This window comes from Amycolatopsis sp. NPDC004368, assembly GCF_053602515.1.
Genome location: NZ_JBSGDT010000013.1, coordinates 1 through 193,285 on the forward strand (window position 1 = coordinate 1; position 193,285 = coordinate 193,285).

Annotated in this window: 185 protein-coding genes and 2 pseudogenes; 78 read left to right on the forward strand and 109 right to left on the reverse strand. The window is 71.5% G+C overall.

From position 1 onward, the window contains the following. The 15 genes from ACWEOE_RS19540 to pyrR form a co-directional block, all read right to left on the reverse strand. Positions 1-878, reverse strand: an 878-nt coding sequence (locus tag ACWEOE_RS19540) for an IS630 family transposase (protein WP_452010903.1), incomplete at its 3' end; no start/stop codon positions are given. 43 nt (positions 879-921) lie between these two features. After that, positions 922-1,470: an N-acetyltransferase family protein gene (locus ACWEOE_RS19545; RefSeq protein WP_452010905.1), complete on the reverse strand. Its 549-nt coding sequence runs from the start codon at positions 1,468-1,470 to the stop codon at positions 922-924. 209 nt (positions 1,471-1,679) lie between these two features. Further along, positions 1,680-3,815 (reverse strand): primosomal protein N', encoded by a 2,136-nt coding sequence (locus ACWEOE_RS19550; protein WP_452010907.1) that lies wholly within the window; start codon positions 3,813-3,815, stop codon positions 1,680-1,682. Positions 3,816-3,917: 102 nt separating this feature from the next. Beyond that, complete coding sequence (gene metK / locus ACWEOE_RS19555; protein WP_452010910.1) at positions 3,918-5,120, reverse strand: methionine adenosyltransferase; 1,203 nt, start codon at positions 5,118-5,120, stop codon at positions 3,918-3,920. 81 nt (positions 5,121-5,201) lie between these two features. Then, positions 5,202-6,440: a bifunctional phosphopantothenoylcysteine decarboxylase/phosphopantothenate--cysteine ligase CoaBC gene (gene coaBC / locus ACWEOE_RS19560; protein WP_452010913.1), complete on the reverse strand. Its 1,239-nt coding sequence runs from the start codon at positions 6,438-6,440 to the stop codon at positions 5,202-5,204. Continuing rightward, positions 6,433-6,684 (reverse strand): DNA-directed RNA polymerase subunit omega, encoded by a 252-nt coding sequence (gene rpoZ / locus ACWEOE_RS19565; RefSeq protein WP_220247522.1) that lies wholly within the window; start codon positions 6,682-6,684, stop codon positions 6,433-6,435. The genes coaBC and rpoZ overlap by 8 nt, the downstream gene beginning before the upstream one ends. A gap of 23 nt (positions 6,685-6,707) precedes the next feature. Continuing rightward, on the reverse strand, positions 6,708-7,385 hold the full coding sequence (gmk, locus tag ACWEOE_RS19570; RefSeq protein WP_452010915.1) for a guanylate kinase: 678 nt from the start codon (positions 7,383-7,385) through the stop codon (positions 6,708-6,710). Continuing rightward, positions 7,382-7,699 carry an integration host factor, actinobacterial type gene (mihF, locus tag ACWEOE_RS19575; protein WP_003096398.1) on the reverse strand — a complete coding sequence of 106 codons (318 nt, stop codon included), beginning with the start codon at positions 7,697-7,699 and terminating at the stop codon, positions 7,382-7,384. Before mihF ends, gmk begins: the two co-directional genes overlap by 4 nt. A 107-nt stretch (positions 7,700-7,806) precedes the next feature. Beyond that, positions 7,807-8,655 carry an orotidine-5'-phosphate decarboxylase gene (gene pyrF / locus ACWEOE_RS19580; protein ID WP_452010918.1) on the reverse strand — a complete coding sequence of 283 codons (849 nt, stop codon included), beginning with the start codon at positions 8,653-8,655 and terminating at the stop codon, positions 7,807-7,809. After that, a complete protein-coding gene (gene carB / locus ACWEOE_RS19585; RefSeq protein WP_452010921.1) occupies positions 8,652-11,981 on the reverse strand; it encodes a carbamoyl-phosphate synthase large subunit in 3,330 nt (1,109 codons plus the stop codon). Before carB ends, pyrF begins: the two co-directional genes overlap by 4 nt. After that, positions 11,981-13,114 (reverse strand): glutamine-hydrolyzing carbamoyl-phosphate synthase small subunit, encoded by a 1,134-nt coding sequence (carA, locus tag ACWEOE_RS19590; RefSeq protein ID WP_452010923.1) that lies wholly within the window; start codon positions 13,112-13,114, stop codon positions 11,981-11,983. The genes carB and carA overlap by 1 nt, the downstream gene beginning before the upstream one ends. Next, positions 13,111-13,626 carry a PH-like domain-containing protein gene (locus ACWEOE_RS19595; protein WP_452010925.1) on the reverse strand — a complete coding sequence of 172 codons (516 nt, stop codon included), beginning with the start codon at positions 13,624-13,626 and terminating at the stop codon, positions 13,111-13,113. Before ACWEOE_RS19595 ends, carA begins: the two co-directional genes overlap by 4 nt. Continuing rightward, positions 13,626-14,918, reverse strand: a complete 1,293-nt coding sequence (locus tag ACWEOE_RS19600) for a dihydroorotase (RefSeq protein ID WP_452010928.1) — start codon at positions 14,916-14,918, stop codon at positions 13,626-13,628. The genes ACWEOE_RS19595 and ACWEOE_RS19600 overlap by 1 nt, the downstream gene beginning before the upstream one ends. Continuing rightward, positions 14,915-15,847 (reverse strand): aspartate carbamoyltransferase catalytic subunit, encoded by a 933-nt coding sequence (locus ACWEOE_RS19605; protein WP_452010930.1) that lies wholly within the window; start codon positions 15,845-15,847, stop codon positions 14,915-14,917. Before ACWEOE_RS19605 ends, ACWEOE_RS19600 begins: the two co-directional genes overlap by 4 nt. Next, complete coding sequence (pyrR, locus tag ACWEOE_RS19610) at positions 15,844-16,458, reverse strand: bifunctional pyr operon transcriptional regulator/uracil phosphoribosyltransferase PyrR (RefSeq protein ID WP_452010932.1); 615 nt, start codon at positions 16,456-16,458, stop codon at positions 15,844-15,846. Before pyrR ends, ACWEOE_RS19605 begins: the two co-directional genes overlap by 4 nt. Before the next feature lie 261 nt (positions 16,459-16,719). On the opposite strand from pyrR, the gene bldD reads away from it, so the two are divergent. Then, entirely contained in the window at positions 16,720-17,208 is a 489-nt protein-coding gene (gene bldD, locus ACWEOE_RS19615) for a transcriptional regulator BldD (RefSeq protein WP_003096372.1), read from the forward strand. Positions 17,209-17,590: 382 nt separating this feature from the next. Here bldD and nusB read toward each other — a convergent pair whose 3' ends face one another. From nusB to ACWEOE_RS19630, 3 genes are read right to left on the reverse strand one after another with little or no spacing between them, the layout of a single operon-like run. Next, entirely contained in the window at positions 17,591-18,049 is a 459-nt protein-coding gene (gene nusB / locus ACWEOE_RS19620; protein ID WP_452010935.1) for a transcription antitermination factor NusB, read from the reverse strand. Further along, positions 18,049-18,612 (reverse strand): elongation factor P, encoded by a 564-nt coding sequence (gene efp / locus ACWEOE_RS19625; RefSeq protein WP_452010938.1) that lies wholly within the window; start codon positions 18,610-18,612, stop codon positions 18,049-18,051. Before efp ends, nusB begins: the two co-directional genes overlap by 1 nt. Positions 18,613-18,656: 44 nt before the next feature. Next, a complete protein-coding gene (locus ACWEOE_RS19630; protein ID WP_452010941.1) occupies positions 18,657-19,754 on the reverse strand; it encodes a M24 family metallopeptidase in 1,098 nt (365 codons plus the stop codon). A gap of 81 nt (positions 19,755-19,835) precedes the next feature. Between ACWEOE_RS19630 and ACWEOE_RS19635 the strand changes: the two genes are divergently transcribed. Continuing rightward, entirely contained in the window at positions 19,836-20,432 is a 597-nt protein-coding gene (locus tag ACWEOE_RS19635) for a B-4DMT family transporter (protein WP_452010942.1), read from the forward strand. Here the strand turns inward: ACWEOE_RS19635 and ACWEOE_RS19640 are convergent. The 10 genes and pseudogenes from ACWEOE_RS19640 to ACWEOE_RS19685 form a co-directional block, all read right to left on the reverse strand. After that, on the reverse strand, positions 20,356-21,882 hold the full coding sequence (locus ACWEOE_RS19640; protein ID WP_452010944.1) for a beta-xylosidase: 1,527 nt from the start codon (positions 21,880-21,882) through the stop codon (positions 20,356-20,358). The genes ACWEOE_RS19635 and ACWEOE_RS19640 overlap by 77 nt on opposite strands. 110 nt (positions 21,883-21,992) lie before the next feature. Further along, positions 21,993-22,424 carry a type II 3-dehydroquinate dehydratase gene (aroQ, locus tag ACWEOE_RS19645; protein ID WP_452010946.1) on the reverse strand — a complete coding sequence of 144 codons (432 nt, stop codon included), beginning with the start codon at positions 22,422-22,424 and terminating at the stop codon, positions 21,993-21,995. Then, a complete protein-coding gene (gene aroB, locus ACWEOE_RS19650) occupies positions 22,421-23,530 on the reverse strand; it encodes a 3-dehydroquinate synthase (protein WP_452010948.1) in 1,110 nt (369 codons plus the stop codon). Before aroB ends, aroQ begins: the two co-directional genes overlap by 4 nt. A gap of 43 nt (positions 23,531-23,573) precedes the next feature. Beyond that, on the reverse strand, positions 23,574-24,098 hold the full coding sequence (locus ACWEOE_RS19655) for a shikimate kinase (RefSeq protein ID WP_452010951.1): 525 nt from the start codon (positions 24,096-24,098) through the stop codon (positions 23,574-23,576). Further along, positions 24,095-25,282 (reverse strand): chorismate synthase, encoded by a 1,188-nt coding sequence (gene aroC / locus ACWEOE_RS19660; protein ID WP_452010954.1) that lies wholly within the window; start codon positions 25,280-25,282, stop codon positions 24,095-24,097. Before aroC ends, ACWEOE_RS19655 begins: the two co-directional genes overlap by 4 nt. A 45-nt stretch (positions 25,283-25,327) precedes the next feature. After that, on the reverse strand, positions 25,328-25,972 hold the full coding sequence (locus tag ACWEOE_RS19665; protein WP_452010956.1) for a prepilin peptidase: 645 nt from the start codon (positions 25,970-25,972) through the stop codon (positions 25,328-25,330). Between the two features lie 786 nt (positions 25,973-26,758). Then, a complete protein-coding gene (locus ACWEOE_RS19670; protein ID WP_452011320.1) occupies positions 26,759-27,049 on the reverse strand; it encodes a hypothetical protein in 291 nt (96 codons plus the stop codon). Between the two features lie 756 nt (positions 27,050-27,805). Then, positions 27,806-28,012, reverse strand: a pseudogene (locus tag ACWEOE_RS19675) (anti-sigma factor family protein); the annotation flags it as partial. A 26-nt stretch (positions 28,013-28,038) separates the two neighbouring features. Then, a complete protein-coding gene (locus ACWEOE_RS19680; RefSeq protein ID WP_452010958.1) occupies positions 28,039-28,554 on the reverse strand; it encodes a sigma-70 family RNA polymerase sigma factor in 516 nt (171 codons plus the stop codon). 12 nt (positions 28,555-28,566) lie between these two features. Then, positions 28,567-28,971, reverse strand: coding sequence for a hypothetical protein (locus tag ACWEOE_RS19685; protein WP_452010960.1), 405 nt, complete (start codon positions 28,969-28,971; stop codon positions 28,567-28,569). A 127-nt stretch (positions 28,972-29,098) separates the two neighbouring features. Between ACWEOE_RS19685 and ACWEOE_RS19690 the strand changes: the two genes are divergently transcribed. Beyond that, the gene (locus ACWEOE_RS19690) at positions 29,099-29,536 is read left to right on the forward strand and encodes a Rieske (2Fe-2S) protein (RefSeq protein ID WP_452010963.1); all 438 of its coding nucleotides are present in this window, start codon (positions 29,099-29,101) and stop codon (positions 29,534-29,536) included. A gap of 72 nt (positions 29,537-29,608) precedes the next feature. Here ACWEOE_RS19690 and ACWEOE_RS19695 read toward each other — a convergent pair whose 3' ends face one another. Both ACWEOE_RS19695 and ACWEOE_RS19700 read right to left on the reverse strand, forming a co-directional pair. Continuing rightward, on the reverse strand, positions 29,609-30,064 hold the full coding sequence (locus ACWEOE_RS19695; RefSeq protein WP_452010964.1) for a PTS sugar transporter subunit IIA: 456 nt from the start codon (positions 30,062-30,064) through the stop codon (positions 29,609-29,611). Beyond that, complete coding sequence (locus ACWEOE_RS19700) at positions 30,061-30,444, reverse strand: glucose PTS transporter subunit EIIB (RefSeq protein ID WP_452010967.1); 384 nt, start codon at positions 30,442-30,444, stop codon at positions 30,061-30,063. The genes ACWEOE_RS19695 and ACWEOE_RS19700 overlap by 4 nt, the downstream gene beginning before the upstream one ends. Positions 30,445-30,537: 93 nt before the next feature. Here ACWEOE_RS19700 and ACWEOE_RS19705 point away from each other — a divergent pair, with 93 nt between their 5' ends. From ACWEOE_RS19705 to ACWEOE_RS19720, 4 genes are all read left to right on the forward strand, one after another. Next, positions 30,538-31,347, forward strand: a complete 810-nt coding sequence (locus tag ACWEOE_RS19705; RefSeq protein WP_452010969.1) for a GntR family transcriptional regulator — start codon at positions 30,538-30,540, stop codon at positions 31,345-31,347. Beyond that, positions 31,344-32,582, forward strand: a complete 1,239-nt coding sequence (locus ACWEOE_RS19710) for a PTS transporter subunit EIIC (RefSeq protein WP_452010971.1) — start codon at positions 31,344-31,346, stop codon at positions 32,580-32,582. The genes ACWEOE_RS19705 and ACWEOE_RS19710 overlap by 4 nt, the downstream gene beginning before the upstream one ends. A gap of 33 nt (positions 32,583-32,615) precedes the next feature. Next, positions 32,616-32,885: an HPr family phosphocarrier protein gene (locus ACWEOE_RS19715; protein WP_452010973.1), complete on the forward strand. Its 270-nt coding sequence runs from the start codon at positions 32,616-32,618 to the stop codon at positions 32,883-32,885. Between the two features lie 97 nt (positions 32,886-32,982). Continuing rightward, positions 32,983-33,798, forward strand: coding sequence for a serine hydrolase domain-containing protein (locus ACWEOE_RS19720; RefSeq protein WP_452010976.1), 816 nt, complete (start codon positions 32,983-32,985; stop codon positions 33,796-33,798). Positions 33,799-34,041: 243 nt separating this feature from the next. Here the strand turns inward: ACWEOE_RS19720 and ACWEOE_RS19725 are convergent, their stop codons facing one another. From ACWEOE_RS19725 to ACWEOE_RS19780, 12 genes are all read right to left on the reverse strand, one after another. Beyond that, on the reverse strand, positions 34,042-34,983 hold the full coding sequence (locus ACWEOE_RS19725; RefSeq protein ID WP_452010978.1) for a D-2-hydroxyacid dehydrogenase family protein: 942 nt from the start codon (positions 34,981-34,983) through the stop codon (positions 34,042-34,044). An 18-nt stretch (positions 34,984-35,001) separates the two neighbouring features. Then, positions 35,002-35,442, reverse strand: coding sequence for a class I SAM-dependent methyltransferase (locus tag ACWEOE_RS19730; RefSeq protein ID WP_452010981.1), 441 nt, complete (start codon positions 35,440-35,442; stop codon positions 35,002-35,004). A gap of 15 nt (positions 35,443-35,457) precedes the next feature. Further along, positions 35,458-35,685, reverse strand: coding sequence for a GrpB family protein (locus tag ACWEOE_RS19735; RefSeq protein WP_452010984.1), 228 nt, complete (start codon positions 35,683-35,685; stop codon positions 35,458-35,460). A gap of 64 nt (positions 35,686-35,749) precedes the next feature. Beyond that, entirely contained in the window at positions 35,750-36,613 is an 864-nt protein-coding gene (locus tag ACWEOE_RS19740; protein WP_452010986.1) for a shikimate dehydrogenase, read from the reverse strand. After that, complete coding sequence (mltG, locus tag ACWEOE_RS19745) at positions 36,600-38,042, reverse strand: endolytic transglycosylase MltG (RefSeq protein WP_452010988.1); 1,443 nt, start codon at positions 38,040-38,042, stop codon at positions 36,600-36,602. The genes ACWEOE_RS19740 and mltG overlap by 14 nt, the downstream gene beginning before the upstream one ends. A gap of 833 nt (positions 38,043-38,875) precedes the next feature. Next, positions 38,876-39,376, reverse strand: a complete 501-nt coding sequence (gene ruvX, locus ACWEOE_RS19750) for a Holliday junction resolvase RuvX (RefSeq protein WP_452010990.1) — start codon at positions 39,374-39,376, stop codon at positions 38,876-38,878. After that, positions 39,366-42,029: an alanine--tRNA ligase gene (alaS, locus tag ACWEOE_RS19755; protein WP_452010992.1), complete on the reverse strand. Its 2,664-nt coding sequence runs from the start codon at positions 42,027-42,029 to the stop codon at positions 39,366-39,368. Before alaS ends, ruvX begins: the two co-directional genes overlap by 11 nt. A gap of 108 nt (positions 42,030-42,137) precedes the next feature. Beyond that, entirely contained in the window at positions 42,138-42,440 is a 303-nt protein-coding gene (locus ACWEOE_RS19760; RefSeq protein ID WP_364188365.1) for a hypothetical protein, read from the reverse strand. Next, positions 42,437-42,832 carry a DUF948 domain-containing protein gene (locus tag ACWEOE_RS19765; RefSeq protein ID WP_452010997.1) on the reverse strand — a complete coding sequence of 132 codons (396 nt, stop codon included), beginning with the start codon at positions 42,830-42,832 and terminating at the stop codon, positions 42,437-42,439. The genes ACWEOE_RS19760 and ACWEOE_RS19765 overlap by 4 nt, the downstream gene beginning before the upstream one ends. Positions 42,833-42,966: 134 nt before the next feature. Then, entirely contained in the window at positions 42,967-43,824 is an 858-nt protein-coding gene (locus ACWEOE_RS19770; protein WP_452010999.1) for an NAD(P)-dependent oxidoreductase, read from the reverse strand. 33 nt (positions 43,825-43,857) lie between these two features. Beyond that, positions 43,858-44,409 carry a cupin gene (locus tag ACWEOE_RS19775; protein WP_452011001.1) on the reverse strand — a complete coding sequence of 184 codons (552 nt, stop codon included), beginning with the start codon at positions 44,407-44,409 and terminating at the stop codon, positions 43,858-43,860. A gap of 337 nt (positions 44,410-44,746) precedes the next feature. After that, positions 44,747-46,132, reverse strand: coding sequence for a replication-associated recombination protein A (locus tag ACWEOE_RS19780; protein ID WP_452011004.1), 1,386 nt, complete (start codon positions 46,130-46,132; stop codon positions 44,747-44,749). Positions 46,133-46,278: 146 nt separating this feature from the next. Between ACWEOE_RS19780 and ACWEOE_RS19785 the strand changes: the two genes are divergently transcribed. The 3 genes from ACWEOE_RS19785 to ACWEOE_RS19795 all read left to right on the forward strand — a co-directional run bounded on the left by ACWEOE_RS19785 (position 46,279) and on the right by ACWEOE_RS19795 (position 49,040). Next, positions 46,279-46,983: a TetR/AcrR family transcriptional regulator gene (locus ACWEOE_RS19785; protein ID WP_452011006.1), complete on the forward strand. Its 705-nt coding sequence runs from the start codon at positions 46,279-46,281 to the stop codon at positions 46,981-46,983. A gap of 40 nt (positions 46,984-47,023) precedes the next feature. Further along, entirely contained in the window at positions 47,024-48,232 is a 1,209-nt protein-coding gene (locus tag ACWEOE_RS19790; RefSeq protein ID WP_452011009.1) for a cytochrome P450, read from the forward strand. 61 nt (positions 48,233-48,293) lie between these two features. Further along, positions 48,294-49,040 (forward strand): metallophosphoesterase family protein, encoded by a 747-nt coding sequence (locus tag ACWEOE_RS19795; protein ID WP_452011011.1) that lies wholly within the window; start codon positions 48,294-48,296, stop codon positions 49,038-49,040. On the opposite strand, the gene ACWEOE_RS19800 is transcribed toward ACWEOE_RS19795, so the two are convergent. The 8 genes from ACWEOE_RS19800 to ACWEOE_RS19835 form a co-directional block, all read right to left on the reverse strand. Continuing rightward, positions 49,006-49,881 (reverse strand): SGNH/GDSL hydrolase family protein, encoded by an 876-nt coding sequence (locus ACWEOE_RS19800; protein WP_452011013.1) that lies wholly within the window; start codon positions 49,879-49,881, stop codon positions 49,006-49,008. The two genes, ACWEOE_RS19795 and ACWEOE_RS19800, sit on opposite strands and share 35 nt — an antisense overlap. Before the next feature lie 151 nt (positions 49,882-50,032). Beyond that, positions 50,033-51,220: a phosphotransferase gene (locus ACWEOE_RS19805; RefSeq protein ID WP_452011015.1), complete on the reverse strand. Its 1,188-nt coding sequence runs from the start codon at positions 51,218-51,220 to the stop codon at positions 50,033-50,035. A gap of 69 nt (positions 51,221-51,289) precedes the next feature. Beyond that, positions 51,290-52,231: a DUF389 domain-containing protein gene (locus ACWEOE_RS19810; RefSeq protein WP_452011018.1), complete on the reverse strand. Its 942-nt coding sequence runs from the start codon at positions 52,229-52,231 to the stop codon at positions 51,290-51,292. Further along, complete coding sequence (gene aspS, locus ACWEOE_RS19815) at positions 52,231-54,051, reverse strand: aspartate--tRNA ligase (protein WP_452011020.1); 1,821 nt, start codon at positions 54,049-54,051, stop codon at positions 52,231-52,233. The genes ACWEOE_RS19810 and aspS overlap by 1 nt, the downstream gene beginning before the upstream one ends. Before the next feature lie 360 nt (positions 54,052-54,411). Further along, positions 54,412-56,337, reverse strand: coding sequence for an intein-containing Rv2578c family radical SAM protein (locus ACWEOE_RS19820; protein ID WP_452011022.1), 1,926 nt, complete (start codon positions 56,335-56,337; stop codon positions 54,412-54,414). Positions 56,338-56,387: 50 nt separating this feature from the next. Beyond that, complete coding sequence (locus tag ACWEOE_RS19825; RefSeq protein WP_452011023.1) at positions 56,388-56,972, reverse strand: hypothetical protein; 585 nt, start codon at positions 56,970-56,972, stop codon at positions 56,388-56,390. A gap of 148 nt (positions 56,973-57,120) precedes the next feature. After that, positions 57,121-57,312, reverse strand: a complete 192-nt coding sequence (locus ACWEOE_RS19830; protein ID WP_452011025.1) for a DUF397 domain-containing protein — start codon at positions 57,310-57,312, stop codon at positions 57,121-57,123. Continuing rightward, positions 57,302-58,147, reverse strand: coding sequence for a helix-turn-helix domain-containing protein (locus ACWEOE_RS19835; RefSeq protein ID WP_452011027.1), 846 nt, complete (start codon positions 58,145-58,147; stop codon positions 57,302-57,304). The genes ACWEOE_RS19830 and ACWEOE_RS19835 overlap by 11 nt, the downstream gene beginning before the upstream one ends. A 141-nt stretch (positions 58,148-58,288) precedes the next feature. On the opposite strand from ACWEOE_RS19835, the gene ACWEOE_RS19840 reads away from it, so the two are divergent. After that, positions 58,289-58,513 carry a zinc finger protein gene (locus ACWEOE_RS19840; protein ID WP_452011028.1) on the forward strand — a complete coding sequence of 75 codons (225 nt, stop codon included), beginning with the start codon at positions 58,289-58,291 and terminating at the stop codon, positions 58,511-58,513. After that, positions 58,513-58,854, forward strand: a complete 342-nt coding sequence (locus tag ACWEOE_RS19845) for a hypothetical protein (protein WP_452011030.1) — start codon at positions 58,513-58,515, stop codon at positions 58,852-58,854. Before ACWEOE_RS19840 ends, ACWEOE_RS19845 begins: the two co-directional genes overlap by 1 nt. 12 nt (positions 58,855-58,866) lie before the next feature. Here ACWEOE_RS19845 and ACWEOE_RS19850 read toward each other — a convergent pair whose 3' ends face one another. Then, positions 58,867-61,881: an ATP-binding protein gene (locus ACWEOE_RS19850; protein WP_452011033.1), complete on the reverse strand. Its 3,015-nt coding sequence runs from the start codon at positions 61,879-61,881 to the stop codon at positions 58,867-58,869. A gap of 282 nt (positions 61,882-62,163) precedes the next feature. Between ACWEOE_RS19850 and ACWEOE_RS19855 the strand changes: the two genes are divergently transcribed. Next, complete coding sequence (locus ACWEOE_RS19855; protein ID WP_452011035.1) at positions 62,164-63,558, forward strand: FAD-binding oxidoreductase; 1,395 nt, start codon at positions 62,164-62,166, stop codon at positions 63,556-63,558. A 67-nt stretch (positions 63,559-63,625) separates the two neighbouring features. Here the strand turns inward: ACWEOE_RS19855 and ACWEOE_RS19860 are convergent, their stop codons facing one another. The 9 genes from ACWEOE_RS19860 to ACWEOE_RS19900 form a co-directional block, all read right to left on the reverse strand. Then, the gene (locus ACWEOE_RS19860) at positions 63,626-64,939 is read right to left on the reverse strand and encodes a glutamine synthetase (protein ID WP_452011301.1); all 1,314 of its coding nucleotides are present in this window, start codon (positions 64,937-64,939) and stop codon (positions 63,626-63,628) included. Next, a complete protein-coding gene (locus ACWEOE_RS19865; RefSeq protein WP_452011037.1) occupies positions 64,936-66,729 on the reverse strand; it encodes an IucA/IucC family protein in 1,794 nt (597 codons plus the stop codon). The genes ACWEOE_RS19860 and ACWEOE_RS19865 overlap by 4 nt, the downstream gene beginning before the upstream one ends. Beyond that, positions 66,726-68,021, reverse strand: coding sequence for a lysine N(6)-hydroxylase/L-ornithine N(5)-oxygenase family protein (locus ACWEOE_RS19870; RefSeq protein WP_452011039.1), 1,296 nt, complete (start codon positions 68,019-68,021; stop codon positions 66,726-66,728). The genes ACWEOE_RS19865 and ACWEOE_RS19870 overlap by 4 nt, the downstream gene beginning before the upstream one ends. After that, entirely contained in the window at positions 68,018-69,454 is a 1,437-nt protein-coding gene (locus tag ACWEOE_RS19875; protein WP_452011042.1) for a pyridoxal phosphate-dependent decarboxylase family protein, read from the reverse strand. Before ACWEOE_RS19875 ends, ACWEOE_RS19870 begins: the two co-directional genes overlap by 4 nt. A gap of 433 nt (positions 69,455-69,887) precedes the next feature. Next, the gene (locus ACWEOE_RS19880) at positions 69,888-70,841 is read right to left on the reverse strand and encodes an LLM class F420-dependent oxidoreductase (RefSeq protein ID WP_452011044.1); all 954 of its coding nucleotides are present in this window, start codon (positions 70,839-70,841) and stop codon (positions 69,888-69,890) included. Then, positions 70,838-72,949, reverse strand: a complete 2,112-nt coding sequence (locus ACWEOE_RS19885) for a prolyl oligopeptidase family serine peptidase (RefSeq protein ID WP_452011046.1) — start codon at positions 72,947-72,949, stop codon at positions 70,838-70,840. Before ACWEOE_RS19885 ends, ACWEOE_RS19880 begins: the two co-directional genes overlap by 4 nt. Before the next feature lie 20 nt (positions 72,950-72,969). Next, positions 72,970-73,821, reverse strand: coding sequence for a PPK2 family polyphosphate kinase (locus ACWEOE_RS19890; protein ID WP_452011048.1), 852 nt, complete (start codon positions 73,819-73,821; stop codon positions 72,970-72,972). Positions 73,822-73,836: 15 nt separating this feature from the next. Continuing rightward, a complete protein-coding gene (locus tag ACWEOE_RS19895) occupies positions 73,837-74,304 on the reverse strand; it encodes an SRPBCC family protein (RefSeq protein WP_452011049.1) in 468 nt (155 codons plus the stop codon). Beyond that, a complete protein-coding gene (locus ACWEOE_RS19900; protein WP_452011052.1) occupies positions 74,301-74,606 on the reverse strand; it encodes an ArsR/SmtB family transcription factor in 306 nt (101 codons plus the stop codon). The genes ACWEOE_RS19895 and ACWEOE_RS19900 overlap by 4 nt, the downstream gene beginning before the upstream one ends. A gap of 153 nt (positions 74,607-74,759) precedes the next feature. Here ACWEOE_RS19900 and rocD point away from each other — a divergent pair, with 153 nt between their 5' ends. Beyond that, positions 74,760-75,995, forward strand: a complete 1,236-nt coding sequence (gene rocD, locus ACWEOE_RS19905) for an ornithine--oxo-acid transaminase (protein ID WP_452011054.1) — start codon at positions 74,760-74,762, stop codon at positions 75,993-75,995. Between the two features lie 39 nt (positions 75,996-76,034). Beyond that, complete coding sequence (locus ACWEOE_RS19910) at positions 76,035-77,381, forward strand: DUF2252 domain-containing protein (protein WP_452011056.1); 1,347 nt, start codon at positions 76,035-76,037, stop codon at positions 77,379-77,381. Here the strand turns inward: ACWEOE_RS19910 and ACWEOE_RS19915 are convergent. Beyond that, positions 77,371-78,255: an FAD-dependent oxidoreductase gene (locus tag ACWEOE_RS19915; protein WP_452011059.1), complete on the reverse strand. Its 885-nt coding sequence runs from the start codon at positions 78,253-78,255 to the stop codon at positions 77,371-77,373. The two genes, ACWEOE_RS19910 and ACWEOE_RS19915, sit on opposite strands and share 11 nt — an antisense overlap. A 102-nt stretch (positions 78,256-78,357) precedes the next feature. On the opposite strand from ACWEOE_RS19915, the gene ACWEOE_RS19920 reads away from it, so the two are divergent. Beyond that, entirely contained in the window at positions 78,358-78,933 is a 576-nt protein-coding gene (locus ACWEOE_RS19920; RefSeq protein ID WP_452011062.1) for a phosphatase PAP2 family protein, read from the forward strand. Here the strand turns inward: ACWEOE_RS19920 and zapE are convergent. After that, the gene (gene zapE, locus ACWEOE_RS19925) at positions 78,896-79,918 is read right to left on the reverse strand and encodes a cell division protein ZapE (protein ID WP_452011064.1); all 1,023 of its coding nucleotides are present in this window, start codon (positions 79,916-79,918) and stop codon (positions 78,896-78,898) included. The genes ACWEOE_RS19920 and zapE overlap by 38 nt on opposite strands. A 277-nt stretch (positions 79,919-80,195) precedes the next feature. Here zapE and ACWEOE_RS19930 point away from each other — a divergent pair, with 277 nt between their 5' ends. From ACWEOE_RS19930 to trxA, 10 genes are all read left to right on the forward strand, one after another. After that, entirely contained in the window at positions 80,196-81,041 is an 846-nt protein-coding gene (locus ACWEOE_RS19930) for an SAM-dependent methyltransferase (RefSeq protein WP_452011066.1), read from the forward strand. A gap of 210 nt (positions 81,042-81,251) precedes the next feature. Beyond that, a complete protein-coding gene (locus tag ACWEOE_RS19935; protein ID WP_452011069.1) occupies positions 81,252-81,704 on the forward strand; it encodes an Asp23/Gls24 family envelope stress response protein in 453 nt (150 codons plus the stop codon). Positions 81,705-81,735: 31 nt separating this feature from the next. Next, positions 81,736-81,912: a hypothetical protein gene (locus ACWEOE_RS19940; protein ID WP_220238397.1), complete on the forward strand. Its 177-nt coding sequence runs from the start codon at positions 81,736-81,738 to the stop codon at positions 81,910-81,912. An 11-nt stretch (positions 81,913-81,923) separates the two neighbouring features. Further along, on the forward strand, positions 81,924-82,295 hold the full coding sequence (locus ACWEOE_RS19945; protein WP_452011303.1) for an Asp23/Gls24 family envelope stress response protein: 372 nt from the start codon (positions 81,924-81,926) through the stop codon (positions 82,293-82,295). Further along, positions 82,295-82,831, forward strand: a complete 537-nt coding sequence (locus ACWEOE_RS19950; RefSeq protein WP_452011071.1) for a DUF6286 domain-containing protein — start codon at positions 82,295-82,297, stop codon at positions 82,829-82,831. Before ACWEOE_RS19945 ends, ACWEOE_RS19950 begins: the two co-directional genes overlap by 1 nt. Beyond that, positions 82,828-83,427, forward strand: a complete 600-nt coding sequence (locus tag ACWEOE_RS19955) for an alkaline shock response membrane anchor protein AmaP (RefSeq protein WP_452011073.1) — start codon at positions 82,828-82,830, stop codon at positions 83,425-83,427. The genes ACWEOE_RS19950 and ACWEOE_RS19955 overlap by 4 nt, the downstream gene beginning before the upstream one ends. A gap of 26 nt (positions 83,428-83,453) precedes the next feature. Further along, complete coding sequence (locus tag ACWEOE_RS19960; RefSeq protein ID WP_452011075.1) at positions 83,454-84,533, forward strand: ATP-dependent DNA ligase; 1,080 nt, start codon at positions 83,454-83,456, stop codon at positions 84,531-84,533. A gap of 118 nt (positions 84,534-84,651) precedes the next feature. Next, entirely contained in the window at positions 84,652-86,166 is a 1,515-nt protein-coding gene (locus ACWEOE_RS19965) for an alpha/beta hydrolase (RefSeq protein WP_452011306.1), read from the forward strand. A gap of 631 nt (positions 86,167-86,797) precedes the next feature. Further along, positions 86,798-87,040 (forward strand): DUF2630 family protein, encoded by a 243-nt coding sequence (locus ACWEOE_RS19970; RefSeq protein WP_452011077.1) that lies wholly within the window; start codon positions 86,798-86,800, stop codon positions 87,038-87,040. A 165-nt stretch (positions 87,041-87,205) separates the two neighbouring features. Continuing rightward, positions 87,206-87,580: a thioredoxin gene (gene trxA / locus ACWEOE_RS19975; RefSeq protein ID WP_452011080.1), complete on the forward strand. Its 375-nt coding sequence runs from the start codon at positions 87,206-87,208 to the stop codon at positions 87,578-87,580. 91 nt (positions 87,581-87,671) lie between these two features. Here trxA and ACWEOE_RS19980 read toward each other — a convergent pair whose 3' ends face one another. Then, positions 87,672-88,601, reverse strand: a complete 930-nt coding sequence (locus ACWEOE_RS19980; RefSeq protein ID WP_452011082.1) for a proline dehydrogenase family protein — start codon at positions 88,599-88,601, stop codon at positions 87,672-87,674. Between the two features lie 13 nt (positions 88,602-88,614). Beyond that, a complete protein-coding gene (gene pruA / locus ACWEOE_RS19985) occupies positions 88,615-90,243 on the reverse strand; it encodes an L-glutamate gamma-semialdehyde dehydrogenase (protein WP_452011085.1) in 1,629 nt (542 codons plus the stop codon). A gap of 134 nt (positions 90,244-90,377) precedes the next feature. Here pruA and ACWEOE_RS19990 point away from each other — a divergent pair, with 134 nt between their 5' ends. The 3 genes from ACWEOE_RS19990 to ACWEOE_RS20000 all read left to right on the forward strand — a co-directional run bounded on the left by ACWEOE_RS19990 (position 90,378) and on the right by ACWEOE_RS20000 (position 93,111). Next, positions 90,378-90,830 (forward strand): hypothetical protein, encoded by a 453-nt coding sequence (locus ACWEOE_RS19990; protein ID WP_452011087.1) that lies wholly within the window; start codon positions 90,378-90,380, stop codon positions 90,828-90,830. Next, positions 90,827-92,422 carry a PucR family transcriptional regulator gene (locus ACWEOE_RS19995; RefSeq protein WP_452011090.1) on the forward strand — a complete coding sequence of 532 codons (1,596 nt, stop codon included), beginning with the start codon at positions 90,827-90,829 and terminating at the stop codon, positions 92,420-92,422. Before ACWEOE_RS19990 ends, ACWEOE_RS19995 begins: the two co-directional genes overlap by 4 nt. A gap of 68 nt (positions 92,423-92,490) precedes the next feature. Then, a complete protein-coding gene (locus ACWEOE_RS20000; RefSeq protein WP_452011092.1) occupies positions 92,491-93,111 on the forward strand; it encodes a maleylpyruvate isomerase N-terminal domain-containing protein in 621 nt (206 codons plus the stop codon). 58 nt (positions 93,112-93,169) lie between these two features. Here the strand turns inward: ACWEOE_RS20000 and ACWEOE_RS20005 are convergent, their stop codons facing one another. The 4 genes from ACWEOE_RS20005 to ACWEOE_RS20020 form a co-directional block, all read right to left on the reverse strand. Further along, positions 93,170-93,406, reverse strand: coding sequence for a S1 RNA-binding domain-containing protein (locus ACWEOE_RS20005; protein WP_452011095.1), 237 nt, complete (start codon positions 93,404-93,406; stop codon positions 93,170-93,172). Between the two features lie 110 nt (positions 93,407-93,516). Then, positions 93,517-94,563, reverse strand: coding sequence for an LLM class flavin-dependent oxidoreductase (locus tag ACWEOE_RS20010; RefSeq protein WP_452011098.1), 1,047 nt, complete (start codon positions 94,561-94,563; stop codon positions 93,517-93,519). A gap of 161 nt (positions 94,564-94,724) precedes the next feature. Further along, complete coding sequence (locus ACWEOE_RS20015) at positions 94,725-95,117, reverse strand: DUF6221 family protein (protein WP_452011101.1); 393 nt, start codon at positions 95,115-95,117, stop codon at positions 94,725-94,727. 269 nt (positions 95,118-95,386) lie between these two features. Next, positions 95,387-96,409 carry a DNA polymerase domain-containing protein gene (locus tag ACWEOE_RS20020; protein WP_452011104.1) on the reverse strand — a complete coding sequence of 341 codons (1,023 nt, stop codon included), beginning with the start codon at positions 96,407-96,409 and terminating at the stop codon, positions 95,387-95,389. A gap of 65 nt (positions 96,410-96,474) precedes the next feature. On the opposite strand from ACWEOE_RS20020, the gene ACWEOE_RS20025 reads away from it, so the two are divergent. The 8 genes from ACWEOE_RS20025 to ACWEOE_RS20060 all read left to right on the forward strand — a co-directional run bounded on the left by ACWEOE_RS20025 (position 96,475) and on the right by ACWEOE_RS20060 (position 102,608). Further along, positions 96,475-97,149 (forward strand): TVP38/TMEM64 family protein, encoded by a 675-nt coding sequence (locus ACWEOE_RS20025; RefSeq protein WP_452011108.1) that lies wholly within the window; start codon positions 96,475-96,477, stop codon positions 97,147-97,149. A gap of 117 nt (positions 97,150-97,266) precedes the next feature. Further along, the gene (locus ACWEOE_RS20030) at positions 97,267-98,946 is read left to right on the forward strand and encodes a serine/threonine-protein kinase (RefSeq protein WP_452011309.1); all 1,680 of its coding nucleotides are present in this window, start codon (positions 97,267-97,269) and stop codon (positions 98,944-98,946) included. Between the two features lie 105 nt (positions 98,947-99,051). Beyond that, positions 99,052-99,441 (forward strand): hypothetical protein, encoded by a 390-nt coding sequence (locus tag ACWEOE_RS20035; RefSeq protein ID WP_452011110.1) that lies wholly within the window; start codon positions 99,052-99,054, stop codon positions 99,439-99,441. A 122-nt stretch (positions 99,442-99,563) separates the two neighbouring features. After that, positions 99,564-99,869, forward strand: a complete 306-nt coding sequence (locus ACWEOE_RS20040; RefSeq protein WP_452011112.1) for a hypothetical protein — start codon at positions 99,564-99,566, stop codon at positions 99,867-99,869. 19 nt (positions 99,870-99,888) lie between these two features. After that, positions 99,889-100,317 (forward strand): peptide-methionine (R)-S-oxide reductase MsrB, encoded by a 429-nt coding sequence (msrB, locus tag ACWEOE_RS20045; RefSeq protein WP_452011114.1) that lies wholly within the window; start codon positions 99,889-99,891, stop codon positions 100,315-100,317. Positions 100,318-100,577: 260 nt separating this feature from the next. Then, positions 100,578-101,483, forward strand: coding sequence for a TIGR04222 domain-containing membrane protein (locus tag ACWEOE_RS20050; protein WP_452011115.1), 906 nt, complete (start codon positions 100,578-100,580; stop codon positions 101,481-101,483). Then, positions 101,476-102,279 carry a DUF692 domain-containing protein gene (locus ACWEOE_RS20055; protein WP_452011117.1) on the forward strand — a complete coding sequence of 268 codons (804 nt, stop codon included), beginning with the start codon at positions 101,476-101,478 and terminating at the stop codon, positions 102,277-102,279. Before ACWEOE_RS20050 ends, ACWEOE_RS20055 begins: the two co-directional genes overlap by 8 nt. After that, positions 102,276-102,608 (forward strand): hypothetical protein, encoded by a 333-nt coding sequence (locus ACWEOE_RS20060; RefSeq protein ID WP_452011119.1) that lies wholly within the window; start codon positions 102,276-102,278, stop codon positions 102,606-102,608. Before ACWEOE_RS20055 ends, ACWEOE_RS20060 begins: the two co-directional genes overlap by 4 nt. Before the next feature lies 1 nt (position 102,609). On the opposite strand, the gene ACWEOE_RS20065 is transcribed toward ACWEOE_RS20060, so the two are convergent. From ACWEOE_RS20065 to hemE, 4 genes are read right to left on the reverse strand one after another with little or no spacing between them, the layout of a single operon-like run. Continuing rightward, complete coding sequence (locus tag ACWEOE_RS20065; protein ID WP_452011122.1) at positions 102,610-103,977, reverse strand: CoA transferase; 1,368 nt, start codon at positions 103,975-103,977, stop codon at positions 102,610-102,612. Positions 103,978-103,982: 5 nt separating this feature from the next. After that, positions 103,983-104,675 (reverse strand): hydrogen peroxide-dependent heme synthase, encoded by a 693-nt coding sequence (hemQ, locus tag ACWEOE_RS20070; RefSeq protein WP_452011125.1) that lies wholly within the window; start codon positions 104,673-104,675, stop codon positions 103,983-103,985. Positions 104,676-104,722: 47 nt separating this feature from the next. After that, entirely contained in the window at positions 104,723-106,132 is a 1,410-nt protein-coding gene (gene hemG / locus ACWEOE_RS20075) for a protoporphyrinogen oxidase (RefSeq protein ID WP_452011128.1), read from the reverse strand. Next, positions 106,129-107,211, reverse strand: a complete 1,083-nt coding sequence (gene hemE, locus ACWEOE_RS20080) for a uroporphyrinogen decarboxylase (protein ID WP_452011131.1) — start codon at positions 107,209-107,211, stop codon at positions 106,129-106,131. The genes hemG and hemE overlap by 4 nt, the downstream gene beginning before the upstream one ends. Positions 107,212-107,489: 278 nt before the next feature. Here hemE and ACWEOE_RS20085 point away from each other — a divergent pair, with 278 nt between their 5' ends. The 3 genes from ACWEOE_RS20085 (at position 107,490) to ACWEOE_RS20095 (ending at position 110,783) form a co-directional block, all read left to right on the forward strand. Continuing rightward, a complete protein-coding gene (locus ACWEOE_RS20085) occupies positions 107,490-108,053 on the forward strand; it encodes a DUF3000 domain-containing protein (protein WP_452011134.1) in 564 nt (187 codons plus the stop codon). Positions 108,054-108,729: 676 nt separating this feature from the next. Next, entirely contained in the window at positions 108,730-109,446 is a 717-nt protein-coding gene (locus tag ACWEOE_RS20090; protein ID WP_033291604.1) for a response regulator transcription factor, read from the forward strand. 71 nt (positions 109,447-109,517) lie between these two features. Next, a complete protein-coding gene (locus tag ACWEOE_RS20095) occupies positions 109,518-110,783 on the forward strand; it encodes an HRDC domain-containing protein (protein ID WP_452011137.1) in 1,266 nt (421 codons plus the stop codon). Positions 110,784-110,929: 146 nt separating this feature from the next. Here ACWEOE_RS20095 and ACWEOE_RS20100 read toward each other — a convergent pair whose 3' ends face one another. From ACWEOE_RS20100 to ACWEOE_RS20110, 3 genes are all read right to left on the reverse strand, one after another. Further along, entirely contained in the window at positions 110,930-112,012 is a 1,083-nt protein-coding gene (locus ACWEOE_RS20100; protein ID WP_452011140.1) for a tetratricopeptide repeat protein, read from the reverse strand. 154 nt (positions 112,013-112,166) lie between these two features. Continuing rightward, the gene (locus ACWEOE_RS20105; protein WP_452011143.1) at positions 112,167-113,108 is read right to left on the reverse strand and encodes a hypothetical protein; all 942 of its coding nucleotides are present in this window, start codon (positions 113,106-113,108) and stop codon (positions 112,167-112,169) included. Between the two features lie 25 nt (positions 113,109-113,133). Next, on the reverse strand, positions 113,134-113,799 hold the full coding sequence (locus tag ACWEOE_RS20110) for a TetR/AcrR family transcriptional regulator (protein WP_452011146.1): 666 nt from the start codon (positions 113,797-113,799) through the stop codon (positions 113,134-113,136). 159 nt (positions 113,800-113,958) lie between these two features. Between ACWEOE_RS20110 and ACWEOE_RS20115 the strand changes: the two genes are divergently transcribed. The 7 genes from ACWEOE_RS20115 (at position 113,959) to ACWEOE_RS20145 (ending at position 125,508) form a co-directional block, all read left to right on the forward strand. Continuing rightward, positions 113,959-115,458 (forward strand): amino acid permease, encoded by a 1,500-nt coding sequence (locus ACWEOE_RS20115; protein ID WP_452011148.1) that lies wholly within the window; start codon positions 113,959-113,961, stop codon positions 115,456-115,458. A 10-nt stretch (positions 115,459-115,468) separates the two neighbouring features. Then, positions 115,469-116,299, forward strand: coding sequence for an urea amidolyase associated protein UAAP1 (locus tag ACWEOE_RS20120; RefSeq protein WP_452011150.1), 831 nt, complete (start codon positions 115,469-115,471; stop codon positions 116,297-116,299). Continuing rightward, entirely contained in the window at positions 116,296-116,916 is a 621-nt protein-coding gene (locus tag ACWEOE_RS20125) for an urea amidolyase associated protein UAAP2 (protein ID WP_452011153.1), read from the forward strand. The genes ACWEOE_RS20120 and ACWEOE_RS20125 overlap by 4 nt, the downstream gene beginning before the upstream one ends. Beyond that, positions 116,913-120,461, forward strand: a complete 3,549-nt coding sequence (uca, locus tag ACWEOE_RS20130; RefSeq protein WP_452011155.1) for an urea carboxylase — start codon at positions 116,913-116,915, stop codon at positions 120,459-120,461. Before ACWEOE_RS20125 ends, uca begins: the two co-directional genes overlap by 4 nt. Then, positions 120,458-122,047: an allophanate hydrolase gene (locus ACWEOE_RS20135; protein WP_452011158.1), complete on the forward strand. Its 1,590-nt coding sequence runs from the start codon at positions 120,458-120,460 to the stop codon at positions 122,045-122,047. The genes uca and ACWEOE_RS20135 overlap by 4 nt, the downstream gene beginning before the upstream one ends. 162 nt (positions 122,048-122,209) lie before the next feature. Further along, positions 122,210-123,400 (forward strand): thiolase family protein, encoded by a 1,191-nt coding sequence (locus ACWEOE_RS20140; protein ID WP_452011311.1) that lies wholly within the window; start codon positions 122,210-122,212, stop codon positions 123,398-123,400. Continuing rightward, entirely contained in the window at positions 123,397-125,508 is a 2,112-nt protein-coding gene (locus ACWEOE_RS20145; protein ID WP_452011161.1) for a 3-hydroxyacyl-CoA dehydrogenase NAD-binding domain-containing protein, read from the forward strand. Before ACWEOE_RS20140 ends, ACWEOE_RS20145 begins: the two co-directional genes overlap by 4 nt. A 44-nt stretch (positions 125,509-125,552) precedes the next feature. On the opposite strand, the gene ACWEOE_RS20150 is transcribed toward ACWEOE_RS20145, so the two are convergent. From ACWEOE_RS20150 to ACWEOE_RS20170, 5 genes are all read right to left on the reverse strand, one after another. Then, the gene (locus ACWEOE_RS20150) at positions 125,553-126,083 is read right to left on the reverse strand and encodes a permease-like cell division protein FtsX (protein ID WP_452011163.1); all 531 of its coding nucleotides are present in this window, start codon (positions 126,081-126,083) and stop codon (positions 125,553-125,555) included. Between the two features lie 56 nt (positions 126,084-126,139). Continuing rightward, a complete protein-coding gene (locus tag ACWEOE_RS20155) occupies positions 126,140-126,619 on the reverse strand; it encodes a hypothetical protein (protein WP_452011164.1) in 480 nt (159 codons plus the stop codon). Positions 126,620-126,656: 37 nt separating this feature from the next. Further along, complete coding sequence (locus tag ACWEOE_RS20160) at positions 126,657-127,790, reverse strand: sensor histidine kinase (protein ID WP_452011166.1); 1,134 nt, start codon at positions 127,788-127,790, stop codon at positions 126,657-126,659. Then, complete coding sequence (locus tag ACWEOE_RS20165) at positions 127,790-128,464, reverse strand: response regulator transcription factor (RefSeq protein ID WP_452011168.1); 675 nt, start codon at positions 128,462-128,464, stop codon at positions 127,790-127,792. The genes ACWEOE_RS20160 and ACWEOE_RS20165 overlap by 1 nt, the downstream gene beginning before the upstream one ends. A gap of 67 nt (positions 128,465-128,531) precedes the next feature. After that, positions 128,532-129,986, reverse strand: coding sequence for a PucR family transcriptional regulator (locus tag ACWEOE_RS20170; protein WP_452011170.1), 1,455 nt, complete (start codon positions 129,984-129,986; stop codon positions 128,532-128,534). 138 nt (positions 129,987-130,124) lie between these two features. Between ACWEOE_RS20170 and ACWEOE_RS20175 the strand changes: the two genes are divergently transcribed. The 3 genes from ACWEOE_RS20175 to ACWEOE_RS20185 are packed head-to-tail and all read left to right on the forward strand — an operon-like array spanning position 130,125 to position 134,170. After that, positions 130,125-131,567 carry a sodium:solute symporter gene (locus ACWEOE_RS20175; RefSeq protein ID WP_452011172.1) on the forward strand — a complete coding sequence of 481 codons (1,443 nt, stop codon included), beginning with the start codon at positions 130,125-130,127 and terminating at the stop codon, positions 131,565-131,567. Between the two features lie 30 nt (positions 131,568-131,597). After that, on the forward strand, positions 131,598-132,542 hold the full coding sequence (gene speB, locus ACWEOE_RS20180) for an agmatinase (protein WP_452011313.1): 945 nt from the start codon (positions 131,598-131,600) through the stop codon (positions 132,540-132,542). Then, positions 132,539-134,170 carry a thiamine pyrophosphate-binding protein gene (locus ACWEOE_RS20185; protein ID WP_452011175.1) on the forward strand — a complete coding sequence of 544 codons (1,632 nt, stop codon included), beginning with the start codon at positions 132,539-132,541 and terminating at the stop codon, positions 134,168-134,170. Before speB ends, ACWEOE_RS20185 begins: the two co-directional genes overlap by 4 nt. 4 nt (positions 134,171-134,174) lie before the next feature. On the opposite strand, the gene ACWEOE_RS20190 is transcribed toward ACWEOE_RS20185, so the two are convergent. The 4 genes from ACWEOE_RS20190 to dxs all read right to left on the reverse strand — a co-directional run bounded on the left by ACWEOE_RS20190 (position 134,175) and on the right by dxs (position 139,281). After that, the gene (locus ACWEOE_RS20190; RefSeq protein ID WP_452011177.1) at positions 134,175-135,545 is read right to left on the reverse strand and encodes a restriction system modified-DNA reader domain-containing protein; all 1,371 of its coding nucleotides are present in this window, start codon (positions 135,543-135,545) and stop codon (positions 134,175-134,177) included. A 5-nt stretch (positions 135,546-135,550) separates the two neighbouring features. Continuing rightward, positions 135,551-136,210, reverse strand: a complete 660-nt coding sequence (locus ACWEOE_RS20195; RefSeq protein WP_452011178.1) for a hypothetical protein — start codon at positions 136,208-136,210, stop codon at positions 135,551-135,553. Beyond that, positions 136,207-137,148 (reverse strand): ParA family protein, encoded by a 942-nt coding sequence (locus ACWEOE_RS20200; protein ID WP_452011181.1) that lies wholly within the window; start codon positions 137,146-137,148, stop codon positions 136,207-136,209. Before ACWEOE_RS20200 ends, ACWEOE_RS20195 begins: the two co-directional genes overlap by 4 nt. Positions 137,149-137,361: 213 nt before the next feature. Then, positions 137,362-139,281 carry a 1-deoxy-D-xylulose-5-phosphate synthase gene (dxs, locus tag ACWEOE_RS20205; RefSeq protein WP_452011183.1) on the reverse strand — a complete coding sequence of 640 codons (1,920 nt, stop codon included), beginning with the start codon at positions 139,279-139,281 and terminating at the stop codon, positions 137,362-137,364. Between the two features lie 133 nt (positions 139,282-139,414). Here dxs and ACWEOE_RS20210 point away from each other — a divergent pair, with 133 nt between their 5' ends. From ACWEOE_RS20210 to ACWEOE_RS20225, 4 genes are all read left to right on the forward strand, one after another. Then, a complete protein-coding gene (locus ACWEOE_RS20210) occupies positions 139,415-140,845 on the forward strand; it encodes an aldehyde dehydrogenase family protein (protein WP_452011186.1) in 1,431 nt (476 codons plus the stop codon). Positions 140,846-141,219: 374 nt separating this feature from the next. Next, on the forward strand, positions 141,220-141,645 hold the full coding sequence (locus tag ACWEOE_RS20215; protein ID WP_452011189.1) for a hypothetical protein: 426 nt from the start codon (positions 141,220-141,222) through the stop codon (positions 141,643-141,645). 41 nt (positions 141,646-141,686) lie between these two features. Then, entirely contained in the window at positions 141,687-142,511 is an 825-nt protein-coding gene (locus ACWEOE_RS20220) for an ABC transporter substrate-binding protein (protein ID WP_452011192.1), read from the forward strand. Beyond that, positions 142,499-142,705, forward strand: coding sequence for a hypothetical protein (locus ACWEOE_RS20225; RefSeq protein WP_452011195.1), 207 nt, complete (start codon positions 142,499-142,501; stop codon positions 142,703-142,705). Before ACWEOE_RS20220 ends, ACWEOE_RS20225 begins: the two co-directional genes overlap by 13 nt. Before the next feature lie 139 nt (positions 142,706-142,844). Here ACWEOE_RS20225 and ACWEOE_RS20230 read toward each other — a convergent pair whose 3' ends face one another. Together ACWEOE_RS20230 and ACWEOE_RS20235 are read right to left on the reverse strand one after the other, a co-directional pair. Beyond that, on the reverse strand, positions 142,845-144,035 hold the full coding sequence (locus ACWEOE_RS20230) for a class I SAM-dependent RNA methyltransferase (RefSeq protein ID WP_452011197.1): 1,191 nt from the start codon (positions 144,033-144,035) through the stop codon (positions 142,845-142,847). After that, positions 144,032-146,083: an APC family permease gene (locus tag ACWEOE_RS20235; RefSeq protein ID WP_452011199.1), complete on the reverse strand. Its 2,052-nt coding sequence runs from the start codon at positions 146,081-146,083 to the stop codon at positions 144,032-144,034. Before ACWEOE_RS20235 ends, ACWEOE_RS20230 begins: the two co-directional genes overlap by 4 nt. Before the next feature lie 152 nt (positions 146,084-146,235). On the opposite strand from ACWEOE_RS20235, the gene ACWEOE_RS20240 reads away from it, so the two are divergent. Together ACWEOE_RS20240 and ACWEOE_RS20245 are read left to right on the forward strand one after the other, a co-directional pair. Further along, the gene (locus tag ACWEOE_RS20240) at positions 146,236-146,901 is read left to right on the forward strand and encodes a potassium channel family protein (RefSeq protein ID WP_452011202.1); all 666 of its coding nucleotides are present in this window, start codon (positions 146,236-146,238) and stop codon (positions 146,899-146,901) included. Then, the gene (locus ACWEOE_RS20245) at positions 146,901-147,557 is read left to right on the forward strand and encodes a potassium channel family protein (RefSeq protein ID WP_452011205.1); all 657 of its coding nucleotides are present in this window, start codon (positions 146,901-146,903) and stop codon (positions 147,555-147,557) included. The genes ACWEOE_RS20240 and ACWEOE_RS20245 overlap by 1 nt, the downstream gene beginning before the upstream one ends. Before the next feature lie 61 nt (positions 147,558-147,618). Here the strand turns inward: ACWEOE_RS20245 and ACWEOE_RS20250 are convergent, their stop codons facing one another. Both ACWEOE_RS20250 and ACWEOE_RS20255 read right to left on the reverse strand, forming a co-directional pair. Next, the gene (locus ACWEOE_RS20250) at positions 147,619-148,278 is read right to left on the reverse strand and encodes a DUF3159 domain-containing protein (RefSeq protein ID WP_452011316.1); all 660 of its coding nucleotides are present in this window, start codon (positions 148,276-148,278) and stop codon (positions 147,619-147,621) included. 210 nt (positions 148,279-148,488) lie between these two features. Further along, the gene (locus ACWEOE_RS20255) at positions 148,489-148,869 is read right to left on the reverse strand and encodes an OB-fold nucleic acid binding domain-containing protein (protein ID WP_326833793.1); all 381 of its coding nucleotides are present in this window, start codon (positions 148,867-148,869) and stop codon (positions 148,489-148,491) included. Between the two features lie 102 nt (positions 148,870-148,971). On the opposite strand from ACWEOE_RS20255, the gene ACWEOE_RS20260 reads away from it, so the two are divergent. Further along, complete coding sequence (locus ACWEOE_RS20260; RefSeq protein WP_452011208.1) at positions 148,972-149,685, forward strand: alpha/beta hydrolase; 714 nt, start codon at positions 148,972-148,974, stop codon at positions 149,683-149,685. Positions 149,686-149,737: 52 nt separating this feature from the next. On the opposite strand, the gene ACWEOE_RS20265 is transcribed toward ACWEOE_RS20260, so the two are convergent. Both ACWEOE_RS20265 and dut read right to left on the reverse strand, forming a co-directional pair. Continuing rightward, positions 149,738-150,400, reverse strand: a complete 663-nt coding sequence (locus ACWEOE_RS20265; RefSeq protein WP_452011211.1) for a DUF3710 domain-containing protein — start codon at positions 150,398-150,400, stop codon at positions 149,738-149,740. Continuing rightward, positions 150,400-150,906 (reverse strand): dUTP diphosphatase, encoded by a 507-nt coding sequence (gene dut / locus ACWEOE_RS20270; protein ID WP_452011214.1) that lies wholly within the window; start codon positions 150,904-150,906, stop codon positions 150,400-150,402. Before dut ends, ACWEOE_RS20265 begins: the two co-directional genes overlap by 1 nt. Before the next feature lie 24 nt (positions 150,907-150,930). Between dut and ACWEOE_RS20275 the strand changes: the two genes are divergently transcribed. Continuing rightward, positions 150,931-151,416: a DUF3093 domain-containing protein gene (locus tag ACWEOE_RS20275; protein WP_452011216.1), complete on the forward strand. Its 486-nt coding sequence runs from the start codon at positions 150,931-150,933 to the stop codon at positions 151,414-151,416. A gap of 188 nt (positions 151,417-151,604) precedes the next feature. On the opposite strand, the gene ACWEOE_RS20280 is transcribed toward ACWEOE_RS20275, so the two are convergent. Continuing rightward, positions 151,605-151,913, reverse strand: coding sequence for a DUF4193 domain-containing protein (locus ACWEOE_RS20280; RefSeq protein ID WP_204090248.1), 309 nt, complete (start codon positions 151,911-151,913; stop codon positions 151,605-151,607). Positions 151,914-152,492: 579 nt separating this feature from the next. Here ACWEOE_RS20280 and cei point away from each other — a divergent pair. Beyond that, positions 152,493-153,176, forward strand: coding sequence for an envelope integrity protein Cei (gene cei / locus ACWEOE_RS20285; RefSeq protein ID WP_452011219.1), 684 nt, complete (start codon positions 152,493-152,495; stop codon positions 153,174-153,176). A gap of 180 nt (positions 153,177-153,356) precedes the next feature. Here the strand turns inward: cei and ACWEOE_RS20290 are convergent, their stop codons facing one another. Then, a complete protein-coding gene (locus tag ACWEOE_RS20290; protein WP_452011222.1) occupies positions 153,357-154,178 on the reverse strand; it encodes an inositol monophosphatase family protein in 822 nt (273 codons plus the stop codon). Between the two features lie 64 nt (positions 154,179-154,242). Between ACWEOE_RS20290 and ppgK the strand changes: the two genes are divergently transcribed. The 7 genes from ppgK to ACWEOE_RS20325 all read left to right on the forward strand — a co-directional run bounded on the left by ppgK (position 154,243) and on the right by ACWEOE_RS20325 (position 164,055). Beyond that, positions 154,243-155,004 (forward strand): polyphosphate--glucose phosphotransferase, encoded by a 762-nt coding sequence (ppgK, locus tag ACWEOE_RS20295; protein WP_452011224.1) that lies wholly within the window; start codon positions 154,243-154,245, stop codon positions 155,002-155,004. 257 nt (positions 155,005-155,261) lie between these two features. After that, complete coding sequence (locus tag ACWEOE_RS20300) at positions 155,262-156,656, forward strand: RNA polymerase sigma factor (protein WP_452011226.1); 1,395 nt, start codon at positions 155,262-155,264, stop codon at positions 156,654-156,656. A gap of 534 nt (positions 156,657-157,190) precedes the next feature. Continuing rightward, positions 157,191-158,168, forward strand: a complete 978-nt coding sequence (locus ACWEOE_RS20305) for an ABC transporter permease (protein ID WP_452011228.1) — start codon at positions 157,191-157,193, stop codon at positions 158,166-158,168. Next, positions 158,168-159,178: an ABC transporter permease gene (locus ACWEOE_RS20310; protein ID WP_452011230.1), complete on the forward strand. Its 1,011-nt coding sequence runs from the start codon at positions 158,168-158,170 to the stop codon at positions 159,176-159,178. The genes ACWEOE_RS20305 and ACWEOE_RS20310 overlap by 1 nt, the downstream gene beginning before the upstream one ends. Further along, on the forward strand, positions 159,175-161,307 hold the full coding sequence (locus tag ACWEOE_RS20315; protein WP_452011233.1) for an ABC transporter ATP-binding protein: 2,133 nt from the start codon (positions 159,175-159,177) through the stop codon (positions 161,305-161,307). The genes ACWEOE_RS20310 and ACWEOE_RS20315 overlap by 4 nt, the downstream gene beginning before the upstream one ends. A 53-nt stretch (positions 161,308-161,360) precedes the next feature. After that, positions 161,361-163,043: an ABC transporter family substrate-binding protein gene (locus ACWEOE_RS20320; RefSeq protein ID WP_452011235.1), complete on the forward strand. Its 1,683-nt coding sequence runs from the start codon at positions 161,361-161,363 to the stop codon at positions 163,041-163,043. A 76-nt stretch (positions 163,044-163,119) separates the two neighbouring features. Beyond that, positions 163,120-164,055 (forward strand): hypothetical protein, encoded by a 936-nt coding sequence (locus ACWEOE_RS20325; RefSeq protein ID WP_452011237.1) that lies wholly within the window; start codon positions 163,120-163,122, stop codon positions 164,053-164,055. Here ACWEOE_RS20325 and ACWEOE_RS20330 read toward each other — a convergent pair. The 3 genes from ACWEOE_RS20330 to ACWEOE_RS20340 are packed head-to-tail and all read right to left on the reverse strand — an operon-like array spanning position 164,047 to position 165,678. Continuing rightward, positions 164,047-165,027 (reverse strand): phosphotransferase family protein, encoded by a 981-nt coding sequence (locus tag ACWEOE_RS20330; RefSeq protein ID WP_452011240.1) that lies wholly within the window; start codon positions 165,025-165,027, stop codon positions 164,047-164,049. The genes ACWEOE_RS20325 and ACWEOE_RS20330 overlap by 9 nt on opposite strands. A gap of 23 nt (positions 165,028-165,050) precedes the next feature. Then, on the reverse strand, positions 165,051-165,449 hold the full coding sequence (locus ACWEOE_RS20335; protein WP_452011243.1) for a hypothetical protein: 399 nt from the start codon (positions 165,447-165,449) through the stop codon (positions 165,051-165,053). Positions 165,450-165,468: 19 nt separating this feature from the next. Then, on the reverse strand, positions 165,469-165,678 hold the full coding sequence (locus tag ACWEOE_RS20340) for a hypothetical protein (protein ID WP_452011245.1): 210 nt from the start codon (positions 165,676-165,678) through the stop codon (positions 165,469-165,471). Positions 165,679-165,797: 119 nt separating this feature from the next. Between ACWEOE_RS20340 and ACWEOE_RS20345 the strand changes: the two genes are divergently transcribed. Both ACWEOE_RS20345 and ACWEOE_RS20350 read left to right on the forward strand, forming a co-directional pair. Further along, the gene (locus tag ACWEOE_RS20345; RefSeq protein WP_452011318.1) at positions 165,798-166,391 is read left to right on the forward strand and encodes a response regulator; all 594 of its coding nucleotides are present in this window, start codon (positions 165,798-165,800) and stop codon (positions 166,389-166,391) included. Positions 166,392-166,438: 47 nt separating this feature from the next. Continuing rightward, the gene (locus ACWEOE_RS20350; RefSeq protein WP_452011248.1) at positions 166,439-167,896 is read left to right on the forward strand and encodes an APC family permease; all 1,458 of its coding nucleotides are present in this window, start codon (positions 166,439-166,441) and stop codon (positions 167,894-167,896) included. On the opposite strand, the gene ACWEOE_RS20355 is transcribed toward ACWEOE_RS20350, so the two are convergent. Beyond that, on the reverse strand, positions 167,893-168,651 hold the full coding sequence (locus tag ACWEOE_RS20355; protein WP_452011251.1) for a DUF6885 family protein: 759 nt from the start codon (positions 168,649-168,651) through the stop codon (positions 167,893-167,895). The genes ACWEOE_RS20350 and ACWEOE_RS20355 overlap by 4 nt on opposite strands. Positions 168,652-168,655: 4 nt before the next feature. Continuing rightward, the gene (locus tag ACWEOE_RS20360) at positions 168,656-169,993 is read right to left on the reverse strand and encodes a glutamine synthetase (protein WP_452011254.1); all 1,338 of its coding nucleotides are present in this window, start codon (positions 169,991-169,993) and stop codon (positions 168,656-168,658) included. 476 nt (positions 169,994-170,469) lie between these two features. On the opposite strand from ACWEOE_RS20360, the gene ACWEOE_RS20365 reads away from it, so the two are divergent. After that, positions 170,470-170,649: a DUF7455 domain-containing protein gene (locus ACWEOE_RS20365; protein WP_204090267.1), complete on the forward strand. Its 180-nt coding sequence runs from the start codon at positions 170,470-170,472 to the stop codon at positions 170,647-170,649. Positions 170,650-170,955: 306 nt separating this feature from the next. Here the strand turns inward: ACWEOE_RS20365 and ACWEOE_RS20370 are convergent, their stop codons facing one another. From ACWEOE_RS20370 to ACWEOE_RS20390, 5 genes are all read right to left on the reverse strand, one after another. After that, positions 170,956-172,125: an ROK family protein gene (locus tag ACWEOE_RS20370; protein ID WP_452011257.1), complete on the reverse strand. Its 1,170-nt coding sequence runs from the start codon at positions 172,123-172,125 to the stop codon at positions 170,956-170,958. Between the two features lie 23 nt (positions 172,126-172,148). Beyond that, complete coding sequence (locus tag ACWEOE_RS20375) at positions 172,149-173,579, reverse strand: sugar ABC transporter permease (protein WP_452011260.1); 1,431 nt, start codon at positions 173,577-173,579, stop codon at positions 172,149-172,151. A gap of 20 nt (positions 173,580-173,599) precedes the next feature. Further along, a complete protein-coding gene (locus tag ACWEOE_RS20380; RefSeq protein WP_452011262.1) occupies positions 173,600-174,373 on the reverse strand; it encodes an ATP-binding cassette domain-containing protein in 774 nt (257 codons plus the stop codon). A gap of 96 nt (positions 174,374-174,469) precedes the next feature. Next, entirely contained in the window at positions 174,470-175,609 is a 1,140-nt protein-coding gene (locus ACWEOE_RS20385) for a sugar ABC transporter substrate-binding protein (protein WP_452011264.1), read from the reverse strand. 426 nt (positions 175,610-176,035) lie between these two features. Then, complete coding sequence (locus tag ACWEOE_RS20390) at positions 176,036-177,784, reverse strand: DEAD/DEAH box helicase (RefSeq protein ID WP_452011267.1); 1,749 nt, start codon at positions 177,782-177,784, stop codon at positions 176,036-176,038. A gap of 225 nt (positions 177,785-178,009) precedes the next feature. Between ACWEOE_RS20390 and ACWEOE_RS20395 the strand changes: the two genes are divergently transcribed. Beyond that, on the forward strand, positions 178,010-179,173 hold the full coding sequence (locus tag ACWEOE_RS20395; protein WP_452011269.1) for a YihY/virulence factor BrkB family protein: 1,164 nt from the start codon (positions 178,010-178,012) through the stop codon (positions 179,171-179,173). 3 nt (positions 179,174-179,176) lie between these two features. Here ACWEOE_RS20395 and ACWEOE_RS20400 read toward each other — a convergent pair. Beyond that, positions 179,177-179,863 (reverse strand): annotated as a pseudogene (locus ACWEOE_RS20400) (hypothetical protein); the annotation flags it as partial. Between the two features lie 131 nt (positions 179,864-179,994). Further along, complete coding sequence (locus ACWEOE_RS20405; RefSeq protein ID WP_366583364.1) at positions 179,995-180,237, reverse strand: DUF3039 domain-containing protein; 243 nt, start codon at positions 180,235-180,237, stop codon at positions 179,995-179,997. Between the two features lie 89 nt (positions 180,238-180,326). Here ACWEOE_RS20405 and ACWEOE_RS20410 point away from each other — a divergent pair, with 89 nt between their 5' ends. Genes ACWEOE_RS20410 through ACWEOE_RS20425 form a run of 4 tightly spaced genes read left to right on the forward strand, consistent with a single transcriptional unit; the run spans position 180,327 to position 183,258 of the window. After that, positions 180,327-180,821, forward strand: coding sequence for a pyridoxamine 5'-phosphate oxidase family protein (locus ACWEOE_RS20410; protein ID WP_452011273.1), 495 nt, complete (start codon positions 180,327-180,329; stop codon positions 180,819-180,821). After that, a complete protein-coding gene (locus ACWEOE_RS20415; protein WP_452011275.1) occupies positions 180,818-181,468 on the forward strand; it encodes an HD domain-containing protein in 651 nt (216 codons plus the stop codon). The genes ACWEOE_RS20410 and ACWEOE_RS20415 overlap by 4 nt, the downstream gene beginning before the upstream one ends. A 9-nt stretch (positions 181,469-181,477) precedes the next feature. Next, positions 181,478-182,392: a pseudouridine-5'-phosphate glycosidase gene (locus tag ACWEOE_RS20420; protein ID WP_452011277.1), complete on the forward strand. Its 915-nt coding sequence runs from the start codon at positions 181,478-181,480 to the stop codon at positions 182,390-182,392. Continuing rightward, the gene (locus ACWEOE_RS20425; protein WP_452011279.1) at positions 182,389-183,258 is read left to right on the forward strand and encodes a carbohydrate kinase family protein; all 870 of its coding nucleotides are present in this window, start codon (positions 182,389-182,391) and stop codon (positions 183,256-183,258) included. Before ACWEOE_RS20420 ends, ACWEOE_RS20425 begins: the two co-directional genes overlap by 4 nt. Before the next feature lie 405 nt (positions 183,259-183,663). Here the strand turns inward: ACWEOE_RS20425 and ACWEOE_RS20430 are convergent, their stop codons facing one another. Beyond that, positions 183,664-183,990: a DUF3099 domain-containing protein gene (locus ACWEOE_RS20430; RefSeq protein ID WP_452011281.1), complete on the reverse strand. Its 327-nt coding sequence runs from the start codon at positions 183,988-183,990 to the stop codon at positions 183,664-183,666. A gap of 40 nt (positions 183,991-184,030) precedes the next feature. Next, on the reverse strand, positions 184,031-185,296 hold the full coding sequence (locus ACWEOE_RS20435) for an amidohydrolase (protein WP_452011283.1): 1,266 nt from the start codon (positions 185,294-185,296) through the stop codon (positions 184,031-184,033). 28 nt (positions 185,297-185,324) lie between these two features. Between ACWEOE_RS20435 and ACWEOE_RS20440 the strand changes: the two genes are divergently transcribed. From ACWEOE_RS20440 to ACWEOE_RS20455, 4 genes are all read left to right on the forward strand, one after another. Continuing rightward, positions 185,325-186,827, forward strand: a complete 1,503-nt coding sequence (locus ACWEOE_RS20440) for a DUF7782 domain-containing protein (RefSeq protein ID WP_452011286.1) — start codon at positions 185,325-185,327, stop codon at positions 186,825-186,827. Positions 186,828-186,837: 10 nt separating this feature from the next. Beyond that, positions 186,838-187,263, forward strand: coding sequence for a D-aminoacyl-tRNA deacylase (dtd, locus tag ACWEOE_RS20445; RefSeq protein ID WP_452011289.1), 426 nt, complete (start codon positions 186,838-186,840; stop codon positions 187,261-187,263). Positions 187,264-187,576: 313 nt separating this feature from the next. Beyond that, positions 187,577-188,608, forward strand: coding sequence for a sigma-70 family RNA polymerase sigma factor (locus ACWEOE_RS20450; protein ID WP_452011291.1), 1,032 nt, complete (start codon positions 187,577-187,579; stop codon positions 188,606-188,608). A gap of 449 nt (positions 188,609-189,057) precedes the next feature. Further along, entirely contained in the window at positions 189,058-190,728 is a 1,671-nt protein-coding gene (locus ACWEOE_RS20455; RefSeq protein ID WP_452011293.1) for a fumarate hydratase, read from the forward strand. Positions 190,729-190,780: 52 nt separating this feature from the next. Here the strand turns inward: ACWEOE_RS20455 and ACWEOE_RS20460 are convergent, their stop codons facing one another. The 3 genes from ACWEOE_RS20460 to ACWEOE_RS20470 form a co-directional block, all read right to left on the reverse strand. Further along, the gene (locus ACWEOE_RS20460; RefSeq protein ID WP_452011295.1) at positions 190,781-191,203 is read right to left on the reverse strand and encodes a MarR family winged helix-turn-helix transcriptional regulator; all 423 of its coding nucleotides are present in this window, start codon (positions 191,201-191,203) and stop codon (positions 190,781-190,783) included. 1 nt (position 191,204) lies between these two features. Next, complete coding sequence (locus tag ACWEOE_RS20465; RefSeq protein ID WP_452011297.1) at positions 191,205-192,641, reverse strand: MFS transporter; 1,437 nt, start codon at positions 192,639-192,641, stop codon at positions 191,205-191,207. Between the two features lie 100 nt (positions 192,642-192,741). Continuing rightward, a complete protein-coding gene (locus tag ACWEOE_RS20470; protein WP_452011299.1) occupies positions 192,742-193,179 on the reverse strand; it encodes an SRPBCC family protein in 438 nt (145 codons plus the stop codon). Between the last annotated feature and the right edge of the window lie 106 nt (positions 193,180-193,285).

Sequence of the window (193,285 nt, forward strand, 5' to 3'; positions counted from 1 at the left end):
AGCCAGGAGGCGCTGGTCGGGGTGAAGTGGACGTGGAAGCGTGGATGCTGCAGCAGCCAGTTCTTGATCGCTGGGGTCTTGTGGGTGGCGTAGTTGTCGCAGACCAGGTGCAATTCGAGATCACCCGGGGTGGCGGCGTCGATGGTCTTGAGGAAGGCCAGGAACTCCTGATGCCGGTGCCGGCGGTGGTGCTGGGCGATCACCGACCCGGTGGCCAGGTCCAGCGCGGCGAACAGGCTCGTCGTGCCGTGGCGCACGTAGTCGTGGGTCATCCGCGCCGGTGTGGTGGGCATGATCGGCAGCGTGGGCGCGGTCCGGTCGATGGCCTGCATCTGTGATTTCTCGTCCACGCACAGCACGATCGCGTTGTCCGGCGGAGCGAGATACAGACCGACCACGTCCCTGACTTTCTCCACGAACTGCGGGTCCCTGGAGAGTTTCCACGTCTGGACCTGATGTGGTTTGAGGCCGAAGGCTCGCCAGATCCGTGACACCGTCGACTGCGACATTCCGGTGGCCGCGGCCATCGACCGTGTTGACCAGTGCGTGTCCTGATCAGGTGGGGACTGCTCCAGGGTCTTCACGATCACCGCTTCCACACGCTCGTCGGTGACCGTGCGCGGTGCGCCCGGTCGTGGTTCGTCCGACAGGCCCTCAAGCCCGTCAGAGACAAACCGCGACCGCCATTTCGCCACGGTGTGACGCTTCACCCCGAACTCGGTGGCCACCTCCGAGTTCGAGCCACCGTCCGCGCAGCGCAACACAATCCGCGACCGCAACGCCAGAGCCTGCGCCGTGCTCCGCCGACGCGACCACCGCAGCAACGTCTCACGTTCCTCATCGCTCAACACCAACGGTGGCAGTTTCGGGCTCGGCATCACAGCATCCTAGACACTGGCCACGAATTTAAGACTCAGGACACTAGAGGTTCTTCACCAGCACGTGGCACACCTCGGCTTCGGACACGGTGCGCCCGTCTGCCAGCAAACGCTCGGCGTAGCAGACGACCGTGCCGTGTCCCCAGTCCTGATAACCGAGGCGGCGGTAGAGGCGGGCCGCGTCGGTGTTGTCCGTGCGCACGGCCAGCGCCCCGCGCCGGTGACCGAGCTCGGCCAGCCGGTCCTCGGCCGCGAGCACGAGTGCCCGGCCGACCCCGCGGTTGCGCACCGCCGGCAGCACCTCCAGGTGCATGAGCAACGGCACCTTCGGCAGGCGCCGGCGGATCTCGCGTTCCTCGGCGTCCTCCAGCCACACGTACAGGTCCCCGACAGGCCGGCCCGCCCACCACGCGGCGAGCAGCACCCCCAGCCCGTCGGCCTGTCGCCCGAGCCGGTCCGCGAAGTACCTCGGCTCGCCCAAGGCGGCCCCGAGCGCCTCGACGTCCGCGGGACCGGCTTCGCGGATCGTGGGCGCGGTCTCCCCTTCACCGGCCGGGCAGCCGTCGGCGTCGCGCGGATCGGTCCTGAACATCGCGCCTCCAGCGTAAGGGGACCTGGAGGAAGCGTGCAGCCAGCGAACGCAGCAGTCCCGGCGCGCACACGGAGCAGCGGAACCAAATACGGGCCCCGATGGGCGTGCTTGAGCCGAGTCCTCCCCCGACCCGCAGTCCAGCTACCCGACCGAGGTCGAAACCAAACGGTCCGGACCCGAAATGGTCCGGACAATCCGGCCATCCTTCGCTAGATGAGCTCCAGCGGATCCAGCTGGATCCGCACCGGTTCCGTCGCCTTGCGGGCGTCGCGGCGGGCCGAGGCTTCGTGCAGGAGAGCGGCCAGGGCCTTGCCCTCCGGGCGGGCCACGCGGACCAGCGCGCGCTCGCGGGAGGCGTTGCCGTCGGCGTCGAAATCGCCCAGCGGGACGGGGCCGAGCACCTCGCCGGTGTCCGGCAGCGGCAGGTCGTCGAGGACGGAGGCGACGGCGTCGGGGGTGCCTTCGACGCTGGCCATGCGCATGGCGGGCGGGAAACCCAGCTCACGGCGCTGGCCGAGCTCCAGGCCGGCGTGCCAGGCGGGGTCCCAGCGGACCAGGGCCTGGACCACGGACAGGCCCGCCTCGGCGCCGACGACGATGCGCCCGCCCGCGGCAGCGGGGCGAACCAGCGCACCCGCGGCCATCCAGCGGCGCAGGGTTTCCTCGGCCGCACGCAGGTCCTGCCGGCCGAGCAGGGCCCAGCCGTCGAGGAGCAGGGCGGCGCCGTAGCCGCCCTCGGCGACGGGTTCGGCGCCGGGGGTGCAGACCACCAGCGCGGGGCGGCCCGGCACGCTCGCCAGCACCTCGGTGGCGCCCGACGTGCGCACGGGAACACCCGGGAAGGCGCGCCCGAGCTCCTCCGCCGTGCGTTTCGCGCCGACGATCACCGCGCGCAGCCGCACGGAGCCGCAGGCCTGGCAGCGGAACGCGGTCTCCGGCACGCCGCACCAGCGGCACGCGGGGGGCTTGGGCGCGCCGTCGACCGAACCGCCCGGCAGGGCCAGGGGGCCGGCGCAGCGGCGACAGTGCGCGGGCGTGCGGCAGTTCCCGCAGGCCAAGCCCGGGACGTAACCACGCCGGGGCACCTGCACGAGGGCCGGCAGCCCGGCCGCGAACGCCTGGCGCGCCGCCTCGAACGCCACTGCCGGCAGCCGGGCGACGCGGGCGGCCTCGTCGCGGGCCACGTCGAAGTCCTCGCCCACCGGCGTGACGCGCGGGGCCGCGTTGCGCAGCTCGGCGCGGTCGGCCACCACCGCCTGCGCCCAGCCCGACTCCACGAGCAGCTGTGCCTCGGCCGTACGCGCGAACCCGCCGACGAGCAGCGACGACTTCGTGGTGTGCGCGCGGTCCATGAGCACGTCGCGCACGTGCGGGTAGGGCGCGTGCGGGTCGAGGTGCAGGTCGTCGCCGTCGTCCCACACCACGAACAGGCCCGGGTCGGCCACGGGCGCGAACATCGCCGCGCGCGTGCCCACCACCACGCGCACGCCGCCGCGGAGCACGGCGAGCCAGCGCCGGTACCGCTCAGCCGGCCCCAGCCCGGCGATCAACGCGACCACCGCGTCTTCGCCCATCAACGCGACGCAAGCCTCGTGCACCCGCGTGAGGTCCCGGTGGTCCGGCACCACGAGCACCGCACCCCGGCCGCAGGAGGCCGCCACCGCCGCGGCCTCCGCGAGCCGCCGCGGCCAGTCCTCGCCCGGCAGGGCCTGCCACACCGCGTTGGCCGGTTTCCCGTCGGCCACGGCGTCGAGGAACGCCGGACCGCGCTGGTACCGCGTCCAGGCCGACACGTCGGGCACCTCCGGCACCGGCGCGGGCTCCGCCGCGGGCTCGCCCTCGGCTTTCGCGTGCCGCGGCGGCAGAGCCAGCCGCAGCACGTCGGACAGCGTGCCGCCGTAGCGATCCGCCACCGACCGGCACACGGCGTGCAGCGACGCCGGCAGCACCGGCTCGCTCGACGTGACGCGCTCGAGGTACGCCAGCTTGCGCTCGTACTCGGTGGTATCGGTGCGCTCGACGAGGTACCCGTCCACGAGCTGGCCCGCGAACCGCACCCGCACGCGGCAGCCCGGCACCGCGGCCTCGTGGAGCTTGTCGGGCACCTGGTAGTCGAACGTGCGGTCCAGGTGCGCCAGCGGGATGTCCACCACGACCTTCGCCACGGGCAGCTCGGGCGCCGGCTGCTGCTGCCCCTTGCGCGAAGGCGGTTTCTTCGCGGCGGCGGTTTTCTTCCCGGCCGCGGTCTTGGCCGCACCGGCACGCGGCGAAGAAGCCTTCGGCTCCGAGGCGGAGCGCGAAGGCTCCGGAAGGTCCCACAGCGGGGCGGGTTCGGAGCTGCTCACCCCGAGATCTCTACCAGACCCCACCGACGGTCCCGTCACCAGAACACCACCGGCACGCACGAGGGCCCCCGTCGTGGTGACGGGGGCCCTCGGACGAGCGGATCAGGCGCCCGCGAGCGAGCGCAGCGCGTCGGCGCGCGCGGTGCTCTCCCACGGCAGGTCGAGGTCCGTGCGGCCGAAGTGGCCGTACGCGGCCGTCGGCGCGTAGATGGGACGCAGCAGGTCGAGGTCGCGGATGATCGCGGCCGGGCGCAGGTCGAAGACCTCGCTGATGGCGTCCTGGATCTTCGTCGGGTCCACCGTCTCGGTGCCGAACGTCTCCACGAACAGGCCCACCGGAGCGGCCTTGCCGATCGCGTACGCCACCTGCACCTCGACGCGCCCGGCGAGCCCGGCGGCGACCACGTTCTTGGCCACCCAGCGCATCGCGTACGCGGCGGAGCGGTCGACCTTGGACGGGTCCTTGCCCGAGAAGGCGCCACCACCGTGGCGGGCCATGCCGCCGTAGGTGTCGACGATGATCTTGCGACCCGTGAGGCCGGCGTCGCCCATCGGGCCGCCGATCACGAAGCGGCCGGTCGGGTTGACCAGCAGGCGGGTGCCGGTGGTGTCGAGGCCCAGCTCGGCCAGCTCCGGCTCCACGACGTGCTGCTTCACGTCGACGCCGAGCATCTGCTCGAGGTCGATGCCGTCGGCGTGCTGCGTGGACACGACCACCGTGTCGAGGCGCACGGGCTGCTCACCCGCGTACTCGATGGTGACCTGGGTCTTGCCGTCCGGGCGCAGGTACGGCAGCACGCCGTCCTTGCGGACCGCGGTCAGCCGGCGCGAGAGGCGGTGGGCCAGCGCGATCGGGAGCGGCATCAGCTCGGGCGTGTCCGAGCAGGCGTAGCCGAACATCAGGCCCTGGTCACCGGCGCCCTGGCGGTTGATCTCGTCCTCGTCGCTCTCGACCCGCGACTCGTACGCGATGTCCACGCCCTGCGCGATGTCGGGCGACTGCGAACCGATCGCCACGTTGACGCCGCACGAGTTGCCGTCGAAGCCCTTGGCCGACGAGTCGTAGCCGATCCGCAGGATCACGTCCCGCACGATCGTCGGGATGTCGGCGTACGCCTCGGTGGTCACCTCGCCGGCCACGTGCACCTGGCCCGTGGTGATGAGCGTCTCCACGGCGACCCGGCTGCGCGGGTCCTTGGTGAGCAGGCCGTCGAGGATCGAGTCGCTGATGGCGTCACAGATCTTGTCGGGATGGCCCTCGGTCACCGATTCCGACGTGAACAGCCTTTTGGTGGACGCAGTCACGACCTCGTCACTTCCCTCGGTTTCGGCGCGGTACCCGCGAACTTAGGTACCCCTTACACGGCCCTACACTACCCAGAAGGCCTAGTGCTGGAGTCGACGTTCGCGCAAGTCTGTTACAGCGTCCCACACTGTGGCCGCGAGCCTGGACTTCGCGACCTGTGGGATCGCCGTCTCGGTGCCGTCGGCGGCGAGCAGCCAGCCGGAGTTGTCCTCCGTGCCGAACGCCTTGCCGTCACCCACCGCGTTGACCACCATCAGGTCGGCACCCTTGCGCCGCAGCTTCGTGCGGGCGTGGTCGAGCACGCTGCCGTGTTCGTCGCCCGTCTCGGCCGCGAACCCGACCACCGTCTGGCCCTCGCGGCGGCCCGCGACCAGCTCGGCGAGGATGTCGGCGTTGCGGTCGAGGGTGATCACGGGGTCGGGCGAGTCGTCGGACTTCTTGATCTTGTGGTCGGCACGGGTGGCCGGCCGGAAGTCGGCGACGGCCGCGGCCATCACCACGACGTCGGCGTCGGCGGCGGCCGCGTGCACGGCCTTGCGCAGCTCTTCCGCGCTCGACACGCGCTCCACGTGCGCCCCCGCGGGCTGCGGCAGCTCGGCGGTGTGGGCGGCGATCAGGGTCACCTGGGCACCACGCTGGGCGGCCACGCGCGCGAGCGCGAAGCCCTGCTTGCCCGACGACCGGTTGCCCAGGTAGCGGACCGGGTCCAGCGGTTCGCGCGTGCCACCGGCGGAGACGACCACGCGCAGGCCCTCGAGGTCACGCGGCAGCGCCCGCGGCTCGTCGAGCAGCAGGCGGGCCAGGTCCACGATCTCGGCCGGGTCGGCCAGCCGGCCCTTGCCGGTGTCGACACCCGTCAGCCGGCCGGCGGCGGGCTCGGCCACGACCAGGCCGCGCGAGCGCAGCAGCGCCACGTTGTCGCGCGTGGCCTGGTGCTCCCACATCTCCGTGTGCATCGCCGGAAAGAAGGCGATCGGGCACCGGGCGGTGAGCAGCGTCGTGGTGAGCAGGTCGTCGGCGATGCCGTGCGCGGCCTTGGCCAGCAGGTTGGCGGTCGCCGGGACGATCAGCACGAGATCGGCCTCCTTGCCGACCCGCACGTGCTGCACCTCGGGCACCTCCGTGAACACACCGGTGTGCACCGGGTGTCCCGAGAGGGCCTCGAAGGTGGCCGCGCCGATGAAGTTCAGCGCGGCCTCGGTGGGCACCACGCGCACGTCGTGCCCGGACTCGGTCAGGCCCCGCAGGACCTCGCAAGCCTTGTAGGCGGCGATGCCGCCACCTACGCCCAGGACGATCCTGGGCTTGGGGTCATTCACCCTCGGTGTGCTCGAGCAGGCCACCGTGGATCTCGCGCAGCGCGATCGACAGCGGCTTCTCGCGGGGGCCCGGCTCCACGAGGGGGCCGACGTACTCGAGCAGCCCCTCGCCTAGCTGGGCGTAGTAGTCGTTGATCTGGCGGGCCCGCTTGGCCGAGTAGATCACCAGCGCGTACTTCGAGGAGACCTTTTCGAGCAGGTCGTCGATCGGCGGGTTGGTGATGCCCTCGAGCTCTTCGAGCATCGACTGCTGAACAGCCACTCGTGCTACTCCGTATCGTCCAGGATTTCGGCGGCAGTGGACTCGGTGGCAGAGGAATCGCCACCGGTAATCAAGTCTAGCAACCGCCGCGCAGCAGCTCCCACCTCGGCGTTCACGACCCGTTCGTCGAACTCGCCGGCCGCCGCCAGTTCGCGTTCCGCCTCGGCGAGCCGGGCTTGGACCGCGGCCTCGGATTCCGTGCCGCGTCCGGTGAGCCGGCCCACGAGCTCGTCCCACGACGGCGGCATCAGCATCACGAGCCGGGCCTCCGGCATGGCCGCCCGTACCTGGCGCGCGCCCTGCAGCTCGATCTCCAGCACGGCGGGCCGGCCGGCCGCCAGCGCCCGCTCCACGGGCTCGCGCGGGGTGCCGTAGCGGTTGCCCGCGAACTCCGCCCACTCCAGCAGCTGTCCGTCCTCGACCATCCGGTCGAACTCGGCGCGCTCGATGAAGTGGTAGTGACTCCCGTCCACCTCGCCCGGCCGCGGCTCGCGCGTCGTGACCGAGACGCTGAAGTAGATGTCCGGTTCGAGCTTGCGAAGCTCCCCCACCACACTCGACTTCCCGACCCCGGAAGGCCCCGAGACGACGGTGAGCCGGTGGCGGGAGGATTCCCCCGCCACCGGCTCACCGTCGCGGTCGGCGCCCCGGATCACCGGGTAGTCCTGACCGACGCCGCTCACTCTCCGCTGAACTCGGCCAGCAGCGCCTTGCGCTGCCGGTCGCCGAGCCCGCGGAGCCTGCGGCTGGGCGCGATCTCCAGTCGTTCCATGGTCTGCTGGGCACGAACCTTGCCGACGCCGGGGAGAGCCTCGAGCAAGGCCGAAACCTTCATCTTGCCGAGGACTTCGTTCTCCTCGGCCTGCTTCAGCACGTCGACCAGAGTGGTACCGCCCCGCTTCAGCCGCTCCTTCAGCTCAGCACGGATGCGGCGGGCGGCGGCGGCCTTCTCCAGCGCCGCAGCACGCTGTTCCTCTGTCAGCTGGGGAAGTGCCACGTTTTCCTCCGGTAGTTCTCAAATCTGGGTGGGTGACGCGACGGTACCCACCCTTGAGCAGGCGCCACAATGCGGGGGTGGCTGGTGGAGACCGATTCCGGGGCCTGCTATTGGTCTTTTTCCCGTGTCCCCGCGAGCAGTTCGGCGACGCGCACGACCGCTTGGCGCAAGGCAACCGGGTCGGGACCGTGCTTCAGAAGGTCTCGCGAAGACGCCGGGAGCACGCCCGGCAACCCGTCGCCGAACACTGCCCGTAAGTCCGCCACAGTTGCCCCCTGGGCGCCGAAACCGGGCGCGAGCACGGGACCGCCCAGCCGGGAAAGATCCAGCTCACCTGGGCTGATCGTCGCGCCGACCACCACACCGACGTCGCCGAGCGGTCCGGCGCCCGCGTTGTGCGCGGCCGCCGCGTCGACCACGCTCTGTGCCACTGTGCGGCCGTCCGCCAGCCGCGCGCTCTGCAGCTCGTGGGCCTCCGGGTTCGACGTGCGGGCGAGCACGAACAAGCCGTTTCCCGCCGCCGTCGCGGCGGCCACGGCGGGATCCAGCGCGCCGAAACCGAGGTAGGGGGACACGGTGATCGCGTCGGCCGTGAACGCGGCCTTGTCGGCCACGTACGCGGCCGTGTACGCCGCCATCGTCGACCCGATGTCCCCGCGCTTCACGTCGAGCAGCACGAGCGCACCGGCGTCGTGAGCCGTGTCCACGACGCGGTCGAGCACCGCCACCCCGGGCGGGCCGAACGCCTCGAAGAACGCCGACTGCGGCTTCACGATCGCCGTGGCGGCCGCCAGCGCCTCCGTGGCGCCGAGCGCGAACCGTTCCAGACCACTCACGTCGAGCGGCAGGCCCCAGGACTCGATGAGCCCGGGGTGCGGGTCGATCCCGGCGCACAGCGGACCGCGGGCCGCCACCGCCCGGGAAAGCCGCGTTCCGAACCGCTCGGGCCCGCTCATTTCGTGGCCTTCAGCGCCGCCTGGAGGCTCTGGAGGCTGCGCACCCCGATGTCCCCCCGGATGAGGGCCTCGATGCCGTGCACGGCCGCCGCCGCGCCCTGCACGGTGGTGATGCAGGGGATGTCGCGCGACACCGCCGCGGTGCGGATCTCGTAGCCGTCGACGCGCGGACCACTGTTGCCGTAAGGCGTGTTGATCACCATCTCGACGCCACCGGCCAGGATCACGTCCACGATGTTCGGCGCCGAGTCCCCGGAGCTCCCCGCTGTGTTCGATTCATAGTGCTTGCGCACCACGGTGCAGTCGACCCCGTTGCGCCGCAACACTTCCGCGGTGCCCGACGTCGCGAGGATCTCGAACCCGAGGTCCGCCAGGCGCTTCACGGGGAAGACCATCGAGCGCTTGTCCCGGTTGGCCACCGACACGAACACCCGCCCGGAGGTCGGCAGCGAGCCGTACGCCCCGCTCTGCGACTTCGCGAACGCCTTCCCGAAGGACACGTCCACGCCCATCACCTCGCCCGTGGACTTCATTTCCGGGCCCAGCAAGGAATCCACACCGTGGCCCTCGGGCGTGCGGAAGCGGTGGAACGGCAGCACGGCCTCCTTGACCGCCACCGGCGAGTCGGCCGGCATCCGGCCGCCGTCGCCCTCGGCGGGCAGCACCCCGGAGGCGCGCAGGTCCTTGATCGTCGAGCCGGTCATCACCAGCGCCGCCGCCTTCGCGAGCGGCACCGCGGTGGCCTTCGAGACGAACGGCACCGTGCGCGACGCCCGCGGGTTGGCCTCCAGCACGTACAGCACGTCGTCCTTGAGGGCGTACTGCACGTTCAGCAGGCCGCGCACGCCGACCCCGCGGGCGATCGCCTCCGTGGAGCGGCGGACCTCCGCGAGGTCGGTGGCGCCGAGCGTGATCGGCGGCAGCGCGCAGGAGGAGTCGCCGGAGTGGATGCCGGCCTCCTCGATGTGCTCCATCACGCCGCCGAGGTAGAGCTCGTCGCCGTCGAACAGGGCGTCGACGTCGATCTCGATCGCGTCGTCGAGGAACCGGTCGACCAGCACCGGGTGCTCGGGCGTGACCTCGGTGGCGCGGCGGATGTAGCCGGCGAGGGTCTCCTCGTCGTACACGATCTCCATGCCGCGCCCGCCGAGCACGTAGGACGGGCGCACGAGCACCGGGTAGCCGATCTCGTCGGCGATCCGCTTCGCGCCCTCGAACGAGGTCGCCGTGCCGTACTTCGGCGCCGGCAGCCCGGCGTCACCGAGCACCTCGCCGAACGCGCCGCGGTCCTCGGCCAGGTTGATGGCTTCGGGAGGCGTGCCGACCACGGGCACGCCGGCGTCGGCGAGCCGCTGCGCCAGCCCCAGCGGGGTCTGGCCGCCGAGCTGCACGATCACACCCGCCACGGTGCCCGACTGCTGCTCGGCGTGCACGACCTCCAGCACGTCCTCGAACGACAGCGGCTCGAAGTACAGGCGGTCGGACGTGTCGTAGTCGGTGGACACGGTCTCGGGGTTGCAGTTGACCATCACGGCTTCGAACCCGGCCTCGCGCAGGGCGATCGCGGCGTGCACGCACGAGTAGTCGAACTCGATGCCCTGCCCGATGCGGTTCGGGCCTGAACCGAGGATGAGCACCTTCGGCTTGCCGCCCTGCGCCACGACCTCCGACTGCGCCGCGGGGTCGGTCTCGTAGGCCGAGTAGTGGTACGGCGTGTTCGCGGCGAACTCGGCCGCGCACGTGTCCACGGTCTTGAACACCGGCCGCACGCCGAGGCGGTGGCGCAGCGAGCGCACGCCGTCCTCCCCCGCCAGCTCCGGGCGCAGCGCGGCGATCTGACGGTCGGACAGGCCCGTGCGCTTGGCGCGGCGCAGCAGTTCGCCGTCGAGCACCGGCGCGTCGCGCACCTCGGCGCCCACCTCGCCGATCAACGCGATCTGGTCGACGAACCACGGGTCGATGCCGCTGGCCTCGTGGACCTGCTCGACCGTGGCGCCCAGGCGCAGCGCGCGTTCCACCTCGTAGAGCCGGCCCTCGTGCGGCACGCGCAGCGAGTCCAAAGTGGACTCCATGGTCGCGCCTTCGGGGTCCGGCTGCGTCCAGAACCCGGTGGCCTTCGTCTCGATCGACCGCATGGCCTTGCCGAGCGCCTCGGGGAAGCTGCGGCCGAAGGACATCGCCTCGCCGACGCTCTTCATCGTCGTGGTCAGCGTCGGGTCCGCACCCGGGAACTTCTCGAAGGCGAAGCGCGGGATCTTCACCACGACGTAGTCCAGCGTCGGCTCGAAGGCCGCCGGGGTCTCGCCGGTGATGTCGTTCTGGATCTCGTCGAGGGTGTAGCCGATGGCGAGCTTCGCGGCGATCTTGGCGATCGGGAAGCCGGTGGCCTTCGACGCGAGCGCCGAGGAGCGCGACACGCGCGGGTTCATCTCGATCACGACCATGCGCCCGTCGTCCGGGTTGATCGCGAACTGGATGTTGCAGCCGCCGGTGTCCACCCCGACCTCGCGCAGCACCGCGATGCCGACGTCGCGCATCACCTGGTACTCGCGGTCGGTGAGCGTCATCGTGGGCGCGACGGTGACCGAGTCGCCCGTGTGCACGCCCATCGCGTCGACGTTCTCGATCGAGCAGACGACCACGACGTTGTCGTGCTTGTCGCGCATCAGCTCGAGCTCGTACTCCTTCCAGCCGAGCACGCTCTCCTCGATGAGCACCTCGGTGACGGGCGACTCGCTCAGGCCGGTGGAGGCCAGCCGCTCCAGCTCCTCGGGCGTGAACGCCAGGCCGGAACCCAGGCCGCCCATGGTGAACGACGGCCGGATCACGACCGGCAGGCCGAGCTCGGCGACGGTCGCGCGCACGTCCTCCATCGTGTTGCACACCCGCGAGCGCGGGACCTCGGCGCCGATCGTGCGCACGATGTCCTTGAACTTCTGCCGGTCCTCACCGCGCTGGATGGCGTCGATGTCGGCGCCGATCAGCTCCACGCCGTACTTCTCGAGCACTCCGCGCTCGTGCAGCGCGACCGCGCAGTTGAGCGCCGTCTGCCCGCCGAGGGTCGCGAGGATGGCATCGGGCCGTTCCTGCGCGATGACCTTCTCCACGAAGTCCGGCGTGACCGGCTCGATGTAGGTGGCGTCGGCGAACTCGGGGTCGGTCATGATGGTGGCCGGGTTCGAGTTCACCAGGCTCACGCGCAGGCCTTCGCTGCGCAGCACCCGGCAGGCCTGCGTGCCCGAGTAGTCGAACTCGGCGGCCTGCCCGATCACGATCGGCCCGGAGCCGATCACCAGCACGTGCTGGATGTCAGTCCTCTTCGGCATCAGGCCTTCTTCTCCATCAGGGTCACGAATTCATCGAACAGGGGCGCCGCGTCGTGCGGTCCGGCCGCGGCTTCGGGGTGGTACTGCACCGAGAACGCCGGCACGTCGAAGGCGCGCACACCCTCGACCGTGTCGTCGTTCGGGCAGTAGTGGCTGATCTGCGCGGCACCGTAGGGCGATTCGAACCGCTGACCCGGCTCGCCTTCGAGGGCGAAGCCGTGGTTCTGCGCGGTGATCGCGACGCGGCCGGTGGCCACGTCGATCACCGGGATGTTGATGCCGCGGTGGCCGTAGCGCATCTTGTACGTGCCCAGCCCCAGCGCGCGGCCGAGGATCTGGTTGCCGAAGCAGATGCCGAACAGCGGGATCTCGCGCTCCAGCACGGCTTTCGTCAGCGCGGTGGCGTGCTCGGTCGTCGCCGGGTCGCCCGGGCCGTTGGAGAGGAAGACGCCGTCGGCCTCGACCGCCAGCAGCTCTTCGACGCTCGTCGACGACGGCAGCACGTGGACCTCCAGGCCCCGCTGGGTCATCAGGCGCGGGGTGTTGGACTTGATGCCGAGGTCGAGCGCGGCCACGCGGAAGCGCCGTTCACCCTGGGCCTCGACCACGTACGCCTTGTCCGTGGAAACCTCGCCGGCGAGGTCGGCGCCCTTCATCTGCGGGCTCGCCAGGACCTCGGCGACCATCTGCTCGTCGGTGCCCAGCGCGTCGCCCGAGAACACGCCGGCGCGCATGGCGCCCTGCTCGCGCAGGTGGCGGGTGAGCGTGCGCGTGTCGACCTCGGAGATGCCGACGACGCCCTGGCGGGCCAGCTCCTCGTCGAGACCGCGCTTGCTGCGCCAGTTGGACGGCGTGCGGGCCGGGTCGCGCACCACGTAACCCGAGACCCAGATGCGGGCCGACTCGTCGTCCTCGTCGTTCCAGCCGGTGTTGCCGATCTGCGGCGCGGTCTGCACCACGATCTGCCGGTGGTAGGACGGGTCGGTGAGGGTCTCCTGGTAGCCGGTCATGCCGGTGCAGAACACCGCCTCGCCGAGCGTCCGCCCGCGCGCGCCGTAGGCCGCGCCGCGGAAGACCCGGCCGTCCTCCAGAACCAGGGCGGCGGGGCCGCGAGTGCCGTTCGCGGTGCTCACTGGGCACCTCCCAAGATGTCGTGATCCGAGTTGTCGGGGGAAAGCTGTTCGATCCACTGTGGATAGTCGTCGAGGTCGTCACCGCGGAAACCGGTGTCGAGGTCGACGTCTCCGAGGCGCCAGGTCAGGACGAGCAGCGCGTCGGTGCCCATCACCTTCCCGGCGATCCTCGAGTCGCGGCGGATCCCGGTGACGGCGTCGCGCGGGATCCAGAAGTCGGGCGCGCCACCACGTTCCACCGCGATGCCGCCCGGGTGCAGGCGCCACACCGCGCCGGTGCGCAGCCCCGCGCCGCGGGTCACGATGCGCTCCTGCCAGTGGCCCGCGGTGGTCGTGCTGACGTAGAGCCCGGTCGACTCCAGCAGGATCTCACCGGGCTCCCCCGGAATAGCGGGGAACGGCGGCACCTGGGCGCTCTGCGAGCGCGACTTGCGCCGCCAGCCCACCCACATACCCCACAGGCACAGAAGGAAGAAGACGACGATCCCCAGGGTGAGGAGCAACCGGTCCATCAGCAGATCTTCCCTTCGCGCGCGGTGATCCGCCCGCGCAGCACGGTGGCCGTCACCACGGCGGGCAGCCGCATTCCCTCGTACGGGGTGTTCGCGGAGATGCTGGCCAGCTCGCCACCGCGCACGGTCCACTCGGCGGCCGGGTCCACGAGCGTGAGGTTGGCCGGCTCGCCGACCTCGATCGGGCGGCCGTGGTCGGGCAGGTTGCCGATCGCGGCGGGCCGCTCGCTCATCACCCGGGCGACACCGCGCCAGTCGAGCAGGCCGGTCTCCACCATCGCGCGCGCCACGACCGACAGCGCGGTCTGCAGCCCGAGCATGCCCGGGCGCGCGGCGCTCCACTCGGTGTCCTTGTCCTGCACGGCGTGGGGCGCGTGGTCCGTGGCGATGCAGTCGATCACGCCCTCGGCCAGTGCCGCGCGCAGCTTCTCGACGTCGCCGCCGGTGCGCAGGGGCGGGTTCACCTTGTTGACCGGGTCGTAGGTCTCGAGGCGTTCGTCGGTGAGCAGCAGGTGGTGCGGCGTGACCTCGGCGGAGACCTTGGTACCGCGCTCCTTCGCCCACTTCAGCACGTCGACGGTGCCCGAGGTGGACACGTGGCACACGTGCAGGCGCGCCTTCGCGTGCAGCGCCAGCAGGCAGTCGCGCGCGACGATCGACTCCTCGGCCGACGCCGGCCAGCCCGGGTAGCCCAGGCGCGCGGAGTTCTCGCCTTCGTTGGCCTGCGCGCCGACCGTGAGCCGCGGTTCCTCGGCGTGCTGGGCGACCACGGCGTCGAGCGCGGTCGAGTACTCGAGCGCGCGGCGCATCAGCAGCGGGTCGGCCACGCACACGCCGTCGTCGGAGAACACGCGCACGGCCGCCTTGCCCTTGGCCATCGTGCCGAGCTCGGCGAGCTTCTCGCCTTTGAGCCCCACCGTGACGGCGCCGACCGGGTGCACGTCGACCAGGCCGACCTCCTGCCCGCGCCGCCACACGTGGTCGGTCACGAGCGCGTTGTCGGCCACCGGGTCGGTGTTGGCCATGGCGAACACGGCCGTGTAGCCGCCCAGCGCCGCGGCGGCCGAGCCGGTGTCGATCGTCTCGGTGTCCTCGCGGCCGGGTTCGCGCAGGTGGGTGTGCAGGTCGACGAAGCCGGGCAGCAGCACCTGGCCGCCGGCGTCGAGCACCTCGGCGTCTTCCGGGACCTCGACGGTGCCGATCGCGGTGATCACGCCGTCCCGCACGAGGACGTCGACCGGCTCGCCCTCGCCGTACGGGCGGGCGCCCTTGATCACGAGCGGGGGCGTCATGCGGCAGCTCCTTCACTGGCCAGCAGGTGGTAGAGGACCGCCATGCGCACGTGGACGCCGTTGCGGACCTGTTCGGTGATGGCCGAGGACGGGGAGTCGGCGACCGCCGAGGCGATCTCCATCCCACGCAGCATCGGGCCGGGGTGCAGCACCACGGCGTGGTCCGGCAGCAGCTTCTGGCGCCGCTCGGACAACCCGTAGGCGATGGAGTACTCCCTCGATGACGGGAAAAAGCCCCCGTGCATGCGCTCCGCCTGGACCCGCAGCATCATCACGGCGTCGACGGCCGGCAGTTCGGCGTCGAGGTCGTGCGAGACCGTGACCGGCAAGGTTTCCACACCGACGGGCAGCAGCGTCGGCGGCGCGACGAGCACCACCTCCGCGCCGAGGGTGGCGAGCAGGTGGATGTTCGAGCGAGCGACGCGGCTGTGCAGCACGTCGCCGACGATCGCGATCCGGCGGTCCTTCAGCGAGCCGAGCCGCTCGCGCAGGGTCGCGGCGTCGAGCAGCGCCTGCGTGGGGTGTTCGTGGGTGCCGTCGCCCGCGTTGACCACGGCCGTGCCGGCCGGGGCGAGCCAGCCCGAGAGCCGGTGGGCCGCGCCCGAGGCGGGGTGGCGGATGATCACGCAGTCGGCGCCGGCCGCCGCGAGCGTGAGCGCGGTGTCCCGCAGCGACTCGCCCTTGTTCACCGAGGAGCTCGACGCCGAGACGTTGATCACGTCGGCGCTCATCCACTTCCCGGCGATCTCGAACGACACACGCGTGCGGGTGGAGTTCTCGTAGAACAGGGTGATCACCGTGCGGCCGCGCAGCGTCGGCAGCTTGCGGACCTCCCGGCCGAGCAGCGTGTGCTTCAGCTCGTCGGCGGTGTCGAGGACGGCCGTGGCGGCCTCGGCGTCCAGACCGTCGGTGGCGAGCAGGTGCTTCACCGGGATTCTCCTTCCGGCGCGCGGAGCAGGACCGCGTCGCGCCCGTCCGTTTCGGACAGCAGCACGGACACGCCCTCGGCCCGCGCGGTGGGCACGTTCTTCCCGACGTAGTCGGCGCGGATCGGCAGCTCGCGGTGGCCGCGGTCGACGAGCACTGCCAGCTGCACGGCGCGCGGGCGGCCGTGGTCGCGCAGGGCGTCGAGGGCGGCGCGGATGGTGCGGCCGGAGAACAGCACGTCGTCGACCAGGATCACCACCCGGTCGTCGATGCCGTCGGACGGCAGCTGCGTCTGCTCGAGCGCGCGGGGCGGACGGCGGCGCAGATCGTCTCGGTAGAGGGTGACGTCGAGGGCACCCGCCGGGGGGACGACGCCGGAGAACTCGCCGATCTTCCCGGCCAGCCGGGTGGCGAGCGGCGTACCGCGGGTCGGGATACCCAGCAGTACGGGTGGTTCACCGGGTGAGCCGGGGTCACCGGAAGCGCTCGCACCGAGTGCGGTCTTCTCGATGACCTGATGGGCCATCCGGGCGATCGTGCGCGCGACATCGCCGGCCGAAAGAAGCTCGCGCTCCCCGACCGGTTCCGCCGCGCCACGCGGACGTGACGACAAGGCGGACCTCCTTCCCCGCCTCTCTGGACGGGTCCTTAAAGGACGTCGACTCCCAGCTTGTGCGGGGAAATCGCACCGACAGTAGCAGGGGTGGTCAATCAGCCTTCCGGGTGGTGTGCCCACGTCCGCGACCAGGTACGAAGACCTTCTGCTTGACCTGGTGACAACTATGCGTAACCATTACTCTGAGTATTCGACTCGAGGAGTCCCCTGACCGGTCACCACGACCGGCGTGGGGGTGAGGAAACGGAGAACCACCAGATGGGCGATTACGCCAAGGCGCTCGGGGCCAAGCTCCGCGGGATCCGCCAGCAGCAGGGCCTCTCGCTGCACGGGGTCGAGCAGAAGTCGGGCGGCCGCTGGAAGGCTGTTGTCGTCGGCTCGTACGAGCGTGGCGACCGCGCCGTCACCGTGCAGAAGCTGGCCGAACTGGCCGACTTCTACGGTGTACCGGTGGTCGAACTGCTGCCGGAGGGCCGCGTGCCCTCGGGTGCCGAGCCCGCCACGAAGATCGTGATCAACCTCGAGCGGCTGCAGCAGCTGCCCGCGGAAAAGGTCGGCCCGCTCGCTCGGTACGCGGCCACGATCCAGAGCCAGCGCGGCGACTACAACGGCAAGGTGCTCTCCATCCGCACCGAGGACCTGCGCTCGCTCGCGATCATCTACGACATGACCCCCGGTGAGCTCACCGAACAGCTCATCGACTGGGGCGTCCTGCCGCCCGAGGCCCGTCCGTCCAAAGAAGACTGATGGGCGGCGGTTGCCCGACGCGGTGGGTGTTTTCGGCGGGGCACCGGAAACACCCACTGGCCTCGGACACCCGCCGGCCCGGCTGCGGACGGTGATCAACACCGCCGTGGCCGTCCCCTCGCACCCGCATGAGGCGTTCCGGCGCGTGACCCGTTCGGGCTAGCGCTTCCGGGTTGCCGTGACGGTGAACCCGGTTCACCGGGCGACGCCCGGGCGAGCTCGATCACGGCCCGGCACCCGCACCGAAGCGCGAGGTGTGACGAAGACCTCTTCCGGACCCCACTCGTGAGGCTTCCTGGGGGCAGATCAGCACAACGCCGAAGGCCGCGGCTCCGGAAACGGAGCTCGCGGCCTTCGGCGGTTTCAGGCTTTGTGCAGCGGGCTAGAGCACCGCCCTGAGCCGGTCGGCGATCGTGCCGATGCGCCCGAGGACGCCGTTGACGAACCGCGGCGAGTCGTCCGTGGACAGCTCCTTCGCCAGGCCCACGGCCTCGTCGATCGCGACGGGGTCGGGCACGTCGGAAGACCAGAGCATCTCGTAGACGCCCACCCGCAGCACCGCCAGGTCGACCGCCGGCATGCGGTCGAGCGTCCAGCCCTGCGCGTGCTCGGCGAGCAGCTCGTCGACCTGCTCGCGGTGGGCCGTGACGCCCTCGACCACGGTGATCGTGTAGTCGGCGACCGGATCGACTTCGGTGGACCCGACCCGGTCGGCCAGCAGGGTGACCGCGTCGGTGCCGCGCTGCGCGGCTTCGTAGAGCATCTCGACGGCGCGCCGACGGGCTTGGCGCCGGCTGATCGCACCGCCGCGGTTCGGGTGCGGCTGCTGTTTGTCCGCCATCAGTTCGAGACGCGGCCGAGGTACCGGCCGTCACGCGTGTCGACCTTGATCTTCTCGCCGGTCGAGACGAACAGCGGCACCTGGATCTCGGCGCCGGTCTCCAGCGTCGCCGGCTTCGTGCCGCCGGTCGAGCGGTCGCCCTGCAGGCCCGGGTCGGTGTGCTGGATGACGATCTCGACCGAGGTCGGCAGCTCGACGTACAGCGGCTCGTTCTCGTGCACCGCGACCTGGACCTCGGTGTTCTCGAGCATGTAGTTGGCGTTGTCCGACACGACCTCGGCCGGGACCGTGATCTGGTCGTAGGTGTCGCCGTCCATGAACACGAAGTCCTGACCGTCCTTGTACAGGTAGGTCATGTTCCGGCGGTCCACGGTGGCCGTTTCGACCTTCGTGCCGGCGTTGAAGGTCTTGTCGACGACCTTCCCCGTCAGCACGTGCTTGAGCGTGGTGCGCACGAACGCACCGCCCTTGCCCGGCTTGACGTGCTGGAACGCGGTGACGGTCCAGAGCTGGCCCTCGAGGTTGAGGACGAGCCCGTTCTTCAGGTCGTTGGTGGTGGCCACGAGCTTTCGGTCTCCTGTGTCGATCTCTTCGTCCGCGGCCCGTCTCAGACGGCCACGAGGTCCTTGGTGCTCAGGGTGAGGAGTTCGGGCCCGGAGTCCCGCACGACGAGCGTGTCCTCGATGCGCACGCCACCGCGCCCCGCCAGGTACACGCCGGGCTCGACGGTGACCGCCATACCGGCGGTCAGTGTACCGACGCCCGTGGTAGCGAGGCTGGGCGCCTCGTGCACCTCGAGCCCGACGCCGTGCCCGAGGCCGTGCGCGAACTCGTCCGCGCGCCCCGCGGCGGCGATCACGGAGCGGGCCGCGGCGTCCACTTCGGACACATCGGCGCCCGGGAACACGGCCGCGGTGCCCGCCGCCTGGGCGCTGTGGACCAGGTCGTAGAGCTCGCGCTGCCAGTCGGCGGCCTTGCCCAGCACGAACGTGCGGGTCATGTCGGAGTGGTAGCCGTCGACCGTCGCGCCGAAGTCCATCTTCACGAAGTCGCCTTCGCGCAGCTCGGCGCCGGTGGGCCGGTGGTGCGGGATGGCCGAGTTGGGCCCGGTGGCCACGATCGTGGCGAACGACGGCTCCGACGAACCGTGCTCCAGCATGCGGTTCTCCAGGTCGCGCGCCACCTCCAGCTCGGTGCGCCCGGCCCGCAGGCCTCCGGAAGCGAGCAGGTCGGCGAGCGCGCGGTCGGCCGCGGCGCAGGCCGAGCGCAGGGCCGCGACCTCGACCTCGTCCTTCACCTCGCGCAGGCGCTCGACCAGCCCCGGCGTGCGGACCAGCGACACCTTGTCGAAGCGCACGGTGAGTGCCTCGTGCTGCTCGACGTTCACGTGCTGGCTCTCGAACCCGGTGCGCCCGTAGGTGGTGTGGGCGCGGGCGGCGAAATCGGCGAGCACGCGGTCGCTCGCGCGGCCCATCACGCGCTCGAGGTCGGGCACCTCGGCCGCCGACTGGGTCGTGTAGCGGCCGTCGGTGCAGAACACGGTGTGCGCCTCGCCGCCGGCGTGCACGAGCAGCGCGGCGTTGGATCCGGTGAACCCGGTGAGGTAGCGGATGTTGAGCAGGTCGGTGACCAGCAGCGCGTCGACCCCGGACTCGGTGATCAGGGACCGCAGCGCGCCGCGACGGTGGGCGTGGGTTTCAGGCACCCGGCCAGCTTAGCCACGCCGACCCGGCGGCCCCGACCTCCGACCACACGGCGTTCACCCGGTGGCACCTACACTCCGTCCATGCTGGGTGCCTGGTTGACTCGCGGGCTGGTCATGGCCGTCGTGCACGCGGCCGCCTTGACGTTGCTCGCCAAGTGGTCCGTGTTCCACCCGACCGGCCAGACGGTGATCACCTCCGTCACGCTCGCCGTGCTCGTGGGCGTCGCGGCGCTGTGGAGCGCGATCGACGGCTGGCGCGGCAAACCCGACCGCGGTCGGGCCTGGTTCATCGCGTCGCTGGTGGCGGGCGTGGTGTCCGGCATCCTGTACGTGATCGGCCGCGCGGCGTTCGTGGACCAGACCGGCACGTCGGAGCTGGGCGCGGCGCTCACCGGAGGCGCGGCGTTCTCGGCGCTGCTGGTGCTGGTGCCGGCCGGGCTGGGGCTGTTCGTCGGCTCGCGCGTGCGGCGCCCGCCCGCCGAGGAACCCGAGGGGGAGCCGGAAGAAGACGATTCCGACGACGGGTCGGGCAGCCAGTCGGGACAGCTCGAGCTGCCGGAACCCGCTTCGGTCGAGGAGCCTCGGCAGAAGGCGTCGCCGGTCAGCCGCCCAGCGGGAGCCCGGGCGCGTAGGCGGCCCACTGTCGCGGGTCGATCTCCGTCACCGCGGCCCCGTTGAGGCCCACGATCGTGGTGTCGGGCAGGCCGTAGAGCTCGTTGCCGAGGACCACGCCGAACCCGTCGCCGGGCGAGTGCACCACCGGAGTCGCGGACTTGAGCGTCGCCTTCACGGGCAGGCCCTCGACCGGTGCGAGCGGCCGGTCCACGACCTCGCCGGCGAGCGCGGCGGCCACCGAGCGGCGGTCCACGCGGATGCGCACACCGCGGCGGAACAGGTCCATCCGGCGGTCGGGCGACGGCATCGCGACACCGTCGAACGTGGTGGCCACCCGGTCGGGGCTGGAGCAGCCGCCCGCGCCGGGCACGTCGAGCCCGAAGTGCTTGAGCCCGGTCGGGGCGCCGGCGCCGCCGGTCACGGTCGCGCGCACGACGTCGAACGACACGGTGTCGCACGGGTCGGTGACCGACGTGGGCGCGTGCCCGTCGGGGCGGCGGACGAGGCCGGGGCCTTCCTTCCAGACGCCGGGGATCACCAGCGGGGTGTAGGGCTGGATCTTGAAGTCGCGGTCCCAGAAGGTGAGGCTGGTGCCGGTCGCGGTCTCGTGGGCGATCACGAACGCGTCGAGCGCGCCGACCCATTCGAGGTCCGCGCTGAACCCGTCGACCACCGATCGCTCCCGCGGCGCGTTCGTGCCGGCGACGGGCACGAAACCCTTCTCCCCCAACGCTTCCACGCCGCCGCGGAACGCCGGGTCGTGGGAGCGGATCACGAACTGGCCCGCGCCGTTCCACCCGGCCGCGCGGCCGGTGGTGTCGGTGAACATCAGGTAGTACCAGCCGTCGAGGAACACGACCGAGGGCTGGCCGGCGCCGTAGACGTTGTCGCGGTGCACGTCGTGCGAAGGCCCGAGGATCGGCTTCCCGCCCGCCGCACGCGTCCAGTGGATGCCGTCGGAGCTGGTCGCGAGGCCGATGGCGTTGCCGAGCGCGTGATCGCCCGCCGCTCCGGTGTAGTAGAGGTAGTACGTGCCGCCGACCCGCAGCACGGACGGGTCGCAGGTGTGCACGCCGTCGAAGTTGCCCGGCGCACCGGAGAGCACGGCGATCGGGGCGCCACCACCCGGTCCGGTGAACGGGCCGTCGGCCGAAGGCGCCTCGGCGTAGAGGATGTCGTCGCCCGGCGGGACCGCGCTGCCGTACTGGCTGCACCACCACAGGCGGGTCTTGCCGTTCTCGACCATCGCGGTGGGGCCGTAGTTGTACACCGCGTCGGCCGCACCGGCGGCGACCACACCCGGGCTCTGGCGGCTGTCCGCCGTCTTCAGCGGCACGTTGGCCTGCCGCGGTGGCTTCACCGGGGCCTGCTTTCCGCCCGCGATGCCGGGATGCCCGGGCCCGTCCGCCTGCGACGCGTAGCTGTCGGTGCACCCCGCCACCACGACCCCGGACAACGCCAAGGCGAACAGGGCTCGAACGGGTCGCCGACCCCCGCCACGGAACGGGTGCATGATGGCGAAGTCTAACGGTCCCTAACCCGGTTGGGTGAACGCATCCCCAGCTGTCGGGTGTTCGAGGGCAAGGAGTTCGGCCTCGATGGCTTCGCCGAACCGCTCCGGCGTCAGTTCGCGTTCGACGCGAGCCACCGCAGCGCGAGCGGATACCCGTCCACACCGAGACCCACGATCACGCCGGTGGCGATGTCGGACAGCACGCTGTGGTGGCGGAACTGCTCCCGCTTGTGCACGTTGCTGATGTGCAGCTCGATCAGCGGCGCGGTGAGCTGCGCGGCGGCGTCGCGCACGGCGATCGAGTAGTGGGTCCACGCGCCGGCGTTGAGGACGACCGGGTGGCCGGCGTCGGCGGCTTCGTGGAGCCAGCCGACGAGGTCGCCCTCGTGGTCGGTCTGGCGGACCTCGACGTCGATGCCGAGTTCGGTGCCGGTGCTGAGGCACAGCGCCACGAGGTCCTCGTGGGTCGTGGCGCCGTAGACGGCGGGCTCGCGCTTGCCGAGGCGGCCGAGGTTGGGGCCGTTGAACACGAAGACCTTCACAGCAGCACGCTCCCGCCGCTCGTGGGAGCGTCGGCCGCGATCGCCGAGTAGGCGGCGGCCAGCAGGGCCGGGTCTGGGCCTTCGAGGCGGCCCGGTTTGGCGAGCGCGTCGAGCACCACGAACCGGAGCACGCCGGAGCGGGTTTTCTTGTCGCCCTTCATGGATTCCACGAGCTGGGGCAGCGCGTCGGCGTCGTAGGTGGTCGGCAGGCCGAGCAGCTTGAGCACCGAAGCGTGGCGCGCGGCGGTCTCGTCGTCGAGGCGGCCGGCGAGGCGGGCGAGCTCGGCGGCGAACACGAGCCCGACGCTCACGGCGGCACCGTGGCGCCAGCGATAGCGCTCGCGGCGCTCGATGGCGTGGCCGAGGGTGTGGCCGTAGTTGAGGATCTCGCGCAGATCGGACTCGCGCAGGTCGGCCGCGACGACGTCGGCCTTCACCTGGATCGAGCGGCGCACCAGCTCGGCGAGCACCTCGCCCGCCGGGTCGAGCGCGGCGGCGGGGTCGGCCTCCACGAGCTCGAGGATGCGCGGGTCGGCGATGAACCCGGTCTTCACGACCTCGGCCATGCCGGCCACGAGCTCGTTGCGCGGCAAGGTTTCCAGGGTCGCGAGGTCGACGAGCACGGCGCTCGGCTCGTGGAACACGCCCACGAGGTTCTTGCCGGCCTCGGTGTTGATGCCCGTCTTGCCACCGACGGCGGCGTCGACCATGCCGAGCAGCGTCGTCGGCACGTTGACCAGGCGCACACCGCGCATCCAGGTGGCGGCCACGAAGCCCGCCAGGTCGGTGACGGCGCCGCCGCCCAGACCCACGACCACACCGCGGCGGTCGAGCCCGATGCGGCCGAGGACCTCCCAGCAGAAGCTCGCGACGGAGAAGGCCTTGCCGTCCTCGGCGTCCGGGATCTCCACGCGGTGGGCGTCGAGGCCCGCTTCGGCGAGCTCCTCGCGCACGGCCTCGGCCGTGGCGGTGAGCGTGGGCGGGTGGATCAGCGCGATCTTCGACGCGTCGGCGAGCTGCGCGGTGAGCTCGCCGAGCAGGCCGCGGCCCACGAGCACGTCGTACGGGTGCGCGGTCTCGACGCGGATCCGGACGGGTTGGGACACGGGTTTCCTCACTACTCCTGGTCGTGCTGCGCCGGTTCTGGGCCTAGGGGTTCTGCGCGCCGGCCGGTTCGATCGCGGCGACGGCGGTGGCCACCACCTCGGCGGGCGAGCGGTGGTCGGTGTCGATCTCGACGGTCGCCACCTCCCGGTACACCGGCAGGCGCGCGTCGAGCAGGGCTTTGAACGTGGCCCGCGGGTTCACGCCCGCGAGCAGCGGGCGCGCGGCCGAAAGACCGGTGCGCTGCACGCCGGCGGCGAGGCCGACGTTGAGGAACACCACGGTGTGCTTCGCCAGCAGCGCACGGGTTTCCGCCGTGATGGGGGCGCCGCCGCCGAGGGAGAGCACGCCGTCGTGCTCGTCGAGCGCCGTGGCGACGGCCTGGGCCTCGAGCGCGCGGAACGCCGGCTCGCCGTCTTCGGCGAAGATGTCGGAGATGGCGCGGCCGGCCCGTTCGACGATGTCGTCGTCGGTGTCGCGGAACTCCACCCCGAGTGCTTCGGCGAGTAGCGGGCCGACCGTGCTCTTGCCCGAGCCCGGCGGACCGACGACCACGGCGCGGGGGCTCACCAGCGCTCCTCGAGCGCCTTCAGGTAGGCCTCGGCGTTGCGCTTGCTCTCGCCGAGCGAGTCACCGCCGAACTTCTCCAGCGCGGCCTCGGCGAGCACCAGCGCGACCACGGACTCGAGCACGACGCCGGCGCGCGGCACGGCGCACACGTCCGAGCGCTGGTGGATCGCGACGGCCGGCTCGCCGGTGCGCACGTCCACCGTGGACAGCGCCTTCGGCACCGTGGAGATCGGCTTCATCGCCACGCGCACGCGCAGGATCTCGCCGTTGGTGATGCCGCCTTCGAGGCCGCCCGCGCGGTTGGAGCGGCGCGTGACGCCGACGGGTCCGGTGCCGCGGTCGATCTCGTCGTGGGCCCGGCTGCCCCAGCGGCGCGCGGTGGTGAAGCCGTCGCCGACCTCCACGCCCTTCATCGCCTGCACGCCCATGAGCGCGCCGGCGAGACGCGCGTCGAGGCGACGGTCCCAGTGCACGTGGGAGCCGAGGCCCGGCGGGAGGTTGTAAGCGAGCACCTCGATCACGCCGCCGACGGTGTCGCCCGCCTTCCGCACGGCGTCGACCTCGGCGACCATCGCCTCGGTGCCCTCGGCCGAGAACGACCGCACCGGGCTCTCGTCGATCGCCGCGAGGTCGTCGGGCGTCGGCAGGGGTCCCTCGGGCGCGTCGGCGCCGCCGATGGACACGACGTGGCTCAGCACCTCGAGCCCGAGCAGCTGGCGCAGGAAGTTGCGCGCCACCGTGCCCAGCGCCGTGCGTGACGCCGTCTCACGCGCGCTCGCCCGCTCCAGGACGGGACGCGCGTCGTCGAAGTCGTACTTCTGCATGCCGGGCAGATCGGCGTGCCCGGGGCGCGGCCGGGTGAGCGGCTCGTTGCGCGCCAGGCCGGCGAGCACCTCGGGGTCCACGGGGTCGGCCGCCATGACCTGCTCCCACTTGGGCCACTCGGCGTTCTCGATCTGCACCGCGATGGGGCCGCCCTGCGTGATCCCGTGGCGCACTCCGCCCAGGAACTGCACGTGGTCGGTCTCGAACCCCATGCGAGGGCTGCGACCGAACCCGAGGCGGCGCCGCGCGAGCTGCGCGGTGAGGTCTCCGGTGGTCACCTCCACACCAGCGGGCAGGCCCTCGAGCACAGCGGCGAGGGCGGGTCCGTGCGATTCTCCTGCGGTGATCCAGCGCAACACCTGACAATCCTGTCATGGCTGGTGGCGCACCCGGCCGGGAGCCCCTCAGCTCGGCACCACCCCCGATCCCAGACCGGGGAACACGGCGCACGTCCAGGTGGCGAGGATCAGCGCCGGCCCGTGGGGCACGCCACACCGAACGGGTGGTCCGCCGCCGCCCGCCGCGGCCCGCAGCCGCACCGCGAGGGCCGCGCTCAGGCCCGCCGCCGCGACAGCCGCGAACACCAGCGACACCCACCCCAGCACCCCGAGCACCGCCCCGAGCACGCCGGCGAGCTTCACGTCACCGGCCCCCATCCGCCCCATCCGGTGCACCGCCCAGTGCGCCCCGCCGAACACGGCCGCGCCCGCCAGAGCGTCGACCACGACCGCGGGCCCACCACCGCCGACGGCCGCGAGCCCGACGGCCACCGCCATCGCCGGGTACGCGGGCAGCGTGAGCACATCGGGCAGCCGCCTGTGCCGCGCGTCGGCCAGGCTCAGGGGCACGCCCACCACCGTGAGCACCCACGGCACCGGCCACCACCACGGCGCCCACGCCCCGCTCCCCCACCGCCACCCGACGACGGCGAGCCCCACGGCCACGAGCCCGACAGCACCGAAGAACGGCACCGGCGCACCGGCCCGCTCCAGCAACCACCCGAGCAGCGGCACCAAGGCCACGCCCGCGAACACGAATCCCCAGGACATGTCTCCACGTTCGCAGCGCTCGCCGGCGGAGGCCAAGCCCGTGCCGTCGCGAGTGGACCGCTCGTGCCGTTTTCGCCCGGAATTCACCCGTCCAGGCAGTGTTCCCGGGCAGTGTTCCCGGGCAGCGTTGCCAGGCAGCGTTCCCGGGCAGTGTTGCCGGGCAGCGTTCCCGGACAGCCGAGTCACGGCGCCACGCCCCGGCCGCAGCGAACTCGCGGCAACCTGCCCACACAGCGATCCCGAACAGGACTCCCAAAACAGCACTCCCGGCCAGCGCTCCCGGACAGCCGAGTCACAGCGCCACGACCGGACCGCACCGGACTCGCAAGCCGGGAGAACCTGCCCACACAGCGTTCCCGGCCAGCGTTCCCGCGCAGCCGAGTCGCAAGGCCACGCCGGCCGCGGCGAACTCGGAGGCCCCGGCAACCTGCCCACACACCGATACCGGCCAGCGCTCCCGGACAGCCAAGTCACGGCACCACGACCGGACCGCACCGGACTAACAGGCCCGGAGAACCTGCCCACACAGCGTTCCCGGCCAGCGTTCCCGGCCAGCGTTCCCGCGCAGCCGAGTCGCAAGGCCACGCCCGGCCGCGGCGGACTCGGAGGCCCCGGCAACCTGCCCACACACCGATACCGGCCAGCGCTCCTGGACAGCCGGGTCACGGCGCCACGACCGGACCGCACCGGACTCACAGGCCCGGAGAACCTGCCCACACAGCTGATCCGCGCCCAGGGAACCAAGCCGCAGCCCGCTCGCGAGGCCCCGGCAACCGCCGGCCGGGGTCAGGGATAAACCAGGCGCATCAACGGTTTCCCGGTCCGCACACTGCGGATCTCCAGCGAAGCGATGTCCCCGGACTTCATCGGCGTGCCCACCACGACCTTCGCCGTGTTCTCGGGCAGGGCTTTCCAGGTGGCGAGCTCGGTCTCCGTGCCGTTGCGCCCCAGGGCGACCAGCGAGTAGTCCCCGCCCTTGCCGCCGCGGTAGCTGCAGGACATCTCGACCTCGGTGCCCCACGCCCGCGGGTCGATGCGTGCCGCGGCCTGGATCGGGTACTCGCCGAGCGCCGCCATCGGCAACTCCGGCGGGGGCGCCGCGATGGCGGGCGCGGCGGGCGGTGCCTGCGTCTCCGGCAATGACAACGTCACCGCCAACGCCACCCCCGCCGCGACGGCCAGCGCCGCCACTCCCCCGGTCACGCCCGTCCGGACCCGACGCCTGTGCCGCACCTTTCGCATCAGCACGGGGAGCAGATCGGGTGGGGACGAATCCGGCACGTTCGGGACCGGCGGCAGGTCGGCTTCCGAGTACGGCACGGACGAGCTCGGCGGCGGGGTCGGCTCGACCGCATCCGGGCCCTCGACAGCCGAGGGCGCCTGCGGCACGTCGGTCGTCGCTGACGAACCCGAGCCCGGCACCGGCAACTCCGGCACCGGCGGCAAACCGGCAGCGATCCGCGAATCCGGGCCCGGCACCGGCGGCAAGCCGGGCGCAGCGCGCGAATCAGAGCCCGGCGAACCCAAGCCGCGCATCGGCAAGCCGGCCGCGGCCCCCGAATCCGAGCCCGATGCCGACGGCAAGCCGGGCGCGGAGCGCCAATCAGCGCCCGGCGAATCCAAGCTGAACATCGTTGGCAAGCCGGCCGCGGTGCCCGAATCCGGCCCCACTACAGGCGGCAAGTCGGGCGTGGAGCGCGAATCAGAGGCCCGCAAATCCGAGCCGAGCGTCGGCGGCAAGTTCAGCTCCATCGAACCCGAACCCGAACCCGAACCGGAACCCCGACCCGAGCCCCCATCCGCGCCCGGCACCGGCAATCCCGGTAGCCCCGGCAAGTCGGGCACCCCGGAACCCGGCCCCTCACCTTCCCCCGCCGGCCCCCTCGTCTGCGCCAGCAACCCGGGCAAACCCGCCAGCTCCTGTACCGCCGCCGAGCAGCGGGCGCAGGTGTGGAGGTGCTGTTCGAACGCCTGGCGGTCCTGCGGCGAGAGCGCGCCGAGCACATACGCCGCGTCGTAGGTCACAAAATCGTCGTTCACAAAATCTTCGCTCGCGAAGTCGTCGGTCACTGCGTCACCCCCCGCTCTTCCAAAGCCAGGCGAAGTGCCCGGAGCGCGTAGTGCGTGCGGGACTTCACCGTCCCCTCGGCGATGCCCAGGGTCCGGGCGGCGTCGGCCACCGAGTACCCCAGGAAGTAGCACAACTGGAGCACCTCGCGGTGGCGGGCCGAGAGCTCACCGAGCGCCTCGGCCACCAGCCACCCCTGCACGGCCCGTTCGGTGCCGTCGGCCACCGCGCGCTCGGGCGGAGCGTCGGTGACGACCTCCGAGCGCGAGGTCGCCGACCGCCATCCGTCGATGGCGATGCGGCGCGCGACCGTGAACAGCCACGCGCGGGCCGAGCCCTGCGACTGGTCGAGCACGTCGGTGTGCCGCCAGGCGCGAAGCAGCGTCTCCTGGACCACGTCCTCCGCGTGGATCCGGTTGCCCCCCGTCAGGTGCAGGGCGTAGGACCACAGCGCGGCCGCGTGTTCTTCGTGCAGCGCGCGCATCAGCTGGTCCTCGACGTCGCTCCTCCCCACCGCGGACCCCGGTCAGCGCCCGGCCGACACCGCGTGCCCGCCGGAGGACTGCCGTGCGCGCACCTCCTGCACCAGCAGCACCAGACCGCAGATCACGCACAGGGCCTCGGTGATCACGCCCCAGTACTCGAACTGGCTGTTGAACTGGTCGTGCACGCCGTAGAGGCCGACGGTCACCGACAGCAGGTACGCCAGCAGCGTCACGCCGCCGAAGCCGAGCGTGAAGAACGGCGGGACCCAGCTCCGCCACACCAGCAGCGCGACGGCGATCACGATGCCGGCGATCCCGTTCACCAGGAACAGGGGACCGACCACGGCGATGTCCGAGTAACCGCTGCCGAAGTACAGGTAGAAGTGGACCGCGGCGGACCCCACCAGGCCGATCGCGCCCAACCCGCGCATCCAGTTGGCCAGCATGATTTTCTCCTTCACCCTCGAAATCCCTCTCCCCCACTACACGGGAGAATGGGCAATCCGGTTCACCGGACTTCACCGATGCGGTGAACGGGTGAACCAGCCGGGTCACCGTTTCGTTAGTACGAGCATGACTGCCGAACTGCACACCCGCCGCTCCGTTCTCACCACCGGGGCCGCCGTCGCCGGCGTCGCCGTGGGCACCGTCGCCCTCGCGGCCTGTGGCGCCGGCTCGGACTCGGGCTCCTCCGGTGGCGACGCCCCCAAGCCCGGCGGAAAGGTGATCGCCCTGGCCGACGTGCCCGTCGGTCAGGCGAAGTCCGCCAAGACCCCCGACGGCCAGGACGTGATCGTCGCCCAGCCCACCGCCGGAACCGTGAACTGCTTCAGCGCCATCTGCACCCACCAGGGCTGCACCGTGAACCCGCCGCAGGGCGCCGAGATCCACTGCCCGTGCCACGGTTCGGTGTTCGACTCGCTCACGGGCGCGGTGAAGAACGGCCCCGCCGAGAAGCCGCTGCCGAAGGTCAACGTGAAGGTCGACAACGGACAGGTCGTCACCGCCTGACGCCCACGACAGAACAAAGGGCCCCTTGTGGACGATCACCGTCCACAAGGGGCCCTTTCGGCGTGAAACGCCTCAGCCGTTCCAGCTGAACAGCACCTCGCCCGCCGCGACGGTGCGCCCGGGCTCGAGGCCCGCGAGCACGTCGGCCTGGGCATCGAGCCCGACCACGGGCACGATCGGCGAGTAGCCCGCGGCCGCCACGGCCTCGGGGTCCCAGCCGACCACGGGCTGGCCGGCGCGCACCGACTCGCCCTTCACCACGTGGAGGGTGAAGCCCTCGCCCTTCTCCTTGACGGTGTCGATGCCGAGGTGCACGAGCACGGCGCGCCCGTCCTCGGTCGCCACGACGAAGGCGTGCGGGTGCAGCGTCACGATCGTGCCGGCCACCGGCGCGACGGCGTCGGCGCGGCCGCCGCTGGGCTTCACGGCGATGCCGGGGCCGACCATCGCCTCGGCGAACACGGGGTCGGGGACGTCGGTGATCGCGACGACCTCACCCGCGACCGGGCTCAGGATCTCCAGGCTCACATCAGGTCCTCGATGTCACTGGCGATCGTGTCCGCCTCGGGGCCGACGATCACCTGCACCGCGGAGCCCATCTTCACCACGCCCATCGCGCCCGCGGCCTTGAGCGCCGCCTCGTCGATGATGCTGGTGTCCTCGAGCTCGCAGCGAAGGCGCGTGATGCAGCCTTCGATCTCGATGACGTTGTCCACGCCGCCGAGCGCCGCGAGAATCTTCTCGGGCCTGTCATCCGCCATCGCGGTCTCCTCGTTTCCCGTTGGTTCCCCACCTGAGCCGGTGCGCTCCACCACTACTACGCCGTTCGTCGGCATGCACGTCGCCGCAGGCCACGAACGCATAACGGTGGTTGACACCCGCTCGCGGAGCGGAGCATCCTGCCCCATCGGAATTATTGGTCTAGACCGGAACGTACCAATCTTCCGGCGAAGACGCGAGCACCGGGCACCCGGTGCCACGACACGAGGAGGGTGACACCGATGAGCGCAGCCGCGCACGTCCCGCCGCCCGATCGCGTCGAGAAGGTGGACCAGGTCGTGAACGGGCCGACGCCCAAGCACGCCCAGCTGCGCGAGATCCTGCGCCGGTCCGTGGAGCGCGAGCTCCCGCCCGGTTCGCCGATCCCGTCGGAGCGGGAGCTGGCCCAGCGCTACGGTGTCTCGCGGCTCACGGTCCGCTCGGCCATCGGCAAGCTCGTGGAAGAGGGCCTGCTGGCGCGTGTGCGCGGCAAGGGCACCTTCACCGCCGCGCGCCGCATGGAACTGCAGCTCTACCTGATGTCCTTCACCGACGACATGCGCCGGCGCGGGCTCACCCCCACCACGGAGGTGGTGTCCACGTCGCTCGAGGTCCCGCCGGTGACCTCGGCCCACGCACTCGGTCTCACCGAGGGCGTGGCGGCCCACCGGCTGGTGCGGCTGCGGCGCGCGGACGGCGTGCCGCTGGCCGTGGAACGCGGCTGGTACCACGCCGGGCGCACGCCCGGCTTGCTCGACCTCGACCTCACCCGTTCCCTGTACGCCCAGCTGGCCGAGGCCTACGACCTCCGGCCGGACCAGGCGTACCAAACGGTGTGGGCCGAGTCCGCGGACCGCGAGACGGCGCGCCTGCTCGGCATGCGCACCGGCAGTCCGCTTCTTGTCTTCCGCCGGGTCTCCAGCGCAGGCGGAGAGCCGGTGGAGGACATGACGTCCTGGTACCGGGGAGACCACTACCAGGTGACCATGCAGTTGGATCGGAACACCCCGGATTCCGGCCACCAACCCCACTACGGAGGTACCCGACGATGAGCGCCACCACCACAGAGGGGGCGAAGGGCAAGAAGGGCGGCGGCGGGCTCGCCGGGCTGCAGCGCTTCGGCCGCAGCCTGATGCTCCCCATCGCCGTTCTGCCCGCGGCCGGTCTCCTCAACCGCCTGGGCCAGGACGACGTGTTCGGCAGCAAGGGCCTGGGCTGGGACAAGGTCTCGGCCGTCATCGGCGCCGCCGGCGGTGGTCTGTTCGACTGGCTGCCCCTGCTGTTCGCCATCGGTATCGCGGTCGGCTTCGCCCGCAAGGGCGACGGCTCGACGGCCGTCGCCGCGGTCGTGGGCTGGGTCGTGTTCAACAAGGTGATCCAGGCGATCGCCCCCATCAGCAGTCAGGAGGGCTACAAGCCGGGCTGGGACGGTTCGCCGATCCACTGGCCCTACAGCGTCCTGACCGGTGTGATCAGCGGTATCGTCGCTGCCCTGCTGTGGCAGCGCTACTACCGCGTCAAGCTGCCGAGCTGGCTCGCCTTCTTCGGTGGCCGCCGGTTCGTGCCGATCATCACCGCCTTCGCGATGATCATCCTCGGCGTGATCTTCGGTCTCGTGTTCAAGTACGTCGACCACGGCATCAACGCGATCGGCCAGGCCGTCGTCGGCTCGCCGGTGATCGGTGGCGGCGTCTACGGCGTGCTCAACCGCCTGCTCATCCCGATCGGCCTGCACCAGCTGCTCAACGTGCCGGTGTGGTTCATCTTCGGCGGCGGTGACCTCAACAACTTCTTCGGCCACGTGCAGGGTTCCGGCACGTTCATGACCGGCTTCTTCCCGATCTTCATGTTCGCCCTGCCGGCCGCGGCGCTGGCGATCTGGCAGACCGCGAAGCCGGGCCAGAAGAAGATCGTGGGCTCGATCATGATCTCGGCGGCGCTGACCTCGTTCATCACCGGTGTCACGGAGCCGATCGAGTTCGCGTTCATGTTCGTCGCCTGGCCGCTGTACATCTTCCACGCGATCATGACCGGCGTCTCGCTGGCCGTCTGCAACGCGCTCGGCATCCACCTCGGCTTCTCGTTCTCGGGCGGCGCGATCGACTTCGCCCTGAACTCGTCGCTGGACACCGCGCACAAGGCGTGGCTGCTGATCCCGATCGGCCTGGTCTTCGCCGTCATCTACTACGTCGTGTTCCGCTTCGTGATCGTGAAGTGGAACATGCGCACTCCGGGCCGCGAGGACGACTCGATCGAGGCCGACCTCGACCGCACCGCCGCCAAGTAAAATCGTTTTCAGGAACACTGAGAGAGGACGACCATGCCGGAGAAACGAGTCACCGTGGCCAGCAAGGTGGGCCTGCACGCCAGGCCGGCCGCGCTGGTCGCCAAGGCGGCCGCGGCGCAACCCGTCGCGGTGACCATCGCCAAGGCCGGCGGCGACCCGGTGGCCGCCGGCAGCGTGCTCAGCCTGATGACCCTCGCCGCCGAGTACGGCGACGAGGTCGTGATCAGCGCCGAGGGCGAGGGCGCCGACGCCGCGATCGCAGCGGTGGCCGAGCTCGTCGCCACGGACCTCGACGCTCAGTAGGCACCGCTCCAGGGGTTGGTCGAGGGGCCACCCGTCGCTCGGGAAACCGGCGCCGGGTGGCCCCTTCGCTCGTCCAGCGGATGTTTAAGCTGGCAGCATGGAGAGCCTGCGCCTGATCGACAAGTGGCCGGTGGACAACGCCGCCGCCGGAGTGGTTTCCGCCGACGGCGAGGTCCGCGCCCGCCGCGGCGACGCCACGCGCGTCTTCCGCCTGGCCTCGGTGACCAAGCTGCTCACGGCCTACGCGGCGCACATCGCGCTCGAAGAGGGCGTCGTCGAGCTCGACACCGCCGCCGGCCCCGAGGGCTCGACCGTGCGGCACCTGCTCGCCCACACCTCCGGCCTTGCCTTCGACGCCCACAAGGAGATGGCCGCCCCCGGCAACCGGCGGCTGTACTCGAACGCCGGCTTCGAGGTGCTGGCCGACACGCTGACCGAGCACTCCGGGATCCCCTTCGCCGACTACGTCCGCGAAGCCCTCCTCGACCCGCTCGGCATGGCCGCCACCACCTTCGAGGGCTCCCCCGCCTCCGGCGCCACGTCCACTGTGGACGATCTGCTCAAGTTCGCCACCGAACTCCAGTCCCCGAAACTCCTCGCGGCATCCACCCTGGCCGCCGCCACCGACGTCGCCTTCCCCGGCCTGAACGGCGTCCTCCCCGGCTTCGGCTACCAGAAACCCAACGACTGGGGCCTGGGCTTCGAACTGCGCGACCACAAGTCCCCACACTGGACCGGCGCCACGAGCTCCCCCCGCACCTTCGGCCACTTCGGACAGTCCGGCACATTCCTCTGGGTTGACCCCGACCTGCGTCACGCCTGCGTCGCCCTCTCGGACCGCTCCTTCGGCCCCTGGGCCGCCGACGCCTGGCCCCCCTTCACCGACGCCGTGGCCACCGAACTCCGCGGCTGACACGCCTGTCTCACAGCCTCACCCCTTGCCAAGGCAGGTACCCCCACGCCCCCCACCCCGCACCAACGCAAGACACCACCACCCGACACCGCAACGGCCATCACCAAGACACGGCCGCATGAACCCAGGCCCCTCCCGCACCCCGATCCGAAGCCTCCTCACACTCCAGCTTCGGGGTGCACGCCCAACGCAAGCGGCCCTACGAGGACCACACCGAACCACCCAAGCCACCCCGCGAGAACCTCACTCCATGACGCGAATCGGCTCCCCAGCCCGGAAAGCGGCAATATCCTCCACCGCATCCCGATAAAAAATCTCATACGTCTCCCGACTCACATACCCCACATGCGGCGTAAGAACCACGTTGTCCAACCCCCGCAACGGATGCTCAACCGGCAACGGCTCCACGTCGTAAACATCCAACGCCGCCCCCGCGATCCGCCGCGCCCGCAGCGCATCCAACAGCGCACCTTCCTCCACAACCGGCCCCCGCGACGTATTCACCAACCACGCCGTCGCCTTCATCCGGGCAAGCTCAGCCGCCCCCACCAGCCCACGACTCCGCTCCGACAACACCACATGCACCGACAACACATCGCTACGCTCGAACAGCTCCTCTTTGGACACCGCCGAAACCCCAAACTCGGCAGCCCGCTCAGGAGTCAAGTTCGGACTCCACGCAATAGTCGACATCCCAAACGCCTGCCCGATCTTCGCCGAAGCACTCCCCAACCGCCCCAGCCCCAGCAAGCCGAGCGTCTTGCCGTGAAGCACCGTCCCGACCCCGACCTGCCAGCCTCCGCCGCGCATGGACTCCACATCAGCCGGCAGATTGCGAGCAGCACCGAGAATCAACGCCCACGTGTGCTCCAACGTCGGCGGTCCCAGATACCCCGTCGCCGACACCACAACACCGTTGCGCTTGGCCGCCGCAACATCGATGGCCGCGTTCCGCCGCCCGGTACTGACCAGCAACCGCAAATCCGGCAGCCGATCCAGCACTTCCGCCGGGAACCTCGTCCGCTCCCGCATGGCCACGACGACGTCGAACCCGGCCAAGCTCCCGACCACATCATCCGGTCCGGCGAACGCCTCCGTGAAGACCTCGATCTCGGCATCGAGGGAACCCCAGTCGGCGTAGCTCAGGGCGACATTCTGGTAATCATCGAGAATCGCGATCTTCATACGCCCACCGTAGTCCGCTCACGCGCGCAAAACAGCGGATATCCGCAACCGGTCCCCGCGACCCCCGCCAAATCCCACACCACGGGCGAAGCGGACGAATCGTGTCGGTCCGAAATCCGCCAGGTAGCGCAAGACGAGTGACGCGGTGACCGAGTCGAACGAACTGTCCGCAAAGGACAGTGGCTGCGCGATGTCGGCGACTTCGAACCGGGCGAGCGCACCGAACTCCTTGCGCGCCAGGCAAATCAGCCCCTCGCTCACGTCGACGCCCACCACGTCGGCACCCCGGCCGGCCAGCAGCGCGCTCAGGTGCCCGGCCGCGCAGCCGACCTCGAGCACCCGGTGGCCGCTCACGTCCCCGGCGAGTTCGAGGACGGCCGGCCGGTCGTAAAGAGCGTTGGTGACGCTCTTCGCCGCGTGGCCGGCAGATCCGCAACGCGTGGGTCGACGAACCACCACGCCTCGACGCCACGATCACCCTCGCCGCGCGTCCTCGTCGTCGGAGTCCGGGACCTCGAGCAGAATGTCGATGATCGGTTTGGCCGCGAGCCCCGGAACCGAGGTGGACCCGACGTGTTCGAGCAACACCACCTGTTCGCCCAGCGCTGTGCGGATTCGATCAGCTTCGCGTTCGTACAACGTCGGCCACTGGTCGTCGTACTCCTCGTCGTCGGTGTGTGACTGCTGGCTGGTGGACGGCATGGATCTCCCTGGTCGACGGCGAGTGGGCAGTCGGCCAGGATATCAACTCACGCGCGGGCGTACCTCAGAAAATCGGCAGCGGCAGCAGGTCACCCGTCGCCGCGCGCAGCGCAGCCCGCATCTCCTCCCGCGGCGCGGGCCGGCCCGTGAAGTGCTCGGCCTGCCCGAACGCCTGGTGCAGCAACATGTCCAGCCCGGTCGCCAGCCGCCCGCCGCGAGCGGCGACCGCCTCGGCCAGCGGCGTCGGCCACGGGTGGTAGATCACGTCGAGCACACTCGGCACGCCCGCGAGCGCGTCGACGTGCGCCACCACCGCGTCCGGCGGCACGGTGTTCACCAGCACAGCCGTGCGCACCGCCAGCTCCGGAAAGTCCACTTCGGACCAGCGCAGCACCTCGACGTCGAGACCCGCGCGCCTCGCCGCTTCGAGCGTCTCCCCCGCGCGCGCCGGGTCCCGCACCACCAGGCTCGCGGCCGCCACGCCCAGCGCGGCCAGCCCGACCACCGTGGCCGCCGCCGTACCGCCGGCGCCGAGCACCACCGCGCGGTCTCCCGGCGAAGGCACGTAATCACCCGCGGCCCGCAGCGCGCCCGTCACGCCGTCGACGTCGGTGCAGTCCGCCAGCCAGCCGTCTTCGACGCGCACCAGCGTGTTGGCCGCACCGACGGCCGCCGCGCGCGGCGTCACCCGCGCCGCGTGGTCGAGAGCGCGCCGTTTGCCCGGCATCGTCACCGACAGTCCGACCCACTCGGGACCGAGCCCGTCGACGAGCCCGGGCAGCCCGTCGGCGTCGGTCTCCACGCGCTCGTAGGTCCAGCCGGTGAGCCCGAGCGCCTCGAACGCGGCGCGGTGCAGCACCGGTGAGAGCGAGTGCTCGATCGGCTTGCCCAGCACCGCGGCTTTGCGCGGCTCGTCAGAAGACGCCACGTTCCTGCGCCAGATCGCGGTTCTTGTTGTGGTCCGCCAACGTCGAGGCGAAACACGAGTGCCCGTCCTTCTCGCACTTCACGAAGTACAGCTCGTCGCCGTCCGGCGGGCTGACCGCCGCCTTGATGGCGGCCGAGCTGGGCACCCCGATCGGCGTGGGCGGCAGGCCGTAGTTGAGGTACGTGTTGTACGGCCCGGGGGCTTCGCGGTCGGCCTTGTTCGTGAGCAGGGTCGGTTTGTCGACCACGTAGTTCACGGTCGAGTCGAAGCCCAGCCGGACGTGCTGGTCGAGCCGGTTGTAGATGACCCGCGAGATCTTGCCGAAGTCGTCCGTGATCGCCTCGCGCTCGATGAGGGAGGCGATGATCAGCGTCTGGTACGGCGTCTGCTTCGGCCCGGTGCTCTGGGCGCTCAGGCCCGCGGCCTGGATCGCCTCGGCCGACTGCTTCACGATGTTCGTGATGAGCTCCGTCGCGGTCCAGCCCGGCTTGACGTCGTAGAGACCGGGCGCGATGAGACCTTCGAGGCGTTTGTCCTTGCTCAGGGCCTTCTGCGCGCCGTCCACGGCCCAGTCGGGTACACCGAGGATCTTGAGGTCGGCGTCGGCGACGGTTTTGCGCAGGTCGTCGGGAGAGATGCACGTGCTCTTGCCGTCGAGATCGGCACACGAAGCTTTCGACATCAGCGAGTAGATACCCGGCGTGACCTTGTTCTCGGGCTGCTTGACGTCGTCGAGCTGCGTGTACGGACGGATCTCCAGCCGCCCGACGTGCGCGGCCGGCGAGGTGATCATCGTGACGGCGCTCTCGCCGGACATGTGCTGCTTGAGCAGGTAGTAACCCTGCTGGATACGGCTGAGCGCGGTGTTCTCCGCGCCCGCCTTCACGAACGCCTTGGTGCTCGCGACGACACCCGCCTCCACCAGCTTGCCGCCGATCGCCGACGTGGTGTCGCCGTCCTCGACCTGGATCAGCGCGCTGCCTTCGCCGCCGCCGTCGTAGTCGTCGTAGCCGAACACGCGCTGGTAGCCGTAGTACGCGCCGCCACCGGCGACGATCACGAGCACCAGCAACGCCGCGACCCAGCCGAACACCCGCTTCTTCTTTTTCTTGCGGGGGGCGGGTTCCTCGGCGTAGTCGTCGTCCGCGTAGTCGCCGTCTTCGTAATCGGCGTCGTCGTAGGCGGCTTCGTCGTCGTAGGCCTGGTCGTACTCGCCGTCTTCGCGGTAGTCGTCTTCGTAGTCGTCGTCGCCGAAGAGGTCGTCGAGCTGCTCGCGCGGCGCTTCCTCCGGCACGGCCGGGATCACGTCGGTCGGGTGTTCCACCGGCCGCGGCCGGACCGGACGGCGCCGCGGACCGGGCTGCGGGAGCCGGGAGTCCGGGGGCAGGGAGCCGTCGGCAGGGCCGTTGAACCGCGGATCCGGCGGCATCGAACCATCCACCGGACCAGCGAACCGCGGGTCACGAGGCATCGAACCATCGGCCGGGCCCACGAAACGAGGGTCAGGCGGCATCGAACCGTCGGCTGGACCGTTGAACCGCGGATCCGGCGGCATCGAACCATCCACCGGACCGGCGAACCGCGGGTCACGAGGCATCGAACCGTCGACCGGACCGGCGAACCGCGGATCCGGCGGCATGGAACCGTCCGGCGGGCCCGGGCGGCGGACCGGACGGGACGGGCCGGGGTCACCGGGCAGCGGCAGGTCGCCGGTGTCGGAGCGGGGCCGACGGCGCTGCGGCGGAGGCGGCGCGTCGTCGGGATCGGCGCGGCGACGGCGGCGCGGAGCAGCGGTCGGGCCTGGCGGAGGGGGCGGCACGTCGCGGGGGTCGCCGGAAGGCTGCGGGAGCTCACCGCCGCGAGGCGGGCCCGACGGGACCTGGTCGCCGTGGCGGGCGTCGCCCGAATCCTGGTACGGGTCGCCGTGGCGGGGGTTGCCGGAAGGGAGGTCGCCACGCGGAGCAGGCGGCGCCGCGTCCTCCGGTTCCCGGCGACGCCGGCGCCCGGTGGCCGGCGGAGGCGTCTGAGGAGCCGGCGCGTCCTCGCGGCGACGGCGGCGCCCACCACCCGTGGGCGGCGGTGGCGCCGGATCGGGGGCGGCGCGGCGGCCGCGCGACGGCGGCAGTTCGTGCGAGCCGGACGGTGGCGGCGTGTGACGGGCGCGGCGGGGGCCGTCCGGCGGGGGTGTGCCGGGGTCGCCGGGGTTGTCGGGGTCACGCAACCGTCGGCGGCCGCCCGGGTTCTCGGGGCCGCGGGGGTCGGTCATGAGTCGCCTTTCCGGGCGCGCTGTGCGGCGGACGCGTCGAGCCAGGCCTGCAGGATCTCGACGGCGGCGGCCTGGTCGACCACCGCCCGCTGCTTGCGTCCCTTGACCCCCCGCTGGGAAAGCATTCGGGACGCCGTGACCGTCGTCAACCGTTCGTCGGCGAGCCGCACGGGAACGGGGCCGAGTCGCGTCGCCAGCTTGTCGGCGTACTCCACCGCGATCTGCGCGGCGGGGCCGGCCCGGTTCGCCAGGGTCTTCGGCAAGCCCACGATCACCTCGACCACCTCGTGTTCGGTGACGAGTTCGGCAAGCTTGTCCAGATCGCTGTCGTCGGTCGCATCACGGGAGAGGGTAACGAGCGGGCTCGCGAGGATGGGGGCGGGATCGCTGAGCGCGACCCCCACCCGGACAGACCCGACATCGACCCCGAGCCGCCTGCCGCGGCCCGGATCGGACTCACCGGGCCGATCCGGGCCGCGCCGGGAGCTAGCGGCCAACGCCGGCGACCGCTGCGCGCAGTGCCTCGACGGCCCGCTGCGCGCCGGCCGGGTTGCTGCCGCCGCCCTGCGCCATGTCGGGCTTGCCGCCACCGCGGCCGCCGATGGCCTCGGCGAACGACGGAACGAGCTTGCCCGCCGCGATGCCCTGGTCGCGCGCCGCGGACGTGGTCGCCACGACGAACGCCACCTTGTCGCCCGACGGCGAGAACAGCGCCACCACGCCGGGCCGGTCGCCCAGGCGGCCGCGGACGTCGGACGCGAGCGCCCGCAGGCCGTTGCCGTCGACGTCCGGCACGACCTCGGCAACCACCGAGACGCCGCCGGTGTCCTGCGCCTTGTCGGCGAGCGCGCCCGCCGAGCCGAGCACCTGCTGCGTGCGCAGCTGCTCGATCTCTTTCTCCGCGTTCTTCAGCCGCGAGAGCACGTCCTCGATGCGCCCCGGCAGTTCGTCGGTCGGCACCTTGAACGTGTTCGCCAGCTGCGACACGAGCAGCTGTTCCTTGCGCACGTGCTTCAGCGCGTCCGGGCCCACGAGCGCCTCGACGCGGTGCACGCCCGACCCGATCGACGAGTCGCCCACCAGCTTCACGAGACCCAGCTGGCCGATGCGGTCCACGTGCGTGCCACCGCAGAGCTCGCGCGAGTAGTCGCCCATGTCGACCACACGCACGTCGTTGCCGTACTTCTCGCCGAAGAGCGCGACCGCGCCCAGCTCGAGTGCCTTGTCCTTGGTGGTGATGTAGCTCTGCACCTCGACGTCGGTCTGCAGGTAGTCGTTCACCTCTTCCTCGACCTCGGTGAGGATGTCGGTCGACACCGAGGCGGGCGTGGTGAAGTCGAACCGCATCCGGCCCGGCGAGTTGAGCGAACCGGCCTGCGCCGCGCGCTTGCCGTACGCCCCGCGCACGGCTGCGTGCACCAGGTGCGTCGCCGAGTGCGAGCGCTCGATCGACAGGCGACGCGCACCGTCGACCGACCCCGTGAGCTGCGTGCCGATGCCGACCTCGCCCTCGGCGATCTCGACGCGGTGCACGAACAACCCCGGCACGACCTTCTGCACGTCGAGCACGTTGATCTTCACGCCGTCGCCGAGCAGCACCCCGACGTCGGCGACCTGGCCACCGCTCTCGGCGTAGAACGGCGTGCGGTCGAGCACCAGCTCGGCCTTGTGGCCAGCGGCGACGCTGCGCACCGGCTGCCCGTCCTCGAGCAGGCCGACGACCTTCGCCGACGCCTGCAGGTCGGTGTAGCCCAGGAACTCGGTCTCGCCGTTGCGCTCCAGCAGCTTGCGGTACTCCGACAGGTCGCCGTGGCCGTGCTTGCGCTGCGCCGCGTCGGCCTTCGCCCGGGTGCGCTGCTCCTCCATGAGCGTGCGGAACCCGTCCTCGTCGACGGTCAGGCCCTGCTCGGCCGCCATCTCGAGCGTGAGGTCGATCGGGAAGCCGTAGGTGTCGTGCAGCTGGAACGCCTTGTCGCCCGCGAGGATGTCGCCGCCGGAGGACTTCGTCTCGGCCGCCGCCAGGTCGAAGATGCGCGAACCGCTGGTGAGGGTGGCGAGGAACGCCTCCTCCTCCACGCGCACGACCTCGGAGATGCGGTCGAAGTCCGTGACGAGGTTCGCGTACGTCGGGCCCATCGTGTCGCGCACGACCTCGGCGAACGCCTGTAGCACCGGCTCCTGCACGCCCAGCAGGCGCGTGGAGCGGACGATGCGGCGCAGCAGCCGGCGCAGCACGTAGCCGCGGCCGTCGTTGCCCGGCGTCACGCCGTCGCCGATCAGCAGCACGCCGGTGCGCGCGTGGTCGGCGATCACGCGGAAGCGGACGTCGTCGGTGTGGTTGGCGCCGTAGCGGCGGCCCGAGAACTCCTCGGCGCGCCCGATCACCGGGCGGACGAGGTCGGTCTCGTACACGTTCTCGACGCCCTGCAGGATCGTCGCGACGCGCTCGACGCCCATGCCGGTGTCGATGTTCTTCGCCGGCAGGTCTCCGAGGATCGGGAAGCCCTTCTTGCCCGCGCCCTCACCCCGGATGTTCTGCATGAACACCAGGTTCCAGATCTCGATGTAGCGGTCCTCGTCCGCGACGGGCCCGCCCTCGCGGCCGTACTCGGGGCCGCGGTCGTAGTAGATCTCGGAGCTCGGTCCGCACGGGCCGGGGATGCCCATGGACCAGAAGTTGTCCTCCATGCCGCGCCGCTGGATGCGCTCGGACGGCAGGCCGGTCAGCTTGCGCCACAGCCCCGCCGCTTCGGTGTCGTCCTCGAACACGGTCGCCCAGATCCGGTCGGGGTCGAGCCCGTAGCCGCCCTCGGACTGCGGCCCGGTGATCAGCTCCCAGGCCAGCTCGATGGCGCCTTCCTTGAAGTAGTCGCCGAACGAGAAGTTGCCGGCCATCTGGAAGAACGTGTTGTGCCGGGTGGTCTTGCCGACCTCGTCGATGTCGGGCGTGCGCACGCACTTCTGCACGCTCGTCGCGCGCGAGTACGGCGGCGGCGCCTCACCGAGGAAGTACGGCTTGAACTGCACCATGCCGGCGTTCACGAACAGCAGGTTCGGATCGTCCAGGATCAACGAGGCGCTGGGCACGCGGGTGTGCCCCTTCTCCTCGTAATGGCGCAGGAATCGTTCGGTGATCTCGTGTGTGTCCACGGGTGTGTCCTCGGGCTGGGGTCCGCGCACCGCTGCGGCGCGAAGATCGGACCGGGAAAAGGGGGACGCGGCGACGGCGGAAGGAAGCTGCTCGCGGGCGCGAGAAGCTCAGCCTTCCGCCCGGCGAGCTCGCCGGACGGGGCGCGCGGCGGCGTGCCGGCCCGCGCCACCCGGCGGCGCGGTGTAGCCGGTCCGTTCCTCGACCATGTCGTGCAGCTCCTGCTCCCGTTCGCTCATCCCGGCGCGCACCTCGGCGCCGAACGAACCGACGGCGCCGGCCAGCTCGCGCACGGCCTCGCCCAGGTTCGATGCTAACCCCGAGGGCGTGGCCTGACGAACCGTTTCGCCGGCCTTGCGGGTGAGCGCGACGCCGGCGAGCACGCCGACGCCGAGCCAGAACAGACGCTTCACTTCTTCCTCCGGCGAGCGGGGCGCTGGGCCTTCGCTTCCTGCTTCTTGCGGCGCGCGCGGATCGCCTTGCTGATCCCGTAGGACAGCGCCGCGGTCTTCACGAGTGGGCCGCCGAGGGTCGCGGTGAACACCGAGGACAGCGCCGAGACGTTGCCCGTGACCGCCTGCGCGTTGGCCGTGATGCCGTCGACGCGTTCGAGCTGGGTGTTCACGTGCGTGATCGTCTCGTTGGCGCCCAGCAGGATCGGGTCGGTGTTCTCGTGGGCCTTGCGGATCGCGATCGTCGCCTCGTCCAGCGTGCGGCCGAGCTTGAGCAGCGGGATCGCCAGCAGCAAGACCAGCAGTACGAATGCTCCTGCGGCGATCAGCGCGGCGATCTGCCCTGCCGACACGGGCCCTCCTCGGGGTTGCGGGGGTCTTGGGTGCCAGTGAGGTTACCGCCTGGCCAGCCGTTCGGCGGTGTCGCCCCGCCGCTCGGTCACTCAGCGCAGCCGAACCGGTTCCGACCTGCGGCTGCTCGCCCCGATCAGCCGTCTTCCCCGGCGACCGCCCGGTAGAGCACCGCCATGTCCTTCTCGCCGTGGCCCGCGTCGACGGCGGCGGTCAGGTGGGCGAGCGCGGCCGCGGCGCCGCCCACGTCGACGGCGTCGCCCGCGGCCTCCACCACGAGCCGCGCGTCCTTGGCCGCGAGTGCCGCGGGAAAGCTGGCCGGGTAGTCGCCGGACAGCATGAGCGGACCCTTCATGCGGGCGTAGCCGACGTCGAAGCCGGTCCCCTCCATCACGTCGAAGAACAGCTGCGGGTCGATCCCCAGCGCGCGGGCGAGGGCGAGGCTTTCGGCCGTGGCGTTGGTCAGGGCCAGCACCCAGGCGTTCATCACGAGCTTGAGCCGGGTGGCCGTGCCGGGTTCGGTGCCGAGCCAGCGCGTGCGCGAGCCGACGGCGTCGAAGATCGGGGCGGCGGTGTCGTGCACGTCGTCCGGACCGGCGGCCAAGACCTGCAGCTGGGCCTGCTCGGCGGGGACCTTCGTGCCCATGACCGGGCAGTCGACGAACACGACGCCGGCCTGCGCGGCGGCTTCGGCCAGCCTGGTGATCCACTCCTTGCCGACCGTGCTCATCTGCAGCCAGACCGTGCCGGGCTTCACGTCGGCGGCGGAGAAGACCTCGGCGACCGTGGGGCCGTCGGAGAGCATCGTGACGAGCACGTCGGCGCCCGCGGCGGCTTCGGCCGGGGTGTCCGCGACGGTCGCGCCTTCGGCGGCCAGCGGTTCGGCCTTGGCGCGCGTGCGGTTCCACACCCGCAGCGCGAGGCCGGCTCGGACGAGGTTGGCGGCCATGGGGTGCCCCATGATCCCGGTTCCCAGGAAAGCGACAGTGGTCATGGCTCCATCGTGCCCGCCGACGGAGCCGGTGGCTCAGTGACTCAGCGCGGGCCAGGTCGACGCGCGACCGGCCACCAGTTCGTCGAAGCCGGGGAAGTCGTGGGCGCGTAAGGGTTCCGTGGCCGAGGCGGCGGTGCCCGAAGCCGGGTGGCGCACGCGGACGGTCACGTGGCCGGGGTTCGAGCCGCCGTCGTGCCAGTGGCGGGTGTGGGCGGGGATGCCGAGCAGGTCGCCGGGCTCGCACAGCACGGCGTGGACCTGGCGGCCGACGTGGAAGTACCAGACGGCGGACCCGGTGACGAAGAAGCGGTCCTCGTCGCGCGGCAGGCCGCGTTCGACCGGGCCGGACTCGCCCATCGGCACGTCGACGGCGTGGTAGCCCACGGCCGTGGTCCGCGAGTCGATGCGGTCGCGGTAGCGGGCGAGCACCTCGGCCTCGGTGGCGCCGGGCATCGGCCCGTTCACCGGCCAGCGGGCGAACTCCACGCCGATGCGGGCGAGCTCGGCCGTGATCGTGCCCGGGTCCTCGGTTCGCAGCAGCACGTGGCCCGGCTGGTCGTCGGGCCACACCGTCAGCAGCGTCATCGCCACCCCCTCCGTCGCCGGGATCAACCGGCCTGACGGCCGGGCATTCCCCCTACCGCCGTTATACGGAAGAAAGTGGCGACGTTCACGCTCGTTTGACCGAGCGGGAACGAACGGTGCCCAGGCGACCAGTTGATCACCCAGGGCCACTGCAGTGGTCAAGTCCTGCTGTACATGCCGGGCTCGGCCCGGCCTTGCGCATCGACTGGACGACGATCGGTGCGCTCGCGGGTGCGGGGTGGCGTTGGTTTTCGTGGTGACCGGAGCGGCCGTGCCGGCTCTGCGCGCCGCGATGCGACCGGACTCGATCAGGACCGACTGACCGCTGCCCGCACGGCTACCCCTGCCGCTCGTCCCGAATCGTGCGGCGCAGCCGTGGCACGCGTTCCGCCAGAGTGCGTTCGCCGCCGCGCTGGGTGGGTTCGTAGTAGTCGCGGCCGACGAGTTCGTCCGGCGGGTACTGCTGGGCCAGCACGCCTTCCGGGACGTTGTGGGGGTAGCGGTAACCCTGGGCGTTGCCGAGGAGCTTGGCGCCCGCGTAGTGGCCGTCGCGCAGGTGCGGGGGCACGGTGCCGGCCAGGCCGGCGCGGACGTCGGCCAGGGCGGAGTCGATGGCGGTGACCACGGCGTTGGACTTGGGGGCCGTCGCGAGGTGGATGGTGGCCTGCGCGAGGGCGAGGCGGCCCTCCGGCATGCCGATGAACTGCACGGCGTGCGCGGCGGCCACCGCGGCCTGCAGCGCGGTCGGGTCGGCCAGGCCCACGTCTTCGCTCGCGTGGACCACCAGCCGCCGGGCGAGGAAGCGCGGGTCCTCCCCCGCTTCGATCATGCGGGCCAGGTAGTGCAGCGCGGCGTCGACGTCGGAGCCGCGGATGGACTTGATGAACGCGCTGATCACGTCGTAGTGCTGGTCGCCGTCGCGGTCGTAGCGGACGGCGGCCTTGTCCACAGTGGACTCGACGGTGGCGAGGTCGATCGTCTTGGCCTCGGTGGCCGAAGCGGCGTCGGCGGCGGCTTCCAGGGCCGTGAGGGCTCGGCGGGCGTCGCCACCGGCCAGGCGGACGAGGTGGTCGCGGGCCTCGTCAGTCAACGTCAGTTCACCGGCCAGGCCGCGTTCGTCGGACAGTGCGCGGTCGAGGACGGTGACGATGTCGTCGTCGGTCAGGGGACGCAGTTGCAGCACCAGCGACCGGGAGAGGAGCGGTGACACCACGGAGAACGACGGGTTCTCGGTGGTCGCCGCGACGAGCAGCACCGTGCGGTCCTCGACCGCGCCCAGCAGGGCGTCCTGCTGCGTCTTGGAAAACCGGTGCACCTCGTCGATGAAAAGCACGGTGTTCTCGGTGTTGTACTGCCGCCGCCGGCGGGCTTCCTCGATCACGCCGCGGACTTCCTTGACGCCCGCCGAGAGCGCCGACATCGCGACGAACCGGCGGCCCGTGGCGATCGACACGAGGTTCGCCAGCGTGGTCTTGCCCGTGCCCGGCGGGCCGTAGAGCAGCACGGACGCCGGCGCAGCCCCCTCCACGAGCCGGCGCAGTGGAGCGCCCTCGCGCAGCAGGTGCTGCTGCCCGACCACCTCGTCGAGCGTGCGCGGCCGCATCCGCACCGCGAGCGGCGAGCTCGCGGGGTCGGCCTGCGGTTCGACCGGCGAGCCGGCGCGCGTCGGTTCCGGCGGCGGCCCCAGGTCGGGGTTCACCGTGAAGAGTTCGTCCTGTGCCACAGCGATGACGTTAACCGACCACCCCGACAACTCCGCTTGCCCGGCCCGCCGCGAAGCGCTACGGTTGACTCGGTGACCAGAAATGCAAATCCGGTCACCGAGTCATAGATCAAGTCAACAACCAAGTCAACGATCAAGGGGAGCGCATGCCCGACGACCCGAACCGCGAACGCGCGGACCGGATCCTCGACGCGGCCGCCGAGCTGCTGGTGCGCTGGGGCTCGCGCAAGGTGACGATCGAGGACATCGCGCGCCGCGCCGGCATCGGCAAGGGCACTGTCTACCTGCACTGGCGCACCAAGGATCTGCTGTTCGGGGCGCTGCTGGTGCGCGCGTCGGTGCGGCTGCTCGAAGCGTCGGCGGCCGAGCTGCGCACCGACCCGCGCACGGTCCTCCCGCACCGCTACTTCCGCTCGACGTTCCTGCTCACCACCCGCGATCCGCTGCTGTCGGCGATGCTGAACAACGACACCGAGCTGCTCGGCGACTACGCGCTGTCCGCCGAAGAGACCCGGCCCGAGTCGGCCGAGGCCGTCGAGCGCAGCTTCGAGATCTTCCTGGGCCACGGCCTGCTGCGCGACGACATCCCGAACCTGCGCTACGCCCTCAGCGCGGCGGCGGCCGGGTTCTACCTCTACAGCAACGTCAACCCGGCCTTCGTGGACGTTCCGCTCGAGGTCAAGGCCGACGCACTGGCGCGCGTGATCCACGAAGCGTTCGAGCCGCCGGGAGAACCCGACCCGGGCACGGTCGAGAAGGCGGCCGCCGAGCTTCGCGCGGTGTTCGAAAAGTACGCCTCGGCCGCCCGCGCGGTGATCCACGAGAGGAAATCCACCACCGAGGCCGGCTGAGCCCGGCCCGTTCCCGAAGACAGATTGGGGCTGTCGAACCATGAGCACCGCACTTCCCGAGACCTGGACCCTCCACGAAGGACAGTTCTGGCTGCGGGGCGAACGTCCGGCGAACGAAGTCGAGTACAAGCCCGAGCTGGGCTCCTGGCACGTCTACGGCCACCCCGAGGCGCACGCCATCCTGTCCGACCCGGCCACGTTCTCCTCCGACGTCACCCGGCTGCTGCCCGAGAAGACCCTGGGCGACAGCAAAGAACTCTCGGCGGGCAACCTGCTGCAGCTGGATCCCCCGCTGCACAACAAGATGCGCAAGCTCGTGAGCCGGGCCTTCACACCGAAGGTCGTGGCCGACCTGGAGCCGCGCATCGCCGAGCTGACCCACGAGCTGCTCGACGAAGCCGCCGGACGCGACCGGCTCGAGCTGGTGGCCGATCTCGCGTACCCGCTGCCGGTGATCGTGATCGCCGAGCTGCTCGGCGTGCCCGCGAGCGACCGGAACCTGTTCCGCGAGTGGGTGGACCGCATGCTCGAGAGCCCCGAGCAGTTCTCGCTCACCGACGACTCCGAAGAGCAGCAAGCGCGGGTGCAGGCCCAGCTCGCCGTCAGCCGCAAGTTCACCGACTACCTCGGCGAGCACGCCGACGACCGCCGCCGCAACCCGCGCGAAGACCTGCTCACGAAGCTCGTCGAGGCGGAGGTCGACGGCGAACGCCTCACGCGCGCGGAGATCGTGAACTTCGCGCAGGTGCTGCTGATCGCCGGGCACATCACCACCACGATGCTGCTGGGCAACACCGTGCTGTGCCTCGACACGTTCCCCGAGTGGGACGAGCGCGTGCGCGCCGACCGCGCGCTGCTGGTGCCGACGATCGAGGAGTCGCTGCGCTACCTGTCGCCGTTCGGGGCGGTGGCGCGCGTGACCAACCGCGAGGTGGAGGTCGGCGGCACCACGATCCCGGCCGATCGGATGCTGATGATCTGGATCGCGGCCGCCAACCGCGACCCCCGCGCGTTCACCGACCCGGACACCTTCGACCCGACCCGCGAGGACATCACCCACGCCCACCTCGCCTTCGGCCGCGGCATCCACTTCTGCATCGGCGCACCCCTCGCGCGCCTCGAAGGCCGCACGGCGCTCAACATCCTGCTCGACCGCTACCCCACCCTGCGCACGATCCCGGACGAACCGCCGACCTTCCAACCCAACCCGGCGATGACGGGCGTGACGACGCTGCCGCTGAGCGTCTGACCGCGTTGCGCCACCGGCGAACATTGCTCACCGGTGGCGCGACGAGGCGCAGACTGGGGCGATGGTGAAATCCGTCGCCGTTCTCTCGGACGTTCACGGGGTGCTGCCCGCGCTCGACGCCGTGCTCGCGGAGCCGGACGTCGAGGCGGCCGACGTGGTGGTGCTGTGCGGGGATCACGCCGCCGGACCCCTGCCACAGCGGACGCTGGACCGGCTCCAGGCCCTCGGCGAACGCGCGGTGTGGGTGCGGGGCAACGCCGATCGCGAACTCGTGACCCTCGCCCGCGGGGGCACCACGAAGATCCCCGACCCGATCGCGCCGTGGGCAGCGGAGCAGCTGAGAAAAGACCAAATCCAGCTGCTCGACGGTCTCCCGCTCACCGTCACGCTCGACGTGGACGGACTCGGTGAGGTGCTGTTCTGCCACGCGACCCCGCGCGACGACGAGGAGGTCGTGCTCGTGGACAGTCCCCTGGCGCGCTGGGCCGAGGTGCTCGCCGGAGTCAGCGCGGAGACCGTGGTGTGCGGGCACACGCACATGCCGTTCCTGCGGCTCGCCGATCGCACGCGGGTCGTCAACCCCGGCAGCGTCGGAATGCCTTACGGCACAACAGGTGCGCACTGGGCCCTGCTCGGCCCCGGGGTGCAGCTGCGCCGGACTCCGTACGACACCACGAAAGCAGCGCTCGCGGCCGAAGGGTACGCCGGAATCGACGAATGGGCCGACTACTTCATCACGAATCCGGCGTCCGACGCGGAAGCGTTGCGCGTGTTCAGTCCACGCGCTCGCGGAACGAGCGCCACATGATCGACACCGCGTAGGGCAGGAATTCGCGGCCGCGGCGCCACAGCCACGGCAGGCCGCGCGCGACGAGCCAGACGAGGTGGCTCGCGGTGCTCTGCTGCACGCCGCCGGAGCACGTGAGGCTCACCGGTTCCGGCACAGCGAAGCCGGCTTCGGCCAGCAGCGCCGTGAAGCCGAGCGCCAGCATCCGGTGCCCCAGCTCCGAGGGGTGCAGCCGGTCGACGCTCCACGACGGCAGGTCGTACGCCCCGGGCATCGCGTCGAGGTCGAGGCACGGCACGCCCTCGGCGGCGACCACGGCGTCGATGACCTCGTTGAGCTCGGCGACGCGCGCGCTGAGCGCCCGCTTGATCGACGGCGGCAGGCGGAACACCTTGCCGTGGTCGTGGAAGCGCACCGGCACGAGCAGCGTGCCGTGGGCGGCGAGCGTGCGGATGAGCTCGGTGAGGTCGGCGGCGATCTGCACGGCGTCGAAGTCGGGCCGCAGCGTGTCGTTCATGCCGACCACGAGCAGGGCGATGTCGGCCCGGAACTCGAGCACGGCGGGCAGCTGGCCGGTGAGCACGTCGTGCATGCGCGCACCCTCGAACGACGGGTTGAGGTACCCGTCGTCGGCCACACCGAGCGCGGCGGCGACGAGCGGACCCACACCGCGCCAGCCCCCTCGGTTCGGCAACGGGTCGCCGAGACCCACCGCGGTCGAGTCCCCCAGCACGGCCAGCCGGCGCGCGCGGCGTGGCTCGGCGGCCGGCGCGGCGTCGGTGGTCTGCCGCTGCGGCGCGGGATCGGCGGGTTCGGGGAAGTGGGTGACTTCGACGCTGATCACGGTCACGCTGAAGACCATCCGGCACCGAAACTCACCTGCGGTGATCCCGAGGTAACGCGGCATGGACGGGGGCTGAAACTCTTGGCATGTCCTGTCCGCCCGGCGGGGTCGGGAATGCCGGTTTCCCCTGTTTACCCACCCAAAACCGGGATATCACCGGCAAATCGGGCTAGCGGAAGGCCGGATAGAACGCCAGGTCGGCGTGCGGCCCGAGCCGTGCACCGAGGGCGGCCGCCACGCGCTGCGCGTGCTCGGCGATGTCGGCCAGCCGCGCGTACCCGGCGTGCTTGGCCAGCTCACGCCACCACGTGACGAGCGCGGCCTCGCGGCTCACGGGCGTGGCGTGCCGCCCCAGGTCCAGGTCCGGCAGCACGTCGCGCGTGACGAGCCAGACGAGCAGCAGCTCGCTCACGGTGAGGGCCGTGGCCAGCTCCTCGTCGTCGGCGAACGAGGGCCATACCGCCACCACCTCGGCACGCCAGGCCGCGATCATCGCCTCGCTCATGCCCGCGGGCAAGGCCAGCGGGCGTTCGCAGGACGCGAACGGCAGCCGCAGGAACGCGGCGTCGACCAGGGCCGTGCGCACGCGGCCGCGTTCGAAGTCGAGGAAGCGCACGCCGGAACCGGTCACGAGGTTGTTGTCCGGGCTCAGGTCCACCGGGCTGAACGCGCGGAACGACGCCGTGCGCGCCTGCGCGACCGCCTGGGCCACGCGGTCGTGGATCGGGTCGGCGACCACCACGCCGAGCCGTTCGGCCAGCATCGGCGGAACCTCGGCGGTGAGGTCCGCGAGGCGGGCGTCCTGGTTGCGCACCGGCCCGCCGAGGCGGCGCAGCAACGCGTTGAAGTCGGCTTCGCGGCTAGCGGTGCTCGCGTGCAGCCGCCCGAGCGAACGTGCCCACGACAGCAGCGCGCGCTCGGCCGCCCGCGAATCGCGCGACGCGAGCTTGTCCTGCAACGTCGGGGCGCGGCCGAGGTCCTCGATCACGAGCACGCGGTGGCGGCCGTCGTGGGCCAGCAGCTCGGGGCACATGCGCTCGTCGGGCGAGAGCGCCGTGAAGAGCTGGTAGCTCACGGCCTCCTGCGCGAACGGGTCGGCCTCACCGGGCTCGGGCGGGTCGGGGTAGTGCTTGATGACGAGCGTGCGCGGCAGCGCGAACGACGACGACACGACCCGGGCCCGCACGACCGTGGCCGGTCCGCTGCCTTCGAGGTCTTCCGGTGACACCAGGGTGATCGCGCTGCCGAACCGGCGCGTGAGCACCGCTTCGCCCGCCGCCACCGCCGCGGCGACAGCATCTTGCCCGGCTCCTGCTCCGACGCCCGCGTCGCCGGCGGAGGAGGTGTCGACTGTCATTGGCACCGACCCTACTCGTGACTGAGCAACCATGACCACAGTGATCCGGGCAAGAAGCGGCGAACCGCTTCACCCGCGTGAAAGCGGACGTAAGAGAGCACCGGAACGTTGCTTGCGGCGGCGAAGTATCAGCACAATGGCCGCAGCGAGCACGATCCCGATCAAGTTCACGAACAACTGCAGGATCGAGTAGCCCGCCCGGTCCCACCGCCCCGCGACCGCCGCGACCATCGCGTAGCCGGCGGCCGGCACCGTGGTCACGGAGATGAACACCCCGACCAGCGCGGCGGACTTCGCCGAGGTCATCGCGAGCATCCCCGCGGCGCCGGCGAGCAGTGCGACCACGAACGACGCCGCTCCGACCTGGTAGACGAAGTCGACGTCGTGGTTTTCCCCGATCTCCGTCGGCGCGAAGATCCCGGCGACGGCGCCGAGCAGCACCACACCGAGGGTGACCACCATCCCCACCGGGAACCCGATGGCGAGCGCGACGCCCGCCTGACGGACCAGGTCCCAGCGCCGCAGCACCGCGCCCACGGCGAGGGCGGCGAGCGGACCGAACTCCGGTCCCACCACCATCGCCCCGACGACCGTGACCGGTGAGTCGGTGAGCACGCCCGTGGCCGCCAGCAAGCACGCGATCACGAGGAACGCCTGGAACGTGGCGTTCCAGCGCGACTCTTCGCCCGTGCGGCCCAGCAGCTCCTGCCACACCACGGCGTCGGCGCCTTCACCCGGCGCCGCTTCTTCAGCCGCGTCGGCGGCGTCGGACAGCGCCGTGTCGAGCGCCTCGAGCGTGATCCCGCCGGTGCGGTCGAGGTCCAGCGCGCACAGGGAGTCGACGATCTCGTCGGCCGCCTCGCGAGCCACGTCGGCCTCGATGAGGTCACCCTCGGGAGACACGGCGGCACCGTGGTGCACGATGAGGTGCGCGGTTCCGGCGTGCGCCCGCAGGAGCTCGATCGCGTCGGCGGTCTGCTCCGGCGGGCACACGGCCCTCAAGTGCAGCATCAGCCCTGCGGCTGCGCCGGTTTCGCGCTCTCGGCCGGGGCCGGCTGGGTGCTCTGGGGCTTGGCCGGCTTGGCGTCGATGCCGGCTTCCTTGCGCTGCTGCGCGGTGATCGGCGCGGGCGCGGCCGTGAGCGGGTCGTAGCCGCCGCCGGTCTTCGGGAAGGCGATCACGTCGCGCAGCGAGTCGGCCTTCGCCAGGAGCATGACGATGCGGTCCCAGCCGAAGGCGATGCCGCCGTGGGGCGGCGGGCCGAACGCGAACGCGTCGAGCAGGAAGCCGAACTTCTCCTGCGCTTCCTCCTCGCCGAGGCCCATCAGCGCGAACACGCGCTTCTGCACGTCGCCGCGGTGGATACGGATCGAGCCGCCGCCGATCTCGTTGCCGTTGCAGACGATGTCGTAGGCGTAGGCCAGGGCGCTGCCCGGGTCCTGCTCGAACTTGTCGATCCACTCCGGCGTGGGCGAGGTGAACGCGTGGTGCACGGCGGTCCACTTGCCCGAGCCGACGGCCACGTCGTCGCCGATCTCCTCGACGGGCGCGAACAACGGCGCGTCGACGACCCACACGAACGACCAGGCGTCCTCGTCGATCAGGCCGAGGCGCTTGCCGATCTCGTCACGCGCGGCGCCGAGCAGGCCCTGCGTCGTGGCGGTTTTGCCGGCCGCGAAGAAGATGCAGTCGCCGACCTTCGCGCCCGCGGCCGCGACCACGTTCTCGCGCTCGGTCTCGGACAGGTTCTTGGCGACCGGGCCGCCGAGGGTGCCGTCCTCGTTGACGAGGATGTACGCGAGACCGCGGGCGCCGCGCTGCTTGGCCCACTCCTGCCACGCGTCGAGCTGGCGGCGCGGCTGGTCGGCGCCGCCGGCCATCACGACCGCGCCGACGTAGGGCGCCTGGAACACGCGGAACGGCGTGTCGGCGAAGAACTCGGTGAGGTCGGTGATCTCGAGGTCGAAGCGCAGGTCCGGCTTGTCCGAGCCGTACTTGGCCATCGACTCGTGGTAGGTGATGCGCGGGATCGGGCGTGGGATCTCGTGGCCGATCAGCTTCCACAGCGCGGAGACGATCTCCTCGCCGAGCTTGATCACGTCGTCCTGGTCCACGAAGCTCATCTCGATGTCGAGCTGCGTGAACTCCGGCTGGCGGTCGGCGCGGAAGTCTTCGTCGCGGTAGCAGCGCGCGATCTGGTAGTAGCGCTCCAGGCCACCGACCATCAGCAGCTGCTTGAACAGCTGCGGCGACTGCGGCAGCGCGTACCAGCTGCCCGGCTTCAGGCGCGCGGGCACGAGGAAGTCGCGGGCGCCCTCGGGGGTGGAGCGCGTCATCGTCGGGGTCTCGACCTCGACGAAGTCCTGAGCGTCGAGCACCTCGCGCGCCGCCCGGCTGACCTTGCTCCGCAGCCGCATCGCGGCCGCCGGGCCGCTGCGCCGCAGGTCCAGGTAGCGGTACTTCAGGCGCACCTCTTCGCCGACGTCCACCCGGTCGTCGATCGGGAACGGCAGCGGCGCGGCCTCGGACAGCACTTCCAGCTCGGTGACGAGCACCTCGATCTCACCTGTGGGGATCTCGGCGTTCGCGTTGCCTTCCGGCCGCTTGGACACCTCGCCGACGATCTTCACGCAGAACTCCGACCGCAGCGCGTGCGCGCGCTCGGCCATCTCGCCCTCGCGGAAGACCACCTGGGCGACCCCGCTGGCATCGCGGAGGTCGATGAAGATGACTCCGCCGTGATCGCGCCGCCGCGCCACCCAGCCGGTGAGGGTGACGGTCTGGCCGGCCTGCTCGGCACGCAAGGTGCCGGCTTGATGAGTGCGGAGCACTGCGACTGCTCTCCTTAGCCCACGGGTCCACGGGTTCGGCGAGGGGTTTTCGCCGAACACAGAGGCTAACGAACGGGCTCGCGGGGGGCGCGACCAGGTTTGAGTCGTGGTTGCCCCTACCGCGCCAGGCCCGCGGTGACGGCCCCCTCGACCTGACGGCGTTCCCCGAGGGCTGAGCAGGACTCGCCGTCGACGTCGCGAACACATCGTCGGCGCCGGGGCAGGAGTTCTGCATCCGCTGACGCTGCTCGTGAGCGCAGACTGGTTCACGAGTGCGGCGGAAGCCCGAGAAGCGGTGACCCGGCCGTTCGGGGGGCGTGCCGGCCGGGTCACCGTCTCGGCCGCACCGGGCCGGTGGAGTCAGAGCAGGCGGAGCTGTTCGGCGGGTGGTGGGGTTTCGACGCGGGGCACCGGGACCTCCGGCTCGGCGGCGGTGCGCGGGTTGTAGCCGGGCTCGCGGGCCAGGCCGTGGCGGCGCAGCAGCGGGCCGACGCGTTCGCCGAGGCGGGCGCGGTAGCCGCGGTCGGCGTAGCTGCCGTGGGCGTAGAGGCGTTTGTAGCGGGGCACCAGCTGCGGATGGTTGCGCCCGAGCCACGCGGCGAACCACTCGCGCGCACCGGGCCGCAGGTGGAGCGGGATGACGGTGACGTTGTCGGCGCCCGCGTCGGCGAGTTGGGCGAACAACGCGTCGAGGGCTTCGGGTGAGTCGGTGAGGTACGGGAGCACCGGCGCGACGAGCACGGAGCACGGCAGGCCGGCCGCGCGGGCCTTGCGCACGAGGTCGAGGCGCGCCTGCGGGCTCGGGGTGCCCGGTTCCAGGCGGCGTTGCAGCTCGCGGTCGAGCAGGGCGATGGAGACGGCGAGGCTCACCGGTACGTCGGCAGCCACCGACTCCAGCAGCGGCAGGTCGCGGGTGAGCACCGTGCCCTTGGACAGGATCGACAGCGGCGTGCCGGAATCCGCCAGGGCGCGGATGATGCCGGGCATCAGGCGGTACCGGCCCTCGGCTCGTTGGTACGGGTCGGTGTTGGTGCCCATCGCGACGTGCTCACGCTGCCAGCTCGGCCGTTTCAGTTGCGCGGCCAGCACTTCCGGCGCGTTGACCTTCACCACGACCTGGGTGTCGAAGTCGCGGCCGGCGTCGAAGTCGAGGTAGGTGTGGGTGTTGCGGGCGAAACAGTTGTGGGACACCATGCCGTCGGCCACGAAATCGCCGGTGCCGGTGGTGATGTCGAACAGCGGCAGCTCCAGCCCCATCGTCTCGACGGCCGTGACGACGCGGCGCACCGACCCGATGGTCGTGCCGTCGAGAGAGCGCTTCCACCTCACCGCCGGATCGGTGAGGTGCAGGAACCGCAGCACTTCCCCGGTGCCGCCTGTGAGCCGCGCCTGACGGCGGCCCTCGAACTCGCGGTGCCCGACCGTCTCGTACCCGAACGAGAATTGGTCCAGCGCGGCGAACATCGCGTCGACCACTTCGGTCTCGTCGTGCGCGATCGAGAGCACCCCACGCCGGTACGCGCCTGCCAGGTCGAACAGCCCCGCGAGGAAACCGCGCGCCCAGTGCGCGTCGGGTTTCGGCGGCAGGCTCATGAATCCCACGGACGACCCGAAGTCCGGCAGGTACCGCAACGCGCGCGCCGCCGCGTCCTTCTCCGCCGCGAAGCCGCCGGAACGCAACATGCCGCACAGGTAGCCCGCGCGGTAGCCGAGCGTGTCGTCGGGCGTGCGCACGAACCGGCCCGCGCCGACCAGCTCCGTGCCCTCGACGAGGTGCGGCCGCTGCGCCGCGCCCAGCTTGCTGCCCGTGACGTACTTCCAGCCGCGCGCGCTGAGGAACCGGTGGTCGGGCCCGGTGACCAGCGCGGTGCCGTCGTCGAGCGTGACGCGGTACGCCTCGCGCACCGTGGTCCAGTGCGCCAGCACCTCGGTGGGCACCAGCCGCCGCGCGACGCCGTGGCCCCGCGTGCCGAGGATCCGGTCCCCCACTTGCAGATCGGCGATCGGCTTCGCGCGGCCGTCGGCCATCAGCACGGGCGTGGCGCCTTCGAGGCAGTACGTGCACGCGTGGGAACACCCGCGGTACGGGTTCACGGTCCACCGGAACGGCACCTGCGACCCCTCGGGCACCTTGTTCAGCACCGACTTGGCATGCACCTCGTGAAAGGTGACGCCGTCGAATTCCGGTGACCGCACCGATCGCAGCAACCCGTCCAGACCAGGCAGGATCGGCTCGCCCTCCCCTGCTCGTTGTCGTTCCCATCGCACCCGTTCAGTCGAACACATGTTCTATCGGGTGTCAAACAGGTGTTCGAACAGTCACCCTGATCGAGTGATCAAGTGGCAGACGACGGAGTGTCACCGCCCATCACACGAAGGCGAGCGACCGAAGAAGAGCACCGCCGGAGCAGACAAAGATCACCAGCGCGGTACGGCATGGGAGCCCGCAGGCCGCGACCGAGAAAGCACGTCGCGTCGACGGCGGCGACCTTGAAGGCCTCCGAGAGGGTGGGGTAGTTGAACACGGCGTCCACGAGGTGGTCGACGGTGCCGCCGCAGCCCATCACGACCTGGCCGAAGTGGACGAGGTTCGTGGCGCCCGTGCCGAAGACGTGGACGCCCAGCAGTTTGCGGTCCGTTGTGGACACGATGCCGATCACGCGCGCGGCGTCGAAGGCGACGGGCACGGGGCGCGCGGGCCGGGTGCCCGTGGCGATCACGATGTTGTCGCCGGACACCGTGCGCCGGTCGCCGACGTGCTTGCCCTCGACGAGCACCGTGTGCGCATCGGCGACCGACCCCGTGGCCGGCACGAGGTCGATGTGATTGCGCAGCAGCTGGACCCGGACCACCTGCACCTCGCGGCCCACCACGTGCTGAGTGCGGGCCATCAGGTCGGCGATGGTGATGTCCTGCTTCACCCCGCGCGCCGTAAGCCCTGGCTCTCGCCCGCCACGCCGCATCAACGCCGTGTTTGCGCTACGGCAGACCCGAATGGGCCAAACCACCCGGGAGACGGCTGTGCCCCAGCGCCGTCGGGATGCTGGGGCACAGCCGCTCGCCTGGCGGTCAGCGCATCAAGGTCCCCAGGAACCCTCGCCAGCCGGCCGGCGAGAGCACGAAATGGCCGCCTTCAGGATCCTTGGAGTCCCGCACAGCCACCTCATCGAGCGAACCCGCCGCAGGGAACCCGACCTCCACGCATTCCTGCTGCGGGTTCCCGGAGAACGACGACTTCCGCCAGTGGAAATCACTCACCATCTCTCTTCTCCACCTCCTCGATCAACTCGCGGATCAGCCCGACCGAATCATCGGGACTCATCGCGTCGCGGCGAAGCCGTTCCGCCGCTTCCTTGTACCCGCGGATGTACTGATCCGCAGTCAGTGTGGAACTGCTCGCGAACTGCTCCAGGTAAACCACATCGGCGCCCGGCTCGGTGCCTTCGATCAACACGAACCCGCCGTCGCGAAGCGGCGTGTACAGCGCGGCCATGGGCACGATCCGGATCGTGATCTGAGGCAGCTGCGCAACTTCGACCAGGAACCGCAGCTGTTCGCCCCATGCCGAGTCGTCGGACTCCGGGTAGCGCAAGGCATACTCGCCGATCACGAAGGTGACTTCGGCCTGCGAGGCGAACACCTGCTCCCGCCGACCCACACGAAAGTCGGCGCCGGACTTGATGTCCTCCTCCGCAGCGCCTGTTGCGCGCATCAGGTTTTCCGCATAGGCCCGAGTCTGCAGCAGCCCGGGAATCCGCTGCGCCTGGGCGGTGAAGATCTGCGATGCCGCGGCTTCGTACTCGCTGAGCACGGCGAGTTGCCGATTGACTCCGGTGACCCAGTTGGGATCGGCGGCTTCGAGCCGGATCTGAAGCAGCGCTTCGAGGGCCTCGCCCTCGATGCCGAGGTGCACGCAGATCGCGCCGGTCTCGGCTTCCGAAGGGATGAGCAGCCCTTGGAAATAGCGCGAGACATGGGAGCCGTTGCGCCGGATGAGACTCCCGAGCTGCCGGGTCGAAAACCCCTTCGCCTGGGCTGCATTGCGCAGGATGGAGCCGAACTCGCGCGATCGCGGTGTGGGCATGCTGCTGGCCATGCAGCAGATAGTAGCGGCCGAGAGTAGTCGGTCATTCACCCGATTGCGGCTCGCGCGGGGGTTGCGCAATCGATGCATGCATCGCATTCTTATCGTGCTGCATGCAGCGATCGTAACCACCAGGGTTTTGGGGAGGCCTTCATGTTCGTGTGGCAACAAGCATCCGGTCAGCGGCACGTGAGGCAGGCCGTGCACCGGGGCATTCTCGACTTGGGTGCGTCGTTCACCGCGCTCTGCGGGGACGACCTGACCGTCGGCGAGGCCGACGTCCACACGCCCGACAAGCCCTGGCTCGATCCCACCTGCGGCGGTTGCGACGACAAGATCCGGCGCGCCCTCGGCATCCCGCCGAAGGTGAAGTGCTGATGGCGGCCACCCGCACCGGCAGCGGTGAACCAGCGGGTGCTTCGACCCCTGCCGCCACGTCGGGTGGCGGCAGGGCCAACCCCTCCGGGACGCCGGGCGGGATGGCGCTGTCCGCAAGGGAACGCCGGGCGCTGCAGGAGCTGCTCGACGCGGCGGACGCGGTGACGTGGGGCGTGTCGATGAAGATGTCGGGGGTGGTGTGGGGGCTGAGGGAAACCACGGCGCACGCGGTTGTCCCCACGGTGGTGGAGCTGGAGCTCCTGCTGGAACGGGCGAGCCGGCTGCACGATGCCTTGGCACGGTGCAGGGCGTTCGTCGCCGATCACGCCGGATGCGGTTGAGCGCGGGCACCGTCAGCGGCGTTCGAGGTCGCGTTCGCAGCGCAGCCGCAGCGTGGTGCTGCCCTGGGCCGCAGCCAGGTCCACGGCGGTCTTCAACCGGACGCGGGCCTGTTCGGGCCGGTCGTAGGCCGAACGCAGCCGCAGGACCTCCGGGAGCCACCACAGGTCGTCGCGGGCCTGGCCGACGACGAGCGCCGCGTCCAGAGCCGCGCGGGCGGGGCCGGTGCGTCCGGCGCGAGCGAGCAGATCGGCCTGCAGGGCGAGCCAGTACGGCATGCGGGCCTGCGATCCCTCGGCCTTGAGGTTCGCGACGCCGCGGCGGATGTCGGCCAGACCGTCGGCGTCGCCGCGGGCCCAGCCGCTCAGCACCAGGCCCCATTCGCGGTAGTAGGCGAAGCCGTAGCGGTTGCAGAGGACACGCAGTTCGCCGGCGAGCGCGGTCACCTCCGTGAGGTCGCCGCGCATTTGCTGGGTGATGCCGGCGTACGCGAGGGCCACGGCGAGGCTGTAAGGATGGGGGAAGGTGCGGGCCAGCGTCACGGCGTGCCGGCAGCTGCGCAGCGCCTCGTCCTCGTGGCCCAGCAGCCAGTGCGCGTGCGCGGCCCACGCCAGGCTGTGCACCTCCGGACGCGTGCCGATGGGCAGCGACGGCGCGCCGCGCGTGAGCCGGGCCGCGAGGTCGAAGTGGTGCAACGCTTCCCCGGGCCGCCCGAGGCTCACCGACGAACCGGCGAACGCGAAGTGCGCCGAGCCGGTGAGTTCGGCTTTCGAGTCTCTCGAGTCGTCGACGAGTTCCAGCGCCCGCTTCGCGGCTTCGTGCGCAAGTGCGGTGCGGCCCTGCACAAAGCGCGACGTCCACAGTCCGACCAGGCCGACGACCGTGGAATCCCGTTGCCCCAGGCGTTCCGAGAGCTCGATCGAGCGTTCGAGGGCGCGCTGCAGGTCGGGTGACGCGTAGCCGAGCCGGGCGTTGAGCGGTCCCGAAAGGGCCTCCAGCACTTCCAGCTCGCGCCGATCCGTCTCCGGCCCCGCGGGGGCGCCCGCCAGCAGCGACAGGGCCTCGCGCAGCAGCCTGATCGCCTCGCCGTGGGCGAAGGTGCCCGCGGCCAGCTCGGCCGCGCGGCGGTAGAAGGCGACGGCCCGGTCGGGCCGGCCGCCCCGCGCGTACTGCTCGGCCAGCTGCGCCGAGACGGATCCGAGGTCACCGGGGTGCAGCAGTTCGAGGCTCTGCGCGAGCCGGCGGTGCAGCAGCCAGCGCCGGGCGCGGGTCACCTGCTGGTAAGCGGCGTCGCGGAGCAGGTCGTGGGAGAAGTCGTAGCCTTCGCGGAACTCGCGCAGGATCCGCAGCCGCCACAGCTCGTCGACGGCGCGGACCACGGCTTCGGCGTCGAGGTCGCTGGCCTCGGTGAGCAGGTCGAGGGAAAAATCGCGCCCGACGGCCGCGGCCAGGCCCGCGATCTCGCGAGCCTCGGGGGTGGGCTGGCGCAGGCGTTCGGCGAGGACGGCGTCGAGGTCACCGGGCGGGCCGCCCGAGCGCAGGGCTTCCACCACGGACAGCGGGAAACCGCCGGTGGCGACGTGCAGCAGGGTCAGCTCATCACCCGAGGGCAGCTGGCCGGACACGGATTCGGCCAGCCGTGCGGTGTCGTCGAGGTCGAGCGGGCTCAGATCCACTTCGGACAGCCGGCCGGTGGCGCGCAGGCGTTCGGTCCAGCCCGCGAGCGTCGTGTCGGTGGGGTCGGACCGCTGGGTCGCGGCGAGCAGCAGCGGGGCGCGGGGTTCGAGGCCGAGGCAGAAGAGCAAGAACGCCAGCGTTTCCTGATCGCACCACTGGGCGTTGTCGAGCACAAGCAGCGTCGGCCGCCCGGCGCCGGTGAGCGCGCGGGCGAGGCCTTCGAAAAACCGGTGCCGCTGCCAGGCGTCGGCCACCGCGCGCACGACCGGCGCCGGGCCGGTGGCCGCGGCACGGTCGGGCACGAGCCGGTCCACCTCCGCGCGCCACACCGGCGCGAGCTCGGTCAACGCGGGCTGCAGCACCGGGTTGCGCAGCCAGTCGGCCACCGGCGCGAGCGCGAGCCGGCCCGAGGTCCCGAAGCACTGCGTCCCCACCACCACCGCGCCCTGGCTGCGCGCGAGGCGCGCCAGCTCGACCACCAGGCGCGTCTTGCCGACGCCCGCGTCGCCCCGCACGAGCGCGACCGACGGCTGCCCCCGCGCGGCCTGCTGCCACCGCCCGCGCAGCTGCGCGAACTCGCGGATCCGTCCGACGAGCCGGGATTCGCGGCCGTGGGGACCGGCCGGCTGGTCGGCCACCAGCCGCCGCAACGCCGCCTGTGTCGCACGATCGGGCACCACACCCAGCTCGCGGTCGAGCACGGCGGCGCAGCGGTGGTACGTGCTCACGGCACCCGCGCGGTCCCCCAGGTCGGCCTGCAGTTCCATGAGCGTGCGGTAACCCACCTCCTCCAGCGGACGCAGGTTGATCCGGCGCCGCGCGGTCTCTGCGGCGGCCGCGAGGTCGCCGAGCCGGCACTGGGCGTCGCCGAGCAGGTCGTAGAGGCCCACGCACTGTTGTTCCAGCTCGGCGCGGGCGGCGAAGAGCCATTCGTCGCCCAGCCCGGGCATCAGCTCGCCGCGGTACTCGGCCAGCGCGGCGCGGGCGTGGGCCTGCACCTGCACGTCCTCGCTCGCGGCCAGCGCGGCCCGGCGCTCGGCGTCGAACACACGCACGTCGACGCGGCAGCCGGGAGTGTCCTGCCAGGAGAGATCCGTGGCGGTGGCGACCAAGGCCGGCTCGTCGCCGAGGACGTGGCGCAGGTGGTGCAGCTCGCGGCGCAGGTTGGTGCGGGCCTGGGCGTCGGAGGAGTCGGGCCAGAACAAGCCCGCCAGCCGCTGTCTCGGCTGCGGCAGCCCGGCGTGGGTCACCAGGTACCCGACGAGCGCGATCGCCCGCGGCGACCGGGTCACCGCCGGCCCGGTCGCCCCGTCGGTGATCGACTGCCCGCCCAGCAGCGACACGTAGAACATCCCGGGCCTCCCGACCAGGCACGTTAGTCGGGCGAGCGGCACCGGGTGGATCTCGCGCCGCCGCCACCGGGACACCGGAATGCCGGAAATCCCCTGGTACTCCGACCCGCAAGGCTTCGCGTCCGCTCCGAAACGCCGCCAAAAAACTCGACCCGAACGCTGCGGGCGCCGAACCCGAACGCTGGGCGAACGCCCCGTACCTAGCTTCGGTGAGGCAGGCAGCCCGACCGGGATTGCCGTTCCACCTCAGGGACACCTCAGGGACATCCAGGGAGAAATCGCATGACCACCATCACCGCACCGTTTCCGGAGCTGGCGCTCGCGCTGAGGGGTGAGCTCGTGACGCGCGGCGACGAAGGCTACGAGCAGGCGCGCGCCGTGTACAACGCGATGATCGACAAGCACCCCGCCGCCATCGCCCGGTGCGCGGACACCGCCGACGTCGTCGCGTGCGTGAACTTCGCGCGGGAGAACAGGATCGACCTCGCCGTGCGCGGCGGCGGCCACAACGCCGGCGGCCTCGGCATCGCCGAAGACGCGCTGGTGATCGACCTTTCGGCGCTGCGCAGCACGACCGTCGACCCCGAGACGCACACCGTTCGCGTGGACGCCGGGTGCACCTGGGGCGACGTCGACCACGCCACCGTGGGCTTCGGCATGGCCACCCCATCGGGGATCATCGGCTCGACCGGCGTCGGCGGGCTCACCCTCGGTGGCGGGATCGGCTACCTGGCCCGGCGCTTCGGGCTGACGGTCGACAACCTGCTCTCCGCGGACGTCGTGCTCGCCGACGGCAGTTTCGTGCACGCCAGCGAACAGTCGAACCCGGACCTGTTCTGGGCCCTGCGCGGGGGCGGCGGGAACTTCGGCGTGGTCACGTCGTTCACCTTCCGTTGCCACGACATCGGCGAACACGGCACGATCATCGGCGGCCCGGTGCTGTACTCGCTGGAGGACACCGAAGACGTGCTGCGCTGGTACCGCGAGCTGCTGCCGTCGCTGCCCGAGGAGCTCAGCGGCTGGTTCGGGCTCATCACCATCCCGCCGGCCCCGCCGTTCCCCGAGGAGCTGTGGACCCGCAAGGCCTGCGCCATCGTGTGGTGCTACACCGGTTCCCACGCACGGGCCGACGAGGTCCTCGAGCCGGTGCGCTCCTTCGGCTCGCCGCTGCTGGTGGGGCTGCACCCGATGCCCTACACCGCGCTGCAGAGTGCGTTCGACGGGCTGTACCCGGCGGGTCTGCAGTGGTACTGGCGCGCCGACGTCACCACGGAGATCTCCGACGAGGCCATCGCCATCCACCGCCGGTTCGGCGAGGCCCTGCCGACGATGCACTCCACCATGCACATGTACCCGATCGACGGTGCGGCGGCGCGCGTCGCCCCGGACGCCACGGCGTTCCCCTACCGGGACGGCGGCTGGTCCGGTGTGATCGTGGGGGTGGACCCCTCGCCCGACAACAAGGAAAAGATCACCCGCTGGACGAAGGACTACTGGACCGAGCTGCACCCGACCACGGCCGGTGGCGCGTACGTCAACTTCATGATGGAAGAGGGCGACGACCGCGTGAAAACCGCCTACCGCGGCAACTACGAGCGGCTGGCGCAGGTCAAGAACCGCTACGACCCGCAGAACCTGTTCCACGTCAACCAGAACATCCGGCCGTCGGGGTCGTGACGGACCCGCACCGGGTGGCCGCGGTGCGGTGGTCGGGGCCGCACCGCGGCACTGGTGGTGGACCGGGTCAGGACCGCAGGGCTCCGCGCCGGCGTTGGAAATCGGTGACGGCGTCGAGCCCCGCACCCAGTTCCTGGTTCAGCAACGCGAGCTGCTGGGTGGAGACTTCCTCACCCAGCAGCTCGCCCAGGCGACCTTTTTCCAGCTCCGCCAGCGCTTCCCACGGCGTCGACGCGAGCTCGCCCACGACCGTGCCCGGATCGGGTGGGGTGAGGGCGTCGGCCACGCCCGCGCAGCCGGCCGCGACCAGCGCGGCCACGACGAGGTGCGGCTGGGCGTCGGCGCCCGCGAAGCGGAACTCCAGCCGTGACGACGCCGAGGTACCGCAGAGCCGCACGGCGGCCGTGCGGTCGTCGGCACCCCACTTCAGCACGCGCGGGGAGAAGGCGGCAGTCCGGAGGCGGACGTAGCTGTTCCACGTCGGCGCCCACACAGCCGTCAGCGCCCGAGCGTCGCGCAGCACCCCGGCCAGGAACGCGCCGAGGCCGAACGGGAAACCCGCGGGACCGTCCTGAGTGGACAGTGACAGGTGGACGTGGCACGAGTTGCCCTGGCCCGGTTCGGGCGCCGCGAGGTAGTCGGCACGGGCACCGTGGCTCGCGGCGACTCGGCGGGTGAGCAGCTGCAGCAGCAGGGCGTCGTCGCACGCGGTGAGCGCGTCGCGGTGGCGCAGCACCACTTCGTACTGCCCCGGATGGCATTCGGCGCGCGCGGACTCCACGCCGAGGACGGACGCGGCCGAGCGCAGGTCGGCCAGCAAGGGGGCCAGCCGTTCGGTGCCGCCCACCGCGTAGTCGACGCCGTGGCCGGTCAGCGGCGTACCGGTGTCGTCGCGGAAGACGACCTCGTGCTCGATCCCGACCGACGGCACGAGCCCGAACTCCTCGAGCGCCGCCAGCTGCGTGCGCAGGACCGTGCGCGGCGCGAGCCCCGCCGGCGCACCCGAGGGCAGTTCGGCATCGCACACCACGGCCCACGTGCGGTCGCCGAGCGGCACGGCCGTCGCGGCGTCCACGCGCATGCGCAGGTCGCCGAAAACGCCGAGGTAGGCGCTCAGGGAACCGGTGTCCGGCAACGGTTCCCGCTCCGGTGTCCAGGCGAAGACGTAGCTGCACACGCCGTAGCCGTCGTCGAGCACCGACGCGGCGAACGGCGCTTCCAGCTCCACCGTGGCGAACCGTGCGTGCGGATCGGGCACGAGCAGCACCAGCCGTGTGCCGTCCTCGGTGAGCACGTGCCGCAGCACGTCCGCCGCCGCCGAGCCCGCTTCCGCGCGTACCGCCAACGAACGCGCGCCGACGGGACGGACGAAGGGCGTCACCACGCGCCGTCCGGATCGGGTGCGTGCAACGGGTTCGGGACCCGGCCCCAGCGCACGTCGAATTCGTCGTCGCGCTCGACCTTGTCGAACCCCTGCCCGGCGAAGTGCTCGCGGTTGAGCGTGACGCGCTCCACGTCGGGCGCGAACAGCCGGCACGCGTCGAACCGCTCGGCCACGTCGGAGTTCTCGTCGCGATAACGCCCGACGACCTCGCGCACCAGCGCCCAGAAGTCGCCGCGGGCGAGGCCGGTGTCGTCGAGCAGCACCTCGGCCCAGAACCGCAGCTGGCCCGAGAACACCGAGCTGAACAGCGACTGCGCGAGCAGGTGCGCGGGCCAGCGCAGCATGTCGGCGTCGGCCTCGGGCGGGAGGTCGGCGTAACACGGCAGGTCCTCGTCCATCAGGTCCACGCCCTGCGCGAAGTCCTTGATGGCCACCCGCAGCGGCCGGCTGCCGGCGTCGACGACGAGGACGAGGTTCTGGCCGTGGGGGCAGAAGCCGACGCCGTAGCGCAGCAGCCAGTGCAGCAGCGGGGTGAGCAGGAGGTCGAACAGCTTGGACAGCCAGGTCTGCGGGCTGTCGCCGGACTGCGTGATGAGCCGTGTGAGCACGGCTTCCCCCGCGGTGTCGCGGTAGGGCAGGGCGGCGAACGAGATCGCGTGCTCCCCCTCGGCCAGCGTCGCGACGAGGGGTTCGCGCCAGAGCGCGCCGAGCGTTTCGTGGAAGCGGTAGGGCAGTTCTTCGAGCGCGCCGAACAACGGGTGGCGCACCGAAACGCTCGCGACCTCGCCGAGCAGCGCGAACCGGTACTTCTCCGACAGCAGCGGGTCGGCGGCGTCGACCCGGCGCAGCCACTCGGTGACCGACGGTCCCGCCAGCGTCGCGGCGGAGTTCAGGCCGCGGTAGACGAGTGTGTTGCGCACGGACACGGCCGTCTTCACGTCGTGGCGGTCGGGGCGGCTGCGGTTGGCCAGCGTGCGCACCGTCTGGTGTGGACGGTAGACGTCGGCGCTGCACCCCAGCTCGATCATCAGGCCGGTGGCCAGCTCGGCCGAGTACAGCGTGCCGAGGATCTCGTCGGCCTGCCACGGGTGCACGGGCACCCACACGTAGTCGGCCGGATCGCCGGTTTCGGCCACGCGTGCGGTGAAGGTTTCACGCTGGTCGTCGTCGAGTTCGCCGCGCAGGAGCCCGGTGGCGTCGAGGCCCGCCACCGAACGGAACTGTGCGAGGTCACGGTGCACGGCGTACCAGCGCAGGCGCACGTCCTCGCCCGCCTCGGGGGCGTAACGGGCGCGGTCGGGGGCCGAAAACCCGACGCGGCCCTTGTTCAGCACCAGCCGAGGGTGGCCGGTGAGGTGCCCGTCGGCGAGATTGTAGTCCATCGTGGACAGTTCGGCGGCACTCGGGGCGCGGCGCAGGCGCGCGGCCTCGTTGGTGACCGTGGCGGTGAGCTCGGCGAGCACGTCGGCCAGCCGCAACCCGGTGAGCCCCAGCGTTTCCCGCGCGTCGACGACGAGGGTGCGCGGGTCGTCGGCGGGGGTTTCGGTGCCGGCGGCGCGGCGGACCGCGCTGCCGGGGAGAACCGTCCACGACTCGAACGCACCGCGGCGCGCTTCGAACCGGTAGGTGACCCCGCCGGGCAGGTCGAGGTGCCAGGTGCGGTGGCCGTCGCGGGTGGCTTCGCCCGGCCGCGGCCGCAGCATCGCCTCGTAGGACAGCTCGCCGAGTACCTTGTGCGTCACGAGCGAGCCCGCGGCCCGCCAGGCGGCGGCGTCGGTCAGGGTCACTGGTCCTCCGTCTCGGATAGGCCGAACGTGGTGAAAGCGGTGCGTTCGGGCAGGTCGTAGACCGGCTTGCCGCACACGGCGTTGAGGATGACCGCGGCGCGCCAGGCGCCGAGGCCGAGGTCGGGGGCGCCGGGGCCGTGGGTGTGGCGCTCGGCGTTCTGCACGAACACCGAACCGGTCACTTCGGGGTGCAGTGCGAGCCGGTTGTCCGCGCCGACGACGAGCCGGCCCCGGGCGTCGCGCTGCGCGGAAATGTTGCGCAGCAACGCATCCGTGGGCGTCTCGGCGTACCCGGTCGCGGCGACGACGGCCGCCGTGCGGTGCGTGGCGGTGCGGCCCTGCTCGGCGTGGCGCAGGCCGAGTTCGATCCCGCCGTCGCGGGCCGTCGCGGAGACGACCTCGACACCGGGGGTGAGCGCCGCGCCGGGCCAGCGGCCACCGATGCTGCGGCGGTAGAGCTCGTCGTGGATCGCGGCGATGGTCTCGGTGTCGATCCCCTTGTACAGCTGCCACTGCGCGGGCAGCAGCCGATCGCGCACGGCTTCGGGCAGCGCGTGGAAGTAGGCCGTGTAGTCCGGGGTGAACTGCTCCAGGCCGAGTTTCGAGTACTCCATCGGCGCGAACGCGGGCGTGCGCGCGAGCCAGCGCAGACCGTCCACAGTGGAGCGCGACCGCAGCAGGTCGAGGAACACCTCGGCCCCCGACTGCCCCGAGCCGACCACGGTCACCGTGTCGGCGGCCAGCAGGTCGGCGCGGTGGGTGAGGTAATCGGCCGAGTGCAGCGCGAGCACGTCCGGCGCGGCGACGAGGTCCCGCAACGGTTCCGGCACGCTCGGCCGCGTGCCGACCCCCAGCACCACGGACGCCGCGAGCACCGCCTCGGTGCCCGTGACCGTCAGCTCGAAGGCCTCCTGGTCCTCGTCCCAGCGCAGGCCCGTGACCTCGTGGCCGAAGCGGCACGCGGGCAGGCGCGCGGCGGCCCAGCGGCCGTAGTCGTCGTACTCGGCGCGCGGCAGGTGGAAGCGCTCGGCGAAGTAGAACGGCAGCAGCCGGCCGCATTCGCGCAGGTAGTTGAGGAACGAGTGCGTGCTGGTGGGGTCGACGAGCGACACGAGGTCGGCCAGGAACGGTACTTGCAGCGTCGCGCCTTCGACCAGCAGGCCGGGGTGCCAGCGGAACTCCGGGCGGGCGTCGAAGAGCACCACGTCGAGGCCCTCGAGCGGGTCGGCCAGCGCGGCGAGCGACAGGTTGAACGGACCGATCCCCACCCCCGCGAGGTCGAACCGCCTCACGACGCGACCGGGGCGGCCGGTGCCGGGTTGGCTCGCTCGGTTTCGGCCGTCGCGGCGACCTGGTCGAGCAGCGCGACGTAGTCCGCGGCCGTGGTGTGCGGGTGCAGCAGCGTGAGCTTGAGCCACAGCTGCGGCGCACCGTCGGGGCCGGTCGGCATCAGGCCGCGGCCGATCACGGCGGTGCCGGCTTCCAGCAACGTACGGCGGACGCGGGCCACCACCTCGTCGTCGGCGCCGCGCGGGCGGAAGACGACGGTGGACAGCTCGGGCGTGCCCCACGACTGCAGGGCCGGGTGGCGTTCGACCAGCTCGTTGACCTCGGTCGCGGTGGTGCAGCAGCGTTCCACGAGGGCGCCGAGGCCGTCGGTGCCGAGCGCGCGCACGGTCACGGCCATGCGGAAGGCGTCGGGGCGGCGCGACGTGCGGATCGAGCGGCCGAGGAGGTCGGGCAGGCCGGCTTCGGTGTCGTCGTCGGCGTTGAGGTACTCCGCGCGGACGGTGAGGGCCGAGAGGTCGGCGGCGTCGCGCGCGGCGAAGAGGCCGGCGGCGACGGGTTGCCAGCCGAACTTGTGCATGTCGAGGGCGATCGAGTCGGCTCGGTCGATTCCTTCGAGTTTGGGGGCGAGGGTTTCGCTGAAGAGGGTGAGGCCGCCGTAGGCCGCGTCGACGTGGAGGCGGGCGCCGGAGAGGTGGCAGATGTCGGCGATCTGTTGCAGGGGGTCGATGCGGCCGGTGTTGGTGGTGCCGGCGGTGGCCACTACCACTGCTTCGGCGCCCAGGGGTTTGAGGGTTTCTGCCAGGGCTTCGGGAATGAGGCGGTCGTTGTGGCACGGGACAACGATCGGAGCCGGGAGACCGAGGAGCCAGGCGGCGCGGGAGACGCTGTGGTGGGAGTTGGTGCCGCAGACGGGGCGGATGGTGCCGGTGGTTTCTCTCGCCAGGAGGAGGCCCAGGAGATTGGATTCGGTGCCGCCTGAGGTGACCACGGCGTCGGGATGGGGTGCTGTGGGGTAGCAGAGGTTCGCGATGCCGGCGAGGAATTCGGCCTCGAGTTCGCTCGCCATGGGGGCTTGGTCCCAGGAGTCCATGGAGGGGTTCATGGCCGAGGCGGCTATGTCGGCGGCGATGGAGACGGCCAGAGGCGGGCAGTGGAGGTGGGCGGCGCAGAGGGGGTGGGATGGGTCGGCGGAGCCTGCTGCCAGGAGTGCCGAGTAGTGCTCGAGGGCTTGTTCGGCGCCCATGCCGGTTTTGGGGAGGCGTGGGGTGGTGCCGGTGGTGGCGAGGGTGGCGGCTACTGAGGCGGGGCCACCGGAGGGGATGGGGCCGTTGCGTTCGGTGGTGCCGGAGTCGAGGCCGCGGAGGGTTGCTGGGATCAGCTTGGCTAGGTGGTCGGTGCCGTCGATGCCGCCGGCTAGCCAGGTTGATTCGTCCACGGAGTCGCCTTTCTTAGGGTAACCTTGCCTACCCTACGCAACTGTACGGACACCTAGAGGGAGAGGGGTGGGGGGCCTCTGTTTCAGGATGCTGGTGGAAGGGGTGGAGTGCGTCGGCCGTTCGTGTTTTTTCTGCGGCGTGGTGGCGGGTGCGATGGAGAGCTGGGCGGCAGTCCTTGAAACGGCACCGCTGGTGCGCAGGTGATGTGCAGTCCGTTGTTGCCCTGGCCCGCCGGGACACAGACCCCACCGCGACACAGACCCCCGACCTCCCGAGGCCCTCCCGAGGGGGGCGTCCCCAAGCCCATTCTATCGGCCCCACCGACAAAAACGCTCGTGAGAGGCGGTGCGGCCCCCGTTGTCCACAGCCGAACGGGTGGCATCGACAACCGCAACCGGCGCGCTGCACCGGCCGGTGGCTGCACCCGGCGGGTCAGCGTTTTGGCGCCAAACCCTTCACCAGGTCGAAGGGGTCATTGCCGGTGGGAAGCAGGGCGATGATGGGGGTCGTGAGACCGTTGTCCACATAGGACTGTACCTGGTCGCGGCAGGATTCGACGGTGCCGTGGATGATGAGGGCGTCGACGACTTCGTCGGGGATGAGGGTGTTGGCCCGTTTGCGGTCGCCGGCGGCCCAGGCCTGGTGCATGGGCGCGAGGATTTCCTTGCGGCCCAGCCAGTCGTGGAATTTGGCGTAGACGGGGACGGTGAGGTAGCTGGAGATCATCATGCGGCCCAGGGCCCGGGCCGCTTCCTTGTCTTCGGTGGGACAGACGAAGATGCGGGCGGCGAGTTCGACGTCGGGGCCGATGGTGCTGCGGATCTTCGGGACGTCGGTGGCGGCGAGCCAGTTGGTGATCGCGCCGTCGGATTCCTCGGCGGCCAGCCGGAGCATGCCGGGGCGGAGGGCGGCGAGCATGATGCTCGGGGCGGGATCCGGGGAGCGTTCCAAGCGGAATTTGTTGACGGAGAAGGTGTCGTATTTCCCCGAGACCTTTTCGCCGGCCAACGCCGCCCGGAGGAAGTGAAGGGTGTCGCGGGTCCGGGCGAAGGGTTCGTCGAACGTGCCGCCGTTCCAGTTCTCCACGATGACCGGGGAGGAGGCGCCGATGCCGAGGACGAAGCGGCCCGGGGCCAGTTCGGCGAGGGTGGAGGCACTCATGGCCAGCAGGCCGGGCCCGCGGGTGTACACCGGGACGATCGCGGTGCCCAGACGCAGCTGCGGCGCCCACTGGCTGGCCAGCACCAGCGGCGCAAAGGCATCCGTGCCGGCGGTTTCGGCCGTCCAGGCGTCGGTGTAGCCGAGGTCGGGCAGCTGCTCGACCAGCGCGCGGTGCGCGGTGAGCGGGACGCCGGTGAGCGGGATGGTGAGGCCCCAGCGGGTCATGCGTTCTCCTTGTCGACGGTGACGGAGGCGAGTTCGCGCAGGATCCAGTCGACCTGGGTGCGCATGAGGTTCTCGGCGACTTCCTCGGCCTGCGGGGTCATGTGGGTGGCGCCGGCCAGCGGCAGGAAGACGTGGGGGCGACCCTTGGCCAGCAGAGCACCGGAAAGGCGCAGGGAGTGGGCGGGGAACACGTTGTCGTCGGCGAGGCCGTGGACGATGAGCAGGGCGCCAGACAGCTCGCCGGCGTCGGCGATCAGGGAGTTGTGCTCGTAGACCTCGGGGGCGTCCTGCGGGGTGCCGAGGTAGCGCTCGGTGTAGTGGGTGTCGTACAGGGCCCAATCGGTCACCGGGGCGCCGGCGACGGCGGCGTGGAAGACGTCGGGGCGGCGAATCACCGCGAGCGCCGAGAGGTAGCCGCCGTAGGACCAGCCGCGGATGGCGACGCGTTCGAGGTCGAGTTCGGGGTGCTCGGCCGCGGCGGCGTGGAGGGCGTCGACCTGGTCGGCGAGGGTGACGTCGGCCAGGTTGCCCGCGATCTCGCGTTCCCAGGCCGGGCCGCGGCCGGGTGAGCCCCGGCCGTCGGTGACCAGCACGGCGAAGCCCTGGTCGGCCAGCCATTGCGGGGTCAGGAAGGCGTTTCGGCTCTGGAGCACGCGCTGGGCGTGCGGGCCGCCGTACGGATCGAGGAGCACGGGGAGCTTGCCCTCGGCCGGTTCGTAGCCGCGGGGCAGCACGAGGGCGGCGCGCAGACCGCGCTCCCCCAGCGTGAGCAGGGTGAGGTTGGGCTCGATCTCGGGGTCCACAGTGGACGACGTGATGTCCGCGATCCGCTCGCCGTCGCGCAGGACCGTGACCACCGGGCCGCTGTGGGCGAGGCTCCATTCGGTGAGGACCGTCAGCGCGGCGCTGCCCGAGCCGCCGTGCACGCCGTCGTCAGTGGACAGTCGTTGCACGCCGCCGGGTGCGGTGCGGTAGACGTGGATCTGGGTGGAGTCGGCCTCGGAGGCGGTGAAGAGCACCTCGTCGCCGGCATCGAGCACGGCGCGCAGCTGCAGGCCGGGCGGGGTGACGGGCTCCCCCGCGACCACGAGGCGGTGGTCCCCGTCGGCGGCGCTGGTGGTGACGAGGCGGCCGTCGGGGGTCCAGGCGGGCACGCCCTGCACGATGTCGACCCAGTGCTCGTCGGTTTCGGTGTGGAGCTCCGACACGGAACCGTCGGCCGGGTCGAGGGCCAGCACGGTGAGGCGCTTCTGGTCCCGCGGCTGCACCGCGAGCAGCGGCGCGCCACCGGCCGACCAGTGCACCGTGGTCAGGTACTCCCAGTCGCCGCGCTCGACGTCGACGCGGCTGCCGTCGAGGCCCAGCACGGAGAGCGACACGACGGCGTTGGGCGAGCCCGCCGACGGGTAGGCCACGACGTTCGCCGGGTGGTCCGGGTTCGCCGGGTCACCGATGGTCCAGCGCGGCACGGGGCCGCGGTCGGAGCGCTCGACGATCAGGCTCCGCCCGTCCGGCGCCCACCAGTAGCCGCGGTTGCGGTCCATCTCCTCGGCGGCGATGAACTCGGCGAGGCCCCACGCGATGTCGTCGCCGGCTTCCTCCACGAGTGCCCGGTCGGTGCCCGTGGCGAGCTCGATCACGCGCAGCCGGCGGTCGCGGACGTAGGCCACGTGCGTGCCGGTCGGGTTGGGGCGGGGATCGACGACGGAGCCGTCGACCAGCACCGCGGTGGCGCCCGTGGCCAGGTCGAGCGTGTAGAGCTTCCCGGACAGCGTGAAGGTGACCACGGTGAACGCGTCGTCCACGCCGTAGGCCACCACGCCGCCACCGGTCTCCCGCGCGCGCTCGCGCCGCGCCCGCTCCTCCGGCGGCAGGTCCTCTTCGCCGGGAAGCAGTTCGGCGGCGTCCACGAGTTTGGCCTCTGCACCGCTCGCGAGGTCGAGCGACCACAGGCTGTGGCGCGGGTCCGTGCCCGTCTCGCTGCGCAGGAACAGCACGCGCGAACCGTCGGGGGCCACGCGGAACTGCTTGGGGGCGCCGAGGGTGAAGCGCTGGGTGCGGGCCTGGCGGCGCAGGAACGGAACGTCGTCGAGAGCAGAGTCGGTCACTCCCGCACTCTTCCAGACGATCAGGCCTGTCCGCCATCGCCCTTCAGCTTCGCCAGCTGCTCGGCGACGTCGAAGTGCGGCTCGGGGAACCTGGGCGCCATTTCCGTGAGCGTCTCGATCAGCAGCTCGGCGACGGCCCAGTTGCGGTACCACTTGCGGTCGGCGGGCACCACGTACCACGGCGCGTGCTCGGTGGACGTGCGCGCGAGCACCTCGTCGTAGGCCTGGGCGTAGGCCTTCCAGTGCGCGCGGGCCTCGACGTCGGACGGGGCGAACTTCCAGATCTTCTCCGGCCGCTCCAGCCGCGCGACGAGGCGGCGCCGCTGCTCTTCGGGCGAGATGTGCAGGAAGACCTTGACCATCGTGGTGCCGGCCGCCGTGACTTCCTTCTCGAACGCGTTGATCTGTGTGATCCGCCGGCGCCGCTCCGCCGCGGTGAGCAGGCCGGACACCTGGGGCACGAGCACGTCCTCGTAGTGCGACCGGTCGAACACCCCGATCTGCCCCGAGGCGGGCAGCTCCTTGCGCACGCGCCACAGGAAGTCGTGGCGGCGCTCGGCCGGCGTGGGGACCTTGAAACCCTTGTAGCGCACGCCCATCGGGTTCACCAGCCCCAGCACGTGCCGGACGGTGCCGCCCTTGCCGGAGGTGTCCATGCCCTGCAGCACGAGCAACACGCTGCGGCCGCCTCCGCTGGTGCCCTCGGCGTAAAGGGCCTCCTGCAGCGCGTCGAGCCGCTCACCGGCCGTGGCGAGCTTCTTCTCGCCCTTGTCCTTCTTGCCCGGCCCGACCGGTGAGGACCCCGGGTCCGGCAGCTCCGCCGTGGCACGGAGCGCGTCGCGGACCCGGGTCCCGTTGTCCTTTTTCGCCATCCGGCGACGATAACCTCAGGAAGCCGCCTTCGCGGCGAAGATCTTCAGCAGCCCGGTCCAGCCACCCTCGGTGTCCACGCCGTCGTGCACCTTCCGCGCGGTCTCGCCGTGGCGCTCGAAAGCCCGGTGCTCGATGGCGACCAGCGTGGTCCCCGGCCCTTCCTCGGTGAAAACCACCTCGATCTCACTGGCGTGCGCCGGGTCCGGATCGATCTTCCAGTCCCCGTCGATGTGCCACGACAGAACCACTCGGCCGGGTGGCTCCCACACGAGCACGCCCCCCCAGTCGCACTCCCTGCCGTCGGTGAGCCGCTCGTACCACCGCCCGCCGGGTTTGGGCTCGAGGACGGCCTCGGCGAGCGCTGCCTCGCCCAGGTGGTGCTCGCGCGGCCACCAGCTGTCGAAACCCTCGGTGTAGACCTTGAACGCGTGCTCCCGCGAACACGCGACGGTGATCGTCTTGCGAATCGGTTCGAGTGTCATGGTTCCTCCGCTTTCGATTTGAACGAGCTCAACGCGTCCGACCACATGGCGTCCAGGTAGGCGCGCATCGCCGCGATCCCCTCGGGACGCAGCCGGTACAGCCGTTTGGTCCCCACGGCCTCGTCGACGACCAACTCGGCTTCTTTCAGGACCTTCAGGTGCTGCGACACGGCGGGCCGGCTGATGGGCAGGGCCGCGGCGAGCTCCCCGACCGCCCGCGGCCCGTCCCGGAGAGCCTCGAAGATGGCCCGGCGGGAGGGGTCCGCGAGAGCGGAGAGCTGATCGCTTCCGTAAGTCCCCACGAACGGTAAGTTACGGCTTACGGAGTCGCCCGTCAAGGTTGCGGGGCCGCGCGCAGCGAATCACCGGTTCAACCGTCCGACTGCGCAACGAACGACGGGTGAAAGCAACGTTTCCCGGCTGAAGTCCCCGCGCGTTGGATCTAGCCTGAACGCATGACGACGCTCGCCGGTCGGGAGACCGCCAGCCCTGCCTCCACCGACAGCTTCATCGAGCTCGACGAGCGGTGGAGCACGCACAACTACCACCCGCTGCCCGTCGTGATCGCGGAAGCCGAGGGCGCCACGGTGACCGACGTGGAGGGCAAGTCCTACCTCGACTTCCTCTCCGGGTACTCCGCGCTGAACTTCGGCCACCGCCACCCCGCGCTGATCGCCGCGGCCGTGGAGCAGCTGGGGAAGGTCACGCTGACCTCGCGCGCGTTCCACCACGATCAGCTCGGACTGTTCTGCCGCGAGCTCGCGGAGCTGACCGGCACCGAGATGGTGCTGCCGATGAACTCCGGCGCCGAGGCCGTGGAATCGGCGGTGAAGGTGGCGCGCAAGTGGGCCCACCAGGTGAAGGGCGTGCCCGACGGCACGGCCGAGATCGTGGTCGCCGGCTCCAACTTCCACGGCCGCACCACCACCATCGTGTCGTTCTCCACCGACGACACCGCCCGCGCGGGCTTCGGGCCCTTCACGCCGGGGTTCGTCACCGTGCCCTACGGCGACGCGGCCGCCCTGCGCGCCGCGATCACCCCGCGGACCGCGGCGGTGCTGCTCGAGCCGGTGCAGGGCGAGGCCGGCGTGATCGTGCCGCCGGCGGGCTACTTCGCCGACGTCCGCCGCGCCTGCGACGAAACCGGCGTGCTCCTCATCGCCGACGAGATCCAGTCGGGCCTCGCCCGCACGGGCACCGTGCTGGCCCTCGACCACGAAGGCGTGCGCGCCGACGTCTACACCCTCGGCAAGGCCCTCGGCGGCGGCATCCTGCCGGTGTCCGCCGTGGTCGGCAGCCGCGCCGTCCTGGGCGTCCTGCGGCCCGGCGAGCACGGCTCGACCTTCGGCGGCAACCCCGTGGCGTGCGCCGTCGGCCGCGCGGTGGTGCGGCTGCTGCAGACCGGGGAGTTCCAGCAGCGGTCGGCGGAGTTGGGTGCGCATCTGCACGAACGGCTGGCCGCGCTGGTCGGGCACGGCTTGTCGGCGGTTCGTGGGCGCGGGTTGTGGGCCGGGGTGGACATTGCCGCTGGCGGGCCTTCGGGGCGCGCGGCGTCCGAGGCGCTGGCGGGGATGGGGGTGTTGTGCAAGGAGACGCACGATCACACGTTGCGGATCGCGCCTCCGTTGGTGATCACGAGGGCGGAGCTGGATCGGGGGATCGACGCGATCGCGAAGGTGGTGCAAGCGTAGGCCGGGAGCGTTTCGCCCGGTTCGCTCGTTGAGTCCGGTATGGACTGGGTGGAACGGCCGCTGGTCGGCACGGACGACGTCGACCCCGCGCAGCTGTACGCGCGGGGCAAGCGACTGCGTGAGCGCGCGCCCGTCGAGGCGCACGACCACGAAGCGGCGGGCAGGCGAAGGCCGGGCGTGCACGAGTACTTCACCGCGAGCAACACGAACAGGCTGCCCCAGCTGATCGAGCTGCGGCGGGAGCGGATGGCGAGCTCCCCGTTCACCTTCTTCCGCGGCGCCGCGGGCCTGATGGCCGCGGACCTCGCCGACACACCGTCCTCAGGCCTCACCGCGCAGCTCTGCGGCGACGCGCACGCGGCCAACTTCGGGCTCTACGGCACCCCCGAGGGCCGGATCGTGATGGACGTCAACGACTTCGACGAAACCGTGCCCGGGCCCTGGGAATGGGACCTCAAACGGCTTTCGGCGAGCCTCGTGCTCGCCGGGCGCGAGGGTGGCATCGGCGAGGACGGTTGTCGCGATGCGGCCGAGGACGCGGTGAAGTCCTACCGGCGCACGATCCGTTCCCTGGCGGCCCTGCCGTTCCTGCGGTCGTGGAACGCGTTGCCCGACTCCTCGGCCGTGTCGCGTGCCCGCGCCGACGAGCTGATCGACGACTTCGCCGAGGCCGAGGAAAAGGCGCGGCGCAACGACAGCGCCAAGGTCGTGGCGAAGTGGACCCGCCACGTCGACGACCACGAGACCGGCCTGGCGCGCCACCGCTTTGTCGAGGACCCGCCGGTGCTCACGCACGTCACCGACGCCACCGCCGCATCGGTCGTCGAGGGACTGGCGTCCTATGTGGACACCCTGCGCGAGTCGCGACGCACCCTGGTGGGGCGCTACCGGGTGGCCGACGTCGCGTTCCGCGTGGTCGGCACGGGCAGCGTCGGGCTGCGCAGCTACGTCGTGCTGCTGCACGGCAACGAGGACGAAGACCTGGTGCTGCAGGTGAAACAAGCGCAACCTTCGGCGCTGGCCCCGTACCTCGACGCACCCGCGGCTGAGCACGAAGGCCGCCGCGTCGTGCACGGCGCGCGGCTCGTACAGGCGGAAACCGACATCCTCCTCGGCTGGACGACGATCGACGGTTTCCCCTTCGTCGTCCGCCAGTTCCGCAATCTCAAGGGCGCCATCGACCCCGCCGCCCTGCGCAAGAACCACCTCGACGACTACGGCCGCCTCGCCGGCGCGCTGCTCGCCCGCGCCCACACGCGCTCACTGCACCCGCAACTGCTCGCCGGCTACTTCGCCGACGACGAGCACCTCGACGAGGCGATCGGCGCGTACGCGGTCCGCTACGCCGACCAGACCGAAGCCGACCACGCGGAGTTCACGAGCTGACCAGCTCAGCCACGTCGTCGGCACACCCCCACGCCAACGTGATCCCCGCACCGCCGTGGCCGTAGCAGTGCACCACGGCGCCGACGCGTTCCAGGCGAACGGAGGGCCGGCCGGGACGCAGGCCGACGCGGGTGCCGAGCACGGTGGCGTCGGCCAGGCGTGGTTCGAGTGCGCGGCAGCGGCGCACGATGGCGGCGGCCACGGCCGGGTCCGGGTCGAGGTCGCCCCGGCCGATCTCCTCGGTGCCGCCGCACACGACGTGGCGGCCGTGGGGGATGACGTACGTCAATTCGCCGTCGGCTTCCTCCACGGACCACGACGTGAGGCCCGGGTCGGCGAGGTGCACGACCTGGCCACGGACCGGCACGAGCGTGTCGTCGCCCGCGAGGGTGCCGCCGGCGAGGCCGGTGGCGTTCACGACGACGTCGGCGTCGAGGTCGGCGAGCGAGGTGACCGTGCGGTACTCGGTGCGCACGCCCAGTGCGGCGACCTGCTCGGCCAGCCACGTGAGGTACACCGGGGTGTCCACCAGCGCCGTGGTGAACGACAGCACCGAGCCTTCGCGCGAAACGTCGGTCATCGCCGCGAGCCAGGGCGGGCCGGGTTCCCCTGCGGGCACCCGGATCCAGCCCGGCAGGAACCGGATGCCGGGCGCGGCGAGCAGCGAGCGGTACACGCCGACGGTGGTCTCGGTCCAGCGCACCACGTGTTCGTCCGGCCGCACCACCGGCGGATAGATGAGGCCCCCGGCCACGGCCGACGTCGTCTCCGCCGGCTTGCCCGCCGTGACGAGGGTGACGCTGTGGCCGGCCTCGGCCAGCCGGTACGCGCAGCTCAGCCCGACGACACCGCCGCCGGCCACCGTGATCCGCATGCCGCTCCCTCCGCTCGTGCTCCCGCCGTGATCGTCGCCGACGCGGGGCCGACCGCGCCACCCGCCATCCGCGTAGGCTCGGCGGCGGGGAGGAAAACGACGGTGAACCGGATCTTGGCGCTCGTCGCCGTGCTGTGCGTGGTGGCGACCGTCGCGCTGGGACTGGTCTACGCGGGCGGCCACTCACCCGGCGCGCTCGACGCGTGGGCCGCGAACGTGATCGCCGGCCTCGGCCGCGGTCTGCTCGACGTGCTCGTGCTGCCCACCGAGCCGTACGTGCTCGTGCCGGCCATCGCGGTCATCGCGGGGATCTGCGCGTACCGGCGGCGCTGGCCCGACGCGGCGCTGGCCGTGATGGGCCCGGTGCTCGCCGTCGTGCTGAACACGTGGGTGCTCAAACCGCTGTTCGACCGCTGGAAAGAGCGCATCCTCGTGTACCCCAGCGGCCACACGGTGAGCCTGGTGACGGTGCTCGCGGTCGTCGTTGCGCTGGCGAGCCGCAAGGTCCTCGTCGCCGTGGTCGGCGTGGTTCTGCTGTGCTGCGCGGCGATCGGCATGATCGGCCTCGGCTACCACTACCTCACCGACATCGCCGGCGGCACGTTCTTCGCCACCGCCGTGGTGACCGGGCTGCGGGCCGTCACACCGCGTCGCGTGCCAGCGCCGTCAGCCGGCTGACCGCGCGCAGGTACTTCTTGCGGTAGCCGCCGTTCACCATTTCCTCGGTGAACAGCTCCGGCAGCGGCACACCGGACACCACCACGGGGATCGCGCGGTCGTAGAGCCGGTCGGCGAACGCCACGAGCCGCAGCCCCACGTTCTGGTCCGGCGCCGGCGTCACGTGCCTGAGGTGCACGCGCCGCACGCCGTCGAGCAGCTTGCCGTAGCGCGACGGGTGCAGTTTCGCGAGGTGCGCCACGAGCGCGTCGAATTCGTCCACAGTGGACCCCTCGTGCGCGGCCGCCGACGCGTCGAGCTCGTCGTCGCCCGCCGGCGGCGGCGCGTCGGGCAGGCCGCGGTGGCGGTAATCCGCGCCGTCGACTCGCACCACTTCGAAGCGGCGGGACAACGCCTGGATCTCGCGCAGGAAGTCCTCGGCGGCGAAGCGGCCCTCGCCTAGCTTGTCGGGCAGTGTGTTGGACGTGGCGGCGATGTACACCCCCGCGTCGGTGAGCTCCTGCAGCAGGCGGCTCACGAGGGTGGTGTCGCCGGGGTCGTCGAGCTCGAACTCGTCGATGGCGAGCAGCCGGTGCTGCGACAGGCGCCGCACGGCCTCGGCGAACCCGAGCGCGCCCGCGAGCTGGGTCAGCTCCACGAAAGTCCCGTACGCCTTGGGCGAAGGCGCGTCGTGCCAAGTGGACGCGAGCAGGTGGGTCTTGCCCACGCCGAACCCGCCGTCGAGGTACAGCCCCATCGGCCCGGCCGGGGCGCCCTCTCCCCCGCCGAACAGCGACTTGAGCCGCGACTTCTTCGCCGGCCGGTCGCCGATCCGCGCCGCGAACGCCGAACACGACCGCACGGCCTCGGCCTGGCTGGGCTCGTCGGGGTTCGGCAGGTAGGTGGAGAACCGGGCCTCGCCGAACCGCGGCGGCGGCACCAGCGAGGAGATCAGTTCGTCGGCCCCGAGCTCGGGAAACCGGTCCGTCAGGGCAGCTACGGGCATGGTTGCAGAGCCTAACGAGGCCCGGCGCGCGGCCCGACCGGGCGTCGGGGTTGCAAATTCCCCGGTCGGGGCGGGGTCGGTGCCCGTGCCGGGTTGGCGGTGGGCGCGGCGTGTGGCCACCATCACCGGTCGACGTCGATGAGCCGCCCCGCCGAAGCACCAGCGCGGACCGGCCGAGCGGAGCAACCCCTCGCGGGCCGCTTCCGGCCCTCGACGTGGTGGGGCTACCCTCGGTGCCGCGTCGGTCACAGCGTCTTTGCCCCGGGAGGTTCGTGTGGTGCTCGACTCGGACAACACCCCCGTGGGAGTGGACCCGACACGAGCGTTCGTCGCCCGGGTGTACGACTACCTGCTGGGCGGCAAGGACAACTTCGACGTCGACCGCCACGAGGCCGAGCGGATCATCGCGGCGATGCCCGAGGTTCCCGACGTCGCCTGGGAAAACCGCAACTTCCTGACCCGCGTGTGCCGCTTCCTCGCAAGCAACACCGAGGTCCGCCAGTTCCTCGACTGCGGCTCGGGCCTGCCGACGGCCGAGAACGTGCACCAGGTCGTGCAGCGCATCCACCCCGAGGCGAAGGTCGTGTACGTCGACTATGACCCGGTGGTGGCCGCCCACGGGCGCGCGCTGCTGGAGGAGAACGGCAACACGAAGTTCGTGCAGGCCGACATCTTCGAGCCCGACAGCATCCTCGACAACCCCGATGTGCGCGAGACGCTCGACTGGACCCAGCCGATCGCGCTGCTGTTCGTCGCCGCGCTGCACCACCACAAGGGCGACCGCGGCCGGCCCGCCGAGGTCACCAAGCAGTTCATCGACCGCCTGCCGCCGGGCTCGTTCGTGGTGATCAGCCACGTGCTCGATCCCGCCGACGGTTCCGAGTACGACGAGACCCTGCGCAACACCCTCGAGGTCATCCGACGCGGCTCGATGCGCGACATCACGGCCCGCACGCAGGACGAGATCCGCGAGCTGTTCCACGGGCTGGAGATCATCCCGTCGAGCGCCACCGGCGAGGCCGACGTGGTGCCGGTGGCGAGCTGGTGGCCGGACGGCCCGCGGTACACGAAGCCGACGATCGCGCAGCAGATCATCGCGGGCGGAGTGGCTCGCAAGGTCTGAACCGCTCCGGAATCCGCTGTACCCGACCGTGGCCGCACTTCGGCCACGGTCGTTTTCGTCGCGCCCCAAATCCGCCGGTGATCACCCATTCGAGTGACCCGCCGTGAGCTTTTTCCGGGTTCGGACATCGTAGGAGTGGGCAAGCTTCCGGCGCCGACACCAGCGGCGCCGTCCCCATCGACAGCGAATCGAGCGCGAGGAGCGAACTTCATGGTGCAACCGAGCCCCCGACGGACCGAGGTGCCGGGAACCGCGATCACCACACCGCTCAACGAGGAGGGGGCCGCGGGGCGGACCACGATCTCGTCGCTGGTGGTGCAGAAGGTGGCCGGCCTCGCGGCGCGCGAGATCGCCGGCGTGCACGCGCTCGGGGGCGGGGTGTCGCGGGCGTTCGGGGCGCTCAAGGAGCGCATCCCGGGGTCCGGCACGACCTCGACGGCGGGCGTCGCCGTGGAGGTGGGCGAGAAGCAGACGGCGATCGACCTCGATCTGGTCGTGGAGTACGGCGCGCGGATCGTCGAGGTGTCACGCGCGGTGCGGCGCAACGTGATCGAGGCCGTGGAGCAGATCACGGCGCTCGAGGTGATCGAGGTGAACATCGCGGTCAACGACGTGCACCTGCCCGACGAAGAGGACGCGCCCGAGTCCTCGCGCGTCGAATGACCGAGCCGGCACCGAGCAGCAGGAGGAAACGTTGAACGCAACACAGACCGGGATCCTCGCCGGGCTGATTCTCGGCCTCGCCGCGACCCAGGGGTTCACCGCGTTCCTGGTGACGTTCGCCGTGGGGGTCGTGGGGCTCGTCATCGGCCGCGTGGTCGACGGCGAGCTCGACCTCGGCGACCTGTTCGGCCGGGGCCGCGACAAGTGACCGGGCGGGCCCTGCAGGTCGACCTGCCGCGTGGTGACCTGGCCGAACCCGAGGAGCGCGGCAGCCTCAGCATCGCCCACGCCGTGGTGCGCAAGGTCGCCCAGCACGCGGCCGACCAGGTGCCCGGCACCGTGCGGACCGAGCGCCGCACCGGCCTCACGCGCGGGCCGTCCGGCGCGAGCGCGGAGGTCGGGGGCGAGGACAACGACGTGGACCTGGCGCTGGACCTCGCCCTGCGCTACCCGGCTCGGGTGCGAGCCGTGACGGGTGACGTGCGCGCGAAGGTGACCGAGGAGGTCGAGCGGATCACGGCGTACCGCGTGCGCTCGATCGCGGTCACGGTTTCGGCGCTGCTGCCCGACGTCCGCCCGCGGGTGCGCTGATGCGGTTCCTCGTGCGGCTTCTGTCCACTGTGCTCGGTCTGGCCGTCGCGGTCGGCGGGGCCCTGCTGGCGATCGAGGTCGGGTGGCGGTGGTGGCGGCCGGGCAGCGCGCCGCTGATCGTGCCGTGGGAACGCTGGCGTGAAGACCTCGCCGGGCTTTCCTGGACCGCCACGCCCGTGCGGGTCACGGCCGTGATCCTGCTCGTGGCCGGGCTGCTGTTCCTGGTGTTCGCACTCGCGGCCGGCAACCGGGCCGTGCGGATGGCCGACCCGGCCGACGGGATCTGCGTGAGCACGTCGCCGCGGGCGCTGGCGCGGCTGGTGGGCCTCGCCGTGCGCGCGCAGGCCAACGTGACCGGCGCGAGCGTGAGCGCGAGTGCCCGCAAGGTGCGCGTGCGCGCGACCAGCCGGCTGGAGAACGAGGAACAGCTGCGGCCGCGGCTGCTGGAGACCGTCGCGACAGTGCTGGACGACGTCCCGCTCGAGCGCCGGCCGAAGGTCAGCGTGGTCGTCGATTCACCGAAGGACCGCCGATGAGCCGTAGCACCGCAAGCCGTGCGCTGGCCCGTTCCCACCGCGCCGAACGCACGCTGACGTTCCTGCTCGGCCTCGTCGCCGCGCTCGCGGGCGCGGCCGCGCTGGTGGTCGGGCTGGGGTGGCTCGGCACGTTCCGCGCGCAGCGGCCGCTGCTCGACCCGATCGCCGTGAGCTGGCTGGCCGGAAACCAGCTCTACGCGCGGCTCGGCGCCGTCGTGCTCGGGGTGCTGCTGTTCGTGCTGGGCCTGTGGTGGTTCTTCCGCTCGCTGCGTCCCGAACGCCGTCCCGACCTGGCACTCGACGACACCCCCGGCGCCGAGCTCACGGTCACCGCCGGCGCGCTCGCGGGCGCGGTGCAGACCGACGCCGAGGCCATCGCCGGCGTCGCGCGGGCGAGGGCGCGCGCCGCGGGCACGGCTGCGGCGCCGGCACTACGCGTGACACTGTGGCTCGCCGAAGGCACCGACGTGCGGCGCGTGTGGACCGACCTCGACGAGTTCGTGCTCACGCGCGCCCGCGAAGCGCTCGGGCTGGACTCACTGCCGACGGCCGTCCGGCTCGAACTCGACACGACGGGCCCGGCACGCGTGCGCTGACCGCGCGTTTCGCCCAGAATGCGGGCATGGCCCTTCCCGTGCAGGCACCGATCAAGCCCATGCTCGCCAAGCCGGCGAAGGCGATCCCCGACTCCGGCGGACTGCTCTTCGAGCCCAAGTGGGACGGCTTCCGCTGCCTGGTCTTCCGCGACGGCGACGAGATCGTCCTCCAGTCGCGCGCCGAAAAGCCGCTCAACCGCTACTTCCCCGAGGTCGTCGAGCGGCTGCTGGCCACGCTGCCGGAGCAGGTCGTGCTCGACGGCGAGCTCGTGGTGGGCCGCGGCGGCAAGCTCGATTTCGACGCGCTGACCGAGCGCATCCACCCCGCCGACTCCCGCGTGCAGCTGCTGGCGAGGGAGACGCCCGCGGAGTTCGTGGCGTTCGACGTGCTCGCGCTGGGCGGCGAGTCCTTCGTGGACGAACCGACGTCGGCCCGGCGCGCCCGGCTCGAAGACATCGCGGGCGACGGCGTGCACCTCACGCCCGCCACCACCGACCCGGACACCGCGCGGCACTGGTTCGAGCTGTTCGAGGGTGCCGGGCTCGACGGGGTGATCGGCAAGCCGCTCGACGAGCCGTACTCGCCGGGCAAGCGCGTGTTGTTCAAGTACAAGCACTCGCGGACCGCCGACTGCGTGCTGGCCGGCCTGCGCTGGCACGTCGACGGCGAGCCGGGCGAGGCCGTCGGCTCGTTCCTGCTCGGGCTGTACGACGCCGAGGAGCTGCTGCACCACGTCGGGGTGGTCGGGTCGTTCCCCGTGAAGCGGCGCCGCGAGCTGGCCGAGGAGCTCGCACCGCTGATCACCGACGGCGAGGGGCACCCGTGGCTGGGCGACGCCGTGCGCGAAGGCCAGCGGATCCCCGGCGGCATCACGCGCTGGCGCTCGACCGAGCAGCCGTGGGTGCCCTTGCGGCTCGAGCGCGTGGTCGAGGTCGGTTACGAGCACACCGAGGGCGGCGAGCCCGCGCGGTTCCGCCACACCGCGCAGTTCAAGCGCTGGCGACCGGACCGTGAGCCGGCTTCGTGCGGCTACGCGCAGCTGGAGGAACCCGCGCGCTACGACCTGGCGGCGGCGTTCCGCGGCGAGGTCGTGCGGACCCGCTAACTGCCGTCCCACATCCGGCGTGCCAAGCTCGACGGACTGTAGTTTCGAGACATCACGTGAGGACCAGCCCGTGCGCCGCCGTTCCGCCAGCCGTCCCCGTCTGCGTGTTCTGGCGGCGATGCTCGGGGTGCTGGCCGTCGCCGGCTGCACCACCGGCCCTTCGGTGCGCCCGGCCGTGGTCGACAACGACGGCCCGGCCACGCACGCGCCGCCCTCGAGTGCCGCGCCCGTGCCGCTGCCGCCGCTCACGCAGCCGCAGTCGGCCGGCCTGCGCTGGACCGACTGCAACGACGACACCCGCCAGCGCATGGGCTCGCCGTCCGTGCCCGATTCGCTGCACTTCACGTGCGCCCGCTTCACCAGCCCGCTCGACGCCCCGGACGACACGCAGCACCTGCTGGCGCGCATCCTCGTGCTGAAGGCCGGCGACGGCCCGATCCCCCTGGTGGTCGTGAACGACATCGGCGGCGAACCCGGCTCCGTCTTCGCCGCGCGCCTGGCGGCCCAGCTGCCGCCCGCGTTCCTGCAGAAGTTCTCCCTGATCGGCGTCGACCGCCGCGGCACGGGCCTTTCGGGCGGCGTGCAGTGCGTGCCCCCCGAAGCGCGCGACGCGCTCTTGAGCGCCGACCCGGCCCAGGGCGATCTGTCGGACGTCCTCGACGCAGCCCGGCGGGCCGGCCAGCAGTGCGCCATCGACCTCGACACGGCCCAGACGGCCCTCGACAGCTGGCGCACCGCCGGTGACCTCGAAGAACTCCGCACCCAGCTCGGCATCCCGAGGCTGAACGCCCTCGGCCGCGGCGACGGCTCGAAGGTGCTGTCGGAGTACGCCGTCCGCTATCCCGGCCAGGTCGGGCGCATGGTCCTCGACGGCCTGCCCGACCCCGGCGAGGACCGCGCCGCCGTCCTCGACGCCGTCGCCGCCGGCGCGCAGGCCACCTTCGACGCCTTCGCCGCCGACTGCGCCGCGCGCGGCTGCTCGCTGGGCGACCCGAAGGCGGCGCTGAAGCAGGTGACCGACCGCCTTCGCACGGCTCCGGAAACCACCCCCGACGGCGTCACCGTGACCCCCGGCATCGCGACTTATGCGGTGTACCTGGGCCTCGCCGACCGCACCCGCTGGCCCGACCTTGCTTCCGCGCTGGCCGCCGCCCGCGCCGGCAACGTGACAGCGCTGGAGTCCTTCGCCGACCCGGTCATCGTCGACGCCCAAGGCCGCACGTCCCGCATCGGCGGCACCATGGCCACCCGCTGCAACGACGCCGCCACCCGCCTCCCCGCCGACCAGATCGACAAGGTCGACCAGGGCATGCGCGCGAAGTACCCCCAGTTCGGCTCCGCCATCGCCCAGGAACTCGCCTGGTGCGGCGCCTGGCCCGTCCGCCGCGAGCCCCTCCCCGCGGCCGGCGCGCCGGGCGCCCCGCCCATCCTGGTGGCCGCCACCGCCGCCGACCCCGTCACGCCGGAAATCGGCACCACCCGCGCCGCCGACCAGATGCCCAGCGCCGTGACGATCACCTGGCAGGGCTCCGGCCACGGTGCGATCGGTCTCTCGCCCTGCGCCACTGCCGCCGCGCAGGCGTTCTTGATCGATGGCAAGGTGCCTTCGGATGGGACACTCTGCCCGGCTTAGGTCGCTGCCTTGGCACGGACCTTGGGCGCGCTTTCCCACCGCCGCGCAGTCTTTTCCGGTCGACGGCGAGGTTCTTTCGGACCTGACGCTCTGCCGGTGCAGCGCGCCGGTTGCGGTTGTCGAAGCCACCCGTTCGGCTGTGGACAACTGGGGCCGCACCGCCTCTCACCAGCGTTTTTGTCGGTGGGGGCCGGTAGAATGGGCTTGGGGACGCCCCCCTCGGGAGGGCGGGGCTCTGTGTCGCGGCGAGGGTCTGTGTCGCGGCGAGGGTCTGTGTCGCGGCGAGGCTCGGGCAACAACGGACTGCGCATCACCTGCTCCCAGCGGTGCCTCTTCAAGAGCCGCCGCCCAGCTCCACATCGCACGCCCGCACCTCAGGCGCGCAAGCGCCCTTTCCCACCTATGAACTGCCACGCGGCGAACCAGCTCACCTCAGAACCACCCCTCCCCGCACCCTTCCCCCGGCCGGCCCCGATTCTTATCCCGACACAATCGAAAAATCGGGGTGCCCACCCCGCTCAGCCGGGCGCAACGTCGCGCCCCAGGCGCGACGAGCCGCCCGCGAGGCACCCCCAACCTCGACACCTCATGTAGCGTCATCAACCGCTATCCAACCCCGAGGAGAACACCCATGGCAGACGGCGAGATCCTGGGCCGCATCGACGACCTGATCGCGGAAGAGCACCAGCTGCGGTCGCGGTCGGTCGGGACCGGCCTGTCCGGCGATGACCAGGCCAAGCTGACCAAGGTCGAGCAGGAGCTCGACCAGTGCTGGGACCTGCTCCGCCAGCGCCGCGCCCGCACGGAGTTCCACGAGAACCCGGACGACGCGAAGGTCCGCAGCGTCGGCGAGGTCGAGGGCTACCGCCAGTAGGCGAGCCGCGGACGGCCCCGGGAACGCCGACGCGCACCCCGGGGCCCGAGCTCGACAACGCCGACGCGCAAGCCCGGGCCGAGCTCGACGAGGCGCGGTGCGACCGGCGCCACTCCCCCGAGGCACCCGGGGAATTCCCAACCCGCGCCCTCCGTTGACCGTGTCATGAGCACCGTTGAGCTGACCACCGCCAACTTCGACCAGACCGTCACCGACAACGACTTCGTCCTCATCGACTTCTGGGCGAGCTGGTGCGGCCCGTGTCGCCAGTTCGCGCCGGTGTACGACAAGTCCTCGGAGAAGCACTCCGACATCGTCTTCGCCAAGGTCGACACGGAGGCCGAGCAGCAGCTCGCCGCTGCCTTCGACATCCGCTCGATCCCGACGCTGGCCGTGATCCGCGACAAGACGCTGATCTACGCGCAGCCGGGCGCCCTGCCCGAGGCCGCTCTGGAAGACCTCATCCGCCAGGCCCGTGAGGTCGACATGGACGAGGTGAAGAAGGCCGCGGCCGAGCAGGCCACTCAGGCGCAGGCCTGACCGCACCGCGCACCACAGGCGCACGTGACCGGGAACGCCGAAGACCCCTCGCAGCAGGAGCAGCGAGGGGTCTTCGGCGTTTCGAGAAGCCTCAGGACCGCGTGACGAGGCCCCGCAGGAAAAACGCGAGGTTCGCCGGGCGCTCCGCCAGCCGACGCATGAAGTAGCCGTACCACTCGTCGCCGCACGGCACGTACACGCGCATGGTGCGCCCGGAGGCCGCGATCTTCTTCTGCTCCTCCGGCCGGATGCCGTAGAGCATCTGGAATTCGTGGTCGCCGGCCTTGCGGCCGTTGTCGGCGGCGAGGCGCTGCGCGATGGCGATCATGCGCGGGTCGTGCGAGGCCACCATCGGGTAACCCTCGCCCGCCATGAGCACGCGCAGGCAGCGCACGTAGGACTGGTCCACGTCGGCCTTGTCCTCGAACGCCACCGACGAAGGCTCGGCGTAGGCACCCTTGCACAGCCGCACGCGGGAACCCGGGCCGGACAGCTCGCGGCAGTCCTGCTCGGTGCGCCGCAGGTAGGCCTGCAGCACCGCGCCGACCCACGGGTACTCGCCGCGCAGCTCACGCAGGATGCCGAGCGTGGAGTCGGTGGTGGTGTGGTCTTCCATGTCGAGCGTCACCGTGGCGCCGACGGCCTCGGCCGCCGCGCAGATCTTCCGCGCGTTCTCCAGGGCCACGCCCTCGCCGTCGCCGGGCAGGAACTGCCCGACGGCCGAGAGCTTCACCGAGACGTCGGCCCCGGCCGCGAGGCCCTGCTCGGCCAGGGCCGAGAGCAGGTCCTCGTACGCTCGGACCGTGGTAGCCGCCTGGGCGGCGTCGGTCGTGTCCTCGCCGAGGTGGTCGATGGTGATCGACCGGCCGTCGGCAGCCAGTTCCCGCGCGGCGCGCACGGCGTCGGCGGTCGTGGACCCGGAGACGAAGCGGCGCACGACGGATCGCGTCGCCGGCACCGCTTCGATCAGCGCGCGCATCCGCCGGGATCGGGCGGCGGCGAGCAACGGGGCACGCAGCATGGCGGTTTCTCCCTCAGCCCTGGTGCGGGTAGCTCACGGTGGTCGGCGGCACGAACGTCTCCTTGATCGAGCGCGGGCTCGTCCAGCGGAGCAGGTTGAAGATCGAGCCGGCCTTGTCGTTGGTGCCCGAGGCGCGCGCGCCACCGAAGGGCTGCTGTCCGACGACGGCACCGGTCGGCTTGTCGTTGACGTAGAAGTTGCCCGCCGCGTAGCGCAGCGCGTGCGAGGCCTTGGCAACGGCGGTGCGGTCGTTGGCGATCACGGAACCGGTGAGCGCGTAGGCGGCGGTCTCGTCGATGACCTTGAGCATCTCGTCGAACTGCGCGTCTTCGTACACGTGCACCGAGAGGATCGGGCCGAAGTACTCGGTGCTGAAGATCTCGTGCTTCGGGTTGCCCGACACGAGGATCGTCGGCTGCACGAAGTAGCCCACGCTGTCGTCGGCGGTGCCGCCGGTGATGATCTCGACCTCGCTGTCGCCCTTGACGCGCTCGAACAGCGCCGCGTGCTTGTCGAACGCGCGGCGGTCGATCACGGCGCCACCGAAGTGCGACAGGTCGCTGACGTCGCCGTAGGTGATGGCCTCGGTTTCCCTGACCAGGCCGTCCTTCAGCTGCTCCCACAGGCTGCGCGGCACGTATGCGCGCGAAGCCGCGGAGCACTTCTGGCCCTGGTACTCGAACGCGCCGCGGACGAGCGCGGTGCGCAGCACGTCGAGGTCGGCCGACGGGTGCGCGAGCACGAAGTCCTTGCCGCCGGTCTCGCCGACGAGCCGCGGGTAGCCGCGGTAGCCGGCGATGTTCGCGCCGACGGTGCCCCACAGGTGCTGGAACGTGGCCGTCGAGCCGGTGAAGTGGATGCCCGCGAGGTCGCGGTGCGTGAGCGCCACCTCGGACACGGCCTTGCCGTCACCGGGCAGCAGGTTGATCACGCCCGGCGGCAGGCCGGCCTCTTCGAGCAGCCGCATGGTCAGGTGCGCGGCGAAGCTCTGCGTGGGCGAGGGCTTCCACAGCACGGTGTTGCCCATCAGCGCCGGCGCGGTGGGCAGGTTGCCGGCGATCGCGGTGAAGTTGAACGGCGTGATCGCGTAGACGAACCCCTCGAGCGGGCGGTGCTCCATGCGGTTCCACACGCCGGACGAGCTGGCCGGCTGCTCGGCGAGCACGCGGCGGCCGAACTCGACGTTGAAGCGCCAGAAGTCGGCGAGCTCGCACGCGGAGTCGATCTCGGCCTGCGTCGCGGTCTTCGACTGGCCGAGCATCGTGGCGGCGTTCAGCGTCGAGCGCCACGGGCCGGTGAGCAGGTCGGCCGCCCGCAGCAGTACGGCGGCGCGGTCGTCGAACGACAGGCCCCGCCACTCCGGCGCGGCCTTCGCGGCGGCGGCGATGGCGTCGGTGGTGTCCTGCTGGGTGGCGCTGTGGATGGTGCCGAGCACGTGACCGTGGTTGTGCGGCTCGACGACGTCGATCTTCTCGCCGCCCCCGGCGCGCTGCTCGCCCCCGACGGTCACGGTCAGGTCGACCGGACCGGCCTGACCCAGTTTCTTCAGCGCCCCTTCCAGCTCGGCGCGCTCGGCGCTTCCCGGTGCATACGTGTACACCGGCTCGTTCTTCGGCGCGGGTGTCTGGGTCACGGCGTCCACGGCGGCTCCCTCGATCCTTCGTCTGGCGCTACTGCTCTGGATGCCCGAACGGTAACTCCGCAACGCGCCGGTGGGTTTGTCCGACCGGCTAGAATACGGGTGATGAACTTGTCCGATCGGATGAAGGTGCGCCCATGACCACCGAAGCGTCCGACGGCCTCCCCGCCACCTCGCTGCGCCACGTGCTCGCCACCCTCGGCGAGCCGCTCGTGCGGGTGCTCGTCGCGCCGCGCGGGCTCGGGGTGCCCGTGGAGGACGTACCCCCCGACGACCGAACCCTCCTGCCGCCGGGCCCCCGGCTCAGCCCGACGCACCCTGGCCACGCCAAGCAGAATCGGGCCACCGCGCGCGTGCATTCGAATGAAGGTGTTGCCGTGACCACCGGGGCGTCAGCCGGCCTCCCCACCGCCTCGCTACGGCACGTACTCGTCGTGGCGCCGCAAAATCTGGGAGCGCCGGTCGAGGCGTACCCCACGACCGCCCAACCCTCCTGCCGCCGGGCGACCGGCTCAGCCCGACGCACCGTGGTGACGCCAAGCAGGATCGGGCCACCGCACGGATCCCGTCGGATGAAGGTGCGCCCATGACCACCGAAGCGTCCGACGGCCTCCCCGCCACCTCACTGCGCCACGTGCTCGCCACCCTCGGCGAGCCGCTCGTGCGGGTGCTCGTCGCGCCGCGCGGGCTAGGGGTGCCCGTGGAGGACGTGGTGATCCTCGATCCCGAGGACCCGCCGGAAGCCCACCCGGGTGATCTCGTGCTGGTGATCGGCGCGCGCGGGCGGGCGGCGGCCGCGGCCATTCGGGCGGCCGGGCGGGGCGGGGCGGCCGCGGTGGCGTTGAAGGGTGAGGGCGGTACCGATGTGGCGGCCGACGCGGGCGTCGCGCTGCTCACCGTGGGGGCCGAGGCGCGGTGGGAGCAGGTGGAGGCGCTGGCGCGCGGGGTCGTCGACGCGGCGCGGGCCGGCGGTGAGGCCGAGACCGGCGAAGTCCTGGGCGACCTGTTCGCCCTGGCCCAGACCGTCGCGACGCTCACCGGCGGTCTTGTCAGCATCGAGGACACCGCGAGCCGCGTGCTGGCGTACTCACGCTCGTCGGACGAGGTCGACGAGTTGCGCCGGCTGTCGATCCTCGGCCGGGAGGGGCCGGAGCGGTACCTGGCGATGCTGCGGGAATGGGGCGTGTACCAGCGGCTGCGCGCGGGCGAAGGCATCGTGCGCATCGACGAGCGGCCCGAGCTGGGCATCCGGCGGCGCATCGCGGCGGGCATCCACGCGGGGTCGCAGCCGCTGGGCACGATCTGGGTGCAGGAGGGCGCGACGCCGCTCACGGAGCAGGCCGAGGTCGCGCTGCTCGGCGCGAGCCGCACGCTGGCGCCCCAGCTCATCCGGGCGCGCACGCTGCCCAGCCCGCAGCTGCGCCTGCGCGAAGACCTGCTGGCCGGCCTGCTCGAGGGCCGCGTCGACGCCGAGTCGGTGGCCGACGACATCGGCGCCGACCCGGCGCGGCCCGCGCAGGTGCTCACGTTCGCGTTGTCCTCGGCGGGGCCCGCGGCCTCCGACCGGCTGCTGCGGCGCGCGGAGCTGGTGCACCTGATCGCGGTGCACACGGCGGCGTACCGGCGCAGTGCGCTGGTGAGCGTGCTGGGCGGCCGGGTGTACGCGCTGCTGCCCGACCTGCCGGAGCACTCGGACGCCGCGGTTCTGGCGCTGGCCAAGGAGATCGTGGCGACGGCCGGGCGACACCTCGACGTGCCGGTGCGCGCCGCGCTCGGCGGGGTGGTGCCGCGGCTGTCCGACGCGGCGGCTTCGCGCGGCGACGCCGACCGCGTGCTGCTCGCGATGACACGCGGCCGGTGGCCCGGCGCCGTCGCCTCGCTGGCCGACGTGCGCGCCGACGTGCTGTTGTCGGAGGTACTGGCGTTCTTGACCGAGCAGCCCCGGATCCGCGACCCGCGGCTGACCGAACTGCTGGCGCACGACGGTGACCACGGCGGCATCCTCGTGCCCTCGGTGCTCGCGTACCTCGACGCGTTCGGCGACGTGCGCGCGGCCGCGAAGGCGCTGAACATCCACCCGAACACCGTCCGCTACCGCGTGCGGCGAGCGGCCGAGGTGTCGGGCGTCGACCTCGGTGATCCGGCGCAGCGGCTGCTCACGCAACTGCAGCTGCGCCTGTAGAAACCGCTTGGAGAAACCGCTTGGAGAACCTTGTGCGGTGGCCCGCTCGCGCTGGCTAGGGTGCCGGTATGGATCTTTTCCCCCGGGCCTGGGGCGCCCTGCAGGAAGCCGTCCACTCGCTCTCGGCGCCGCAGTGGGTCGCGCCGTCCGGCTGCGCCGGGTGGCTCGTGCAGGACGTCGTGTTCCACCTGATCATCGGCGCGCAGGACATCCTCATCACGCTCGTCACCACCACCGACGCGCCCGCCACGCGCGACACCGTGAGCTACTGGGAATCCGGCGTTCCCGGCGACGGCACGGACGCGGAGTCGGCTTTCGTGCGCCGCTCGGCCGCGGCGTACTCGGGGCCGGCGGCGTTGACTCACCACTTCGACGACCTCGCCGTGGCCGCGGGGAAAGCCGCGGCCCTGGTGGATCCCGCAGCTCGCGTGGAAACCCGCGACCAGGTGCTGACGGTGGCGGACTACCTGACCACGTACGTCGTCGAAGCGACGCTGCACCACCTGGATCTCACACTGCATCTGTCCGGTGTGGACGGTCCGCCGGCGTCGACGCTGGCCGCCACGCGCGCGGTGGTGGAGGGGGTGGCCGGTCGTGCGCTGCCGTCGGCGGATGACCGGGAGGCGTTGCTGTCCGCCACCGGCCGGGTGGCCGCGCCCGCGGGATTCACCCCGGTGGCACTGGGGTGATCCTCGCCGCCGTGAGCTGAGGGCTGGGGCAGCAGCGCTACTGCCCCAGCCCCGCGCGTCACGCCGTGGCGAGGCTGAAGCGGCGGCGTTCGACGTCGATCTGCTCGATGCGCACCGACAGGCGGGCGCCGACCTCAGGAGCGGCGCCGCGGTCGGTCACGAGCAGGCCCTGGATGCCGGGCGCGACCTCGACGAACGCGCCGAAGGGCAGCTGCTGCACGACCACGCCGTCGAGAACTCCGCCCGTGGCGTGGTCGGACAGCCACGAGCGCCAAGTGGATTCCGATGTGGACAAACGATTTCACCTCCCTTCGCGAACCGCGGGAATGTCCTCGGAAGTTCGCTGGGGAGGGGCGGGCCACGGGCCCGCCGGGAGGTCACGGCAAGGCCGGGTACCCCGTCTGCTCACGGCTCTCGGCCGACCCGGCAGTCATGGGAAGAACCGTAGCAGTGCCGGCGAAGGATTTTCCAGGCGTCGACCGAAAGCCCGGCCAGCTCCGCGAGCGCGGCGAACGACGCGACGCGGGCGGCCTGGTCGTAGGTGCTGGTGCTCACGAGCAGCTCGTCGGCGCCGGTGGTCTCGACCAGCCGGCCCAGCCGGTCGGTCACCTCGGCGGGGGTGCCGCCGATCTGGCTCGCGACGATGTCGTCGAGGCGGGTGCGTTCGCGGTCGGTCATGGGCAGCGCCAGGATCTCGTCGGCCGGGGAGAGCGGCGGGAAAACGCCGTGGCTGCGCGAGTACACCGTCGACCACGCCTCCGGTACCAGCAGCCGGCGCGCCTGCTCGGCCGTCTCCGCCACGGCCACCGATGTCGACACGACGACATAGGGCTCGGCGGCCTGGTCACGGTAGCGGCGGATGGCCTCGACCATCGCCGCCTCGCCCCGCGCCGGCGCGATCACCAGCGGCAGCCCCAGCTCGGCCGCGAGGTCCGCGCCGGAGCCGGTGGCCAGCAGGAACGTCGGCAGGTTCAGCCCCTCGGCCGGGATCGCGTGGACGCCGGGGTAGGCCGTCTGGTCACCGCGGAAGAAGGCCAGCAGCTCGCGCACCTGGCCGCCGAAGTCGTCGGCCGCCTCGCGCCCCTGCCCCAGCGCGCGCCGCACACCGTCGGTGAAGCCCACCGACCGGCCCAGCCCGACGTCGATCCGGCCGGGGTAAAGCGCCTCCAGCACCCCGAACTGCTCCGCCACCACCAACGGCCGGTGGTTGGGCAACATCACGCCGCCCGTCCCGATCCTGATGCGCTCCGTCCGGGCCGCGACCGCCGCCGCCAGCACCGTCGGCGCCGACCCGGCCACCCCGGGCACGCTGTGGTGCTCCGAGACCCAGAACCGGTGGTAGCCGAGCGCCTCGATCTCGCGCGCGAAGGCCACGGTGTCCCGCAACGCCTGTGCACTGCCCCGGCCGCGCCTCGCGGGGGAACGGTCGAGCACGGAAAGGCGGAGGTTCACGCAAGGATCAACACGGGGGTCGAGCCGCGGATTCCCCGATCACGGGGCAGGCGCAGCGGCGCTGGAGACTCCAACCCCGGCACGCCGGCGGCGATGCCGGAGCGGGTCAGCTCAGCGGTCGGCCCGCACGGCCGTGACATCCGCCGATGACCCGCCGCCGGTCAGGGGCGCCAGCGTTCGCTGTAGTCCGGGTGGTCGGCGTAGGGCAGGGCGAGCAGCCGGAGCGTCGCGCACCAGTTGGTGCCGGCCTCGTCGGCGGGGACGTGGCAGGTTTCGCACCAGTATTCGCTGCCGTACAACGGGAAGCCGGGGACCTTTTCGGACACGGTGGTGCGGTGGGCGAGCATGACGCGGCGCGTGACCTCGACCTCGTTGATCATCTGGTTGACCACGTCGAGCTCGAGGTCGCCGAGGGAGCGGATGCGTTGTTCGACCGCGATCTTCGTTTCGCCGCGGTTGAGGGGTTCGCCGGTTTTCGCCTTCTGCACCGCCTGCATGATCAGCGCCTGCCGCTGACCCACCCGCGCGGCGAGGAACGCGATCAGGTCGTCCACGAAGCGTCTCCCTCCTCGAACCGAGCCCGACCGGAGCCGGGTCGGCGCCGGGCCAGAGCGGACTGGACTGGACCAGACCGGCGCGCGGATAGTCGCCGCGCAGCGCCGGGGCGTTACGCGCCGGATCCTCCGCGAGAGCTCCCCCGGCCGCCGCACGCTACTCCGCTCACGGCCTGACCTGCACGAACGTTATGCAGCCGTAAAGGTGGGAATTCTTCGCGTTCGCCGAAGTTGATCACGGACGGTGAGCACCCGCGGCGATCGACCGGTCACTCCGTGTCGGAACGGGCCTTGCTCGGCTGCACTCGCTTGGGCTCGCCCGGCATCTTCGGGTAATCCGGGGGGTACGGCAGTTCGGCGCCGCCCAGGTCGCGGTCGTCGCGGTCGTACCACTCGAGCAGGGTTTCGAGGCCGAAGGCCGTTTCGTCCATCGGCGCGTGGAGGTCGCCTTGTTCGGCCAGGAACGCGGGCACGGTGAGCACGTCGAAGTCGTCCGGGTGCACGTCGTCGAGCAACGCCCACGTCAGGGGCGTCGACACGGTCGCACGCTGTGTGCCGCGGACCGACCAGGAAGAGGCGACGGTGCGGTCGCGCGCCGCCTGGTTGTAGTCGAGGAACACGCGGCCGCCGCGCTCCTCCTTCCACCACGAGATGGTCGCCTGCTCGGGGATCCGCCGCTCCACCTCGCGCCCGAGCGCGATGACCGCGTGGCGCACGGCGATGAAATCCCACGCCGGCCGGATGCGCACGAGCACGTGGACCCCGCGCCCGCCGGACGTCTTCGGGTAGCCGGTGAGGCCGGCGTCGGCCAGCACCTCGCGGACCACGCGCGCCACCGCGACGGCGTCGTCGAAGCCGGCGGAGTCCGGCGGGTCGACGTCGATCCGCAGCTCGTCCGGATGGTCCACATCGGACCGCCGGACGGGCCACGGATGGAAGTCGAACGTGCCCAGGTTCGCCGCCCACGCGAACACCGCGGGCTCGGTCGGGCAGACCTCGTCGGCGGTGCGCCCGGACGGGAACGTGATCCGCGCGGTCTCCACCCACTCGGGCGCGCCCTTGGGCACGCGTTTGGCGTAGAACCACTCGCCCGCCACGCCGTCGACGTAGCGCTTGAGCGTGGTGGGCCGCTCGCCGATCGCCCTCAGCAACGGCTCGCCCACGGCGAGGTAGTGCTCCACCACCTGCCGCTTGGTGATGCCGCGCTCGGGGAAGTACACCTTGTCCGGGCTCGTGACCCTGACGGTGCGCTCCCCCACCTGGTACTCGACCGGATCGCCGTTCTTGGGCATGGGCCCACCGTAGCCGGATCCACGCCGCGCGCCCGCCGATCACGCGTTCCTCTACCGTGGACGGGGTGTCCGGCAGAACCAAGCTGATCCTCGCGCTCACCGTGCTCGCCCTCCTCGCGGCCGCCGCGCTGTTCCTGCCGATCCCCGGCCCGGCCGACCTGCGCCGCTGGGCCCAGGCGACCGGTCCCGCGACGCCGCTGGTGCTGCTGGTCGCGTACTCGTTGCTCACCGTGGCCCCGATCCCGCGCACCGTGTTCAACCTCGCGGCCGGGCTGCTCGTCGGCAGCGTCGCGGGGATCGCGATCGGCCTGGTGGCCACGACGATCGCCGCCGGCCTGTCGTTCGGGCTCGCGCGGCTGCTGGGCCGCGACCTCGTGCTGCGGCACCTGCACCGCGCCCCCGTGCGGGTGGTCAACGAGCGCCTTTCCGGCGGCGGTGTGCTGGCGATCACCTCGCTGCGGCTGATTCCCGTGGTGCCGTTCGCGCCGCTGAGCTACCTGTGCGGCGTCTCGACGGTGAAACCGGTGCCGTACCTGGTCGGGACGCTGCTGGGAAGCGTGCCGGGCACGGTCGCCGTGGTGGTGCTGGCCGACGCGCTCACGGGCGACACGCCGCCGGTCTTGTTGGCTTGTTACGTGGTTTTCGCCGCCGCCGGAGCGGTCGGGCTGGTCAGGGTGCTGAAGAAGCGCGCCCCGGTCGTCGAAGAGGAAGCGCCCGCCGCCACGACACCGGCTGGCTGACGGCGGCAACATCCACTCGACCGCTACACTCGTTCGGGTGCGCGAGGGGTATCCGCGCTGAGTGAGGCCACGATCACCGGGATTTCGTCAGGAGCGGTCGCCATCGACACCGGTCAGCTGATCGCGGGGCACTACCGCCTCGTCGAGCACATTGGTAGCGGTGCCATGGGTGTGGTGTGGCGCGCCGTCGACGTGCGCCTGGAACGGTCGGTGGCGATCAAGCAGATCCTCCCCCAGCCGGGCGTTTCCGAAGCCGAACGCGACAACATGCGCCAGCGCGCCATGCGCGAGGCCAAGAACGCGGCCCGCTTCCAGCACCCCAACGCGATCGTGGTCTTCGACATCGCCGAACACGGCGGCGACCCCTGCCTCGTGATGGAGTTCCTCGACGGTCCGAGCCTCTCGGCCGTGCTGGCCGAGCAGGGCACGCTGCCCGTCGGCCAGGTCGCGCGCATCGGGGAGCAGGTGGCCGCCGCGCTTGTCGCCGCGCACCGCTCCGGGATCGTGCACCGCGACGTGAAGCCCGGCAACATCCTCATCGACGAGACCGGCACCGCGAAGATCACCGACTTCGGCATCTCGCGCGCGGCCGGCGACATGACGCTCACGCAGACCGGCCTCATCGGCGGCACCCCGGCCTACCTCGCGCCCGAGCTGGCGCGCGGCGCCGACCCGGTGCCCAGCTCCGACGTGTTCGCGCTCGGCGCCACGCTCTACCAGGCCATCGAGGGCCAGACGCCGTACGGCAACACCACCAACCAGCTCGCGCTGCTCTACGCGGCCGCCAACGGCCAGATCAACCCGCCGACCCAGGCCGGCCCGGCCACCGCGCTGCTGATGAGCCTGCTGCGCAGCGAGCCCGGCGAGCGCCCGAGCATGGCCGAAGCGCGCGAAGGCCTGGCGAAGCTCGCGTCCGGCGAGCCGGCCGGCCCCGAGCTGCTGTCGTCGGGCCCCACCGAACGCCTCGACCGCGGCGGCTCACGTCCGCCGTGGCAGCGCGTGGACGGCCCGAAGCCCGGCGCCCCGATCCCCGCGCAGAAGGCTCCGTCGAACCCGCCGCGCACCCCGACGGCGGCGTTCATGCCGATGCGCTCGCCCGCCGCGCCGCCCAACACGCCGCCGCGGCCCCAGCCCGCCCAGCCAGCGCCTCCGGTCCGGCCGACGCAGCAGCAGCCCCGCCCGGCCCCGACGGCCGCCGCGCCGAACTACCGCAACGCGTCGAGCACGCCGCCCCCGGCGGACAACAAGCGGAAGTTCGCGCTGATCGCGGGCGGTGCCGCGGCCGTGGTCGTGATCGCGGTGGTGGTGTTCCTGGTGCTGAGCTCGGGTAGCGGTGGCGAGGGCAGCGGTTCGAACACGGCGAACCCGCCGCAGCAGACGAACTCGACCGGCACGCCGAACACCCCCAGCACCGGCCCGTCCGCATCGCCGCCGGTTGCCGGGCTCGGCCAGACGCCGAACGACGGGGGCAAACTCGCGCTTACGCCCGCCGGCCAGCGGGTGATCGACTTTTTCAGTTTCCCGCAGGACGCGGCGGCGGCGTGGGCGATGCTCACTCCGGCCGCCCAGCAGGTCTACGGCAACCAGGCGGCGTTCGACCAGTACTGGCAGCAGTTCGGCAATGTGAGCAGCAAGTCCGCTCGGGGTAGTTACAACGCAGACGACTCGGTGAACATGACGGTCACCGTGGTGTTCCCCGACCACACGGAGAGCCGCGCGTTCCGCGTCGTCAACTCCGGCGGGCAGATCCTCATCGACTCGAACACGAAGAGCCAGAAGGACATCACCCAGGGCTGACTCGCGCCAGCGCTGACACGGAATCCCACTCACCGCCACACAGATCGGAATTGCCACCCGTCCGACGGCTTATGCCGCCACAGTTCGACGCAACAGCTTCACTTGGTGATCAATCGGACGAATTCCCGAAACCGCCGTTCCCTCACAAAGCGGGCATTGGCTGTCGCGCTTTCGATCGCCGCGCTGACGGTCGGCCTCAGCAGTCAGGCCGAGGCGTCGCCCCGTGCCGTGACCAGCGGAACGCCGGGCACAATGGTGACCACCTACGAGGCCGGCAACATCCGGCAAACTCCGTGGTCGACCAGCAAGAAACAAGGCAGTTACCCCGCCAACTACACGGTGTTCGGCATCTGCTGGGCACACGGGGAACCCATTTCGGCCAATGGTGTCGTGAAAAATGACATCTGGGTTTCCACCGGCGTCGAGAACGGCGTGCATTCCTTTTCATCAGTGCCGTTTACCTCAACGGCGATTCTCTGGGCGGAATGCCCGTAGGGCGCAGTGCCCGTGACGCGCCGGGCACCCGCCGTCACCAGGAGCTACGCCACGGTGGCGAACCAGTGAGACTCGCCGCGCGGGGAGTGTGGTGAGCAGGGGTGATGGCCTACCGTGGAGCCATGGCCGAGAGCGGAGCTGTACAGCCGGGCTGGAATCCTCGGTTCCACGAGGATCTCGTCGGGCTGGATCCGTACGACCCGGAGGCGCGCGCGTTCGCCGCGCACCTCGACCGGATGGAGCGCACGGGCCCGACGTTCACCGTCGAAGCGTGCCTCGACCAGGTCTCCGACTTCGCCGATTCCAGCAGCCGCGCGGGCGGGCTGCGCTACTGGGTTTCGGCGCTCATCGCGGCGTTGATCGTGCTCGGAGTGATCGTGACCGCATGGCAGATCGTGACCCACGCGATCGCGTTCCTCACGCGGTAACGTGGATGTGGTGAAAGGTATGAAACCCGTGGTCGGCACCACGCCGCGAGTGGTCAAGTCCGAGCAGGAATGGCGGGCGGAACTCAGCCCGGAGGAATACGCCGTGCTCCGCGAGGCCGGCACCGAGCGGCCGTTCGTCGGCGAGTACACCGACACGAAGACCACCGGCTCCTACGAGTGCCGCGCGTGCGGCGCCGAGCTCTTCCGCAGCGACACGAAGTTCGAAAGCCACTGCGGCTGGCCCTCCTTCTACGACCCGGCCGACTCCGACGCCGTGCTGCTGCGCGAAGACCGCACCCTCGGTATGCGCCGCATCGAAGTGCTCTGCGGGTCGTGCCACAGCCACCTCGGCCACGTCTTCGAAGGCGAGGGGTACGACACCCCGACGGACCAGCGGTACTGCATCAACTCGATCTCGTTGAAGCTGGTGCCCACCGAGGCCGAGTGACGCCGACGAGCATCGAAGAGCGCCCTCCCCCACCGGGAGGGCGCTCTTCTTCCAGGAAAATTCCGGTCTCGCGGAACTCCGGGCAACCACCAAACGCCCTCGCGCGTGCACAGAACACGACAGGCCGGGAACGCACCACGACGCTCCCCTCCGGCGCTGCCGAAGGGAACCGAGGCGACGCGGACGGCGTCAGTTGTGCCGACCCGCCGGGCGAGCCAGGTCGGTAGGGTCCGGCGACCGCGAGGGTGAAGGGGGACACCGTGGACGAGACCTGGGGTATTTCGGGACCGCAGTTCCTGGCGTGGTACGGCATCGCGCTGGCCGTGGTGCTCGTGGTGCAGGTGGGTTGGCCTCGGGTGGCGCGGACGCGGGCAGTCGAACACACCGGTGAGCTGCCGGACGTGTACCACCTCGCATACCTCGCGGGCGGGGCCGAGCGCGTGGCCGACACGGCGATCGCGGCGCTGGTGGAGCGGGGCCTGCTGCGGGTGAGCAGCAAAGGCACGGTGACGTCGGCCGGGAAACGCCCGTCGCACAAGATCGAGCGTTCGGTGCACGAAGGTGCGAAAGGTTCGACCGGCACCACCCGCGGCCTGCGGGCCAAGGTCGCGCGGTCGGCGGCGATGGGCATGCTCGTGACCGACATGCGACGGTTCGGCCTGCTGACCGCCGGCGACGACCTGCGGCGCTTCCACAAGGCGGTCGTTCTGGTCTACGGGGCGCTCCTGGCGGTGGGCGTCGTGCGGTTCGCCGCGGGAGCGGCCCACGGCCGGCCCGTCGGGTTCCTGGTGCTGCTGCTCGTGGTCACGCTCGTGCTGCTGATCGCCGCCGTGCTGGTGCGCAACCGCAAGCGGGTGCGGGTCTCGCGGCTGGGGCGGGGCGCCCTCGTGAGGGCCCGGGCGACGAGCCGTTCGGCGGGGCCGGTGCTGGTGCTCGCCGGGGCCGCCGGGGCCGTGGCGCTGGGCGGGCTCGCGATGTACCCGGACGACGAGCTGAGTGCGGCGTTGATTCCACCGTTCCAGCCCTTCGCGGGCTTCGGCGGCGGCTCCTCGAGCGGCGGTTCCTCCTGCAGCAGTTCCTCCTGGAGCACAGGGTCTTCGTGCAGCAGCGGGTCCTCCTGCAGCAGCGGCTCTTCGTGCGGGGGTGGCGGTGGGTGTGGTGGCTGAGCGGCTGGGTGTGGGCATCGGCTGGCGGGCCGAGCTCGACCTGTCGATCGCGCGGCTGCCGGGCGTCGACTGGGTCGAGGTCGTCGCGGAGAACCTGCACGTGCCGCACCTGCCGGCGAGCCTGCTGGCGTTGCGGGAACGCGGGATGCCGGTGCTGCCGCACGCCGTTTCGCTGTCGCTCGGCGGCGCGGAACCGCTGGACACGAATCGCGTGGAGCACCTCGCCGAGCTGGCGCGCGAGCTCGACGCGCCGCTCGTGAGCGACCACGTGTGCTTCGTGCGCGCGGGCGGGCTCGACTCCGGGCACCTCATGCCGCTGCCCCGCACACGTGAAGCGCTCGACGTCCTCGTGGCCAACGTCCGCCTCGCCCAGTCCATAGTGGACGTTCCCTTGGCCCTGGAGAACATCGCGGCTCTGTTGCAGTGGCCCGAGAACACGCTGTCGGAAGAGCAGTTCCTCACCGAGCTGACCGAACGCACGGATTGCCTGCTCATCGTCGACGTGGCGAACCTCTACGCCAACGCCCGCAACGTCGGCACCGACCCGGTGGCCTTCCTCGACGGGATTCCCTGGGAACGCCTGGCCTACGTCCACATCGCCGGCGGCATCGAGCGCGACGGCGTCTACCACGACACCCACGCGCACCCGGTCGTCCCCGAGGTGCTCGACCTGCTCGCCGAGCTGCGCCGGCGCACCGATCCGCCGGGCGTGCTGCTCGAACGCGACGACGACTTCCCCACCGACACCGAACTGGCCGCCGAACTCGCCGCCCTGCGGGCGACGGTGACGGCGTGAGCCGCGAGGACCTCGCCGCCCGGCAGGCCGCGTTGCTCGACGCACTGCTCACCGGCGCCGCTCCACCGCCGGGCTTCACCCCCGAGCGCCTGCGCCTCGAAGCCGACGTGCTGCTCACCAAACGGCGGCGGCTCGTGGCGTACCTGCGGCCGGATCTCGAAGAAGCACTCGGCGAGCGGTTCAGCACGTTGTTCGGCGCTTATGCCGTCGAGCAGCCGAAAACCGACACGATCCGCGCGCGGGACTACGCCGACGCGTTCGCCGGCTGGCTCACGGCCCGCGGTGAGCTCCCCGAGCAGCCGCGACGCCGCCGGTGGTTCCGGCGCTGACTCAACCGCCGATCGGGTGCCACACCGCGCTGTCGGCGCCCGGCAGGTGCGACGCGTGGTCCCAGTGCGGCTCGGCGCCCGGCAGCTCGCCGGCCAGCTTCACGCGCGTGAGCTTGCCGAAGTCGCTGTCGACGTCTTCGACGAGATCGCTGAAGTCCACAGTGGATGGCCCCGGCTCCTTGCGCCCCAGCGAATCCAGCCACCGACCCGTGCCGGCGAGGGAAAGCCGGACGTGCCAGCTGCCGCCCTCGACGACCGAGCGGCGAACCGCGGTCATGATGGCGGCGGCCGCGAGCCAGCCCGTGGTGTGGTCCAGCGCCTGCGCGGGGAGGGGCACCGGGTGGTCGGCGCCGGTCACGCGGGCGCCTTCGTCGGCGATGCCCGAGGCCATCTGCACCAGGCTGTCGAACCCGCGGCGGCGGCCCCACGGGCCGGCCCAGCCGTACGCCGACAGGTCAGCCGTGACCAGACCCGGCCGCAGTTCGGCCATGTCCTCCGGACCGAACCCGATTCGAGCGAACGCGCCGGGACGGAACGACTGCAGGACCACGTCGGCCCGGGCGACGAGCTTCTTGAGGCGCGCGCGGCCGCCTTCGGTGTCGAGGGCGACGAACGCCGAGCGCTTTCCGTGGCCGGTGTCCATCGTGAGCGCGGGGATGCGCGGCAGGTGCGCGGCGCCGACGTGCAGCACGTTGGCGCCGTGGGCCGCGAGCACGCGGCCGGCGACGGGCCCGGCGAGCACGTGCGTCAGCTCCAACACCCGCACACCGCCGAGCGGGCGGTCGGAGGCGAAGAACGTGTTCTTCGGCGCGTCGCCGATCCGGCGGATCTCGGCGAGCGGCAGGTCCGCGACGGCCTGGCCCTGCGGGTGCGCGAGCCACTCGTCGCGCGAACGCATCAGCGCGGCCGCGCCACCGGCCGTGATCACGGCGGACTCGACCTCGGCGGCCGTCTTGGCGGCCACGGTCTTCGCGACGGCCTCACGCTCCGCGGGCACGCCGAGCGACCAGCACACGGCGGCCTCGTGGCGCGGGTAGTTGGTGTGCAGCCGGACCCAGCCGTCGGCGGCGCGGTAGTCGCCGGCGATCGGGCCCCAGACGTCGGGCGGCGGCTCGCCGTTCACGCGCAGGAGCCGTTCACTGAGCACGGTCGCCGCCGCGTGCCGCGAATCCACGGCCACGGCGCCGGGGTCGATGCCACGCAGCTTCAGCAGCTCGGCGGCCGCCAGCGTGGCGGCCGCGATCCCGGCCGTTGCCGCGGCCTCGACCCGGAACGTGCCGGGCAGCACGGACTCGGCGCCGGTCGCGGACACGGGCGGCAGCGAATCGCCGGTGAGCGTCTGCCACACCCCGGCCAGCACGTCCTGCACGGCGGTTACGGCAGAGCCGCGACGAGTTCGGCGGGCGCCACACGCGTGCCGGTGTAGAACGGAATCTCCTCGCGCACGTGGCGACGCGCCTCGGTGCCCCGCAGGTGACGCATCAGGTCGACGATGCGGTGCAGCTCGTCGGCCTCGAACGCGAGGATCCACTCGTAGTCGCCCAGCGCGAACGACGCCACGGTGTTGGCGCGCACGTCGGGGTAGTCGCGGGCTTCCTTGCCGTGGTCGGCGAGCATCTTGCGGCGCTCGTCGTCGGGCAGCAGGTACCACTCGTAGGAGCGGACGAACGGGTACACGCAGATGTACTTGCGCGCTTCCTCACCGGCGAGGAACGCCGGGATGTGGCTCTTGTTGAACTCCGCCGGGCGGTGCAGCGCGACCTGGCTCCACACCGGGTTCGACGCGCGGCCCAGCGGCGTGCGGCGGAACCCGTTGTACGCCGCCTGGACCTGCTCGATCTCCTCGGCGTGCCACCAGACCATGTAGTCGGCGTCGGCGCGCAGCACGGACAGGTCGTAGACCCCGCGCACGACCACGCCCTTGTCGGCGAGCCCGTCGAGGAACTCGGCCGTCTCCTGCCCCGCGGTGCCGCGGTCCTCGCCGAGGCACCCGGCCTCGACCTTGAAGACCGACCAGGCGGTGTAGCGGATGCTGTCGTTGAGCTCGTTGTAGTTCAGCCGCGCCATGCGACCATCCTCCCACCGCGTGCTCGACCGGCGCCAAGCGGCCGCCGTCACACTTTGATCTTCACCGCGATCCGGCGCGCGGCGGCTTCGGCGGTGGCGACGCAGGCCGGCAGCCCGACGCCGTGCAACGTCGCGCCCGCCACGGCCAGGCCCGGCAGCCCGGCGACGGCGGTCTCGATCCTCGTCACGCGCTCCAGGTGCCCGGCGCCGTACTGCGGCAGGCCGCCGCCCCAGCGCGTGACCAGGGTGTCGAGCGGCTGCGCGGTGACGCCGGTGAGGCGCGCGAGGTCGTCGCGGACGGCGTGCACCAGGGCGTCGTCGTCGCCGGTCAGCGCGCCTGGCTCGCCGAAGCGGCCGACGGATCCGCGGACGAGCACCGGCCCGGCGGCTCCGTAGTGAGCCCACTTGTTGGCGGAGAAGGTGAAGGCCTTCGACGCGTAGGGCACGCCTTGCGCATCACGCTCGCCCGCGCCGATGAGGATCCCCGACGCGCCGGGCAGCTCGGTGCCGGGTGGCAGCGCCAGGGCGACCACGGCCATGGATGCCAGCTCGACCTCGCCGTAGGCCGCGGACGCGAGCGGGGCGACGTTCTCGAGCAGCCGGCGCGCGGCGGGCGCGGGCACGGCGAGCACCACGGCGTCCACGTCGACCGGAGTGTCTTCGGGGGCGTGGGCCGGTGCGGCGGAGCCGACGTCGAGGCGCCAGCCGGTGCCGGTGCGGGACAGCGCGCGGACGGTGGCCGAGGTCCGCACGGTGGCGCGCGACAGCTCACGCAGCCGGTCCAGGAGCGTGGTCAGCCCGCCGGTCAGGGTGCCGAACACCGGCGCGGTGCCGGGGGTCTTCGGGAGCAGGGACGCCGCGGCCTCGGTGAGCGACCCGGCGCCCTCGGCGACGGCGTTGGCCAGGCCGGGCATGGTCGCGCGCAGGCCGAGGCCGTCGGCGCCGCCCGCGTAGACGCCGCCGAGCAGCGGGTCGACGAGCCGGTCGACCAGCTCGTCGCCGAAGCGGTGGCGCAGCAGCGGGCCGAGCGCCAGATCGGCGTCGGTGAGCTCGACGGGCCCGAGGATGCGTTCCTTCTCCACGGCGAGGCGGCCGTCTTCCGACAGCACCCCGGCCACGACGTCGGCCGACGCCGGCACACCCATGACGGTGCCCGGCGGGAGGCCCGTGACGGTGCCGCCGGCGTGGATCTTGGCGCGGGCCCTCGTGGGGTGCACCAGGCGCTCACCCAGCCCGACCTCGGCGACGAGCGCCGTCACCTCGGGCCGACGCGCCAGGAACGCCTCCGCGCCGACGTCGTAGGGCACACCGGCGACCTCGGCCGTGCGCAGCTTGCCGCCGGTCGCCGCGGTGGCTTCGAAAACGGTGATCTCGACGGCGTCACCGAGCAGCGTCCGCAGGCGGTACGCCGTGGTCAGGCCGGAAATCCCGCCGCCGACGACGGCGACGCGCGTCACAGCGAGTGCACCAGCTCGGCCACGCGCGTGAGCACCTCCGGTTCGACGCTCGGCAGCACGCCGTGGCCGAGGTTGAACACGTGCCCGTCGGCCGCCCGGCCCTCGTCGACGATCCGGCGCACCTCGGCCTCGATCACCGGCCAGCTCGCGTACAGCAGCGCGGGGTCGAGGTTGCCCTGCACCACGGCCTTGCCGCCGAGCCGCCGCACGGCCTCGTCGAGCGGCACCCGCCAGTCGACCCCGACGACGTCCGCGCCGGCGTCGCGCATCGCCACGAGCAGCTCGCCCGTGCCGACGCCGAAGTGGATCCGCGGCACCCCGTACTCGGCAACTCCCGCGAGCACCTTCGCCGAGTGCGGCAGCACGAACTCGCGGTAGTCGCGCTCGGACAGCGCGCCCGCCCACGAGTCGAACAGCTGGATCGCGTCGGCGCCGGCGTCGAGCTGGGCCCGCAGGAACGTGAGCGCGATGTCGGCGAGCCGGCCCGCGAGCTCGTGCCACAGCTCGGGCTCGGCGTGCATCAGGGCCTTGGTGTGCTCGTGGTTGCGGCTCGGTCCGCCCTCGATGAGGTAGCTGGCCAGCGTGAACGGTGCCCCGGCGAAGCCGATCAGCGGCGTGTCACCGAGACGTTCGACGAGCAGGCCCACACCTTCGGCCACGCGCGCGACCTGCTCGGCCTCCAGCAGCGGGACGGCGCGCACGGCTTTGAGGTCCCGCACCGGCTCGGCCACGACGGGTCCCGTGCCGGGCACGATGTCGATGTCGAGGCCCGCCGCCTTGAGCGGCACCACGATGTCGCTGAACAGGATCGCGGCGTCGACCCCGTGCCGGCGCACCGGCTGCAGCGTGATCTCGGCCAGCATCTCGGGGTCGAAACACGCGTCGAGCATGGCCACGCCCTCGCGCAGCTTCCGGTACTCCGGCAGCGACCGCCCGGCCTGGCGCATGAACCACACCGGCGGGTGCACGGGCTTCTCCCCCCGCGCCGCGACCAGGAACGGCGCGGCAGTGAGGTCACGCCGCGCGCGAGGGGTGGATCCGGACGGGGCGGGCTCGGGGGCAGGCGAAAGCTCAGGCACGGTTCCATCGTCCCACGCGGCGAGAGGAGGGCCCCTGCGGCGGTGCCGGTGCCGGGTTCGGTCGCCGTCACCCGGCTCTTGGGAGGTGACGGGCCTCGCGGGGCCGATCCGGTCACCCGCGACCGCCTCACCAGGCCCGTCGCCGGACCCGCGCGGTGATCAACGCCGTGCGCCCGATTCGTGCTCCGGCGGCGGCCGCGCGGGGGCGCTGGGCCGGTCGGGTCGTTCCTCGGCGCGCCTGCGTTCGCAACGGGGCGTCGCCGCCCTACAGTCGATGGGTGACCGCGATGACACCAGTGCCCGAGCTGTTCCGCGAAGCCGTCGCGGCGCTGAAGTCCATCCGGCCGCGGCCCGAGGTGCGGCTGGAGCAGATGCGGGCACCGCAGCGGCTGGCGCCGTGGTCGTTCGCGGTGAGCTGCGAGGTGGCGGGGCCGGCGGACGTGCTGGCGTCGGGCCGGCTGGTGCTGCTGCACGACCCAGACGGCCAGGAAGGCTGGGACGGCGTGCTCCGCCTGGTCATGTACGTGCGGGCCGAGCTGGACCGGGAGCTGGCCACCGATCCGTTCCTGCCCGCCGTCGGCTGGTCGTGGCTCACTGACGCGCTGGAAGCCTCCGGTGCCACGTGGACGGCGCTCGGCGGCACGGTCACCGAGACCTCCTCGGCGCGCTTCGGCGACATCTCCGGCCCCACGCGCACCGACGACCTCGAGCTGCGGGCGTCCTGGACGCCCACCGACGCCGCCCTGCGGGCCCACGGGTACGCGTTCTGCCAGGTGATGGCGAGCGTCGTGGGTCTGCCGCCGGTCGGCGTAACGCTGTTCGAACAGCGCCAGAGCTCCTGATCCCCGCAAGTTCACCCGGACGGGCCGCCCGTCCGGGTCCTCCGCACGCCCCAGGGCGCCCAGGACGGCCGTTCGTGGTCTGGACAACTCGACACACCCGCGGGCGACCGAACGCGATTCTGACAGCCGTTCACGTCCGTCCACCTGGGACCGCACGCGCTAGCACGCGCGGACGCCCACGTTCGTGAAGACCCCATGATCACGGGCAGTCATGCCCTGGTCACGCCCGCAAAGCCCGCCTGGCACCCCTTGGCGCCCTCGGAGGCCCCACGCAGACCGCCGCGAGACAGCTCTGTGCAAACGTGAATAAAGTTGATCTTGCCCCGGCGGAGGCCGATTTCCGACGTCTGGTGGACTGCCCACGAGACCCGCGGACGGAAGCACCCGCAGGTGCACGGCCCACCTGCACGGGCGTTTCGGGGTTGGTAACCCTGTTGCATCGCCGCCGGAAGCAGTTCCGTTAACAATGGGCGCAGCACTAGCCCAATCGTGTGACCACGAACGCCCTGAGTGACGAGTCGTTTCGGATAGATACCCATTCGATCCCCCCGTAACGGCTCCCGGGCGGCTACAGTGCCTTCGACGACACCACTTTCGGTCTAAAGCTGGCGCGGCTGAACGGCCGAAGGTCCCGGTGCCGGTCGGGGGGCACGACCGACTCCAGGGAGGTAGTGACGTGGCTACCGTCGGCTTATCTCAGGCCGTTCGATCCACGCCAGCCGGTGCATTGCCGGCGAGCATGGTTCCGCACCCGCGGGAAGAGCTTTTTTCCGTGTTGGTGGTCGATGACCACCCGCTGTTGAGGGAGGCAATCGCAGCACGACTCGCACAGATGGGTGCGGGCACGGTCCACGAAGCCGCCACGGTGGCCGAGGCGAGGGCGCGAGCACAGGCCACCGGCCCGTGCGACCTGGCGATCCTCGATCTCGGGCTGCCGGACGGCAGCGGCATCGAGCTGGTTACGGAACTCCGTAGCCACGGCTGGCCGCGCGTGGTGGTGCTCGCATCGTCCGACGACCCGTACGCGGTTCGGTCGGCGTTCCAGGCCGGTGCCCAGGCGTACCTGCTCAAGTCCGCGTCGCCGGTGGTTGTCACCGACGGCGTGCGCAGGGTCCTGGAAGGCGGCGTGTACGCCGACCCGAGCGTGGCCCCGGTCCTGGCGACCGGCACGCGGGTCGCGGGTACCGACAACACCCCGCGTGAGCTCTCCGCCCGTGAGGTCGAGGTGCTCCAGCTCGTCGCCGACGGGCAGTCGAACAAGGAGATCGGGGAGGAGCTTTCGCTCTCCGCGCTCACCGTGAAGTCGCACCTTTCCCGCATCGGGCGCAAGCTCGGCACGGGTGACCGGGCACAGATGGTCGCATTGGCAATGCGCGCCGGTGTGATCCGCTGACGAAGGCGGACAGAGGCCCCGCGGGGCGGGCGGACCAGGCGCGGTACGCCCGTCCCGTAGGGTCGTCAGTTATGGGAAGTGCACAGGCGGACGGCGCCCGGACCGGAGAGACCACCACCGAAGACGCCGGATCGCCCGTGCTGCTGCGCGAGCCCGCCGAAGGCACACCCCCCGTGGTGACCGATCCGGCGGCGCTCGCCGAGGCGTGCACGCGGCTCGCCGCGGGAACCGGCGCCGTGGCCGTGGACACCGAACGGGCGTCCGGCTACCGCTACTGGCCCAAGGCCTACCTCGTGCAGCTGCGCCGCGAAGGCTCCGGCACGGTGCTGATCGACCCGATCGCGCTGGCCGACGACCTCGCCCCCCTGCGTGAGGTCCTCAACGACACCGAATGGGTGCTCCACGCCGCCAGTCAGGACCTGCCGTGCCTGGCCGAGCTGGACCTGCACCCGAAGTCGCTGTTCGACACCGAGCTGGCCGGCCGGCTGGCGGGCTACGAGCGCGTGGCGCTGGGCACGCTCGTCGAACTGCTGCTCGGCTACACGCTCGAGAAGGGCCACAGCGCCGCCGACTGGTCGAAGCGGCCCCTGCCCGTCGACTGGCTCAACTACGCGGCGCTGGACGTCGAGCTCCTCAACGAGCTGCGCGAGAAGCTCGAGGCCGAGCTGGAGGCGCAGGGCAAGCTGGAGTGGGCGCGCCAGGAGTTCGAGAACGTGCGCACCGCGCCGCCGCCCGCCCCGCGGGCCGAGCCGTGGCGCCGGACGTCGGGCGTGCACAAGATCCGCAGCCCGCGTGGCCTCGCCGCCGTGCGCGAGCTGTGGCAGGCCCGCGACGAGCTGGCCCGCAAACGCGACCGCGCGCCCAGCCGCATCCTGCCCGACAGCGCCATCGTCAACGCGGTGGTTTCGGATCCGAAAACGGTCGAGGAACTGCAGGCCCTGCCGGTGTTCAGCGGGCGCGTGCAGCGCAAGTACACGGCCAGCTGGCTGCGGCACCTGCAGGCGGCCAAGGCCTTGCCCGCGAGCGAGCTCCCCAGCCCCACCCAACCCTCCGACGGCCCTCCCCCGGTCAACCGCTGGGCCGACAAGGACCCCGACGCGGCCGCCCGCCTCGCCGCCGCACGCACGGCGCTGGCGGCCATCGCGGAGGACCGACGGCTGCCCGTGGAGAACCTGATGCTGCCGGACCTCGTGCGGCGCACCTGCTGGCGCCCGCCGGCCGACCTGTCGGAGGACGGCGTGGCCGCGGTGCTGCGGGCCGGTGGTGCTCGGCCGTGGCAGGTGGAGCTGGTGGTGGGGGCGCTGAGCAAGGCTCTTCAGGCGACGGCTTCGGCCTGAGATCCAGGTGCGCCGGCGGCGGGTGAGCGGCCAGGGTTTTCAGCGTGAACGTGCTCTCGTCCGGGCACCCGGGTCCGGCTTCGGCCCCCGTCGGTGCCCGCCTCTCGTCGGGTCCCTGCACGAGTCGACCCGCTGACGGTTCGCGGTCACACCTCGCCGAGCCAGCCGGCGGCCTCGACCGTGCACGAGTGATCCGGGCCGAGCACCGCGCTGAAGCCGGTGATCACGGCTTCCAGTCCCTCGATCGCCTCCGCCCGCCGGCCGCGGCGGTGGGCGGCACGGGCGAGGGTCGCCTGGGCTGTGAGGAGGGCGGGGTGGCCGGCGGGCCACGCCCGGGCGGCGAGAACGGCGGTTGCTTCGCGCTCGGCGTCGTCGAGGTGGCCGGCTTCGAGGTGGGCGCGAGCGAGCTCGCCGCGGACGAGCAGCGACCGGTGGGAGGATTTCGGGCCGGCCGCGAGGACCGAGGACAGCAACGCCGCGGCCTCCTCTGCTTCTCCTGCGCGGAGCATGGCGGTGGCGAGGGCTGCCCGCAAGCCACGGGTGCCGTGGCGGGCAAGGAGTTCTCGCAGGGGCGCGACGACCCTCGCCGAATCGCCACGCTCGGCGCGGATCACCAGGCCGAGGGCGGTCATCCTGTCGCGCGCGAGGTCGGTGGTGGCCAGGGTGATGAGCTCGGCGGCCTCACGCTCGGCCTCCTCGTGGCGGTCGAGCTCGCACAGCAGCGCCACTTTGCGGGCGGCGGTCGCGAGGGTCACCGCGTGGGCCGGGCCGAGTTCCGCGGCGCAGGAGCGCCGGTGGGTGTCGAGCACGTCCAGGGCCTCCGTGAACCTCGCCGCCACCACGAGCACGTGCGCGAGGTGGAGACGGGCCTCGAAGGTGCCGCGCTCCTTCGCGCCCCACGTGCGCTCGTAGACCTCGGCGGTCCGGGCCAGCACGGGGACGGCTTCGTCCGGGCGGCCCTGCTGGGCCTGGCTGAGCGCGAGGTTCGTCCAGGCGGCGAGCGTGCTCGGGTGCCGCGGACCGAGCACACGCCCCTGGACCGGGGCTAGCTCGGCGAACACCGCCTCCGCGGCAGACCACTCCGCGGCCGTCATGAGCAGCACTCCGAGGTGGTGCTTGCGGTGGAGGGCGGTCTGGCTTTCCGGGTTGCGGGCCTTCACCAGCGCTTCCCGCAGCCTCGCCGTTTCATCGGCCGGCGCCGGCGCCGTGCGAGCGCGGAAGAGTTTCACGGCCGGCGGCGACGCGGTCTGAGCATCGGGACAGTCTGCCGGATCCAATCGGGACAGTCTGCCGGATCCAGCCGAGGCGGTCGAGGACCCGACAAGCGCCAACCAACCCCGGGCCTCGCCCGCCGTCGGTGAAAGGCCCGGAGTCCCGGCAACCTCAGCCCCAGCGGTCCAGAACCTCCTGCGCCGCAAGCACCTCCGGGTGGCCCACCGGCCACGCCACCGCGTCGAGCACCGCACGGGCGTGAAAGGCCGCCACCTCGGGATCCGGGTGGATCTGCGCCAAGGTCCCGCGGTTGCGAAGCACCTGGCGCCACCCGCCCCAGTACTCCGAGACGAGTCCGGTGAGGACGGAGGTCGCTTCGGCGAGGTCGTCGTTCAACACCAGGGTGTCGGCGAGGCATTGGCGGAAGAAGCCGTGCTTCGAGTGGCGAGCGGCGAGTTCGCGCAACGGCGGCACCGAAGCCCCGGCGGCGCCCAGCTCGGCGATGATCTCCAGGCGCGCCGCCTCCGCCCAGTCCAGGTCGAAGGGCTTCTTCAGGTGGGGCACGATCTTCTCCGCCAGCTCACGCAGTGCCTCGTCCTGGCGGTCGACGTCGCACAGCGCGATCAGGTGGCCGAAGCGGACTTCGCGGGTCAGGGGGTCGGCGTCGCCGAGTTCGCCCGCGCAGTAGCGGACCACCGACGCCGACGCGGCGACCTGCTCGTCCAGCCGATGCGCCACGCCCAGGGCCTCCACGAGCATGCGGCGGCACCAGATGGTCGCTGCCTCGGCGCCCCAGGTCTCCTCGTAGACGCCCTCGGTCTCGGCGAGCAGCGGCACGGCTTCGTCGGGGCGGCCCTGCCCGGACCAGGACAACGCGAGCTGCACCCACAGGCCGAGCGTCTCCTTGCTGCGCGGCCCGAACTCCCGGGTCATCGGCGGCACCAACGAGCGGAACACGGGCTCGGCGTCGCGCCACTCCCCCAGCGCGCCCAGCCGCGAAGCGAGGGCGAAGCGCTCCCGGAGGTCGCGGGCGCCTTCACGGCCGCTGGACCGCGCGATGGCCCGGCGCAGGGCGCTGACCTCGTCGTAGGGCAACGAACGGAAGAGACTCACCGCGACGACCTGTCCACATTGACCATTATGTCCGACCGACCAGGTCGAGCAGCGCTCGGGCCGCGGCGCGCAGCGGGGCGTCCGGTTCGCCGGCGCCGGACAGCCGGAGCACGGCGTCGGCGGCCTCGCGGGCGTGGACCTCGACGTCGAGGGCGGGGTCGTCGCGGCGGGTGATCGCGGTGCTCTCCACCAGGCCGAACACCAGGTCCGTGCGGATCCCCGGGGCTCCGGCCGCGGCCACGAGGGTGCCGTACGCGGCCTTGAGCTCGGCCCGGTCGGCGCGGAACCCCGCGAGGTTCGGCGACGACACCTCGGGCAGCAGGTACAAGGCGCCGATGTTGTGCCGCGCCCCGCCCAGCAGCCGGACGTCCGCGTAGGCCAGGGCCCACAGGCGCACGCTCGCCGGCTCGGACGAGGACGACGAAACCAGCCCGGCCGCGACCGCCAGCGAAGGGCGGACGGTCGCCGCCAGCAGTTCGGCGAGGATGTCCTCCTTGGCGGGGAAGTGGTAGTACAGCGACGCCTGCCGCAGGCCCGCCCGCTCGGCGATCGCGCGGGTCGTGGTCGCCGCGTACCCCGCGCCGGTGAACAGCTCCCCCGCCGCGTCGAGCACCGCCGAGCGCGCGTCCTGGCGGCTCGCCGCCGCGCCGCTCGCGCGCGGCCGGCCCACTCCCGTCACCTTCCCGTCCACCCGGTCGATCCTGCCAGGCGCACTGCCGTGTTACGCGCGACAGCCCCTTCCGGAAACACCCGTTAACACTCGCCTTACGCGGGCGAGATGGCACCGACCCACCGGCGGCTTAATTTCGGTCACCCGATCGAAATACCCGCCAGCAGACGGGAGCCTCGCATGCCCGCGCCCTCGGTCCCCTCCGACGACCTCACGCAGTTCGGCTACCGCCAGGAGCTCCGCCGCAGCTTGGGCGGCTTTTCCGCCTTCGCGGCCGGCTTCTCCTTCGTCTCGATCCTCACCACCGTCTTCCAGCTCTTCGGCTTCGGCTACACCTTCGGTGGCCCGCTGTTCTTCTGGTCGTGGCCGTTCGTGCTCGCTGGGCAGCTCCTCGTCGCCCTCGTCTTCGCGGAACTGGCCGCCCGCTACCCGCTCGCCGGGTCCGTGTACCAATGGGCCAAGCAGCTCGCCCGCGGTTTCGCCGGCTGGCTCGCGGGCTGGATGATGCTGCTCGGCTGCGTGGTCGCGCTGGCGGCCGCGGCGATCGCGCTGCAGATCGTGCTCCCCTCCGTGTGGAGCGGGTTCCAGCTCGTCGGCGGGGACCCCTCGGTGACGTCGGCGACCGGCGCCACGAACGCGGTGCTGCTCGGCACGCTGCTGATCGTGTTCACCACGGTGGTCAACGCCGCCGGCGTCCGCGTGATGGCCCGGATCAACGACGTCGGAGTCGCCGCGGAACTCGTCGGCGTCGTCGTGCTCATCGGCGGCCTGGCCCTGTTCGCCGTCCGCGGGCCGCAGGTCGTGGTGCACAGCCTCCCGGTGAGTGACGGCGGATCCGCGGCCGGTCTCGGCGGCGTTCTGGCTTCGGCGCTGATGGCCGCGTATGTGCTGTACGGCTTCGACACCGCCGCGTCGGTCGCGGAGGAGACGCGCGACGCCCGCCGGGCGGCCCCGCGAGCCGTGCTGCGCGCGGTGCTGGTGTCCGGGCTCGGAGGGCTCGCCGTGGTGCTCACCGCGCTCATGGCCGCGCCGAGCCTGACCGACGGCCGGCTCGCCGGCCAGGGCCTGCCGTACGTGATCACCGCTGTCTTCGGTGACACCTTCGGCCGGGTCTTCCTCGCCGACGTCGCGATCGCCGTGGTCGTCTGCACGCTCACCATCCAGACCGGCACGATCCGGCTGATCTACGCGATGGCCCGCGACAACGCCCTGCCGTTCTCCGCGCGGCTGTCCGGAGTCAACCCGCGCACCGGCACGCCGCTGTGGCCCGCCGTCATCTCCGGTGCGCTGGCGATCGCGCTGCTCGGCGTGAACGTCGGCAACCCGACGCTGTTCAGCACGATCACCGGCACGTCGGTGGTCGTGGTCTACCTCGCCTACCTGCTCGTCACCGGACCGCTGCTGCTGCGCCGGCTGCGCGGGCGGTTCCCCGCCGAGCCCGGCCTGTTCTCGCTGGGCCGCTGGGCGATCCCGGTGAACGTCGCCGCGGTGGCCTACGGCGTGGTCATGATCGTCAACATCGCCTGGCCCCGCGCGGAGATCTACGACCTCGCCGGTTCGGGTTCGCCGTGGCTGCTGCTCTTCCCGGTCGAATTCGTCGGCGCCGCGCTGCTGATCGGCTGGTTCTGCTGGCTGCGGCTGCGCCGGGCCACCTCCCCCGCCTTCGAACCCGCAGTCTGAGAGGACGACCATGACCACGACGGCAACCACGTACGGCGCGCGCGACCACGCCCGGGCCCAAGCCGGCACGGTCGTCGACACCATGCCGACGATCCCGGCGACCTCGTCACCCGCACCGCCCGGCGTCGATCCGGCCACGCTGACCTGGGCCGAGACCGTGGCCGGCGGCGGCTACACGCACAAGGTGCTGGCCCGCGGCACCCGGTTGCGGCTCACCGACCCCGAGGGCGATGCCTGCGCGCACCTGCTGCTGTTCCACGCCGATCAGCCGTGGGAGCGGCTCAACGTCGCCGACACCGTGAAGGTGCAGTGGAACGCCTACCTCGGCGCGTCCGTCGCGCTGCTCTCGGACCAGGCGCGGGTGCTCGCGACCGTCGTGGCCGACACCAGCGGCCGGCACGACGCGTTGTGCGGAACGTCCACTGTGGACGGCAACATCGAACGCTACGGCGACGGATCACCGCACGGGCCGGCACCGGCCGGCAACGCACTGTTCACGCTGGCCGCGGCGAAAAACGGGCTGGGGCCCCGGGACCTCGCGCCCAGCCTGTCGTTCTTCCAGGGCGTGCGGGTCGGCGCGGACGGCGAGCTGGCGTTCACCGGCTCCGCGGGCGCCGGGACCTCGGTGGACCTGCGGATCGAACTGCCCGTGATCGTGCTCCTGGCCAACACCGCGCACCCGCTCGACCCGCGCGAGGACTACACCGTGAGCCCACTGCGAGTCCTCGCCTGGCGCGACCGCCCCACCGGGCCGGGCAGTCCGGAGTGGACGCACACGCCGGAAGTGCAGCGTGCCTTCGAGAACACCGCCGACCACCTCACCGCCCGGGGGATCGCATGACCACGACCGTGCTCGACGTCGAAGTCCCCGCGCGCGCCCCGTTCTCCACGGTGCTGCGCCGCGGCCAGGAGCTCACGATCATCGACCTCGGCGGCAACCAGGCCGTCGATTTCCTCTGCTACGACGCGGAAAACACCTCACGCCGCTACAGCGCCGCCGCGACGATCGCCGCGCAGCGCACCATCTTCCTCACCACCGGCAGCGTGCTGCGCTCCGGCGAGGGCTCTCCGCTGGTCACCGTCGTCGCCGACACCTGCGGCCGCCACGACACGCTCGGCGGCGCGTGCAGCAAGGAGTCCAACAGCCTCCGCTACGGCCAGCACACCCGGTTCCAGCACGCCTGCGCCGACAACTTCCTCATCGAGGGGAGCAAATGGGGCCTGGGCAAACGCGATCTGGTGAGCAACGTCAACTGGTACATGAACGTCCCGGTCGAGGCCGACGGCACACTCGGGATCGTCGACGGCATCTCCGCGCCGGGCCTGGAGGTCCGCCTGCGGGCCGAAACCGACGTGCTCGTACTCGTGTCCAACTGTCCGCAGATCAACAACCCCTGCAACGGGTTCGACCCGACGCCGGTGCGGATGGTCGTGACCGAACCGGAGCGTGCGGCGTGAAACTGCTGGTCGCCAACCGCGGCGAGATCGCGGTCCGCCTCCTGCGCGGCGCCCGGGAGCTGGGCATCCCGACCGTCGCCGTGTACTCCGACGCCGACCGCACCGCGCCCCACGTCCGCCTGGCCGACGAGGCCGTGCGGCTCGGCCCGGCACCCGCGGCCGAAAGCTACCTGCTGGCCGACGCCATCATCCGTGCAGCACTGGACACCGGCGCCGACGCGATCCACCCGGGTTACGGCTTCCTCAGCGAGGACACCGCGTTCGCCCGCGCGTGCGAGAACGCCGGGATCGCGTTCGTCGGCCCGGCGCCGGAGCACCTGGAGGTGTTCGGCAGCAAGCACACCGCACGCGAGGCCGCGATCGCCGCCGGCGTGCCGCTGCTGGCGGGCACGGGGCTGCTGGCCGACGTCGACGAGGCGCTGACGCGAGCCCGCGAGATCGGTTACCCGGTGATGCTCAAGGCGACCGGCGGCGGAGGCGGGATCGGGATGCGCGCGTGCGCGTCGGCCGAGGAACTGTCCGCCGCGTGGGAGGCCGTGCGCAGCGTGGCGGCCAAGAGCTTCGCCAGCTCCGGCGTGTTCCTGGAGCGGCTGGTCACGAGTGCCCGGCACGTCGAGGTGCAGGTGTTCGGCGACGGCGCGGGAACGGTCCTCGCGCTGGGCACGCGCGACTGCTCACTGCAGCGCCGCAACCAGAAGGTCGTGGAGGAGTGCCCGGCGCCGGACCTGCCGGACGCCGTGCGGCGGCAGCTGGCCGACGCGGCGGTGGCGCTGTGTTCGTCGGTGCGCTACCGCTCGGCCGGCACGGTCGAGTTCGTGTACGACCCCGTGCGCGAGGAGGCGGCGTTCCTCGAGGTCAACACCCGCCTGCAGGTCGAGCACCCGGTGACCGAGGCGGTCTACGGCATCGATCTGGTGGGCTGGATGCTGCGGCTCGCGCAGGGCGACCGCGGGATGTTCACCGCCGTTCCCGAGCCGCGCGGGCACGCCTTCGAGGCCCGGGTGTACGCCGAGGACCCGAGCGCGAACCACCGGCCGAGCGCCGGCCTCATCACGGGTGTGACGCTGCCGTCCGACGTCCGCGTGGACACGTGGATCGAGGCCGGCGCCACCGTCACCACGCACTACGATCCCTTGCTGGCCAAGGTGATCTGCACCGGCACCGACCGCGCGGACGCGCTGGCGAACCTGCGTGCGGCGCTCGCGGGCACCGCCGTCGGCGGGGTCCGCACGAACCTCGGGCAGCTCCGCGCGGCGGCGCTGGCTCCCGCGTTCACGACCGCCCGGCACGACACCGCCACGCTCGACGCCGTCACCGACGCCGAGCCGCGGATCGACGTCGTGCGCGGCGGCACGATGACCACCGTGCAGGAGTGGCCGGGGCGCACCGGGTTCTGGCACGTCGGGGTGCCGCCGTCCGGCCCGATGGACGACCTGTCCCTGCGGCTGGGCAACCTCGCGCTCGGCAACCCCGAGGGCGCACCCGGTCTCGAGTGCACTGTGGACGGTGTCACGCTCCGGTTCTCGGCCGAGGCCACCGTCTGCGTGACCGGTGCGACCGCACCCGTGCTTCTCGACGGCTCGGCGGTGCCCGCCTGGACCCCGTTCGCCGTCCCGGCGGGCGGCACGCTCGACGTGGGTGCGGGCACGGCCGGGTTGCGCAGCTACGTGCTCGTGCGGGGTGGCCTCGACGTGCCGGAGTTCCTCGGCAGCGCGGCGACGTTCACCCTCGGCCGGTTCGGCGGGCACGGCGGGCGCGCGCTCGCCGCGGGCGACGTGCTCACCCCAGGGCCCGAGCCGGCGGACCCGGTCGCCGGCGCCGTCCCCGCCGGCGACCGGCCGCGGCTGAGTGCACAGTGGACGATCGGCGCGCTCGAAGGTCCGCACGCCGCACCGGAGTTCTTCACACCGGCCGACATCGAGACGTTCTACCGCACCGCCTGGCAGGTGCACTTCAACTCCGCCCGCACCGGGGTCCGGCTGGTCGGCCCCCGCCCGCAGTGGGCGCGGGAGGACGGTGGTGAAGCCGGGCTGCACCCGTCCAACATCCACGACACGCCCTACTCGATCGGCGCCGTCGACTACACCGGCGACCTGCCGATCCTGCTGGGCCCGGACGGGCCGAGCCTCGGCGGGTTCGTCTGCCCCGCGACGGTCGCGACCGGCGAGCGCTGGAAACTCGGCCAGCTGCGGCCGGGCGACACCGTGCGCTTCGTCCCGATCGACAGCGACCACGCGGCAGCCCTGCGCCGCCGCCCGGCAGGACCGCTGCTCGCCAGCCGCGGGGTCCTCGACGACGGCGGCGTGCTCGCCCGGCGGGCCGCGGCCGAGGACGAGCCATCGGTGACCTACCGGCGCAGCGGCGACGACAACCTGCTCGTCGAATACGGCGACATGACCCTCGACCTCGCGCTGCGGATGCGCGTCCACGCGCTGGCCGAGCGCCTCGCCGCCGAGGGGGTGCCGGGGATCGTCGACCTCACGCCGGGCATCCGGTCGCTGCAGGTGCACGTCGACCCGGACGCGCTGCCGGTCGGCAAGGCGCTCGGCCTCGTCCGTGAGCTGGAGGACGACCTGCCGGGCACGGCGGACCTGGTGGTGCCGAGCCGCGGTGTGCGGCTGCCGCTTTCCTGGGACGACCCGGCGACGCGCGAGGCGATCGAGCGCTACATGACCGGCGTACGCGACGACGCCCCGTGGTGCCCCTGGAACATCGAGTTCATCCGACGCGTCAACGGTCTGTCCGATGTGGACGAGGTGTACCGCACGGTGTTCGACGCGGAGTACTTGGTGCTCGGGCTCGGCGACGTCTACCTCGGCGCACCCGTGGCGACACCGCTGGACCCGCGGCACCGGCTGGTGACCACCAAGTACAACCCGGCGCGGACGTGGACGGCCGAGAACTCGGTGGGCATCGGCGGCGCGTACCTGTGCGTCTACGGGATGGAGGGGCCCGGCGGGTACCAGTTCGTCGGGCGCACCGTGCAGGTGTGGAGCGGCTGGCACCAGCGCGGCGCGTTCGAGCCGGGTTCGCCGTGGCTGCTGCGGTTCTTCGACCGGATCTCGTGGTACCCCGTGTCTGCCGACGAGCTGCTCGACCTGCGGGCCCGCGGTTCCGCGGGCCAGCTCGAGCTCGACATCACCGAAGGGGAGTTCCGGCTCGCCGACTACCAGCGGTTCCTCGCCGACCACGCCGAGAGCATCGCCGCGTTCCGCGCCACGCAGTCGGCGGCCTTCGAGGCGGAACGCCGCGCCTGGGCGGCAGCGGGCGAGTTCGACCCGAAGCCCGAGCCCGTCACCCGGCCGCCGGCCCGCGTACAGGCACCGCCCGGCGGGCACGTCGTCGAGGCGCCGTTCGCCGCCACCGTCTGGCGGGTGGACGTCGAGGCGGGCACGCGGGTGGACCACCGGCAGTCGCTGGTCACGCTGGAAGCCATGAAAACCGAGGCGCGGATCCCCGCGCCCGCCGACGGAAAGGTGCTCGAGGTGCTCGTGTCCCCCGGCGACCAGGTCGCGCCCGGCACCCCGCTGGTGGTGCTCGGGTGATCAGCGAACGCGTGCGCGCCGCGTACCGGCGCGTCGAGCAGGTCGACCGGCCGGAGATCTGGGTCGATCTGCGGCCGGAGGCGGACCTGCTCGCCGAAGCCGCGGCACTCGAAGCCCGGTACACCGCGGGCGAGCCGCTGCCGCTCTACGGCCGGCTCGCCGCGATCAAGGGCAACATCGACGTCGCCGGGTTGCCGACCACGGCCGGGTGCCCGGCGTACGCGTCCCTGCCCGAAGCCGACGCACCCGTGGTCGCCCGCTTGAAGGCGGCCGGCGCGCTGGTCCTCGGCACGACGAACCTCGACCAGTTCGCCACCGGGCTCGTCGGCACGCGCAGCCCGTACGGCGCGGTGCGCAACGCCGTCGATCCGGCGTACGTGTCGGGCGGGTCGAGTTCGGGGTCCGCGGTCGCCGTCGCGCTGGGGATCGCGGACCTCGCACTCGGCACGGACACGGCGGGGTCGGGCCGGGTCCCGGCGGCGTTCAACGGGGTCGTCGGCCTGAAACCGACGCCGGGGCTGCTGCCGACGGACGGTGTCGTGCCGGCGTGCGCGAGCATCGACTGCGTGTCGATCTTCGCGCGCACGGTGGCCGAAGCGGAGTTCGCGCTGCGGTGCCTGTCGGCTGGGGGTGCGTTCCGGATCGGCGTCCCGGCCGCCCTGGGTCCGCTGCGGGAGGGCTGGGCCGAGGCCTACGCCGCCGCGGTGGCGGACTACGCCGCGGCCGGCGCGGTCGTGACCACTGTGGACTTGTCGCCCTTCCTCGCCGCGGCCCGGCTGCTCTACGAGGGCTCGTTCGTCGCCGAGCGCTACACCGCGGTGGGCGAGTTCGTCGAGAAGCACCTCGATGACGTCGATCCGACGGTCGCGGGCATCATCGCCGCGGCACGCGACCTGCCCGCGCACCGGGTGTTCGCCGATCAGGCCTCGCTCGCGCGGCTCAAACGCGAGGCCGACGCCGTGCTCGCCACCGTGGACGCCCTGCTGCTACCGACCACCACCGGCCACCCGACGATCGCCGAGGTGGCCGCCGACCCGGTCGGCACGAATGCCGCACTGGGCCGCTTCACGAACTTCGCCAACCTGCTCGGCCTGGCCGCGCTCGCCGTGCCCGGCGGGACGGCGGGCGGGCTGCCGTTCGGGGTGATGCTCGTCGGCCCGGCGAACACGGACGCCCGGCTGGCCGCGCTGGCCCGCGGCGTCGAGCGCCGGGTGCGGCTCGCCGTCGTCGGGGCCCACCTGCGGGGACAGCCGCTCAACCACGAACTGACCTCGCGCGGGGGCCGGTTCGTCACCGCGACCGAAACGGCGGCCGAGTACCGGCTGCACGCCCTGTCCACGATCCCGCCGAAGCCCGGGCTCGTGCGCGTGTCGGAGCACGGCGTTGCGATCGCGGCCGAGGTGTGGGACCTCCCGGTGGAGGGCTTCGGCGCCTTCGTGGCGGCGGTCCCCGCGCCGCTGGCAATCGGGCGGGTGCGGCTCGCCGACGGCTCGGAGGTCTCGGGCTTCCTCTGCGAACCGGCGGCCCTCGCCGGCGCGGAGGACATTTCGGCGAAGGGAGGCTGGCTCGCCCACCTGCGCGCCTGAGGGCGCCCGCCGCCCGGGAGTGTGCCGTCCCCCACTCATCCGGGCCACTCGACTGGTTACCCGTGGGTAACAAGGGCTATCGTGCGGACAGGATTTCTGTCTACTTCAGGAGCATTCGTGGCCGCACCAGCAACGCCGCCCCTTGCGCCGACCGCGCGAGGGGTGCGCAACGTCGTGTTCGTCGAAGGGGTACGCACGCCCTTCGGCAAGGCAGGCGACAAGGGCATCTACGCCGGGACCCGCGCGGACGACCTGGTCGTCAACGCCATCCGGGAGCTGCTGCGGCGGCACCCCGAGCTGCCGCCCGAGCGGGTGGACGACGTCGCCATCGCGGCGACGACCCAGATCGGTGACCAGGGCCTCACCATCGGCCGCACGGCGGCGCTGCTGGCCGGGCTGCCGAAGTCGGTGCCAGGCTTCGCCATCGACCGCATGTGCGCGGGCGCGATGACGGCCGTGACCACGGTGGCGAGCGGCATCGGCTTCGGTGCGTACGACATCGCCATCGCGGGCGGCGTCGAGCACATGGGCCGCCACCCGATGGGCGAGGGCGTGGATCCGAACCCGCGCATCATCGCCGACAAGCTGGTGGACCCGACCGCGCTCGTGATGGGCCAGACCGCGGAGAACCTGCACGACCGGTTCCCCGGCATCACCAAGGAGCGCACCGACGCCTACGCCGCACGCAGTCAGGAGCGCTACGCCGAAGCCGTGAAGACCGGCAAGATCGGCCCCGAACTGGTGCCCGTCGCCATCCGAAGCAAGGAACTCGGCTGGGGACTGGCCACTGAGGACGAACCGCCGCGGCCGGGCACCACCGTGGAGCAGCTGGCGAAGCTCAAGACGCCGTTCCGTCCGCACGGCCGGATCACCGCGGGCAACGCGGCGGGCCTGAACGACGGGGCCACCGCGTCGATCCTCGCCGACGAGGAAACCGCGCGCGAGCTGGGCCTGCCCGTCGCGATGCGGCTGGTCGGCTACTCGTTCGCGGGCGTCGAGCCCGAGGTCATGGGCATCGGCCCGGTGCCGGCGACCGAGAAGCTGTTCAAGCGTACCGGCCTGTCGATCAACGACATCGGCCTGTTCGAGATCAACGAGGCGTTCGCCGTGCAGGTGCTCGCCTTCCTCGACCACTTCGGCATCGCCGACGACGACCCGCGCGTGAACCAGTGGGGCGGCGCCATCGCGTGCGGCCACCCGCTGGCCTCGTCCGGCGTGCGGCTGATGACGCAGCTCGCGCGCCAGTTCGCCGAGCGCCCCGACGTGCGCTACGGCATGACCACCATGTGCATCGGCATCGGCATGGGCGGCACCGTGATCTGGGAGAACCCGGCGTTCGAGGGGGCGAAGTGATGTTCACCGCTGAAGAGGCGAAGGCCGCGTTCCCGGACGAGGTCGTCACCGAGGCGAAAACGCGCCTGGTGAAGGTGCCCGGGCTCGACGAGCCCGTCGCGCTGATCACGCTCGACAACGGCCACGACCACACCCGGCCGAGCACGTTCGGCCCGCAGGGTCTGGTGTCGCTGAACGCCGCGCTGGACACGGCGTTCGCGGCCGAGCCGGCGGCGATCGCGGTGACGGGCAAGCCGTTCATCTTCGCCGTCGGCGCGGATCTGTCCGGGGTGGAGGCCGTGTCCGACCCGGCGCTGGCGCGCAAGATCGCGCAGACCGGCCACGACGTGTTCCGCCGCCTGACCGAGTCGACGATCCCGACGTTCGGGTTCGTCAACGGTGCGGTGATGGGCGGCGGGCTGGAGCTCGCGCTGTCGTGCCACTACCGCACGCTGTCGGAGAACACGGCGGCGATCGCGTTCCCCGAGGTGTTCCTCGGCCTGTTCCCGGGCTGGGGCGGCACGCAGCTGCTGCCGAACCTCATCGGGGCCGACGCGGCCGTGACCGTGATCATCGAGAACGCGCTGGCGCAGAACAAGATGCTGGGCGTCAAGCAGGCGGCCGAGCTCGGCATCGTCGACGAGGTGTTCGGCTCGGCCGATTACCTCGAGCAGTCGCTGCTGTGGCTCGCGAAGGTCGTGCGCGGCGAGGTCACGCCGGCCCGGCGCGAGATCGACCGCGGTGAAGGCTGGGACGCGGCCATCACGCGGGCCAAGTCCATCGTGGACGGTCGCACGCACGGCGCGTCGCCCGGCGCGACCAAGGCCGTGGAGCTGCTGGAGCTGGCGCGGGAGAACGACCTCGACCGGGGTTACGCCGCCGAGACCGATGGCCTGGCCGAGCTGCTCATGTCCGATGTGCTGCGCGCGGGGCTGTACTCGTTCAACCTCGTGAACAAGCGCGCGAAGCGGCCGGCCGGCGCGCCGGACAAGTCGTTGGCGCGCAAGGTGAACAAGGTCGGCATCGTGGGCGCGGGCCTGATGGCGAGCCAGCTCGCGCTGCTGTTCGTGCGCCGTCTCAAGGTGCCGGTGGTGCTCACCGACGTCGACCAGGCGCGCGTGGACAAGGGCGTGGGCTACGTCCACGACGAGATCGACAAGCTGCTGGCGCGCAAGCGCGTGTCACCGGACGGCGCCAACCGGCTCAAGGCGCTGGTGACCGGCTCGCTCGACAAGGCCGCGTTCGCCGACGCCGACTTCGTGATCGAGGCCGTGTTCGAAGAGCTGGGCGTGAAGCAGGCGGTGTTCGCGGAGCTGGAGCAGCACGTGTCGCCGGAGGCGATCCTGGCCACGAACACGTCGTCGCTGTCGATCAGCGCGATGGCGTCGAAGCTGCGGCACCCCGAGCGCGTGGTGGGGTTCCACTTCTTCAACCCGGTGGCCGTGCTGCCGCTGCTGGAGATCGTGCGCGGCGAGAAGACCGACGACGCCACGCTCGCCACGGCGTTCTCGGTCGGCAAGCAGCTGAAGAAGTCGAGCGTGCTGGTGAAAGACGCCACCGCGTTCGTCGTGAACCGGCTGCTGCTGCGCTTCCTCGGCGAGGTGCTGGTGTCCGTGGACGAGGGCACGCCGTTCGAGGTGGCCGACTCGGCTCTGGAGCCGCTGGGCCTGCCGATGTCGCCGCTGAACCTCATGCAGCTCGTGGGCCCGGCCATCGCACTGCACGTGGGCGAAACGCTGCACGGCTCGTTCCCCGACCGCTTCACGGTGAGCGAGAACCTCGCGAAGTTCGTGCAGGCGGGCAAGAAGGGCGTGTGGACCTGGGACTCTTCGGGCAAGGCGTCGGTCGACCCCGAGGTCGCCGAGCTGTGGACGCAGGGTGACAACCCGTCCACGGCCGAGCAGGTGCGCGACCGCGCGCTGAACGCCATCGCCGAGGAGATCCGCATCATGCTCGACGAGGGTGTGGTGGCCGAGGCGCAGGACATCGACCTGTGCCTGCTGCTGGGCGCGGGCTGGCCGTTCTGGAACGGCGGGATCACGCCTTACCTCGACCGGGCGGGCGTTTCGGAGCGGGTGAACGGGAAGCCGTTCCTGGCTCCGGGCGTCGCTTCGGTGCCGGTGGCCTGAGTTCTGCCCGGGGTGGCTGTCCTGTGTGGACGGCCACCCCGGTTTCACCGCTCGCCGGCCGGTGGACAGGCGGGGCCGCGCCGGTTCGAAGGCAGGGTCTTCGCGAGCGAGTCGACGTCGTAGGGTTGCGCCTTGTCGGCAGTCGGGAAGCGACGGTGCAGCTCGGCCGCATAGTCGGTCAGGTCGGTGCGCGGGACCGGGATCACGGTGACCACCGCCGGCAGGTCCGCCTCCTCGACCTGGGCGATGAGATCCGGGTGATCCGCGAAGAGCCGCTTGAACTCCGCCCAGCTCTCGGCCTGGGTCTGGGTGTACACGCGGCGCGCTTTCGGGTCGTTCGCGAGCGCCGCGGCCACCCTCCGCATTTCGCGGTCGATGTCACGCCAGTCGGTACCGGCGTCGAAAAACATCTGCACGGCCGCGCACGGCTTGTGCCCGGCCAGCGGCACGGGCGTGCGATCGACCGGCAACGGCGCCGGCCGCACGATCGCCGCCGTGACGAAGGCCAGCCCGACGCCCGCGCCCAGCGCGACCACCAGTACCGGGGCGAGCCAGCGCCAGATGCGAATCCCCATGGTCAGATCATCACACCCCGAGCCGGGACCGGTCCCGGTTCCGGCGCCGCCGGGGGCTAGTTGCAGACGAAACCCTGTGCGCCAGGGTGGTTCTTCTTCCACACTGCCTCGACGTCCAGCTGCTGGACCTTCCTGGCGTCCGGGAACCGCTGCCTGAACTCGGCGGCGTACCGGTTGAGATCGGTGCCCTGAACCGGAAGCACGACCACCGTCGCCGGCATGGCACTTTCACTCGTCGCCGCGATTTTCGCCGGGTCCCCCTGGTACAGCTTCTTGAATGCCGACCAGGTCAAGGCCTGGGGATCGAGGTCGACCCGGCGAGCTTCCGGGTCGTTCTCGAGCACCGCGGCCGCGCGGCGCATCGCGTCGTCGTCGCGGAAGTAGACCTGCTCGGCCACGCACGGCTGGTGCCCGGCCGACGCCGCCGACGATGCCCCGGCGCGCACCGACCCGGCGAGCAGGAAGGCGGCCCCGACGCCGACGCCCAGCGCGACGACCACAACCGGCGCGAGCCAGCGCCACACACGAATTCCCACGCACGATCATCTGTGAAGGGCGCGGGAACGTTACCGATCAGTGGGCCGGCCCCACCGGCAGGTGCACGGTGACCGTCAACCCGCCGCCCACCACCGGTTCCGCCGAGATCGCGCCGCCGTGGGCCTGGACGGCGGCGCGCACGATCGAGAGACCCAGTCCGGCGCCCGAGCGGGCCGTGCGGGCGACGCCGGCGCGGCGGAAGGGCTCGAACAGCTCCGGCACCGCCGCGGGATCCACCAGCCCGCCCGACGAACGCACCCGCAGCGTCGACCACTGCGGCCCGGGTTGGGTGGAGACTTCGAGCCAGCCGCCGTCGACGTTGTGGCGCACGGCGTTTTCCACGAGGTTGCCGGCGATGCGTTCGAGCAGGGCGGGATCGCCGAAGGCGGGGGCGGGCGCCAGCGAGAACTCGGCGCGCAGGCCTCGTGAAGAAGCCTCCGCGCGCACGGCCGCCCACGCACGCCCGACGAGCACCGCGAGGTCGACCGGTTCGCGCACCACCAGACCGGCGCCGTCGGTGCGGGCGAGCAGCAGCAGGGAGTTCACGAGCTGGCCCGCGCGTTCCGTGGCGTCGCGGACCACGCCGCCCATGCGGCGCAGCTCGGCTTCGTCCGCGTCGTCGTCGGACAACGTCACGTCGAGTTCCGTGCGGATGACCGCGAGCGGCGTGCGCAGCTCGTGGCTGGCGTTGGCGACGAAGTGCCGCTGCGCGTCGAACGCCGCCTGCAGGCGGTCGAGCATGTCGTCGAACGTGCGGGCCAGCTCGGCCAGCTCGTCGCGCGAGCGGATCTCGCCGATGCGCTCGCCGAGCGACTCCACGGAGAGCCGGCGGGCGGTGCCGGTGATCTCGCGCAGGGGCAGCAGCACGCGCGAGGTGAAGGTCCACGCGAGGATCGCCGCCGCGGCGACCACGAAGCAGAACGCCAGCGAGCCGAAGATCAGCACCCGGTTCACCGCGTGCGTGCGCAGGTGCTGCGCGAGCGTGGACGCGTCCACGTCGACCCCGTCCACGCGCACGATCGTGCCGGGCGGCATGTGCGGCACGGCGTCGACCGCGTCGCCCACGAGCGACCACGCGAGCCACAGCAGGAGCAGCCCGGCCGCGGCCACCAGCACGGTCGCGAGGATCGTGACCCGGGCCCGCAGGCTGCGTGTGCCGGGCAGGTCCACTACGCGCCGGCCTCCGCGACCGGCACGCGGTAGCCCGAGCCCACCACGGTCTCGATGATCCCGGGCTCACCCAGCTTCTTGCGCAAGGTCATCACGGTGACCCGCACCGTGGTGGTGAACGGGTCGGCGTTCTCGTCCCACACGCGCTCCAGCAGCTCTTCGCTGCTGACCACCGAACCGGCGGCCGACAGCAGCACCTCGAGCACGCCGAACTCCTTGCGCGTGAGGTCGATGGGCCCGTTGGCGCGGCGCACGATGCGCTTGGCCGGGTCCAGTTCCACGTCGCCCGCCGTGAGCAGCGGCGGGGCGGCCGGCGTCGCGCGGCGGCCGAGCGCGCGCACGCGGGCGACCAGCTCGGGGAACGCGAAGGGTTTCGCGAGGTAGTCGTCCGCGCCGAGGGACAGCCCGTCGACGCGGTCGGACACGGAACTGCTCGCGGTGAGCATGAGCACCCGCGTGAGCTCCCCCGACGCAACGATCTCGCGGCACAGCTCGTCACCCGACATCCCGGGCAGGTCGCGGTCGAGCAACACCACGTCGTACCGCGTGACGGACGACTTCTCGTGGCCGTCGTCGCCGGTCAACGCGACGTCCACCGCCATGCCCTCACGGCGCAGGCCGCGGGCGATCGCGTCGGCCAAGGGCTCTTCGTCTTCGACTACCAGAACACGCACCAGACCACAATCCCACAGTTTCCTGAGAGCACCTGAGAGACCTGAATGGACACTCGCCGCCGACGCCTCAAGCCGAGGCCCAGCGCAGCGCGAACCACAACCGCATCCGCGTCTCCGGATCCGCGAGATCCACGCCCAGCGCGCGCTCGGCCTGCCCGATCCGGTGCCGCACGCTGTTGCGGTGCACCCCGAGTTCGGCGGCCGTGCGGTCCCAGCCGCCGTGGTGCGCGAGCCAGGTCCGCAGCGTCGCCACCAGTTCACGGTCGTGCGCGCGATCCAGCTCCCGCAGCGGCGCGAGCAGCCGCTCGGCGAACCCGGCCGCAGCGGCGGGGGTCACGAGCGCGTCGAAGCCGAGCGGGTCGGCCGCCGCCACGGGCCGTCCGAGGGCCTGCGCGCGGGCGAGCAGCAGCTGCGCCTCGGCGAGCGCGCCGGGCAGGCCGTCCGCGGACACCGGTGAGCCGGCGACGGCGAGCCAGCCGTGTTCGCGCAACCCGTCGAGCTCGGGCGCCGCGCCGACCACGGCCAGGAAGCCCGGCCCGGGCCGGACTTGCACGAGTGGCGTGTCGAGGTGCACGCGCAGCCAGTCGGGGCGCGCCGCGACCTCGTCCGGACCACGACGGTGCGCGACGCCGGCCACGAGCCGGCACTCGGCCGACCCCAGCAGCGCCGGCAGGACGTCCGCGCCGCTCTGGCCGAGCAGCAAGCCGGTGGCCGCCGCGCCCAGCTCGGCCGTGTCGGAGCCGGCGCGGCCGACGAGCCCGAGCAGGGCCGTGCCCACGGCGAGGATCGCGCGGTCACCGCCGTCGAAGCGGTGCCGGCGGCCGACCACGAGCAGGTGCGCGGCCGTCGCCTGGGGGTAAACCGGCTGTGCCACCACGTACGTGCCGTCCGCCAGCTCCGTGGTGGCGCTGCGGATGCCTGACCCGGCGCGCAGTGTCGCCAGCAGCTCGGCGACCTCGGCCGGCAGCGGCTGCGGTGCGTCGTGACCGGCCACGAGCGTGTCAGCGGGCCCGACGTGGGCCACCCAGCCCCGCAGCCGCTCGGCCAGTGCCGTGACCAGAGCGCCCATGCCGTCGACCGCGGCTCGCGTCAGGGCTTCGCGCGCGACGGCCGTGCGGCGTTGTTCGCGCTGCCCCGCCTCGGCCAGCGCGACGGCGACGGCCCGGCTGATCGCCAGGAACGGTGTGCTCGGCGGCACGACGACCAGCGGCAAGCCGTGGCGCACGCACGCTTCCCGCAGCGGGTCGGGAAGCGTCTCCGACACGGTCGGCGTGAGGCCGAAACCCAGCGCGGTCACCCCGGCGTCGCGCAGGCGGCGAACGTACTGCTCGGGCTCGCGCGGCAGGTTCACCCCCGCGGTGAGCACCAGCTCGGCCCCGAGCAGGTACGGCGCCGGGTCGTCGAGCTCACTCACGTGCGCCCAGCGCACCGGCGCGTCGAGCGCGCCCGGCCGCAGTGTCTCCTGCACGACGTCGAGCGCGAGCTCCGGGTTGCCGACGACCGTCCGTAGCGGGACATTCACGTCCGCGGAATGATGCTCGAGAATCTGGGTCATTTCATCCCGGCTTCCGACGATTCCTGGCCGGATCGTCCCATGCCGGAGTGGTGGCTCGCGAACCTACGGTGACCCGACCACCCCCGCAGAACCGAGGAGGACCCCGTGGGCGGCGACTACGCGGTGATCGCGCTCTACATCGCCGGCATGATCGGTGTCGGCTGGATCGGCCTGCGCCTGGCGAAGACGAAGTCCGACTACCTCGTGGCGGGCCGGCGGCTCGGCTGGTTCATGTACTCCGGCACGATGTCGGCCGTCGTGCTCGGCGGCGCTTCGACGGTCGGGGGCGTGAAGCTCGGCTACACCTACGGCGTCTCGGGCGCGTGGCTCGTGGTCACGATCGGCGTCGGCATCCTCGTGCTGCACACGGTGTTCGCACGACGGTTGGTGAAGCTGCGCGTGTACACCGTCGGCGAGATGCTGGACCTGCGCTACGGCGGCCGCACCAGTGCCGTGTCCGGGGTGGTCATGTGGGGCTACACGCTCATGCTCACCGTGACCTCGACGCTGGCGTTCGCGTCGATCTTCAAGGTCCTGTTCGCCATCCCGGGCTGGGCGGGCATCGCCATCGGCGGCTCGATCGTGGTCCTGTACTCGGTGCTCGGCGGCATGTGGTCGATCACGCTCACCGACATCGCGCAGTTCGTGATCAAGACGATCGGCATCCTGTTCGTGCTGCTGCCGATCGCGCTGGTATCGGCGGGTGGTTTCGGTGGCATGGCGGAGGAACTCGACGCGAGCTACTTCGAGTTCGCCTCGATCGGCGGCGACACCATCCTCACCTACTTCCTCATCTACACCTTCGGGTTGCTGATCGGGCAGGACATCTGGCAGCGCGTGTTCACCGCCCGCACCCCGCGCATCGCCACCGGTGGCGGCATCGTCTCCGGCGTCTACTGCCTCGTCTACGGCGTGGCGGGCGCGCTGATCGGCACGGCCGCGAAGGTGCTCTACCCCGACCTCGGCAGCGCGCAGGACGCGTTCGCCACCATCGCCGAACGCCTGCTGCCCACCGGCGTGCGCGGGCTGGTGCTGGCCGCCGCGCTGTCGGCGCTCATGTCGACCTCCAGCGGTGCACTGATCGCGTGCGCCACCACCACGACGTCGGACCTGCTGCGGCGGATCGGACTCAGGGGCGGCGAAGTGCTGCGCAACCGGATCACGACGCTGGTGCTGGGGATCGTCGCGATCGGCATCGCGATGGTCGTCGACGACGTGGTCAACGCCCTCACCATCGCCTACGACATCCTCGTCGGCGGCCTGCTGGTCACGATCCTGGGCGCGCTGTTCTGGAAGCGCGGCACGCGCCACGGCGCGTACGCGTCGATGGTCGCCGGCACCGGGTTCGTGATCGCGTTCATGATCATCGACGGCGTGGCGGCCAACAGCCCGATCTACTGGGGTCTCGGCGCGAGCCTGGTCGTCTACGTCGCGGTGAGCCTCGCGACGCCACGCACCCCCGAAAACATCCTGTCGGTGTGGACGCGGCGCCTGAACGGTGCTCCCTCCGCCGAGGAGCAGGCGGCCCCCGCGGCCGCGCGAGCCTGAAACCCCGAAGGAGAACCCGCAGTGAGTGACCTGCCCCCGATCGGCCCGCTCGATTCGTCGCGCATCCCGCGCTTCGCCGGCTTCGCGACCTTCGCGCGGTTGCCGCGGATCGACGAGGTCGAGCGCGCCGACGTCGCCGTGGTCGGCGTGCCGTTCGACTCCGGCGTGTCCTACCGGCCGGGCGCGCGGTTCGGCCCCGCCGCCGTGCGCGAGGCCAGCCGGCTGCTGCGGCCGTACCACCCGGCGCTGGACGTGTCGCCGTTCGCCGAGCGGCAGGTGGTGGACGCGGGCGACATCGCGGTGAACCCGTTCCACATCGGCGAGGCGATCGAGAGGGTGCACCAGGACGCCGAGGCGCTGATGGCCGACGGCACCCGGCTGGTGACGGTCGGCGGCGACCACACCATTGCGTTGCCGCTGCTGCGCGCCACGGCGCAGGAACACGGCCCGGTGGCGCTGCTGCACTTCGACGCGCACCTCGACACGTGGGACACCTACTTCGGCGAGCCCTACACGCACGGCACGCCGTTCCGCCGGGCCGTGGAGGAGGGAATCCTCGACACCGCGGCGCTTTCCCACGTCGGCACGCGCGGGCCGCTCTACGGCAAGCGCGACCTGGATGAGGACCGCCGGCTGGGCTTCGGCATCGTCACCTCGGGTGACGTGCTGCGCCGCGGCATCGACGAGACCGTGGACGCGCTGCGGCAACGCATCGGCGACCGGCCGCTGTACGTGTCGGTGGACATCGACGTGCTCGACCCCGCGCACGCGCCCGGCACGGGCACGCCCGAGGCGGGCGGCATGACGAGCCGCGAGCTGCTGGAGATCCTGCGCGGGCTGCGCGACCTGCACCTCGTGGGCGCCGACGTCGTCGAGCTGGCCCCCGCCTACGACCACGCGGAGATCACCGCCATCGCGGCCTCGCACGTGGCGTATGACCTGGTGAGCCTGCTGGCCCTGGGGAAGTCCCAGTGACGCGCATCGGCGGTGACGTGGTCGTCGAGACGCTGCGGGCGCTCGGCGCCGACACGGTGTTCGGGCTGCCGGGCCAGCACGCGCTGGGGCTGTTCGAAGCACTGCGGCGCGCGGACGACGTGCGCGTGGTGGGTTCGCGCGTGGAGAACAACCTGGCGTTCGCGGCCGACGGGTTCGCCCGCGCGCGGCTGGCCGCCTCGCCGGACGGTCCGGTGCCGGTGACCCCGATGGTCGTGTCGACCGGCCCGGGGGCGTTGCTGACCTTGGCATCCCTGCAGGAATCACGCGCGGCTTCGGTGCCGGTGCTGGGGATCTCCAGCCAGATCCCGGTCGCCGGGCTCGGCGGCGGACGCCACGGCTACCTGCACGAGCTGCCCGACCAGCAGGCAAGCTTCCGCGACGTCGTGAAGTCGGTGCACGTGGTCCGCACCGTGAGCCAGATCCCGACGGCGCTGCGCGAGGCGTGGACGACCGCGGCGACGGTGCCGTACGGGCCGGTGTGGGTCGAGATCCCGCAGGACGTGCTGCTCGCTGAGGTCGCTCTGCCACCGCTGACCTCGGTGTCGGCTGCGCCCGTGCCCTTGCCGCCGTTGCCGGAGCTGGTCGCGGAGGCGGCTCGCCTTCTGGCGGCTGCACGCAACCCCGTGATCCTGGCCGGCGGCGGCGCGTTGCGGTCCGGCGCTGCGGCCGAGCTGCTGGCCCTGGCCGAGACGCTGCGGGCCCCGGTGGTGTCGACCTTCGGCGGCAAGGGCGTTTTCCCGTGGGACCACTCGCTTTCCGCACGGTCGTGGATGGAGGACCGGCACACCACGGAGTTCCTCGCGGCGGCGGATGTGTTGCTGGTGCTGGGCTCCGGGCTCGGTGAGCTGTCGAGCAACTACCGCGAGTTCGCGCCCCGCGGCCGCGTGATCCAGGTCGAGGCGGACCTCGGCAAGCTCGAGTCGAACTACCCCGCGCTCGGCATCCACGCCGACGTGCGGCTGTTCCTGAAGGCGCTGGACGTCCCGGCGCGGCCGGCGAACGGACGAGCCGAGGCCGCCGTGGCCGAGCTGCTCGGCCGCGTCGAGTCCCGATTGGACGGTCAGGACCTGGCAGTGGAACGCCGGCTCCTCGCCGATCTGCGCGCCGCGGTCCCGTCGGGCACGCAAACGTTCTGGGACATGACGATCGCCGCCTACTGGGCCTGGTCGGCGTGGCCGCCCGACGGCGCGCCGATCCACACCGCCCAGGGCGCCGGCGGCCTCGGCTTCGGCCTGCCCGGCGCGCTCGGCGCCGCAGCCACCGGCATCCCCACCCTGGCCGTCTCCGGCGACGGCGGCGCCATGTACGGCCTGGCGGAACTCGCCACCGCCCGCCAGCACTCCCCCGACGTCACCTGGCTCATCCTCGACGACGGCGGCTACGGCATCCTGCGCGAATACCTCACGGACGCCTTCGGCTCCACGACGGCCACCGAACTGGCGCGGCCGGACTTCGTGGCGCTGGCGGAATCGTTCGGGATCCCGGCGGTCCTGTCCACTGTGGATACCGTGGGGGCGGACGTGGCGAAGGCACTGCGGACGCCGGGGCCTTCGGTGGTCGTGCTGCCGACGGTGCTGAAGATGTTCGCGGCGACCCACTGGGGTTGAGCGGCTAGAGCAGCTCGCGGTACTTGTGCAGCATCTTGTTGAACTGGCGGAGCTTGTCGACGGCGTCCGGCGGCGCGGGGTCTGGGTGGAAGTGCATGACCTTGTTGCGGATGAGCCGGATCTCGTCCAAGCGCGCGGTGAAGACCTCGCGGTCCAGGGGCCAGCCGAGTTTCGGCCAGAGCTCCCTGCTGCCCAGGATGTTCTGGTAGTCGCCCATGGTGAGCTGGTCGAAGCCGGTGATCTTCCTGGCGCAGAGCGGCCGGATCGTGGGGAGGTCGAAAGCGCGGCTCACGATCCACCGCAACGTCTGGTCGAGCTCGCCGAGCTGGACGAACGGGGTGGACAGCTGGCCGTAGTGCCGGGCCACGTCGGTGGTCGTGACCACGCCCATGACCGCTCGCGTCTGGTCCAGGACGAACACGAACTTGCGCTCCTGCAACACCGGCAGGACTTCGAAGAGGTCGCGGTCGTAGGGCAGGGCCTGTGCACTGGGGTCGACGGCGTCCGCGAGCGCGGCCTCGGGCTTGCGGTGCCGCGCTTCCGCGATCGACTGCCAGGTGATCGCGCCGCGGAGATTGCGGGGACCGTTGAGCACGGCGAGCTGCGACACGTCGTTGAGGATCATCTTGGTGATCGCTTCTTCGAGCGTGCTGTTCGGGCTGACCGACTCGACGCCGTCCAGCTCGGTCAGGTTGCCGAGTTTGGTCCTGACGTCCAGGTCGCCCTCGTCGTCCTCACCGGCCGCAGCGTCGTCCGCGGCGGTGGTGTCCTCGGGAGGTGTCCTCAGCTCCACGAAGGTGTCGAGCGTGACCGCCCGGAACCCCGGCACGGTCACCAGACCGTGGTTGGCCAGGTCCGTTTCGATCTGGCTGACCTGGTCACCCCGGTCCTTCGCGCCCCAGAACCCGAGGAGTTCACGGACGGAGACCTTCTCGGGTTTGTCGTCGTCCGCGCGGGTGCGGGCTTGCCTGAGCCGCTCGTGGACGGCCTGGCGCCGCTGATCTTCGGATTCCTGGGTCGCCTTGGCCGCCTCGGCGGTGATCGCCTGGTCGAGCAGCTCCTGGCGGACGGCGTCCAGAAGCTTGTCCTGGCCCACGACGACCCACGCCCGCCACCCGTCGACGGCCCGCATGCCGGCCGCCACCATCGCCGCCCGCGACGGCGAGCGGAACTCCTCACCACCCGGTTCGAGCCGGATGCGGCCCTGGTCGGTCACGGTCGCGTGGAACGTGTCGCCGATGCGGGCCCGCTTGAACTGGAGTTTGGTACCGGGCTCGATCAACCCGTTGCTGAGCAGATCAGCGACCATGACCCGGCGACCGCCGAGCAGGTACATCGAGCGACCGCCGGTGGTGTCTTCGGCTCCGTCGGCCACGGTGCTCACCAGCTCCGCAGCCCGGCGAACTTGCGCCGAGCGCCGATGGCCTGGTTGAGCACCTTCTTCTCCAGGTCGGCCCGGCTCAGCCGCTCCACGCGGGTGAGCTGCAGCGCCGCTGCCACGGCGAGCAGGCTCGCCCGGTCGAGCTGCTGTTCGCGGAGGTATTCGGCGCCTTCCTCGTCGTTCTCGGCTTCACGCAGCCGCACGACGATGGCGGCGACCTCGGCCGGCGACTTCTGCGGTTCGACCCGCGGGGCGGGTTCCCGGGGCGGGCGGGGCTCCGTCGCACGGGTGGGCGGTTCGGCTTCGGCGACTCCGTGACGAGCCAGGAGATCCACCAGGCCGGCGACCCGGAGGTGGCTGAACTTCCGTATCCGCAGCGCTTTCGCCACGTCCTGCAACGTCCGCTTCGACGGGTTGCGCGTGACCAAGTGGTCCCGGCGTTGATCTTCGGTGGCCAGCGTCGACAGTTCCCGCAACAGCCGCTCGGATTCGCTGAGCGGCGTGGCGACCGAAGTGTCCGGGGCAGCCTCACCCGACGCGCCGACAATGGCCAACCGTGCTTCTCCGGAGGCGAGCGCCTGCAGGGTCGCCTCGTCCTGCTGCGCGAGGAACGCGAACAACTGCGCCTGCAGGGTGACCAAGGGCTTCAGCTCGGTCACCGGGCGCCACCCGTCAGCTCCAGCGCGCCCAGGACCTCGTCAGCGAGCTGGTCGAACTCCCGGACCACCTCGTCCTTGGCCGCGGACGCGCGCACCATGGCCGGAATGCCGCTCTCCCCTGCATCGCCGAAGTGGCGCGGGCTGTTGCGGACCTTGCTCTCCAGCAACGGAACCTGCGAGTTCAGGCGAACCTGCTCGATGTAGTTGTGCTGCGCGAGCGTGACCTGCTGCGAGTAGATCTGGACCATCGTGAACACCACGCCCAGGAACGACGGGTCGATCGGCCAGTGGTCCTCGGTGCCGCCCTTGTGGTTGGCGTAGTCGTTGAACTCCTCGACGAGGGAAGCGCAGTTGCCGTGGAGGTAGTCCAGCCCGAGTGTCGACAAGTAGTCCGCCTTCGCGGGCACGAGGATCTGCTCGCAGGCGACGATCGCGGTCTTGGTGACCAGGCCGAAATTGGGTGCGCAGTCGATGAGCACGAGGTCGTAGCCCTGGAACTGGCTGTCCTGCAAGGCGTTGCGCAGGCAGCCGTGCAGGTCGAGGAACTTGCGCTGCGACGAGCCCATCGTCGTGCCGCCGAGCTTCGCGGCGAGTTCGAGGTCGATGTCGATGAGCCCGAGGTGGGAGGAGATGAGGTCGAGCCGGCCGCCCGTGTCGTCGAGGAGCTTGTTGACCCGCTCGGGCGTGACGACGAGATCGGCCAGCGAAACGTCCCGGCCGGGCATGTCACCCTCGTACCACTGCTTGATCGTGCGCCCATCCTTGAGCCGGTCTTGCCAGTCTTCGACGGAATAGAACGAAAAAGTCAGATTGGTCTGCGGATCCAGATCGAGCAGCAACACCTTCAACCCCCGGGTCGCGGCGACCGCGCCGAGGTTTGCGGTCAGCGTGGTTTTTCCCACGCCGCCCTTGTAGTTCATGACCGCCACGACCCGCATGCGCATCTCCCCTGTGCTCGCGATCCAGCGAGGAGACCCTTGCAGATGCATTTTGCGGAAGACAACCAGCGGAACGCGAAATGGCCCCGAATGAGCTCCTGTAATGAGCCGAATGTCCTAACCGTCAACGGAATTGTCTGTCGTTGCGACAACAATTCCTCGCAACAAAAGGCGGGCCCCGGTGACCGGGACCCGCCGTGGAAAACCGGAAACTCAGCCCCGCGGATTCTCCGCCGGAACGTCCTGCGCCACACCCAGCCGCCCCGACGCCCACTCCGTGATCCGGCGCGCCACGTCCTGGGCGGTCAACCCCACGCGATCCAGGACCTCGTCGCGGGAGCCGTGGTCGTGGAAGGTCTGCGGCACCGCCAGGTCGCGCAGTGGCACGTCGCAGTCGGCGTCGCGGAGGACGGCGGCCAGGGCCGAGCCGAAGCCGCCGTGACGGCCGCTGTCTTCGACGGTCACCACGAGTTTGTGCTGGTCCGCCAGGGCGACCAGTTCGGCCGGCACGGGGACGACCCAGCGGGGGTCCACGACCGTCACGCCGATGCCCTGGTCGGCCAGGCGGTCGGCGGCGGCCAGCCCCAGCTTGCCGAACGAGCCGACCGCCACGAGCAGCACGTCCGGGGTGCAGGACTCGCGCGGGCGGCGCAGCACGTCGACCGTGCCGAGGCGTTCGACGGCGGGCAGGTCGGCGCCGACGGTGCCCTTCGAGAAGCGCAGCGCCGTCGGGCCGTCGGCCACGGCCACGGCCTCGCGCAGTTCCTCGCGCAGGGAGCCCGGGTCGCGGGGGGCCGCGACGCGCATGCCGGGCACCATGCCGAGCAACGAGAGGTCCCACATGCCGTGGTGGCTGGGGCCGTCGGGACCGGTGATGCCCGCGCGGTCGAGCACGAAGGTCACCGGCTGGCGGTGCAGCGCGACGTCCATGAGAACCTGGTCGAACGCGCGGTTGAGGAACGTGGAGTAGACCGCCACGACCGGGTGGTAACCACCCATCGCGAGGCCCGCCGCGGACGTCACGGCGTGCTGTTCGGCGATGCCGACGTCGAACCAGCGGTCGGGGAACGCCTCGGCGAACTTCTCCAGGCCGGTCGAGCGCAGCATGGCCGCGGTGATGGCCACCACGTCCTCGCGCTCGGCGCCGATCTTCGCGAGCTCGTCGCCGAACACGCCGGTCCAGCTGGGGCCCTTCACAGGCGGCAGGCCGGTCTCCGGGTCGATCGGATCGGTCTGGTGCATCTGGTCGGCCTGGTGGTTCACCGCGGGCGCGTAGCCGTGGCCCTTCTCGGTGACCACGTGCACGATCACGGCGCCGCCGAACGCGCGGGCGCTCTGGAACGCCTTCTCCAGCGCCACGAGGTCGTGGCCGTCGACCGGGCCGAGGTACTTCAGGCCCAGGTCGGAGAACATCACCTGCGGGCTCAGGGCGTCCTTGATGCCGGCTTTGGCGGCGTGCAGCGCGGCGTAGATCGGCTTGCCCACCACCGGGGTGTTGCGCAGGATCTCGCGCCCACCGTCGAGCAGGCGCTCGTAGCCGGGCTGCAGCCGCAGCGACGCGAGGTGGTCGGCCACCCCGCCAATGGTCGGCGAGTACGACCGGCCGTTGTCGTTGATGACGATCACGACCGGACGGTCCTTGTTGGCCGCGATGTTGTTGAGCGCCTCCCAGCACATGCCGCCGGTCAGCGCACCGTCGCCGACGACCGCGACGGCGTGGCGCGGGACGCCGCCGGACAGCTCGAACGCCTTCGCCAGCCCGTCCACATAGGACAGCGCGGTGGACGCGTGGCTGTTCTCCACCAGGTCGTGCTCGCTCTCGGCGCGCGACGGGTACCCCGTCGGGCCGCCGAGCTGGCGCAGCTTGTCGAACTCGGTGTGCCGGCCGGTCACGATCTTGTGCACGTACGCCTGGTGACCCACGTCCCACACGATCGCGTCGCGTGGTGAGTCGAACACCCGGTGCAGCGCGAGCGTGAGCTCCACGACACCCAGGTTCGGGCCCAGGTGACCCCCGGACCGCCGCACCTTCTCGACGAGGAAATCCCTGATCTCGGCGGCCAGCTCGTCGAGGTCCTCGACGCTCATGCGCTTCAGGTCCGCCGGTCCGTGTACGGAGTCCAGCATCGTCACAGCTCCACCTCGCCTGGTTCCCTTCGCTCCCGCCAGTTCCGGCCAGTCTACGGATCCGCGCCACCACCGCCGCGGCGCCCGCGTCCCGGATCACACGCCGGAGCCGAACGCAACTCCACGGTCGGGTGTGAACATGGAGGTTCCGGCCGAGTCGCGGCTACCGCGAGTGGCCCCGTCGCTCGTCGCCGAGGTGGCCGAGGCCACGCGCGAGGACACCGAAGCCGCGATCGCCGCGGCCCGGCGCGCGTTCGACACGGGGCCGTGGCCCTCGACGCCCGCCGCCGTACGCGGTGACCTGCTGCTGCGCACGGCCGACCTGCTCGACCGCGACGCCGAGGCCTTCGCCCGCGCCGAGTCGCTCGACACCGGCAAACGCCTGGTGGAAAGCCGCTACGACATGGCTGACGTCGCCGCCTGCCTGCGGTACTTCGGCAAGCTCGCCGCCCGCGACGCGGGCCGCGTGGTCGACACCGGCAGCGCCGACTCGATCAGCCGGATCGTGCACGAGCCGGTGGGCGTGTGCGGGCTCATCACGCAGTGGAACTACCCGCTGCTCCAGACCACCTGGAAGGTCGCGCCCGCTCTGGCCGCGGGCAACACGTTCGTGGTCAAGCCCAGCGAGCTGACGCCCCACACGTCGATCATGCTCATGAACCTGCTCACCGAGGCCGGCCTGCCCGGCGGCGTCGCCAACCTGGTGCTCGGCGCCGGCCCGGAGGCCGGCGCACCGCTTTCGTCACACCCGGACGTGGACCTGGTGTCGTTCACCGGTGGCCTGGCCACCGGGCGCGTGATCGCCGCGAACGCCGCCGCGACGGTGAAAAAGGTGGCGCTGGAGCTGGGTGGCAAGAACCCCAACGTGGCGTTCGCCGACGCCGACTTCGAGACCGCCGTGGACTACGCCCTCACGGCCGTGTTCCTGCACTCCGGCCAGGTCTGCTCGGCGGGCGCGCGGCTCATCGTGCAGCGTGAATGGCACGACGAGTTCGTGGCCGAGCTGGTGCGCCGCGCCGAGCGGATCCGCCTCGGCGGGCCGTTCGACGAGCGCGCCGAGACCGGGCCGCTCATCTCGGCCGCCCACCGTGAAAAGGTCGAGGCCCACGTCGCGACAGCACTGGCCGAGGGCGCCGTGCTGCGCACCGGCGGCAAGCGGCCCGACGACCCCGAGCTGCGGAACGGTTTCTTCTACCTGCCCACGATCCTCGACAACGTCGCACAAGGCAGTCACGCCGTGGTCGAGGAGTCGTTCGGACCGGTGCTCACGGTCGAGACCTTCACCGACGAGGACGACGCCGTGCGCATCGCGAACGACACGCACTACGGCCTGGCCGGAGGCGTGTTCACCACCGACGCGGCCAAGGCGCAGCGCGTGGCCAACCGGCTGCGCCACGGCACGGTGTGGATCAACGACTACCACCCCTACCTGCCGCAAGCCGAGTGGGGCGGCTACAAGCAGTCCGGCTTCGGGCGCGAGCTCGGCCCGACCGGGCTCGCCGAGTACACGGAGGCCAAGCACATCTACCAGAACCTGCGTCCCGGCCCGCAGAAGTGGTTCGCGGGCTGACGCTCCCACGCCGAGCCTTGGTCCGTTCGAGAACCACCGAAAGGACCAGTGCCCGGCGAGCTGGTTCGGCTGCCCCAACCGGCTCCGCCGGAACCATGACCGTCCGATGTGGACGACTTGTCGACACGCCGAAGCTGTTCACCCCGAAGTCCTGGCGCAGTGGGACGCGCCGCGGCACCGATCGGTGAGCGACCGGGCTCGGACAGCCGGCGGGTGGCGGACGCGTCGGCGATTCGGGGTGCGCGGACCTGGGGAAGGCCGACCGCTGACCCGGGGTTCCGGTGAGCGGCACCGTCCACAAGCGTCCGTCCGGACGCAGTGGAACCGGTGCCGACGCCCGTAGACTCGGGTCCCCCGGGCCTGGTGGAGGTGTCGTGAGCGGTGGGTCGCTGCGCAGGACGCGGGCGGTCGTCGTGGCTGCCACCGCGGTGGCGGGCGGGGTGGCCCTCGTGCTCCCGACGGCCCACGCCCTGTCCGACCGGCTGACCGACATCGCCCCCGGCCCGGAACTCGGCCTGGCGCTGCGGCTCGTGTGCGCGGTGGCGCTGGCCGCGGCGTTCGCGCTGGCGTGGGTCACGCTGCGGCGGCACAGCGACGAGCCGCTGGCGTTCGTGGCGCTGCCGGGGCTCATCGTGTGCGGCATCGCCGTGCGCTACCTCGTGCGGACGCTCCCGGCGGCGGCCGAGGTGTTCCCCACCGCCGAAATCCGGCCCGCACCGGGTGCGTGGCTGCTGCTCGGCGTGGGCGTGCTGCTGACCGTCACGGGGCTCGCAGCGGGATTTGCGGCTCAGCGCCGCTGACACATTGCCAGAGTAGGCAAACCTTACCTAATATCCCCGCCATGACTTCTGGCCTGGTAGGGCGGCGCGGGGTGCTCAAAGCCGCGGTGGGGGTATCGGCGGGACTGGCGCTCGCGGCCTGTTCGAACGCCGGCGAGGCGGCTTCGCCGAGCGGCCCGTCGGCGCCGGGGTTCCCGGTCGAGGTGAAGGGCGTCGAGGGCACCACCACGATCCCGCGGCCGCCGCAGCGTGTGGTGTCCGTGGGCCAGTACCGCGACTCCGACGCGGCCGCGGCGCTCGGCGTCGTGCCGCTCATCACCCCTGACCTGGGCAAGTTCCTGCCGGGTGGCATGTCGCCGTGGCTGAAGGAGAAGGCGGGCGCCCACCCGCCGGAGCTGTTCGCCGACACGCAGCTGCCGTTCGAGCGCATCGCCGCGCTCAAGCCCGACCTCATCCTCGGCACCGACCGGTCCACGCTGGCCCAGGACTACAAGACGCTCAGCGCGATCGCCCCGACGCTGTCGTCCGCTGCCGGGTACAACAAGGACACCTGGCAGGTGACCACGCGCCGCGTCGCCACCGTGCTGGGCCGCACGGCCGAGGCCGAGAAGCTCGTGACCGACGTCGAAGCCCGGATCAAAGCCGCGAAGGAAGCCAACCCGAGCTTCGCCGGGCGCACGTTCACCATCGGCCCCGTCACCGGCGACGGCACCATCACCACCATCAGCAGCGCCCAGGACGCCTCCGCCCTGTTCTTCGGCCAGCTCGGCCTGGTGCTCTCACCGAAGGTGACGTCGCTGCCGCAGACCCGCAGACCTCCATCCCCGGCCGCTCGCAGATCAGCCCCGAACGCCTCGACCTCATCGACGCCGACGTGCTCGTGCTGACCTACACCACCCCGGCCAGCCGCGCGCAGACCGAGGCACTCCCCCTGTTCCAGCAGCTCCCCGCGGTCAAGCGCGGCTCGTACATCGCCCTGGACCTGACGACGGCCATCGCCTTGGCGTTCCCGTCGGTGCTTTCGGTGCCGTACGGGCTGAAGGAGGTCGTGCCGAAGATCTCCGGTGCCATCAAGGCCTGAGGAGCTGTGTTGCCGGCCTGCCTCCGGCGCGGGGGGCGCGTCGAACGCGCCCAGGTTCATGGGCCGGCCGATGAATCGGCGATCTCTCAGCCGTGCGCCGGGTACAGCGTGAGATCACCGCCGGAACCGGGGGCCAAGGTCAACTCAACAGAGCCACGCACTCCACGTGGTGCGTCATCGGGAACGCGTCGAACGCCCGCAGGTCCGTGAGCGAGTACCCGTGGTCGGCGAAGGTCGCCAGGTCGCGGGCGAGCGCGGCGGGATCGCAGGCCACGTAGACGATCCGGTCGGGTGAGCCGGCCGCGATCGCATCGACCACGGCGCGCCCGGCGCCCTTGCGGGGCGGATCGAGGACGACCACGTCGACGGGTTTCGGGGCGTCCGCGAGCACGTGCTCGACCCGACCCGCGCGCCACGAGACCTGGGGCAGATCCGCGAGGTTGCGCTCGCCGTCGGCCACGGCCTGGCGGCCGGACTCCACGGCGAGCACGTGGCCGCCCGCGCCGACCTGGTCGGCCAGCACCGCGGCGAACAGCCCGACGCCGGCGTAGAGGTCCCAGGCCACGCCGCCGCGCCGGGCCTCGGCCCACTCGCGCACCAACCCGGCGAACGTGTCCGCCGCGTGCGGGTGCACCTGCCAGAAGCCGTGGGCGTCGAGGTGCCAATCGCGGTCCGCGGCGTGCTGCACGGCGACGCCCCCGGACAGCTGGCGTGACCGGTTGCGACCGTGGACGGTCGTGAGCTCGCGCAGGTGCGTGTGCCCGTCGCCGTCGCTGGTCACTTCGAGCTCGGTGCCCGGGCGCCAGCGCTTGGCCAGCGCCACGTCGAGCGCGCGCGGCACGGCGATCGGGCAGTCGTCGAGCGCCACGACGCGGTGGCTGTGGTGCGCGCGCAGCCCGGCGCGCCCGTCGCGGCCGGCCACGAGCCGCACGCGGCTGCGCCAGCCGAGCGGGCCACCCTCGAGCGGCTCGACCACGACGTCACGCGTGATGCCCGCCAGCCGCTGCAGCTGCTCGGCGACCACGGCCGCCTTCAGCGAGCGCTGGTAGGCCGGGTCGGCGTGCTGCCAGTCGCACCCGCCGCAGCCGCCCGGCGCGGCGAGCGGGCACGGCGGGGTGACGCGGTGCTCCGACGCGCTGAGGACTTCCACCGCGTCGGCCCGGCAGAACGAGCCGCCCTTGTCCTCGGTCACCTCGGCGCGCACGCGCTCGCCCGGCAGGCCGTGGCGGACGAACACCACGCGTCCGTCCACACGCGACACGCAGTGGCCGCCGTGGGCGACCGGGCCGATCTCGAGCTCGAGCACGCGGCCGAGCCAGTTCTCCGTCATTCGGCAGGTTCCTTGGCCGGTTTCGGTTTCTCCACGGGTTTACCGGCCAAACCGCCGCCGGTCGCGGCGAAGCCACGCCGCACGTCGCCGGCCGCGGGCCGGGCCCGGCGTTCGCGCTCGGCCGCCTTCGCGGACGACTCGAGCTGCCACGGCACGCTCGCGACGATGACCCCGGGCTGGAACAGCAGCCTTCCCTTGAGCCGCAACGCACTCTGGTTGTGCAGCACCTGCTCCCACCAGTGGCCCACCACGTACTCGGGGATGAAGACGGTGACCACGTTGCGCGGGTTGTCGCCGCGCACGCGCTTCACGTAGTCCAGCACCGGCTTCGTGATTTCCCGGTACGGCGACTCGACGACCTTCAGCGGCACCTTGAACTTGTGCGCTTCCCACTCCTGCGTGAGCTTGCGGGTGTCGGCGTCGTCGACGTTCACCGTCACGGCCTCGAGCACGTCGGGCCGCATCGCCTTGGCATAAGCCAGCGCGCGCAGCGTCGGACGGTGCAGTTTGGACACCAGCACGATCGCGTGGTTGCGCGAGGGCAGCACGGTCGGGGTGTCGTCGAGCTCCTTGAGCTCCTCGGACACGCGGTCGTAGTGCTTCCGGATCGCGGTCATCAGCGCGAAGATCGCCACCATCGCCGCGATCGCGATCCACGCGCCGAGCAGGAACTTGGTGATCAACACGATCACGAGCACCGTGCCGGTCATGGTCAGGCCGATCGCGTTGACGGTCTGCGAGCGCCGCATCCGCCGCCGCACCGCGCCGTCGGTTTCCTTGGCCAGCAAGCGGTTCCAGTGCCGGATCATGCCGGCCTGGCTCACCGTGAACGACACGAACACGCCCACGATGTAGAGCTGGATGAGCCGCGTGACCTCCGCGTCGAACGCGATGATCAGCACCAGCGCGAAGATCGCGAGGAACAGGATGCCGTTGGAGAACGCCAGGCGGTCGCCGCGCGTGTGCAACTGCCGCGGCAGGTAGCGGTCCTGCGCGAGGATCGAGCCGAGCACGGGGAAACCGTTGAACGCCGTGTTGGCCGCCAGCAACAGGATGATGCCGGTGACGAAGGAGATGTAGTAGAAGCCCGCCGGGAAACTGGCGAACACCGCGTGCGCGATCTGCGCCACGATCGTCTTCTGCTGGTACCCCGGAGGCGCCCCCTGCAGCTGCTCGGCCGGGTTGTCGGCGAAGTTCACCTTGGTGATCACGGCGAGGGTGATGATGCCGACGAGCATCACCACCGCGAGCACGCCCATCATCAGCAGCGTCGTGGCCGCGTTCTTCGACTTCGGCTTGCGGAACGCCGGCACGCCGTTGCTGATCGCCTCGACCCCCGTCAGCGCCGCGGCGCCGGACGAGAACGACCGCAGGATGAGGAAGACGAACGCGAAGCCGGTCCAGTTGCCCTCGGAGTGCAGCGTGAAGCCGGCGCTCTCCGCGCGCATCTCGCTGCCCGTGGCGGCCTCGATCAGGCCCCACACGACCATGACCAGGATGCCGAGAATGAAGCCGTATGTGGGGATGGCGAAGGCTTTGCCCGATTCCCGCACCCCGCGCAGGTTCAGCGCGCTCAGCACCACGACGATCACCACGGCGGTGAGCACCTTGTGATCGGCGACCCACGGCACGGCCGAGCCGATGTTGGCCACACCGGACGAAGTGGACACCGCGACGGTCATCACGTAGTCGACGAGCAGCGCACTCGCCACGGTCAGGCCGAACTTGCCGCCCAGGTTGGTCGTGGCGACCTCGTAGTCACCGCCGCCGCTCGGATAGGCGTGCACGTTCTGCCGGTACGACGCCACGACCACGAGCATGACCAGCGCGACGGCCACGCCGATCCACGGCGCGAACGAGTACGCGGACAAGCCGGCGACGCTCAGGGTCAGGAAGATCTCCTCCGGCGCGTACGCCACGCTGGAGAGCGCGTCCGAGGCGAAGATCGGCAGGGCGATGCGCTTGGGCAGGAGCGTGTGGGAGAGCCGGTCACTGCGGAACGGGCGTCCGAGGACAAGGCGCTTCAGCACGGTCGGGAACTTCGACACCCTGCAGAATCTACAGCGAAGCGGAGCTTCTCCGTTGAGGGCGGTGGAGGGGAGGACGGTGGAACCAACCGGGACCCCGCAGGGTAGGTTCGGCGCTGGTGCGCGAGGGTACCTACGGACGGGTTTCACCCCCACCTACGAGGAGGCAGGGCGTGCACGTGGTGATCATGGGGTGCGGCCGGGTCGGCGCATCCCTGGCCGCGGCGCTTGAGCGTCTCGGCCACGAGGTGGCCGTCATCGACAAGAACCCCCAGGCGTTCCGCCGGCTGGGCAGCGACTTCCACGGCCAGCAGATCGTCGGCGTCGGCTTCGACCGGCAGGTGCTGATCGAGGCGGGCATCGAAGAGGCCGGCGCGTTCGCGGCCGTGTCGAGCGGCGACAACTCCAACATCATCTCCGCGCGGGTCGCGCGCGAGAACTTCGGCATCGAGCACGTGGTCGCGCGGATCTACGACCACAAGCGCGCCGCGGTGTACGAGCGCCTCGGCATCCCCACCGTCGCCACGGTGCCGTGGACCACCGACCGGTTCCTGCGCACCCTGCTGCCCGACGGCGTCGCCTCGGTGTGGCGCGACCCCTCGGGCAACGTCGCGCTGCTCCAGCTGCCACTGCAAGAAGGCTGGATCGGGCGCAGCGTGCGCGAGCTGCAGGAGGCCACGGGCGCGCGCGTCGCGTTCATCATGCGCTTCGGCAACGGCGTGCTGCCGGACAACAAGACCATGGTGCAGGCCGACGACGTGGTCTACGTCGCGGCCCGCTCCGGCACCGTCGGCGACGTGACGAGCGTGGCCGCTCGCGCTCCGGAGGAGGAGAACTGATGCGGGTCGCGATCGCGGGTGCCGGCGCCGTCGGGCGCTCCATCGCCGTCGAGCTGATCGACGGGCGGCACCAGGTGATGTTGATCGAGCGCGAGGCGGACCAGTTCGAACCCGACACGGTGCCGCAGGCCGACTGGGTGCTCGGCGACGCGTGCGAGGTCTCGATCCTGGAGGAGTCCGGGATCGAGCGCTGCGACGTCGTGATCGCCGCCACCGGCGACGACAAGTCCAACCTCGTGGTGTCGTTGCTCGCCAAGACCGAGTTCGCGGTGCGCCGGGTGGTGGCGCGCGTGAACAACCCGTCGAACGAGTGGCTGTTCACCGACGCCTGGGGGGTCGACGTGGCCGTGTCGACCCCGCGGATGCTCGCCGCGATGGTCGAGGAGGCCGTGAGCGTCGGCGACCTCGTGCGGCTGATGACGTTCCGTCAGAGCCAGGCGAACCTCGTGGAGCTCACGCTGCCCGAGGAGACGCCGCTGGCCGGCAAGCCCGTGAGCGAGATCGCGCTGCCCCGCGACGCCGCGCTCGTGACGATCCTGCGCGGCGACCGCGTGATCGTGCCGCAGCCGGAGGACCCGCTGGAGCCGGGCGACGAACTGCTGTTCGTGGCGACGTCGGACGTCGAGCCGGAGATCCGGACGGCACTCGGGTACTGAGCACACGTGAAAGGCCCCTCACGAGCACGTGAGGGGCCTTTCAATGTCTTGCGAGGCGGGCTTACGCCTCCGTGGGCGGCGCCTGCGCGTACTTCTCGCGCAGCCGGGCTTCCACCTCGGCGTCGGTCTCCGGTTTCGGTTCCGCCTCGGCCAGTGCCTTGAGGCGCTTGTCGGAGCGGCGGACCGCCCAGACGACCACGAGCAGGCCGAGCGCGTAGAGCGGGTACCCCATGGCGATCTTCGCGAACGCGAGCCAGCCGGTGTAGTCGCTGTTGTAGAGCCAGCGCTGCACCACGAACCGGGCCGCGAAGATCACGGCCAGCGCGAGCGTGGCGATGTCGTAGCCGTAGCGCGAGGGCTTGTCCTTGCGCCAGGCCTGGCCGGAGCCGTTGAGCGCGCTCCACACCACGCCGGCGATCGGCCAGCGCACGAGGATCGACAGCACGAACACGCCGCAGTAGGCGAGGCTCGCCCAGATGCCGAAGAGGAAAAAGCCCTTGGCCGAACCCGTGCGGAAGGCGATGAACGCGGCGATGGCGACCCCGAAGAAGCCCGAGATCGCCGGCTGCAGCGGTTCCTTGCGCACGATCCGCAGCACCGTGATCGCGACCGCGCTGCCGATCGAGCCCCAGATGGCCGCGGTCAGCCCGAAGAAGGCGTTCACCACCACGAACACGATCACCGGCACCGACGAGTAGAACAGGCCGGACACGCCGCCCATCTGCTCCAGCAGCGTGGGCTCGGGCTTGTCGTCCTCGGGCTCGGGCTCGGACTCGGCGCCGGCCTCGGTTTCGGCGCCGGTGTCCGGCTTCGTGACGGTGTCGGTCCTGGCGCTGCCGCGCTCACCGGGCCGGTCGTCGTGGTGCTGTTCGTCCCCGCCTTCGGGCACGTGTGTCTCGTCGCGGGGAGCGGGCTCAGTCACGGGAGTGGATCAACCTACCGGGCTCTGGAGTTCGTAGTACGGGTTGTAGAGCACCTTCTGGCCGTCACGCTCCGCCATCCGGCCGCGGACCTTGATGGTCCGACCCGGCTCGATGCCGGGGATCCGGCGTCGGCCCAGCCAGATTAGCGTCACGCCCTGTGTTCCGTCGAACAACTCGGCCTGGAGCGTCGGAGTTCCCTCGCTCGGGCACAGCTCGACGCTGCGCAGTCTGCCGAGCACAGTCGCCTCTTCGCCGGACCGGCAGTCGCAGGCGCGCCGAGCACCCTCGGCGCCGGACCGTTCGGACATCTCGTCGGCGTCGAGGTCCTCGACGTCGGTGGTCAGCTTGCGAACCAACCGGCTGAAGTAGCCGCCGTCCTTGGCGGACATGGTGTGCTCCTGTGCTCCGGGGCCCCCGACTTCGCGGCCCGTGCGTAGACCAGCGTAGCTCTGGTTCACCTCAGGGAAACGGGTTTGCGCCAAGATCGCAACGTGACGTCCGCTATCCGCAACCGCCCCGTCGTCCTGCTGCCCGGGACGGGGTCCGACGAGGTGTTCGTGCAGGCGGTGTTCGCCGCGCCGTCGGCGCTGGTGGGTGCCCGGTTGATCACGCCGGCACCGCCGCCCGGGGCCGCGCTCGCCGACGGGTACCTGGCGGAGCTGGACCGGCTCGCGCGGGTGCACGGCTCGCTCGTGGTGGGCGGGATCTCGTTCGGCGCGCACCTCGCCGCGGAGTGGGCGGTGGCGAACCCCGGCCGTTGCGAGGGGCTGGTGTGCGCTCTCCCGGCCTGGAACGGCGAACCGGGCCTCGCGCCCGCGGCCGTCGCGGCGCGCGCCTCGGCGGATCTGGTGGCCGCGCAAGGGGTGGAGGGCGCGCTGGCCGCCGTGGCGGAGGGAAGCCCGGGCTGGTTGGTGGCCGAGCTGTCGCGCGCCTGGCGCCGCCACGGCGAGGACCTGGTGGCCGGGCTGCGGGTCGCAGCCGGGCGGCGGGCGCCGGCGTCGCCGGAGCTGGCCGCGGTGGCCGTGCCGGTCGGAGTGGCCGGGTGCGACGGCGACCTCGTGCACCCCGTGGCGGTGGCACGGGCGTGGGCCGCCGCGGTACCGCGTGGCGCAGTGGAGATCGTGCGCCTGGCGGACTTCGGACGGGACCGCGAAGTGCTGGGCCGGGCGGCGTTGCTGGCCTTCTTGACGGCCGAGAGCCGGTGAAAAGGGCCGTCGACGGGATCAGCGCCCCGTCGACGGCCCTTCCCGGACCGCGTCAGCCTTCTTGCTGCTCGGCGATGTGCTGCGCGACGGCGTCCGGCAGCGTGATGGGCAACGGCGTGCGCACCGGCATCGGGGAGTCGCCGCGGTCGACGATGGTGTGGCGCACGATCATGCGGAGCACGTCGGGCGCCTGCGCGGCCTGCGACTGCGGCCCGGCGATCACGCCGCGCAGCATCCAGCGCGGGCCGTCGACGCCCACGAAACGCAGCGCGACGTCGCCGACGATGGCCGACAGTTCCAGCCCCCACTCGCCACGGCCGACGCTCACCTTGGCGCCGTCGGCGCGCAGCTGGTCACCGAGCTCGGTGCCGACCTCACGCCACAGCCCGCCCGACCGCGGCGCCGCGTAGGCGCTGACCGTGATCTGGCCCTGCTCGGTCACCACGTGGACCGCGCGGACGCCGCCGGCCTCCGGGTCCATCTCGACCTGCACCTGCGAGCCGTCGGGCACCGGCACCCGCACCGAACCGAGGTCGATGCGCGGGATGCCGTCCTCCTCGGCGTCGGCGACGTCGAAGGGCCCCTGGTCGGTCTCCGACAGCTGGTTCTCGGGTTCGATCGCGTCGTCGGCGTCCGCCCCGGTGTCGCCGGTGTCGCTCTCGGCGGGCTCGGTGAGCTCGCTGTCGGACCTGCGCTTGCGTCCGAAGATCCCCACTACTTCTCCGTTCCTTCCCCAGTGCCCGCGTCCGCGCCGGGCACGTCAGGGACCAGTGTGGCGTGCCCGCCGGTCGAGCCGTAACCACCGGCGCCACGTTCGGTGTCACCGAGTTCGGCGACCTCGACGAACACGGCGTGCTCGACCCGCTGGATCACCAGCTGCGCGATCCGGTCGCCGCGCGCGAGCACGACCGGCTCGTGAAGATCATGATTGACGAGGCAGACCCGGATCTCACCGCGGTACCCCGCGTCGATCGTGCCGGGGGTGTTCACCACCGACAGCCCCACGCGGGCCGCGAGCCCCGAGCGCGGGTGGACGAACCCCGCGTGGCCGGGCGGCAGCGCGATCGCGACGCCGGTGCCCACCACCCCGCGTTCGCCGGGCCCGAGCACGATATCCGAGGTGGTGACGAGGTCGGCGCCGGCGTCGCCGGGCCGCGCGTACGCGGGCAACGGAACGCCGGGGTCGAGCCGGGTGAGGAGTACCTGAACGCTGGAGGACACGGGCGGCGAGACTACCCTTGTTCCGTGGCTGACACCGTGAACACCGCCGTGAAGCACGGCCTGGCGCACTCCGAACGGCTGTACGTGCCGTGGTGGGGCTGGCCGCTGCCGATGCTCGGCGCGATCCTGCTCGGGGTGGAGATCCACCTCGGGTACCCCTCGATCCCGGTGTGGATCCCGCTGCCGATCGCCGTGCTGGTGATGGCCGCGCTGCTGGTGTCGCTCGGCCGTTCGCGCGTGCGGGTGACGAGCGGCGACGAGCCCGAGCTGTGGGTCGGCGACGCGCACCTGCCGCTGCGCTTCGCCGGTGTGGTCGAGGTGCTCGAGAAGGACGACAAGCGCCGCGCGCTGGGGCGCGACGGCGACCCGGCCGCGTTCGTGATGCACCGCGGCTGGGTGGGCCCGGCGGTGCGCGTGCAGCTCACCGACCCGGCCGATCCCACGCCGTACTGGCTGTTCAGCACCCGCAAGCCGAAGCGCGTCGCCGAGTTGCTGCGCGCGCGTTCCTGAGCCGGGCATCGGCCCGGCGCCGGGTGGAGCGCATGCGGAAGGGGGCCGGCCTCGTGAGGCCGACCCCCTTTGCCCAGCTCGCGAGCGAGCTTCCCCGGACCGCCGCGACTGTGTCACCCCTGAAAAACCTGTGGTTCCCCTGAAGTCCTGTACGAGATCCCCGTACGCCGTCAGGCGCAGGCCTGTGCTCAGGCGCAGTCGCGGCAGATCAGCCGGCCGCCGTTGTCTTCGGCGAGCCTGCTGCGGTGGTGCACCAGGAAGCAGACCGAGCAGGTGAACTCGTCAGCCTGCTTCGGCACGACCTTCACGGTCATGTCCTCACCGGAAAGCCCGGAGAGGTCGGCACCAGGAAGCTCGAAGTTCTCGGCGTTCGCGTCCTCGTCGACGTCGACGACGCCGGACTGGTTCTCGTTGCGCCGGGCCTTCAGCTCCTCCAACGAGTCTTCGGCCAGCTCGTCGGCTTCGCTGCGGCGCGGAGCGTCGTAGTCGGTAGCCATGTGTCCCTCACCCCTGCGAATCAGCTTGTCTTGTTCTTCCGGTCCCACAGGGTCGAACCCGTGAGCCCGTCGTGCCGCTGGTCAACGTTCCAGCGCCCCTGTTTGTGCCCGGCGCCCGCAGTGACCGAGGTCTCAGCCAGGTGCCCCTCTTCCTGCGGCCGGAGCCCGGGAAGGGTAGCTCACGCTTCGCGCGGCTCCGCACCGAGTCGCACATTGCTTGAATTTCGTCACCCGACAGGGGGAATCCGCTGGTGAGACGGCTGTCCTCCACCAAGGTTGCCCGCTCGTCGTGAAGATCACCCGGGAGCGGTGTCCGCTTGCCCGGCCGGACGTCTCCGTGGTGCGATCGGCGGACCCGGGATTCACGGCTCGGCCTCGGCGGGGACGCCGGTGGGCACGGGGTGACCCGCGCCATCGCGCGCCGTGCGGAGCGCCTAGGCTGAGCGGCTACGGCGGCCCGTACGGTTCCGCCGACGACACCGGGGACCACACCGATCGGCGCGCGGGGCGCCGCGCGGTGCCGGGGGTCACGGGGCGATGGGGTTTGCGGGGATCCGCGTTCGGGAAGGGACGGGGCAGGTGGCGTCGGGGAACGGCTCGGGGGACCGTGGTGCGCGGCCTTATCGCAAGCACCGGCCGCTGCCCGCGCTCATCGTGATCGGGGTGCTCGCCCTCGGCGCGGTGTTCGTGTGGGTGCACGCGGTCGTCGGTCGCGGGGACGTCGACGAGGCCGTGGTCTGCACGCCGGCCCCGACTCCACCACCAGGCACCACGTACACGACCGTGCCCCACAACGGTCTCGACGACCGCTCCCCCGTGCCGCCCGACAAGGTTGCGGTCAAGGTGCTCAACGCCAGCAGCACGCGCGGCCAGGGCAGCATCACCACCACGGCGCTGCGCGAGCTCGGCTTCAGCGCGGTCGGCGACCCGGCCAACGACCCCGCCTACCCCAAGGGCGACGCCAAGTGCCGCGGCCAGATCCGCTACGGCGAGAACGGCGCCACGGCCGCGCGCACGGTCAGCCTCGTGGCCCCGTGCGCCGAGCTCGTGCGCGACAACCGCAAGGACGCCAGCGTCGACCTCGTCACCGGCACGCTGTTCGACGACCTCCGCCCGCGGCCCGAGGCGCGCCAGATCCTGCAGAAGCTCGCCGACTGGTCCAAGGCCCACCAGGGCGGTGGCGGCAACGAGCAGTCCACCGGCCCCGGCGCACCCGTGATCGACCAGACGATGCTCGCCGCGGCGCGCGACGTCGCCTGCTGACCCCAGGCCCGAGCACGCCCCGGCACCTTCCTGCGGCGCCGCGCGGCAGCGTTCCCCCGGCGTTCCCCCGGCGTTCCCCCGGCGTTCCCCCGGCGTTCCCCCGGCACTGCCCCGCTCGACCACCGGCTCCGCCGAACCCCGCCGGGCCCGAACCCGCGCGAACGGGCCCGGGCAGGCCACTCAGACGCTCTTGGCGTCCAGCGTCGACAGGACCCCGCGCAGTGGTTCCGCGATACCGGGTGCCGCCGCGAAGGTCATGTCGTCGCCCAGGTCCGGAGCCGAGCCCGGCAGCAGGACCGTCGCGCCCGCCTCGGCCGCGACCAGCGCCGCGGCGGCCCAGTCCCAGCGGTGCAGGCCGTGCTCGAAGTAGGCGTCGAGCCAGCCCGCGCCCACCGCGCACAGCTCGAGCGACGCCGCGCCGCCCCGGCGCAGGTCGCGCACGTGCCCGAGCAGCTCGCCCGCCAGCGCGCCCTGGCGCACGCGGCGCTCGCGGGCGTAGGCGAACCCCGTGCCGACCAGCGACAGGTCCAGCCGCGTCGGCGAGGAAACCGACAGGCGGTGCCCGTCGAGCCACGCGCCCTGGCCCCGCGCGGCCGTCCAGCGGCGGCCGCTGACCGGTTCCACGACCGCCCCGGCCACCGACACCCCGTCGACCTGGGCGGCCAGCGACACCGCGAACGCGGGCAGCCCGTAGAGGAAGTTGACGGTCCCGTCGATCGGGTCCACCACCCACGTCACGCCGGTGCCGGGCGCGGCGCCGCCGCCTTCCTCGCCGAGCACGGGCTCTCCCGGGCGCAGCTCGGCCAGCCGCGCCCGCACCAGCTCCTCGGACTCCCGGTCGACCGCGGTCACCACGTCGGTGTCCGCCGACTTGGTGTCCACCCGGACCTCACCGCCGGCCTGCATGGCGGTCCAGGCCGCCCGCACCAGCGCGGCCGCCTCGACCGCCACCTGCTCCGCAACGCTTTTCAGCAACGACTCGTCAGCTCCCACGTCCGACATGTCACCACATCCGGTTAAAGTCTCCGCAGCAGACTTCTGAATCGTGCGAGAAGGGACCACGTCAGTGACGGCGACCCGAGGTTTCGGAATCGACATCGGCGGCAGCGGGATCAAGGGCGCGCTGGTCGATTTGGAGACCGGACAGCTCATCGGCGAGCGGCACCGGATCGAGACTCCGCAGCCGTCGACCCCCGACGCCGTCGCGGACGTGGTGGCCGACATCGTGCGCACCGCGGAGTGGGACGGGCCGGTCGGGGTCACGCTCCCGGCGGTGGTCAAGAAGGGCGTCGCGCACACCGCGGCCAACATCGACAAGGCGTGGATCGGCACGGACGCCGACGCGCTGTTCGCCAAGCGGCTCGGCAAGAGCGTCGCGGACGTGGCCATGCTCAACGACGCCGACGCGGCCGGCATGGCCGAGATCCGGTTCGGCGACGAGCGCGCCCGCACCGGCCTCACGGCCCTGCTGACCTTCGGCACCGGCATCGGCAGCGCGGTGTTCCACGACGGCAAGCTCGTGCCCAACACCGAGTTCGGCCACCTCGAGGTCGACGGCCACGACGCGGAGAAGCGCGCCGCGGCGTCGGTCAAGGACAACGAGGGGCTCTCGTACCACCAGTGGTCCAAGCGGGTGCACCGCTACCTCACGGTGCTCGAGAACCTGATCTGGCCGGATCTGTTCATCGTCGGCGGCGGCGTGAGCAAGAAGGCCGAGAAGTGGGTGCCGCTGCTCGACGTGCGGACCCCGGTCATCGTCGCCTCGCTGCAGAACAACGCCGGCATCGTCGGCGCCGCCGCGGCCGCGGTCGAGGGCATCGGGCACTGAGTCCCGCACACCGCCGGACACGTCCGGGAACCGCCGCGAAAACACACGCGCGGGTCACGGAAGGGTCACGCGCAGGTACCGTGCGGCAGGCCGGAGGGTGATCGCTTCGCGACGCACTGCCCGGCCGTCGTTACAATGGAACGCGGCCCACGGCTGCGGGACTGAAAACCGCAGGCCGAGGCGTGTTCCCCGAATGTGAGGCAGCCGAGGTGGCGATACCTCGGCTCGTCATGATCGACCGCTGCGAAAGGGCGTAAGTGGCAGCCGCAAGAACCGCAACGCGAAGCGGGACGAAGACAGCGACCGCAGCCGGCGAGCCGGCCGACGAGGCAGCCACCGGCGCGGCGAAACCCAAGACCGCCGGCGCGAAGAAGGCTCCGGTCAAGAAGGCACCGGCCAAGAAGCCCGCCACCAAGGCCAAGGGCGAGGACGGCGAGCCCGACGGTCCGGTCGACCTCGACGAGGCCGAACTCGACAGCCCGGACCTGTCCGACCTGGAAGAGGTCGAGGTCGACGTCGTCGACGAGACGGTCAACGACGAGGTCGCCGACGACGACTCCGACGACTCGGAGGACGAGGCCGACGCCGAGGAAGCGGAGACGCCTGCCGCGCGCCGCCGCAACGCAGCCGCCGAGAAGGGCCCGAAGTCCGCCTCGGACAACCCCGACTTCGTCTGGGACGAGGAGGAGTCCGAGGCGCTTCGCCAGGCGCGCAAGGACGCCGAGCTCACCGCCTCGGCCGACTCGGTGCGCGCCTACCTCAAGCAGATCGGCAAGGTCGCGCTGCTCAACGCCGAGGAGGAGGTGGAGCTCGCCAAGCGCATCGAGGCGGGCCTCTACGCCGCCGAGCGCGTGCGCACCGCCGAGGAGGAGGGCGAGAAGCTCGTCACCCAGATGCGCCGCGATCTCAAGTGGATCGTGCGCGACGGCGAGCGGGCCAAGAACCACCTGCTGGAGGCCAACCTCCGCCTCGTGGTCTCGCTGGCCAAGCGCTACACCGGTCGTGGCATGGCGTTCCTGGACCTCATCCAGGAGGGCAACCTCGGTCTGATCCGCGCGGTGGAGAAGTTCGACTACACCAAGGGCTACAAGTTCTCGACGTACGCCACGTGGTGGATCCGCCAGGCGATCACCCGCGCGATGGCCGACCAGGCTCGCACCATCCGCATCCCGGTGCACATGGTCGAGGTCATCAACAAGCTCGGCCGCATACAGCGCGAACTCCTGCAGGACCTCGGCCGTGAGCCGACGCCCGAGGAGCTCGCCAAGGAAATGGACATCTCGCCGGAGAAGGTCCTGGAGATCCAGCAGTACGCTCGCGAGCCGATCTCGCTGGACCAGACCATCGGCGACGAGGGCGACTCGCAGCTCGGTGACTTCATCGAAGACTCCGAAGCGGTCGTCGCGGTCGACGCGGTGTCGTTCACGCTGCTGCAGGACCAGCTCCAGTCGGTGCTGCAGACGCTGTCCGAGCGCGAGGCGGGCGTGGTCCGGCTGCGCTTCGGCCTCACCGACGGCCAGCCCCGCACGCTCGACGAGATCGGCCAGGTCTACGGCGTCACGCGCGAGCGCATCCGCCAGATCGAGTCGAAGACGATGTCGAAGCTGCGGCACCCGTCGCGGTCCCAGGTGCTGCGCGACTACCTGGACTGAACCAGTCTTCTCCAGCGAAGAACCCCGTCACCGACAAGCGGTGGCGGGGTTCTTCGCGTTTGCGCGAAGAACGCGACCGGCCACTGTGGATCCACGGCAGTGGATCAACGGCAGTCCACCCAGGGCAGCCGCGCCGGACGACCGGCCCGAACCATGCCGGTATTGTCCGTTTCACCGTTCCGCTTGATCCGAAACATTTTCGCGGTGTTCCGGAAACATTTCGGAACGTGATCCGCAGTGCGCGAAAGACCACTGACCGCAACCTGTCGCCCGTACTGATTACGCGGGATGTTCGCCCACCGCAACACCCGAAAGTCGGTGCTTCACGAGCCCGCGGCGGAAATCGTGATTATTTGGTTGTATGGGAACCAAGAACGCAGCCCGCTTCCCGGTTATGCTGCGCCGACAACGAGCGTCAGCAGCATTCGGAAGGCAGCACCGGCTAGTGTTTTCGACGAAAACTCAATCGGGCGAGAGTCAGGCGTGGCCGTCGGTACGGAGTGGAACCTCCGTTCCCGGTGAATCGAGGAAACCGTGATCGGCTTCCTCCTCCGCCGCCTCGTCAACTACGTGGCATTGTGCCTGGTCGCCACCTTCGCGGCCTTTTCCTTGGCGTCGCTGGCTTTCAGCCCGCTCGACGCGCTGAAGCTGCGGAACCCCCCGGCTCCGCAGTCCACAATCGACGCCAAGGCGGCCGAGCTCTACCTGAACCAGCCCATCCCCGAGCGCTTCTTCACCTGGCTCGGCGGAGTGCTGCACGGGAACTTCGGCCGCACGGTCGCCGACCAGCCGATCACCGACGAGCTGTTCCGCCGCGCCGGCGTGAGCCTGCGGCTGTTCCTGCTGGGCATCACGATCGGCATCATCATCGGCGTGCTCGTGGGTGTCGTGAGCGCGATCCGGCAGTACAAGATCAGCGACTACGTGGCCACCACGTTCTCGTTCGTCGTGCTGTCCACCCCGGTGTTCGTGATCGCCACGATCCTCAAGGCGGGCGCGCAGTCGGTGAACGACAACCTGCTCGGCGGGTACCAGTTCTTCATCGTGCAGGGTGAAACCAGTGGTCTGGACGGCAGCTTCGGCGACGTGCTGCTCGACCGGTTGCAGCACATCATCGTGCCGACCCTGGCGATCGTGCTCACGCAGGTCGCGTACTACAGCCGCTACCAGCGTTCGGCGATGCTCGACGTGCTCGGCTCCGACTTCCTGCGCACCGCCCAGGCCAAGGGCCTCACCCGCCGGCGCGCGTTGTTCAAGCACGGCCTGCGCACGGCGCTGATCCCCATGGCGACGCTGTTCGCGTTCGGCTTCGGGCTGCTCATCACGGGCGGCATCTTCACCGAGCGGATCTTCGGCTGGTACGGCATGGGCGACTGGCTGGTGACCGGGATCCAGAAGCAGGACACCAACATCGTCTCCACCGTGACCCTGTTCATCGCGATCTGCGTGCTGCTGGCCGGGTGGCTGGCCGACGTGCTCTACGCCGCGCTCGACCCGAGGGTGAGGATCTGATGGCCGCTCCCGTGAACGAGGCCGACCTCGCCGACTCGGCGATCCTGGCGGCCGACACGCAGAACGAGACCGACGCCAAGTCGTCCAGCCGCGGCAAGCTCGTGCTGCGCCGCTTCCTGCGCAACCGGCTCGCGCTGGTCTCGCTGGCCGTGATCGTGGTGTTCTACATCCTCGCTTTCACCTACACGTGGTACTCGCCGTGGTCCTACGACGAGCTCGACCCGCTGTCGAACCTGCTGCCGCCGGACGGGAACCACTGGTTCGGCACGAACCAGATCGGTGGCGACATGTTCGCGCAGACCATGCGCGGGCTGCAGAAGTCGCTCACGATCGGCCTGCTGGCCGCGCTGTTCTCCACCGGCGTCGCCTCGATCGTCGGCGCAGCCGCCGGTTACTTCGGCGGCTGGACCGACCGCATCGCCATGTGGGTGGTCGACCTGCTGCTGATCCTGCCGCCGTTCCTGATCATCTCGATCCTCTCGCCCGCCTTCCGCGGCAAGACCTGGCTGATCCTGGTCGGCCTGATCGCGTTGTTCCAGTGGATGATCACCGCCCGCATCGTGCGCGGCATGACGCTGACGTTGCGCGAACGCGAGTTCGTGAAGGCCGCGAAGTTCATGGGCCAGCCGGCGTGGCGGATCATCGCCAAGCACATCGTGCCCAACATGGCGTCGCTGCTGATCATCGACGCGACGATCAACGTCGGCGTCGCGATCATCACCGAGACCTCGCTGTCGTTCTTCGGGTTCGGCGTGCAGTCGCCCGACGTCTCGCTCGGCACGCTCATCGCGAGCGGCACCGACTCCGTGCGCACGTTCCCCTGGCTGTTCTACATCCCGGCGGGCTTCCTCGTGGTCACCGTGCTCGCGGTGAACTACGCGGGTGACGGCCTGCGCGACGCGCTCGACCCGTCGTCTTCGCGGTCGCGGCGCAAGGAACGCAAGCGCATCTTGAACAACACAGCCGAAAAGGCATCTTCCGCTTCCAGCACTGCAGGAGCCTCAGCATGACCGCCTCGCTCGCACTGGGCGCGGAGACCGAGAAGCCCACCGGCACCGTGCTCGAGGTCGCCGACCTCGACGTGTCGTTCCCGTCGGAGTCCGGCCGCGTGCACGCGGTGCGCGGACTGTCGTACCAGGTCGCTGCCGGCGAGGTGCTGGGCATCGTCGGCGAGTCCGGGTCCGGCAAGTCGGTGTCGTCGCTCGCGGTCATGGGCCTGCTCCCGCCGCAGGCGCGCATCTCCGGCTCGATCCGGTTCCAGGGCAGCGAGCTCATCGGCAAGTCCGACACCGAGCTGTCGAAGCTGCGCGGCAAGAAGATCTCGATGGTCTTCCAGGACCCGCTGTCGGCGCTCACGCCGGTGTACACGGTCGGTGCGCAGATCGCGGAAGCGCTGCTGGTGCACGCCAAGGGCTCGATGACCAAGCAGCAGGCCAACAACCGGGCCGTGGAGCTGCTCGACCTCGTCGGCATCCCGAACGCGGTGGCGCGCGCCAAGGCGTTCCCGCACGAGTTCTCCGGCGGCATGCGCCAGCGCGCGGTGATCGCCATCGCGATCGCCAACGACCCGGACCTGATCATCGCCGATGAGCCGACCACCGCGCTCGACGTGACGGTGCAGGCCCAGGTGCTGGAGGTGCTCAAGACCGCGCAGGAGGTGACCGGCGCCGGCATCGTGATCATCACCCACGACCTCGGTGTGGTCGCCGGGTTCGCCGACCGGCTGATGGTCATGTACGCCGGGCGCGCCGTGGAGCAGGGCCCGGTCGAGACCATCTACGCCCAGCCGCGCATGCCCTACACGCTGGGCCTGCTGGGCTCGATCCCTCGCGTCGACGCGCAGGAGAAGCAGCCGCTGGTGCCCATCGAGGGCCAGCCGCCGTCGCTGGTGAACCTGCCGACCGGCTGCCCGTTCGCACCGCGGTGCCCGCTGGCGATCGACGCGTGCCGCCAGGCCGAGCCGGAGCTGCTCACGATCACGCCGGGCAACCCGAACGCTCCCGTCGACACCACCCACCGCGCCGCCTGCATCCGCACCGACGAGCTGGCGGGTCCGAAGGCCGACGCGGCCGAGGTGTACGGCGCCGAGGTGATCGAGGACGCGCCGGTCGCGGCGGTGCCGCGGGACAAGCGCACCACCGTGCTCGACGTGCGGGACCTGCAGAAGCACTACCAGATCACCAAGGGCGCGGTGCTCAAGCGCAAGGCCGGCACGGTCAAGGCGGTCGACGGCATCAGCTTCGACATCGTCGAGGGCGAGACGCTCGGCCTGGTCGGCGAGTCCGGCTGCGGCAAGTCGACGACGCTCATGGAGATCCTCGAGCTGGTCGCCCCGCAGCACGGTTCGGTGGCGGTGCTGGGCCGCGACGTCGCGAAGATGAGCGGCAAGACGCGCAAGGAGATCCGGCGCGACCTGCAGGTGGTGTTCCAGGACCCGATGGCCGCGCTCGACCCGCGGCTGCCGATCGGCGACATCATCGCCGAGCCGATGACCACCCACGGCTACGACAAGGCCCGCATCGCCAAGCGCGTGCCCGAGCTGCTCGGGCTCGTGGGCCTGCGCGCCGAGCACGCCGACCGGTACCCGGCGGAGTTCTCCGGCGGGCAGCGCCAGCGCATCGGCATCGCCCGGGCGCTCGCGCTGGAGCCGAAGCTGATCGTGCTCGACGAGCCGGTGTCCGCGCTCGACGTGTCGATCCAGGCCGGTGTGATCAACCTGCTCGACGAGCTGAAGGCGAAACTCGGCCTGTCGTACCTGTTCGTGGCCCACGACCTGTCGGTGGTGCGCCACATCGCCGACCGCGTGGCCGTGATGTACCTGGGCAAGATCGTCGAGATCGGCGACGTGCAGACGGTGTTCGAGGCGCCGCAGCACCCCTACACCCAGGCGCTGCTGTCCGCGATCCCGATCCCCGACCCGGTGAAGGAACGCGAGCGGACCCGGATCATCCTCACCGGTGATCTGCCCAGCCCGGCGAACCCGCCCTCGGGCTGCCGGTTCCGCACGCGCTGCTTCGTCTTCTCGCAACTGTCCGAACAGGACAAACAGAAGTGCATCGACGTCGAGCCGCCGCGCGAGTCCCGCGCGGCCGACCACGACGTCGCCTGCCACTACGCCAAGACCCGCGAAGTCGTGTAGCCACGCATCCGTTGGCACACAGGGAAAGAAAGGTAGACACAATGCGACGGAGAATGGCCGCACTCGTGGCTCCCGTTGCCGCTCTGGGGCTCCTGCTCGCCGCGTGCGGCGGTGGTGCCTCCAACAGTGGCAACAGCGGACTTCAGGACGCCGGCACCCAGCAGGTCAAGAACGCGGACATCAACGCGATGCCGCTCGACAAGATCAAGGACGGCGGCGACTTCAAGTGGCCGGTCGACCAGCTGCCGGACAACTGGAACTACAACGAGGTCGACGGCACGGTGGCCGACGGCGCGTGGATGTTCGGCGCCATCCTGCCCTACCCGTTCCCGCAGAACTCGGACGCGACGGTGGGCGTCGACCCGAGCTATCTGACCTCGGCCGAGGTCATCAGCACCGATCCGCAGGTCGTCGAGCTGAAGATCAACCCGAAGGCCAAGTGGAGCAACGGCCGGGCGTTCTCGTGGGAGGACTACGCCGCGCAGGCGAAGGTCCTCAACGGCAAGGACCCGGCCTACCAGGTCTCGCAGACCACGGGTTACGAGGACATCGCCAAGGTCGAGAAGGGCACTGACGACCAGGACGTGAAGATCACCTTCGCGAAGAAGTTCGCGGAGTGGAAGTCGCTGTTCAGCCCGCTCTACCCCAAGGAGCTGAACGCCGACGCGAACACCTTCAACACCTCCTGGGCGCAGAAGCCGGCGATCACCGCGGGCCCGTTCAAGGTCAAGAGCATCGACCAGACCGGCAAGACCGTGGTCTTCGAGAAGGACCCGAACTGGTGGGGCCCGAAGCCGAAGCTGGACACCGTGACCTACAAGGTCGTGGAGCGCGCCGCGCTGCCGGACGCCTTCGCCAACGGCCAGATCGACTTCTACAACCTGAACAACGACATCAACGCCTTCAAGCGTGCGCAGGCCGACCCGAACGCGGTCATCCGCCAGTCCAACAACCCGGACTACACGCACATCACCTTCAACGGTGCGCCGAGCTCCATCCTGGCCGACAAGGACCTGCGCCTGGCGATCATGAAGGGCATCGACACCGTCGGGATCAGCAAGGCGATCCTCGGCCAGATGCAGAAGGACACCACGCCGCTGGGCAACCACCTGTTCCTCAAGGGCTCCAAGACCTACGAGGACAACTCGGGGCCGTACAAGTACAACGTGGACGCCGCGAAGGCCGAGCTCGACAAGCTGGGCTGGAAGCTCTCGGGTGACACCCGCGCCAAGGACGGCAAGCAGCTCAAGCTGCGCCTGGTCATCCCGACCGCGACCCCGATCAGCCAGCAGACCGGTCAGATCCTGCAGTCGGAGCTCAAGGCGATCGGTGTCGGGCTGGACATCCAGGCCGTGCCGAGCACCGAGTTCTTCAAGAACTACGTCAACGTCGGCAACTTCGACCTGACGCTGTTCCGCTGGCTGTCGAACTCGTTCCCCATCGGCGGCAGCAAGGGCATCTACTACCTCGACCCGAAGAACATCGCCCAGAACTACGGCCGCATCGGTGACGACAAGCTGAACCAGCTGCTCGACACCGCGGCGCAGGAACTGGACGACACGAAGCGGGCCGCGGACATCAACGCCGCCGACAAGGAGATCTGGGCCGTCGGGCACCAGCTCCCGATCTTCCAGTCGCCGGGTGCGTTCGCCGTGCGCAAGACCCTGGGCAACTTCGGTTCGCCGGGTTACGCGAACACGCCGTACGACTACACCAAGATCGGCTTCGTGAAGTAAGGCGCTACCCCGGGAGAGCGGCGTGGGCCCCGGCCCGCGCCGCTCTTTCCTTTGTGGACGATCTAAGGTGGGTACCGTGCGGACGATCCTGCGGCTGCGGCCGGTGCGTCACCTCCTCGTGACGAGTGCCGTCGTGCTCATCGCGTGCGCCGTGGTGTTCGTGGTGCAGCTGCTGGAGTTCTCATCCGCGCAGACGCAAGTGCGCGGCATCACCGCGCAGGCCACCGGCACCGTGGTGCGCAGTGCCGACGGAACGGCCACCGTGCGTTTCCCCGTTGCCGGCGGCGCCGAAGCCACGGCTGACGTGTCACTCGACAGCTCGGCACCGAAGCCCGGCACGAACGTGCCCGTGCTCTACGACCCGGCGCAGCCCACGCGCGCCCTGATCCGCGACGCCACCCCGATCGTCACCGCCGACCGCGCCACCACCTACGCCACGGTGACCGTGGTCGCGGCCGCCGCCGTGCTGGCGGTGGACTTCTTCCTGCTGTTCACGCGCTTCCTGCGGCCCGCGCGCGCCACGGCTTCGGCGCCGGTCCCCGTGCGCCGGGTGAAGGTGCAGCGCGGGGTGCTCACCCGCTCGTGGATCGAGACCGAGACGGCCGTGCCGCGCTGGATCCCCGTGTACTTCTCCCCCACGCTGATCGGTTTGCCGGCGCCGGCCAAGGTCACCCTCCTCGGCGACGTCCGCGGCGACCGGCACGTCGCCGTGCGGGTGGGCGACGAGCTGCTCTACCCCTCCGGCGCCGTGCGGACCACCGAACCGCGCGGGCGCCGCACCGACAACCCCGCCGAACCCGACGACGAGCGCGCCCTCGCCGCGGCCCATCCGGTGTCCCTGGCCCGCCAGTTCCGCGCCGACCTGCCGGTGCTGGCCGTCGCGCCCGTCGTCGGCGCCTTCTGGGCCTTCGTCGACGGCAGCGGCTTCGACGGCTGGCTGGTGGTCACCGTGCTGGTCGCCGCCTTCGGCTTCTGGTGGGCCGCACTGCGCGGCTCGGACCCGTCAGTCTGACCCCAGCTCCGCGAGCACCGCGGCGAGCTCGTCGTAGGAATCGGCGAGTTTCTCCTCGCGGTCGAGCCGGTGGCGTTCCAGGCGCAGCGCGCCGAGGTGGCGGGCGCGGTAGTAGAGCGCACGCCGACGGGCGACCGGCGAGTCGTCGAGCGGGCCGTAGGACGTCCAGAACTCGTCGCGTTCGGCGCCCGGCTTGGCCTGGGCCATGTGGACCGGCCAGTCGGCCGCCGGGTCGCCCCACCAGCTGCGGTCGTGGTCGTAGACGCCGGTGACGCGCAGGTCGTCGGTGAGCATCACGTTGATCGTCCAGAGGTCGCCGTGCAGCAGGCGGGGTGAGGTGACCTCGTCGAGCACGGCGGCGTCGCGGGCGGCGAGCCGGCCGATCTCGCGCAGGTCGGCGGCGTCGAGGCCACGGTCTTCCAGGTCGAGGGCGTTGTCGGCGAAGTACGCCACCAGCGCTTCGCTCCACGTGGCGAAGTGCGGCCCGGCGACCGGGCCGAAGCCAGGCCCGCGCACGCCGTGCACCAGGCGGGTGAGCCGGCCCAGCTCGCGGTAGAACGGCCCGCGCTCGGCCGGTGGGTACGTCGGCAGCACGTCGGGGCCGGCGCGGCCGGTGAGCACGGCCTGCACCACGTAGTCGCGCGGGATGACCTCGTGGGTGAAATCCGCCGCGATCGTGCGGGGCAGCAGGTGCGCGATGGGGGCGAAGTAGGGCGCCGCGAGGTATTCGTTGCGCATGAACTGCCACTCGATCCGCGTCTGCCGCGCCGGTTCCGGGGCCACGCGCAGGATCACCGGCCCGTCGGCGAGCTCGACGCGGTAGGTCGTGTTGTAGCCGCCCCAGCCCAGCTCGGTGGCCGCCTCGACGCGGGTGCCGGGCCCGAACACGCGCTCACACACGGCTTCGATCTGCTCGGGTCCGAGCTGCTGCTGGAACGCCCCGGCGGGACGGTCGAGGGGGCGGAAGTCCATGCTCCCATCCTGGCAGCCCGGCCTCAGGGAACAGCGAGGCCTTCGCGCCTCAGCAACTCCTCGACGCGCAACCGTTCGAGGTCACGGTCGATGCCCTCGGGCAGGTCGGCGAGCCGCTGCTCGACGCCGACCGCGCGGCACGCCGTCTGCAGCAGCTCGTCGTAGGCCTGACGGGTGCCGAACCGGCGGGCCGCCGGCGTGCCGGGCGGGTAGGACGCGAGCAGGCGGTGCACGCGCCGCAGGTCGGCCGACAGGCGTTCGACCGGCGGGCCCGCGGGCGCCGGCCGTTCGCGGCGGCGGTCGCGCACCCAGCGGTAGACGGCGGGCACGCGCAGCGCGCACCAGAAGAGCGCCGAGGGCGCCAGGCTGACCACGGCGAAGAGGACGAGAGGCCCGGCCACGCTGCCGGTCGCGTCGGCCACGCGTCCAGTGTAAGCCGCGTCACAGCTGATCGGGGCGCCGTTTGCGGGCGCGTTCGGCGAAGAGCAGGCCCGCGCCGACCGCGAGCAGCACGGCGCCGGCCGCGATGTGCAGCTGCGGGGGCAGGACGTGCAGCTGCACGAACCAGCTCGGGTCGGCCGAGCCGGCGAGCCGGTTGATCAGCCCGCCGGCCCCCTGGATCACGAGCAGGAGACCGAGAAGCTCGATCACGACGTCACCCGGCTCGGCTCGTCCTGCTTGCCGAACACCTCGGTCCACAGCGGGCCGGCGACGAGCCAAATACCGACGAGCCCGCCGAGGCGCGGCAGCCAGTCCCACAACGGACCGACCTGATCCTCGGCAACGCCGAGGGCATCGAGGTGGTGGGCGAGGCCGCCGACGGCGCCACCGCGGTGCACCAGACCCGCGCGCTCAAGCCGGACGTCGTGCTCATGGACGTGCGCATGCCCGGCACCGACGGCATCACCGCCACGCGTGAGCTCGTCGCCGAAGGTCTCGCTCAGGTCCTCGTGCTCACCACGTTCGACCTCGACGAGTACGTGCACGCCGCCCTGCGTGCCGGAGCCGCCGGGTTCCTGCTCAAGTCCGTGGAAGCGCCCCGGCTGATCGAGGCCGTGAAGCTCGTCGCCGCGGGTGAGGGCGTGCCGGTGCCACAGGTCACGCGCAAGCTGATCACGGCGTTCGCGCAGTCCGCCGGGAAACCCGCGGCCGCTCCGCCGGGGCTCGCCGACCTGACCGACCGCGAACGCGAGGTGCTGGGCTGCCTGGGCGACGGCCTGTCCGACGCCCAGATCGGCACCCGCCTGCACATCGGCGAGACGACGGTCAAACCGCACGTCTCGCGGGTGCTCACCAAGCTCGGCCTGCGCTCGCGCGTACAGGCGGCGATCCTTGCTCAGGAAGCCGGGCTCGCCGGGCAGTAGCGGGCAACCGTTGTGCGCGACACCCCGTGACCTCTTAACGTTCCCCCATGGGTGTGCGGAGAACGTTGGACGTGGACGAGGTCCTGAAGCGTCAGGACTCGGGCGAGCTGAAGCGGCGGCTCAGGGGACGCGATCTGGTGGGGTTCGGCGTCGGGATCATCATCGGGACCGGCATCTTCACCCTCGCCGGCGTCGAGGCCAAGACCCACGCCGGCCCGGCGGTCACGTTGTCGTTCGTGATCGGCGCGATCGTCGCGGGGCTCGCGGCGCTGTGCTATGCGGAGCTGGCCTCCAGCGTGCCGACGGCCGGCAGCGCCTACACCTACGCGTTCGCCACGCTCGGCGAGGTGTTCGCGTGGATCATCGGCTGGGACCTGCTGCTGGAGTTCGCGCTCGGTGCCGCCGTGGTGTCCCGCGGCTGGTCCGGATACCTGGCGAACCTGCTGGGCCTGCCGCAGAAGTGGTTCGGCGACGACGCGAAGGTGAACGTCGGCGCGGTGATCATCATCGCCGTGCTCACGGTGGTCGCTGTGCTGGGCATCAAGGAATCGGCGTGGCTGACGAACCTGCTGGTGTGCGTGAAGGTCGCCGTGTGCGTGCTGATCGTCGTGGTCGGCGTGTTCTACATCAAGGGCGCCAACCTCACGCCGTTCGTCCCGCCGGCGCAGCCGCCCTCGGGTGGCACGGGCGTGCTCGAACAGCCGGTGGTTCAGGCCGCGCTCGGGCTGGAGCAGTCGGTGTACGGCATCGCGGGCGTGGTGACCGCGGCGGCCGTGGTGTTCTTCGCCTACACCGGTTTCGAGGCGCTGGCCAACCTCGGTGAGGAGACGCTGAACCCGCGCAAGGACCTGCGCGTGGGCATCCTCGGCGCGCTGGCCGTCTGCGCCGTGCTGTACATCGCCGTGTCGATCGTGCTCACCGGCATGATCCCGTTCACCGACATCGACACCGGCGCCCCGCTCGCCGCCGCGTTCGACAGCGTCGGCCAGCACTGGGTCGGTGCCCTGATCTCGCTGGGCGCGGTGACCGGCCTGACGTCGGTGATGATGGTCGAGCTGGTCACCATCGGGCGCATCGGCTTCGCCATGGGCCGCGACGGCCTGCTGCCCAAGGCCATCGGCACCACCCACCCCCGCTGGGGCACCCCGCACCGCATGACCATCGGCGGCGCCGTGCTCATCGCCGTGCTCGCGGCCTTCGTGCCCATCTCGGCGCTGTCCGACATGGTCAGCATCGGCGCCCTCTCGGCGATGATCATCGTGGCCGTGGCGGTCCCCGTGCTGCGCCGTCGCCGTCCGGACCTGAAGCGGCCGTTCACGGTGCCGTTCTCGCCCGTGGTGCCGATCATCGCGGCGGTGGCGTGTTTCTACCTCATGCTGAACCTCGACGTGCTCACCTGGATCCGCTTCGCCGCGTGGCTCGTGATCGGGCTGCTGATCTACGTCTTCTACGGGCGCAAGCATTCGCGGCTGGCGCCGGGGAACCGCACGGAATCGAAGAGTTAGCCGAACCCGGGCCGCAGGCCCGCGCCGGCGACCGCTTCGGCGAGCTCGCCGGCGTGGGCCGCGTCCGCCACGAGCAGCAGCACGCCGCGCCCGGCCAGCGCGGCGGTGACCCACTCCACGGGCTGCTCGTGGATCCCGTTGTCCCCCAACACGGGATAGGTGTCCACAACGGACAGCAGTGTGCCCTCGGCCCCGATCCGCACGCCGGTCAGCAGCACGTGGTGGCGCCCCGGCGGTCGCCAGTGGTTCGTCCACAGGGGAGGGACGCCGGCGTCGAGGTAGTCGAGCAGCGCGCGGTGCGGTGTGTCGGGTGACCCCAGCTCGGCGGCGTCCAGCCGCGCGATCACCGCCACGCGCGGCAGCTCCCACAGCGCCGCCAGCAGGCCCAGCAACGCCGGCGCAGACCACTCCCCCGTCGCCGGCACGACCCGCAACCGCTTGCCCGACACCGTTTCCACTGCCGCGGCCAGCGCCTGCGGAGCCGTGTCCGCGGTCGCGGCGTCGCACGGAACGGGCAGCCGGAAGTCGTCGCGGTGCTGCGCACCCGCGGGCGGCTCGCCCGGCGCCCGAACCGTCCCGGCGGCCACGGCGACCTCGTCCTGGTCCGCCACGGCGCAGCCGGCCGCCCGCAGCGCGGCCAGCGCCGTGAACGCCGCCGCCAGCCCGTCCTTCTGCGGCAGCTCGGCCCGCGCTTCGGCGATGAGCCGCGCGGCGCCGGGCAGCCAGTGCACGGCGGAGAGCTCGTCGTCGGCCACGCGTTCAGTACCGCCACACGTGAGCCGCCACGATTTCCTCTCGCGTGCGGTCCGCCGCCCAGGCCGCGTCGGAGGCCCGGACCGCGCGGAAGGCGCCCAGCAGCTCGTCGCCGAGGGCGCCGGAGACGCGGGGCGACGCGAGGAGCGCCGCGACCTGCTCGGCGGGGTTGGCGGGCAGCGGGAGGACTCCGCGGGTCTCGCGTTCGCCCGCCGTCCAGCCGCCCGGGTCCTCCGCGATGGGGTCGGGCAGGGGTGCGGCGTCGGCGATACCGGCCATTCCGGCGGCGAGCACGGCGGCCAGGGCGAGGTACGGGTTGGCCGAGGCGTCGGACGTCTTGAGCTCGACGTTCGCGTGGTCGGGACCGAGCAGGGCCGAGCCCGGGACGTAGCGCAGCGGTGCCTCGCGGTTCTCCACGCCCCAGAACGCGTACGCGCCGGCGAAGAAGCCCGGCCGCAAGCGCAGGGTCGAGGGCACGCTCGGCGCCGTGACGGCGGTGAGCGCGGGCAGGTCGCGCAGCAGGCCGCCGAGGTAGGCCGCGCCGTCGTCGGCGGGGTGGCCCTCACCCGCGAGCAGGTTGTGGCCCCGGCGGCGCACGGACGTGTGCAGGTGCCAGCCGTTGCCGGCCGCCGCGAGGCTGACCAGTGGGGCGAAGCTCACGGCGAGGCCGTGGGCGTGCGCGGCGGCGTGGATCGTCTGGCGGGCCAGCAGCTGGTCGTCGGCGGCCGAGACGGGGTCGGTGGCCGCCAGCGACAGTTCGAGCTGGGCGACGCCGTACTCGGCGTGCAGCTGGCCGATCCGCAGGCCGTTGGCCGCGAAGTCGTGCAGCAGAGCGGCAACGAACCCGTCGAGGCGCACGAGCGCGTGCGGGCTGTAGGCGGGGCCGGGGTGGCCGGGCGCCGCGACGAAGTCGGTGCTGCCGGCCGGGGTCACGGTGAACTCGAGCTCGTAGCCGGCGCGGAACTCGAGCCCGCGGCGCTCGGCCTCCGTGACCTGGCGTTCCAGCGCCGAGCGCTGGCAGTAGGGCCACGGCGATCCGTCGGCGGCGACCTGCCGCGCGGGCGCCCAGGCCAGCGCGGGCTGCCCGGCCAGCCGGCGCAGCCGCTCGAGGACCGGCACGAGCCGGATGTCGCCCGACGGTGTGGCGAGGCCGTCGTGACCGTAGGTGATGGCGTCGTGACTGTCGAACACGGCGAACAGCGACGTCGCGCCCACCCCGCGCACGGCGGCGTCCGCGAGGCCGTGGACCGGCACGATGCGCGAGCGCGGGATGCCGTTGTTGTCGGCCCAGGCGAGGTGCACCCCGCCCACCCCGGCCGCGGCCAGGTCCTTCGCCTTGGTCATGGCCACCTCCCAGGGGTTCGGGCCAGTATCGCGGCTGGACGGCCCGCGGGCCATCGCCACCGCGGCCCGCCGAGTCACCGCCGAACCGGCTCGTGCCCGAAAACACCGGCTGTGATGGCCGCCGCGGCCATACCTCGAAATTCCGCTGAGAACGAACAAGCCCGGAGCGGGAATGGCCGCCGTGCGTTTTCGCCGATAGCGTGGAAGGTGCTGCTGCAGGCAGGCTGACCTCGGAAAACGGCGGATTTCGGGTGCCCTCGTCCTAAGGAGCGGGACGCCACTACGGCAACTGGGGTAATTCGGCGTGACACAGGTCCCACCGGCGCGGGAACACTTGCGGGCCGCGAAACGTCTGGAACAGTGGAAGCACGAACACCGCGGAGCCGGAGGCGATCCCGCCGAGGGCGTCACTTCCGAAGTGGGCGTAGCTGGATCGAGGTACCGGGCGACCGGTACCGGGACGGAGGGAGACCCCCATGACATCACCCACGCTCACCCGCCCCGAATTGACCGCCGCCGACCGATGCGACCGGTGCGGGGCTGCGGCCCAGGTACGCGCCGTCCTCAGCTCCGGAGGCGAGCTGCTGTTCTGCGGGCACCACGCCCGTGAGCACGAGGCCAAGCTCAAGGAGCTGGCAGCGGAGATCCAGAAGTAGGGGTCCCCACACAACCGAACACTGACACGGAGGCGGCAGGTGCCCGATGCACCTGCCGCCTTCGGCGTATCGAGACCTTTTCGCCGTGAAACGGAGATCGCGGCCACTTGCAACTTCACGTTTGCAGTGCGCGGAATTGACAATTCCTGTCCGGTGCGATGTCCGATTTTCGGCAGCGAAACCATGACGCACATCACCGCGCAACCGTCGAATACCGATGACAATGGGTGTCCGGCCACGGAGAAGGCGGCAGGGGCAACCCGGGCCCTGCCGCCTTCTCCGGTTTCCGGAATCACCCGGTGTCACCTAAACCGTGTCGAGCACGACCTCGAACGCCACCTCCGCCGCGCCCAGCAGCTTCACGTCCGCGCCCAGCGCCGAGCTCACGATCCGGGTCCCGCCGACCGCCCGGCTCACCAGGCTGCGGCGGCGGACCTCGGCGGCCACCGAGCGGATCACCGAGTCCGGCAGGACCGTGAGCAGGTCGCCGAGGACGACGAGCTGCGGGCCCAGCAGGTTGACCACGTTCACCAGCCCGAGCGTGAGCCATTCGGAGAACTCCGCGAGCCGTGAGCCGGCCGCCTCGGGGTCACGGGCCAGCTCACGCAGCTCGAACAGGATCGCGCCCCGGGCGGTGTCCTCCGGCAGCCCCAGCGCGCGGCACAGGGCCGCCTCGCCGATCTCGGTCTCCCAGCAGCCGCTGCTGCCGCAGTAGCAGGCGCGGCCGCCGGGGCGGATGACCATGTGGCCGATCTCCCCGACGTACCCCGCGCCGCCCCGCAGCGAGGAGCCCTGGGCGATGACCCCGCCACCGACACCGACGTCGGCGGACACGTACACGGCGTCGGACGAACCGCGGGCCGCCCCACGCAGGTGCTCGGCGACGGCGCCGAGCTCGGCGTCGTTGCCGACCAGCACGGGGATGCGCAGCACGCTCGACAGGCGTTCGCCGAGGGCGACGTCGGTCCAGCGCAGGTTGGGTGCCTCGTGCACGTGGCCGTCGGCGCGCCGCACGACCCCGGGCACCGACACCCCGACGGCCACGGGCGTGACCCCGAGGTCGCCGGCGAGCACGGCGGTCGACTCGATCACGTGCGTGATCACCTCGTCGGCCTCGCGCATCCGGCCGCGCAGGTTCCAGCTGTTGCGGCCCAGGATCTGGCCGCCCAGCCCCACGAGCGCGAGCGCCACGTGCTCGACCTGCAGGTCGACCGCGAGCACGACCGCCGCGTGCGGCTGGGGCAGGACCAGGAGCGAGGGGCGGCCCGCCCCCCGTCCCGGCCTCGGCACCTTCTCCTCGACGACGCCCGCTTCCGCGAGCCCGTCGACGAGGGTCTTGATCGTGCTCCGGTTGAGCCCCAGCTCCGCGGCCAGGGTCGCCCGGGTGCTCGGTCCACCGACGTGCAGCAGGCGGAGCAGGGTCGTGCGGTTGTGCCGGCGCACCTCGTCGGGTCGTGCGACGGACGAGCTCGTCACCGGCTTGAACGTGGCATCGGGCGTCAGCGTGCCGACGCAGCCGCTCGGCGCCGCGACAGCGCGTCGACCGTGGCCGCGAGCAGCAGGACGAGACCGGTGACGATGTTGACCACGGCCGCCGACTGCTGGAGCAGGCCCAGGCCGTTGTTCACGATCGCCAGCACGGCACCACCGATCACCGCGTCGATGATCCGGCCCTTGCCGCCGAACAGCGACGTCCCACCGATGACCGCGGCACCCACCGCGAACAGCAGCGTGTTGAGGCCACCGGACTGCGGGTTGACCGAGCCGATCTTCGACGAGTACACGATCGCGCCGATCGCCGCGAACGACGAGCTGATCACGAACACGCTGGTGCGCAGCTTCGCCACGTTGATACCGGCGCGGCGAGCCGCTTCCTGGTTGCCACCGACGGCGTAGAGGTGCCGGCCGTACTTCGTGCGGTTGAGCACGTAGGTGCCCGCGAACAGCAGCACCAGCACGATCGGGACCACGTACGGGATGCCGTCGATCACCACGAGGTTGCTCGACGAGCGGTTGATCGTCAGCAGGTACGTGGCGACCGCGGAGATGACCACGACCACGCCGACCTTGAACAGCACGATCGGTGTCGGCTGCACCACCAGGCCGCGTTTGAGCCGGGAGAAGTGCTGTCCCAGCGCGATGAGCGCGTACCCGCCGGCGGCGACGATGAACAGGATCCAGCTGCCGAGCACCGACAGGTTGCCGTTGGCGACCGCGTTCAGGGTCTGGTTCGTGGCGATCGGCAGCGTGCCGCCCTCACCGATGAACTGCAGGATCACGCCCTGCCACACGATGAACAGCGCCAGGGTCACGACGAACGACGGCATGCCGATCTTCGAGACGAGGAAGCCGGTGATGCAGCCGATCGCGCAGCCGGTGGTGATCGCGATGATCATCTCGAGCCACGCGTTCTGCGGAGCTCCGATCAGGATCACGATGATGCCGACGAACGAAACCGCCGCTCCGGCCCAGATCCGCTGCAGCAGCGCTAGGATCACGGCGAGTGCGAGCACCGCGATGAACGTGATGAACACGCCGGTGCCCATCGAGCCGAGCAGGTTGCCGTTGCGCACGTAGTGCAGCGCCATCAGCGAGGCGGCCACGCCGGAAGCGGTACCGGCCGAGAGGTCGATCTCGCCGAGCAGCAGCACGAAGACGATGCCCATCGCGATGATGGTCTGGCCCGCGCCCTGCGCGAGCAGGTTCGCGATGTTGCGCAGGGTGAAGAAGTCACCGGAGAGCGCGCTGAACAGGATCGCCAGCACGATCACGCCGAGCACGGCGGGGACCGAGCCGAGCTGGCCGTCCTTGAGCCGCGCGAAGTAGTCCTTGATCGCCTCGCCCGTCGACATCGACGTGGTGTCGATGCCGAAGTCGGCGATCGCGTTCGCCGAGTCCGGCTTGGCGGACTTGGCAGGGGTCTCAGTCATGTCGAGTTCTTTCTCGTTGCTCACAGCACGACGTGTTCGGGGCGGGCCAGGCCGAGGTCACCCGACCGGCCGGAGGTGATCAGCTCGACCACCTGGTTGGTCGTCACGTCCTTGGTCTGCACCTCGGCGACCAGACGGCCCAGGTACAGCACGTCGATGCGGTCGGCGACCTCGAACACGTCGGCCATGTTGTGGCTGATCAGCACGACACCGAGACCCTGCTCGGCGAGGCGGCGGACCAGGTCGAGGACCTGCCTGGTCTGGGCGACACCGAGCGCGGCGGTCGGCTCGTCGAGGATCACGACCTTGCTGTTCCACAGCACCGACTTGGCGATGGCCACGGTCTGGCGCTGACCACCGGAGAGCGCCGAGACGGGCGTGCGCACCGACTTCACGGTGCGCACCGACAGGGAGGCCAGCGTTTCGCGCGCGGCCTTCTCCATGCTCGCTTCGTCGAGCAGCCAGCCGCTGCCGCGCTCGCGGCCGAGGAACATGTTCTGCACGATGTCGAGGTTGTCGGCCAGTGCGAGGTCCTGGTACACGACCTCGATGCCCAGCGCGGCCGCGTCCTTCGGGCTGCCGATGTGGGCTTGTTTGCCGTTGAAGGTCACGGTGCCCGTGTCGGACGGGTAGATGCCGGCGATGCACTTGACCATCGTCGACTTGCCGGCGCCGTTGTCGCCGACGAGCGCGGTGACTTCGCCCGCACGCACGGAGAAGTCCACGTCGTAGAGGACGTGGACCGGGCCGAAGCTCTTGTTCAGACCTTTGATGTCGAGAATGGGCTCGCTCATGGGGTTCGCTGTTCTTTCGCGTGGGTACCGGGCCGGGACGCGTCGTCGGGGTACGCGTCCCGGCCCGGCTGCTGGGTTGGTGCTACGCGGTGCGGATCAGCTGATGCCGGCCGCGGTGCACTTGGCGGCGAGGTCGCCGGTGCAGACGTCCGAGGCCTTGACGTAGCCCTGCTGGATGACCGTCTTGATGTCGCCGACCTTGATGAGGGTCGGGTTGAGCAGAACCGACTTCAGGTCGCGGTTGTTCTTCGGGTCGTGCAGGGTGCCGGTCGCGATGGCGTCGGCGGCGGCCTTGTCACCCTTGGCCAGCGCGGCGGCCAGCTTCGCGGTGTTGTCGGCCTCTTCCTTGATCGGCTTGAAGATCGTCAGCAGCTGGTCGCCACGCAGGATGGCCTGCAGGCCGGCCGCGGTGGCGTCCTGGCCGGTGACCGGGACCTTGCCGTTGAGGCCGTTCTTGGCCAGCACGGTGATGACCGCGGCGGCGAGCTCGTCGTTCGCCGCGACGACGCCGTCGACCTTGCCGTTGACGCGGGTGAAGATCTGCTCGAAGGTCGTACCACCGACCTGCGGGTCCCAGTCGTTGATCGGCTGCTTCTGGACCAGCGACAGCGCGCCCGAGGCGTACAGCGGCTTCAGGATCTTGTCGTGACCGTCGCCGAACAGCGTCGCGTTGTTGTCGGTCGGGGCGCCTTCGATCTGGACGACCGCGGCACCCTTCTTGTCCTTCAGCGCGTCGGCCAGGCCCTGGGCCTGCAGCTCGCCGACCTTTTCGTTGTCGAACGAGACGTAGTAGTCGGCCGAACCGCCGAGGCTCGGGCGGTCGTAGTCGATGACCGGGATGCCCGCGGTCTTCGCCTTGGCCTCGATCGCGGCACCGACGGCCGGGTCGGACGGGGCGATGATCAGGACCTTCACGCCCTGGCTGATGAACCCGTCGGCCAGGGTCGAGAACTTCTGGTTGTCACCCTGGGCGTTCTGGATGTCGGCGGTGAAGCCCTGGGCCGAGAGAGCGGCCTGGAGCATCGGCTTGTCGAAGGCCTCCCACCGAGCGGAGGTGGCGGTCTCGGGCAGGATCACGCCGACCTTGCCGCTGGCGCCACCGCCCGCGGGGGCGGAGGCCGAGCCGGAGGCGGAGCTGTCCCCCGTGCCCCCGGAGTTCGAGTTGGCACCGCACGCGGTCAGCACCAGGCCGGCGCTCACCGTGGCGGCAAGGAGGGTAAGGGTTCTGCTGCGCATCCTCGTTCCTTCCGGATCATGCTCGCGGGGCGGTGATCCGGAAGACCCGGCGCACCGACGCGCATATGTTGTGGCCGACAACATATGCCGCTGAGCAGCTTCGCGGAAGATAGCTGGATCGATTAAATGACACCAATTGGACACGGTTCCGCAACGGTGGCCGACCACAGCCCGGAAAGGGTAAATCCACTGACGGAGTGATCGCCAGTCGGCACCCAGCGTGACGAGATCAACTCGACTGACTCTCCGTGACCTGAACGCCTTCTGCTGCCCCGGCGGAGTCTCCCGGACACGTTCGGTGTGCGGTGATCACCCGACGCCGGCCCCGTCCGGGCCCGCTCGAAGCACCCCGATGCATCATCGGGTAAACGCACCACGCCGCATCAGGGTGGTTCGAACCGGCGGGGAAGCCGGCTGGAGCGGGCGTCACCAGGAACGCAGCGTGACGATTCGCTCCTCGAGCTGTTCCACGGTCGCCATGGCCGTGGGCGGGCCGCCGCACACCCTGCGTAGCTCGTTGTGGATCGCGCCGTGGGCCTTTTTCGTGCGGTGGTGGTACACGCCGACCAGCGCGTTGAGCTCCTTGCGCAGCGAGCCGAGGCGTTCGCTCACCGACTGGGGCTGCCTGGGTGCCGGAGGGGCCTTCTCGGCCTCGGGCTTGCGGCGCTTCTCGTCGGAGAGCTGCTCCTCCTGGCGCTTGCGCAGCAGGGCGCGGACCTGGTCCGGCTCGAGCAGCCCGGGCAGGCCGAGGTACTCCTGCTCCTCGTCGGAGCCCGAGAAGACGGCGGTCCCGAACGAGTTACCGTCGTAAATCACCTGATCGAGCTCGGCGGAGGCGCCGAGCGAGGTGAACGCCTTCTCCTCTTCGCCCGGTTCGTCCTCCGTGCGGTTGGCCTGGGCGAGCAGCTCGTCCTCCCAGCCCTCCTTCTCGCGGTGGGGCTTGCCGAGCACGTGGTCGCGCTGCGCCTCCAGCTCGCTCGCGAGCTCCAGCAGCACGGGCACGCTGGGCAGGAAGACGCTCGCCGTCTCGCCCTTCTTGCGGGCCCGCACGTAGCGGCCGATGGCCTGGGCGAAGAACAGCGGGGTCGAGGCGCTCGTGGCGTACACGCCGACGGCCAGCCGTGGCACGTCGACGCCTTCGGAGACCATGCGCACGGCCACTATCCAGCGCTCGTTGGTCTCCGAGAACTCCTTGATGCGCCCCGAGGCCTTGGGGTCGTCCGACAGCACCAGCGTCGGCGTCTCCCCCGAGAGGCGCTCCAGGATCTTCGCGTACGCGCGCGCCGACTCCTGGTCCGTCGCGATCACCAGACCGCCCGCGTCGGGCACGCCCTGGCGGACCTGCGAGAGCCGTGTGTCGGCCGCCTGCAGCACCGCCGGGATCCACTCGCCCGCCGGGTCCAGCGCGGTGCGCCACGCGCGGGCGTTCTGCTCGGCCGTGAGCGGCTCACCCAGCCGCGCGGTGAACTCCTCGCCCGCACTGGTCCGCCACGACGCCTCGCCCGAGTAGGCCAGGAACACGACCGGCCGGACCACGCCGTCGGCCAGCGCGTCGGCGTAGCCGTACGAGTGGTCGGCCTTGCTGCGCTGGAAGCCGCCCGCGTCGGGTTCGTAGGTGACGAACGGGATGGCCGAGTCGTCGCTGCGGAACGGGGTCCCGGTCAGCGCGAGGCGCCGGCGGGCGGGGGTGAACGCCTCACGCACCGCGTCGCCCCACGACTTCGCGTCGCCGCCGTGGTGGATCTCGTCGAGGATGACCAGCGTCTTGCGGTTCTCGGTGCGCACGCGGTGCAGCGTCGGGTGCGCGGCGACCTGCGCGTAGGTGACGGCGACGCCGAGGTAGTCCGACGACGTGACACCCGTGGTGTTGCGGAAGTTCGAGTCGATCGGGATCCCGGCCGCCGAGGCCGCCGACGCCCACTGGTGCTTGAGGTGCTCGGTCGGCGTGACGATCGTGACCGCCTCGATGGTGCGGTCCGACAGCAGCTCGGCGGCGATGCGCAGACCGAACACGGTCTTGCCGGCGCCGGGCGTCGCGACCGCGAGGAAGTCCTGCGGCTTGCTCGCGAGGTACTTCGTGAGCGCTCGGCGCTGCCACGCGCGCAGCGGACGCGCGGTGGAGTCCTTCTCGGCGGGTGGTGCCCCGAGGACCCCCTGCGTCGTCGTCTCGGACAACCTCGCTCACCCCCTCCCCTGGCCGCGAACCGCGGCCGTGACGTGCGAAAACCCCCACTGTGGTACCGGCTTCGACGCCGGCGACTGCGGTGAGGGCACTCGGGCGAGCTTACCTTCCGGGCCCCGCGGCGCCCGGCACCGCCACGGGTGATGTCCGTCGACCGACCCCCGAGAGGGACCCGCGACGAGCCAAATTCGCGCGAATGGACCATGCTGGGACCCACCATGGGTGAGGTGAGACCGGACGCCGGAGCGGCGACGGCGGCGAAGACGGCGCGCAAGGGGCCGTGGCGCCTGATCACGCGCACGTTCGCCAAGGCGTGGGACGGGAACATCTTCTCCGAGGCCGCCGAGGCGGCCTTCTGGCAGACACTGTCGCTCCCGCCCCTGCTGCTCGGGCTGCTGGGCAGCCTCGGCTTCGTCGGCGAGTGGTTCGGCCAGGGTGTCGTCACCGCCGTGCACGACCGCATCATCACGTTCTGCCGCACCATCTTCAGCACCAACGCGGTGCAGGAGATCATCGAGCCGACGGTGAACAGCATCCTCACGGTCGGCAAGGGCGAGATCGTGTCCGTGGGGTTCGTCATCTCGCTGTGGGCGGGTTCGTCGGCGATGTCGTCGTTCGTCGACGCCATCACGGTGGCCCACGACCAGTACGGCGTGCGCAACGAGGTGTGGCAGCGGATCTTCGCGCTGCTGCTGTACCTGTGCGCGCTCGTGATCCTCGTGGTCGGGCTGCCACTGCTGGCGATCGGCCCGGACCTGCTGCCGGAGTTCTTCCCCGTGGCCTGGCGCGGCACCGTGTCGTCCTGGGTCGGCACGCTCTACTACCCGGTGCTGGGCGTGATGATCGTGCTGGCGTTGACGACGCTCTACAAGCTGGCCCTGCCGCGGCGGCTGCCCTGGCACCGCGGGCTGCCGGGCGCGGTGCTGGCGATGGTCGTGTTCCTGATCTCCAGCATCGGCTTGCGGATCTACCTCAACTGGATCACCAAGACCGGCTACACCTACGGCGCGCTCGCCGCGCCGATCGCGTTCCTGCTGCTGATGTTCTTCATCGGCCTGGCCGTGGTCGGCGGCGCGTACTTCAACAGCGCCATCCAGGAACTGTGGCCCGCCAAGGCGACGCGCCGCCAGCGGCGCAAGTGGCGGCGGCTGGAGATGGAGCGCGCGAACGAGCGCATGCGGGCCGAGGAGGGCCGCAAGCTGTGGGACCGCACCACGATCCCGTTGCGGCGGCCCAAACGGCCCGAGGACGAGCCGGCGCACGACGACGGGTCGCCTTCTTCGGAGGCCTCGGATTCTCCGGGTTCTGCCGAGTCTGCCGGGTCCGCCGAGGCTGTCGAGCAGTCGTCGGATGGTTCCGACGCCGTGCGCAAGCTGCCCTGAGCCTCAGCGCTGCTGCAAGCGCCAGGTCGAGCTGTCGAACGCGATGCAGATGCCGGGCGACATCACGATCACGCGCAGGGTGCTGTCCCGCTCGTCGAAGTCGATGCCCTCGACCTCGAAATTGCCGCTGCACCCGCTCTGCAGCGGGAGCCGGCCCAGCGAGGTGACGTGGCCGGTCACGTCGGAGCTGCCGACCGGCGCGTCGAGGTCGACCTGCAGGAGCGGTTTCGTGGCGCCGCAGAGGCTGCCGTCGGGGTCGTCGGAGGCGCACATCAGGCGCGTGGCCGTGACGAAGTCGCAGCCCTGCACGTCGCGCACCTGGTGGTCGAGGCGGATCGCGGAGGCGTAGGGCAGGTTCTGCTTCGGGTCGGTGATCGCGACGCCGGGCATCGGGTGCACCAGCAGGCGGTCCATCGTGCCCCACTCGCCGGCCACCAGCCACTGCGCGTCGGGCGACACCGCGGCGAACGAGTTGTTGCTCGCCTCCCACGGCTCCAGCGCGTGCTTGTAGTCGGTCCGCGTGCCGTCGGGCGCCTGCACGCGGAAGAGCTTCGCGCCGCGGTCGTAGCGCTGGTAGGGCTCCACGTACCAGCCCTGGGCGGACCCCGGGTCGCCCACGTGGTTCCAGCCCTGCGCGGCGAGGCCGACGTCCACGGTGGCGGCGCCGGTGTAGCGGGAGGTCTCCCTGCTGCGGGAAGGAACTGACGGGGATCGAAGATCTACCAGTTCTTCCCGGCAGGGCAGCCACCGGGTGAATAATTTTCACGTTTGTTCGCCCGGACGTGCCTCGGCGGCCACGCCCGGGTCGGCGGACCGGCCGGTTACTCGTCCCCGCCGGGGCGGAGGCCGTCGTAGATCTCCTTGCAGGCCGGGCAGACCGGGGAGCCCGGTTTGGGCGACTTGGTGACCGGGAAGACCTCGCCGCAGAGCGCCACCACGTGCGTGCCCATGACCGCGCTTTCGGCGATCTTGTTCTTGCGCACGTAGTGGAACATCTTCGGGGAGTCGTCGTCGGTCGACTCGGTGCTGTCGGTCTCCGGCTTCGTCAGCGTCTCGGTGCTCACGCGTCCATCATGCCTCAGCCGCGCGCGGGCCGGAATTCCCGGCCGCGGGGGCTATCGTCAGGGGAATTCGAACGAGCGGGAGCCGCGCCATGGACGGACCGATCGCGACCAGGCCGCACATGCCGGGTTACGGCATCGCCCCCGCCGAGGCCGGGCTGTTGCCGTGGCACTGGGCGCACGAGCGGCTGCGCACCTCCCACGACTACTGGCTCGCCACCGTCACTCCCGCGGGCAGCCCGCACCTGATGCCGGTCTGGGCGGTGTGGACGGGCGACGTCCTGTGGTTCTCCTCGTCGCTGCGGTCGGTGAAGGCGCGCAACGTGGCGGCTGGTTCGGAGGTGTCCGTCGCGACGGAGGATCCCGAGGAGCCCGTGGTGCTCAGCGGCCCGGCGGAGGTAGTCACCGAAGCCGACGAGATCCGCTCGTTCCTCGACGCGATGAACGCCAAGTACGGCACCTCCTACGGTATCGACTTCCTCGACCCGGCCGTGAACGTGTCGGTGCGCGTGCGGCCCGCGACCGTGTTCGCGTTGCGGGAGAAGGACTTCACGACCTCGCCGACGCGCTGGGAGTTCCCGCGATGACGACCTGGGACACCGCTGTGGCCCACGTGGGCGGCGATGCGGCCGCGGCGCGCGAAGCGTGGCGCGACCTCGAAGCGCGCTACGGGGAACCGCACCGCCACTACCACGACCTCGCCCACGCCACGGCCGTCGCTCGCGACGGTGCGCAGCTCGCGGTCGGCCTCGGCGCCGACGATCGCGCCGCCGTGGTGCTGGCCGCGTGGGCGCACGACGTGGTCTACGACGCCGTGCCGGGGGAGGACGAACGTGCGAGCGCCGCGTGGCTGCGTCAATGGCTCACGCGGGCCGGAGCCGAGGCGAGGCACATCGAGCGGGCCGCGGCCCTCGTGCTCGCCACCGCGGGCCACGAAGCGCCGGAAGCCGACGAAGCGGCCACCGCACTGCTCGACGCCGACCTCGCGATCCTCGGCGCGGCCCCGGCCGGCTACGCCGAGTACGCCGAGTACGCCGCCGCCGTGCGCCGTGAGTACGCGAAGTACGACGACGCGGTGTGGGCCGCCGGGCGCACGGCCGTGCTGGAGAACCTGCTGACCCGGCCGCGGCTGTACCGCAGCGAAACCGCGCGGGCGCGCTGGGAGACGACCGCGCGGCGCAACCTGGTGGCCGAGCTGACCCGCTGGCGCGAGCACGCCGGCGATCACCGATGATGTCCGCTCGTGACCACCCAACTCTTCGTCCACGAGGAAGTCGCCTCGGCGTTGCGTGACGGACACCCCGTCGTCGCGCTCGAGAGCACCATCCTGTCGCACGGGCTGCCCCACCCCCGCAACCTCGACGTCGCCCACCGGCTCGAACAGGTGGTGCGCGCCGGAGGGGCCGTGCCGGCCACGATCGCCGTGCTCGACGGACGTCCGGTGATCGGCCTGTCGCCCGCGGAGCTGGAGCGCGTGTGCGAGCCCGGCGCGGGCCTGGACAAGCTCTCGCTGCGCGACCTCGGCCCGGCCGTCGGCCTCGGCCGCTCGGGCGCGACCACGGTGGCGGGCACGTCGGCGCTGGCCGCTCGCGCCGGGATCGGTGTGTTCGCGACCGGTGGCCTCGGCGGGGTGCACCTCGGCGCGGCGCAGAGCTGGGACGTGTCCGCGGACCTGGGCGTGCTCGCGAAGGTGCCGACGGTCGTGGTCTGCTCTGGCGTGAAGTCGGTGCTCGACATCGCCGCGACGCTCGAGGTGCTGGAGACCAACTCCGTGCCGGTGCTCGGCTACCGCACCGACGAGTTCCCCGCGTTCTACCTCCGCTCCTCGGGCCACCGCGTGGGCTGGCGCGTGGACGACGCGAAGGAAGCCGCCGCCGTGATCGCCGCGCACCGCGCGTACGCGAATTCCGGTGTGCTGTTGACGAATCCCATCCCGCAAGAGTCCGAAATGGACCGCGAGCTGCACGACCGGCTGCTGTCGGACGGGCTCGCCAAGCTGCGCGCCGAGGGCGTCTCCGGCCGGGACGTGACCCCCGTGCTGCTGGAGCACTTCCACACCGCGAGCGGCGGCGTGAGCATCGACGCCAACGAGGCCCTGGTGCTCAACAACGCGAAGCTCGCCACCGAGGTCGCCGTCGCCTTGGCGGTGCGGGCATGACCGGCATCGTGGTGGTCGGCGACGCCGGCCTCGACGTGGTCGCCCGCCACGACGACCCCCTCCCCCACGGCGGCGACGCCCGCGCGCAGATCCGCTTCACCGGCGGCGGCGCGGGCGCGAACACCGCACTGTGGCTGCGCTCCCTGGGCGCCGACACCACCCTGGTGGCCCGCATCGGCGACGACTCCGGCGGCCGGCTGATCAAGGCCGAACTCGAAGCCGAGGGCGTGCGCTGCGCCTTCACGGTCGACCCCGAGGCGGCCACGTGCTGCGTCGTGGTGCTCGTCGACGCCGAGGGCCAGCGCAGCATGCTCGCCGACCGCGGCGCGAACAAGCGCTTGCGCCCCGAGGACGTGACCCCCGACGCCCTGGCGGGCGCGAGCCACCTGCACCTCTCGGGCTACGTGCTGCTCGACCCGTCCTCGCGCCCCGCGGGCCTCGCCGCCCTGGCGGCCGCGAAGCAGGCAGGCCTCACCACCTCGGTCGACCCCCAGGCCGCGGCCCACATCCACGACCCGGCGGCATTCCTCGCCGACATCCACGGCACCGACCTGCTGCTGCCCAACACCGAGGAACTGGTGGCCCTCACCGGCTCGGCCGATCCACTCTCGGCCAAGCACCTGCTCACCACCGTCGGCGCCGTCGCCGTCACGGCGGGCACCGACGGCGCCACCTGGATCGACGCCACCGGCGTGACCACCGCCCCCGCGATCGAGGTCGCCTGCGTGGACTCCACCGGCGCCGGCGACGCCTTCGACGCGGGCGTGCTCACCACCTGGCTGGCCGGCAAGTCCACTGTGGACATCCTGCGCGCCGGCACGCGACTGGGCGCCCTGGCCGTGAGCCGCCTCGGCCCCCAGCCTTGACCCCACGCCGCAACGCCACCCTCAAACCCCCGGCCGGCCGAAACCCCACCACCTGCAGCCAGTCCCGGCGCGATCCCCGCCCCGAACCCCCGGCCGGCGCACCAACGCACCCCAAAACATCCGGCCCATATCCCACCCAGCAACCGGCAACCAACTCACCAGCAATCAGTCCCGGCCCCAACCCACCCGACAACCCCCGGCCGGCACAACAACGCACCCCAGTGCATCCAGCCCCGCCCCCGCACCCCGATCCGAAGCCTCCTTACACACTCCAGCTTCGGGGTGCTTCACCAACGCAACACGCCCTGCGAGGACTCGAAGCCCACCCCAGACCACCCGCAACACGCCCCGCGAGGACCCGGATCCCCGCCCACAACACTCCCGGCGAGCACCCCCAAACAGCCTTCAGCCGTCGATCACCCGATGCTCACGCTGCTCAATCTCCTTCGCCTCCCGCTGATACCGGTTGACGTTCTTCACCTTCCTCGGCGGCCGATCATTGGCGATCAACACCGCAATCCACGGCAACGGCACCGACAACACCAGAAACGTCACCGCCAACCACCACGTGTGATAAGTCAACCCGGCCAGGATCAAACACGGAATCCGGCACACCATCATGATGGTGTACTTCTTCTTCCGCGCGGCCAGCTGATCGTCGTAGGACGGTTCCGCCTCGGTGATCAGCACCGGGGCCGGACGGGAATCGGCACCTTGGGCGGGCTCGTTCACAGCACCACCTCCACGCCTTCCATGCTCCCACTCCGAGCCGTCATCCGACACCCGGGTGGGACATCCGAGACATCGCGGCGACGACCAGCGTCTCGACGCCCGCGCGCAGCGTTGGGTGCAGGATCGGCGCGAAGCGGGGTGAGTGGTTCGACGGGATGTCGCTCTCGAAGCGACCCTCGCTCATCGCCGTGACGACCTCCTGCGGTTCGAGGCCCCCGACCAGCCAGAACACCGACGGCACGCCGGCCTCTGAGCCGAACTCGCCGAAGTCCTCGCTGCCGGTCACGAGCGGGGCGGGCAGCACGACGTCGCTGCCGAAATGCTCCCGGAACACCTCCGTGAGCTGGTCGGAAGCGGTCTCGTCGTTGGAGGTCACCGGGTAGGAGTTGAGCAGCTCGACGGTCGGCGGCTTCGGCGCGCCGGCGCCCACGGCCTCGGCGTTCGCGATGCGCTCGATGGCCGCGCGCAGCCGCAGCAGCACCCCGTTGTCGAAGGCGCGGGTGTTGACCTCGAGCACGGCGTCGTCGGCGATCACGTTGCCGACCGAGCCCACGTGCAGCGAGCCGACGGTGACCACGGCCGGTTCGGTGGCCGCGACCTCGCGGGAGACCACCGTCTGCAGCTTGAGCACCAGCGACGCCGCCATCACGGCCGGGTCGACGGTGGTCTCGGGCCGCGAGCCGTGGCCGCCGCGTCCGTGGAGCGTGATGCGCAGCGTGTCGGAGGCCGCCATGAGCACGCCCGGGCGCGTGAGGACCCAGCCGGCCGGACCGGGCACGAGGTGCTGGCCGAAGACCACGTCGGGGCGCCCGGCGAGGTCGAACAGGCCGTCGGCGATCATTTCCGACGCGCCGCCGTTGCCCTCCTCCGCGGGCTGGAACACGACCAGCAGCGTGCCCGACCAGTGCTCGCGTGCGCCGGCGAGCAGGCTCGCGGCTCCCGAGAGCCAGGTGGCGTGCATGTCGTGGCCGCACGCGTGCATCACGGGGACGTCGTTGCCCGCTTCGTCGACGCCGCGCGCTGTGCTCGCGTACTCGAGGCCTGTCTTCTCCTCGACGGGCAGCGCGTCGATGTCCGCGCGCAGCATCACCGTGGGGCCTTCGCCGTTGCGCAGGACCCCGACGACGCCGGTGCGCCCGATGCCGGGGTGGACCTCGAACCCGTCGGCTGCCAGCCGGCGCGCGAGCTCGGCCGCGGTGCGGGTCTCGGCGAACGCCAGCTCCGGGTGGCGGTGGAAGTCGATGTAGAGCGCTTCCAGGCCAGGCAGAGCCGCGGCGAGCGGAGCGAGGACACGTTCGATGGTCACGGAGTCCATCGTGGCAGGCTTACCCACCGTGAGCACGAACACGCCTCTGCCCGACCTGTCCGACGACGTCTGCGCGCGGCTGCGCGAGGCCTTCCGGCGCGCCGCCTACGACGCCGACGGGGTGGTCGATGCCCTCGGCGGCGCGGCCCACGCCGCGCTCGGCCGCGGCGAGCCCGAGCCCGCCCGGCGCGCCAGCCTCGACGCCGGCGACCTCGGCACGCTCGTGCGGCTGTTCCTGCTCGGACTGACGGAGCCCGAAAAGTCCGTTGAGTCCGCTTTTTCCCCGCTGTCACCGGAAGCTGCCGTGGCCGCGGGGATCCTCGCCCTCGACACCGACGGGTACAAGGCCGCACTCGACATCCGTCCGCACGGCGACGAAGAGGGCTCGTGGTGGGTCGTGGCCGACCTCGACGCCGACATGCTCGGCCACGTCGTGCCCGAGGACCACGTGCTCGGCGTCGGCCACGCGTCGCTCAGCCTCATCCGTGCCACCAGCCGCCGGCCCGTCGGCACGCTGCTCGACGTGGGCACCGGCAACGGCGTGCAGGCCCTGCACGCCACCCGTCACGCGCGGCGCGTGACGGCCACCGATGTCTCCGCACGAGCGCTCGCACTGGCCGCCGGCACGTTCCGGCTCAACGAACTCGACGTCGAGCTCGTGCGCGGCGAGTGGTTCGCGCCGGTCGCGCGGCGGCGGTTCGACCAGATCGTGTGCAATCCGCCGTTCGTGGTCGGGCCACCGCGCGTGGACTACACCTACCGCGACTCCGGCCTGGCCGGCGACGACGCCAGCGCGCTCGTGGTGCGCCAGCTGCCGGGCTTCCTCAACGACGGCGGCACCGGGCAGCTCCTCGCCTCCTGGCTCCACACGGGCGGCGAGGACTGGGCCGATCGGGTGGCGCGCTGGCTGCCGGTGGAGACGGACGCGTGGTTCGTGCAGCGTGACGTCGCCGATCCCGCGCTGTACGTCGGCACGTGGCTGCGCGACGAAGGCATCGACCCGCGCTCGCCCGAAGGCCGGGTGAAGGCGGCCGCGTGGCTCGACTGGTTCACCGAGAACCGCGTGCAGGGCATCGGGTTCGGCTTCGTGACGCTGCGCCGCGCCGCCGGCCGGACGCCGACCGTGGTGTGCGAGGACCTGCGCCAGGCCTACGACGACCCGCTGGGCCCGGAGGCCGCGAACTGGCTCGACCGCGTCGAGTGGCTGCGCGCGCACGGGGACGAGCTGATGGACGTCGCCTTCCGCGTGCCCGACAGCGTGCTGCTGGAACGCGTCGACTCCCCCGGCGACGAGGGCTGGGAGACCACCGTGCGGCGCCTGCACCGCACCGACGGCCCCGGCTGGCAGCACGAGGTCGACGAGCTGCTCACCCGGCTGCTCGCGGGCTGCCGGGGCGCGCTGGCGCTGGAGGACCTGATCGAGCTGCTGGCGGCTTCGCAGGGCCTCGACGCGACGGAGCTGGCAGCCGCCGCGCTGCCCGTGGTGCGGGAGCTCGTGCGCCACGGGATGCTCGTGCCGGCTTCCGCGTGAAGGCGGCTCGGTGAGGGCAATTGCGGCGCGGGTCACGCGGGCGAGCGTGACCGTCGCCGGAGAGGTGACGGGCGCGCTCGAAGAACCGGGACTGTTGGTACTGCTGGGAATTCACGCCGACGACGATCGGGTGAAAGCCGCCACGATGGCCCGCAAACTGCACGAACTGCGGATCCTGCGTGACGAGCAGTCGTGCGCCACCGCCGGTGCGCCGTTGCTGGTGGTGTCCCAGTTCACGCTCTACGGCGACACGCGCAAGGGCCGCCGGCCGTCTTTTGTGGCGGCCGCGCGCCCCGAAGTGGCCGAGCCGCTGGTGGACGCCGTGGTGCGGGAGCTGCGCGAGCGCGGGGCGTCGGTGGCCACTGGCCGCTTCGGCGCGATGATGGAAGTCGAGAGCGTGAACGACGGTCCGTTCACCGTTCTCGTTGAGGTCTAGACCACTGCCTCCCCCGTGCCCGGGAACGTATCGCGGCGCCGAGTGGTTCACCGGTTGCACGGATTCTCATGGAATTCTCATGATTATTCCCGCTGTGGCGCGCTTCTCAGCAAAAGCTCAGTTTTGGTGGAGCAACCGGCCGACGGGTGTGCCCGTCCTTTCTCCAGGAGCCGGGAACGTTTTGGAAACCCGGCGCGTTACCACAAGTGTCCAGCTAAGCCGGCTGGGCCGGAGGCCAGGGTTTCCACAGGGCCCGACACCGATGGCGCAGCACAGGCGAGACACGTTCAGCCCGTGACCGGGGAGGCAGAGAATGTCAGTCCAGACTCTCGAACGCGAAGCGCGCGGGATTCGCGAGCGTGGGATTCCAGCACAGCAGAACGAGGAGCCCGTGAGTGTGGGGACGCTCACGGATGCCGACCTCGACGCCCAGAGCCCGGCCGCCGATCTGGTGCGGGTGTACCTGAACGGCATCGGCAAGACCGCGCTGCTCACCGCGGCCGACGAGGTCGAGCTCGCCAAGCGCATCGAGGCGGGCGTGTTCGCGCAGCACATGCTCGACACCGCCGAGGGCCTCACACCGAAGCGCCGCACCGAGCTCACCGCCCTGGTGCGCGACGGGCACGTGGCGAAGAACCACCTGCTGGAGGCCAACCTCCGTCTCGTGGTCTCGCTCGCCAAGCGCTACACCGGCCGGGGGATGCCGCTGCTCGACCTGATCCAGGAGGGGAACCTGGGTCTGATCCGCGCGGTGGAGAAGTTCGACTACTCCAAGGGGTTCAAGTTCTCGACGTACGCCACCTGGTGGATCCGCCAGGCCATCACCAGGGGGATGGCCGACCAGGGGCGCACCATCCGGCTCCCGGTCCACCTCGTGGAGCAGGTCAACAAGCTCGCCCGCATCCGCCGCGACCTGCACCAGCAGCTCGGCCGCGACGCGACGCACGAGGAGCTGGCCGCCGAGTCGGGCATCCCGGTGCACAAGATCTCGGACCTGCTCGACCAGTCGCGCGACCCGGTGAGCCTCGACATGCCCGTGGGCGCCGAGGAAGACGCCCCGCTGGGCGACTTCATCGAGGACTCCGAAGCCACCGACGCCGAAAGCGCCGTGATCTCCGGCCTCCTGCAGGACGACCTGCGCCGCGTGCTCGCCACCCTCGACGACCGCGAACAGCACGTCATCCGCCTGCGCTACGGCCTCGACGACGGCCAGCCCCGCACGCTGGACCAGATCGGCAAGCACTTCGGTCTCTCGCGGGAGCGGGTGCGCCAGATCGAGCGTGAGGTCATGGCCAAGCTCCGCCAGGGCGAGCGCGCCGACCGCTTGCGCGCCTACGCCTCGTAAAGCGGAGGTGGGCGAGTCGTGCTCGCGGAGTGCACTTGCCTGAACTCGACGGCCCCGCGGCCTTGGCCGCGGGGCCGTCGGCGTATCCGCGTTTTCTTGTGGGCACAGTCGAAGGATCACCGGAGTTTGAGCGGACCGGTGACTGGGTAGCAAGGTTTCGGCAACAACCCGTTCGGCCGCGTTGACTTATGACCTACGTCACGAGACTGTCGTGGCAGGCGAACGGAAACGCCAGGTGAGCCACGCGGAACGGGTGCACGCATCCGGCCGCTTTCCCCGGGAGGTCGGGTCCGTCGGGGTGGACCCGGCCTCCCGAACCAAAACCCCGCGACCACGCGCGAACGACCCGGGCCGAGTGCCCTGCAACACAGTCACCACGCGGGCGTGTGGAGTGACGTCGGCTGCTGAGTACCGTGACCTGATCCCGATCAGGGCAAAGGAGCCTGGCTGTGCCGTCCACCACGTTTCAGCACACCGAAGTCCTGCCGCTCGGCAAGGACACCACCACCGAGTACCGGCTGGTCACGGCCGACGGCGTCGAAACCGTCGAGGCCGCCGGCCGCAAGTTCCTCAAGGTCGACCCCGCGGCGCTGACCACGCTCGCGCGCACGGCCATCACGGACATCCAGCACCTGTTGCGCACGTCACACCTGCAGCAGCTGCGGGCGATCGTCGACGATCCCGAGGCGAGCGGCAACGACCGGTTCGTCGCGATGGACCTGCTGCGCAACGCGGCCATCTCAGCCGGTGGCGTGCTGCCGATGTGTCAGGACACCGGCACGGCCATCGTCATCGGCAAGCGCTCGGAAGGCGTGCTCACCGGCGGCGACGACGAGCGGGCCCTGTCGGAGGGCATCTTCGACGCCTACCAGCAGCTGAACCTGCGCTACTCGCAGATGGCGCCCACCACGTTCTGGGACGAGCGCAACACCGGGACGAACCTGCCGGCCCAGGTCGAGCTCTACCACAGGGACAACGCAGCCGGGGAGCCGTCAGATCCTTCCTACGAGTTCCTGTTCATGGCCAAGGGCGGCGGGAGCGCGAACAAGACGTTCCTGTACCAGGAGACCAAGGCCGTGCTGAACCCCAAGCGGCTCGCGCGGTTCCTGGACGAGAAGCTGCGCAGCCTCGGCACCGCGGCCTGCCCGCCGTACCACCTGGCGATCGTCGTCGGCGGGATGTCGGCCGAGTTCAACCTGAAGGTCGCGAAGCTCGCTTCGGCGCGCTACCTCGACACGCTGCCGACCGAGGGTTCCGAGCTGGGGCACGCGTTCCGCGACCCGAGCCTCGAGCAGCAGGTGCTGGAGATGACGCGCCAGTTCGGCATCGGTGCGCAGTTCGGCGGCAAGTACTTCTGCCACGACGTGCGCGTGATCCGCCTCCCCCGCCACGGCGCTTCGTGCCCGGTGGGCATCGCGGTGTCGTGCTCGGCCGACCGCCAGGCCAAGGCCAAGATCACCAGCGAGGGCGTGTTCATCGAGCAGCTCGAGCGCGACCCGGCGCAGTTCCTGCCCGACGTGACCGAGGACGACCTGTCCGACGAGGTCGTGAGCGTCGACCTCAACCGCCCCATGGACGAGATCCGCGCGCAGCTCTCGCAGCTGCCGGTGAAGACGCGGCTGTCGCTGTCCGGGCCACTGGTCGTGGCGCGCGACATCGCGCACGCGAAGATCGCCGAGCGGCTCGACGCGGGCGAGGAGATGCCGCAGTACCTCAAGGACCACCCGGTTTACTACGCCGGCCCGGCGAAGACGCCCGACGGGTACGCGTCCGGTTCGTTCGGCCCGACCACAGCCGGGCGCATGGACTCCTACGTCGAGCAGTTCCAGGCCGCGGGCGGCTCGATGGTGATGCTCGCGAAGGGCAACCGCTCTAAGCAGGTCACCGCCGCGTGCCAGAACCACGGCGGCTTCTACCTCGGCTCGATCGGCGGCCCGGCCGCGCGGCTGGCCAAGGACTGCATCAAGAAGGTCGACGTGCTCGAGTACGCCGAGCTCGGCATGGAAGCCGTGTGGAAGATCGAGGTCGAGGACTTCCCCGCCTTCATCGTCATCGACGACAAGGGCAACGACTTCTTCGCCGCCACCAGCGAACCGGTGCTGCAGATCAGCTTCCGCTGACCCGGTCCACGCTGTGACGCCCCGCTCGCCGAAGCCCGGTGGGCGGGGCGTTTCAGTCGTCGGTGACCTGCTCGGTGAGCCGGTCGAGCTCGGCCAGCTCCGCCGACGACAGCGCGAGCATCGACTTCGGCGGCTCCCCCAGGATGCGCTCGGCCCGGGCCGCGGCCACGGCACCGGGCGCCGTCACCGTCACCATGCGGATGCGCCGGTCCTCCGGGTGCGGCTCGCGCAGCACGAGGCCGCGGCGGACCAGGTCGTCCACCACGTGCGTGGTGTAGGGCCGGTCGGTGTTCAGCTGCTCGGTGAGCTCGCTCATCGTGAGCGCCCGCACCGAGACGCGCCGCAGCGCCTTCACCTTGATGAAGCTCAGGCCGAGTGCCTCGCACACTTCGCGCTTGCGCTCGTGCCGGTCGAGCACGAGGGCTCGCAACCGCGCCCACACGCGGGTCGCGATTTCGTGGTCGTCGGCGCTCATTTCAGGCCTTCACCAGCCCGGCGGGGGCGTCTTCCTCCAGGCCGACGCTGCGCGCGGTCGCGTGAGCCCAGGGCGTGGTGGTGACGATCCCGAGCACGACCACCAGCAGCCCGCAGGCCCCGATGATCCACCACCCGGCGTGGCTCGCGGCCGGGAGACCGCTCGCGAACGGGCCGCGTACCCGCGCGGTCACGACCGCGCCGATCACCGCGACGCCCATCGACGTGCCGACCTGACGGCTGGTCGACGCGATCGCGGCGGCCACCCCGGCCTGCGCGCGCGGCATGCCGGACACGGCCGCATAGGTGATCGGGGCGTTGACCAGGCCGAACCCGACGCCGAACACGATGTAGGTGATGATAAGGCGCCACAGCGGTGTGGTGGCCGACAGATCGAGCATCAGCAGCGCGCCGATCGCGGTACCGAGCCCCGCGAAGACCAGCGGCAGCCGTGCGCCGCGGGTGCCCACGAGCCGGCCGGAGATGGGGGCGCAGATCGCGCACATGATGGCCATCGGCAGCGTCAGCAGGCCGGCGTGCAGCGCGCTGTATCCGCGGGTGTCCTGCAGGTAGAGCGAGTTGAGGAAGAGGAACCCGGCCATCGCCGCGATGCCGCAGATCGCCGTGAGGGTGGCGCCGGAGAACGGCGCGCTGCGGAAGAACCTCGGTTCCAGCAACGGCTCCTTGCGCCGCTTTTCGTACGGCACGAACACCGCCAGCGACACCAGCGCGAGCACGAACGCGACGAGGATCTGCGGCGAGCCGTAACCGAGGTCGCGGCCCTCGATGATGCCGTAGGTGAGACCGGCGAGGAACACGATCACCAGCAGCTGTCCCACCGGGTCGATCCGCCGCGGCCGCGGCGCCCGCGACTCCGGCACGAACACCGCCGTGAGCACGACGGCCGTGATGACCACCGGCACGTTGATCCAGAAGATCGACCGCCAGCCGGCCGCGCCCACGAGCGCGCCGCCGAGCACCGGGCCGATGGCCATGGACAGCCCCATCGTGGCGCCCCACATGCCGATGGCGCGCCCGCGTTCCTTGGGATCGGTGAAGGTGTTCGTGATGATGGACATCGCCACCGGGTTGAGCATCGACCCGCCGATGGCCTGCACCGCCCGGAACGCGATGAGCAGCCCCACGCTCGGCGCGACACCGCACAGCAGCGAGCCGAGCCCGAAGAGCACCAGGCCCGTCTGGAACGTGCGCCGCCGCCCGAGCCGGTCGGCCGTGGACCCCGAGAGCATCAGCAGGCTCGCGAGCACCAGCGTGTACGCGTCGATCGTCCACTGCAGGCTCGAAACCGACGCGCCGAGGTCGTGCTGGATGGAGGGCAGCGCCAGGTTCACGATCGTGTTGTCGAGCCCCACGATGAACAGGCTCGTACAGCAGACGGCGAGCACCATCTGCCGCCGCCGACGGCTGAGCTCCGGCACGGCACCTCTCAAGGTAGTTGTAGAATCCTAACATTTAGCACACTACAACTAACTGTCCGCGCCTACCGCCGAACGCGGTACAGCTCACGCCGCATTGCGGTCAGCCGGGGAACATCTTCCCAAGCCGGGCCAGGGTCTTCTCGATGTTCTCGGCGTTGCGCTTCGGGAAGCCCGCCAGCTCCAGCGCCAGCGGCGAGCGCGCGGTGGAGTAGTCGAACGTCTCGGTCACCGACGTCTTGCCCTCCCCCGCCGGCTCGAGCAGCCAGCGCCAGCGGTGCCCCATGAGGTGCCGCCAGGCGATGAGCCGGTTCTCCTCGAACTCCACCACCGTGTTGCTGATCCGGTAGGGCGCCCCCCTCCTCATGTCCATTCCGAACTTCGCCCCGAGCCCGAGCCGGCCCGGCGCCCCGTCCCGGCTCGCGCGGACCGTCCCGGAGCCGTCGATGAGCGGATGGTTGGCGGGATCGGCGAGCAGATCGAAGATCTGTCCGGGCGCGGCGGCGATGATCGCGGTGCGCGAGACCTGGCGAGTACCCATGGGCGGTGAGCCTAGGGCCTGTCCTCAAAGCCAGATGAGCAGTGTGGCCAGATCGATCATGCTCCGGTAGGAGGCGGCGGTCTTGTCGAACCGGGTCGCGATGGCA

What these genes read in the sequence shown, in the direction of transcription:
- ACWEOE_RS19545 (WP_452010905.1), bottom strand. Translation starts at nt 1,470, where the DNA reads ATGTTCAGGACCGATCCGCGCGACGCCGACGGCTGCCCGGCCGGTGAA.
- rpoZ (WP_220247522.1), bottom strand. Translation starts at nt 6,684, where the DNA reads ATGCTCGAAGAGCTCGAGGGCATCACCAACCCGCCGATCGACGACCTG.
- pyrF (WP_452010918.1), bottom strand. Translation starts at nt 8,655, where the DNA reads ATGAGCGGGCCCGAGCGGTTCGGAACGCGGCTTTCCCGGGCGGTGGCG.
- carB (WP_452010921.1), bottom strand. Translation starts at nt 11,981, where the DNA reads ATGCCGAAGAGGACTGACATCCAGCACGTGCTGGTGATCGGCTCCGGG.
- ACWEOE_RS19595 (WP_452010925.1), bottom strand. Translation starts at nt 13,626, where the DNA reads ATGGACCGGTTGCTCCTCACCCTGGGGATCGTCGTCTTCTTCCTTCTG.
- ACWEOE_RS19600 (WP_452010928.1), bottom strand. Translation starts at nt 14,918, where the DNA reads ATGACGCCCCCGCTCGTGATCAAGGGCGCCCGCCCGTACGGCGAGGGC.
- bldD (WP_003096372.1), top strand. Translation starts at nt 16,720, where the DNA reads ATGGGCGATTACGCCAAGGCGCTCGGGGCCAAGCTCCGCGGGATCCGC.
- nusB (WP_452010935.1), bottom strand. Translation starts at nt 18,049, where the DNA reads ATGGCGGACAAACAGCAGCCGCACCCGAACCGCGGCGGTGCGATCAGC.
- ACWEOE_RS19635 (WP_452010942.1), top strand. Translation starts at nt 19,836, where the DNA reads ATGCTGGGTGCCTGGTTGACTCGCGGGCTGGTCATGGCCGTCGTGCAC.
- ACWEOE_RS19640 (WP_452010944.1), bottom strand. Translation starts at nt 21,882, where the DNA reads ATGCACCCGTTCCGTGGCGGGGGTCGGCGACCCGTTCGAGCCCTGTTC.
- ACWEOE_RS19665 (WP_452010956.1), bottom strand. Translation starts at nt 25,972, where the DNA reads ATGTCCTGGGGATTCGTGTTCGCGGGCGTGGCCTTGGTGCCGCTGCTC.
- ACWEOE_RS19670 (WP_452011320.1), bottom strand. Translation starts at nt 27,049, where the DNA reads ATGGCGGCGCTCGGCGAGTACCCGATCCAGGCCGCGGCACGCATCGAC.
- ACWEOE_RS19685 (WP_452010960.1), bottom strand. Translation starts at nt 28,971, where the DNA reads ATGCTGGCCAACTGGATGCGCGGGTTGGGCGCGATCGGCCTGGTGGGG.
- ACWEOE_RS19690 (WP_452010963.1), top strand. Translation starts at nt 29,099, where the DNA reads ATGACTGCCGAACTGCACACCCGCCGCTCCGTTCTCACCACCGGGGCC.
- ACWEOE_RS19700 (WP_452010967.1), bottom strand. Translation starts at nt 30,444, where the DNA reads ATGGGGCAGGATGCTCCGCTCCGCGAGCGGGTGTCAACCACCGTTATG.
- ACWEOE_RS19705 (WP_452010969.1), top strand. Translation starts at nt 30,538, where the DNA reads ATGAGCGCAGCCGCGCACGTCCCGCCGCCCGATCGCGTCGAGAAGGTG.
- ACWEOE_RS19710 (WP_452010971.1), top strand. Translation starts at nt 31,344, where the DNA reads ATGAGCGCCACCACCACAGAGGGGGCGAAGGGCAAGAAGGGCGGCGGC.
- ACWEOE_RS19715 (WP_452010973.1), top strand. Translation starts at nt 32,616, where the DNA reads ATGCCGGAGAAACGAGTCACCGTGGCCAGCAAGGTGGGCCTGCACGCC.
- ACWEOE_RS19720 (WP_452010976.1), top strand. Translation starts at nt 32,983, where the DNA reads ATGGAGAGCCTGCGCCTGATCGACAAGTGGCCGGTGGACAACGCCGCC.
- ACWEOE_RS19725 (WP_452010978.1), bottom strand. Translation starts at nt 34,983, where the DNA reads ATGAAGATCGCGATTCTCGATGATTACCAGAATGTCGCCCTGAGCTAC.
- ACWEOE_RS19735 (WP_452010984.1), bottom strand. Translation starts at nt 35,685, where the DNA reads ATGCCGTCCACCAGCCAGCAGTCACACACCGACGACGAGGAGTACGAC.
- mltG (WP_452010988.1), bottom strand. Translation starts at nt 38,042, where the DNA reads ATGCCGCCGGATCCGCGGTTCAACGGCCCTGCCGACGGCTCCCTGCCC.
- ACWEOE_RS19770 (WP_452010999.1), bottom strand. Translation starts at nt 43,824, where the DNA reads ATGACCACTGTCGCTTTCCTGGGAACCGGGATCATGGGGCACCCCATG.
- ACWEOE_RS19775 (WP_452011001.1), bottom strand. Translation starts at nt 44,409, where the DNA reads ATGACGCTGCTGACGGTGTGGCCCGACGACCAGCCGGGCCACGTGCTG.
- ACWEOE_RS19785 (WP_452011006.1), top strand. Translation starts at nt 46,279, where the DNA reads ATGCCCGACGACCCGAACCGCGAACGCGCGGACCGGATCCTCGACGCG.
- ACWEOE_RS19790 (WP_452011009.1), top strand. Translation starts at nt 47,024, where the DNA reads ATGAGCACCGCACTTCCCGAGACCTGGACCCTCCACGAAGGACAGTTC.
- ACWEOE_RS19795 (WP_452011011.1), top strand. Translation starts at nt 48,294, where the DNA reads ATGGTGAAATCCGTCGCCGTTCTCTCGGACGTTCACGGGGTGCTGCCC.
- ACWEOE_RS19800 (WP_452011013.1), bottom strand. Translation starts at nt 49,881, where the DNA reads ATGGTCTTCAGCGTGACCGTGATCAGCGTCGAAGTCACCCACTTCCCC.
- ACWEOE_RS19805 (WP_452011015.1), bottom strand. Translation starts at nt 51,220, where the DNA reads ATGACAGTCGACACCTCCTCCGCCGGCGACGCGGGCGTCGGAGCAGGA.
- ACWEOE_RS19810 (WP_452011018.1), bottom strand. Translation starts at nt 52,231, where the DNA reads ATGCTGCACTTGAGGGCCGTGTGCCCGCCGGAGCAGACCGCCGACGCG.
- ACWEOE_RS19820 (WP_452011022.1), bottom strand. Translation starts at nt 56,337, where the DNA reads ATGTGTTCGACTGAACGGGTGCGATGGGAACGACAACGAGCAGGGGAG.
- ACWEOE_RS19830 (WP_452011025.1), bottom strand. Translation starts at nt 57,312, where the DNA reads ATGGTGAGTGATTTCCACTGGCGGAAGTCGTCGTTCTCCGGGAACCCG.
- ACWEOE_RS19835 (WP_452011027.1), bottom strand. Translation starts at nt 58,147, where the DNA reads ATGGCCAGCAGCATGCCCACACCGCGATCGCGCGAGTTCGGCTCCATC.
- ACWEOE_RS19840 (WP_452011028.1), top strand. Translation starts at nt 58,289, where the DNA reads ATGTTCGTGTGGCAACAAGCATCCGGTCAGCGGCACGTGAGGCAGGCC.
- ACWEOE_RS19845 (WP_452011030.1), top strand. Translation starts at nt 58,513, where the DNA reads ATGGCGGCCACCCGCACCGGCAGCGGTGAACCAGCGGGTGCTTCGACC.
- ACWEOE_RS19850 (WP_452011033.1), bottom strand. Translation starts at nt 61,881, where the DNA reads ATGTTCTACGTGTCGCTGCTGGGCGGGCAGTCGATCACCGACGGGGCG.
- ACWEOE_RS19855 (WP_452011035.1), top strand. Translation starts at nt 62,164, where the DNA reads ATGACCACCATCACCGCACCGTTTCCGGAGCTGGCGCTCGCGCTGAGG.
- ACWEOE_RS19880 (WP_452011044.1), bottom strand. Translation starts at nt 70,841, where the DNA reads ATGACCCGCTGGGGCCTCACCATCCCGCTCACCGGCGTCCCGCTCACC.
- ACWEOE_RS19890 (WP_452011048.1), bottom strand. Translation starts at nt 73,821, where the DNA reads ATGGCGAAAAAGGACAACGGGACCCGGGTCCGCGACGCGCTCCGTGCC.
- ACWEOE_RS19895 (WP_452011049.1), bottom strand. Translation starts at nt 74,304, where the DNA reads ATGACACTCGAACCGATTCGCAAGACGATCACCGTCGCGTGTTCGCGG.
- rocD (WP_452011054.1), top strand. Translation starts at nt 74,760, where the DNA reads ATGACGACGCTCGCCGGTCGGGAGACCGCCAGCCCTGCCTCCACCGAC.
- ACWEOE_RS19910 (WP_452011056.1), top strand. Translation starts at nt 76,035, where the DNA reads ATGGACTGGGTGGAACGGCCGCTGGTCGGCACGGACGACGTCGACCCC.
- ACWEOE_RS19915 (WP_452011059.1), bottom strand. Translation starts at nt 78,255, where the DNA reads ATGCGGATCACGGTGGCCGGCGGCGGTGTCGTCGGGCTGAGCTGCGCG.
- zapE (WP_452011064.1), bottom strand. Translation starts at nt 79,918, where the DNA reads ATGCCCGTAGCTGCCCTGACGGACCGGTTTCCCGAGCTCGGGGCCGAC.
- ACWEOE_RS19935 (WP_452011069.1), top strand. Translation starts at nt 81,252, where the DNA reads ATGGTGCAACCGAGCCCCCGACGGACCGAGGTGCCGGGAACCGCGATC.
- ACWEOE_RS19950 (WP_452011071.1), top strand. Translation starts at nt 82,295, where the DNA reads ATGCGGTTCCTCGTGCGGCTTCTGTCCACTGTGCTCGGTCTGGCCGTC.
- ACWEOE_RS19955 (WP_452011073.1), top strand. Translation starts at nt 82,828, where the DNA reads ATGAGCCGTAGCACCGCAAGCCGTGCGCTGGCCCGTTCCCACCGCGCC.
- ACWEOE_RS19960 (WP_452011075.1), top strand. Translation starts at nt 83,454, where the DNA reads ATGGCCCTTCCCGTGCAGGCACCGATCAAGCCCATGCTCGCCAAGCCG.
- ACWEOE_RS19965 (WP_452011306.1), top strand. Translation starts at nt 84,652, where the DNA reads ATGCTCGGGGTGCTGGCCGTCGCCGGCTGCACCACCGGCCCTTCGGTG.
- ACWEOE_RS19970 (WP_452011077.1), top strand. Translation starts at nt 86,798, where the DNA reads ATGGCAGACGGCGAGATCCTGGGCCGCATCGACGACCTGATCGCGGAA.
- trxA (WP_452011080.1), top strand. Translation starts at nt 87,206, where the DNA reads ATGAGCACCGTTGAGCTGACCACCGCCAACTTCGACCAGACCGTCACC.
- ACWEOE_RS19980 (WP_452011082.1), bottom strand. Translation starts at nt 88,601, where the DNA reads ATGCTGCGTGCCCCGTTGCTCGCCGCCGCCCGATCCCGGCGGATGCGC.
- ACWEOE_RS19990 (WP_452011087.1), top strand. Translation starts at nt 90,378, where the DNA reads ATGACCACCGAAGCGTCCGACGGCCTCCCCGCCACCTCGCTGCGCCAC.
- ACWEOE_RS19995 (WP_452011090.1), top strand. Translation starts at nt 90,827, where the DNA reads ATGACCACCGAAGCGTCCGACGGCCTCCCCGCCACCTCACTGCGCCAC.
- ACWEOE_RS20000 (WP_452011092.1), top strand. Translation starts at nt 92,491, where the DNA reads ATGGATCTTTTCCCCCGGGCCTGGGGCGCCCTGCAGGAAGCCGTCCAC.
- ACWEOE_RS20020 (WP_452011104.1), bottom strand. Translation starts at nt 96,409, where the DNA reads ATGCCCAAGAACGGCGATCCGGTCGAGTACCAGGTGGGGGAGCGCACC.
- ACWEOE_RS20040 (WP_452011112.1), top strand. Translation starts at nt 99,564, where the DNA reads ATGGCCGAGAGCGGAGCTGTACAGCCGGGCTGGAATCCTCGGTTCCAC.
- msrB (WP_452011114.1), top strand. Translation starts at nt 99,889, where the DNA reads ATGAAACCCGTGGTCGGCACCACGCCGCGAGTGGTCAAGTCCGAGCAG.
- hemQ (WP_452011125.1), bottom strand. Translation starts at nt 104,675, where the DNA reads ATGGCGCGGCTGAACTACAACGAGCTCAACGACAGCATCCGCTACACC.
- ACWEOE_RS20095 (WP_452011137.1), top strand. Translation starts at nt 109,518, where the DNA reads ATGGGAAGTGCACAGGCGGACGGCGCCCGGACCGGAGAGACCACCACC.
- ACWEOE_RS20115 (WP_452011148.1), top strand. Translation starts at nt 113,959, where the DNA reads ATGCCCGCGCCCTCGGTCCCCTCCGACGACCTCACGCAGTTCGGCTAC.
- ACWEOE_RS20120 (WP_452011150.1), top strand. Translation starts at nt 115,469, where the DNA reads ATGACCACGACGGCAACCACGTACGGCGCGCGCGACCACGCCCGGGCC.
- ACWEOE_RS20125 (WP_452011153.1), top strand. Translation starts at nt 116,296, where the DNA reads ATGACCACGACCGTGCTCGACGTCGAAGTCCCCGCGCGCGCCCCGTTC.
- ACWEOE_RS20150 (WP_452011163.1), bottom strand. Translation starts at nt 126,083, where the DNA reads ATGGGGATTCGCATCTGGCGCTGGCTCGCCCCGGTACTGGTGGTCGCG.
- ACWEOE_RS20200 (WP_452011181.1), bottom strand. Translation starts at nt 137,148, where the DNA reads ATGCGGGTCGTGGCGGTCATGAACTACAAGGGCGGCGTGGGAAAAACC.
- ACWEOE_RS20210 (WP_452011186.1), top strand. Translation starts at nt 139,415, where the DNA reads ATGGAGGTTCCGGCCGAGTCGCGGCTACCGCGAGTGGCCCCGTCGCTC.
- ACWEOE_RS20220 (WP_452011192.1), top strand. Translation starts at nt 141,687, where the DNA reads ATGACTTCTGGCCTGGTAGGGCGGCGCGGGGTGCTCAAAGCCGCGGTG.
- ACWEOE_RS20230 (WP_452011197.1), bottom strand. Translation starts at nt 144,035, where the DNA reads ATGACGGAGAACTGGCTCGGCCGCGTGCTCGAGCTCGAGATCGGCCCG.
- ACWEOE_RS20245 (WP_452011205.1), top strand. Translation starts at nt 146,901, where the DNA reads ATGCGGGTCGCGATCGCGGGTGCCGGCGCCGTCGGGCGCTCCATCGCC.
- ACWEOE_RS20250 (WP_452011316.1), bottom strand. Translation starts at nt 148,278, where the DNA reads ATGGGCGGCGTGTCCGGCCTGTTCTACTCGTCGGTGCCGGTGATCGTG.
- ACWEOE_RS20255 (WP_326833793.1), bottom strand. Translation starts at nt 148,869, where the DNA reads ATGTCCGCCAAGGACGGCGGCTACTTCAGCCGGTTGGTTCGCAAGCTG.
- ACWEOE_RS20280 (WP_204090248.1), bottom strand. Translation starts at nt 151,913, where the DNA reads ATGGCTACCGACTACGACGCTCCGCGCCGCAGCGAAGCCGACGAGCTG.
- ACWEOE_RS20290 (WP_452011222.1), bottom strand. Translation starts at nt 154,178, where the DNA reads ATGTCGGACGTGGGAGCTGACGAGTCGTTGCTGAAAAGCGTTGCGGAG.
- ACWEOE_RS20310 (WP_452011230.1), top strand. Translation starts at nt 158,168, where the DNA reads ATGGCCGCTCCCGTGAACGAGGCCGACCTCGCCGACTCGGCGATCCTG.
- ACWEOE_RS20315 (WP_452011233.1), top strand. Translation starts at nt 159,175, where the DNA reads ATGACCGCCTCGCTCGCACTGGGCGCGGAGACCGAGAAGCCCACCGGC.
- ACWEOE_RS20320 (WP_452011235.1), top strand. Translation starts at nt 161,361, where the DNA reads ATGGCCGCACTCGTGGCTCCCGTTGCCGCTCTGGGGCTCCTGCTCGCC.
- ACWEOE_RS20330 (WP_452011240.1), bottom strand. Translation starts at nt 165,027, where the DNA reads ATGGACTTCCGCCCCCTCGACCGTCCCGCCGGGGCGTTCCAGCAGCAG.
- ACWEOE_RS20350 (WP_452011248.1), top strand. Translation starts at nt 166,439, where the DNA reads ATGGGTGTGCGGAGAACGTTGGACGTGGACGAGGTCCTGAAGCGTCAG.
- ACWEOE_RS20360 (WP_452011254.1), bottom strand. Translation starts at nt 169,993, where the DNA reads ATGACCAAGGCGAAGGACCTGGCCGCGGCCGGGGTGGGCGGGGTGCAC.
- ACWEOE_RS20365 (WP_204090267.1), top strand. Translation starts at nt 170,470, where the DNA reads ATGACATCACCCACGCTCACCCGCCCCGAATTGACCGCCGCCGACCGA.
- ACWEOE_RS20375 (WP_452011260.1), bottom strand. Translation starts at nt 173,579, where the DNA reads ATGACTGAGACCCCTGCCAAGTCCGCCAAGCCGGACTCGGCGAACGCG.
- ACWEOE_RS20380 (WP_452011262.1), bottom strand. Translation starts at nt 174,373, where the DNA reads ATGAGCGAGCCCATTCTCGACATCAAAGGTCTGAACAAGAGCTTCGGC.
- ACWEOE_RS20385 (WP_452011264.1), bottom strand. Translation starts at nt 175,609, where the DNA reads ATGCGCAGCAGAACCCTTACCCTCCTTGCCGCCACGGTGAGCGCCGGC.
- ACWEOE_RS20395 (WP_452011269.1), top strand. Translation starts at nt 178,010, where the DNA reads ATGGGTGAGGTGAGACCGGACGCCGGAGCGGCGACGGCGGCGAAGACG.
- ACWEOE_RS20410 (WP_452011273.1), top strand. Translation starts at nt 180,327, where the DNA reads ATGGACGGACCGATCGCGACCAGGCCGCACATGCCGGGTTACGGCATC.
- ACWEOE_RS20415 (WP_452011275.1), top strand. Translation starts at nt 180,818, where the DNA reads ATGACGACCTGGGACACCGCTGTGGCCCACGTGGGCGGCGATGCGGCC.
- ACWEOE_RS20425 (WP_452011279.1), top strand. Translation starts at nt 182,389, where the DNA reads ATGACCGGCATCGTGGTGGTCGGCGACGCCGGCCTCGACGTGGTCGCC.
- ACWEOE_RS20450 (WP_452011291.1), top strand. Translation starts at nt 187,577, where the DNA reads ATGTCAGTCCAGACTCTCGAACGCGAAGCGCGCGGGATTCGCGAGCGT.
- ACWEOE_RS20460 (WP_452011295.1), bottom strand. Translation starts at nt 191,203, where the DNA reads ATGAGCGCCGACGACCACGAAATCGCGACCCGCGTGTGGGCGCGGTTG.
- ACWEOE_RS20470 (WP_452011299.1), bottom strand. Translation starts at nt 193,179, where the DNA reads ATGGGTACTCGCCAGGTCTCGCGCACCGCGATCATCGCCGCCGCGCCC.